Origin of the sequence: Novosphingobium sp. RL4, assembly GCF_035658495.1 — a bacterium.
Classification (GTDB): Bacteria; Pseudomonadota; Alphaproteobacteria; order Sphingomonadales; family Sphingomonadaceae; genus Novosphingobium.
In genome coordinates this window covers 1,120,001-1,350,686 of record NZ_CP141945.1, presented here as the reverse complement: position 1 = coordinate 1,350,686, position 230,686 = coordinate 1,120,001, and the positions used below count along the sequence as shown (strand labels likewise).

Below are 230,686 nucleotides of genomic sequence, written 5' to 3'. Positions count from 1 at the left end.
GCGCCGAGCGGTTGCGGACGGGTTCCGGCGGCAGCGCCGGACACCGGGAGGTTCGACAGCTTGCTCATCGAATCCACCGCATATTCGGGCGCCTGTGCGACGACCGCGTACTGCACGCCGTTGTCGGGGTTCACGAAGAACACCGGCGCGGTCTGCGAGGTTCCCGCCAGCGAGTTGCCGAGGCTGGTGGTCACGTCGCGTTCGGTGAGGCCGTACTGGCCCGCGCGGGCGCGATCCACGTCGACATCGAGCTGCGGCGAATTGGCCGGCTGCTGGAGGCGCATGTCGGCAAGGCCGGGGATGCGGGCCATCTTGGCCATGAGCTTCTGGGCATAGACGCGCGAGCCTGCCAGGTCCTTGCCGGCGATCTGCACGTCGATCGGCGAAGGCGAACCGAAGTTCAGGATCTGGCTGGTGATGTCGGCAGGCAGGAACGAGAACTGGGTGCCGGGGAACAGGCGCGGCAATTCGCGGCGCAGCTTCTCGACGTAATCACCGGTCGGCGCGTGGTCCTTGTTCAGCGTGATCAGCATGTCGCCGTCCTGCGGGCCGATGGTGCCGCTGTTGTTGTAGACGGTGTTGATCGAGCTGACCGGCAGGCCGATGTTATCGGTGATCGAACCGACTTCGGTGCGGGGAATGAGCTTGCGCACTTCCGCCGAAATCCGTTCGAACCGCAGCGCCGTCTCGTCGATGCGGGTACCCACCGGCACGCGGACGTGCATGGCGATCTGGCCGGAATCGACGGTCGGGAAGAAGTTGCTCCCCAGGAACGGCATCAGCCCGAACGAGATGACGACGATCGCGAGGAAGCCCATCATGAAGGCCTTCTGGCCCTGCAATGCGCGGTGAAGAATGCCGAGGTAACCGTCGCGCAGCTTCTCGAAGCGGGCTTCGAAGCCGCGCTGGAACCGCACGAGGGGGTTGTGCGATTCCGGCGTTCCGGCGTTGTGCGGGTTCTCGTCGTCGGTCGCGTGCGGCTTCAACAGGTACATCGCCAGCGTCGGCACCAGCGTGCGCGACAGGACGAACGAGGCGATCATCGCGAAGACCACCGAAAGCGCCATCGGCACGAAGAGATAGCCCGCGACGCCCGGCAGGAAGAACATCGGCACGAAGACGATGCAGATGCAGAGCAGCGAGACGAACGCCGGGGTGACGATCTGGGCGGCGCCGTCAAGGATCGCCTCCATCACGCCCTTGCCCTGTTCGAGGTGCCAGTTGATGTTCTCGATGGTCACGGTCGCGTCGTCGACGAGGATGCCCACCGCCAGCGCCAATCCGCCCAGCGTCATCACGTTCAGCGTCTGCCCGAACACAGCCAGCATGGCGATCGCGGCCAGCACCGCAAGCGGGATCGACAGCGCGATGATGACGGTCGAACGCCAGGAACCAAGGAACAGCAGGATCATCAGCGAGGTCAGCGCGGCGGCGATGGCGCCTTCGTGGATCACCCCGTTGACCGCCGCCTTCACGAACAGCGACTGGTCGCCCACCGGCAGGATCTTGAGGCTGTCCGGTAGGGTCTCGGCGATCTTGGGCAGGGCTCCCTTCACGCCCTCGACGATGGAAAGCGTCGAGGTCGCGCCGTTCTTGAGCACGGTCAGCAGGGCCGAGCGGCGGCCTTCGACGTGGACAACGTTCTGCTGCTGGGCGCTGCCGTCGCGGACATAGGCCACGTCGCGCATGTAGATGGTCGCGCCGTTGACGACCTTGACCGGCAGTTCGTTCAGCGCCTCGATGGAATCCGGCGTATTGTTGAGCCGTACCGAGTACTGGGTCGCGCCGATCTTGACGAAGCCGGCCGGGTTGATCTGGTTCTGCGAGGCGATGGCATTGCCGACATCGACCGCGGAAAGACCCTTTGACTGAAGCGCCTGGGGATCGAGGTCGATCTGGACCTGGCGCTGGCGGCCGCCCGAGGGGAACGGCATGGCAAGGCCTGGAATGGTGACGAGGCCGGTGCGGATCTGGTTCTGGCCGATGTCGAACAGCTGCTGCTCGGTCATGCCCTCGCCCGACAGCGCGAGCTGGAGGATCGGCACGGTCGAGGCGCTGTAGTTCAGGATCAGCGGCGGGGTGATGCCCGGCGGCATCTGACGCAGCACCGTCTGCGAAACCGAGGTCACCTGCGCGGTGGCGGTGCGAATGTCGGCGCCCGGCTGGAAGTAGATCTTGACGATGCCGGTGCCCTGAAGGGACTGGCTCTCGATATGCTCGATATCGTTGACCGTGGTGGTCAGCACGCGCTCATAGGGCGTGACGATGCGGTCCGTCATGTCCTGCGGCGCAAGGCCCGCATAAGTCCAGGCGACGGCGATGACCGGCACCTTGATTTCGGGAAAAATGTCGACAGGCGTGCGGAAAGCCGCGAGCAAGCCGCCGATGGCGATGATGATGGCCATGACGATGAAGGTCAGGGGGCGGTGCAGCGCGGTCTTGACGATACCTAGCATCGAGAACTCCATAGGCCGCCCCGCACGCAAGACGCGCGCAGGACAGGCGAATTCCTCTCCGGTTCATTTTTTGGTTGGGTTTCCCCCGCTACGACCCTCTGCTGCACGTGACATCAGAAACGGACGGGAAATCCTGCTGGAATAGTTCAGCCCCTAACGACCTGATCCCCGTTAGAAAAATGCGCTGGACGGGATACTCTCATGAATCAATTTCATGATTGGCGGTCATGCATTCCTGGAAAGGGCGGGCCGGGTGAAGGTTATATGTGCTTTTCCGCCGGTTGCAGGAAGACAACCCGGAAATCGCCGCGCTCAACGTCCGCAAGGGTATGCTGGGTGAAGCGTATCATACCTTCATCGGGGTGGCGAAATGTTCGTGTTCCGCCTTCGCGCGCGAGCACGCTCTGCCCGTCCCACGATTCGCGAAAATCGGGACTGTTCTCCTGAAGCCATTCGACCACCCCGCGCACACGCGGATCGGCAAGGGCATGACTGTAATCCCGGCGGAATTCCGCCAGCAGGCGCGCCGCGCGCTCCTTCCAGTCCGGCAGCAGGACGCGGGCGGCGGGATGGGTGAAGACATAGCGCAGCAGGTTGGGGGCGGCATCGCCCTCGAACAGGCCCACGAACAGGCGCCGCGCCGCCTCGTTGGCCGCGCAGACCGCCCATGCCGGGTCGAGCGCATAGCAGGGCCAGTCCAGCCGCTCGACGAGCGCCGAAATGGCGAGCGGTGCGGCCTGCCGGGCATGGGCGAAGGGATCGACCGGATCATGCCTGCCAGCCAGCGCGAACAGATAGTCCCGCTCCGCCACCGAAAGACTGAGGCCCACCGCCAGCCGAGAGAGTGTTTCGGCGGAAGGGCGCACATCCCGGCCCTGTTCGATCCACGCCACCCATGTCGTGCCGATCGCGGCACGGGCGGCAAGCTCCTCCCGGCGCAGCCCCGGAGTGCGGCGGCGGCGGTCATGCCCTTCAGGCGCCATGCTCTCACGGCGGGTGCGAACGAAGGCGCCCAGTAAACGTCGCTGCTCATCGGTCTGCATGGTCAGCGTTATAACAGGATAACAATGTTCATTGTAACAGGCTATAATCCGGGCGAACGGGACTTCGCAAGGAGATTACCCCATGACCAACGACAATTCCCGCCAAACAGCGGTCCCGCAGGACCGGCACGAACTGGTCGAAAGCCAGTTCGGCACCACCGCCGCCGCTTATGTCACCAGCAAGGTCCACGCCTCGGGCGCCGACCTCGACTGGATCGCCGAGCGCGCCCGCGAGGCCGCGCCGCGCCATGCCCTCGACCTGGGCGCGGGCGGCGGCCATGCCGGATATGCCATCGCGCCCCATGCCGGAGCCGTGACCGCCAGCGACCTTTCGCCCCGGATGCTGGACGTGATCGCGGCCGAGGCGGCCCGGCGCGGGATTGCCAACATCGCGACCCACGCAGCTCCCGCCGAAGCCCTGCCTTTCGCGGACGACAGCTTCGACTTTCTCGCCTGCCGTTTTTCCACCCACCACTGGCGCGATGCCGAGGCAGGACTGCGCGAGGCCCGGCGCGTGCTGGCCCCCGGTTGCCCCGCGATCTTCATCGACGTGATCGCGCCCGCCGATCCCGCCGCCGATACGCATCTGCAGGCGGTCGAACTGCTGCGCGACCTCTCCCACGTGCGCGATTATGCGGCGGCGGAGTGGCTCGCGATGCTGGCACGCGCCGGGTTCGCCGCGAAACGGATGACCACGGCCCGCCTGCGCATGGATTTCGCGGACTGGACCGGGCGAATGCGCACCCCGCCGGAACAGGTGGCCGCGATCCGCGCCTTGCAAAGGGCCGCCAGCAGCGAGGTGTCCGCGCATTTCGAGATCGAAGCCGACGGCTCGTTCACGATCGACACGGTCCTCATCGAGACCTAGGCGGCGTAGACCGACAGGCTTGCGCGCCGCCAAAATCCGATTGCGATGGCGCCGCTCCGGACCTAAGCGAATTCTCCCTTTTAGGCCGAGACGAACGATGACGCTCCAGACCTGGTGGCTCTATGCCTTTGCCGTGTTCCTGCTGTCGGGAACGCCCGGCCCGAACATGCTCCACGTCATGACACGCAGCGTCGAGTTCGGCTTCCGCCGCGCCATGGCCGCGATGGCGGGATGCATGTTGGCGATCACGCTCGTGCTCGCCGCCTCGGCAGCCGGCCTTACCGCGCTGCTCAAGGCGATCCCCGGCGCCTTCGAGGTGCTGCGCTACCTCGGCGTCGCCTATCTCGTCTATCTCGGCATCAAGTCCTGGCGCTCCGACGTTTCCCAGATCGAAGAAGGCGATGACAGGATCGACCGGCGCAGTTCGCCCTGGGCGCTGTTCCGTGGCGGCTTCGCCATTGCGATCAGCAACCCCAAGCTGCTGCTCTTCGCCGCCGCCTTCTTCCCCCAGTTCATCAATCCAGCCGAGCCCAAGGCCCCGCAGTTCGCGGTGCTCGTCAGCACTTTCGCGGTGATCGAGATGCTCTGGTACTGCACTTACGCCATGGCCGGCGGTTCGCTCTCGCGGCACTTGCGCAAGCCCTCGGTGAAGCGCGTGTTCAACCGGGTGACCGGCTCCATCTTCGTCGGCTTCGGCGCCGCACTGCTCACTTCGCGAACGGCCTGAGTGAAAGCTTCGGCCGGTCCGCTAACCGAACCGGCCGAACCGCTTCAGCCCCGGTGACGCGCTTCGGCGAGATCGAGTTCGCGGGTCAGCTTGCGAATGGTCTCGCTGCCGACCCGGCGCTCGCGGATGAGTTCGGCCAGCGCGATCCGCTCCGCCTTGACGCCGACGAGGCGGAAATCGCGGAACAGCAGTTCCTGCGCACGGGCCGCGTCGCTTTCGTCCTCGCTCAACCCTTCGATGCGTTCGCGGTAGAAGTCCATGACGCGGCCACCGGCGGCGGCATAACGGTCGGCATCGCCGCGGTTTTCCGCCAGCGCGTGCGTGTGCCGCTCGATCGCGCAGATCGCCGCCTCGGCCGTGGCGATGCGCGCGGCATCCTCCTCCGCCTGCTTCGACGGTTCGGCCGGCATCGTCAGGTCCTTGAGCAGGACCGGCAGCGCCAGGCTGGCAACTACCAGCGAGACGATAATGACCCCCGCCGCCAGGAAGATCGCCAGATCGCGCGCCGGGAACGGGCTGCCATCGTTCAGCGCGAGCGGCAGGGTCAGTACGCCTGCCAGCGTGATCGCGCCGCGCACGCCCGCGAACGACATCGCCGCCACCAGCCGCCAGTTCGGGCTGCTCAAGCTCACGCTTTCACCCGCCTGACGCTTGCGCAGGATGGTGAACTTGAGCGAAAGCCACACCCAGGCGAAGCGCAGCGCCGCAAGGCCCAGCACGATCGCGACGACATAGAGCCCCAGCCAGCCCGGCTCGGTATGGCCGGTCATCGCGACGGTCCGCTTGGCGCCTGCGAGAATGGCGGGAAGCTGTTCGCCCAGCAGCACGAAGATGATGCCGTTCAAGGTGAACTGGATCGTGTCCCACACCGAGTTGCGGCGCATCCGCGTGACCGCCATGGCCTGGCGCGAGATTTCCGCGAACGTCATGGTCACGCCCGCCGCCACGGCGGCAAGGATGCCGGAGGCGTGGAAGTGCTCGGCCAGCATATAGGAACCGAAGGGGATGAGCAGGCTCACCAGGATCTGCGAGCCGGTATCCTCGCCCCAGCGGCGATTGACCCAGGTCTTCGCGCGCGAGACGACAACGGTGACGGCAACGCCGATCGCAAGACCTGCACCCGCCACCCACAGGAAGTTGAGCGCCGCTGCGCCGGCGGAGAACGTCCCGGTCAGCGCCGCCGCGATGGCGAAGCGAAGGCAGACCAGTCCCGAGGCGTCATTGAGCAGCGATTCCCCTTCGAGGATGTGCATCATGCGCTTGGGGATCGGCACGCGCGCAGCGATGGCCGAGACCGCGATCGGATCGGTCGGAGAAACCACTGCGGCCAGCGCAAAGGCAACAGCCAGCGGCATGGCCGGGATCATCCAGTGGATGAACAGGCCCATGCCGATCACCGTAGTGAGCACGAGCCCCAGCGCCAGTTCGACGACGGTGGAGACGTCCTTGAACAATTCGTCCTTGGGAATCCGCCAGCCATCCAGGAACAGCAGGGGCGGCAGGAACAGCAGCAGGAACAGTTCGGGATTGAGCGACACGCTGTAGGAGGTCGAGAGACCGATCACCCCGCCCAGCAGGATCTGCACCAGCGGTGTCGGCACCGACCATGGCAGCATCCTCGATATCGCGCCGCTGACGACAACTGCCAGCAGCAAGAAAAGTACGACCGAAACTGACTCCAAACCTTAATCCTTTCCTGTTTCTGCCGGGGACCATGGCGGCATGCGTTAAGGATTGCAAATCCTGCATCCGTCTTTTTGGCCCTCCGTGCGCCGCGGAAACGGTTTGAAACAAAGTTGCCGTAACCGCTTCCATCCGGGCGCCTTCGGCACTCGACGGGAATCGCGCGAGCATCTACTGCTCTGGAAAATGACATGCGCATGTCGCCGGGCCGCAAGGCCGGTGCGGCAGGCGCCAATGCCGGAACCCATACGAAAGCGCGCCGTGACGACGAAGACCGCCCTCATCATCCGGCACGTTCCCTATGAAGGCGTGGCCGGCTACCGGCAGCCGATCGAGGCCGCCGGCTACGACGTCGATCGCATCGACGTGACCGATCCGGCCTTCTCCTCGCTCGACCTGCGCGAGCCCGACCTGCTCATCATGATGGGCGGCCCCATGGGCGTCTACGAACAGGACACCCACCCCTGGATCGCCTGCCAGATGCGCCGTCTGGCGTTGCGACTGGAAGCCGGGCGGCCGACCCTGGGGGTCTGTTTCGGCGCCCAGATGATCGCGGCGGCCATGGGCGCGGATGTCTATGCCGGGCCGCACAAGGAAGTGGGCTTCCATAGCGTGACGGTTCACGAACACGTGCCTGACAGCCCGCTGCGCCATATCGCCGGCGTGCCCGTGCTGCACTGGCACGGGGACACCTTCTCGCTGCCGGACAACGTCGAACTGCTGGCCTCGAGCCACCTCTACGACCATCAGGCGTTTCGGCGCGGCCCGAACATCCTTGCGCTCCAGTTCCATGCCGAGATGGGCATGGACCCGCGTTTCGACGCCTGGATCGAGCAATGGCCGGAATCGGTGATCGAGGCGGGAGGAGACGAAGCCTCGCTCCGCGCCGCGCATGACAGCCTTGGCCCGAAGGCCGTGGCCGCCGGTCAGGGCATGATCGCGCAGTGGCTAGAAGGGCTGCGCTGAACCTGCCTCCGGCTGCGGGCCATCCGCGCCCTGCTCCTTGGGCGGCTCCGGCGGGCGAACCTCGATCTCCACGCGGCGGTTCCGGTTCCGCCCTTCGGGATCATCGCTCCCGTCCAGCTTGCGATTGGGCGCGATCGGCCGCGCTTCGCCCATCGCGATCACCATGATCCGCTTGCGATCGACACCCTTGCCCGCAAGGTAATCGCGCACCGCTTCCGCGCGGCGGCGCGATGCCGCCAGGTTCTCGGCGTCGGAGCCGCGCGAATCGCTGTGCCCCCAGAGAGTGACAGGCCCGCCGGCCTGGAAGGTCGGCGTGGCGAGCAGCCCATCGATGAGCGCGCGCCCGGCATCGTCCGGCTTCGCGCCCTTTGCCGGGAACGGCACGACAAGATGCACCGCTTCCAGCGGGGGCGCCTCGGTGGGGCCGACCGCCACATCGTCGCGGATGATCGATTTCTTCGCCTCGTCGGCCGCCTGCACGACGGCCTCGCTGGCGGTGGATTCGGAGATGAGGGCAGGACCGGCTTCATCCGTCCCGCTTGCTCCCGGTGTGCCTTCGCCCTGCCCGCACGCGGAAAGCGATGTGAGCAGCAGCGCCGGCAGGAGAGAGGGGAGGACCGGATACTTGGGCGCGATATTCATGCGACCGCCTCCTTGTCTTGAGTGCTTTCACGCGGCCCTTCCGGATCCCCGTGACGGGACGGGCCGTAGGAAATGATCGTGTCACCGGGCTGGGGAGTGGGACGCGATGCATGAGTGAAAAAGCGGATCTTGCCGTCCTTTCGCAGGAGGAACAGCATGTCCGCCTCGTCCGGCAGTGCAGCCTGGGCATCGGCGAAATCGAACTGCTCGCTGATCCGGGTCTTGCGGAAGGTCCAGCCCAGACGCTCGCGTTCCGCGATCTCGGCAACGCCGAGGCCGGAGGCGAACATGGCGCGCCCACGCAGCGCCTCGGGAAGGCTGCGGTGGTCCTCGTCATCCCCCATGCCGCCAAGCTGGTAGACGGAATCGCGGCCGATATCGGGCGCGAACTCACTGCAGACGAGCGCGTTGTAGGCTTCGCTGTCGGTCGTGGCGACGAGAACCTGGAACTGGGCCAGATCGAGCCGCTCCTCGGTCGATTCCGCCAGGATCTCGCCGTGATAGGTGGATATCCCGGCCTGTCGCGCCGCCGAAAGCCGCTGCCAGCTCGTATCCGCGATCATGACCGGCACGTCGAGCTGGCGAAGCTGGTCCGCCAGCGACAGGCTCCACGGCGTGCTGCCGACCACCAACAGCCCCTTCTTGGTCGCACCCGTGACCTTGAGCCAGCGCGCCACGAAACGGATGCTGAAACCATGCGCCACGATCGTCGCGACCACCACGGAGAACGACAGCGTCACCAGAATGCTGCCGTCGCCGTAGCCGAGTTGGTCCAGCCGGAGGGCAAAGAGGCCGGACATCGCAACCGCCACCACGCCGCGGGGCGCGATCCACGCCACCAGCAGGCGCTCGTTCCAGGGGATCTTGCTGAAAGACAGGCTGAGCAGCACGGTCGCCGGGCGAACCAGGAACAGCAGCGCCAGCAGGTAGGCGATGAAGCGCCACTCGAACTGGCGCAGCACACTGAAATCGAGCGAGGCCGAAAGCAGCACGAAAACGCCGGAAATGAGGAGAACGGTGACGTTTTCCTTGAACGGATGAATGTCGCGCAGGCTGTCGAGCCGCATGTTCGCTATCGCCACGCCCATCACCGTCACCGCGAGCAGGCCGGTTTCCTGCTGGATCAGGTTGGAGAGGACGAACGTGCCGATCACCGCCACCAGCAGGACCGGGGCCTTCAGGTACTCGGGCACATGGCCGCGCGGGAAGGCCCAGGCGATCGCGCGGGCAACGGCATAGCCGATCAGCCCGGCGACGACCGCCGCGGCCAGCAGCGCGGCAAGGACCGAAAGCAGGGTTCCCCCCTCGTCCACCCGGCGCAGATATTCGTAGGTTATGACGGCGCACAGCGCGCCGAACGGATCGTTGACGATAGCTTCCCACTTGAGGATCGCGCGGGGACGCGGCGCCACGTTGCTCTGGCGGAGCAAGGGGATGACCACGGTGGGGCCAGTGACCACGAGAATGCCCGCGAACAGGATCGCCACCGGCCAGACCAGCCCGGCCACGTAATAGCACGCCAGCGTCCCGAGGACCCAGCCGACCGGGATGCCTATGACCATGAGACGCGTCACCGCGCCCTCGGTCTTCCTGAGTTCGCGGAAATTGAGACTGAGGCCGCCTTCGAAAAGGATCAGCGCCACGGCGACGGAAACCATCGGTTCCAGCAGATCGCCAAATGTATGTTCGGGAACGACAAGGCCGGTGACGGGACCCGCAAGGACACCGGCGGCGAGCATGAGGGCGATGGCCGGCCAGCCGGTACGCCACGCGATCCATTGCGCGCCGATACCGAGAATGCCGATCAGCGCGAAGACAAGTGCTTGCTGCTGCATGGGTCCCTATAGACAGCCCCGAAGCCGCCGCGTCCACCCCCCTGTGTCCGAAAGCCTTTTCGAAACGCCGCGTCTTTCCCGCCGCTATACCCGCCCCGCGCTACCGCCCCAATGCAGGATCGTTGCGCAAAGGGCGTCTATCGCCGGGTTGGTCCCGCCCGGTCCGATCACCACGAACTCGATCAGGGGAAGCACGGGAAGGCGCTCGCGCGGCGCGAGGATGGACAGGCCCGGCGGCATCAGCCTGCCGGAATGCGGCATCAGGCCGATACCCGCGCGCGCCGCCGCGCTCAGTCCGGTGAGGCTGGCGCTGGTGAAGGCCACCCGCCAGCTTCGCCCCGACCGCTCCAGCACGTCCAGCGCCAGCGCGCGGGTTACGCTGGGTGGCGGATAGAGCAGGAGCGGCAGCGGCGCGTCCTGAACCAGAGGGAATTCGGGATGGCCCACCCAGACGATCGGCTCCTGCCATACCGAAGTGCCCCGCCGATCGCCCTGCCTCCGCTTGACGAAGATCAGGTCCAACTGGCCCGCGTCGAAAGCGTCGTAGAGATCGTCGCTCAGGCCCGCGCGCAGTTCGAGATCGACATCGGGATGGCGGCGCGCGAAGGCGGCCAGCACATCGGGCAGCGCCGAAAGGACGAAGTCCTCCGATGCGCCAAGGCGAAGGCGGCCCCTCAGCGGTGCGGCGGAAAGGTGGTTCTGCAGCCGCCGGTGCCCATCGAGGATCGCGCGGGCATGGGCGAGCAGCACTTCGCCTTCCGGCGTCAGCATGACCCGGTGCGTGGTGCGATCGATGCACCGCCGGCCCGCCCGCTGTTCAAGGCGCTGCACATGCTGGCTGACGGTGGACTGCCTGATCCCCAGCATCCGGGCAGCACCCGTGAAGCTGCCGAGTTCGGCAACGGCCACGAAAGTTTCCAGCAAGTCCACGGGGATCAGGTCCATAGTCATCATGATATATGATGACTGTTATCCATTCTATCGGAATTGTGAATTTAACAGGCCGTCCCTAGTTCGACCGGGCACTTCGATTCCTACGGAAAGACACGCCCATGACCACGATCCGCAAGGCGCTCTCCCGGCTGCCTGTCGACCGGTTCCTCCTGCTGCTGATTACCACCGTTGCGCTGGCCGCCCTGCTGCCGGCGCGGGGCAGCGCGGCGGGTCTGGTCGACAAGGGCGTGACCGGCGCCGTGGCGCTGCTCTTCCTGCTTTACGGTGCCCGCCTTGCGCCGCAGGCGATCTGGTCCGGCATGGCCAACTGGCGGTTGCAGGCCCTTGTCTTCGCCAGCACGTTCATCCTGTTTCCGCTGATCGGCCTCGGGGTCGGCCTGATCGCACGGGGCCATCTGCCGAACGATGTCGTCACCGGGCTGCTGTTCCTTTGCCTGCTGCCCTCGACGGTGCAGTCCTCCATCGCCTTCACCTCGATCGCCAGGGGCAACGTCCCTGCCGCGCTGTGCAGCGCGTCAGTTTCGAACCTGCTCGGCGTGGTGATCACCCCGCTCCTTGTCGCCCGCGTCCTGCCTGCCGCTACCGGTGGGTTCTCACCCAAGGCGCTGGAGGACATCGCACTCCAGATCCTGCTGCCGTTCCTGGCCGGGCAGGCGATCCGGCCATGGATCGCCGGCTGGCTGCAACGCCATCCCAGGCTGACGGCAGTGGTGGACCGGGGCTCGGTTCTGGTCGTGGTCTACGCCGCGTTCAGCGCCGGGATGGTCGCGGGAATCTGGAGCCAGCTTTCGGTCCCCGGCCTTGCAGCGATACTCGCCATCGACATCGCCGTGCTCGCGCTGGTCATCGCGCTGACCACGCTCGCCAGCCGCGCGCTTTCCTTCCCGGTGGAGGATGAGATCGCCATCGTCTTCTGCGGGTCGAAAAAGAGCATGGCGGGCGGAATTCCCATGGCCACCATCCTGTTCCCCGGGCACGCGGTGGGCATGATCGTGCTGCCGCTGATGCTGTTCCACCAGGCGCAGCTCTTCGTCTGCGCCACCCTTGCCCGGCGTTATGCGGCGCGGAGCAAGGCTCCGGTCATTCCGCCGGCTCCAGCGAAGGCATGCCCCGCGCCGCAATGACGGCGCCGGTCGGGCTTTCGCCCAGGCAGGCCGCCGTCAGTGCCTCAAGCCGGCGGCCGATATCCTCGGGCAGCGGGAAACGATCCCGGTGATAGTCCCGATGCCCGGCACCCGCCTGTTCGACGAGATCGTCGTGCATGCTGCCCATCAGCCCGTTGATCGCGCTCAGGAAGCGGGACATGCGGTAGAGGTTCTCCTCCGGTTCCAGCGTCCGGCGCGTATCGTAGTAGGAGACCTGCCGGCTGACGATCTTGCGCATGACGTGGAAGGCGTGCCCCGTTACCGGACCGCCCGCCAGGGCCCGGTCCAGCCGCGCGAACTCCCTGCGGCGGAAGGCAAGGAACCCGTCCGCATCGTCAAGCCGCACGCGCCGCAGTTCCCAAAGCACCGCCATCCACACGGGCCGAGCCATCATCAGGCGCAAGGCCATGCCGTAGCCCAGCACGGCAAGGCGCCTGCGGTTGCGGAAGGAATCCTGCAAGTGGCCCATCACCGCCACGGTGGAGCGGAACAGCAGCGGCGCCTTGTGCCTTCGGCCGTAAAGCACCAGCGCGAAACGCAATTGCTTGTAGCGCGCGCGGATATGCTTGTAGCGAACGCGGGCATCCTGCGGCAGGTCGCCCGTCAGCACGAGCGTTCCGGCAAGATCGCGCATGGCACCGCGATCGGTCCCCGCGCGCCAGAATTCCACGCAGAGCGAGAGGCAGCGCCGCATTTCCGCTTCCGTGCAATCCACCGGGATCGGATCGGGCAGGCTGACGACGGGATCGACCACATCGTCCATCTCGACCGCCTCGAACAGCGCCTCCAGCGTTTCGGGCGTAAACACCTCTTCCCGGTTCGTCGCCCGGCTCCTGATGGACCGCACCGTCATGCCTGCGCGCCCTGCGCCATGATATGCGAAAGGCGGTGCCGCTCCCGGTAGGCCCAGAGCGTGGGTATCAGCATGAACAGCGCCTTGAGGCATACCCCGGCGACATAGGCCAGGCCCGCCCCGGTAATGCCGAACATGTGGATCAGCGCGAAAAGAAGCACCGCATAGCCCAGCGCCGCACTGCCCTCCGCCACCAGCGAAGACCGCTGGCGCCCGGCCATGTAGAGCAGGGATTCGAGCGGGAAACTGGCCATCGTCACGATCAGCGAAATGGTCATAAGCTGGAGCAGGTCGTAAGCCTCGACATAGCGCTTGCCGAAAACCAGCCCGATCACCGGCTCGCCGCCAAGGATCACCACCAGCAGGATCAGGAAACCGATCGCGCCGGATATGGTCGCGCTGCGTATCGCCAGCTGCCACGGATGGCGGCTGGTCGGATCAAGACGCATGATCTCGGGATAGAAGCTGCGGGACAGCAGGTCGGCCGGCTTGCTGGCGGAATCGAAGAAGGTCGCCGCAATCTTGAACAGGCCCGCGCTCGTCGGGCCGAGCATGGCACCGACGATGAGATTGCTCACCGGACCCCACGCCGCCCAGATCGAGTGGGCGAAGTTCGTCGTCCACACGAAGTCCCAGGCCCCGGCAAGGCGGCGGCCGGGACCGAACAGGCCGGGACGCAGCGCACCGCGAATGCCCTTCCGACGCAGTTCCTGCACTGCCATGAACCACAGGCAGAGGTCGCCTGCGAGATCGGCGATGTACCAGGTGAGCACGAAGCCGGCGAAGCCGAAGTGCCCGAAATAGGAGATCGCACCGCCGACCGCACGCAGCAGCGGGGTCGCCAGTTGCTGCACGGCGATCTGGTCGAACCGGTCCAGCACGCGCAGGATGCCCGTGGGCGTCGCCGCCGTCATCGTCGGGATCAGCGTACAGTAAAGCATCGCGAGCCCGACATCGTCGGCGCCGATGCCGAACCATGCGGCAAGGAACGGCAGCAGGACCAGCCCGCCCGCAAGACCGACAAGCCCGCTGGCAAGGTCGAGCCCGAATGCGAAGCCGGTCACGTCGCGCAGTTCGTCCACGTCGCCCCGGCCCAGCGCCGGGGCGCCGTAGCGCACGATGAACTGCCAGGTCTGGAACTTCACCAGCGCGCCTACGCCATTGGCATAGGAATGGATCAGCACCAGCGTGCCGAACAGCGCCGGGCTCATGCCGCGCCCGGCGCAGGCCAGCGCAACGAGGCCGAGCAATGCGGCCACCAGCTTGCTGGAACCGAGGTAAGAGGCATTGCGGACGATGGTGCGGAACACCCCATCGGCAAACCATTGCTTCATGGGCAGGGTCCTGATCACGCCGCGCGCTCCTGCAACGGCGATGAGGAAGGCGCCTCGTTCCGGTCAAGGCGCTCCTCGATGGCGGCCTTGGCAAGCATGAGCACCTCGGCAAGGGGCTGCTCCGCATCGATCTCGACGATGGGAGCGCCCTCGAACGTCAGGAGCGGCACGTCCGCGATCTTGCGGGCGAGCGAGGACAGCCGGTGGTCCGGCTTGCGCGCCACCGCCACGTCGAGCGAGACGTTGAGACGGATCACGAGGTCGGGGCGGTTCACCACCATCGCCTCGTAGCGGCGGCGCTCCGAGCGGGCGAGCAAGCCCACGAGACCAGACCGGCCGGCACTGGCAAGTCCCAGCCCGTCCATCGGCCCGGGCACGCCCAATTGCGGAAAACGGTCGGCGATGATGGCATTGCCTTCCCGGCGCAGCCGCATCATCCGGCGGAAACGGCGCACGCGCCGCATCGAGAACGCATAGATCACCAGTGCCGCCAGCAGCCCGGGGCCCTTGTCGGTCTGGGCTTTCCGCGCCTTGGCATGGATCGACTTGTCGAGCTTACCGCCCAGCAGCGGCAGGCGCGCGATCCGGCGGCCGATATTGCCGGACTGCTTGCCGAGATGGCAGATCTGCACCGGTTGCCGCTCCTCCAGCCAGGCGCGCAGTGCTTCGGTCACGGTCGACTTGCCGGAACCATCGCAACCGATAACGGCGATGAGGGGCGGTAGAGTTGTCTTGTTCATCGTAAGGCCTGAATGAAAGATCGTCGGCAAAGGATCAGCTGTGCAGCCCGTACCGCCGCAACACGGCGAGAACGGTTTCCAGCACTTCGTGATAGGGGCGGGTCGCATCGACATCGACGATCTGCGCGCCGCCGAAACGCAGCGTGGGTACGACGGCCAGCTTCTTCTCCAGCATGTCGCGCTGGTGATCGGACTTGCGCGCAAGGGCAGTATCGACATCGACGTTGAGGCGGATCACCACGGTCGGCCGATAGGAGGCCATGTCGTCGTAAAGCGCCCGTTCCCGCGCGGCGAGACGTTCCACCACAGCCGAACCCCTGCGTTTCCACGAAAGCCCAGGGCCATCGAAGCTGCCGGGAACTTCCGCCTGCGGATAGCGGTCGGTAATGACCTGGACGCCGCCCCGGCGGTAGTCGAGCACCTTGCGGAACCGGCGGCCCCGCGCCAGCGAAAAGCCGAACATGGCCAGCGCCGTGGCAAGCCCGGGCAGGCGCTTGTCCGGCCCTTCGTGCGCCTTCTTTGCCTTACCTGTGAGAAACCGTTCGGCAAGCCGGCCGATCAACGGGAGTTCGCCGATCCGGCGCCCCAGATCGCCCGTGCCGAGCCCGAGATACATCGACCGCGTGGGAGACTGCCGGTCCAGCAGCGCAACGAGATCGCGCGCAAGCGTGGACTTGCCCGAACCGTCGCAGCCGATAAGGGCCACGCAGGGCGCCAGAGCGCCCCGGCTTCGCACCGGCACACTCCCGAAAGCGGATTCGAGGGAGGAATAGGACGCGATCTCTCGCGGGGACTTGTGTATCGTCATGTTTTCGTTAGCCGTTCCTGTCGCCGTCCGCAGCGTTTTCGCTTCCGGAAACGGCGCCTGCGTTCAGGTCGATCAGCGCCCCTAGGCCGCGAAGCTGATGCGAAGCTGATGGCGCAAAAAAGATCTCTCGCGGTTTGACGGGCGGCTGGAAGCTGGCGTAGTCCGGCGTTTCGCGAGCCAAGGCTCAAGCCTTGCCGGTCCCGTTGCCGGGCGTTCAATCTCGCTGGGAGCCGTGCCTTGCCCCGCCTGCTGGTTGCGGAAGACGATCTCGATCTCGGCGCCGCGATGAAGCGCGCTCTCGAACTCGACGGATACGTGGTCGATCACTTCATGCGCGGCGACGAGGTTCTCGCCGCCGCCAGCGTCAGCCCCTACGACGTGATCCTGCTCGACATCGGGCTGCCGCAAATGTCCGGCCTCGAAGTGCTCCGGCAGCTTCGCTCCGCCCGCAATACTGCCCCCGTCATCATCATCACCGCGTTCGACCGCACCCAGCACCGCGTCGCCGGGCTCGATGCCGGAGCGGACGACTACGTGGTGAAGCCGGTGGACCTCGAGGAACTCGCCGCGCGCATCCGTTCGCAGCTTCGCCGCAAGGACCGCCGGCAGGATAACAGCGTGAGCATCGGCGACGTCACGCTGGATTTCGCCGGACACGTTGCCTCGCTGGCAGGAGAGGACGTGGCGCTGACCGCCAAGGAATACCGTGTGCTGGCCCTGCTCATGCGGCGCAGCCGGCGTTTCGTGTCCAAGGCCGATCTCGAGGGCGAGCTTTACGACCAGGATCACTGGGTCGAATCCAACACGGTCGAAGTCGCCATCTCCTCCCTGCGGCGCAAGTTCGGGCGCGATTTCATCCGGACGGCGCGCGGCCTCGGCTACATGGTGGGGGGGCAGGAGACGTGAAGCGGCCCTCGCTCTCCACCCGGCTCTATCGCCGCGTGCTCCTGCTACTGGCGCTGACCGGACTGGGGATGGGCACCGTAATCTACACCGTGGCCAACCGGGAGATCGGCCGCGCATCCGACGCCCAGCTCGTGAACGCCTCCCGCCTGCTCTACATGATGATGCAGGACGAATTGACAGCAGGCGTGCTGGCCGCCCGGGGAACGGGGCTGGCGGACGACGATCCGCTGCTCTCGCCCGAAGAGCGCAAGGCGTTCCACGCATCCTACGACTGGTGCATGTTCGCCGTGTTCTGGGATGGCAGGCCGGTTGCCCAGTCCGGCTGGGGAGCGCCGGTCAGCCAGGTTCCCCGAGCCGCGGGGCTCCACGATTTCACCGCGGTCGGTGATCGCTGGCGCAGCTATGGCCTGCCCGGCCGCGACCCTCGCCTGCTCGTCGTCGTGGCAGAACGGGACGCCATGCGCGAATTCTCGATGGTGCCGGTCCTGCGCAAGCTGGCGCTGCCGCTGATCCTGCTGATCGGCGCGGGCATGGTGGTTCTCTGGTGGACCCTTCGCAAGAGCCTTTCTGAAGTGGAACGGCTGGCTTCCACACTCAATGCGCGCTCGCTCGCCGATCTCACGCCGCTGGTGCCGGATGACTGGTCGCGCGATCTCGGGCCGCTGATCATAGCGCTCAACAAGCTCTTCTCGCGGCTCGATCAGGCTTACGAACTGGAGCAGGCCTTCACCGACGACGTTGCCCACGAACTGCGCACCCCGCTCGCGGCGATCCGCGCGCAGGCGCAGATCCTGCGCAAGACCGCGCCCGCCGAACTGCGGGACGATACGGGACGGCTGCTGGGCGTCGTGGACCGGGCGAACGACCTGATAGACGGGATGCTCACGCTCGCCCGGCTCAATGCCACGGCAGTTTCAAGCCGCTCGGTCGATGTCCATGCGCTGGTGGCCGATGTCGTGGCGGAAACCCTGCTGCACCTGCCCGCCGATGCGATGGAATTCACGGTCACGCCCGATCACATCGTCCGCTGGCGGTGTGATGCGGCATCGCTCCAGATCGCGCTGTCCGCCGTGATCGACAATGGCGTGCGCCATGCCCGCGATGGTGGCCACATCGACATTGCGATCGTGCGCGGCGCGGATCGGCTGGTGGTGACCGTGGGGGACCGGGGCGACGGCGTTCCAGCGGCGGAGCGCGAACGCCTGCTCCGCCGCTTCGAGCGCGGCTCTTCGGCATTTCCCGGCAGCGGCCTTGGCTTGTCGATCGCGGTGAAGGCGATGAACCTTGCCGGCGGATCGATCCGGCTGGAGGACCGGCAGGACGGCCCAGGCCTGCTCGTCATCCTCACCCTTCCCGCCGCTTCGGAGTAGATGCCGCGCGCCCGGCACAAGAGGCGTTTACTGACGATCCCATGCCGCACCGGCGGATTTCCGCAAAAATGTGCAACGAAACACACGGTACAGCGTTCTTTATGGGCGCTGAAGTGATATGATCCGTTTTGGCAGTAATCAGCACGGGGACACGAATGCCCAAAGACGCAACGGTTTATTCGATCGATTCCACTAACGCACGGACCGCCGCGTCCAGAACGCCTTTAACCGATCAACTCAGTGCAATTCTCGCCAAGTTAAGTGAAGCCATGGTCGAAGCCGATGATATATCGCTCGATTTCAAGGGAAAACTTATGGTTCACCTCGATGTAAAGCGGGGCGAGGACCTTCCATTGGTCGAAGCGAAGCTTTCCGCTCTGGGTAACGGCATGTTCTCGCAGGTCAGCCGCGGCGCAACGCCGCATCATCCTTTTTCGCACCGCGTGACGGCGCTCGTCACGATCTGACGCGAAAACGCCGCAGGGCTGCGCCGATCGGCGGCCGCGCCGGTCGGCCGGGGATGCGCCGAACTCCCTTGGGGTGCGCTACCCCTGGGGGAAATCAACCGAGCTTGGCGGCGTAGATCAGGCGTCCTTCGCCGAGATGGTCGAATGCGCGGTTAAGCAGGCTGTCCCCCACCGCAAGGCAGCCCTGGCTACGGCCGAGCTTGCCATGCGCACCGATCATGTTCGGTTCGGCATACCAGGCCCCATGGACAACGATCGCGCGTTCGAGCGCATTGCTGTTGGTGGGATCAAGACCGACAAGCCGCTGTGAACGACCGTGCGCGCCAAAATAATAGTCCGAAGTGAGGAACGCGCCTTCGCTGCTCGCGTTTGACCCGGGCCGGTTCGAAAAACGCTGGAGCCAGCCGGTGTGCGCGGGATCGGACCCGCTGCCATGCGCGACATGCAGCGACGTGACCTTGCGGTTTTCAAGGTCAACCAGATGGAGACGCGGCTGCGAGGACGATGCCGAGAAATCGACGATGCCGATTCGGTCTCCCTTCACGCGCCCGCCATGCCGGTTCAGCGCCGCCATGGCGGCATGGAACAGCGGCGCTGCGACCGTTTCGGGTTGATAGGGCCCACGCGGCACGGGAAGCGCCGCAGGTGCGACGGGGGCCACGGAACCCGGGCGCGGAAGCACCAGCGAAGGGGCACGCGGCCTTTCCGGAATCGCGGTGGCAATGGCGCGGGCGGCAGAGGAGGAGGTCGCTGCGAACGCGGTCGCTGCAACGATCATGTTTCGGCGGCTGAATTTCATATCCACCTCGCCATATAGCGATTCTGTCGACAAAGTCTTGGCCAGTTTCGCATCCATCGTCACAAGCTGTTGCCCAGCCACCCCAAGGCGAGAAGGGAAGGATACATCATGACGGCAGGGCGTTCCGCACATCTTTCGAGTGAGGATTATCGCCAGGCGATTGCCCTCATCATTCGCAACATACAGAAATCCGGGGAATTATCCGATGGCCAACTGGCTACCCGTCTGGATTGCTCGAACGGCACGATCCGCAATGCGCGCAGCCGCGCCACCAGCCTCGATCCGCTGATCCTGGCCCGGATCGAACGCGAATTCGGCCCGGGCGCCATCGACCCTTTCCTCTCGCTCGCGCAAGTTCGGGCGGTTCCGCTGGCCACCGCCCGCCCGCAGATGGACCCGGTCCTCGCCATCGTCGAGGCGCTGCACCGAATCGTCGAGGCCCAGTCAGTGGACAGTGACGGCGGGTCGCGGATCACGCCGGTGGAACTGCGAAAAATCATCGAGGAACTGCGCCACGGCCGCTCCGCGCTCGACGCGCTGATCGCACGCGCCGAGGCCTGAAGGCTGTCCCGACGGGGCCGGTTCTTCAGGACAGGAGCGGTTCGTTTCAAGCGCCATCCCGCCATTCTTGCCATGGCCAGCCATCGCTCTATGAGGCGAAACCGCTAGCGCATGTGCCGAATACCCGGCGGATCGAGGGATGATGAGCGACCTGTTCGATACTGGAACCCGCCCGGGCCGGGTGCCGCTGGCAGCGCTGCTGCGACCGGCGACGCTTGACGAGGTGATCGGCCAGGGAGCGGTTGTCGGCCCCGGTTCGATCCTGCGGCGCCGGATCGCGGCGCGATCGCTGGGCAGCGTCATTCTCTATGGCCCGCCCGGCATCGGCAAGACCTCGATCGCGCGGGCCGTGGGCGCGATGCTGGGCAAGGAATTCCGCCCGCTCAACGCCACGCGCGCGGGTGTCTCCGACTTGCGCCGGATCGCCGACGAAGCGCGGATCAAGCCGGTGCTGATCTTCGTGGACGAGGTTCAGAGGTTCTCGGCAACGCAGGCGGACGATCTGCTGGCACTCTGCGAGGACGGCGTGGCCGACTTCATCGGCGCCACCACCGGCAATCCCTATCACGTCCTCACCCCGGCGCTGGTTTCCCGTTCGACTATCCTCAAGCTGGAGCCGCTCAGCATCGAGGAGATGGAGCGGGTGGTCCAGCGCGGGATCGACCATCTCGCGGGTGAAGGCATCGAAGTGTCGATGACGCCGGAGCAGCGCCGCATGGTCGCCGGGCGTTCCGGCGGCGATGCCCGCCGCGCGCTGACGACGCTCGAAAGCCTGGCGGTGGGGCACGAAGCGGATGGCCCGCTGCGGATCACGGACGAGATGCTGGCGGAAGCCTATGTCTCCGCTCCGATCAACCACGACCGTTCCGGCGATGCCCATTACGACATCGTTTCGGCCTTCATCAAATCGATGCGGGGTTCGGACCCCGACGCCACGCTCTACTGGCTCGCGCGCCTGATCCACGGCGGCGAGGATCCCCGTTTCATCGCACGGCGGATCATGATCCATGCGTCCGAGGACGTCGGCCTGGCCGACAATACCGCCCTCCAGACCGCCGTTGCCGCAGCGCAGGCGGTGGAAAAGATAGGCTATCCCGAAGCCCAGATCGTCCTGGCCCATGCCGCGCTGCACATCGCCCGCGCACCGAAATCGGGCTCGGTCACGCGCGGAATATCGCAGGCTCTGCATTTCGTCGGCTCGCAGCCGCCCGCAAGCGTGCCCCTTCATCTGCGCGATGCCCATTACAAGGGCGCCGCCGCCCTGGGCCATGTCGGCTACAGGTTCCCGCATGACGACCCGAGGGGCTGGGTCGAACAGGAATATGCGCCGGGCCTCGCCAGAGGCGCATTCTATCAGAGCGACGCCCGTAGCGCCCCCACCTTCGAGCGCCGGGCGGACGAATACTGGACCCGCACCACCGGTACGCCGCAGCCCCGCCGCCTTCCCGGCGACGATCCATCGGCCTGACAGGCGTTCACCCCCCCACGAGTTCCCGGATGCGGGCGGTGAGGGTTTCGACCGCGAAGGGCTTCGTCAGCACTCTCATCCCGGGTTCGAGATAACCGTTGCCGATCACGGAATTCTCCGCATAGCCGGTGATGAACAGCACTTTCAGGTCCGGGCGCACCACCCTGCCAGCGTCCGCCATCTGACGGCCGTTCATCCCACCCGGAAGGCCGACGTCGCTCACCAGCAGGTCGATCCGCACATCGGACTGGAGCACCTTCAGACCGGCGGCACTGTCCGCCGCCTCGATCACGGTATAGCCAAGGTCTTCCAGCACGTCGGTAATCAGCATCCGCACGCTGGGCTCGTCATCGACGAGCAGCACGGTCTCGCCCGCCTCTGCGCCTGGCAGCGGGGATTCGACAGCGCTGCCGCCCTCTTCCACCGCATCACCGTAATGGCGGGGAAGATAGATGCAGACGGTGGTTCCCTCTCCCACCTCGGAGTATATCCGCACTTGTCCGCCCGATTGCTTGGCGAAGCCATAGATCATCGAAAGACCAAGTCCGGTGCCTTGCCCGATCGGCTTGGTGGTGAAAAACGGATCGAACGCCTTGGCGATCACGTCAGGCGTCATGCCGGTGCCGGTGTCCGTGACGCATAGCGAAAGATACTGGCCTTCGGGCATGTCATGCGTGCGCGCGCCATTGCGGTCGAGCCACTTGTTCGCCGTCTCGATGGTGATCCTGCCGCCATCCGGCATCGCATCGCGAGCATTGATGCAGAGGTTCAGGACCGCATTCTCGAGCTGGCTCGGGTCTACCAGCGTCAGCCACAGCCCGGCTGCCCCCACCGTTTCGACCGCGATCGACGGCCCGACCGTGCGCTGGATGAGATCGGTCAGTCCGCTGACCAGGGCGTTCACGCTGGTCGGCCGGGGGTCGAGCGTCTGGCGGCGGGAGAAGGCCAGCAGCCGGTGCGTGAGCGCGGCGGCACGCCGCACCGAGCCCTGCGCCGCCACCACATATTTGTCCACGTCGGCAAGGCGCCCCTGCTTGAGGCGGATTCCGACCATTTCCAGCCCGCCGGAAACGCCGGCCAGCAGGTTGTTGAAATCATGGGCGAGGCCACCCGTGAGTTGCCCAACGGCCTCCATCTTCTGAGACTGGCGCAGTTGTTCCTCCGCCTTCATCAGTTCGGCCGAACGCTCGGCGACGCGCTGCTCAAGCGTTTCGTTCAACGCGCGCAGCGCCGCTGCGGCCCGGTCGCGCTCTTCCTCCACGGCGCGGCGCTGATCCACATCGAGCAGGACCCCCGGGAAGCTCAGCGGCGTGCCATCCGGCGCGTGATCGACCCGCCCGTTCGCTTCGATCCAGTAGTAGTGGCCATCGCTGCGCCGCACGCGGTACTGATGCGCATAGCCGCCGCCACGCGCGATCGCATCGCCGATGGCCTCGGCAAATCCGGCCCGGTCGTCAGGATGAACGGTAGCGGCCACTTGATCGAGGCTGAGCCCTTCGCGCGCCAGTTCCGGGTCCAGACCGACCGCGCGGGCGAAAGGTTCGTCCACCGTGAAGCGGTCGGTGGGCAAGTCCCACAGCCAGGTTCCGATGATCGCGCCCGCAGACAGCGCAAGCTGCACGCGTTCGATGTTCTCGCGGGCCAGTGCCTCGCTGGCCCGCATGGCCTGCTCGGCCCGCCTGCGTGCCTCGATATCGCGGAACAGCACGGACACCTGCTTGCGTTCCGGCGGCTCGACCCGCGCCGCCGAGACTTCGATGTGCCGCCCCGCCGCCGCGAAATATCGCTCGAAGCGCACGGGCTCGCCGGTCTCCAACACCCTGCCGTAAAGCTCCAGCCAGCCGTCCGCGCCGGTCGGGTCCACTTCGCGAAGCGTCATGCCCACCACGCCGGAAATGCCGGAGTGGCGCTCGTATCCGGGATTGGCCTCGACATGGACATAGTCGCTCATCGGGCCATGGGGCCCGTCGATGAACTCGATGATGCAGAAACCGTCGTCGATGGCTTCGAACAGGGCGCGGTACCGGTCCTCGCTGCGTCCCAGTGCAGCGATCGCCTGCCGCTTCGCGGTAATATCGCGCGCCACGCCCACAAAGCGAAGCGGCACACCGGCATCATCGAACTCCATGACCCCCTTGCGGGCAATCCAGCGCACATCCTCGCCTTCGGCCGCGCGCACGCGGTACTCCACTTCGCCCGAAGCCTCGCCGCGACTGCGCGATGCGGCCGTGGATGCGAGATGACGGTCTTGCGGCACGATCCGCGTCTCGATCACCGAGGCGGGATAGCGGTCCTGCACCGGCATTCCATAGAGACGGCAGAACTCGGGCGTGGGGATCAGCACATCCTCGGCGATCTCGACGGTGAAGAGGCCGATGCCTCCTGCCTCCTGCGCCTGCCGCAACCGCGTCTCGGCGGTAGCCAGATGCTGCGCGGCAAGGTGCTCCTCGGTCCGGTCCCTCAGAACCTTGACATAGCCGATGTGCCGTCCGGCCTCATCGCGCAGGGGCGACATCTCGCCGCTTCCCCAGAAACGTTCGCCGCCGCGTCTTTGATGCCAGCGCTCGTCCGAACCGCCGCCCCTGGTCGCCGCGTCGGCCATCTCGCGCTCCGGCACGCCGGCCTCGCGGTCCTCATCCGTGAAAACAGTCGCGATGGGCTGGCCCACGATCTCCCTCTCGGACCAGCCGAACAGGCTCTCGGCCCCGGCGCTCCAGTCGGTGATCATGCCCTGAAGGTCGGTCACGACGATTCCGAAATCGCGCGCACTGTCGACGATGGCGCGATGACGCGCCCGTTCGCCGTCGGCCTCGATCGCGGCCCGGCGCAGTTCCAGCGCGGTCATCGTTTGCCTTGCCAGCACCCGCAGTGCCTGTTCCTGCACCTCGTCCAGCGCCCGGGGCTCATAGTCGAGCACGCAGAGCGTTCCGATCGGCAACCCCTCCCCGGTCTTGAGCAGGGCGCCCGCATAGAACCGCAAGTGCGGCTCGCCGGTGACAAGGGGATTGCACTCGAACCTGGCGTCTCGCCGCGCATCGGGAACGAGGAGAAAGTCCTCTTCCAGCAGGGCCTTGGCGCAGAACGAGGTTTCCAGCGGGGTTTCCCGGACCCCAAGCCCGACCTCGGCCTTGAAGAACTGGCGCCCATCGCCGATGAAATTGACGACCGCGATCGGCGTCCCGCAGATCGCCGCCGCCAGGGACGCCATTTCATCGAACGCCTGTTCGCGGGGGCTATCGAGCACATCGTACCGGGCCAGAGCCGCCAGACGCATCAACTCTTGATCGGCAACTTCGTTCATGCGGCGTGGCTCTGGCGGTCCTGAGAGATAGGTAAAGTCGGGTCGTCGGCGCGCGATGTCCAATCGGCATCCGCAGGAAAACCTGCGGAAGGCCTGCTGGTTTCATCTCCGGCATAAAAACACGGCCCGAGGACCGAACGGCGGCATACCGCAAAAATCCATCCGTTCCCCATGACTTGAACGAAGGAGGATCGTCCGGCAATGCTCCTCAACCGAAGATTACCGGAATGTCGCTCGCGGCATGCCGGTTTAGGTGGTATCGATCATAAAAGAACCCAGGCCCGGAAAAAATGTCTTCCACTGCCGCTGCGAGCGCTAAAGATTCAAAGGCCCGCCCTACGGGCCGAGGCAGGCCCTCGCGCCAACAGTCCGCCGCGATCACCGATGCGATCATCCAGACCGCAACCGCGCTCTTCCTCAAGGAGGGCTTTGACGGCACCTCGATGGAAGCGGTGGCCCATGCCACGCAGATCCCCAAGACCACGCTTTACAAGCGTTACCCCGACAAGCTGGCGCTTCTGAACGCCGTGCTCGTCGCGCGGGTGGCGTCCTGGTCCGAAGTGACCTCGCGCGACAATGCACGTCTCGGCAACGATCTGCGCCAGCGTCTCATCCAGCACACCTCGACGATGCTGCTCTGGACCACCAAACCCGAAGTGCGCGCCTTCAGGCGGCTGGCGCTGAATGCCTTCGGCAGATCCGAAGGATCGATCACAGATTTCTTCGGATATACCGAAATGGTGGCTTATCTGGTCGCGGAGATCCGCGTCTACGGTCCGCCTTCGGGGATCGAGGCCAAGGCCCCGGAACGCATCGCGCAGGCCATAATGGCGATGGTAATCGGCTGGGTGAACACCCGCGCCGCCACCGGCCCGGTCACCGCGGCGGATGCCCGCGCGCAGGCACAGTTCATCATCGACGTGCTGATCGACGGGCACGCCCGCTGGTAAGGCCGATCGCCCGCTGCCCGTAGACCTGCACCGTTTAAGCCTCCTCCGAACGGCGCATTTCCGCCATTTTCGAACCATGGGCAAAAACTACGCAAAGTCGCGATTGACTAGTTCAAATTTTGAATCAATATTCTCTCCATAACAGAAAACAGTTGGGAGAAACTCCGATGAACGCCCTATGGCGCATTGGCGCGGTGGCTTTGGCGACAGCGGCGGTTGCCACGCCGCTGCTGGCTGCACCGGCCGACACGGTCCGCTCGCGCATCGCAGGTTACCGGGAACTCGGCGCGGCGTTCAAGGCAGTGAACGACGGCCTGCGAGGCGGCGAAGTGCAGACCGTGCTGATCGCCCAATCCGCTCGGGAAATCCGCAATGCCTCTCGCGGCCAGTACGAATGGTTTCCGGCCGGGAGCGGGCCGCAATCGGGCGCCAAAACCCGCGCCAAGGGCGAGATCTGGGCTCAGCCCGCCAAATTCAGGACCGCGCAGGACGCTTTCGCCAAGGCTGCCGACGATTTCCAGCGCGCGGTCGCCGGGAAGGACGTCGCGGCAATACGCACGGGCGCACAGAAACTTGGAGCTACGTGCAAGGGCTGCCATGACAGCTTCCGCGCGCCGGAGAGCTGAGATGGCGCCTCGCATCGCCTGCGGGCTCGCGATCGCGCTGCTTGCATTCGGCGCGGCGCCGACAGTTCATGCCCAGCCCGCCGACCTTCCGATTGCTCCCGCGGACGGTACGCCCTTGCCCAAGGGGGTGCGGGTTAATAAGTCAGCGGACGGCAGTGTCTATGCAGATGCCCGCGGCCATACGCTTTATGGAATGGACATGCGCACCGTCCTGCGCTGGGCACCCGATCCCGCCCGCTTCTGCGCGCAGGACTGCACGCGCGAATGGGCACCCCTGCTCGCGCCGCGGGGAACCAAGCCGAACATCCGCTATCCGATGGGTTTCGAAAAAGCGGCAGAAATGCCCCCCGCCGAGGATCAGATCACCGATCCCCGCAAGGCGCCCGACTGGACAGTGATCGAGGGCGCCGCAGGTCCGCAATGGGTCTACAAGGGGTGGCATCTCGTCTTCACCCGGCGCGCGGCAGGCGGCAGCGCGCCGCCGCCGGACGACATGACGTGGAACACGCTCAAGTTCGTGCCGGCCCCACCGCGCATCGCCGCGCCGGGCCTTGTCGCCACCGCCTACTTCGGCGGCGCCTATGCCCTTACGGACCGGGACGGCCACGTCCTGTTCACCGGGCACTGCGCCGCGCCCTGCGCATGGCGCCCGCTTCCTGCGCCAATGGCCAGCGGCGGCTTGGGCGACTGGAAGGTCAGCCTTTCCGGCGACCGCGCGGAATGGACGTTCAAGGGTCAGCAGGTTTTCGTGAGCGAGGAATCCGATCCGCATGCCATCCCGCGCGGGGGCCGGATTCTGAGGCCGCAGACCAGCAGCGGAGAGAACCGATGAAACATGCGACGTCAAGGCGCGCACCGCTCCTCTGTACCGCAGCGCTGGCCTCCATCGCCGCGATCGGCATCGCCGCAGCCAGCATGTTGCAAGGCCCGGCCCTGGCGGAGGCTGTGCCGGCAAACCTGCCAGCTCCCCCACCGGGCGGCGTAATGGGCTTCGTGGTGCAGGACTTCGTTCCGCCGGTGATCCAGGGCAGTGACGCCTGCCCGAGCGGGGTGAGCCCCAAGATCCGGGAAGCCTATCTGGAATCGCTCCCGCCCGAGGAACATGCCCGGCTGGAACGCAAGGAAAACGAGCCGGAGTTGACCAGGCGCTGGCAGGCAACGGTGTTCGGCCCCGGCGGCACCAACATCTGTTCGCAACCGGACCAGTTCGACCGCCCGCTGCTACGCACCGTGCAAAGCATCCATGCCGGCGGCGTGGATCTGGACAATGACGCGCCCGGAGAAAGCTGCGCGCACGAGGAGTTCACTGCTCCCGACGGGCGAACCGGCATCGACAACCAGGAATACCGCGTCATGGGCTGCACCCTCGAATGGCGCGGGAAGGACGGCATCGGCGGCGATCAGCTTACCGGAATGCGTCAGTTCCATGCCTCCGGCGAATGGACGCAGGTGATCCTCCTGCGCGGTGTCGACAGTCTGGAGCATGACGAGGACGTGGAAGTGATCTACGCCAACACGTCGGACCGTCCCCAGCTCGACAATCGCGGCAATTTCCTGCCCGGCTACAGCTTCACCGTTTCCGACAAGGCGCCCCGGCACCGCAACGTCCTGCGCGGCCGCATAGAGAACGGGGTGCTGACCACCGAACCGCGCGACATCAGGCTGGCCCAGACCTGGGGCCAGGGCGGCGCCCGCGATATTCGCGGCGCCCGCACCGTTTACGATTTCCGCCATGCCAAGCTTCGCCTGGTCTTCCAGCCCGACGGGTCGCTGCGCGGGCTGGTCGGCGGATACCGGCCGGTGTTCGACGTGATCCAGAGCCCTGCGATCGGGGGTGCCGGCGCAGCGCTCGCCGCCGGCATCGATTGCGCGGGAACGCTCAAGACCCTCCGCAAATATGCCGACGGCATTCGCGATCCGAAGACGGGCAAGTGCTCCGGCGTCTCCAGCGCCATGGACCTGCGCGCCGTACCCGCCTTCGTGAACGACGTGCCATCCCCTGCTGCCGGGAGCCATGCCCTGTGACCCTCTTTCGCATAGCGCCGCTGGCGATCGCCGCGGCCACCCTTGCCGGTGTGGTCTCGCTGGCAGGCACGGCATCGACATCCGTGCCTGCCATGGCCGAAGCGAATGCCGCCCAGACCCTGTTGCAGGGCCCTCAGGTCGTTGGCATGCGCAGGCTGACCGAGGCCCAGTACCGCAATACGATCGCGGACATCTTCGGCAGCGACATCCGCGTTGCCGGCCGGTTCGAACCGATCGTCAGGCCTGCGCACCAGTTGATTGCCAGCGGCGCGCGCAGCGCGGCGATCACGCCTGCCGGGCTAGAACAGATGGACGGCATGGCGCGCGATATCGCCCGGCAGGTCTTCGAAGAGGCACACCGCGCCCAGTTCATGTCCTGCACGCCCGCCGATCCGGCCGCGGCCGATCCCGAATGCGCGCGCCGCATTCTCGCGCCGATCGGGCGCCTGCTGTTCCGGCGCCCGCTGACCGTGCAGGAAGAGGCGCTCTACGTGAAGATCGCCGGAGAAGGCGCTGCGCCTACGCGCTCCTTCACCAAGGGCCTTGAACTTGCGCTCGGATCGATGCTGGTCTCGCCGTGGTTCCTCTATGTGGTGGAGACGGCGGAGCCCGACCCGGACCATGCTGGCGGAATGCGGCTCGACAACGCCTCGCGCGCCGCGCGCCTCAGTTTCATGTTGTGGAACTCCAGCCCCAACGCCGCTTTGCTCGACGATGCGGCGGGCGGGCGGCTGACCGATCAGGCCCAGCTTGAAAAGGTGGTGACGGCGATGGTCGCCTCGCCCCGCTTCGAACAGGGGCTTCGGGCCTTCTTTTCCGACATGCTGCTGTTCGAGAAGTTCGACGAACTCGCCAAGGACCCGGTGATCTACCCCTATTTCAACCAGGACGTCCTTCAGGCGCTTCCCGAACAGATGCTGCGCACGATCACCACCCAGCTTCTCGATGGCGACGGCGATTACCGGGAACTGTTCACCACCCGAAAGACATGGATGAACCGACCGCTGGGCGCGCTCTACCAGGTGCCGGTGAGCAAGTCGCAAGGCTGGGTTCCCTATGAATTCTCGGCCGGTTCGGACCGTTCGGGCCTGCTCGGACTGGCCGGATTCCTCGCCATGTACTCGCACTCCGGCCGCAGTTCTCCGACCTTGCGCGGCCGGGCGATACGCGAGTTGCTGCTCTGCCAGCCGGTGCCGAACCCGCCGGGCAACGTGAACTTCACCGCCGTGCAGGACGTGACCAACAAGGCCATGCCCACTGCCCGCATCCGCCTTGATGCCCACACCACCGACCCCGTATGCGCAGGTTGCCACAAGATCACCGATCCGATCGGCCTGCCGCTGGAGAGGTTCGACGGCATCGGCGCCTTCCGCACCCGCGAGAATGACGCGGCGATCGATGTCGGCGGCTCGTTCGACGAGGCCAGCTTTTCCGGTGCCGACGGCCTGGGCAAGGCCATCGCGGCCAGCCAGGACGCGACGATGTGCGTCACCTCGCGGGCGCTCGAATATGCAACCGGCCGCCCCAGCGAGGATGGCGCGCTCGTCGAAACGCTGGAAAGCCGCTTCGCGGCGGACGGCTACCGCCTGCGCAAGCTGATCGAACGGGTCGCGACGATGCCGCAGGCCTATGAAATTCCGGGCGATCCACTGAAATCCGAGGCCACTCACGTGGCGACAAGACGCTAGCGAGAGGACCAACCCATGGCATTCGACCTGTCTCGGCGCACCGCGCTCAAGGGCATCATGAACGGCGCGGCGATCACCGTGGGCGTTCCCCTGCTCGATATCTTCCTGAACGGCAACGGCGAGGCGCTTGCCGCCACCGGCGCGCCGCTTCCGGTCCGTTTCGGCACCTGGTTCTGGGGGCTCGGCGTCAATCCCACCCGCTGGTTCCCCGACAACGCCGGTCCGGGATACGACCTGAAGCCGGAGCTGGAGATCATCAAGCCCTACGCGCACAAGATCAATATCCTGGGAAATTTCAACGTCATGCTCGATGGCGCACCGAACCTTCCCCACACCTCCGGAGGCCCGGCGATCCGCACCGGGCGCGCGCTCACCGCGGAAGGTGGCCTGCCGGGCGAAAGTTTCGACGTGACCATCGGCGACAGGATCGGCACGCGAACCCGCTTCCGCAGCCTGGAAACCTCCGCATCTGGCGACCCGCGCAATTCGCTCAGCGGGCGCGGCGGCGGCAACCTGAACCCTTCGGAAGGCTCGGCAGCCGGGCTCTATCGCCGTCTTTTCGGCACCGGCTTCAAGGACCCCAACGGCGCGACTTTCACGCCCGATCCGGAAGTCATGGCCCGCCGCAGCGTGCTTTCGGCCGTCAGCGAACAGCGCCAGTCGCTCGAAAGCGCAGTGGGCGCCGCCGACAGGCAGAAGCTGGACCAATATTTCACGTCCGTCCGGCAGTTGGAGAACCAGCTTGAAGTGGAGCTGAAGAAGCCTGAACCGCTACAGGCGTGCCTTGTCCCCAAGCCGGTCGAGGATCGCCCGGTCAATGCCGAGATCGAGAACGTCGTCACCAACCACGCGCTGATGACGGACCTGCTGGTCATGGCGCTCGCCTGCGACCAGACCCGCGTATTCAACATGATGTTCAACAACGGCGCCTCCTCGCTGACCCGAATCGGCAGCACGATCACGCATCACCAGCTCACCCATGAAGAAGCGCTCGACAACCGGCTGGGCTACCAGCCCGAGGCCACTTACTTCCTGAGCCGGATCTTCGAGGCCTGGACCTATTTCGTTGCCGCGCTCGACAAGGTGCAGGAGGGGCCGCGCACCCTGCTCGACAACACATTGGTCTTCGCCCATTCCGAAACCGAGTTCGCCAAGTTCCACACCATCGACAATATCCCGATGATGACCGCGGGCAGCGGCGGCGGTCGTATCAGTACGGGGATCTACGTCGACGGGCTCGGCTCTCCGGTCAGCCGCGTCGGCCTCACGCTCCAGCAGGTCATGGGGGTGCCCGTGGACAAGTGGGGGGCGAAGAGCATGGAGACCGGCAAGTCGATCGGCGAGATCGTCGCATGAAGGGCGCGTCGATCATGCTGGCGGCCTCGGTCCTGCTCGCCGCTCAGGCCGCACAGGCGGGCGAGCCTGCCGCCCTTCCCCCCGCGCGGCTGGTGGGCACGGTCCTCAACGCAGTGGCGATCGAACGCGAACTGGCGTTCTACGAGAACGCATTCGGGCTCAAGGTCGGCATGACGCTCGATCACGGCACCCGGCGCGAATACATGCTGCGGTTCTCGGCGGACCCGGGCGAAGCCGGGCTCATCATCGTGCATGACACCGCGCCGGAAGCGCCCGCACGGCTTGCACATGGGAACGCCTTCGATCGCATCGTGCTGCGGGTGAGCGACATGGATGCGCTGGTCCGCCGGCTCGACGCCTCCGGCACCGCGCACCAGCCTGTGCGCGCGGCTGCGCAGGGCTACCGGGTGCTACTGCTCCAAGACCCGGAAGGCTATCCGCTCGAAGTCATCCAGAGCAGCGCCGCCGCACGGGAGCCCGGCCAATGACCCCCTCGCGCAGACAGTTCCTCGGACGAGCGCTGACTTTCGCTTCGCTCGCCGCCGCAGGTTTGGTCGCATCGGGAGGAGCGCTGGCCCAGCCGCCGGCCGGTTCCTGCTACGATCCCGCCGCCCTGCCCTTCAGCCAGAAGAGCCGGCGCCGCGCGCTGGGCTATCTCGATGCATCGGCCGACCCTGCCCGGCGCTGCGGAAGCTGCGCCTTCTTCACGGCCGCCGCGCCGGGGTGCGGAACCTGCCAGATGCTGTCGGGCGGCCCTGTCAACGCAGGCGCCGTCTGCAACTCCTTCGCACCGAAGGCCGCGAAGTGAGCGCCCGCCCCGGCGTCCGGGTCTGGGACCTGCCCACCCGCCTGTTCCACTGGCTGCTCGCCGCGCTTTTCGCGTTCTCCTGGTGGAGCGCGGAAAACCGCGAGATGCAGTGGCATTTTCTGTCCGGGATCACATTGCTGGGGCTGCTCGGCTTTCGCCTGATCTGGGGTTTCGTGGGCGCCAGCACCGCACGTTTCGCAGGATTGCTCCGTTCCCCGCTGCGCATCGCGGAATACCTGCGCGGCCGGCACGCGAAGGAACCGGGCCACAACCCGCTCGGCGGCTACAGCGTCATCGCGCTGCTGCTCCTGCTGGGCACGCAAGTGGGCAGCGGGCTCTTCGCCACCGATGTGGACGGGCTTGAATCCGGCCCGCTGTCCTTCCTCGTCAGCTTCGACCAAGGCCGCATGGCGGCGGGAATCCACGCCATGAGCTTCAACGTGCTGCTTGCCCTCATCGCGCTGCACCTGATCGCGATCGTGTTCTACCTCGTCTTCCGCCGGCGCAATCTCGTAGGGCCGATGGTGACCGGCCGGGACCGGTCTCTTGACCGGGAAACCACGCCGATGCAGCCCGCGTCCCCCACGGCCTTTGTCATTGCCGCCGCTCTTGCTACCTTGCTCGCCTGGTCGGCCAGCAAGGGTTTCGGTTTGTGACGAGTACGACACGGGAAGAACTGCTCAGGCGGGCATTCTCGAAGCAGGAAGCGGATGATGCCGCAGAAGGCGATCTGCCCAGCGGGATCGAATGGGTGGATATCGCCCCGGTCATCGAGGGGCTCGTCTTTGCAGGACGCCCTATCGGAGCAGCCACCCAGAGCGTCACGGCACGGTACGACCTTGGCCCCCGCGGATGCTATATCCTCAGCGCCATTTCACGCGGCATCACTTATCCGCTCGACCTCGCCTCGTTGCTGAGGGTCGGCCGCAGCCTGGTGACGGCCGAACTGAACCGCCTCACCGCAGCCGGGCTCATCGAAGCCGTGCCGGGCAAGGACGATCGCCGCCGCAGCGAACTCAGCCTGACACCCGAAGGAGACCGCGCCTGCGTGGAAGTCCGCTCGGAACTGCACCGCCTCATCAGGGGCAATCTCTCCGGGTACACGGTCGAACATGTGCGGCTTTTCGCCCGGATGCTGGCCGACGTGTGCCGGACCGAACCGCCCGATCCCGGTAAGGATAGATAAAAAAGCGGGGCGGATGGTTGCCCATCCACCCCAGTCGGAGGGACGCGTTCCTTTCCGCGCCTTATCTTGAACCGAATGCGTAGCGCACGTTGATGCCGAATTCCCGCGGCGGGGTCATCGTCACGCCCGTGTAGGTGCTGGTATAGGTTTCCGCCGTCGGCCCGGTGAAGATCGGTCCGTTCGGCCCCATTCCGCCGAAGCCGAGCTGCCGGTAGCTGGTGCTGAGCGGCGTGGTCCGGCTCAGGGCCTTTTCCGTCTCGAACAGGTTCTTGGCGTAGAACGAAACCTCCCAGGCGCCGTTCGGATCGCGGATACCGGCATAGAGGTTGACCAGCGCATAGGCGCTCACATCGTCGTAGATATTGGTCGGATCGGTCTGCGACTTGCCATTGTAGGAGACCAGCCCGCGCAGATAGCCATCCACCCGGTCGGATACCGGCACGCGGTACTCGCTCTGGAGCGTGGCGGAGAACGGCGACTGGAACGCCGAACGCTGCGTGACCTGGCAGGCCGCAAGGTTGTCAGCCCCGACGGCGGCCTGCAATTCGCCCACCGTCGGCGCCGACGTCACGACATCGGGAACCCCGTCGCCGTTGAGGTCGTTGCAGGCGATCGTGCCGTCCTTGACCTTGCCGAGCGAGTAGCTGGCCACAAGGCCGAGGTTCCACCGATCCGAGATATCGAAGGAAAGATCGCCCTCGACACCGTTGACCTCGACCGGGACCGCGCCAACGAAGTTGAACTGCGCCACTTCCTGATGCGTGCCGATGACCTGACCCGAAGAATCGCGATCGGCGACGCGGTTGAGATAGTAGACCCCGCTGCCGGGCACGCGGTAGGGGAAGTTCTTGAACTTCTGGTGATAGCCGGAGACGTTGAAGCGCATCCGCCCATCGAGGAAGGTGCTCTTCAAGCCGATTTCATAGGACTTGGAGGTTTCCGCCGGAAGGTTGAGGAAGCTCTTCTCCAGCGCCGAAGGCGTGATGTTGAAGTCCCCCACGACATTGAGGCCCGGGCGCCACGAACTGCCGGTGCTGGCATAGAGCATCAGGTCGCGCGTGAAGTTGTGCTTCACCGATGCCGAATAGATCCACTTCTTGGCGGACTGCCCCTCGTCGGCGATCGTCTGGCCGCCCACGATAAGCTGGTTGTTCGACGTATAGTCGATATGGCGGACGCCGCCCGAAACTTCGGTCGCTTCGCCGAGATGGACCGTCAGGTTGCCGAAGAGCGACTGCTCGTGCGAGGTGCCCGTGCGCGAGATAGGGGTCTGCGCCACGGTGGCCAGCCCGCCGCCGAAGATCAGCGGAAGCCGGACGGGAGTAGGCCGCAGAAGATCGGTCGGCGGATCGTTCTTCGCGTCGAAGAAGCCCACCACATAGTCAAGCATGCCGAACAGGCGCGTCTCGTTCTGCAGGCGAACTTCGTGCGAGGTCGACTTGGTGCGGGAATCCGTCAACTGGCGAACATCGCCGCCGGGGAACAGGTTCGCCGGGTCCTGGGTGGTGCGGGACAGGACGTGCTGCGTGTAATGCTGCCCCTGGTAGATCAGCACCTGGCCCCACTGGCTCGCCTCTCCGCGCCAGTTGTAGACGTTGTAGACCTGATGGTTGGTGCGCGGGATCGTCTGGTTGGACAGGCGGTCCTTGGTCGAGATGAAGACCGGGCTGGGATCGGCGTCGGGATTGGCCTCGCTGAAGGACGCGACCTGATCCCAGGCCACGGCGTTGCGCTCCATGTGCTGGTAGACGCCTTCGAACTTCAGCCAGTCGGTCGGCTGGATGATGCCGCTGACGCGCCCGGCCCGGGTCCGTTCGAACGGATCGCGGCCGCCCGCGACGGGACGAACGCGATCGCCCTCGTTTTCGTCCCAGACACCCGCGACGCGAATGGCGGCGATGCCCTCGATCACCGGGACGTTGAACGCGCCCTTGAAGTTGAGCGTGCCGATCGTGTTGGCGGTCATGTCCACGGCGCCGCCGAAGGCGAACAGGTCAGGCTTGCGCGTGGTGACGGTGATCGAGCCGGAAGGCGAGGCGCGGCCGCGCAGCGTGCCCTGCGGACCGCGCAGGACTTCGATCTGGCCGATATCGAACATCTGCTGCAGCACCACGCCCGCCGTGATCGGCGCGTCGTTCATGTAGAATTCGACCGTGGAATTGAAGCCGCTGGCGTTGATGTCGAAGTTGACGCCGCGCAGCTTGGCGCTGCCGCCCACGCCGTTCGTCTCGGTCGCCAGCTGGAGGCCGGGAACCAGCGTCTGGACTTCCTTGAAATCGCGGATGTTCAGCTTGGCGACATCCTCGGAAGTGACGGTGTCCACCACCGCCGGAACGTCCTGCACGTCTTCGTCGCGGCGGCGTGCCTGGACGATGATGATGTTCGCGTTGTCGACGACCGTTTCGGCCTGCTGCGCGAACGCCGGCACCGATACGGAACCGGCGGCGGCCGAACAAAGCAGCATATATGCAGTGGTCTTCAAATCATCCTCCCATTTTGTTCAATTATTTTCTTTATTCCAGATGACATGCTGCCCCGCTCCGGGGACATCAGTAGAATCCGAGAACCTTTCCGCGCAGTGCATGATAAAATGCACAAGATCTGCCGCCCGCTGAACGCTTTCGTTCAACGCCAAGATACGCAGACCTTCGAAGTTTCGATTAGCCGGTTGCCCTCTTCATCCCATCATCTCCCTCACGGCCTCGATATTTTCGAGTGCCTTTGTTCGACGATATCACCGAAGCGAGATAAAGCAACGAAACGTCGCGCTAAGTTCCTGACCCATTACGGAACAATAGGATCGGAAATCCGCCATCCCGCGCAAGAATCCAACACGAAGAACGCTGCTGGATCAAAGTTTTACATCGCAGGTCAAGGGACATGTCATCGCCGATCATCTCCGCCCCCAGGAGGCAACCACGCAGGAAATCGCCGTGCCGATGTATCCTCCATCCCCGGACACGCAGAGAAATTTTCCTTGACCACCGGCCAGTTGGGGCAGCCCGCCGTACTTCGGCCGCCATCAACAAATTGACATTCCAGCCGAAAGGCAGCTTCTACGATCGCACTCGAAAACGTGGGATCTGATGAAAAATGCCGCAGTGGCAGATCGACTACTGGCCGCTTGCCGGCATTCTCGTCGTGGTGATCGGCTTCGCCATGCGGTTCAACCCGCTGCTCGTGGTGGCCGTGGCGGCGATCCTCACCGGACTGCTCGGCGGGATGGACCTCGTCGCGGTGGTTTCGCTGCTGGGCAAGGGCTTCAACGACAATCGCTTCGTCACCGTGGTCTACGTCGTGCTGCCGGTGATCGGCCTGCTCGAACGGTTCGGATTGCAGCAGCGCGCACGCGGCCTGATCGAATCCATGCGCGGGGCTACCGTGGGCCGGCTGCTGGTCGGATACCTCGCCTTCCGCCAGGGCCTTGCGGCGCTGGGCCTCGTTTCCGTGGCCGGACATCCGCAAACGGTTCGCCCGCTGCTGGCACCGATGGCCGAAGCCGCCGCGCGCAAGGAGAACCCCGACATTACCGATGACGATCTCGAAGAGGTCAAGGCCATGGCCGCGGCAACCGACAACGTCGGCGTGTTCTTCGGCGAGGATATCTTCATCGCCATCGGCTCGATCCTGCTGATCCAGGGCGTGCTGCGCGGCGAGGGCATCGAACTGGCGCCGATCCATCTCTCGCTCTGGGCGATCCCGACCGCGATCTGCGCCTTTGCGATCCACGCCCTTCGCATCCGCCTGTTCGCCCGCCGCCTGCGCCGCAAGGCCCGGAGCGCGGCGGCATGATCGGCATCGCAGAACTCTACTTCGTCGCCGGGCTCGTCTTCGCGGCCTTTGCCATCGCCAGCGCCTTCGATCAGGCCAATCCGAAGCGCTGGGGCAATGCCGCGTTCTGGGGGCTTGTCGCGGTGAGCTTCCTGTTCGGCGACCTGCTGGGAGACTTCGGCAACGGCATCCTCGTACTGCTGCTGGTCGCTCTCGCCGGATTTCGCTGCCTCGGCCACGGCCGCCCGCACACGACATCCGCCGGAGAACGCGAAGTCTGGTCGGCGAAGCTCGGCTCGAAACTGTTCCTTCCCGCGCTGGTGATCCCGGTGACCGCCTTCGCCGGAACGCTGCTGTTCAGCTACTCTCCGCTCGGCAAGACCGGGCTGATCGATCCGCGCTGGGTGACGCTGGTACTCCTCGTCGCGGGCGTCGCCATCGCTCTTGCAGCAACGATGATCTGGCTCAAGCCCCCGCTTTCCGCGCCGGTCGAGGAAGGCCGACGCCTGATGGACTCCATCGGCTGGGCCGCACTGCTGCCGCAGATGCTGGCAGCGCTTGGCGCGGTATTCACGGCTGCCGGTGTCGGCAGCGCGGTGGGCGCGATGAGCCTGGCGGTGCTGCCGGAAGGCAACGTCTTCCTCGCGGTGGTGATTTTCGCGCTGGGCATGGCGCTGTTCACCATCATCATGGGCAATGCCTTTGCCGCCTTCCCTGTCATGGCCAGCGCCATCGGCGTGCCGATCCTGATCCGCGCGCATGGCGGCGATCCCGCGGTGGTCGGCGCGGTCGGCATGCTGGCGGGATTCTGCGGCACGCTGCTGACCCCGATGGCGGCGAACTTCAACATGGTCCCCGCCGCCCTGCTCGAACTCAAGGACGAATACGGCGTGATCCGCCGTCAGGTCGGCACGGCCCTGCCCCTGCTCGTCTGCAACATCCTCATCCTCTACATCGCCGGATTCCTGCTATGATCCTCACGCCCGAAACCGCCTCGCGTTTCATGCGCATTGCCCTCGGCCATGTCGGCCGGGAATATCCGCACAAGCTCGACCACGTGATGAACACCGATGCCGACGTGCTGCCGCCCCGTGCGCTGCATCCCGCGTTCCACGGCAGTTTCGACTGGCACAGCTGCGTCCACGGCTGGTGGACGCTTCTCACCTTGCGGCGGCTTCACGCCGACCTTCCGGAAGCCGCCATGGTGCGCGAACGCGCGGACGAGACCTTTGCCGAGGACAAGCTCGCCGCCGAACTGGCCTATCTGGACCGGCCCAACGCCGGCGGGTTCGAGCGGCCCTATGGCTGGGGCTGGCTGCTCTATCTTCATCTCGAAGCCTCGCGCCACGCAGACAGGCCCTGGGCCGCGCGCCTCGAACCGCTGGCCCGCGCCTTTGCCGCCCGGCTGGGCCACTACCTCGGCATCCTGACATATCCGATCCGCACGGGCACGCACTTCAACAGCAGCTTCGCCCTGACGCTGGCACTGGAGTGGGCAGACGCCTTCGACGGCGAACTCGCGGCACAAATCCGCGCCAGGGCGGCGGCATGGTTCGGCAAGGACGAGGACTGCCAGGCGTGGGAGCCGGGCGGCGACGAATTCCTCTCCTCCGCGCTCAGCGAGGCGCTGCTCATGCGGCGGTCGCTCGGCGATGCCGCTTTTGCGGATTGGTTCGCCCTGTTCCTGCCCCACATCGCCGAGCGCCGCCCGGCCAGCCTCTTCAGCCCGGCTCATGTCAGCGATCGCAGCGACGGCAAGATTGCCCATCTCGACGGGCTGAACCTCAGCCGCGCCTGGGCCTGGCGCCAGCTTGCCCCGGCCATCGGCGGCGGGGAAGGCGGGGGAAATGCCCGCGCCATCGCCGTCGACGCCGCCGAGCGGCATCTCGAAGCGGCAATGGCCCATGTCGAGGGGGACTACATGGGTGAGCACTGGCTGGCGAGCTTCGCGCTTCTGGCCCTGCTCGCGGCGCCTGAACCAGCCGGCTGAACGGACAACCGGAAATCGGTGGGGCGATAGGCAGACGCCTGCATATCGCCATCGACCGTGCCACAACGCCTCCCGACCGCCCGGACCAGAGGCGGGTCTCATTTGGGAGCATGTGGACGGTGATCTTGCAGAAGAACGCGGCGAAATGGGCGGTGTCCGCCGTGGTGCTGGCAACGTTCCTGTCGGCTGCGGCGCCGGGATCGGCTGAAGCTCCCACCGTGGCGGCAGCCGCCGCCGGTCTTTCCGTGCAGGGGTACGGCGATGAGGACGCTCTCTTTGCCCGCCCCTTCATCGACCGGGACGAACCGCGCACCAACAACGGCACCGCCTATCGCTACGTCCATGGCGGGTTCGAGGGTACCGACACGCGCTTCTCGTTCTATTTCCCGGCGGCCAGGTCATGGCAGGGGCGTTTCTTCCAGTACATCACCCCCGTGCCCGACAGCGAGACCCTTTCCCAGGGTCTGACCGGCGAGGAAGACCGCATCGGCGCCGCCATGACGAGCGGGGCCTACTTCATCGAAACCAACGGCGGCGGCGCCAAGGCGGCAGACCCGATGGGCGGTGGTGACCTGACCATCGGCGCCTTCCGGGCGAATGCCGCCTCGGCCCGGTTCTCGCGCTTCGTGGCGGCGCAGGTCTACGGCGCGCGCAAGCAAATCTACGGCTATGCCTATGGCGGCAGCGGCGGAGCCTATCGCACGCTGGGCTCGCTGGAGAACACGCGGGGCGTGTGGGACGGCGCGGTGCCCTATGTGCTCGGCTCGCCGATGGCGATCCCCAACATGTTCACCGTGCGCCTCAAGGCCATGCGCGTCCTGGGCGAGAAGCTCGACGGCGTGGTCGATGCGCTCGATGCGGGCGGCAGCGGAGATCCCTATTCCGGGCTGGACGACGAGCAGAAGGCAGCCTTGCGCGAAGTAACCGCCATGGGGTTCCAGCCCAGGTCATGGTACGCATGGCGCACGATGGGACCGCATGCCTTCGCCCTGCTGTTCGGCGGCATCCGCATGGCAGATGCCTCCTATTTCACCGATTTCTGGACCAAGCCGGGCTACGAGGGGCACGACAGCCCCGAACTCTACAAGGCGGACCGGGTGCAACTCGCCACCCGCGTTGTCGAAGTCATCAGCGCGGACAAGGCGAAGACGCTCGACATCGACCCTGGCCATACGCCCGGCACCGCCAAGGGCACGGCGGATCTGGCATGGCAGGCCATGGGGCTCCATTCGGCGGGCGAGATGCCGGTCGCGGTGCGGCTGGCCGACAGTTCCACTTCGAAGGCCCTGCTGCTGTCCGATCTCGTTCTCGCTTCGGGCAAGAAGGTGGTTCTTTCCGACGTGCACGGCGATCTGGCCATGCTCGGCATCAACGACCCGCGCCTGCTCGCGACGATAAGGGCGGGCGACCCGGTGCGGCTGGACAACAGCGACATCCTCGCGGTGCAAAGCTATCACAGCCACCAGGTGCCGGACCTTGCGGAGTACCCGGTCTGGAAGCAGTTCACCGATGCACAGGGCAAGCCGCTCCACGCCCAGCGCCCGATGCTGCTCGGCCCGCTGTTCACGAAGAACGCCGCCGGCTCGGTGCCGTCCGGCAAGTTCGACGGCAAGGTGATACTGGTGGAGAACCTGTGGGACCGCGAAGCCCTGCCCTGGCAGGGGGACTGGTATCGCTCGCGCGTGAAGGCATACGCCGGCGCGGCAGCGGATGAACGCTTCCGCATCTGGTACACCGACCGCGCACTGCACGGGGACCAGACCCGTCAGGACGATCCCTCGCGGGTGGTGTCCTATATCGGCGTGCTGCAACAGGCCCTGCGCGATCTTGCCGCATGGGTCGAACAGGGCAAAGCCCCGCCCGCCTCCACCTCCTATCACATCGAGGACGGACAAGTGGTGACGCCCGCGTCCGCCGCGGCCCGCAAGGGCATCCAGCCCGTCATCACCCTTGCCGCGAACGGCGGGGCACTGGCCCGGATCAAGGCCGGCACTCCCGTCAGGCTCACTGCCACGATCGAAGTCCCGCCCGGCAGCGGATCGGTCGTCTCGGCAGAGTGGGACTTCGAGGGCGACGGCACATTCGAGGCTCCCGCCACGCTTCCCGCCGGCAACAAGGCGAAAGCCACCGTTTCGGCCACCCATGTCTACGACCGGGCCGGCACCTACTTCGCCGTGCTTCGCGCCGCGTCCCAGCGCGAAGGCGATCGCCAGACCGCCTTCGCGCGCATCCAGAACCTCGCCCGCGCCCGGATCGTCGTGGAGTGACGGTCAGCGCCTCTTGCTGACGTCGTAGGCGCCGAGGCCGGGCTTGAAGGACTTGTCGTCGATGAACTGCCGCGTCGCCTCCTTGCGCCCTTCGCCGTCGAAGTAGTTGGCGGCTTCCTGCGCACGGATCAGGTAATCCTCCGCGTTGTCGTAGCTCATTTCGCGCACGCGGCGGATCGCCCACTTGGTGGCACGCAGCGCCTCGGGGTTCTTGCCGAGCAGGACCTGCGCGATTTCGGTAACGCGGGCCTTGAGGCGGTCGGCGGGAACCGCTTCGTTGACGAGGCCCCATTCGGCCGCTTTCCTGCCGTCCACGTTCTCGCCCATCATGGCGTGATACATGGCGTTGCGGAAGCCGGTCAGTTCGGTGATGATCTTGCTGGCCCCGCCGCCGGGCAGGATGCCCCAGTTGATTTCCGAAAGGCCGAACTGCGCATCTTCCGCCGCCACCGCAAGGTCGCAGCCGAACAGCGGCCCATAGGCGCCGCCGAAGCACCAGCCGTTGACCATCGCCACGGTCGGCTTCTCATACCAGCGCAGGCGCTCCCACCAGCTGTAAGCCTCGCGCTGCGCCTCACGCGTGGCGCCAAGCCCCTTTTCCTCGTTCTCGCGGAAATATTCCTTGAGGTCCATTCCCGCAGACCAGGACGTGCCTTCGCCGGTAAGCACCAGCACGCCCACGTCATCCCGGAACTCCAGTTCCCTGAGAACCTCGCCCATGCGCCGGTTGAGCCTGGGGCTCATGCAATTGCGCTTTTCCGGCCGCGAGAAGGAGACCCATGCCACGCGGTTTTCGATAGTGTAGGAAACGGTATCGTGTTCACTGCGATCTTGCATGGCAATCCTCATCGGGTCATTGACGTGTTTGCTCTGTTTCATAACAAACAGATTGTTATCGTCAATAGCATTTGGAGAGACTTCCCTTGAATGACCTGCTCGCGACCTTCCCCGGTTATGCACTGCGCCGGGCGGCAAATGCGGTGATGGGTGAACTCGGCAACCTGCTGGAGCCGGAGAACCTGCGGGTCACCGAAGCGGCGGTGCTGGTGATGATTCAGGGACGTTCCGACCTGACCGCCAGCCAGATCGGCAAGGCGCTGGATATTCAGCGCGCCAATATGGTGCCCTTGCTCAACCGGCTCGAAAGTGCCGGGCTCATCCGCCGCCAGCCGATCGACGGCAAATCGCAGGCCGTCGTGCTCTCGGCCGAAGGGGAAGCGAAGATGACGGTCGTCGGCGCCCTGATCCAGCAGTTCGAGCAGGGACTGCTGGAAAGGGTTCCCCCAGAGCACCGGGATCACCTGCTCCCCGCACTCAATGCGATATGGAAATAGCGCTTCGCCGCAAAACGGGCATGCAGCGATCAGGCTTTCCCGCTCCGCCTGCGGGTATCCCACCCTTTCCGCGCCGCCGCCGAGCGTTGTTCGGCCGAGCCCGACTTGTGCGCCTTCCCCCCGCGTGAGGAGGAGGCATGGGTATCGGCCTTCCCGCGCCCGGAGCCGGACTTGTTGCCGCCGCCGGATTCCTTGTTCACGGTGGCCCATGCGCGTCGCTCCGCTTCTTCCGTGCTGACGCCGCGCTGCTCGTAGCTTTCCTCGATATGGGCGGCCTTGCGCTTCTGCTTGTCGGTATAGCTGCTCTTGTCACCTTGGGGCATTCGGCATCTCCCGCGAATGGCATGCCCATGCAATGACGCGGCCGCGCTCCGGGTTCCCGCCCGGACAGCCCTATCCCGCGGAAGACGCCGACTGGCCGACCCCGCGAACGGCCCGTCGCAGCACGATGGAACGGCGAAACTGCGAAGCCGTCCGCACGTTGGGTCCGGCGTGGAGGGTTCGAACCGAAAGGAGACCGCCGTGGCCGAAATCCAGGAAATGATCCACGAAGATGCCCTTCCGGGCGACGAAAACCAACTTCAGCCCCAGCCGGAGTGGCAACCCCGCTATCCCGGCTCAGCCCGCCTCCAGGACAGGGTTGCAATCGTCACCGGAGCGGACAGCGGGATCGGCCGGGCCGTGGCCGCACTTTTCGCGCGGGAGGGCGCCGACATCGCGATCCTCTATCTGAGCGAGGACGAGGACGCGGCGGAAACGAAGCGGATCGTCGAGGCGGAAGGCCGCCGCGCCATCACCATACGCGCCGATATCGGATCCCCCGATGCCTGCGAACTCGCGGTGCGCCAGACCATCGAGAGTTTCGGCCGGATCGACGTATTGGTCAACAACGCGGGAGAACAGCATCCCGACAAGGACATTACCGATATCACCGAGGAACAGCTACGCCGCACGTTCCAGACCAATATCTTCGGCATGTTCTTCATGACCCAGGCCGCGCGCCCACACCTCAAGGCCGGTGCGAGCATCGTCAACTGCACCAGCGTGACCATGTACAAGGGCAGCAGGGAACTTCTCGACTACAGCGCCACAAAGGGGGCGATCACCGCATTCACCCGTTCGCTTTCGGAAAACCTCGTCGGCGAAGGCATCCGCGTGAACGCAGTCGCGCCCGGTCCGATCTGGACGCCGCTCAACCCCTGCGGCGGCGCGAGCGAGGAGAAGCTGGAGCATTTCGGAGAGGATACGCCGATGGGCCGCCCCGGCCAGCCCAACGAAGTGGCGCCCTCGTTCCTGTTCCTGGCCTGCGAGGATGCAAGCTACATGAGCGGGCAGGTCCTTCACCCCAACGGCGGCATCATCGTCGGAAGCTGAAAGCGGCCTTCGCGCCAAATGCCACGGGAAATTCCTTGCCCGCCGTTGCACGGCGGGCCAAGGAAACCTTTCCGTGGAGGTAAGCAATGCGTGTCCTAGTCGTTGAAGACGATCAGCCTCTTGCCGAGGAGATTGCCCGGACGCTGCGCGCGGAAAACTTCGCCGTCGACATCGCCAACGATGGCGAGGACGGCCGCCATCTCGGCGCCACCGAACGCTATGACGCCGCCGTTCTCGACCTCGGCCTGCCCAAGGTGGACGGGATTACCGTGCTGCAGAACTGGCGCGCGGACGAACTGGACCTGCCGGTGCTGATCCTGACCGCCCGCGATGCCTGGTCGGAAAAGGTGGCCGGTTTCAAGGCCGGCGCCGACGACTATCTCATCAAGCCCTTCCGGGTGCAGGAACTGGTGATGCGGCTGCGCGCCCTCGTGCGCCGTTCGCGCGGCCATGCGGCCACGCGGATAAAATGCGGCTCGCTCACGTTCGACGTGCAACTCGGCCATTTCGAGATGGACGGGTTGCCCCTGCGCCTGACCGCTTTCGAATGGCGGGTTCTTTCGGCGCTCATGCTGCGCAAGGACATGGTCGTGGAACGCCGCGAACTGATCGACAAGGCCTACGAATACGACGCCGACGTCGATTCCAACTCGCTGGAGGTCATCATCGGACGCCTGCGCCGCAAGGTCGGGTCCGACATGATCCAGACCGTGCGCGGACGGGGCTACCGCCTCGGCCTGCCTGCCGCCTGACCGCTCGGCCCTGCCCTCGGCCCTGCCCTCGGACGCTCAGCCGGGAAGCGACAGGATCACCCGCAATCCGCCAAGCGGCGAAGCGCCGAGTTCAAGCGACCCTCCGTGCAATTCGGCCAGTTCGCGCGCGATCGGCAGCCCGAAGCCGTGGCCGTCCTCCCGCTCGTCCAGACGCCGCCCGGGGACAAGGGCCTGCTCGATCACCGCCTGGCCAAGGCCCGGGCCATCGTCGTCGATCCTCACCTGAACCTGCCCGCCGTTCCATTCGCCCGTCACCACGATCGTCGAGGCCGCCCACTTCGCCGCATTGTCCAGCAGGTTTCCAAGCATTTCGGTAAGGTCCTGCGGATCGCATTTCACCGTGAGATCGGATGCGATCCCGTTCTCGAATCTCACCCCGCGATCGGCATGGATCCGGCCCAGCGCATCGATCAGGTCCGCCACCGCCGGCGCCAGCAGGACGGCGATCCGCCCCGGCGCGCCGGGCGAGGCGGCGCGGGCGCGGCCAAGGTGATGCCGAATGGCGCCGTCGATCTGCGCGACGAGTTCGCCCAGTTTCCCGTCCGGATCGCGACCCAGATCGTTGAGCTTGACGGAAAGGGTGGCCAACGGGGTCTTTAGGCTATGCGCAAGATTGGCCACGTGCCCGCGCGCACGGGCCAGCGCGGCCTCGTTTTCATCCAGCAGGTCGTTGAGTTCGGCCACGAACGGGCGCAATTCCACCGGTTGGTCCACCGGAACGCGACCGACCCGCCCCGCCCGCACTTCGCCCAGCGCCTTCCTGAGGCGGGCCAGCGGCCTCAACCCGATGTGGGACTGCACCAGCGAAGCCAGAAGCAGCGCGATGCTCAGGCCGCCCAGCGTGACCAGCACCGGCATGATCGCGGCGCTTCGGAGCCGCTCGTACACAAGATGCGGCGCCGTCGCGGTTATCCTGATCCGACCGGCCGGCCTGTCTTCCTCGAGAATCCGCACATAGAACGGCCCGCTGCTCCCAGTCCGCAGAATCTCGGGCGGGGCGCCGAAATGCCCCTCTCGTCCGGTCGGCCCCTCTTCCCGGAAATCGATCTGGCCGATTTTCTCGGTCGAGGTGTAGACCTGCCTTGGTGTCTCGATCCGCCAGGCCCAACCCCTGCGATACTGGGTATAGGGCCCGATCTCCTGAAGCAGGGTCCGATCCACGGTACCATCCGCCCTTACGCTACGGGCGAGCAGCGCAATCTGGCCGTCCAGGCTCTGGTTGAGGCTGCGCCGGACATGCGTATCCAGCACGGCATCTATCGAGACAGTGGCCGCAACGAGCGCAATGCCCGTCAGCAAGAGACCGACGAGCAACAGCCGCCCGCGGATGGAACGCGGGATCAGCGTCATCGCCCCGTGCCAATCGATAGAGTCATGACATTCGCTTTCCCGCTTTCCGCCGCCCCTCGGCCGGCGCCATGCCTGATCGTGCCGGCACGCGGATTTGTCAAAGCTGCTCGCCATAAACTTCGGCCTCCGAACGGCTGGAACCCGAGCAGAACCGCAAGACGGCCCGGAAACCTAAACCGAACCTGAACGACAGGATTCAGCCTGCGTGTGGCTCCCGCGGGGTACTCGGCATTCCATGCTGCAATCAGCCGAAACGAATGGCCGGAAGGGAGGCCCTGCAACAACGGCACACCCTGCCCGCGGTTCGGGCCGATCGCGGCCGTCCATCGGCCAGGGGCTCAAGCAGCTTGGCAGCCTGGCTTTCCAGGAACGGCGAGTGATCCTGCTGCTGCGCGCCATGGCTGCTCCCGGAGATGCTCCTGCCGGTTCCGAACGGCATGCCTCCCCACAACCCGCGCTTCGCGAAGGCTTCGAACTTCTCGCCCGCGAAGCCATCGCCAACGGACTGTCGATCTTCGCACCGGGCTCGGCTTTCGTGAACGATGACGAACTGGCCATTCTCAGCAGGCTGACCCTGTTCCAGCGCCCGTCGCAGTCCGGCGAGTGGGAACTCGCCAACGATTTCCAGAATGCGCTCAAGACCTGTGCGGATGAACTGGAAAACGAGGGCCGGAGGCTGCCGCCCCGCCCCCCGCTGCTTGAGGACTACACCGACCGCCACGCCTGCTTCCGCATCCGCTATGTGGACCGCGCGCTTTCCGCGAAATCCCGGGGCGATCTGCCTGTCAGGCGCCAGCCGCTGTGGGACGGACAACGTGAACCGGAACCCGGCACATTGCGCGCCAGGGCGCTCGAAATCGTGCGCCGCAACCCGATCTCCACGACGGCCCAGTTCCTGGCTGTCGGGATAACGCATCAATACCTGAGCACGCTGGGCAAGCAGGGCTACGTCGAAAAGATCGGACACGGCGTTTACCGCTACCCCAGCCGATTGAGGAAAAACGAGAAAGATTAATTAGAAACGGAGGAAACTAGCAGCCGAGAAAACCGGCTGCCGGTCGTTTTGAATTACCGCAATGAACAAGCGTCGCTGCCATATGGGTAACGGCGCCTTTTTTCGTTGCCAATTTCCATTTCCACTTCGGAAATCGGCGCGGCATTTATTTCCCCAGCAATACGATTCCCTCTTGTCAGTAATGCAAATCATTCGCATTAGCGCCCCGAACTGAAATGCATTGGCAACAAAAAGGGGGGTTTAGTGTCTCTGTCCCGTTTCCGTAACTCGACGTCCACCGCCGCGCCGGCCTATCTGGCTCTCAGCTGCGTGAGCCTCGCGGCCTCGCCCGCTCTCGCGCAGGAGGCCGGCACGGCCGCTTCCCCGCGTCTCGGCGGCGTCACCGTCACCGATACCGCGATCGAAGAAGGCAGCTACAAGACCGACAAGGCGGATTCGCCGAAGTACACCGCGCCGCTGGTGGATACGCCGCGCTCGATCACGGTGATCCCGGCACAGCTGCTCAAGGACACCGCCACCACCACCCTCGCCGATGCGCTGCGCACGGTGCCCGGCATCACGCTCGGCGCCGGTGAAGGCGGCAACCCGCTTGGCGATCGTCCGTTCATCCGCGGCTCCGACAGCCAGGCGAGCACTTATCTTGACGGCGTGCGCGATATCGGCGCCCAGAGCCGCGAAGTCTTCGCGATCGAGCAGATCGAAGTCGTCAAGGGCTCGGACAGCTCGATGGGCGGGCGCGGCAGCGCCGGTGGCTCGATCAACCTCGTCAGCAAGACGCCGGGACCGGACCGCTTCATCGCCGCTTCGGGCAGCCTCGGCAACGCCGACTACAAGCGCGCCACGATCGACATCAACCAGCCGCTGGGCGATCTCGTCGGCGTGCGTCTGGCCGCCATGTGGCATGACCAGGACGTTGCCGGCCGCGACGCCATCTGGTCCAAGCGCTGGGGCGTCGCACCGTCCATCAAGATCGGGCTCAACGGCCCGACCAGCGTGACGGCCAGCTACTACCACCTCGAAACCGACGAACTGCCGGATTCGGGCATTCCCTATTACTACACCATCAACAACGCCCCCTCCGACGTTACGGAAACCACCGGCGCCAAGGTCCGCCGGGGCGCGTACTACGGCCTCGTGGACCGCGATTTCCGCAAGACCAACGTCAACAACTTCACGGTTCGCGCCCAGCACGAATTCGGCAACGGCTTCACCCTGCGCAACACCACGCGCTACGGCGAGAGCAGCCAGGGCTACGTCTGGACCCAGCCTGACGACAGCCAGGGCAACGTCGCCAATTCCGGCAAGGTGTGGCGCCGCGTGAACTCGCGCTACAGCGAAACCACCGGCCTGCTGAACCAGACCGACCTGTCCGGCCAGTTCGAGGTCGGCGGCATCAAGAACAGCTTCGCGCTGAGCGCCGAATTCAGCGAGGAAAAGGCCAAGAACGGCAGCTACGTCTCCAACGCGGCAACCGGCGCGGCTATCGCTACCGGCACGACCGCAACGGGCGGCCGTTGCGGCACGGACTCGACCAACCGCTACAACTGCACCAGCCTGACCGATCCGAACCCGTCCGATCCCTGGGTCAGCTACGTTTCCGACGCGTCGAACGTCGTCGCCGGGATCGAGCGCAGCCTGCCCAAGACCTGGACCCTGTCGAAGACCACCACCAAGGCGGTCTCGCTGTTCGACACGATCACCATCACCGACTCGCTGCTCATCAACCTGGGCGGCCGCTTCGATCGCTACGAAACCCGCGTGAGCCCCGGTCTCGCCGTGAACGCGACCACGGACCGCAGCTGGTACGAGCGTAACGACAACCTGTGGACCTATCAGGCCGGCCTGATCTTCAAGCCCGCCTCGAACGGCAGCATCTACATCTCGACCTCGTCCGCAGCGACGCCTCCCGGCTCGTACCTGGCCAACGGTTCGGAGGGCAACGCCCTCAACACCAGCGGTTCGACCACCCAGACGCCCCAGGAACTGACGGACGCGCTCAAGATCGAGAAGACCAAGTCCTACGAAGTCGGCACCAAGTGGAACCTGTTCAGCGACAGCCTCGCGCTGACACTGGCCGCGTTCCAGACGGAAACCAAGAATGCCCGCGCCACGGACGCCAACGGCTTCGTGTCCTTCATCGGCGAACGCCGGATCAAGGGCATCGAACTGAGCTTCAACGGCAACATCACGCCCGAATGGAACGTCTTCGGCGGCTATACCTACATGGACTCCAAGATCGTTGACGGTGGCTTCACCGCAACGAGCGGCGTCTATGCGCCCAGCGTGAACACCGGGAAGCGCTTCCCCAACACGCCGGAGCACAGCTTCACCGCCTTCACCAACTACAAGGTCACATCAGCCTTCACCGTGGGTGGCGGCGCCATCTACATGGGCAAGGTCTACGGCGGCTATTCCGACAGCCGCAGCGTCCAGAACGGCGTGGTCGTGATCTCGAAGGAGCTGGCCCGCTACGCTCCGTCGTACTGGCGCTTCGACGGTAACGCCTCGTACAGCTTCAGCGAGAACTTCCAGCTTCAGGTGAACGTGCAGAACATGTTCAACAAGCGCTACTTCGACAAGGCCTATGCCTCGCACTACGTGAGCCAGGCAGCCGGTCGTACCGCGATTGCGACCCTGAACGTCAAGTTCTGATCTGGAACCGGGTCCGCTCCCATCGGGGCGGGCCCGGCCCCATTCTTTCGGCGGTCCAGTCGGACCGCTCGTTCCTGTTCTTCGGCCTGATCCGGCGCGGCGGCGCGCCCCGCATCGGCCTGCTGGCCCGCGAAGACAGCGATAACGATCGCATGGCCGGTGCCCGGCCGCGCGATGTGCGAGGCCCCGTAACACTTACCATACCCGCCGATGGCGGAGAGATGACCTTCAGCCAGGAGGCCGATGGCGAGGAACGGGCTTCGTCGGCACCGTGATCGGACCCGATGTTTCGGATCCCAGGGACAGGTACTGAACGCTCGTGGCGAAAATGCCACGAATGGCGTGGGTTGAGCGACAGGCGGCCCGCGCGAGAGGGTCTGATCAATTGACGAAAGCGGCAATCCCGCCTAGCCGCGAATGCAGCGGCAGTCATTGAATGCGCCAAATACCGGCGCCCCCTTGCGAAATCGCAAGTGCGCCGCGAAATCAGGATGGCCGCCCTGCCCCCCTCGCACGCGGCCCACGAAGGACTGTTGAATGAGCCTGTCGGCCGTAGCTGTGGCATTGATGTTTGGACAGGCAGCGCCTGATGCGCCCGCGAATGTCGCCGCTCTTCCCTCTTCCGATGTCGCAGTGGCCGGTTCCACTCAGCCGTCACCGGCCGAACCCGGTGCAACAGGCGCCGCCACAGCTCCCGCAGATCCGGCAGCTCCGACAATTCCCGCCACGCCGGCCGATGCGACCGGCGCAGCCCTTCCCGCACCCCCGGCTGGAAGCGAAGGCACTCCGCCCGGCGATGAAGAATCGACTATCGTCGTCACTGCAGGGTCAAACACGCCCGGAGACCCGCTGGAGCATCTCAACGCCCAGTCGTTCCAGGCCGTGCAGGCCGTTGACAAGGCGGTGGTCGAGCCGGTCGCGAAGGCTTACAACAAGGGCCTGCCGCGCCCCGTCCGCAAGGGTTTGCGCAACTTCTTCTCAAACCTGGGCGAGCCGGTGGTGTTCGCCGCCTACCTGTTGCAGTTCAAGCCCGGCAAGGCGGCGGAAACGGCGGGCCGCTTCGCGATCAACACCACGCTGGGAATCGCCGGCATCATGGACGTGGCGAAGCGCAAGCCGTTCAACCTGCCTTACCGGCCGAACGGCGTTGCCAATGTCCTGGGCTATTACGGCGTCGGGCCGGGGCCCTACATGTACCTGCCCATCGTCGGGCCAACCACGCTGCGCGACATCATCGGCGACACCGTGGACAAGTTGCTGCTGCCTGCCGCGGTGGGCAAGCCGTTCAACAAGCCTGCCTTCGTCATCCCCGCCACCGTGCTCGCGCAGCTCGGCGAGCGCGCGGCCTTTGATGAGACGATCGGCGAAATCCGCAAGGACGAAGATCCCTATACGACTTACCGCGACCTTTACCTGAGACAGCGCGCGGCCGAGATCGAGGCGCTGCACGGCCGCCACCTTCAGAACGTCGTTCCTGTCTACGGCCCGGCACTGCCCACGCCCGGCGGCAAGGAAAGCCCGGCGCCTGAAAAGGCACCCGAACCCGGCCCCGGGCAAACCCCGGCGCCTGCCAGCCCGCCCGTGCCGGCTCCTGACGCGAATCCGGCTCCGGCTGCGGCAGTTCCCCAGAACCAGTGAGCCCTTGCCGGCGCGGGGGAGTTCCTCCTCAACGCGCCGGCGATCTTCTTCCTGCCCGCATCGTTTCCACCCCATCCGATCCGCCGCATCCGATACCATCGCTGCGATAGGACGACAGAAAGGCGCACCGGCCGGCCTTGCACAGGCAGCCAGGAAAGCGCCCTGTAACGGGAGGAGCGAAAAGGTTGGACTTGCATGCACGCTATGGCCCCTGGGCCCTGATCGCCGGTGCCTCGGAGGGGACCGGCGCCGCCTTTGCCCGCCAGTTGGCGGCCCAGGGCTTCAACCTCATCCTCGTTGCCCGCAGGCTTGCGCCGCTGAACGAACTCGCTGAAACGATCCTGACGGAGCATGGCGTAACCTGCCTGACGGCCTCGATAGACCTGTCTTCCAACGACGCCGCCGACCGGCTGCTCGAACTGGCCGAAGACCGGGAAATCGGACTGCTGATCCTCAATGCCGGGGCCGACGCCAATGGCGCCCCGTTCCTCGACGGCGCGCTGGCCAACTGGGATGCCCTCGTCATGCGCAACGTGATGACCGTGATGCGCGCCTGCCATCACTTTGCCGCCCCGATGCGCGCGCGCGGGCGTGGCGGCGTGATCCTGTGCGGTTCCGGCGCCTGCTACGGCGGACTGCCCGGCATCGCCGCCTATGCGGGAAGCAAGGCCTTCGACCTCGTCTTCGGCGAAGCGCTGTGGGCCGAATTGCAGCCGCATGGGGTGGACGTGCTCAACCTCGTGATGGGCCGCACGGACACTCCGGCCCACCGCGAACTGCTGGCCCGTCAGGGAAAAACGCTCCCGGATGGCTGCGCCTCGCCTGAAGACGTGGCGGCACTGGGGCTCGCCCGCCTGCCTCATGGCCCGATCTGCAACTGGGGTCTCGCTGACGAGGACGCCGGCTATGCCGGAAGCTCCGCCGCGCAGCGCCGCAATCGTATCCGGCAGATCAGCGCCGCCATGGCCGGTCAGGAGGCAGAATGACCGACAGCGACGAACGGCTTCGCGAACTCGCGGACAAGGACGCAATCCGGGACCTGATCCATGCCTACTGCCGCGCGGTGGACCGTCTGGACATCCCTCTCGGCCACTCGATCTGGCACGAGAACGGCCATGCCGACTACGGCGCCGATTACTATCAGGGTCCGGGGCGGGGCGTGATAGACAGGATCTGCGCGGACCACCGCAACCTCCTGAGCCATTCCCATCAGGTCACGAACATCCTCGTCGCGCTGGCCGGAGACCGCGCCGGAAGCGAAGCCTATGTAAACGGCACAATGCGCACCGAGCGGGATGGAAAGCTCTACCAGATCGCGGTCTGGGGCCGCTATTGCGACAACTGGGAGAAGCGGCTGGGGAAATGGGGGCTGGTCCATCGCCAGGTCGTGTTCGAGCACGAGGAAATCCGCCCCGTCACCGCTTTGGGACACAGCAACCAGGGCCGCCGTGACGGTTCGGACCCCTCTTACGCCGCCCTGAAGCTCGACCCCGCACGCTTTCCGGCTTCCATCCATGAGGAGAACCAACGATGAGGGCCGCATTTATCGAAAACGGTCAGGTTCATGTCGGCGAAGTTCCCGACCCTGTTCCCGGCAAGGGGCAGGCGCTCGTCCGCACGCACAGTTGCGGCATGTGCGCATCCGAAGCGCATTTCCTCCATGCGGGCCAGAACGTCATCGACCTGTCGCGCCAGTTCGGCGGTCCCTATGCCCGCTTGGACCAGAGCAGGCCCTTCGTCCCCGGCCACGAATACGTCGGGGAAGTGATAGACTATGGTCCGGGCAGCGAACGCCGGATCAGAACCGGTCGCCGGGTGACTTCGGTACCGATCATGCGCACCGGCGGTGCCCATGCCGTAATCGGCTTCAGCCACGATTGCCCGGGCGGCTTCGGCGAACTGATGCTGCTCGATGAAGCCATGCTCCTCGAAGTGAGCGACAGCCTGGAAGACGATCTCGCCGCCATGATCGAGCCGCTGGCAGTGGGCTTGGAACATGCCCGGCGCGGCCGCCCGGAAAAAGGCGACGTCCCGCTCGTACTGGGCTGCGGCGCGATCGGGCTGGGGGTGATCGCCGGACTCAAGCTGGCCGGTATCGGACCGATCGTCGCGGCCGATTTCCACCCGGCCCGCCGCGAACTCGCCCTTCGGATGGGGGCGGACCTCGCGGTCGACCCGCGCGAAACCGATCCTTACGGCGCATTGCCGGGGCTGGGCGCTAGGCGGGTGAACCTCGTCTACGAAAATGTCGGGCAGAAGGGCATGCTGGCCCGGATCATCGCTTCTGCACCTTTCGACGGCCGGATCGTCATGGGCGGATACTGCATGGAGGAAGAGGCGCTCTTCGTTTTCGCCGCCCAGAACAAGCGCCTCAACATACAGTTCGCGGGCGGGGAGGAGCCTCAGGACATGGAGCTTGCCATGCGCGCCATCGCAGACGGCCGCATCGACGTGCGGCCGTGGCTGGGCGAGAAGATCGGCATCGGCGGGGTGGCGGATGCGCTTGCGGCGATGTCCGGCCCCGGTGCCCCTATCCGCACCGTGGTGGACCCTCGCCTCTAGGCGGCCGCGTCAGGCCGGGCGCCCTGCCTTGCCGGGATCGGGAAGCAATGCTGTAAGCAGCCCGATCGCCGGCAGGAAGGTACAAACCTGATAGACCGTGTCGATGTCGGTCCTGTCGGCAAGCCAGCCCAACGCCGCGGCGCCGATACCGCCCATCCCGAAGGAGAACCCGAAGAACAGGCCCGAAATCATGCCGACCTTACCGGGCACGAGTTCCTGGGCGAAAACCACGATTGCCGGGAATGCGGATGCCAGGATCAGCCCGATCGCCACGGTGATCGGCCCCGTCCAGAACAGGCTGGCGTGGGGCAGGAGCAGCGTGAACGGCAGCGCCCCCAGGATCGAGAACCAGATCACGTACTTTCGCCCGAAACGGTCGCCCAGCGGGCCTCCCAAGATCGTCCCCGCCGCCACGGCCGCGAGAAAGGCGAAGAGGTGGAACTGGGCGTTCTGCACGGAAAGGCCGAAGCGCTGGATCAGGTAGAAGGTGTAGTAGCTCGTCAGGCTGGCGAGATAGACATATTTCGAGAAGATCAGCGCGAGCAGGATCGCGATGCCGCGTGCGGCCTGCCCCTGCGGCAGGCTTACGCCCTCGGCGATCTTGCGGCTGGCAGCCAGACGCCCCAGCCCGTGATTGCGATACCAGGCCGCGACGTTCCACAGCACCGCGCCTGAAAGCAGCGCCAGCAGCGCAAAGAATGCCAGGCTGGACTGTCCCCACCGCACGACAACCAGCGCAGCCGCCAGCGGCCCCAGGGCCTGTCCGGCGTTACCGCCGACCTGGAACAGCGATTGGGCAAGACCATGGCGCTGCCCCGCCGCCATGCGAGCGACGCGGGAGGATTCCGGATGGAAGACCGAAGACCCCATGCCGAGCAGCGATGCGCCCACCAGCACCAGCCAATAGACATGTGCCGCCGAAAGAACCGTGAGACCCGCAAGCGAGAAGAGTGTCCCGCCCGGCAATGCCAGCGGCGTCGGCCGCTTGTCCGCATAGAGCCCCACCAGCGGCTGAAGGATCGATGCGGTGATCTGGTAGGCCAGCGTAACCAGCCCGATCTGCCCGAAACTGAGGTGCAGATCGGACTTGAGCGCCGGATAGATCGCGGGAAGCAGCGACTGCATCATATCGTTGAGGAGATGGCAGAAACTGATGGCGACGATGACGCCGAACACTGTTCCGTTCATGGGTTCTGCCGATCCGGTTGCCGGTCTGGTTGCCGCCATCCTCTTTCCTCTTCCCGTTTCATCTTGATCAAGGGATGCGCATAATCGCTTCCTGAATGTCCCGCTTCGACATATGGGTCATTCATCTTTGATTTCAGGACAACCGATGGAACAGCGGCATCCCGACGATTACGAGGACGTCCCGAGACAGGTCGTCGGCATCGGCAATGATTATCCGCCCTCGTTCGAGCTTGCGGAACATCGCCACCGGCGCGGCCAGTTTCTTTATGCCGCCAGCGGCGTCGTCGCCGTGAGCACGCCCGAAGGCGCCTGGGTTGCGCCGCCCGAACGCGCCGTCTGGATTCCGGGAGGAACACCCCATACCGTCCGCATGGTAGGCGCGGTGCAGACCCGCAGCGTCCTTATCGACCAGACCGCCAGCGCTACGCTGGCACGGACCTGCCGGGTCGTCGGCGTTTCCCCCCTGCTCCGGCAACTCCTTGTCGCCGCTTCGGAAGTGCCGATCGAGTATGAAGAAGACGCGCGCGACGGGCTGGTCATGCAACTGCTCGTCGCAGAGATCGCTCGCGCGCCGGTCATCCCGATCGTTGTGCCGTTTCCCCGTCATGCCGCGCTCGCCCAGCGATGCCACGCCTTCCTCGAAGCTCCCCGAGCAACCGTGACGATCGATGAATGGGCCGATGCCCTGGCCATGAACCGTCGGCGCTTCACGCGCCTGTTCCGAAGAGAAACGGGCATGAGTTTTGCCGAATGGCGGCAGCAGGCCTGCCTCTCGGCCGCGCTTCCGAGGCTTGCAGCGGGCGACGCCATAACCGTGATAGCACTGGACCTCGGCTACGACACGCCGGCCAATTTCTCGACGATGTTCAAACGCGTGCTGGGCATTCCACCAAGCCGCTATCGTCAATGAAGTCCGCTTCGGCGCCGACACGCTCCGGCGCGAGGACGGGGCCAAAGAAAGAGGGCCGAAGCAATGCCCCGGCCCTCCTTTCGTGCTCAGGCCGGGACAACCGGCATCCTGCTTACCAGCGAACGGAAACGCCCGCGCGCGCGGCAATGCCACTGGTTCCCGAGCCGGTCACGCCATCTACCTTCGCGAAAGCGGACAAGCCCTGCGAGGAGCCCTGGATACCGGCTTCGAAGCGTGCGCGTCCGCCTTCCGAGGCATCCCGGAAGAGCAGATTCTCGCCGCCAGACGACAGCGTCGCCTCCGGACGGCCGTTCATCTCGCCTTCCCAGTTCGCGCCGACATAGGGCTGCAACGTCCAGCCGCCCGCCTTCGTTTCCACGCCTGCGCGCAGGCCGGCGCGGCCGTAGAAGCTCTGGACATGGTCGAACCGGGCACCAACGCCGCTCTGCGCGCCGCTGAAGCCGTCGAGGTCGGCGTCGCTCCACGAAGCGCTGGCCGAAGGTTCGAAGAACACCGCACCGCTGCGGATGTGGTAGCCTGCCTCGACTTCGACCCCATAGCTCGTGCCGTTCGTCTTCGGCGCAGCGGCACCGTTGCCGAAATCGTACTTGATCGAATAGCGATCGAGCTTGGCCAGCGCATGGGCGAAGAACCCGTCCGCACTGCGATAGCGGGCGTAGAGGCCCACGTTGCCGCCATCGATCTTGATACGGTCACCGCTCGCCTTGACCTTGCCTTCCTGCGAAACATAGCCGCCGGTCACGCCAAGGCCCCAGCCGGTGCCATCGCTGCCCTTGCCCCAATCGAGGCCGAACTGGCCGCCCCACCAGCTGTCGCGCATGTCGAGGTTCGGCGCGAAGCTCGTGGCCGTGCCCAGCACGGTTTCCGAGTAGATCGGACGCGACCGGTTGGTTTCGCTGCCACCGAGGACCTGACCCCAGAGCGAAAGGCCATCCTGCCGCGCGAAGGCGCGCATCTGTTCCGACCAGGCGTCACCCGAACGGCGCCAATAATGACGCACCTCGGCACCCGTGCGGATGAGTTCGAAGGCTTCCGCGCTGGGAACGCCCACGAGATCGAGGTTGCCGTCGCCATCGGTCATGAGGCGGTAGTCGACGAAGCCCTTGTTGATGCTGCCGCCTTCCAGAACGAAGGCGCCATTCGCCACGGAATCCGCGTTCACCAGACGGATGCCGTCGAAGTTGAAGCGCGCTGCCGCCGTGCTGCTGAGGTCGGTAATGGACAGCGTGGTCGTTCCCGAAGCCGCACCGACCGTCAGCTGATCGGCGGACTGGGCCGCGCTTGACCCCACGGCAGCGATGCCGAGGTTGGCTTCGAGCACCACGCGCGAATTGCCGGAACCGACGAAGGCCGCGTCGCCAAGGTTCAGAACGTCACCGGTATGGCCGTTGACGAGGCTGATCGTGCCGGAATTGCGGAACGTGGTGAGGCCGGTCACGTTCATGGTTGCCGCTGCCGAAGCGGCGGCATTGACCTTGAAGGTGCCGCTGTTGATCAGCGTGGCATCGCCGGTGAAGGTCGTGTCTCCGCCGTGAGCGTTCCACGTACCGCTATTGGTCAGCGTGGTGGCGGCGGTATCGAAGGTCATGTAGCCGTCGACCGTGCCGCTGTTGGTCAGCGTTGCCGCACCGCCCGAAAGCGCGACGGCATGGTTGCTGTCCGCCCTGACCGTACCTGCAAGCACGACATCCTGGCCGCCTTCGGCATCGGAAGACAGACCGAACGTTCCGCCCTGGAGCACCGCATTGCTGCCCAGCACCACATCGGCGCTGCCGCCCGTGGTGATGACGAGACCCGCGCCCGTCCCGGAGACCGTGGAACCGGCACTTGCGAGGGTCGCCGCGATATCGCCGGTGGTTGACGTGAGGCTGATCGCATCGCCGGATACGGCCGAGACCTGTCCGCTCGTCAACGTGATCGCGCCGCTGTCTAAAACCGCGACGACACCGCGCGATCCTTCGCCCGAAGCCGTGACCGTCTGCAGCACCAGGGTCTGCGCCCCGCTGCCGGTCTGAACGCTGATGGCGTCCGAACCCGCGCCGCTTGTCGTCACGGCGACACTGCCGATGGAGATCGAGCCGGTGCCCGTCGCGGACGCCGCGATGCCGAGCGAATTCGCGCCCGTCGTCGAGATCGTGCCGAGGTTCGTGAGCGTGCCGGCGCCGTCGATGACGGTGAAGTCCACGGCATTCGAGTTATCGCCCTGGGTCGAAACGCCATTGGTCGTCTCATCGGCCGCCGCAAGCAGGAGGGCAGGCGCCGCGGATTGACCGAGAACGAGCGAAACCGCGCCCGACTGCGAACCCTGGACGGTAACGCCGGCGGCATCGTCGCCATCGGTGGTCACGCCGGCGATGACTGCGCCGATCGTGCCCGTTCCGTCAGCCGCCGTCTGCACGAGGCTCACGCCCTGGACACGATCGCCCGAGGCCCGCACGTCGGCCAGAGTGACATCGATGGCGCCATCGGACCCGGTGCCTTCCACCGAAACGGCAACACCGGTGCCGAACTGCGTTTCCGAAGCGATCACGCCGGTTCCCACCAGTTCGATCGATCCGGCTCCCGAAAGGCTGACGCCAACGGTATCGCCAAGCCGCGAGACCGTCGACACATTGCCAACCGTGACGCTCTGGTCGCCCGACATGCCGATCGAGCGAATGGCGTGAGCGTTGTACTCGCCCGATACGGAAACGTCTCCGAGATCCTCGATCAACAGGTTCGTGCCGTTCGTGGCCCAGATGCCGCCGGCACTGGTGAGCGAGCTGGAAACCGTGAGGCCTGCCGGAGCGCGCACCGTGGCCGTACCCGTGCCGTCGAACAGGTTGACGGCGTTCGCCTCGCGGGCTGCCGTTACCGTCACCGTATCGCCGAAGGTAATGGTCTGGTCCGTTCCGCCTACCGCGAGCACGCCCAGTGCCGCGCCATTGGCGCTCGTTGCCGAAACCGCACCGTTCGCCGCGAAGGTTACCGCACCGGAATCGCCGTAGAGTTCCACCGCGTTGGACTGGCCATCAGCCGAAACCGTAACCGGCCCTGCAACCTCGATCGACTGCGCGCCGGAAGCCTCGATGTAGATGCCCGTCGCCTCGCCGCCGGTCGCGGTGAGAGCGTTCGTCACGGTAAGCGCGCCGCCCAGCGAGATGTCAGCGTCGCCGTTCAGAGAGGCGGTCAGACCTTCGGCCGCGTCTCCCGCCGCCGAAACCGTCATGCCCTGAGCCAGAGATACGGTCGCATCGTTACCGGAAAGGTTGACACCATTGGCATAGTCCCGTGCCGCCACGTCGAACGCGCCGTCCACCACGAGGCTGGAACTTTCGTTCGCGTCGGCCTGCTGCACGCCATAGGCATAGCCATTCGGCGAGGAGAGCGAGAAATCGCCGCCGATCGCGATCGACTGGGTCTGCCCGCCCGACTGGATGACGCCATCCTGCAGGTTCGTGCCGGTGAAATCGCCGGCAAGTTCGAACGACACCGCGCCGGTCCCGTTGAACTGGACAAAGCCGTCACCGAAATTCGCGGCCGAAACAACCAGGTCGCCATCGAACCGGGCGCTCTGCGACGTGCCGCCGATCATGTAGCCGCCCAGAGCCGCTCCATCCGTGGCAGTGACTGCGAAATCCTCCGCCGAGGTCAGCGTGAGGGCGCCGGAGCCCTGCATCACGACACCGGCAGCCTCGCCCGATGCCTGAACCGAGAGCCCCTTCGAAAGAGCCACGGTTTCGTCCGTACCGGAACCGATGTAGATGCCGGTCAGATAGCGCCCTTCGCCCGTGCTGGTGACGCCGAAAGTGTCCTGCGCTGCGATGGAGACGCTGCCCTGCGCGCCTTCGGACCAAACGCCGCGCACATCGCCTTCGCTCGTCACCGTGAAGGCATCTTCCAGCGTGACCGCGTGGCTCGAACCGCCGCTCAGCAACACGCCGTCGGCATCTCCGATGCCGCCGTCAACCGAAAGCGCACCCGAGCTGGTCAGTGCGATTGCTCCCGAACCGTCCGTGAGCCGGACGCCCGTTGCACCGTCGGAGCCGGTAACCGTAGCGCCATAGGCCAGCGAAACCGTCTGATCCGTGCCGTCTGCCAGGGCGATGCCGTGTGCATCGCCGGCCGTGTTGGTGACACGGAACCCATCGCCCACGGCAACAGTCTGCGCGCCCGTCGCGCCCGAAGTCGCGATGCCCATGGCCGTGCCACCCGCTGCGGAAACCGCAAGCGTCGCGCCGCTGCCCAGTCCCGGCACCACGGAGATGCCGACCGTGCTGCCGCCTTCCACGGAGATGCCGGTGGCACCGCCGCCCGTGCTGCTGACCGAGAGACGCGCGCCCGTGAAGTCCACCGAAACGCCGCCCGTGGCGCCGCTAAGCAGCACCCCGGCGGCCTGGCCGCCCGCGTTTACCGCAACGTCGCCGGAATAACCGATTCCGCCGACGATCGCCGGTTCGAACGAAACATCCTGCGTCGTTCCGCCGGAAACCGACACACCGGTCGCATCGCCGGTCGCTGTTACCTGCACATATTGCCCGGTGCCCGAAACGCTTACCGCACCGCTCGCATCCGTCACTTCGAATCCGGTGGCGTCAGCGCCGGAAACGCTGAAGGTGCTGCCGGCACTGGCGCGGGTTGCCGCCATGGCGACATCGCTGCGCTGGGCAGCGGACATGCCGACGGCGGCCCCACCCTGCGACGTGACAGAAAGAACGCCGGTATTCGTCAGGCTGGTGGTGCCGACAGAGCCCGTACCCACGGCCACAAGGCCCGTCGCGCTACCCGTGCCGGACGAGACCGTCAGGTTGGCGTTGTTCGCGATTGCGAGGTTGCCGTCACTGGGGGGCGAGCCGATGCCGATGGCGTCACCGTCCGTCGCGGTCACCGTCACCTGGCTGGCGTTCGTCAGGGTGACGGTGCCTCCGCCAAGGCCCATGCCGCCGAGGCCGTAAGCGACCGATCCCGCTGCGCCCAAGGAATTCACGGTAACGATGCCCTGGTTCAGCACGTTGCCGTTCTGACCGGTTATGGCAAGGCCCGCAACTACGGGAACGGACGAACCCGACGGCTGCGTTACGGTGATCGTGCCGTCGCTGGCGTTCGTGATGGAGGCCATGCCCGTACCGCTCGCCAGGGCGGTCGCACCCAGTGCACCGGTTGTTACGCGGCCGTGATTCTCGATCACGGCATCGCCGGTTCCAAAAGTCTCTGCTTCCAGGCCGGTCCGGGAGGCATTGATCCGCGATCCGTTGCGCGCAGTGATCAGGGCATCATGATCGGCCGAACCGGAGACGCTAACGCCCGTGTCATTCGTCGTCGCATTGACCAGGACGGTCCCGTAGAGATCGACCTTGAGATCGGCAGCCGTCCCGTAGATCGACTGGTCGTAAGAGATTCCGTTCTGGAAATCGGTCGAATCCGAAATGCACGAAGCAACGTTCGGGCTGGCCGAAGTGTTCGGAACGCCGCATTCGCCGCTGGGCAGCGCCATCGCGACACCGGGTGCGATCATCACCAGAGTCAGCGCCGACGCGCCGGCCATGAGCTTGGTCTTCAAGGCAATTCTCCTGTTAGCGCAATTCTGTGGGGCAGGTCCGCGCGGACCTGCCCGAAATCGAGGGGAAGCTGGAAAGAGGGTTGGTGGCCGTGAGGGACATCGGGATCACAAGTGGAACCGGATGCCCGCCATGGCGGTCAGGTCGCTGTAGCCCTTGCCGAGGTTGGCCCCGACGCTGAACTGCAGGTCCACCTTGCGCATCTGCAGGGTGGAACGCAGGTCAATCCGGCCGCTGTCGCCCACCGCTTCCGCGCCTGCGGCGGTGAAGCGGTAGTCCTGCGCCCCGGCGAAGGCCGCGGTGACCGAGCGTTCGGTGTCGAAGTCATGCACCCAGGCTGCACGCAGCGTCGTAACCAGCGCCTTGCCTTTCGGCAGGTCTATGCGGCCAGCAACATTGGCGCCGAGCAGACTGCGCGCACGGGTCCAGTCCTTGCCGAAGAAGGCGAGACCAAGGGTCGCCGCCTCGCCATCGGCCTGGTGCTCGACATAGGCCGGCAGCGAAAGCCGGGTAACCTCGAGCGCACCGAAGGGCTGGAACACCAGGTTGCCCTGGCCGAACTGACGCGCGACCTGCGCCCGGCCCGACCAGGCGTGCATGGTGAAGTCGCCATGCGCCTGCACATTGCCGTCGGCATAGAGCCACATGTCACGCAGGTACGTCGTGTCGGCAGAACTGTGCAGCAGGTCCGCGCTGATCGTCCAAGCGCCTGGATGGAAGCCCGCATAGGCACCGAAGGTATAGACCTTCGCCTTGCCCGAGGTGCTCACGCCCGGAACCGAGAAGCTCTGCGGATCGTAGCCGAAGGTGGCGCCGATCACGCTGCGCGCGTCCGGGCGATAGTCCCATCCGCCCTGGATGACGTAACCGCTGGTGCGCGTATCGTGCGCCCCATCGGTGCCGTCGAGACGCTGGCGGCCGCCCTGGATCGCCATCCAGAGATTGCCCAGCGGTTCCTTGCGCCAGGCCGACGCAAAAGTCCCGACGCGGCTGACGATCTGGCTGTCGATGACGTCATGGTTGTTGCCGATCGCGGACAACGCCGCGCTCTGCGCCGCGGTGACGCCTTCACCGGTCAGGCTGTCGTAAACCGTGCCCAGCGCGCCAACCGTCGGGATCGAGATGATCGCCGCGGCTGTCGGTGCGAAGGCGTCGGTCGGCGTTTCCTGGATACGGTCGAGCACGTTGCCGATCACGGCCTGACGCTGGGTCAGCCCGGTCGGAGCGAACTCGATCGTGTAGCGGATCGACTGCTCGTTGATCGAAGGATAGCCGAGGCTGAAGCTCGCCACCGCCGAAGTCGGAGCGACCAGTTCGACCGCATCCTGTCCGGTGATACCGCCGGCTGCCTCCAGGATCACCGCCTCGTTGACGCCGCTCTTGGCGTAACCGAGGTTCAGCAGGTTCGTCGTCACGCGCCCGTTGAGCGCCGCAGCGCCGGAGACGACGACCTTGTCGGCCGTGTTGGTCCTGAAGTCGAGGTCGAGGTTGTACTCGCTCTGCGCCGTCAGGGTCAGGCCGCCGCTCACCGCAAGCTGCGACACGACGCCGCCACCACCCGGATTGAGGATGCCCGCGTTCACGAACGTACCCGAACCGACGTTGACCAGCGAACCGGCCAGGAAGATGCCGCCATCGACGTTGGTGAAGCTGTTGAAGCCTTCGCCGAGATCGATCGAGCCGACGATGGTGCCCGAGTTGACGATCGTGTTGTTGCCGCCCTCCGCGTAGATCACCAGGCCTTCCTGCCCGTCCATGGTCTGGAGCGTGCCGGCATTGGTTACGGTGTTGTCGGCGCCGCCAAGCAGCGAGACGGCATGGCCGCCCAGACCGCCGACGACATAGACATCGCCGATGTCGAGCATGATCGCGCCACCCCCGAGGCCGCCGGTGCTTTGCGCGACAAGCGCGCTCGAACCGGCCCCCGTGGTCACGACATCGGCATTGACGGTGAGGTTCACCGCATTGCCCGCGCCGGAACCGCCGAGCACGCTCGTTTCCGAGCCTACCGCGCCGCCGCCGCCGCCGACCGACTGAACGACCACGCCATTGGCATTGGCCCCGCTGGTGCGGATCGCTGCGTCTACCGTCACGTCTACCGTACCGGCATCCACCGAACCCGCGGCCACCGACATCAGGCGTGCCATGCGCAGCGGGCTTGCCGCACCGGCATCCACCACGTCGAGCGTCTGCACCTTGCCGTCAGCGCCAACGATCGAGGCCGCACCGCCGCCGCCACCGATCGACTGCACCAGAAGTGCGGTCGAACCGGCACCGGTGGTGGTGATCGTCTTGTTGATCGCCACCGACACGTTACCGCCGTTGCCGGTTGCACCGTTCGAAGTGCCGAGCGTCAGCGTGCCATCGGCATCGGCGCCCACGGCGCTGACATAGCCGCCGCCACCACCGATCGACTGCACGACGACACCCGCCGCACCTGCGCCAGTAGTCTGGACACGGCCATCGAGAGTGAAGTCGATGTTGCCGCCCGAGCCGCTCGCCGCGCCGCCAAGGTCCACATTCGTGACCGTGCCGGTGCCGCCGGTATTATCGAGCGTGGCAAGACCGCCGCCGCCGCCGATGGACTGCACGAGAACCGCGTTGGCGCCGGTGCCGCTGGTGACGACATCCGCCTTCTGGTCGAGCACGATGTTGCCGCCGTCACCGCCCGCACCGCCGGTCGATCCGGCTGCAAGGGTGATGTCGCCCAGCGCGCCGCCTTCCATGGAAGACAGGCTGGCCACGCCGCCGCCGCCGCCGATCGACTGGACGACCAGCGCCGAGGCGAGGTTGCCCGAAGTGCCGATGGCGCCGGTCGAGGTCGTGAAGGTCACGTCCCCGCCATTGCCCGCCGTGGTCTGCGAGCCGCCGAGGTTCAGCGAAGCGCCCGAAAGCGAACCATCGGCAAGGCCGAGCGCCATCGTGCCAAGGCCGCCGCCGCCGCCAACCGACTGTGCGAGCAGGCCGATGGCCCCGTCGCCCTCGGTGACGATGGTCGCGCTGTTGGCGATGGTGATCGCCGCGCCCGAACCGGCGGAATCTCCGCTGCCGCCGACATTGATCGCCCAGACCGCATCGCCGCTGCCCAGCACCACGTCGCCGGTGACACCCTCGGTGCCGCCGCCGCCGCCAATGGACTGCGCCGCGAAACCGACGGCGCCCGCGCCCTTGGTGTAAACCTCGTTCGCATTGGTCACGTCGATGACGTTGCCGTCACCCGCCACGCCGCCGGTGCTGCCCAGTTGCAGGGTCAGGCCGTTCGACCCGACTTCCAGCGGATCGGGCACGGAGAGCGCGACGTTACCGCCGCCCGCGCCGATGGCCTGGGCCAGCAACCCGTAAGAGAGCGCGCCTGCCGTCTGGAGCACGCCGCCCGAGAGGTTGACCACGACCTGCCCCTGCCGGCCGCTGATCCCTTCGCCCTGAGCGCCAAGGTTGAGGTTCACACCGTCGAAGGCACCCGCCTGCGCCGTGATGGCATAAGCAGACTGGCCGCCGCCGCCCGCGATGGACTGGGCGAGCACGGCGATGGAGTCGTCCGCCAGCGTCACGATGCTGCCGGTCGAGGTAACGGTAACGTCGCCGCCATCGCCGCCAGCGCCGCCGGTTGCGCCCACTTGCGTGTTCAGCGAACCGCCCGTGACCGCCAGCGAACCGGTAAAGCCACCCGCACCGCCGCCACCGCCGATCGACTGCGCCAGAATGCCGACCGAAGCCGCACCTTCCACAAGGATCGAGCCGGTATTGGTAACGGTGATGTCACCGCCGTTGCCGCCTGCACCGCCGGTGCCGCCGAGCGCGGAGGTCATGCCGCCAAGGCCCGTGCTGAGCGTGCCGGAAACGACCATGCCCGCCGTACCGCCGCCGCCGCCGATCGACTGCGCGAAGACACCATAGGACAGATCGCCCTTGGCATCGATCACGCCGCTGTTGCTGACCGTGATCGTGCCGCCGTCACCGCCGGCGCCGCCCGAACCGCCAAGGCTCGTCGTGGTGGAGCTGCCGGTGCTGAGCGAGCCCGAGATGGACATGCCGCCAAGGCCGCCGCCGCCGCCGATCGACTGCGCGAAGACGCCGATCGAGTTGGCTTCGAGCGTCTGGATCACGCCGCTGTTGGACACCGCGATATCGCCGCCATTGCCGCCGCCGGCACCTGCGCCGCCGATGGACTGGCTGATCGCGCCGCCCACGCCGACGGAGAGCCCGCCCGCGAAGCCGCCCGAACCGCCGCCACCGCCGACCGACTGGCCGAAGACCGCAACCGAGCCCGCGCCCTGCGCCAGCACGTTGCCGGCATTGGTCAGCGTGATCGCGCCGCCATTGCCGCCACCGCCGCCAGAACCAGCGCCGAGGGTCGAATTGACCGCGCCGCCGGTGGCGATGGTGCCGTCGACCGCGAAGCCGCCGGAACCGCCGCCACCACCGATGGACTGCGCGAAGACGCCGTATGACAGATCGCCATCGACCACGATGGTCGCGCCCGCGGCATTGGTGACGCTGATCGCGCCGCCATCACCACCGGCTCCGCCAGAACCGCCAAGCGTGTTGGAAAGGCTGGAAACCGCGCCGCTCGCCGCCAGCGAAAAGCCGCCGACACCGCCGCCGCCGCCCACGGACTGGGCGAAGACGCCTGCCGCATTGGCACCGGCCGCATGGATCTGGCCGCTGTTGCTGACGGCAATGTCACCGCCCTGGCTGGCATCGCCGCCGGCGCCGCCGATGGTCGAACCGAAGGCACCATCGCCCGATCCGGTGAGACCGCCCGCAAAGCCGCCGGCACCGCCGCCGCCACCGATGGACTGCGCGAAGACCGCAACGGCCCCGGCACCCAGCGTTTCGATGGTGCCGCTGTTGGTCAGCGTGATCGCGCCGCCAAGGCCGCCGCCACCGCCGGTTCCGCCGCCGATGGTCGACTGCGCATCGCCAGTGAGCGCCACGGTCGCACCGGCTGCGAAGCCACCGTTACCGCCGCCGCCGCCGATGGACTGCGCCTGGACACCGTAGGCGAAGGCGCCCTCGGTATAGACCGCGCCGCTGGTCTGGACAGTAATGTCACCGCCGATACCGCCTGCACCGCCGCTGCCGCCGATCGTGTCGGACATGGCATCGAGCTGCGAGGCCGCGCCGCCGACGGCAAAGCCGCCGACACCGCCGCCTCCGCCGACCGACTGGGCAAGGATCGCCACCGCCTGATCCCCAGCAGTCGCCACGAGGCCGCTGTTGGAGACAGTGATATTGCCGCCCGCGCCGCCATCGCCGCCGGCTCCGCCGACCGACGAACTGGCCGAAGCGCCCTCGGCCGAAAGACCGCCGCCTGCCGCGAAGGCACCTGCACCGCCGCCGCCGCCGACAGACTGCGCGAAGATCGCGATCGAGGCGTCGCCCAGCGTTACGACCTGGCCTGCGTTGCCGATCGCAATCGTGCCGCCAAGGCCGCCAGCACCGCCGATGCCGCCACCGACGCCGTTCTCCACGTCATCGCCCAGCGCCAGCGCGCCGCCGGCCGCAAAGCCGCCTGCACCGCCGCCGCCGCCGACAGACTGCGCGAATACGCCGTAGGCAATGGCGCCGTCGGTTTCGATCTTGCCGCCGACTGCATTGCTGACGGTGATGTCACCGCCATCGCCTGCCGAGCCGCCGTCTCCGCCAACCGTCTGCGAAACCGCACCGGCCTGCGAAGCGGCGCCGCCGGTCGAGAAGCCGGCGACACCGCCGCCGCCGCCTACGGACTGCGCGAAGAGCGCGGTCGCATTGCTGCCCAGCGTCAGGATCGATCCGCCGTTCTCCAGCGTGATCGTACCGCCCGAACCGCCTGCGCCGCCCGAACCGCCAACCGTGTTGGAAGTCGCGCCGCCCTCGGCCGAGAGGCCGCCGCCCGCTGCGAAGCCGCCGGCACCGCCGCCGCCGCCGATGGACTGGGCAAAGACCGCAATCGCGCCCTCACCCGCCGTCTGGATCGCGCCGATACTGGTCAGCGTGACATTGCCGCCGATACCGCCGCCGCTGCCCGAACCGCCGCCGACGCTGGATTCCACGTCGCCTTCAAGGCTGAGCGCGCCGCCGGCCGCAAATGCGCCCGAACCGCCGCCACCGCCGACCGACTGCGCGAAGACCGCGTAGGAGAAGTCTCCCAGCGTGGTGATCGAACCACCGGCGCCGTTGTCGATGGAAACTTCGCCGCCGTCACCGCCGGCGCCGCCGCTGCCGCCAACCGTGTTCGAGGCGCTGTCCGCCTTCGAAGCGCTGGCGCCGACCGAGAAGCCGCCGGCACCGCCGCCGCCGCCCACCGACTGGGCATAGACCGCCATGGCATTGGCGCCCTCGGTACGGATCGAGCCGGTGTTGACCAGCGAAACCACGCCGCCGGCACCGCCCGCTCCGCCTGCGCCGCCAACCGAGTTGGACGCCGCGCCGCCCTCGATGGTGAGGCCGCCGCCCGCCGCGAAGCCGCCGGCGCCGCCGCCGCCGCCCACGGACTGGGCGAAGACTGCGATGGAGCCGTCTCCGGCCGTACCGATCTTGCCCGCATTGCTCAGCGAAACAACGCCGCCGATGCCACCGCCGGCACCAAGGCCCGCGCCGACCGACGAATTCGCATCGCCCTCAAGGCTCAGCGCTCCGCCAGCCGAGAATCCGCCCTGACCGCCGCCGCCGCCGACCGACTGCGCGAAGACCGCGTAAGACAGCGTGCCCAGCGTGACGACCGCGCCGTCCGCGCCATTGGCCACGGAGACTTCGCCGCCGTCACCGCCCGCGCCGCCGCTGCCGCCGACCACGGTCGAGGCGCTGTCTGCCTTCGATGCAGAGGCACCCACGGCAAAGCCGCCCTTGCCGCCGCCGCCGCCGACAGACTGCGCGAAGATCGCAGTCGCATTGGCGCCTTCCGTCTGGACCAGGCCATCGGTCGTGATCGAGACCACGCCGCCAGCACCGCCAGCACCGCCCGAACCGCCAACGCTGTCCGAAGCAGAGCCGCCTTGTGCGGTCAGGCCAGCGCCCACCGCGAAGCCGCCGGCACCGCCGCCGCCGCCCACGGACTGTGCGAAGACCGCGACCGAGCCTGCACCCTTGGTTGCAATCGTGCCGGTGTTGTCGAGGCTGACGAGGCCGCCTGCGCCGCCGCCGCCACCGCTGCCGCCGCCCACGGCGGATTCCGCATCGCCTTCGAGGCTGAGACCCGCGCCGGCCGCAAAGCCGCCCGAACCGCCGCCGCCGCCGACAGACTGCGCATAGACCGCGTAGGACAAGTCGCCATCGGTGGTGATCGTGCCGCCGTTATTGGCGATCGTGACGTCACCGCCCGCACCTGCCGCGCCGCCGCTGCCGCCGACGAGGTTGGATGCCGCATCGGCGCTGGCCGCTGCCACACCGGCGGAGAACCCGCCTGCGCCGCCGCCGCCGCCCACCGACTGGGCCAGGATCGCGGTTGCATTGGCGCCCAGCGTCTGGATCGTGCCGCTGCTGGTGACCGAAACGAGGCCGCCGTCACCGCCGCCCGCGCCTTGTCCGCCCACGGCATTGCTGGCAGCGCCGCCCTGCACGCTGAGGCCGCCCGAGACGGCAAAGCCGCCCGAACCGCCGCCGCCGCCGATCGACTGTGCCAGCACCGCCAGCGAGCCATCGCCGCGCGTGCCGATATCGCCCGCGTTATTGATCGAAACCACGCCGGCCGAACCGCCCGCGCCGCCCGATCCCGCGCCCACGGTCGAGCTGGCATCGCCTTCAAGGGCAAGGCCCGCGCCGACCGAGAAGCCGCCCGAACCGCCGCCGCCACCGATCGACTGCGCCTGGATGGCGATGGACATCGCGCCTTCGGTGACGATCGTGGCGTTCGCCGTGTTGACCAGCGTGACGTCGCCCGCCGAACCGGCCGTGCCGCCGTCTCCGCCGATGGAGCTGTTCGCCGCGCCGCCCTTGGCCAGCGCGCCGCTGACCGCGAAGGCGCCGTTGCCGCCACCGCCGCCGATGGACTGCATCAGCACCGCCGTTGCGTTGGCGCCCTGCGTCAGGATTGTACCGTCGTTATAGAGCGAGACCGTGCCCGCCGAACCGCCAGTGCCCGCACCGCCGCCGATGGCATTGGAAAGCGTGCTGTCGCTGCCGCCGGCAAGGCCCGCGCCGACCGCAAAGCCGCCCGAGCCGCCACCGCCGCCGATCGACTGCGCGAAGACCGCCACGGCGCCGTCGCCGCTGGTCTGGATCAGGCTGTAGTTGTTGACGCCGACATTGCCGCCATCACCCGCCGCGCCGCCGGCTCCGCCGCCGACCGAGGAACTTGCGCCTTCGGACAGCGAGAGCGCGCCGCCCGTGGCGAACCCGCCCGAACCGCCGCCGCCGCCGATCGACTGCGCAAGGATCGCGTAGCCGAAGTTGCCGGTAGTCACGACCGTGCCGGTCGAGCCGTTGGCGACTTCGACCGTGCCGCCGTCACCGCCTGCGCCGCCCGAGCCGCCGACCGCGTCGCTTGCCGAAGCGGCCTGCGAGGCAGAGGCACCCAGCGAGAAGCCGGCCGAGCCGCCGCCGCCGCCGATCGACTGCGCGACGATAGCCATCGAGCGATCGCCCAGGACCTGGATATCGCCGGTGGTCACGACCTTGACCGCACCGGCATTGCCACCAACGCCGCCCGAACCGCCGAGGCTGTTGGTCACGGCTTCCGAAGTCGACGAAATCGTCAGCGAGCCGGCGAAGCCGCCGTTTCCGCCGCCGCCGCCGATCGACTGGGCAACCACGCCATTGGACGATGCACCGAAGGTGTAGATATCGCCGGTGTTCTGCACGGTGACCAGGCCGGCATCCTGACCGGAACCGCCAGCACCGCCCGTGGCACTGGAAGCCGCCTTCTCGCCGAGCGCCAGCGTACCGGCTACGGCGAAGCCGCCCGAGCCGCCGCCGCCGCCGATCGACTGCGCCAGAACGCCATCGGAAAGCGCACCGTGGGTCTGGATGAGTGCGCTGGTGGAAACGAGAACATTGCCGCCGACGCCGCCATCGCCGCCCGAGCCGCCGGTGACCGCGCTGGCGCCTTCGCCGTTGGAAGCCGCCGCAAGGCCGAGCGAGAAACCGCCCACGCCGCCGCCGCCGCCGATGGACTGCGCAACGACCGCTGCCGAGCCATTGCCCAGCGTGCCGAGCGCGCCGCTCAGCGTCAGATCCACGTTGCCCGCATCGGAACCGATGCCGCCCGCGCCGCCAACCGAGCTGACCGCCGAACCGCCGCCCAGCGCTGCCGCAAGGCTGCCCGAGAAGCCGCCCGCGCCGCCGCCGCCGCCGATGGACTGAGCCAGAACCGCATTGGTGGCATCGCCTGCCGTCAGGATCTGACCCTGAGAAACGACAGTGACATTGCCCGCCGCATTACCGGCGCCGCCAGCGCCGCCGACACTGTCGGACGCGCCCGCACCCTTGGTGGCAATGGCGCCGGAAACCGAGAAGCCGCCGGTACCGCCGCCGCCGCCGATCGACTGCGCCACGATGCCGCGGCTGTGATCGCCCTCGACCTTGATATTGCCAATGGAGGTCACGGACACGTCGTCGGCCGAGCCGGACGAACCACCCGCGCCGCCGGTAGAGCTGGAAACCGCATCCGCGCCCGAAAGAGCAAGACCTGCCGAGACCGAGAAGCCGCCGTTTCCGCCGCCGCCGCCGATCGACTGGGCGACAATGCCGGTGGAGTTGGCGCCGTGAGTATAGATGTCGCCGGTGTTGGCCACGTCCACGGTGCCGGCATTGCCTGCCGAACCGCCCGCGCCGCCGCCGATGGTGGAGTTCGCCTCGCCCTCAACGCTCAGCGCGCCGCCGACCGAGAAGCCGCCCGAACCGCCGCCGCCGCCGATGGACTGCGCCAGGATCGCGCCCGATTGCGCGCCGAAAGTCTCGATACCGCCCGTGTGCGTGACGGAAACGTCGCCCGCATCGCCTGCCGAGCCGCCGTCGCCGCCGGTCGACTCCGCCGTGGCGCCGCCGCTGCTGGACAGCGCCGCGCCCACCGCAAAGCCGCCCGCGCCGCCGCCGCCACCAATCGACTGCGCGAGCAGCGCTACGGATGCCGCCCCCTTGGTGACGACATTGCCGTTCACATCGACGCTGACGTCCCCTGCGTTGCCCGAGGAGCCACCGGCACCGCCGCCGGTCGCCGATTCCGCATCGCCTTCGATTGATGCAGCCGCGCCAACCGCGAAGCCGCCCGAGCCGCCGCCGCCGCCGATGGACTGGGCAACCACGCCGCGCGCCTGCGCACCGTCGGTCTGGATATCGCCATCGACCGACACGCTGACCGACCCGGCATCACCCGAGGAACCGCCGGAACCGCCGGTCGAATCCGAAGCCGCACCGCCCGAGGAGGACAAGGCCGCCGAGACCGAGAATCCGCCGACGCCGCCGCCGCCGCCGATGGACTGGGCCAGCACGCCATTGGCCGCCGCGCCCGAGGTTATGATGGTACCGGTCTGGTCTACGGTAACGTCCGAAGCCGAACCGGCCGCGCCGCCCGCGCCGCCGCCGACGCTGGACTTGGCGTCCGAATCCATCGACGCGCCAAGGCCCACGGCAAAGCCGCCGACACCGCCGCCGCCGCCCACGGACTGCGCAAAGATGCCGTTGGCCGATGCGCCCGTGGTCTGGATATCGCCGTCATGGCTGACGGAAACCGTGCCCGCGCTACCGCCCGCGCCGGCCGAACCGCCGACGCTGGTGCTGGTCGCCCCGCCTTCGAGGCTGAAGCCCGCGCCGACCGAGAAGCCGCCCGAACCGCCGCCGCCGCCCACGGACTGCGCAAAGATGCCGTTCGAGTTGGTGCCGCTGGTGACGATCGTTCCCACGTCGGACACGAACACGTCCGCGCCGTCACCGGCCGTGCCGCCTTCGCCGCCGCCCACGCTGGAGGTCGCATCGCCCTTCATGGAGGCGCCAAGGCCCACGGCGAAGCCGCCGTTGCCGCCGCCGCCGCCCACCGATTGGGCCAGGATTCCGTTCGAATTGGCGCCGCTGGTGCCGATGTCGCCCACGCGGTCCACCGTGACGGTGCCGGCGCTGCCGCCGCCGCCGCCAGAGCCGCCGACGCTGTCGCTGGTCGCCTCGCCGTCAAGGCTGAGGCCCGCGCCGACCGAGAAGCCGCCGTTGCCGCCGCCGCCGCCGACAGACTGCGCGAAGACGCCGTTGGCCTGATCGCCCAGAGTGACGATCGTGCCAGTGCCGGTCACGGTTACATCGCCGGCATTCGAGCCGGTGCCCGCGCCGCCGCCGCCGACCGAGGATTCGGCGTCGCCCTTGATCGAGACGCCAAGGCCCACGGCGAAGCCGCCGTTACCACCGCCGCCGCCGATCGACTGGGCGAGGATGCCGTTCGATCCGGTGCCCTTGGTCTGGATGTCGCTATCGGCATGGACGGTGACGTTGCCCGCCGTCGCGCCGCCCGCGCCGGCCCCGCCGACGCTGGTGGAGGACGAACCGCCCTCGCTGGAGAAGCCCGCGCCGACCGAGAAGCCGCCGTTGCCGCCGCCACCGCCGACCGACTGCGCAAAGATGCCCGCTGCCGCTGCGCCTTCGGTCCAGATCGTGCCTTCGGTGGTGACCGAAACGTCGCCCGCCGTGCCGCCCAGCGAACCCTCGCCGCCGCCAACGTTCGATTCCGCATCGCCCTTCAGCGAAACGCCGAGGCCCACGGCAAAGCCGCCCGAGCCGCCGCCGCCGCCAACTGACTGCGCGAAGACGCCGTTGGAACCGTCACCCTTGGTGGTGATGCCCTCACGCGCCACGACCGTGACGTTGCCGGCGTTGCCGCCCGAACCGCCGCCACCGCCAACGCTGTCGCTGGTGGAATCGCCTTCCGCGCTGAAGCCCGCGCTGACCGAGAAACCGCCGGTGCCGCCGCCGCCGCCGACCGACTGGGCAAGCACGCCGTTGGACGCCGCGCCTTCGGTGTAGATCGAACCGGTAGTGTCTACGCTGACATCGTCGGAATTGCCCGCCGCGCCGCCTTCACCGCCGCCGACGCTTGATTCCGCATCGCCCTTGATCGAAACACCGGCGCCGACCGAGAAGCCGCCGTTGCCGCCGCCACCGCCAACCGACTGCGCGAAGATGCCGTTGGCGATATTGCCGGTGGTCTGGATCTTGCCGACATTGACGACATCGACGGTCGAGGCGTTACCGCCCGCGCCGCCGCTGCCGCCAACCTGGTTGGAGGCGGCATCGCCTTCACCCGAGAACGCCCCGCCGACCGAGAAACCGCCGGAGCCGCCGCCGCCGCCAACAGACTGGGCAAGGATACCGTTCGAACCCGTTCCCGATGTGACGACCGAATAGCCTTCGATGGCCGCATTGGCACCGGCCGTGGCCGAGACGCTGACCATGCCCGCATCGTTGCCGGTACCGCCATTGCCGCCAACGCTCTGCGTATCGGAATCGCCCTTGGCCGAAAGGCTGGCGGAAACCGAGAAGCCGCCATTGCCGCCGCCGCCGCCGACCGATTGCGCGAAGATGCCGTTAGCCAGTTCGCCCGTGGTCTGCACGGTTCCAAGGCTGGTCACGTCGACATTGCCGGCCAGACCGCCGCTGCCGCCGGTGCCACCGCTGCTGTTGCCGATGGACTGACCCTCGACCGTGGCCGAGGCGGTCAAGCTGAAGCCGCCGTTACCGCCGCCGCCGCCGATCGACTGGGCCTGGATGCCCGCCGCGAGGTTGCCCGTGGTGGAAACGTTGCCGGTTGATCCCAGCGAAACGTTGCCCGCCGTATTGCCGGTGCCGCCCGAACCGCCGATGCCCACGGCCACGGCATTGCCCACCGACAGCGAAAGCGCGCCCGCGAAACCGCCATTGCCGCCGCCGCCGCCCACCGACTGGGCGAAGAGGCCGACCGAACTGGCGCCGCTCGTCGAAATGTCGCCGGTGCTGACGAGCGAAACGTCGCCCGCCTCGCCGCCGGAGCCGCCCTTGCCGCCGATCGCGACCGAGGCCGAAACGCCGTCACTGCTGGCGGTCAGGGTGCCGGAAATGGCGAAGCCGCCATTACCGCCGCCGCCGCCGATCGACTGCGCCAGAATGCCGTCCGCCTGATCGCCCAGCGTGGTGATGTTGCCGGTCGAGACGACCGAGACCGCCTTGCCCGCACCGCCCGATCCGCCCGATCCGCCCAGCGCCAGCGCCGCCGAGGCATATTGCGCGCCCGCGACCGCGACGGAGAATCCGCCGTTGCCGCCGCCGCCGCCCACGGATTGCGCGAAGATGCCGTTCGAAAGCGTGCCTTCGGTGTAGATGTCGCCGGTGTTGGCCAGCGTAACCGTTCCCGCGTCGTTACCCGTGCCGCCGGTGCCGCCGAACGAGAGCGCCGCCGCGCCGTACTGGGCGCCCGCAACGCTGGCGGAGAAGCCGCCATTGCCGCCGCCGCCGCCGATGGACTGCGCCACGAGGCCGCTCGACTGGTCCCCGGTCGTGGCGATCTGGCCGGTCGAAGTGAGCGTAACATCGCCCGCCGTACCGCCCGCGCCGCCGCTGCCGCCGAAGCCGATCGCGACAGCGCCATACTGGCCGCCTGCCGCGCTGACGCTCCAGCCGCCGTTGCCGCCGCCGCCCCCGATCGACTGGACCTGCGCGCCCGCGCTGAAATCACCCAGGGTGACGATGTCGCCGGTATTGGTGAGGTCCGCATTGCCCGCCGCACCGCCGGTGCCGCCCTTGCCGCCGAAGCCGATGGCAGCAGCGCCGTATTGCGCACCCGAAGCGCTGACCGAGAAACCGCCGTTACCACCGCCGCCGCCGACAGACTGGGCGAACAGCCCCTGCGAGTAATTGCCCTCGGTCCAGATATCGCCGGTCGAGACCAGCGTTACGTTGCCTGCCGCGCCGCCCGTGCCGCCGTTGCCGCCGAAGGAGAGCGAAACGGCGCCGAACTGAGCGCCTGCCGCAGAGATCGCGAAGCCGCCGTTACCGCCGCCGCCGCCGATCGATTGCGCACGCACGCCAGCCGAGAAGTCGCCCGAAGTCGTCAGGTCGCCATCGGAGATGACCCCAACGTCACCCGAAGAGCCGCCGCGGCCGCCGGTGCCGCCCATCGAGAGGCTGACCGCGCCGAACTGGCCGCCCGAGGCGGAAATGGCAAAACCGCCGTTGCCGCCGCCGCCGCCGAGCGACTGCGCGAAGATCGCATCGGCATTGTCGCCGAGCGTCTGGATGTCGCCGGTGCTGTCGATGTTGACTGCGCCCGAGGAGCCGCCATTGCCGCCATCACCGCCGAACGACGCGGAGATGCCGCCACCCTGGCCGCCTGCAACAGCGATCGCACCGCCGCCGTTGCCGCCGCCACCGCCCACCGACTGCGCGAACAGGCCCTGGGAGCTGTCGCCTTCGGTCAGGATATTGCCGTTGCTGACCAGAGTGACCTTGCCGCCGGTGCCGCCGTTGCCCGCGCCCCCGCCGAAGGCGAGCGATGCACCGCCCGCCCAGCCGCCGCTGGCGGAGATCGCGAGACCGCCATTGCCGCCGCCGCCGCCGACAGACTGCGCGAGAATGCCGGCCGAGGCCGCGCCCTGCGTCCAGATACCACCGTTAGAGGTGACCGAGACTTCGTCGCCATCGCCGCCGTTGGCGCCCGCGCCGCCCATCGAAAGGCCTGCCGCGCCGATGCCGCCGCCCGAAACGGCTGCCGAGAAGCCGCCGTTACCACCGCCGCCGCCGACAGACTGCGCGAGGATGCCGTTGGAAAGATCGCCGACCGTCGTGATCGTACCGGTGCTGCCGACCGTGACCTTGCCGCCATTGCCGCCATTCGCGCCGCTGCCGCCGAAGGCCGCGGACATTGCGCCGGCGCCGCCGACCGAGCCGGAAACCGCGAAGCCGCCATTGCCGCCGCCGCCGCCGACGGACTGCGCAAAGATACCGTTGGAGCTGAGCCCCTCGGTGGAAAGATCGCCGGTCGAGGAGACGAAGACGTCGTCACCCGATCCGCCGTTGCCGCCGCCGCCGCCGAACGTGAGGCTGACCGCGCCGGCCGCACCGCCGGCAAGGCCGACCGCGAAGCCGCCGTTACCGCCGCCGCCGCCAACGCTCTCCGCGAAGATCGCGTCGGACTGGATGCCTTTGGTCGAGATGGTGCCGACCGAGACTAGCGTGACAGTCGAACCATCCGACCCCGCGCCGCCCGCGCCGCCGAAGGTCGAGGTGATCGCACCAAGGCCGATCGCGGCACTTGCCGAGAAGGCGCCATTGCCGCCGCCGCCGCCGACGGACTGCGCAAAGATGCCGCGCGACTGGTCGCCTTCGGTGGAGATGTCCGTTGCGCTTTCAACGTCGACCAGTCCACCGGCACCGCCCACGCCGCCGGCGCCGCCGTAGCTCATCGTCAGCGATCCGCCGAGCGATGCGCCCGCCGCTACCGAGAAGCCGCCGTTACCGCCGCCGCCGCCCACCGAGCTGGCGAAAATGCCGTCCGAAAGATCGCCCTTGGTCGCGATATAGCCCTGAAGGCCCACGCGCACCGCACCGCCCGAACCACCCGATCCGCCTGAGCCGCCAAAGGCGATCGAGGCGGTGGCACCGAGACCCGCCGAGGCCGAGAGCGCGAAGCCGCCGTTGCCGCCGCCGCCGCCGACAGACTGCGCGAAGAGGCCGCTCGAACGGTCTCCGAAGGTTTCGATATAGGCCGAGCCCATGCTTGCGCTGGCCGTGGTGCACGAAGAGTTGGTGTTGACGCAGATGTCGCCGCCTGCACCGCCGCCGCCGCCCTTGCCGCCGAAGGCCGCGCTGACAAAGAGACCTGCAGAAACTGCCGAGCCGCCGTTGCCGCCGCCGCCGCCGATCGACTGGACGAAGATCGCCGTTGCATCGTCACCCGAAGTAGAAACGAGGCCGGTCTGGTTGAGGACGACCTTGCCGCCCTTGCCGCCGTTACCGCCCGCACCGCCGATAGCGAGCACGCCGGTGCTCGATCCGCCATTGCCGCCGCCGCCACCGATCGACTGGGCGATGATGCCCAGTGCCTGGTCGCCCTTGGTGGTGATCGTTCCGCTGTTGGTGACGGTGACGATACCACCGGCACCGCCGCCGCCGCCGGACCCGCCGATGGAAATGAGGCCGGTGGACGTACCGCCGTCACCACCGCCGCCGCCGACCGACTGGGCCTGGATGCCGATCGAACGTTCGCCGGAGGTCGAGATCGAGCCGCCGTTCGTGACGGTGACATTGCCGCCCGGGCTCGTTCCCGAACCGCTGCCGCCGATACCGACAAGGCCGGTCGAATTGCCGCCTGCACCGCCGCCGCCGCCGACAGACTGCGCAAAAATGCCACGGGCGTAATCGCCCGTGGTCTTCAGTGCGCCTTCGTTGTCGACGATCACCGTACCGCCGAGGCCGCCCGTGGCGCCCGATCCGCCAAGGCCGACGAGACCGACCGAACCGGAGCCCGAGCCGCCGCCGCCGCCTACGGACTGGGCGAAGATCGCGTCGGACCAGTCTCCCCCGGTCGTGACCGAGCCGGCCGAGGTCTGCGTAACCTGGACCAGACCGCCATTACCGCCGCCCGCGCCCGAACCGCCCAGCGCAACCAGGCCGCCCGAACCCGAAGCGTTGCCGCCGCCGCCGCCGATGGACTGCGCGAAGATGCCCTTGCCCGCCTCGCCCGTTGTCACAAGCGTCGCGCCGGAAGTCACGAGCACGGTGCCGCCGTTGCCGCCACCTTCGCCCGAGCCGCCCAGCGCGGCGAGGCCGCCGGTAACACCGGCGCTGCCGCCGCCGCCGCCGACCGACTGTGCCAGCACCGCGTAAGAGCCGGTGCCGGAGGTCGAGGCATAGGCACCGGCTGCAAGATTCACGATCACGGAGCCCGCGTCGCTGCCCTGGCTGCCCGCGCTGCCGAGCGCCACCAGACCCACCGTGGTGCCGCCGTTGCCGCCGCCGCCGCCGATGGACTGCGCGAAGAAGGCATGGGCGAAATCGCCGGAAGTCTTGGTGGACGAATTGCTGCCGGCCGTGATCGTCGCGTCGCCGCCCGGACCGCCGGCGCCGCCGTTGCTGCCGTCAGCGAACAGGCCACCGCCGCTGCCGCCATCGCCGCCCGAACCGCCGATGGATTCCGCGAGCACGCCGTGCGCGCCCTCGCCCTCGGTCTGGACCACACCGTTCTGGTTGACCCGGACGTCACCTCCCTTGCCGCCGTAGCTGCCGCCGCCGCTCGACGAGACGAGGCCCCAGCTACCGCCGCCGTCACCGGCCGAACCGCCGAGGCTCTGTGCGAGAATACCGATCGAGCCCGCACCCTGCGTGGCCACCGTGCCGTTGTTCGTGGCCGTGGCGTCTCCGCCTACGCCCGGAGACCCGCCGCCCGAACCGCCGCCCGACAGGAAGCCGGAACCACCCGCGCCGCCCTTGCCCGACGAACTGCTGACGAGAATACCGTAGCTGTTGCTGCCGGTGGTCAGGACCTGGGCATTGCTGACGAGGTTGACGTCTCCGCCGACGCCGGCGTTGCCGCCCGAACCGCCGTCCGAACCAAGATAGCCGTTGCCGCCCTTGCCGCCGTCACCGCCGATGCTCTGCACGATGACGGCCGCCAGATTGTTGGACCGCGAGGTATAGGACCCCGAAATCGTCTGGTTGATGTCATCGCCCTTGGCGCCGGAACCACCGTCCCCCGCGGAAATGAACAGTGCGCCGATATGGCCATTGCCGCCGTTCCGCCCGCGCAGGACCTTGCGGTAGATGCTGTCGTTGATGCCTGACTGGAACTGCACCTCGTCCGCGCCGGTGGCATTGGTGGCAGGCGCAATCGAGGTGACGGCGTCAGTCGTGCTGATCGTGTTGTCGGCAGAGCTTTCCAGCGAAACCGCGGTCACGGCGCCGCCCGCATCCGTGGTGACCGCGGTGACCGTGTAGGTCGTGCCCGAAACGTCGAACGTCTGTCCGACCTCGTCCGCGAGCAGGATGACGTTGTTGCCGTCCGTCTGCACCTGCATCGGCGGCAATTGCTTGGTGACGGTCTCGAACTCGCCGGTCACCGGGTTGAGGACCTGCGCGCCGACCGGCGGCATGACGATCGGGGACGGCGTGGGGGCAGGCGCGGGGGATGGCGTCGGGGTTGGAGCGGCAGAAGCCTGAACCGGCAGGACACCGCCGAATACCATCATCGCTGCAAGCGTCGCCACGGACGCGCTCGAACGCCAGGAACGGGACGGGCGGTCCTGCGCCGTGCTCGCGGTGGAACGGCCAGCGAAAGGTTCAGAAGTGTACAAGGTATGCCCCCCGGATGCCTGGTCGGCAAGTTGCCCGGCCCGCCCCCGGGGCGGGATTTCGCAGCTGTACGACACGGGATCGCCAGCGGGGAATCCGGGACAACACTTAGAAATGAAGAGGAAAAATTTCTTACTTATCAGATTGTTAAGAAATTTTTTCCGGTTTGATTACGCGCACGCGAGTCAACGCCGCCCTCCCCGCTCCCACCGGGAGCAGGCAAGGCGGTGCCGGTCGGTCGGTGTCAGGTGTCGCGCGCGACGGCAGCCAGGGCGTCCCACTTCGCTTGCGAAGCGATCTGCGCATGGATCGCGGGCAGCGCTCCCGCTTCGCGCAGCCGCAGGAACTGTTCGGAATCCAGCCCCTCGAACCGAGCGCGGTTCACGGTCACATATTCCACCAGCAGGCTAGGCTCGGTCGAATTCGGCGCCGTGTAATGGACCCGCTTGGGCTCGAACAGGTCGAGTTCGTCCAGCAGGGCAATGAGAACGCGGGTGCGTGCCTGAGCCGCTTCGTAATTCTCGCAGAAGCGCAGTGCCTGCAGCGTCAGTTCGGTAGGTTCGCCCTTTTCGAAAAGGACGACCGAATCTTCATCGCCCCTGTTCGCAACGCGGCCCGACGCGTGGTCGAGGCAGAGGATCAGGCGATCGCTTCCCTCGTCACGGGCGAAGACGAAGGGATAGCGGCGCAGGTAGGCCGGAATGTAGGCCCCTGCCTGATAGCGCCCTTCCGAAACGAAAAGGTTCCGCTCGGCTTCGAGGCCGGTAACGACGTAGGGCTGACGATCTTCGCCGAAGAACAGGATCGGATAGTCGAGTGCCGCGCGCTCGAACTCATCAACAGTGAGCTGGATCATCGGTGCGGTAGCGGCAAAGCCGAAATCGGTCGGCGCGACGACGACAGCTGCATCGGCGTGCGTGACGCTGTGTACAGGCCGCGGTTCGCGGTAGAGCGGCAGACTGCCGTTCACCTGCGGCTCAGCCACGGCCCCACCCGCGACAGCGCCTGCAACGGTGCCACCGACAGCGGCGTCAACACCGGCCGCCACATCGACGGCCTTGCGATTCTTTTGCTTAATTTCGGTCATGCCCCACCAAACTATAATGCCCCAAAATCACCCCCCCGACAGATCGCACCCCAATCGCGCTATCCATCGGAATTCAGTGACTTATACAGTTTGCGGCCTAGGGAAAGGTAAACAAGGCCGCAAGGATGAATTCTATCGGACACACCAATCCGCGGTGCAATCCGGACATTTACCTATTGGCTAATATAGGAGGTAAACGGCCCCTGCGATTTCGCGGCGCCGAAATTGTGCGCGACACGGGCAATTGGGGGCTTCAAACCCTAACGCGGAGGGCACTGGTCCGGATGTTTCGGGGCAGAAAACACCGCCGGCACGATAGGCGGGCACGATAAGCCGCCCCTGGCCGCTGTCACCAACCCGTGGCGCCGGCATCGATCGCGATATCTGCAGCGGTGACGTACCGGGCCTCGTCGCTTGCGAGCCAGGTGGCGGCCCATGCGATGTCCTCGGGCTCGCCGAGTCGCTTGAGCATGTTCTTCGCCAGAACCTGCTGCTCGAAGGCCGGGTCCGCCTCAAGGTGGCGCGCGGTGGCCGCAGTGCGGATGAAACCGGGCGCGATGGTGTTGGCGCGGATCCCATGCGGAGCGCCTTCCATCGCGAGCTGCCGCGTCATGGCCAGTACGCCTCCCTTGCCCGCACAATGCGCCAGCGCAGGAGAACCTTCAAGGGCATGACGGGCATTGGCCGAGGCGAAGTTGACGATGCTGGCCCTGCCGCTTGCCCTGAGCCACGGCCAGGCCGCGCGGGTCGCCAGATAGACGATGTCGAGTTCGCCGGTCAGCGTTTTCCGCCAGTCGGCATAACCAAGGTCCTCTATCCAGCCGAACACCGCAAAGGCCGCCGCGTTCACAAGTATGTCGATGCGCCCGCACGAAGCGCCGATTTCCGCAAATAGTGCGTTCGTGGCCGCTTCGTCAGTGAGGTCGCAGTTCCGATCCGTTCCCGAAAGGTCGACACCGATCACCGCGGCGCCCTCCTTGCGGAACATGTCCGCCACGCCTTCTCCGATGCCGTTCGCCGCACCCGTGACGACCGCGATCTTGTCGTTCAGACGCTCAGCCATGCGCCATCGCTCCGTTCCTGCCATGAGACGCGCGCGCAGCCAGCAAGGCGACGATCACGCCGCCCAGCGCCGCTATCGAGAGCACCGAGAAAGCGCCGAGCAGCCCCCCGGTGCGCTGGCCCGCGAAGGTCACCACGATGGGCGAAAGGAACTGGCCGAAAGCGAAAGCCGATTGCCAGAAGCCGGTTCCGCGTCCACGGAATTCGAACTTCAGGATCGACATGGACCACACCAGCAAGGTCGGCAGAAGCAGGCCCGCGCCTACCTGGTTGACGAAGCACCCGGCGAGAAAGCCCGGCACCGCGCCAGACCGGGCCATCAGCATGAAGCCCATCGAGAGCAGCGCGAATTCAAGGAGCAGCAGCCTGCCGACAGACCACTTACGGCCCAGCCGCGAATAGAGGAAGGTGCCCAGCGGCACGCCGATCGAAGCGATCGAGGTCAGGAAACCTCGCTCGGCCGGGCTGGCGAGGCCCAGTTCGGCAAGCCCGCTCGGTGCCTGAATCTGCACCGTATAGAAGAACACCGAACCGTAGACGGTAATGGCAACGATCATCGCCATCCTTGCCCAGGGGAACCCCTCCCAAGAGCGGTTATGCGGCGCTGTATCGGCGCCCTCTTCCCCGGAGCCGTCCCCCGAGGGCTCCCAGGTGAACTTCCAGACCAGGACAAACATCCCCAGCGCCGAGGCATAGGCCCAGAACGGCGTGCGCCAGCCACCCTCGCCCATGATACCGCCGAGGTTGAAGAAGAGCAGCGCCGACATCGAGGCGAAGGCGGTCTGCGCCGCCAGCCATTTGTCCCGCGAGGCACCCTTGTAATAGTCGCCGATCATCGTCGTCGAAAGAACGTAGATCAGCGCTTCGGCAATCCCCACGCCCACGCGCGAGATCAGGATATGCGTGAGGTCGGTCAGGAAGACCGGCATGACGCCAACAACCGCATAGAGCAGGAATGCGGCCAACAGGAGGCGCCGCCGGCCGAACCAGTCGCCCAGCATCCCTGCGAGCGGACAGAGCAGCGCCACGCAGAGCGAAGGCAACGTCAGGACCATCGGCACCCAGTATTCGTGTCCGGGTACCGTGCGGTAATGCGCCATCAGATCGGGGATGATCGGCGTCAACAGCACGATCGCCATCGTTGTCAGCGTGATCGGCAGCAGCAGCGAGATGCCGGTCAGCATGCCCGGCTCATGATGGCGTGTCATTCTCTCCCTTTCCTTCGGCCGGTTCTCTTTCCGGCCTGATATCAAAGCGCTTTTTTCAGCTACCGTCGGTTATCAGCGTGCCGCCGTCCACCACGAGGTTGTGCCCGGTGACGAAAGCCCCTGCGTCGGAAGCCAGGAACACGGCAGCGCCTGCGACCTCCTGCGGCATGCCGGGGCGGCGAAGCGGCGTCATCGCCATGCGGCGGGCCATGAAGGCCTCGTCCGCCAGCAAAGGTCCTGACAGTTCGGTTGCGATGAAACCGGGCGAGATCGCATTCACGCGCACCCCGCGCGGCCCCCACTCCACCGCCAGATTACGCGCCAGTTGCGCAACACCCGCCTTGGCGAGAGCATAAGCGTTGATTCGCCCGTTGCCCCTCAGCCCCGAAAGGCTGGAAACCAGCACCGCAACCCCGCCGCCGCGCTCCGCGATTTTCGGCAGGGCCAGATTGCAGAGCGCGACCTGACTGGTAAGATTGATCGCCATGACACGGGCATAGTCGGCCATGTCGAGATCGGCGAAAGGCCCCGCCCTGCCGGTGATCCCGGCATTGCAGACAAGCACGTCCAGCCCGCCGAATTCAGCCACCGCGCGATCCACCAAAGCGACCAGCGCCGCATCGTCGGTCACATCGCAAGGCTGGCCCGGCATCTCGAGTTCGGCAGCGACGCGTGCGGTGTCCTGCGCATCCTCGCTGGAGATCACCACGCGCGCGCCTTGTGCGATCAGCCCCTCGGCAATGGCACGCCCGATCCCGCGTGTGGAGCCGGTGACGATCGCGCTTTTGCCGGAGAGGTCGAACATCAGCCCTTGTCCGCCGCCGCGTTGTAGACCGGATCGACCTGCTCGGGCTTGGCCTCGTCCAGCGGCACGCCGTTGTGGAGATAGGCCGGTGCCTCGATCAGGATGAAGGCGATCCGGCAAACCTCTGCGGTAGTATTGCGCCAGAGATGGTTGGTCCCGCGCTGGACGATGATGCCGCCTTCGCGCACAATCGTCTTGCGGCCGTCTTCCAGCTCCAGTTCGATCGCGCCCTTCAGCACGATGCCGTAGTCGATCGAGTTGGTGCGGTGCATAGGGCTCTGCTTGCCCGGCAGCATATCGACCACGCGGATCACCGATCCACCTTCGAGCGTGGTGCCGGTGGGGCGTTCGCGGCCTTCGGTCTCGTCGTTGTTGTCCGCAGGTACAGTGGCGGTGGTCCAGATCGTCAGGAACGAGGCATCGCCCGAGGGGATCATCTTCGTTGGCGTCACGTCCTCAGAGCGGAACACCGCGCGGCCTTGCGCATCATGCCCGGTAACGACGCGCTGGATCGGCGGCAGGCCGGAATCGGAAAGAACTTCACTCATGCCTTTACGACCTTCTGTTCGATGACGCCGAACGGCGCGCGGCCATCGGCAAGGGTTCCCTGCATCCGCACGGTGTCGCCAAAGCGCATGAATTCGGTGCGGGGCTCTCCGAAATCGACCAGTTCGATCCCGCGCCGCTCGGCGATGCAGGAGGAGCCGATCTCGCGGTAATTCTCATTGGAAACGGTGCCCGATCCGATCACCGTGCCCGCCACCAGATCGCGCGTGGCACAGGCGTGGGCGACCAGCTCGTGGAAACCATGCCCCATCGGCTCGCCATTGGCGGCGCCAAAGCGCTGGCCGTTCCAGTCCACCAAGAGGTCCATGCAGACGCGGCCATTGCGCCACGCACCGCCCAGTTCTTCCGGCGTGACCGCGAAGGGCGCCATCGAACAGGGCGGCTTGGCCTGAACCCAGCCGAAGCCGGTCTTCATCTCCGGCCCGGCCAGTTTGCGCAGCGACCAGTCGTTGATCTGCACGATCAGGCGGATGTGCTTCATGCAGTCTTCGGCGGAGGTCCCCATCGGCACGGCGTCGACGATCACGCCGAACTCGCCTTCGAAATCGATGCCGTTCTCTTCGCTGAGGAAACGCACGTCCTCGGCAGGGCCGTAGAACTTGTCGGAAGTACCCTGATACATCAGCGGCTTGCCGGTCTTCACCGGCACCACGCCGAGTGCCTTGTCCATCAGTTCGCCGTGGCAGGCGAAGGCCGAGCCATCGAGCCACTGCCACGCACGCGGCAGCGGCGCGCGCAGCAGCGCGGCATCCAGCGCTTCGGGAAATTCCGAAATCTCGGCCAGCACGGGTGCGACGAAGGCCCAGCTTTCCATCGTCTGTTGCAGCGTATCCACAGGCGCAGGCGCGAAACGGTCGCCCTCGGGCGAAACGACGACGAGGCGCCCGTCGGGGGTGCCGTCATCGAGAGTGGCGAGGCGCATTGTTCCTTGTTCTCCCGGAATGCTCTTTGCTTGGAAGAACGGCTAGCGAAGCCCCCCTGCGGCAACAACGGCATAGGATCGATAGCAAGCCATCGATAACATGCGATGGTCCCCGCTCGCCCGCCGGCGCTAGGTCCGATGAAAATCACGTCACACCGGATCGGGAGAATACAATGGCCACCTGGCTGAAGCGCGGCGCCACTGCCGAGGCAAAGGCAGACGCGGATCGCAAGGTTCGCGACATCGTCGAGGCGGCGCTTGCCGATATCGAGAAGCGCGGCGACGAAGCGGTGCGCGAGATGTCCATCAAGTTCGACGGCTGGGACCGCGACGACTATCGCCTTTCGCAGGCCGAGATCGACGCCTGCGTCGACAGCCTGAGCCCGCAGGAACGCAAGGACATCGACTTCGCGCAGGCACAAGTGAAGAACTTCGCACAGATCCAGCGAGATTCGATGAAGGACGTAGAAGTCGAGACGCTGCCCGGCGTCGTGCTGGGCCACAGGAACATTCCGCTCGGTTCGGCCGGCTGCTACGTGCCCGGCGGCAAGTATCCGCTGCTCGCCTCCGCACACATGTCGGTGATCACCGCTAAGGTCGCGGGGGTAAAGCGCGTCGTGACCTGCGCCCCGCCGTTCCAGGGCAAGCCGGCGCGCGCCATTGTCGCAGCCCAAGCCATGGCCGGGGCCGATGCGATCTATGCGCTGGGCGGCATTCAGGCCGTCGGCGCGATGGCGATCGGCACGCAGAGCATCGATCCGGTCGATATCCTCGTCGGCCCCGGCAATGCCTTCGTCGCCGAAGCCAAGCGCCAGCTTTTCGGCCGCGTCGGCATCGACCTCTTCGCCGGGCCGACCGAAACGCTGATCATTGCCGACGAGATCGGCTGCGACCCCGAAATCGCCGCCACCGATATCCTCGGGCAAGTCGAGCACGGGCCTGACAGCCCCGGCGTGCTGCTGACCAATTCCGAGAAGTTCGCCCGCGCCACCATGGCCGAGATCGAGCGACTGCTCCAGATCCTCCCCACCGCCGATCATGCCCGCAAGGCCTGGGAGAACTTCGGCGAAGTGATCGTGGCCGACAGCTACGAGGAGATGGTCAACATCGCCGACGAGATCGCCAGCGAGCACGTGCAGGTGATGACCGCCGATCCGGACTACTTCCTCCAGAACATGACCAATTACGGCGCGCTGTTCCTGGGGAGCCGCACCAATGTCAGCTTCGGCGACAAGGTGATCGGCACCAACCACACGCTGCCGACGAAGAAGTCCGCGCGCTACACGGGAGGCTTGTGGGTCGGCAAATTCCTGAAGACCTGCACCTACCAGCGCGTCACCACCGATGAGGCTTCGGCGCTGATCGGCGAATATTGCTCGCGCCTCTGTGCGCTGGAGGGCTTCGCGGGGCACGGCGAGCAGGCGAATATCCGCGTGCGCCGCTTTGGCGGGCGCAACGTGCCTTATGCCGGTCAGGCCGAACCGACGCCCGAAACGGCAGCCTGACCATGGCGATCCCGCAAACGCCAAGCCTGCGCCTTGACGGGCGGCGGGCTCTGGTGACCGGGGCGGGCCGGGGCATCGGCCTTGGCGCCGCGGCCGCACTGGCGGCAGCGGGCGCGGAGGTCACCCTGGTCGCCCGCACCTCGGCAGAGATCGACGCGGCTGCCGCCGAGATCGGAAATGGCGCCAAGGCCGCGACGCTCGACGTTTCGGACCTCGGCGCCGTTGCAGCATTCTTCGCGGACCGCGCGCCGTTCCACGTCCTCGTCAACAATGCCGGCACCAACCGCCCCAAGCCGATGTGGGAGGTGAGCGAGGACGATTACGACGCCGTGCTCGACCTCAATCTCAAGTCCGCCTTCTTCGTGGCGCAGGCCTGCGTGACGCGGATGATCGATACCGGCACGCCGGGCAGCCTGATCCACATGGGCAGCCAGATGGGGCACGTGGGCGGACCGAACCGCACGCTTTACTGCGCCAGCAAATGGGCGCTGGAGGGCATGAACAAGGCCATGGCGCTGGACCTTGCCCCGCACGGCATCCGCTCCAACACGATCGCGCCCACTTTCATCGAAACCCCGCTGACCCGGCCGTTCTTCCAGGATGAGGCGTTCAAAGCCAGCGTGCTTTCCAAAATCAAGCTCGGCCGCATCGGTCAGGTGGAGGATCTGATGGGCGCGGTGCTGTTCCTCGCCTCCGACGCTTCCGCGCTGATGACCGGCACCAGCCTTGTCGTCGATGGCGGCTGGACCGCCGAATAATCATCTGAAAATCGCAGGATAAATCATGTTCGAACCGTTCCCCGGAAACTACGTCTGGAACCTCGCCACCAACCTCGCGCTCGCCTGTGGCGGCAATTATGGTGAGATCGACGAGGCCAACCGCCCGATCATGGAAGCGAGCAAGGCCGGCGCCGATGCCGGTTCCGCGCAGATGTTCGATAGCTGGATCGCCGTCGCCGATCAGGTCACGGCCAATGCGGAAGGCGACGAGGCCGCCGGTTACCTGCTCTCCGCCGGCACCAAGTACTTGCGCGCCTCCGGCTACTACCTCGCTGCCGAACGGATGCAGAGCCGCGACTATGCCCCGCGCTGGGCGGCCTATGACAAGGGTCTGGAGCTGTTCCACAGGGGCGCGAAGCTGCGCGGGCTGCATGTCGACAAAGTGGAAATTCCCTACGAGGACGGCGCCTACACCGCCATTTTCGTCCACGACGGTTCGGGCACGCCGCGCCCCACGCTGGTCTCGGTCAACGGGCTCGATTCGATGAAGGAGCAGGTCTGCATGGCGGGCCATGGCCAGTCGAACCTGGAGCGGGGGATGAACACCCTGTTCGTGGACCAGCCCGGCACCGGCGAGGCAATCCGCAAGCGCCGCCTTCCCGCCGTGTTCGACGGTGAGCGCTGGGGCACGCCCGCGCTCGAATACCTGCTGACGCGCAGCGATGTGATCCACGACCGGATCGGCATTTTCGGCCTCTCCTTCGGCGGCTATCACGCGCCGCGCATCGCCGCCAACGAGCCGCGCTATGCGCTCTGCGCGGTGATGGGCGCCAACCACGTCTGGGGCCGCCGCCAGCGCGAGCGCCTCGCCAACGAGGGCGAGAACCCGGTGCCGCACTACTGGGATCACGTCATGTGGGTCTTCGGCATCGAAGACCGCGACGCTTTCCTCGAATATGCCGACCAGATCACGCTCGACGGGCAGGTGGAGAAAATCCGCGTGCCCTTCCTCGTCACCCACGGCGAGAACGACCGCCAGATCCCCGCCTTCAACGCGCAGCTCAGCTACGATCAGGCGGTGAACAGCCCCAGGCGCACGCTCCGCATCTTCACCAGGAAGGATTTCGAGGTAGAGCACTGCGGCGCCGACAACGGCACCGGCATGCGCGACTATATCGCCGACTGGTGTGCCGAAACCTTCTCGGAAATGGGCTGATCCAGATGGCCGAATTCACCTTCCACCACGGCGGCGTTTCCGTCCCCAGCCTTGACGAGGCGATCGACTGGTACGGCCGCGTGCTCGGCTTCGAGGTCGAGAAAAAGTTCTATATCGAGGCGGCGAAATCCCGCACCGCCATGGTCCGCAAGGGCCCGCTGCGGTTCGAGATCTTCGAGGTGGAAGGTGCCGCCGCCCTCCCCGAAGACCGCCGCTTCCCCCCGCGCGATCTCAAGACCCATGGCAACAAGCACGTTGCCTTCCGGGTGGAAGACCTCGAAGTGTTCCTGACGGAAATGGCGGAAAAGCACGCGGACGTGGCATTCGTGGTGCGGGAGGCCTTCGGCAAGGGCTGCTTCATCCGCGACTGCGCGGGCAACCTGATCGAATTCGTCGAGGAGCCGAGCCTGTGATCCACGAAATCGCCACCCTCACCATCGACCCGGCGCGCGCCGCCACCTTCGAGGCGGCCGTTGCCAAGGCCCGCCCGCATTTCGAAGCGGCCAAGGGCTTCGTCTCCTTCGCACTGCACCGCTCGGTGGAGAATCCCGCGCGCTATCACCTCGTGGTCGGCTGGGAGAGCGTAGAGGCCCACATGGTCGATTTCCGCGAGTCCGAAGGTTTTCAGGCCTGGCGCGCGCTGGCAGGACCCTTCTTCGTCGAAGCCCCCTCGGTCGAGCATTTCGTGCAGGCCTGCTGAGCTAAACTTCACCTGCGCGCGTGGAGCCGCATCAGGGCAAAGAAATCTCCGAACGTAAGCCGCGCATCCAGCGTTCGGAACACGCGCAAGGTCCGGCCCGCGATTTCCTCGCCATACGTGCAGTCCGCCTTGATCCGCCGGGCTTGCAGATCGACATGCAGGCTGCTCTCCTGCGAAATCGCGCTGAGCAACACGGTCGGGCTGTCGCCGAGCGGCCAGCTTCCGCCCACATCGACGAACGACGGCGGCGTCGTGAAACGGTCGTAGAGCCATTCGCCGAAGGGCGAGATCGGCCGAAGCTGCTCGGCCAGTTCCGCGACCGAGAACTGCATCTGCCGATAGGCATCCTGCGGAATCTGCCAGACCGGCACTTTCGACTGCTCGATCACGATCTGTGCGGCGGCGATGTCGGCGGAAAGATTGTATTCCCAGCCGCCCGCCGGATAGGCGCCGCCGCCGATCCAGATCACCGTCATGCGTCCGGCGATCTTCGGTTCAAGGCGCAGCGCCGCCGCAAGGTTGGTGAGCGGGCCGCCGCAAGTGAAGTAGAGCGGCAGGGGATCGTCGCGCATGGCCTCGGCCACAATGGCCCGCGCCGCAGCGCTCGCCTCGGGCTGGACGGCGCCCAGCAGTTCCGATCCGGCCATCACCGGCGGCGCCTTTGCGACCCCCGCGCGGCGGATGAGTTCCTTCGCCACGGCGCGTCCGGCAGCAGCCGTGGTTCCGGCAGGTGCATCGCCCAGCAGCTTCGGATCGAGCGCGGACGCAGTGACAAGCACGGTATGGGTACGGGGCGACAGTAACTGGTGCGCCAGCGCGACCAGACCGTCCGGATCGCCGGCGAAATCGTTGTCCACGATGACCCGTGCCGACGCCTTCTGCGGGATCCGGCGATAGGTTTCCGCACGGCCGAGACCCGGAAGCAGCGCGCTCCCCACCATCACCCCGCAGGACGCGACGAAACTGCGACGTGATGGCACGCACCTCTCCCATTCAAGAATTATCATTCCAATTTATACGGCTGAGGCCGGCATGCAAGTCGCAAGCCGGCCGATCCGTCAGCCCCGCACCGTCAAAGCGCGTGCTCGTCGTCCTCGGTCAGTTCGTTCAGCTTGCCATGGACCGGGAGCTTGCCGGGCCGGGTCTTGCGAAACGGCGCGAAACTGGCGCGATCGGCGTCGAACGCCATGTCCCAGGGAATATTGTCGCCCCGGAAGATCGGTGGGGCATTGTTCGACCAGAGCAGCGAGCCGAAGCGGAAATCCCAGGCGCGCGGCACCCAGTTGTCGTCCAGATAGTCGGTATCGGCGTGGTACTCCGCCTCGCCCGCCTTTCCGGGCATGTCGCAGTAATAGTAGATCGCGCTGGAAATGCGGTGGCGGGATATGCCGCCCGAACTGTTCATGCTCTCGTTCTTCCAGCCCTTTCGCTCCATGATGTTGGCGCCCAGCATGACTTCGTCGATGTCGTCCATGCCGAAGGCGATGTGCATGAATTTGAAGTGGTCGGGCGCGATAGGCAGGTCGCAGTTCACCCAGAAGATCGAATGATGCTCATACGTGCCGTCCGCCCGCGCGAAGATGCCCGAGCCCTTCGAATGATCGACATAACGGAAGCCGAAATGGCGTTCGTAGAATTCGAAGCTGCCGACATAATCGGGAGAGAAGAACACGACGTGATTGATCGTCTTGGGTATCGCAGCCCGGCGCCAGATGCGGTGCTGGTTGAAGCGCGGATAGCTGGTGGGCGTGTTCACCGGGCTCGCTTCCGAATGGAACACCCGCTTGTCCCACACGCGCAGCGCAATCGGCTGACCATCGGGGCAGACAGCGTGGACGGCGCCGTCCGCATCGCGGGAAACGGCAACGTCGCGCGCCAGGCTGACGGCAATCGCTTCGAGGCTGTCGGCCGTGTCCACGCCCCAGACGGTTTCCTTGAGGCCGTCTCCGGGAAACGGATCGGGGCTCGGCAGGCGCGCATCGCCGTGGCGCAGGAGGATGACCCTGCTGCCCGATGCGAGGCGGAACACCGTTTCGTCCGCTCCTGCGCTTTCCAGCGGCAGGCCGAAATCGGTCCAGAACCGCGTATGTTCCGCCAGGTCCGTCACCCCGAACAGAACGCTCTCAACTCCCAGAATGCTCATGCTTGTTTCAATCCTGACTGCTCCGGAGTCCCCTTATGGGGGGCCGGAGCAGCCTGGAAAAACGCATGGAATCGGATCGCTGCTATCGAGCCCGCCGATGCCCCGCGCTGTCAGCGGCTCCTGCGAAACAGCAGGCTCAGCAGGAACAGCACCGTCTTTGCGTCAAGCAGTCGGAGCGCCGCGCGTGCCTCCTGCGGCGTGACTTTCGCCACCATCGGCATGGCGCCGAAGATCTTGCCGCGAATGACCAGATTGTCGCCGTCCCGCTCGATCCGGCGCACGGCCATCAGTTCCTTGTCCTGCGCATCGAGGATGCGCATCACCGGAGCCTTCTTCCTGTCCACCATCACACCGCTCCCGCGCAGACCTTGTCGAATTCGATATCGAGGTCATCCATCATCTGGATCGCCGTTGCCCGGCCCGCGCCGAACACCCCGCCGCCCGGATGCATGAACGGCCCGACGAGATAGAGCCCCTCGATCCCCGGAACCCTGAGCGAACCGAGGTCCGGCGTGGGCCGGTGCGCGACGGACTGGTAGAAGAACGGCGCACAGCCATGGATATCGCCCTTGAGGAAGCTGGCCGGGCTGTCCCGCTCATGATCGACGGGGGAGCGGATCAGGCGGCCGGTGATGTTGCCGTCATCGAGGTTCGCGTAGAATTTCCGGTACTGCGCCAGCGCGCGGTCGGCGATCTCCTCCTTGCGTTCGTCCCAAGAACCCGGACCGCCGGGCCAGAGATCATAGGGCGCGAAGTTCACCCCGTAGAACACGCCTGCACCTTCGGGGGCACGGCTGGGGTCGAAGATCGTGTTGTCCCCGCCCGCGATCAGCCGTTCGGACACTTCGCCGCGCCGCAGCTTGTCGTACTCCAGCAGCATGTCGCGCATGGTGTAGAAGTCCATCAGCTCGGTCATCATGGCATTGGTTTCATTGCCGACCTTCAGCCGCAGCCGCTCCTTCAGGGTCAGGTGCGTGAGGTTGATCGAGAAGGTGGACTGGGTGACCCGCTCCGCCCGCTGGAGCACCGGCTCGGGCGTTTCGGCCACGAACTTGCGCAGGACATGCGGATGAATCGCGCCGATCACGCCGTCCTTGGCGGTAAAGGTTTCGCCATCCACCAGTTCGAGGCCGACCGCCTTGCCGCCCGAGACGACGACCCGGCGCACTTCGGCATTGCACCGCACTTCGCCGCCGAAATGCTCGATCGCGCGGACCAGCGCGTGGGAAAGCTGGCCGGAACCGCCCCTGGGCATCGAACAGCCATAGGCGTGGATGATCCCCGGCATCAGGAAAGCACCCATGCCGGTGCCCAGTTCATCGGGCATCTGGAGGTTCTCGGTGACCATGCGCACGATGTGGATGCGCAGGAGGTCGCTTTCGAAGTACTGGTTCACCACGTCGAGCGCCGAACGCTGCATGACATCGAGGAGGAAACGCCCCTCGTCCGACTGGTCCATCATCGCCACGAAGGCCCCCATCGGGAACGGCGGGGCATAGAGGCCGGACATGAACATGGGCAGCGCCGCCATCGAGGCGGTGGCGAACTTGCGATAGGCCTCCGCGTCCCTTGGCGAGAACATGGCGATTTCCTCGCAAGTCCGGTCGAGATCGCGCCACGAGCGCACGATCGTGCCGTCTTCCCAGATCGAGGCATGGGGCAGTTCGGGATAGATGTATTCGAGACCGAACTTGCCCAAGAGGCCCAGTTCGTCCTCGCGCAGCATCGGGTTGCCCTGAATCATGATGTGCACGTTGGAGTGTTCGTCATGCCAGAAGCCGGGCTGGATCAGCTCACGCGTGGAAACGCCGCCGCCGTAGTGGGGCTTGCGTTCGAGCACGATCACCTTCTTGCCCGCCTTGGCCATGTAGGCGGCGGCAACGAGGCCGTTGTGCCCTCCGCCCATGACGACGATATCGTATTGGCTCATGCCTCGCCTCCCGCAAGAAAGGCGCGGAACGGGGCGATTCCGGGGACATGGCTGGCGCAGCCGCCATCGGCGACGAGCACCTGGCCCGTGATGTTGCGCGCCGCTTCCGAAGCGAGGAAGGCCACCGCTTCGGCGATGTCGCCGGGCTCGCCCAGCCGATCCCGCAGGGTCTCGTCCTCCACCATCTTGCGAAGCGGCGGGGGGAAGGCTTCCCGCAGGGCGGGCGTCATCGTCATGCCCGGCGCAACGGCATTGCAGCGTATGCCGTGGATGCCGTGGCTGGCCGCGATGGATCGCGTCATCTGGATGACCGCCGCCTTGGAAGAGGCATAGGCGGCCTGGATGACATGGCCCTGCAATGCCAGATTGGTGACCGTGTTGACCACGTTGCCCCGGCTTTCCCGCAAGTGCGGCAGCGCGGCGCGGCAGGCGATCATGGTTCCGCGCACATTGATCCGGTAGGTCCGCTCCCACAGCGCGGTATCCATGCCCTCGATATCGCCATCGTCCCGCGCGATTTCGGGACCGAGCAGCGCAGCATTGTTGTGCAGCACATCGAGCTGTCCGAAGTGGCGCAAGGTGGCGGCGATCATCGTCTCGATCGAGCCTTCGTCCTCGAGATCGAGCGGCACCGCGATCGCACCGGGCAATTCCTCCGCCAGCGCGGTCGCCGCGTCGAAGGCGATGTCGGCAATGGCGACCCTGGCCCCCCGCGCGGTCATGAGGCGCGCGGTGGCGGAACCGATCCCGCCGGCACCGCCGGTTACGATGGCGACTTTTCCGTCGAGGCGGATGGCGTCAATGGCCATGTTTCTCTCCCATGATTGATCTTGCCCGCAAAGGTCATAAAGTGTCGGAAGGCAGCAGGAAGAAGGCACTTTTTTGTGCCCTCGCGATGATGGATGCAGGTAAATTGGAAAGCGGGGAGCAGGGGCGCGGGGAGCAGGAGCGCGGGGGCATCGCCGAACTCGCGGCGGACATGCAGGCGCATGGCACCGCGCGCGACGCCCCGGTGCGCAGCGTCATGGGCCTGCTGGGCGATCGCTGGTCGACGCTGATCCTGCTGGTGCTCAGGACCGGCGAAAGACGCCACGCCGACCTGCGACGCACGCTTTGCGACCTTTCCGAAGAAGGCGACATTTCGCAGCGCGTGCTGACGCTCAAGCTGCGCACGCTCGAACGCGACGGCTTTGCCGAACGAACGGTGAGCGAGGACATACCGCCGCGCGTGACTTATGCCCTCACCCCGCTCGGCGAGGAACTGAGCGACCGGGCGCGCGGCATGATCGACTGGGTGAACCAGCGCCAGCAGGTCATTCGCAGCGCCCGCCTTCGTTTCGACGCGCGCGAGGCGGACTGACACATTCAGCCGCCTCCGCCTTACACCGGCTGCCGGGCCGCCTCCCGCGCCTCCCTGTAGCGCGCACGGCGGCCTTCCTCGATCTTCATGCGCGCGTCGAAGCCGGGATCGGCGGGATAATCCCTGAACTCGCTGATGACCTCGGCAAAGACCTCCGCCAGTTCCTCGCGAAATTCGGGATGGGAAAACACGTAGAACCGGTTCTCCTTCACCGCATCGATGGTGCGCCGCGCGATTACTTCCGGCTCCATGCCAGCCTGATGGACCTGTTCGAGCTGGCCGACGAAGGCCGTGTTCACCGCCTTGGCCCCTGCCTTGAGCGCTTCGGGGCGGATCTCGTCGCTGGCATAGATATGCGTCTTCACCAGACCGGGGCAAAGCATCGAAACTCCGATCCCGTGCGGCGCGAGGCTGTAGCGCAGGGATTCGCTGAGCCCGCGCACCGCGAACTTGGTGGTGTTGTAGATGCCCGGCACCCCGCTGCCGAGGAATGCTGCCATCGAGGCCGTGTTGCAGACATGCCCGCCCTGCCCGCGCTCCTTCATGCGCGGAACGAACGTCGCCACGCCGTTGATCACGCCGTGCAGGTTCACGCCCAGCAGCCAGTCCCAGTCGTCGTAGGAAGATTCGTCGATCGACTGGAACAGGTTCACCCCCGCATTGTTGAACAGCAGGCTCACCGGCCCAAGCTCGCGCTCCACCCGGTCCGCCGCCTCGGCGAAGCCCCCGCGCGAGGACACGTCGAGCGGCACGCCGATCACGGGCTGGTTCTCCAGCGTCTTCAGCGCCTCGGCAATCGCATCCTCGCGCACATCGGCGATGGCCACCTTGCAGCCCTCGGCCAGCAGCGTCCGTGCGAGGCCAAGGCCGACGCCGTTGGCCCCGCCGGTGACGAATGCGGTTCTTCCCGCCAGATCCTTCATCGGCGTCCTCCTCAGGCTTCGGCGCGCTGGTCCGCGCGGAGGCGGTTCTGGCGCGCGATCTCATCGGTGATGGCCGGATTGCGGAACAGAATTGCGAAGGTACGCTTATATTCTTCGTTATCCGGAAGCTGGGTCTGGACTGCTGCCGTGGTGGCTTCCCCGCGCTCGCGCACACCCACCAGGAACTCTCCGTGCGTGAGGATGTAAAGCTCGTCGTTGAGAATGCCCTCCAGCACCCGCTGCCCCACTTCCTCCTTGGTCTGGTAGAGGTGGAAGAACTGCCCGCCCGCCTGGCGGCCCTTGTCGGCCTCGGCATAACCGGTCTCCCCAAGCGCGTCGGGGCGGGTCTGGCTGGCCTGCGCGATGTTGGACTGGACCGCGCCGGGACAGAACGCCGAACAGATCACTCCGCGGGATTCCAGTTCGGGTCTCATGCATTCCATCATGGAGGCGACCGCCGCCTTGCCGGAGGAGTAGATCGTCGTCCCCGGAGCCGGCACGAGCGCCGACATCGAAGCCGTGTTGACGATATGCCCACCTTCGCCATGTGACAGGATTCTGGGCAAAATCGTGACGATTCCGTTGACCGTGCCGCCCAGGTTGACGCCCATTACCCAGTCCCAGTCGGCAAACGTGGCAACGTCGGTCGGGCCGACGACAGCGACGCCGGCATTGTTGCAAAGCAGGTGAATCCTGCCGAACCTGGCCTCTGCCCGATCCGCCGCCGCGGCAAAGGCGGCACGGTCGGTCACGTCCAGCCGGATCGCCAGAACCCGCTCGCCCCCGTCCAGTTCGGCCACCGCTTCGTCAAGATGGTCCTGCCGGATATCGGCGATGGTCACGTTCATGCCCGCGCCCAGCAGCGCCTTCGCAATTCCCAGTCCGATGCCGCTGGCCCCGCCCGTCACGAAAGCGGTCTTCCCCGGAAGATCCTGCATGCCCTCTCTCCTCTCTCGATGTGCTTTTTTCGAATCTGATCTCTTTTGTTCACCATCGAGAGATTGTATGCAAGGCTAACAATCACGAATGAGCCTATGCCGAAGACGACAGGGCGAGAGGATGGATGGGAGAGGCCATGGCGGTAGCAGCAGCCAGTATCGCGCCAATCGAGGAACCGGCGCCCGGAACCGCCCCGCAGGGCGCGGAAGAACGCAATTGGCCGGGTTCGGCCTCGGCCTACTGGGCGCTGACGGTGATCGTCCTTGCCACCTTCCTGACCTTCTTCGACCAGGTCGTGTTCGGCATGCTGGCGGAGCGAATCAAGACCGACTTCGGCCTCACCGATTCGCAGCTCGGCTTCCTGGCCGGGCCCGCCAGCATCATCTGCTATCTCTTCGTCGGCATCCCGCTGGCCCGGCTCGCCGATATCTGGCCGCGCAAATATGTGCTGGCAGGCGGGGTCACGGTGATCGGGTTCGTCACGATGCTGGGCGGGATCGCGCAGACCTTCACCCAGTTCGTGGGCAGCCGCGTGTTCCTTGCGGCAGGCGGATCGGCCCATGCGCCCTCGTCCTATTCGCTTATCGCGGACATGTTCCCGCCCAAAAAGATCACCCGCGCCTTCGCGATCCTGCAATTCGGCTTCATCGGCGGATCGACGCTCGGCCCGCTGGTGGGCGGCCAGCTCATCGCCCTGACCGCGCACTGGGCGCCGACCGACCTCGGCCCGCTGCGCATCCTGGGCTGGCAGTGGATACTGGTGTGGATCGGGATGCCCGCCTTTCTCATCGCCCTGCTGTTCCTGACCGTGCGTGAGCCGCAGCGGTTGGTCCGTCACGACATCGCATCGCAGATCCCCGAGGGGGCGACGCTCGCCCGCCGCGTCATGACCTTCACCGGCCTCGATGCCGCCAAGGCGATCCGCGCCAACCGCCGGGTCTATTATCCGCTGTTCCTCGGCCTTGCGCTCAGCGCGCTGGAGAGCTTCGGCCTCGCCTTCTGGCGCGTGCCGTTCCTGATCCGCACTTATGGCTGGAACGAGGCGCAGATCGGCGCGGTAACGTCCGTGACCGTGCTGGTTTCCTCGCTGCTCGGGCTGCTGCTGGGCGGTATTTTCGTCGAATGGCTGGCCAGGCGCCACAAGGACGCCAACGTGCGCGCCGCCTTCATCTGCTTTGCGGTGGTGACGGTCTGCTCGATCCTGGCGCCGCTGATGCCGACCGGGCTGCTCTCGATCCTCGTCATGTCCTTTGGCGCGATGTTCGGGATTGCCGGGGCGGTGCCGCAGAACGCCGCGATTCAGCGCGTGGCGCCCAATGCCATGCGCGGCCAGGTGACGGCGATCTACCTGTTCATGTTCACGTTCTTCGGGGCGATGGGCAGCTTCGTGATCGGTCTGGTCGCGCAATACATCGTGGTCGATCCGGCGAAGCTCTGGCTGGCGCTGGAGATCACCGCCGTGGTCCTGCTGCCGCTGGCGACGCTGTGCATCTACCGCGCCATCCGCCCCTATCGCGAGGAGATCGAGCGGCTCGAAGCGCTTGGAATGTAACGATCCTGCAAATTGAAAACCAACAGGACGACAAGGAGAGAACCGAAATGGCCGACACTGACCGGATCAACGCGCTGGAAGCGCAAGTGGCTGAACTGGCGCGCCGCCTCACCGTGCGCGAGGACGAGCTTGACGTGCGCAAGCTCCAGCATCTCTACGGCTACCTGATCGACAAGTGCATGTACAACGAGGTGATCGACCTGTTCACCGAAGATGGCGAAGTGCGCTTCTTCGGCGGCGTGTGGAAGGGCCGGGAGGGCGTGCACCGCCTCTATGTCGAACGGTTCCAGAAGCGTTTCACGCACGGCAACAACGGCCCGATCGACGGCTTCCTGCTCGACCATCCGCAGCTGCAGGACATCGTCACCATCGAGGCGGACGGCGTAACCGCCCATGCCCGCGCCCGCTCGATGATGCAGGCCGGCCGGCACCGCGACTATACCGACCCCTCCAACCCCCTCACCGCCAATGCGCGCCAGTGGTGGGAAGGCGGCATTTACGAGAACACCTACAAGAAGGTGGACGGCGTCTGGCGCATCCATGTGCTCAACTACTTCCCGCACTGGCACGCCGATTTCGACAAGGGCTGGGCCTTCACCGAGGCCGAATACGTGCCCTTCCCCAAGACCCTCTACCCGGAAGACCCTAGCGGCCCCGATGCCCTGATCGAGGATCACTGGCTGTGGCCGACGCACAAGCTGCTGCCGTTCCACCTGCCTCACCCGGTTACCGGAAAGCCCATGGTGGCGGAGCGCTGGCAGGGCGACATCGATCGCGAGAACGCACGCAGCGCCGCCGTTCCCGCCGAGTAGAGACGCGCAGCGCGCGTCCGCCTGTCCGCCGGGGCTCCCTCCCCGGCGGACAGGCTCCCATTCCTCCGGCCCAGGTGAGGCATGATCCAGTACCCCGCGCTTTCCATGATCATCGACGGCGAACGCGTATCCGGCGGCACGCGCCGCACGCACGCCGTGCTCAATCCCGCCACCGGCGAAGTGCTGGGCCAGCTCCCGCTTGCCGACGCCGCCGATCTCGACCGCGCGCTGGAGGTGGCCGCCGCCGGCTTCCGCCTCTGGCGAAGATCCACGCCGCAGCAGCGCGCCGATGTGCTGCAGGGCGCCGCGCGGCTGATGCGCGAGCGGTGCGAGGAGATCGCCCATGTCGCCGTGCTCGAACAGGGCAAGACCCTGAGCGAGGCCCGCGTGGAAGTAGGCATGAACATCGGCCTGTTCGAATTCTACGCCGGAGAGTGCTTCCGCCTTTACGGCCGCGCGCTGGTGCGCCCGGAAGGGATGCGCTCTACCGTGGTCCATGAACCGGTAGGCCCGGTCGCCGCATTCGCACCGTGGAACTTTCCCATCGGCAACCCCGGCCGCAAGCTTGGCGCACCGATCGCGGCGGGGTGCTCGGTCATCCTGAAGGCGGCGGAGGAAACCCCGGCCTCGGCGCTCGCGGTGCTGCAGTGCCTGCTCGACGCGGGCCTTCCGCCGGCCGCGGCGCAAGCCGTGTTCGGCGTGCCGGACGAAGTGAGCCGCCACCTGCTGGCCAGCCCGGTGATCCGCAAGCTCTCCTTCACGGGATCGACCACGGTGGGCCGCCACCTTGCGAAACTCGCCGCAGACGACCTCAAGCGCACGACCATGGAACTGGGCGGGCACGGCCCGGTGCTGGTCTTCGCCGACGTGGACCTCGACCGCGTGCTCGATACCGTGGTGAGCCACAAGTATCGCAACGCCGGGCAGGTCTGCGTCTCGCCCACCCGCTTCATCGTCGAGGATGCGGTGTTCGAGGATTTCCGCGAAGGCTTCGCCCGCCGCGCGCGCGGGTTGAAAGTGGGAGACGGCCTTGCGCCGGAGAGCCAGGTCGGCCCGCTCGCCAATCCGCGGCGGGTCGAGGCCATCGACGCACTCGTGCGCGAGGCGGTGGCGGCGGGCGCCCGGCTTGAGGCAGGCGGCGAGCGGATCGGCAACCGCGGCTTCTTCTATGCCCCCACCGTGCTGTCCGACACGCCCCTCTCCGCGCGGATCATGAACGAGGAGCCGTTCGGCCCCGTCGCGCTCATCAACCGCTTCTCCGGGGAGGAGGCAATGATCGAGGAGGCCAACCGCCTGCCCTATGGGCTCGCCGCCTATGCCTGGACCGGCGACGGGGCACGGCAGAAACGCCTCGCCGCGCAGATCGAAACCGGAATGCTCGGCATCAACACCACCATGATCGGCGGCGCCGATGCGCCGTTCGGCGGGGTCAAATGGTCGGGACATGGGCACGAGGACGGACCGGAAGGCGTCATGGCCTGCCTCGTCACCAAGGCCGTCCACGAAGGATAAGAGGATGGGATCGCAGATGATCGACGAATTGCCGGCCACCACACCCGAAACCGGCGCCCTCAGGACCGGCGGCAGGCAGGGCTACCTGCGCATCGCCACCGAGGAAGCCTTCGCCACGCGCGAACAGATCGACGTCTACTTGCGCATGGTGCGCGACGGCACGGCGGACCGGGGCATGACCTCGCTCTGGGGGTTCTATGCCCAGAGCCCCAGCGAACGCGCGATGCAGATCATCGAGCGCCTGCTCGATCTCGGCGAGCGCCGCATCGCCGACATGGACGCGACCGGCATCGACAAGGCCGTGCTCGCGCTCACTTCGCCGGGCGTCCAGCCCCTGCTCGACCTGGACGAGGCGCGCGGCATCGCGCTTTCCGCGAACGACCTGCTGGCCGAACGCTGCGAAGCCCACCCGGATCGCTTCATCGGCATGACCGCCGTGGCGCCGCAGGACCCGGAATGGTCCGCCCGCGAAATCCGGCGCGGCGCTTTCGAGCTGGGTTTCCGGGGCGTACAGATCAACAGCCACACGCAAGGCCGCTATCTCGACGATCCTGCCTTCGACCCGATCTTCCGCGCGCTGGCCGATACCGACCAGCCGCTTTACATCCATCCCGGCACGCCGCCCGACGCGATGATCGGGCCGCTGCTCGAATCCGGGCTGGACGGCGCGATCTACGGCTTCGGCGTGGAAACCGGGATGCACCTGCTGCGGCTCATCACCATCGGCATCTTCGACCGCTATCCCGACCTCCAGATCATGGTCGGCCACATGGGCGAGGCGCTGCCATACTGGCTCTACCGGCTGGACTACATGCACCAGGCCGGAATCCGCTCCCAGCGCTACGAACGGATGAAGCCGCTCAACAAGACCATCGCCGAATACTTCCGCAGCAACGTGCTGGTGACGTGCAGCGGGATGGCCTGGGAACCGGCGATCCGTTTCGCCCAGCAGGTCATGGGGGAGGACCGGGTCATGTACGCCATGGACTATCCCTATCAGTACGAAGCCGGAGAGGTCCGCGCGCTCGATGCCATGGACATGGCTCCGGAGGTGAAGCGCAAGTTCTTCCAGACCAACGCCGAACGCTGGTTCGCCCTGTGAAGGCAGACGTGAAACCGCCGGTCGGACAGGTCGCGACGGGTCCGGCCCGCCATGTCGCGCGCGGCGGATGGTACGCGCTGGCGCTGATCGCCCTGACCAATGCGATGAGCCTGCTGGACCGCCAGATCCTCGCGATCCTGGCCCCGGCGATCAAACAGGACCTCGGTATCGGCGATGCCGAGATGGGCCTGCTGTTCGGCACCGTCTTCGCACTGTTCTACGCGCTGTTCTCGCTGCCGGTCGGCCGCCTTGCCGATGGCTGGCTGCGCGGGCGGCTGCTGTCGCTGAGCATCCTGTTCTGGTCGGCCGCCACCGCCATGGCGGGGATGACCTCCAGCTTCGCCATGCTGGCCGCGTCCCGGCTCTGCGTCGGCATCGGCGAAGCGGCGACGCAGCCTGCGGGTACCTCGCTCATCTACGACTACTGGCCGCGCCACCGGCGGGGCTTCGTGATGGCGGTGATGGCCTCGGCCATTGCGCTGGGGCTGGGCGGATCGCTGGTGCTGGGCGGACTGGCCGCGCAGATGTGGAGCGACGCCTTCGTGCCGGGCACCGCGCCGCTGGGCCTGAAGGGCTGGCAATTCGCCTTCCTCGTGGCCGCCGCGCCCGGCTTCGTGCTTTCGATCTTCCTCTGGCGCCTGCGCGAACCCGAACGCGGCGTGATGGACGGCATCGCCACGCCGCCCGATCCGCATCCCTTCCGTGCCAGCCTCTCGCTGCTGGGCGCGGTGACGCCGGGCTGCCACTGGGTGGCCATGGCGCTGCGCCGGGCAAGCCTGCGCAGCGTGGCCATCAACTTTGCCGCACTCGCCCTGATCGTGGTGGCGGGAACCGTGCTGGCGCGGATCGGCATGGCCCGGTCACCGCGCCCGCCGCTCGGCTTCGGCGCCTTCGCGATCGATCCGCACGTCCTGCAATGGCTGGTGATCGGCATTGGCCTGCTGGTCGTCGTCAACCTGCTGCAAGGGGTGAAGGCCAGCGACCGGCAGGCCTTCCGCGTGATCGCCGGATCGCCGACCCTCATCATGGCGATTGCCGTGGGCACGCTGCAATCGACGATCAACTACGGAATGATGGCCTTCAACCCCAGCTTCCTGATCCGCACCTACCACCTCTCGCTGGCCGACACCGCCTTGCAGTTCGGCCTGCTCTCGGCCGCGACCGGCATCGTCGGCCCGCTGATCTGGGGGCCGCTGTCCGACCGGCTGCACCAGCGGTTTCCCGGCGGCGGCCGGGCGGGAATCGCGCTGATGTCGATGGGCCTGTCGCCACTGCTGTCGTTCTGGGTCTACTGGGCACCTTCGCCCGGGGACTTCTACTTGCGCTTCGTGGTCTACAGCATCGTGCTGACAGGATGGATGCCGCCGCTCTACGCGATCCTCTACGATCAGGTCCTGCCGCGCATGAGGGGGCTCACCGCCAGCCTCTACCTGCTAGTCATGACGATACTCGGCATGGGCGTGGGCCCTTATGTGGTCGGGCTGATATCCGACATCACCGGCGATCTGCGCACGGCGATGCTGAGCATCAACGTGGTCGCCGTGCCCATCGTGGTGCTGATCCTGCTTGTTTCCCGCCGCGCCGCCCGGGATGAGGCGAACCTCAAGGCCCGCGCCGGCATCGCGGACTGAATTCCGCCGAACCCATCCGCCTTTTCGGCCCGCAACCGCCGGAAGCTTGGGAGAAGCCGCCTGCCCCGGCAGCGGCTTCTCCCCTTTTTTGCGGGCCTTCCTCCTCAGGCCGCCAGCCCGATCGCACCGGCATCGGCCCAGTTGCCGTGGAGCCCGAAGCGCAGCCGGATCGGAACGTGGATGGTCGCCACCGGCCCCTTCTCGATATCGAGCGCATCGAAGATCAGCAGGTCGCTGCAGTGGTCCTCCAGCCGGTTGCAGACCTGCACGATCCAGCCGTCCCCCTCGGGCGCATCGGCGAAGCGGGGCACGAAGCACGGTTCCTGCAAGCTGGACACCGGCCCGCACCACCAGTGCTGCTCGCGCCCGGTTTCGAGGTCCTTGAGGAACAGGCAGTTCATCAGCAGCCCGCCCGCGCTGCCGCCGCGCAGTTCCACCGGGCGGCGCATGTCCATCTCCAGCATCCAGCCGTAACGCGTCTTGCGCCCGGTGAAGCGGTCGTCGATGCGGGGAAACTCGGCGGCGGTATCGGACAGGCGGCTGATCGCCTCGAAGCTATCGCCGTTGGAGGCCATGTCCACGGTCCAGTCGGTCAGATAGCTCATCGCCTCCATGCCGTTGAACGGCGCGCCGTGGACGTCCGGGAAGAACGGGAACATGTTGTTCTTCGCCTCGGCGGTGAGGAAGTGGACCCGCGATCCCTCCTGCCATGCGTTCAGGACATGGCTGGCGAAGCAATTGTCGCGGCGGAACCAGCGGATCTCCTCGCCTGTCACCCCTTCTCGGCGCGGCAGCACGCCCAGATAGACCGGCAGGCTCGTGTCGAACCCGAAGTGCGGAAGGCCCTTATCGAGCCGGTCCCAGCTTCCCACGGAGGGCACGATGTGCATCACCAAGTAGTCCCGGGTGATCGCGAAATCGTGCATCATGCAATAGTAGGGCGCCTTGAACCACACCTCGCGCAGCAGCGCGCCATCGGGGCCGACCTCGTAATAGGCCACGTCGTCGGTGCAGAGGCCCGAGGCGGCATAGCCGATCGCAACCATATTGCCGGTGACCGGATCGACCTTGGGATGCGCGGTGAAGGTCTGCCCGCGCATGGCTCCGCCGAAGGTCTCGAAACCGATGGTCTCCATCGTCGCCGGGTCCATCAGCAGCGCCGGGCTGTCCTCCTTCATCGCCCAGAGCTTGCCCGCGTAGATCCAGGCATTGGTGTTCGCAGTGGAGCGGAACCGGCCCTCCACCGCGGGATCGTCCGTCAACGGATTGCGATAGGCGCCGAACAGCCCCTTTCCGGCTTCGCGTTCCAGCTTCCACTTGTCGGTATGGGCCCAGCGCTGGCGCAAGTCGCACCGGCCGTCGTGGATATGGAACCGCGTGATCATGCCGTCGCCGTTGAAGGCGATATCGTCGCCAAGGCGCGGCGGGAACTGCGGATCGGGCTGGACGCGGAAGAACGCACCGTTCAGTTCGGGCGGAATCGTGCCCTCATGCGCAAGGTCGGCGATATCCGCCTCGATCCGCGATGGGGTGTTGAAGCCGGTAAAGCTCGGGGTTTCCGGGAAATGGGCCATAACCTCTCCAGTCTTATATTGTCGTCGCGATATTGTATGCTTCACTGACAATTATTTTCCAAGCCATCGCTTGACGATTCCCGCAAACGCTCGCAACAGGACGTGATGAGAGACGCCGAAACATTCGCGGGACTGACAGCCGGTCGCACGCTAGATCACGTTCTGGACCTGCACCTGCGCCTGGCCCAAAGCGCCACGCAGCGCCGTTTTTCGGAGATCTTCAGCGATCTGGGCATTACCCAGACCCAGCTTACCGCGATGCTCCTGATCGCCGAGAATCCCGGCACCTCGCAAGCCGACATCGGCCGCACGCTCCAGATGGACCGCGCCACGGTGATGGGCATCATCAACCGTCTGGAAGGCCGCGAACTGATCGTGCGCGGGCAATCCACCGAGGATCGCCGCCGCCAGACGCTGGAAATTACCGAGCAGGGCGTGGCCATGCTTTCCGCCGCGCATGAGCGCAGCGGCGAACTCGGACTATGGCTGCGCGAACGCTTCTCCGATGCCGAGTTCCACATGCTCGCAGCCCTCCTGAAGCGCATTCACGACGTCGATATCGGCGGCCTCTGAGAGCGGCGCCGCCAAAAGCCCGCTAATCGAGAAGCGCGGCGATCCCCTCCAGCCGCTGCGCACCAAGGCGCGCCAGCCCGGCCTGCGCTTCGGCGCGAACGGGCAATTCGGTGAGATGAAAACGCGCCGCCGCCTTCATGCGCCTGCCCGCCGCATCGTCGCCCGCGCGGTGGACCAGGCGTAGCGCCATCCAGCCGCAGGCGGCCATGCCGCACAAGTCCAGGAAGGCTGTCGCGCCGGCCTCTGCCCCTCGCGCCGCGCCCCGCATGGCCGAAAGATCGGCGGCGGTCCGCTCCAGCAGGTCCAGCACTTGCGCCAGTTGGCGGGAGGGCTCGCCATCCCGCAATTCGCCGCGCGCCCATGCAAGGAAGCGCGCCAGCCCCTCGCCCTCCTCGCGCCAGAGGCGGCGGTGAAGCATGTCGATGGCCTGAATGCCGCTGGTCCCTTCGAACACGGAGAAGACCCGCGCATCGCGCAGCCGCTGCTCGACGGGCCATTCGCAGGTATAGCCGGCCCCGCCCAGCACCTGCAGCGCCTCGCTCGCCACGTCGAAGGCGAGCCGCGCCGCGCCGTCCTTTACGATGGGCAACAGGAATTGCGCGAGCGACAGCCACTGCGCCCGCGCGTCCCCGTCCGCAGCGCGGCTGCCGAGTTCCAGCGCCGTCGCACAGGCCAGCGCCAGTGCGCGCGCGGTCTCGATCCTGCCCGCCATGCCCAGCAGCATCCGCTGTACATCGGCATGAGCGGCAATGGGCACGGGCGGTGCATCGGGGGCGCCGCCCTGTCGCCGCTCCTGCGCATAGCGCAGAGCGGTTTCGAAGGCTCCGCTGGCCACCCCGATCCCCTGCGGACCGCAGGAAAGCCGCATACGCAGCATCATGTGGAACAGGGTCTGGAGCCCGCGGCCCTCCTGCCCGATCAGCACGGCGGGCGCATTCTCGAAGCCGAGCACGCAAGTCGGCGAGCCATGAAGGCCGAGCTTCTCCTCGATCCGGCGCAGGAACACGCCGCCACGCGCGCCCTCCCCGTCGCCGTCAGGCACGAGGAACAGGCCGAGCCCGCGAACGCCCTGCCCTTCGCCAGACCGGGCCAGCATGAAGTGCCCGATCCGCCCGGCAAGATCATGGTCGCCATAGGAAATCCAGCATTTCTCGCCAGTCACGCGCCATGCGCCGTCTTCGCCCTTTACCGCCCGCGTGCGGATGCGACCGACGTCCGAGCCGGCGTCAGGTTCGGAGATGCAGATAGTGGCGGCCCATTCGCCCGAAAGCAGGCGCGGCACCCATTCCCCGGCCAGCTCTTCCGCCGCGCTTTCCAGCAGCAGCTCCGCCGCCGTGCGGCCCGGGGTGGCCAGCATGGCAAAGGCGGGCGAGGCGCGGTTGAGCAGTTCCTCGCAGGCGCCCTGCAGGAGCAACGGCAACCCCATGCCGCCCATCGCTTCCGGCAGCGGCAGCCCGAGCCAGCCGTCCTGCGCATAGCGCGCCCAGGCCTCGCGGTGGCCGGGCGCGGTCCGCACGCGGCCGCACGCCACCTGAGCGCCCTGCCGGTCCAGCACCGGATCGAGCGGCGCTACCAGCTCTTCCGCCATGCGCCCGGCCTGCGTGACGACGTGCCCCCAGGTTTCGGGATCGACCTCCACGCCCGCCTCGGCAAGGTCCGAAAGGAAGGGCGTGATCTCCAGATGCCGGACAAGGGCATCGACATGCGACTGGTATTGCAAGACGAACCTCCAATCAGCCGCGCACGCGCAGCTTGAGGCAGGACAGGGCGATTGCCGCGAGGAACGAGCCGCCGGCAATCAGCGTGGAAACCATGGCCAGCGGCAGGCCCGCCTCGAAGAGCATGCCTGCCACGATGGGAGACAGCGCCGCGCCGCCGCGCCCGACGCCGATGGCAAAGCCGGTGCCGGTCGCCCGGACATGGGTGGGGAAGGCCCGCGCGAAGATCGTGTAGAGCCCGGACACCGCGCTGTTGGTGAACAGGCCCGAGGCGAAGGCGAGCGCGGAGAGCCCGGCCAGCGTGTTCACGCCAAGCGCGCCGAACAACGCCACCATCACGGACGACCCAAGCAGCACCGCCACCGTCGCGCCCTTCAGCGGCAATCGCTGCACCGCCACGCCGAACAGCGCCCCGCCGATCGCCCCGCCAAGGTTCGCCCACACCAGCACACCGGCCGCTTCGGGCGGAGGAAAGCCGATGTCGACAACGATCTTCGGCACCCATTTCAGGATGAAGTAGAAGCTCACGACATGGGCGAAGTAAGCAAATGTGACCAGCAGCGTCGTGCCGATCAGGCCGGGGCGCAGGATGTCCGCGATGGAGGCGGCGGATTCCTCCACGGTGGGCGGCGGCAGCGCCGAAACCGGAGGATGGCCGCAGCGGGCCAGCACGGCATTGACCCGCGCCAGCGTGCCCGGACCGCGCCGCACCAGCAGGAACTGCACCGGCTCCGGCACCAGGAACCACACCAGCGGGATGAACGCCGCCGTCGCGAGGCAGCCGAACCAGAAGATCGCGTGCCAGTCGAACAGGGTCAGCAGCCAGGCGGCAGCGAGCCCGCCGATCACCGCGCCCAGCGGATAGCCGATCACCATCACCGCCAGCGCCAGGTTGCGGCGACGGGCATTGGCGAATTCCGCGGTCACCGCGTTGATCGCCGCCAGCATCCCGCCGATGCCGAGCCCGGTGAGCACGCGCCAGACCGAAAGCGTCGCCACGCCCGTCGCCTGCGTCGCCATCGCCATGCCCAGCGCCATGACGCAGAGACAGCCGAGGATCGTGCGCCGCCGCCCGACCCGGTCCGCGACGCTGCCGAGCACCACCGAACCGATGGCCATGCCGATCAGTTCCATCGACAGCACGACCCCCAGCGCCACCCGGTCGATCCCCCAGTCCGCCGCGATGCCGGGCGCGGCGAAGCTGATCGACAGCACATCGAACCCGTCAAGCGCATTGAGCCCGACCATGATCGCCACGGTCGCCACTTGCGCCCGTGACATCGGGGCACGCTCGATGATCTCACGCGGATCTGTTGCCGGCACGCTTTCCCTTTCTTTTATCGTCTTTTTTGCGAGGCTAGCGGCTCTCCCCGCCGCTGTCCCGGCGGATTTTCAGCCCACTTCCTGACCAGCCAGCACGTTGCCGAACCGGGGATGGGCGAAATGCATCGGCACGTCGTGGCGATAGGGCCAGGTGGGCCGGTGGGCGCTTTGCGGCAGCAGGCGATCGGGGCCGATCGGATCCTCGGGGAACGTCAGCGCGGCGGGCTGGAGATGCGAGGTGGTGTGCGCCCAACCTTGCTCATAATCGCCCTGCCACTGCATCATGTAGTCCAGCCGCTTGATCTTCCACACGCCGTCCTCGCGCACGTAATCGTTCTCGTAGATGCCGGCTTCCATGAACTGCTGCGGCATGATCTCCTCGCGCGTGTCCTGGAAATCGTCGTGCCAGCCGCCGAACAGCATGCCGCGAAAGCGCCCCTTGGCGGTCTGGCGATCGGGCGCGACGGTGATCACGTCCTGCATCTGGAAATGATCGAGCAGCAACCCGTTCACCGGCCCCGGCTTTCCGCCGGTGAAGCGCTGCTGGATCCAGTCGCCGTAAAGGCGCTTCACCCCTGCATGGCCGACGTACTCGCCCGACAGGAACACGACCATGCCGTCCTCGGCGAAGAGTTCGGCAACCTGATCCGGCAGGTTGAAATCGATGTAATAGCCATAGGCCCAGTGCAGGCGGCGAATGGCATTCACATCCTCCAGTTCGCCCACCCGGTGCTCCAGCGCATCGAGACGGGCTTCGAGATGGGCGGGAGGCAGGTTCGAATCAGGCTCTGGCATCTCGATCTCTCCTCGATTATTGATTTGCTACACTAACGAATAAATTCGTCTTGCCGAGAGGATTGTCATGAAAAACAGCAAACGCGTGGCCTTCGTGACAGGAGGGGTTTCGGGCCTGGGCTTCGGAATCGCCCGCGCCTTGTCGAACGCGGGTTTCCGGCTGGCGCTAAGCTACCGCAATGAGGACTACCGCGCAGAAGCGGAGCGATGGTTCGCGGAAAATGGCAGGGAAACGCCGATTTTCCTGAAACTGGACGTGACCGACCGTGCCCGCTTCGCCGAAGTCGCCAGGGAAATCGAGGCGACCTTCGGCCGGCTCGACGTGCTGGTGAACAATGCCGGCGTCTCCGTGTTCGGCCCGACCGACGAAGCCAGCCATGCCGATTACGACTGGATCATGGGCGTGAACTTCGGAGGTGTAGTAAACGGACTTGTCGCGTTGCTTCCTCTGCTGAAACGGACCGGGCCGGGAAGCCATGTCGTCAATGTCGCATCCATGGCCGCCTATCTCTCCGGTCCGCAGGCCGGCATCTACACCGCCAGCAAGTTCGCGGTGCGCGGCCTTACCGAATCCTTGCGCTACAACCTTGCCCCGCAGGGCATCGGCGTATCGCTGCTCTGCCCCGGCCTTACCCGCACCAACGCCTGGGACAGCGCCTTCCGCCGCCCCGAGACATTCGGCGAAAGCGGCTTCGGCGAGCTTGACCGCGCGGCGCTGACGCAGTTCGGCGCTGCCTTCGACCTCGGCATGGACCCGCTCGAAGTGGGCGAGAAGGCCCTGCGCGGGATCGAGGAGAATGCCCCCCTGATCTTCTCCCACCCCGAATATGCCGAGGATTTTCGCGAGATTTACGAGGCCTCGCTGGCGGCCCTGCCCGACGAACCGGCCCCCGCGGCCCGTCTGGAGATCGAACGCCTGCGCCGCGAGGGAAACCGCGCGGCGGCGGGCGGACGAACCGTGTCGATCGCCGATCTGACCTGATCCATCCGCCCTGCGCCCCCGTCCGACCATTGCGGGGCGGGCATATGGGGCCGGGAGATACCGGCCCCCCTTCGTCACGCCTCGACCGGCTGGTACTGGCCGATGACCGACTTGACCTCGAGGAACTCCTCGATCCCGAACTTGCCGAATTCGCGGCCATTGCCGGACTGCTTGTAACCGCCGAACGGCATGTCGAAAGCAAGGCCCCCGGAATTCACGAAGACCGCGCCCGCGCGCAGCTTGCCCACCAGCTTGCCCGCCCGCGCCGGATCGCCCGCGATATAGGCGCCAAGGCCGTAAGGCGTGTCATTGGCGATGCGCACCGCGTCGGCTTCATCGTCATAAGGCATGATGACCAGCACCGGGCCGAAGATTTCCTCCTGCGCGATGGTCATGTCGGGCGTCACGTCGGCGAAGACGGTGGGCTTGACGTAATAGCCCTTGTCCAGCCCTTCGGGCCGCCCGAGCCCGCCGGTCACCAGCGTCGCGCCTTCTTCGATGCCCTTCTGGATCAGGCCCTGGATCTTCTCGTACTGCGCCTTGTTCACCACCGGGCCGATGTGCGGCCCTTCGCTGAGCGGATCGCCAACCGGCTTGGCGGCGAACATCTCGCCCACCTTCTCGGCCGCATCGTCATGCTGCGAACGGTGGACCAGCATGCGCGTAGGCGCCACGCAGCTCTGGCCGGAGTTGAGCAGCACCCCGCCCACGCCGCCGGGAAGCGCCACGTCCAGCGGCGTGCCTTCGAGGATGATGTTAGGCGACTTGCCGCCCAGTTCCTGCGACACCCGCTTCACGGTATCGGCGGCGTTCTTGGCCACCATGATCCCGGCGCGGGTGGAGCCGGTGAAGGAGATCATGTCGATCCCCGGATGCCGCGCCAGCGCGGTGCCCACTTCCGCGCCGTCACCCTGCACGAGGTTGAACACCCCCGCCGGAACGCCTGCCGCCTCCATCACTTCGGCGAAGATCGCGGCGGAACTGGGTGCTTCCTCGCTAGGCTTGAGGATCATCGTGCAACCGGCGGCCAGGCACGGCCCCACTTTGGCGACGATCTGGTTCATCGGCCAGTTCCACGGCGTGATGAGCGCGACGACGCCGATCGGCTCGCGCAGCACCGTATTGTCGCCGATCTTCTCGGAAAATTCGAAGGCATCGAGCGAAGCCAGCGCCTGTCCGAGATGGGCCACGCCCGATCCCGCCTGCGCGGTCGAGGCCGTGGAGATCGGGCAGCCCATTTCGGTGGCGATAGCCTCCGCAATGTCGGGAATGCGGGCCTTGTAGGCTTCGATCACTTTCCCGATCAGCGCCATGCGTTCCTGCTTGTCGGTCTGCGAGAACGTCTCGAACGCCCGCCGCGCGGCTTCCACGGCAAGGTCCACGTCGGCGGCGGTGCCCAGCACGATCTCGCTCGCCTGCCCCTCGGTAGCCGGGTTGACCACCGAATGACGGCGGCCGCCCCGGCTGTCGGTCCAGCGGCCGTCGATATAGTTCTGCGGATAGCTCTTCATGATCCTGCTCCCGTTGGAGGGTTGTTCTCGTCGATGATGGTCAGGCCGCGATGAGCCCGAGTTCGGCGTCGGTCGCCGGAGGTCCCCACTTGTCGCGCGGGGGCATCGGGCGCGTGTTCCAGGCGGGATCGAGCGTGAAGCTCGACACCGCGCGGCCTTCCGGCAGGCGCCCGTTCCCGCCGCCCTGCGCATAGTCGTAATAGAGCGTCATCAGTTCGCGGTGCCCGTGGCGGCGCTGCACGACCGGGTGCGAAAGGCACGCCTCGCGCCAGCGCAGCACGCGCGAAAGGTGCTGCGGCACTTCGTAGGCCTCGTAGTATTCGAGGAACCACAGCCGCTTGAACATCGGCGCGAAGGCGACTTCCGCCCAGCCGAACCGGTCGAACAGATAGTTCCCGTCAGGTGCATAGTGCCGCAGGAAGTCGTCGAGGCGGGTATATTGCGCATCGACTTCGGCCCGGTGCTCTTCGCGCTTGGCCGCATCCCGGTTGAGGATCATCCGGTAACCCGCGCCGGTGAACTGCCCGTCCGTGGCGCAAAGCATCGCCTCCACCGCATGTTCGAAGGGATCGGCCCGCGCCACCGGCACTTCGGGAAAGCGATCCTCGAAGTAGCGCATGATGACCATGCTCTCCTTCAGCGTCTCGCCGTTTTCCAGTTCCAGCGCCGGAAGCGCGGTGGTTCCCCGCGTCTTGGCAAGAAGCCAGTCGGGCCGGGCCAGCGAAATGTCGATCTCGTGATCCGCCATGAGCCCTGACAGCCCCTTGAGATCCAGCAGCAGCTCGACCCGTTCGGAAAAGGGGCAGCCCGGTATGTGGTACATCCGCAAGGCGCCGCCCGGCGGCTCGTCATGCCATGCCATAGCCTGTGCTCCATTCAATCGGCGGGTTCGACCTGCGGCGCGGCGCCGCGATTGACCGGCGCCACCTCTATCCCCGCGCCGCCGGATTCGAAGGGTTCCGGGTCGCCCGGCCGCAGCCGGAGCCCGAACAGCGTGTGCATGGCGGGATGACGGCCCAGCCCGCCGAAGAGGTCGAAGCCCCGGTCCAGCCAGTCGCGCAGGGGATCGTCCCCGGTCAGCGGCGGGGTGGTGGCGACAGAGGCCGTCCAGAGGAACACCGCCAGCGCCGTATAATCGGCGAAGTTGGGCTTTTCCCCGCCCAGCCACGGCGTATCGCGCAGCAGCTTGCGGAAGGGTTCGAGCGTGGGCGGCACCAGCGGCAGCCGGTCCTCGCGCCCGGCCTGCACGTCCTCCAGCTTGCGCCCGCCAAGGAACATCGTCTCGCGCGAGTGCCGGACATAGGCGTGGTCCTGCGGCAGCGACAGGTTGTGGTAATCGAGGATGTAGCACGAGAACCACGGCCCGATCGCCGTCTTCCAGAGCCAGGCGTCGAGGAACCTGGTCAGTTCCTTCATCGAAGGCCCCTCGAACAGCATGGGCCGGTCGGGGTATTTCTCGTCGAGATATTCCGCGATCTTCCAGCTATCGAGCACCCATTCGCCGTCATCGACGATCACCGGCACGCGCTCGCTGCGCCCGCCGGTCCGCTCGGCGATGCCGGTGAAGCCGCCGGGCACGAGGTCCACGTCGAAACCCTTGTGCGCCAGCGCATACCTGGTGCGCCACACGAAGGGACTGATCGTGCAGCCCGAAGCGAGCTGCAGATCGTAGAGCGTGATGCGGTTGTCCCTGGCCATCGCCCTTCTCCCCTTCAGACCGTGACCTTGCGGCCGCGATCGCCGAATTCGCTTTTCGAATTGGCGAACATCTTCTGGCAGCCGGGGCGGTCGTTGATGCGATCGATCCAGCCCACCAGATGCGGCGTCGCCTCGCGGTTCACGATATCCGCGAAGCTGTTCTGCATGCCGTTGGCGATGGCGAAGTTGCACACGTCCGCCAGCGTGAATTGCTCGCCCACCAGCCAGGTGCTTTCGGAAAGCCGCTTTTCGACACGGTCCACCGAGACGCGGATTTTGCGCATTTCCTCTTCCAGCACGTCCCTGGGGAAGCCGGCACGGGCGGTGCGCCACTTGGTGCGCTGCTCGGGGATCGGGATGCGGGCGACCTTGGCCTCGAACTCCTCGTCCGAAAGCGCGCGGGCCATCGGCCCGATGCCGCGCTCCCACCCCAGCGTGGAGACGCACCAGCAGAAATATTCGTCCACCCACTTGGTCCACACGCGCATCTCGGCGATCTGCACGGGGTCGGTCGGGCGCAGCTTGGGCGCATCGGGGAAGGCATCTTCGAGGTATTCGCAGATCACCGTCGATTCGGTGATGATGTGGCCGTCATGGTCAAGCGCGGGCACCTGTCCGCGCGGATTGATCTTCTTGAACCAGTCCTCGTGATGCTCGAACCGCGTGGGATCGACGAAGCGCGGGGTGAATTCCAGCCCCTTTTCATAGAGCGCGAGCAGCGGCTTGAGCGAATTGGCCGCAGGGCCAAAGCTGTAGAGCGTCAACATGTATCGGCAGTCCCTCTCCGTTCGTCCTTGCGGATCTGGAAGGCAGACTGCGTTGGGAATGCGGCGCGTGGAAGCCCAGCATCAATACTATTAGAATCGCCAACTGGTTGAGGCGGGCCAGCCTGTCACTGCCAGTGATACTGTTTGTGCTCTTCTGGTCGCGCGCGCCGCTGTCTGCTCTCTTCCCTGCGCAAGGCGCGCCGAATCGCGCGGCGAACACCCGGGAGAGACGCTTGCTCGAACTGCTGACTTCGGAAACGCCCAACGGCTGGAAGACCACGATCATGCTGGAGGAGCTCGGCGTGCCTTACAGGCTGCGCGCGATCTCGCTCACCGATCGGGAGCAGAAGGAGGACTGGTATGTCCGCCTCAACCCCAACGGCCGCATCCCGACTTTGATCGACCACGATGTGGAGACCGAAAACGGCGGCTTTGCGGTGTTCGAATCCGGTGCGATCCTGATCTACCTCGCCGAGAAATTCGGCCGCTTCCTGCCTGCCGACGTGGCCGGGCGCAGCCGCGTGATCCAGTGGGTCATGTGGCAGATGTCCGGGCTCGGCCCGATGATGGGGCAGGCCACGGTGTTCAACCGCTACTTCGAGGAGAAGCTGCCCGCCGTGATAGACCGCTACACGCGCGAAAGCCGCCGCCTCTTCGAAGTGATGGATGCGCGCCTGGCGACCGGCGAATACCTCGCCGGGGACTATTCGATCGCCGATATCGCCTGCTTCCCGTGGGTTCGCGGGCATGACTGGGCCTGCATCGACATGGAGGGCCTGCCGCATCTCCGGCGCTGGTTCGGCACCGTCGGCGCGCGCCCCGCGGTGCAGCGCGGCCTCATGCTGCCCCAGCCGCCATCCGCCGAGGAAATGGCCGAGAAGACGACCCGGCAGGGCAAGAACATCCTGGCCTGACGATGGCGCCCTTCCTCACGCGCGAGCATCGCATCGAATGGGGCCAGTGCGATCCGGCCGGGATCGTCTTCGCCCCCCGTTTCATCGACATGTTCGCCGAAAGCACGATCCTGCTGTTCGAAGCGGCCGGACTGCCCCGAAAGCGCGACATGCTCGCCGAGCTGGGCGTCGCCGGCTTTCCGCTGGTGGACCTGTCCGCCCGCTTCGGCTTTCCGGCGAGCTACGGCGACGTCGTGACCATCGAGGCCGACGCGCCGGAGTTCGGAAACAGCAGCTTCACTATCGCCCACCGCATCCGGCTGGGGGAGCGGATCTGCGTGGAAGGCACCGAGAAGCGCGTCTGGACCGTGCCCGCGCCGGACCGGCCCGGCGGCCTCCAGTCCGCGCGCGTACCCGACGCCGTCAGGAACCGCTTCCTGCGCTGAGCACCTTGCCTGCCCGCACCGGCACAAAGCCGGGCGGCATCCTTGGGAGAGAGAGCATGACCGATTCAGCCACGCGCAGCCGCCCCGGCGCGCAAGTAGAGACCACGATAGATTACCTGCTGCCCACCTCGCGCATCAACCGGCGCTTCTGGGCGCCGGGCAAGGAGTTCAACACCGGCGTCTACCAGCCCTATCCGGTAACGATCCGCAACGCCCGGCTGGCCGAGCGTCCGTTCACGCTCGATGAGCACGGCTTCTGCATTTCCCGCCATGAAACCGCCGTGCAGGACTTTGCCGACCCGCGGCAGCTCGCCGCCTATCCCGAGGAAGTGGCCCACGCCGCCAGGGCCCTGACCGGGTGCGACTACGTGTTCTGCATGGGCGGGCAGCTGCGCTCGCCGATCATCGCGGGCGAAGGCTACCAGCCGCCCGCCGCCGAGGCCCATGTCGACTTCAACTCGCGCTCGGCCCACAAGATCGCCGCCGCCCTTTACGAAAAAGGCCGCCCGGACGGGCCGGGATATGACCGTTTCATCGCCTTCAGCCTGTGGCGCACGTTCTCCCCTCCGCCGCAGGACTGGCCGCTGGCGCTTTGCGAAGGGCCGTCGGTGGGAGACGAGGACAGCGTGGCCAACATCAAGGTGGACGTGGACGAGATCCCGCAAGGCGATGCGCTCTACGCCCCGATCGAGGGCGAGGAGGACATGGTTGCCGCCACGATCTTCCGGCACAGCCCCGGCCATCGCTGGTGGTATTTCCCGGACATGACGCGGGACGAGGTGATCTTCATCAAGTTCCACGACAGCGACCACGACCGCGCCTGGCGCGCGCCGCACACCGCCTTCCACGACACCAGCCGCCCGGATGCACACGTGCGTGAAAGCTACGAATTCCGCGCCATCGCCTACTTCGAAAAGCCGCGATGACCGAAGTTCCGGCCGAGACTTCGGCCGATCCGCGCGCGGTGGCCATGATGGTCGCCTTCGTGATGTTCCTCTCGATCCTCGAAGCGACGGTGATCGCCACCGCCTTGCCCGACATGGCGCGCGATTTCGGCGTGGCGCCCAGCGGAATGGGCATAGGCATCACCGCCTACCTGCTGGTTTCCACCGCGTTCCTGCCGCTCAGCAGCTGGGCGGCCCAGCGCCTTGGCCCGCGCCGGGTGCTGACCGGCTCGGTGCTGGGTTTCGGCCTCGCCTCGCTGCTCTGTGCGCTGAGCACGGGTCTGGCGTTCTTCGTGGCGGCCCGCGCGCTGCAGGCGCTCTGCTCCAGCCTGATGACGCCGGTGGGCAACCTCGTGCTGCTGCGGGTGACGCCCAAGCACCGCCTGGTGGAAATGCTGGCGATCAGCACCACGCCCGCGCTGATCGCCCCGGTCATCGGCCCGCCGCTGGGCGGGCTGCTGACCGAAACGCTCGGCTGGCAGTCGATCTTCCTCATCAACCTGCCGCTCACCCTGATCGGCGCGCTGCTGACCCGCAAGCTGATCCCCCGCATCGCGCCCCGGCCCGCCCCGTTCGACCCGCTGGGCTTCGCGCTGGTCGCGATAGCGCTGGCCCTGCTGATCTACGGCTTCGACCGGCTCGGCGCCCATCCCGGCGCGGCATTGCTTCCCGCCGCGATGATCGCCTGCGGCAGCGCCGCGGCGCTGCTCGCCTTCCGCTACCTGCGCGCAAGGCCGGACGGACTGGTGCCGCTCACCGCCCTGCGCCACACGACCTTCCGCTCGATCGCGTTCGGTGCGGGCATGTTGATGCGCATCCCCCACATGGGCCAGGCGCTGGTCCTGCCGCTCTATTTCCAGCTCGCGTTCGGCATGTCCCCGGGGCTTGCCGGGCTCCTGCTGCTGGCCAACAACCTCGGCGATCTCGCGCTCAAGCCGGTGGTGGGCCGCGTGATCCGGGCGAGCGGCTTTCGCATGGCGCTTTCGGCGGGCACCGCGATGATGATGGCCTCGCTCGCGGCTATCGCAGCCTTCACGGCGCAGATGTCGCCATGGCTGATGGCCGCCGCGATGCTGCTGGTGGGCATGGCGCGGTCCGTGCCCTTCACCGGCATGGTCTCGCTCGCCTTCGCGGACGTGGCGCAGGAGGAACTGCCCGGCGCCATCGTGCTCAACAGCATCGGCAACGCACTTTCGGCCGCCATCGGCATCTCGCTGGGAGCCTTGTTCCTGAACCTGCGGATATTCACGCCGGACAGCGCGGAAGGGCCCTATCGCCTGGCCCTGGTGGCACTTGCCCTGATCGGCATGGGCGCGGTTCCCCTGTTCGCCCGGCTGCCCGCCGAAGCGGGCGCGCGCATCACCGCACGGCCGCTTCGAGAGGGCCAAGCTCCGGCCTGAGCCCGCGCAGCCGCTCCAGCAGCATGGCGTCGCGTTCCTCGTTGGGCGCGAATACGATCAGCCGCTGGCTGGGCACTTCCTCGATGGCGTAGGAGGTATGGCGGAACCAGATTTCGCCGATCTCGGGGAAGAAGCTGGAATTGATCCCCTCGAAATGGGAACGGATCTCGCTGCGCGCCCAGCTTTCGCGGAACAGCGCCGAACGTTCGGTGAGTTCGGCGATGATCTCGTCGAATATCTCGGGCTGCGCGGTCTGGCTGTAATCCCACTTGAAGCGCGCGGTCAGGCGCTGGCCCATTTCGCGGAAGAATTCGGGATCGCCCTGATAGCGCTCATTGAGCATGAGGATCTTGAACAGGTTCCGCTCGCTCCGCGCGAGCGGCGCGTAATCGCGGAAAGCCACCGAGACGAGCCGGTTCCAGCCCACCACCGTCCAGTCCTCGACGATCACCAGCGCCGGGATCGAGAGGCTGTCCAGCAAGTGCTGCGTGCCGGGGCGGATATCCTCGTCCAGCCGGGAGACCAGCGGCGGCGGGCGGTGCTGCGCCAGCGCGAAGAGATATTCCCGCTCGGTATCGGAAAGCCGCAAGGTGCGCCCCAGCCGCTCGATCATCGGGGCGGAGAGCTGGATTTCGCGCCCCTGCTCGAACCAGGTGTACCAAGTGACGCTCATCCCCGCGAGCGCGGCGACTTCCTCGCGGCGCAGGCCCTTGGCGCGTCGGCGCTCGCCATTGGGCAGGCCCACTTCGCTGGGCATCAGCCGTCCGCGCGCAGATTTCAGAAAAAGCGAAAGCTCCTCACGATGCGACATCGGTGCTCTATCTCCCTCCGGTCACGCCCTGAACCAGTTACCTGACGTGATAGGATATGTGCTGGCCTGTTCCGACCACTTCGAATTTGCGATCTCGCCCATATCAAGAAAAGACACAAGGCGAGGAGAGCGAGATTGGCGCAGAAAGTCTACATTACTTGCGCGGTGACAGGCAGTTCGCCGATGCCCAGCCATCCCAACTTCCCGTTCCGCCCGGATCACGTCGCGGCGGAAGCGCTGGCGGCGGCCGCGGCCGGTGCCTCGATCATCCACGTCCACGTCCGCGACGGCCAGACCGGCGAGCCTTCGCAAGCGCTGGAGGACTACCGCGAGGTGGTGGGCCTGATTCGGGAAAAGAACCGCGAGGTCATCCTCAACGTCACCACCGGGCCGGGCTGCACCTGGATGCAGAGCGACGAGGACCCCTCGGTCTGCGGCGAAGGCACGCTGATGTTCACTGCCGAGCGCCGGCTGGAGCACATCCTCGACCTCAGGCCCGACATGTGCACGCTCGACATCTGCACGATGCAGCTCTGGGGCGGGGTTGCCATCAACCTCGATCCGATGATCACCCGCATGGGCCACATGATCCAGGAAGCGGGCGTGCTGCCGGAAATCGAATGCTTCGAGGCGGGCGATTTCGTCTTCGCGGACGATCTCATGGCCAAGGGCGCGATCCCGAAGAACGTGCCGTTCTCCTTCGTTCTGGGCACCAAGTACGGCCTTCCGGCCACGCCCGAGGCGATGCTCTATTCCGCCAACCAGATCCCGCGCGGCGCGGCGTTCACCGGCTTCGGCGTCAGCCGCCATTCCTATCCGATGGCGGCGCAGTCCGTCCTGCTGGGCGGCCATGTCCGCGTCGGGTTCGAGGATACGATCTTCCTGCGCAAGGGCCGCATGGCGCCCGACAACGCCGCCCACGTCAACTGGGCCGTCGAACTGATCGAGCGCATGGGCGCCGAAGTGTCGAGCGCGGGCGAAACGCGCGACCTGCTCGGACTGGAGAACCACGCCTACGCCTAGACAAGAGCGAAAAATCGCTATCGAGGGAGAGACAAGATGACAGAAGTGGCAGGACGCACGGCATTCATCACCGGCGGCGGCTCGGGCGTCGCGCTCGGCCAGGCCAAGGTCTTCGCGAAGGCGGGCTGCAAGGTCGCCATCGCCGATATCCGGCAGGACCATCTCGACGAAGCCATGGCCTTCTTCGCCGGCACCGGCGCGCAGGTCATGCCGGTCCATCTCGACATTACCGACCGCGAGGCATATCGCCGCGCCGCCGATGCGGTGGAGGCCCGGCTGGGCCCGGTGGAACTGCTGTTCAACACCGCCGGCGTCTCTCACTTCGGCACGATCCAGGACGCCACCTTCGATGACTGGGACTGGCAGATCGACGTCAACCTGCGCGGCGTCATCAACGGCGTGCGCACTTTCCTGCCGCGCATGATCGAACGCGGAAACGGCGGGCACATCGTCAACACCGCATCGATGTCCGCCTTCGTGGCGCTCAAGGGCACCGGCATCTACTGCACCACCAAGATGGCGGTGCGCGGGCTGACCGAGTCGCTGGCGCTCGACCTCGAAGGCACCGGCATCGGCGTCTCGCTGCTGTGCCCGGGCGCGGTGAACACCAATATCCACGAGGCCCTGCTGACCCGCCCCGCCCACCTTTCCGATACCGGCTACTATCAGGCCGGGCCGGAAATGTTCGGCCATCTCAAGAAAGTGATCGAAGTGGGCATGGAGCCCGAAACGCTTGCCGCCCATGTCCTCGACGGCGTGCGCGAGAACCGGCTCTATATCCTGCCCTATGCGGAATTCCGCGGCACGCTGGAGGACATCCACGCCCGCGTCATGGATTCGCTGGCCCGGCCGGAGGACGATCCCGACTACAGACGGCGCGTTGCTCACGGCGTTCCCGGCGGCGAGAAGAAAGAGGAGCAGGCGGCATGAACAGCCCTTTCATGGCCTTCGACACGCGGGTCCGCGCCCGCGTGGTCGCACTGGACCATTACAACGTGGTGGTCGCCGATCTCGATCGCAGCGAGGCGTTCTACCGCGAAGTGCTCTCGCTGGAGAGCTACGCCCCGCCGCCGCCGCTCACCCGCCAGACCGCGCGCTGGATCTACGACAACGACGAGCGGCCGATCCTCCACCTCAACAGCCGCGACGCACCCCGCGCCATGGACCGCGAGATGTTAGGCGGCCCCACCGGCGCGCTGCATCACATCGCCCTGCGCTGCGAAGGCTTCGAGGAAATCCGCGACCGGATCGAGGATCGCGGGCTGCGGTACGAAAGCAACGTGATCCACTCGATCGGGCTGCGGCAAATCTTCGTGCATGACCCGGACGGAGTGCTGCTGGAACTGAATTTCTTCGACGATTGAGCCCGAAATTGATCGTCGCCCCGCCTGATCCGGGGCGACGATCACACCCTCAGCGTTCCCAGCACCCCGCCGTCCACCGCGATGCTCTGCCCGGTGACATGCGAGGCTGCGTCCGAAAGCAGGAACGCCGCCACCGCCGCCAGTTCCTCCGCGCTGCCGGTGCGCCCCTGCGGCACCTTGCCGGCAAGCGCTTCCAGCGCCTCGCCCGGAAGCGCGGCGAACATTTCCGTCTCGATGAACCCCGGCACCACGCAATTGCAGCGCACCCCGAAAGGCGCCGCCTCCAGCGCGACGGCGCGCGCCAGCCCCAGGGCCGCGTGCTTGGACGCGACATAGGCGACATTGTTCGCCATGCCACGCTCGCTGGCAAGGCTGCCGGTCACCAGTATCGCCCCGCGCCGCCGCGCCTTCATGGCCGGCAATGCCCGGGCGACAGCCCGAAACGGCGCAGTGAGGTTCACGGCCATGACCTGCGCGAAATCCGCTTCCGCATAGTCTTCCACCGGCGCGAAAGTGCCCCCGGTTCCGGCATTGAGGAACAGGCCGTCGATCGGCCCTCCCCCTGCGATCGCCGCATCGAGCGCGGCGTCAAGCGCAGGACCGTTGGCCACGTCCACAGCCTGCCAGCGGGCATCCGCACCCAGACTCGCGGCCAGTTCCGCCAGCCGGTCCGCCCGCCGCGCCAGCAGGGTGACGCGCCCGCCCAGCGCCGCGACATGCTCCGCCGTGGCCCGGCCGATGCCGCTGGATGCGCCGGTGATGACGACGTGGCGATCCGTGAAATCCATCCCGATCCCTTTCACGCCAGCCCCAGCACCCTTGCGGCATTGCCCTTCATGATGCCGGGCATCACGTCATCCCTGAAACCGATGCCGCGCGCCGCCTCGATCCACTTTTCCGGCCGGATCAGCGGGAAATCGGAACCGAACATCATCTTCCCCGCCAGCTGGCCATTGGCATAGCGCACGATCTGCGGCGGGAAATAACGTGGGCTCCAGCCGGAAAGGTCGATGAAGACGTTCTCCTTGTGAAGCGCCATCGACAGGCTTTCATCCACCCACGGCCAGCTCGGATGAGCCAGGATGATCTTCATGTCCGGAAAATCGACCGCCACGTCGTCCACCAGCATGGGCCGCCCGTACTTGAGCCGCAGCCCGCCGCCACCGCGCATCCCGGTGCCCATGCCGGAATGGCCGGTATGGAAGATCGCGGGCAGGCCATGGCCGGCGATCACCTCGTAGATCGGATAGCCCACGCGGTCTGCGGGGTGGCAGTCCTGCACGATATGGTGGAACTTGAAGCCGCGCACGCCGTGGTTCTCGATCAGGTCGCGCGCCTCCCGCGCGCCCAGCCTGCCCTTGCGCGGGTCTATCGAGGCGAAGGGGATGCAGATATCGGCATGGGCGGCGGCGAATTCCGCCACTTCGTAGTTCGACACGCGCCTCGCCCCCATGCCGCTTTCGGCATCCACGGTGAAGAGGCAGAAGGCGATGTTCTGCGCGCGGTAGATCTCGGCGATCTCCGGCATCTTCGGCCGTTCGCGCGGGGCCTTGAAATAGGCGGAGGCAGCATCGAAGAACTGCGCCATGACCGGGTCCTCCGGATCGTGGCACGAGACTTCCGCGTGGACGTGAACATCGATGCCCGCCAGCCCGGCGAGGTCGATGGTCACTTGCCGCCCGCTTTTTCCAGCGCCTTGTCCTCGTTGGCGCGGTGGATCACGTATTGGCGGATCGCCTCGATCTCTTCGGCCGACATCACGTCGGACCAGCCGACCATGCCGTTGCTCTTCAGCGCCCCGTCATGCACCACCGTCTGGAATGCGGCCTTGTCGCCGACAAGGGCCGAGCGGCGCAGGTCCGGCAGCAATCCGCCGCCCACCGCCGCATCCCCGTGGCAGGTGCCGCAATAGCGACCATAGCGATAGGAACCGGCCGCCACCTGCTCCGGCGTGCCGGTGAAAGCGGGCGGATCGAGCGGCAGTTCCTCCAGCTTCGGCGCGGGCGGCAGCGTGGCCGTGCCGCCCAGCCTGAAGACCAGCAACCGGCTGATGTTGTGCACCGGACCACCGGATTGCGATATCACCCCGCCCGGCGCCAGCGCCCAGATGCCGCCCCAGCCGGCCACCACCGCCACGTACTGCGTGCCGCCCACCTTGTAAGTGATCGGCGGCGCGACCACCCCGGTCTGCACCGGCCAGGACCACAGCTTCGCGCCCGTATCGGTGGCATAGGCGGCCATCTCGCTCGTCATGTTGCCCTGGAACACCAGCCCGCCGCCGGTCGCCAGCAATCCGCCGTTGTTGGCGCTGGGGAAGGTCACGCGCCAGCGCTCCTTCTGCGCCACCGGGTCCCAGGCGATCAGCACGCCCTTGGTGGCCTTCGCCGCCGCCTCGCGAATTTTCGCATCGGCGGGCATCGAGGCCGCCGCCATGTCCACGCCGGTATTGAAGCCCTTGGCCTGGTGCTTCCAGTTCCTGTCCGGGAAATAGGGGAAGGCGGCGATCTGCGCCGGGATGAAGACCAGCTTCTCCTTCGGGTCCCACGCCATCGGATGCCACGAATGCGCCCCGCCCGCGCCGGGCGATCCGACCCACGGCTTGCCGGTCCTGTAATAGCGTGCCTCGGGATTCTCGATCGGCCGCCCCGTCCGGGGATCGAGCCCGGAAGCCCAGTTCACCGGCACGAAGTTCTTGCCGGAGATGAATTCGCCGGTCTTTCGGTCGATCACGTAGAAGAACCCGTTCTTGGGCGCCTGCATCAGCACCTTGCGGGTCTTGCCGCCGATCTGGAGATCGGCCAGCATGATGTGCTGGGTGGCCGTGAAGTCCCAGGTTTCGCCCGGCGTGGTCTGGAAGTGCCAGACATATTCCCCGGTCTTCGGCCGGATCGCCACGATGGACGAGAGGTAGAGGTTGTCCCCCTTGCCCTGCGAACGGATGCCCTGGTTCCAGGGGCTGCCATTGCCCACGCCGATATAGAGCAGGTCCAGTTCGGGATCGTAGGCCATCGAATCCCACACGGTGCCGCCGCCGCCCTGCTTCCAGTATTCTCCGTACCAGGTCTTCTCGGCAGCCTTCAGATAGGGCTCGGCATTCCTGCCCGGCGCGTCGGGCACAGTGTAGAACCGCCAGAGCTGCTTGCCGGTCTCCGCGTCGTAGGCGGTGATATAGCCGCGCACGCCCATCTCGGCGCCGCCGTTGCCCACGATCACCTTGCCATCGATCACCCGCGGCGCGCCGGTGATGGTATAGGGCTTGGACTGGTCCACCGTGACCTTGCTCCACACCGGCTTGCCGCTATCGCGGTCAAGCGCGATCAGGCGGCCGTCGAACGTGCCGAGATAGAGCTTGTCCCCCCAGGCGCCGAGCCCCCGGTTCACGACATCGCAGCACCCCTTCACCCCGCTGTCGCCCGGGACTTCGGGATCGTAGGCCCACAGTTCCTTGCCGGTGGCGGCATCGTAGGCCCTTACCTTGGACCAGGCGGTGGTGATGTAGATCCTGCCGTCTATCACCAGCGGCGTCGATTCCTGCCCGCGCGCGGTATCGAGATCGGAAAACCAGGCGAGGCCAAGGCTCTTCACATTATCCCGGTTGATGTCGGAAAGCGGCGAGAAACGCTGTTCGTCGTAAGTGCGCCCATAGGAGAGCCACTCGCTGTCCGGCGCCTTGACGATCAGGGCGCCGGTAACGTCGCCGGTCCGCGCGGTCGCGGCGGCGGGGCCTTCCGCCCCGCCGCTGCCGCACCCCGCCAGCACCAGACATGCCCCCGCCGATACCGCGAGCCAGACCTTCGAACGCTTCGCAACCATTCTCTCACTCTTCCCGTTTCCCGGCCTCGTTTCGGACCGGCTTGTGCAACTGCGAGATTTTCGGGGGCCTGCTTCACCCCCAGCGATTGATCTCCGGCCCCGGCGCCCAGAAGCGGGTGGAATCACCGCCCGCATCCGCCAGCGCCGCCGTAACACTGGGACGGGCACGAACGCGCGACAGCCAGGCGGCGGTCAGCGGCTTGTCGGCGAAAGCCTCGGGCACGATCTGCTCCATCCCGGCGAGCCAGGCGAACGTCTCGAAATCGGCAATGGTCAAGGCGCCCATCAGCCATTCGCGGCCATCCGCCAGCTTGCCCTCGCAGCGTTCCACCGCCTGCGACACCTTGGCGCGGCTGTCCTCCACTTGTGCCGGATCGACGGCGCCGTCACGCAGGACTTCCCAGCGCGCGCGCAAGTCGGCGCTGACGATGCGGTCCGCCATGGCGCCGAAATCGGCATCCGCCATCGCCGCCAGCCGCCCGCGCGAGAACGCGAGATTACCCAGCAGCGCCGCCGCCGGAGACAGGCGCTCGGTGATCTGGCGGCACCACATCATCATTTCCCAATGCGCAAAAGGATCGGCGGGCTGGAGCGAGGACACATCCGAAAGCTCGTCGAAGAACTGGGCAAGGAACACGGACTCGGTCATGGCCTCCCCGTCCACCAGCAGCACCGGGCCTTCGCCCTCGATCCCCATGTCGCGCGCAAGCGGCTCGTCGACGCCGGGCAGGTCATGGCGTTCCCCCGCGAGCAGGTCGATCGGGCGGCGTTCCACTGCCACCCCCGATTCCGCCAGAGCCGCAAGCACCGCCAGCGAAGGACCGTTCGCCGCGCCGTGATAGAGCACCATCGCCATCAGATCCGCTCCTGTTCGAGAATGGCCACCCGCTTGACCATGTCGGTCCGCCCCAGCGCCCAGCACTGCTTCACCGCCGGGCGGGCATAGACCGCGCGCAGCCAGCGCAGCAGGTTCGGCGTCTTTTCGTCATTGGAAAGTGTCGGCTGCGACAGGGGGATCGCATAGGCAAGGTTGAAGCCGTTGATGTCGGCCAGGCTGTAAGTGTCGCTCGCCAGCCATTCCCGCTTGCCCAGTTCCGCCTCCAGCAGTTCGATGCCCAGCGCGACGCGGCGCTGGCTTTCCGCCATTTCCGCCTCCGAGAACGTGCCGTGGATCGCTTTCCGCCACGAGACCCGCCGTTCCGGCAGGGGAATACGCTCGATCGCGGCTTCCAGTTCGGCCGGATCGCGCCGGCGCACCATCGGGCCGACGAAAACGCTCCATCCGATCATGGAAAAGCTGGGCGCCAGCCACTGGTCCATGAACTTCATCCACCAGCGCACCCGCCAGCGATCCTGCGCGCCTTGCGGCATCAGCGCGGGCCCGGCGAACGCCTCGTTGACGTATTCCATGATCGCGGTGCTTTCCACCAGCACGCGCGAACCGTGTGTCATCGCCGGGATCGTGCCTTGCGGATTGATCGCGAGATATTCCGGCCGATGCTGATCGAACTGCAGCATGTCGATGTAGTGGCTGTCGAAGGGGACGCCCTTCTCCATCAAGGCCAGCATGGGCTTGCCCGAATTGGCATTGGGCTCCCAGTGGTAAAGTGTCACGCCTGCCATCCGGCCCGTCTCCCTTGCACTGTTTTCATTGCGAAGGGACGGGGCCGGTCGCCCTCTTCCGGCGACCGGCCCCGCCACTCCCCCGTCAGAACTTCTTCTGCACGCTCACCGCCCATTCGCGCGGGCGGCCCACGTTCGAATAAGTGGTTCCCGCAGAGGCATAGAGCGCCGCGAAGCGGATCGGCAGGAGGTAGTACTTGTCGAACAGGTTCTGCACTTCGAACGAGATCGACAGGTCGTCATCCTCGTTGCGCCAGGTGAGGCGGGCATTGCCGATCACGCGCGAAGGGTTGTAGTCCAGCGTCGCGCTGCCCGGCAGGCGGCCGAGGCTCTGCTTGCCAGTATAGGCAAGGTCGAAGCGCGGCGTGATCGAGCCGTTCTTGCCAAGGTCGGCGCGGTACTGGATGCCGAAGCTGCCGCGCCAGTTGGGCGTGGTGATCGGATCGCCGATGCGGATCGAATTGCCCACCTGCGGGCCGATGCGCTTCCATTCTCCATCGATCCAGCTCAGCGAGGCGTCGATGTCCAGCCCGTCGAATGGGTTGGCGCCAAGTTCCAGTTCAGCGCCGTACATCTTGCCGTCACCGGCATTGCCGATCGCCGCGCAAGGATAGGGATCGGTGCCCGGCTCGAACCCGTCAAGGATCGCGCAGTCCGCCAGCGGAAGCTGGATGTTCTTGTAATCGTTGTAGAACGCCGCAAGATTGAGGCGCAGCCGCCGCCCGAACAGGTCGTTCTTTACGCCGATTTCATAAGCGGTAAGCGTCTCGGGCGTGAACGTGCCGTTGACCGCCTGCGCCTGGGTGAAGGGGCGCGCCGTCACGCCGCCGCCCTTGAAGCCGGTGCTGACCGTTGCATAGGCCAGCGTCTGCGGGCTGAAGCGGTAGTCCACCGAGATGCGGTAGTCCACGCGATCACCGTCGTAGTTCGCCACCGTCCCGTCCAGCGCGCCGACGCCGAAGATATCGGTGAGCGGGCCGCCGTTCCAGGCCTTGCGCACGAAGGTGTAGTCCTTGTGCTCCTTGGTGTAGCGGATGCCGCCGGTCACGTTGAGGTCGGGCGTGGGATGCAGGATCACGGTGCCGAACACCGCCTTGCTGTTCGCCCGGATCGGGTCGTCACCCTGGAACTGCAGGAACAGCACGGGGTTGCCGTGGCCGATGTAGCGGATGTCCTGGCGGGTGAAGTAGACCGACTTCTGGTCGCTGTAGTAGCCGCCCACGGTCAGGTCGGCAAAATCGCCGAACTTCGCGTTCAGGCGCAGCTCCTGGCTGAAGAACCGGAAGGTCAGGTCATTGAAGCCGCCGCCGCCGATGTTCGGGTTGGGCGTATAGTCGTCGTCCGTACCGTACATCTGGCGATATTCGCGGTAGGCGGTGATCGACTTGACGTTGAGATCGTCATTGAGGTCGATCGACATGTCGCTCGACACGCCCCAGCCGGTGAACTTCACGGTATTGGGCATGTAATATGCCTGCGCCGCCTGTCCGCCCGCGGGCAGATACCAGCTTGCGTACGTGCAGAACCGGCCGCAGACGAAGTCCACCCCGTCGGTCTTGGTGGTGTCGTTCTGGGTCAGCACGCCTGCCGCGGCGGTGCGCTTTTCGTAAGTGTAGTCGCCGGTCACGGTCCAGTCGAAACTGTCACTCGGGTTGAACCGCAAGGAGCCGCGCAGGCCGCCGTAGTTACGCTCGCCAAGCTTGTCGACGACGCAGTTGTCCGGGGTGGAGGGATTGCCGGCAATGCCCAGCGCATTGTCCGGATTGGCGCAGCCGTAGTCGATCTGGTCGACGTAGCCGTCCTGGTGCTTGTAGACCCCGGCAACGCGGGCGAACAGCGTGTCGGTCAGCCCGAAGTTCACGCTGCCGCGCAGGTCCACGCGCTGGCGTGCGCCGTAGACGACGTCGAACTTGCCGGAATCGTCGGCCGTGGGCCGGGCCGAGAACATCTTGATGGCGCCGCCGATCGAGTTGCGCCCGGTCAGCGTGCCCTGCGGCCCGCGCAGGATTTCCACGCGCTCCAGATCGAGCAGGTCCATGATGTTGCCGGTCAGCGTGGCATAGTAGACATCGTCCACGTACATGCCCACGCCCGGCTCGTAGGCGGGGTTGAAGTCGTACTGGCCGATTCCGCGCACATAGACCGCCATCGAGGAACCGAAGGCGCCGCCCATTTCCGTAAGCTGCACGTTCGGCGCCTGTGCGGCGATCTGCGAAACGTCGGTCTGGTTGCGCGCTTCGAGCAGCGCGGCGTCCACCGCGGTGATCGACAGCGGAGTGTCCTGAAGCTTCTGCGCGCGGAACTGCGCGGTGACGATGATCTCGGGCATCGTCGGCGTCCGGGCGTCATCGGCCTGCTCACCGGCCTGTGGCGGCGCCCCTGCCTGATCCTGCGCCGCGGCCTTTTCCTCCGCCAGGGCCGGTGCGCCTGCAAGGGCCGCGCCGCATGAAACCGAAAGAAGAAGAGCGCGCCGCAGGCGTGCCGTCTTGGTGATGTGCATCTTGGTCCCTCTCCCGAACCAGCGCCGACACTTTGTTCGTGCCTTGCGCTTCCTGACCGCCCTTACCGGCGATATGTTGTTTGTATGGCATACAATATTGGGATGGCAAGAGGGTTGTCGTGTCTGATATCGAAATTGCCGGATCGCGGCCGATCAAGGCCCTTCGACAAGACCATGGTAAAATCACCGAAGGGCCGATTTTGGCCATTTCTTAACCACGTAAAAGGCGGAAAACAGGGATGGATGCAGAAATTGCCTATGTCGCGAGAACCGGCCATCGCATGGCCTACCGCGCCAACGACTCGTCACGCGACACCATCGTTCTCGCACCGCGGCGCATGTCGCTAAGTGATCTGAGGAACACAAAACCCACCCTGGATTCGGAAGGGTTCCAAATTGTTTCACATGTTAGTTCGATCGCCGATTTCGCCTGCGACGAAGAGGTGAAAGCGCATCATCCGCAGGAAATCGTGGACTTGCTGACCGGCCTGACAGGCGCCGACCTGGTGGTGGTGACCGCGCCGGGCGTGCGCCGATTCGCGGAACGCTCCAACCTTTCCGGCCGGCTCGACAATTCACGCCCGGCGCGCTTTGCCCATGTCGATATCTCGGGAGAGACCGCGCGCGCCTTTTCCGCCCGCTCGCTGCCGGAAGGAAAGGCGGCGCCGCGCCGGTCGGCACATTACAACATCTGGCGCGCCACTTCCGGCCCGCCGCAGGACGTGCCACTGGCCCTGTGCGACGCGCGCAGCCTCGCCCCCGGAGACCTGCTGCCCGCAGACGCCATCTTCGACCGCGACGGCGTGGATGTGTGGTCCTTCGAAGGACTGGTGCTCGCCCATTCGCCGGGGCACCGCTGGTGCTGGTTCAGCGACATGACGCCCCGCGAAGTCATCGTGTTCAAGACCCACGACACCGACCCCGCCCGCGCCAACTGCGTCCCGCACGTCGCATTCGACAACCCGCTGACCCCGCCGGAAACCCCACCCCGCGCCTCGATCGAGATGCGCGCGATCGCTTACTGGTTCTGAAAGAACGGCCGGGCTGGAAGGGCCCGGCCGCCTTTTCGGGATCAGGCGTCGGCGCGCTGGGTGCGCCAGCCATCCTGATAGGTTTCGCGGGCCACGCGCGAATAGGGCACCGGCGAGACGATCGCGCGCACCGAAAGCTGCTTGTGCGGCTCTACCGTGGACTTGCGGGTGCCGCCGTTCTCCTCACCCCAGACCACGCGCACTTCGCTGCCGACCGGCACGTCGGGCTCGACCGTGGCAAGCGAAAGCGCCTGCTTCTCGTTGTAGGAATAGCCGGTGAACATCGAGAGGCCGATGGTGCGACCATCCGCGTCGGTCACGCGGTCGTAGTTGGACGAGGCATAGTTCGCCAGCGGCACGTCGAAGAACTTGTACTGCTCGCCATCCGGATCGAACAGCGAGGCCATGATCTTCGCCATGTCCTCCGGGTGCCAGGCCAGCGTCACCTTCTTGCGCTGCCTTGCCGGATCGAGCGCTTCCAGCGCTTCGCGGCCGTGGAAGTCATGGTCGAACTTCACGAACGGCCCATAGCCCAGTTCCCAGGGGTTGAGGTAATAGTCCTCGATGTTGTCCGACACGAAGCTGCCGCCGATCGAGCCGGTCGCCTCGTAGCTGTCAGCGCCCAGCCATTCGCGGAATCCCTTGAGCTTTTCGCCCGTGTAGATGGCCGGAAGCGGCGAGGGAATCCAGCCGGATTCCAGCGTGTTGGAAGGATAGGCTCGGCTGCCGCAAGCGATCAGGCCGAATTCCTTGCCCGCTTCCAGGATCGCGGCGCGCACTTCCTCCTGCTCTTCGTAAGGGCCCCAGATTTCGAGGCCCGGCGCGCCGGACATGCCGTGGCGCAAGGTGCGGATGGTCTTTCCGGCGATGTTCATGGTGCTCATGTTGAAGAAGCGCAGCTTCTCCAGCGGGCCGCCGTTCAGCTTCTCGATCACGTCCCAGGCCTTCGGTCCCTGGATCTGGAAACGCCAGACCGACCGCGTGACCGGCTTGCCCATCGGCCGCATCGGCGAACGGTCGTCGAGTTCGAGTTGGACGTCGTAGCCCTGCTCCGCCTGATAGCGCAGCCAGTTCGAGGCGGGCGCACGGCCGACGTAGCAGAACTCCTCCGGCGCCTGCCAGAAGATGATGCCGTCACCGATGACGTGGCCATAGGGCGTGGTGGGCACGTACTGCTTCGCCTTGTTGACCTCCCACCCCTTGGGCGAGTTGATCATCGTATCGGACAGTAGCTTCATCGCGTCCTTGCCGCGAATGTAGAGGTTCACCATGTGGTGCGACTGGTCGAACAGGACGGCGCCGTGCTGCCAGGCCCATTGTTCCGAGCGCCAGTTCGAGAATTCCGGCGCCACGACCGGATAGACATAGGCGCCAAGCTGCGAATTCCGCAGCATTTCCACGGTATTTCCTGCCTTTTGCAGAACCTGTTCAAGGTTGCCGGCCATCACGAATCTCCCATTGTCCCGCCACGGCGCTGCCGCGTGCGTCCATGAAAAGTAACGCTGGGGGCAGGTGCGGACAAGCGAAATGTTCGTGCCACGAACAATATCGCGAGGAGACAGACTTCCGCCCGCAATCCGCTTGGCGCGGACCGGGAACGCGGCTAGCATCGCGCCCGTGGGCAAGAACAGAGACAGCGCAGACGCCGCGATCGCGGTTGCCGAAGTGGGTCGTGGCGACCTCGATTCGGTCCTGGGATTCCATATCCGGCTGGCGCATGGCGCGGTCTATCGGCACTTCACCGAAACCTTTTCCGAACTCGGCCTGACCCAGAAGCAGGTCTCGGTGCTCTGGCTGGTGGCTGACTGGCCGGGTCTTTCGCAGACCGATCTCTCGCAGCACCTCCAGATGGACCGGGCGACGACGACGGAGATCATCAACCGCCTCGCCGCGCGCGACCTGCTGCGGCGCGAACCCATTCCGGGGGACCGGCGCAAGCTGGCGCTGCACCTCCAGCCCGCCGGTGCCGAGATGCTGGAGCAGGCGCGCCAGGCCGTGCGCGCGCACGAGGCCTGGCTGAAGCGGCGGTTCTCCGAAGCCGAAGTCGAGACCCTGATCGGCCTGCTGGAGCGCATTCACGGCTAGGCGGCGAGACACATCCCGTGGCGACCGACCGGCAGCTATCAGGAACTGCGGAAGATGGCCTTTATGTCAGGAATGGGTGGGAAGCGGTCAGGCTGCTTTCAGAATTCGTAAGATTAAAGCCGCCGGTAATCCTCAGAACTGTGCCCGAGCATGCTTACAAACTGGTCGAAGTTAGAGGCAACGATTTCCGCGCTCTCGGGCCCGACAACGATATCGATTGTCACAATAGCGCCCGGAAGACCGCTGCGCATGTCGAACGCGATCAATTCGCGGCTTCCGTCACCCCCAAAAACTAGGAAGCCGTCCAGATCAGGCCTATCGTAATTGCGTGAGCGGAATGCGTCCAACACGGTCACGACTGGGTCGAGACAGAAGGTGTATGGATTCACCGGCAAGGGCCCCTCACCGCCATTCGTCTCTGCTAGCAAATCGAAATAGGCCAACGGGAGGGTCGTGGGGAGCGCATGCCTGATTTCCGCTAGTTCCCCCTCGCTCGCCGGTTGTTTCGCAAACCAATTTCTGGTCTCAAGCATTTTGCGCCTCATTGGTATGATCTAACGTCCGCTTCTCGCACAAACCCGCGTCGCTGTGAATTTCCGCAATGGGGCGTTCGCCGAACGGCAAGTTTCAGATTAAAATCGTGAAATCCGGTCGCTCCGGTTCGGGAAGGCCAGCACACGACCGGAATGACCGAAATTGCGGGCTAGCGAACGGCCCGCTCACAGGCTGCCAACGCTTCCGCAGCCAGCTTGTCTGCGGAAGGCTGATCGGAAGGCTCCGCCCATACTTTCAGATCAGGGATCAATGAAGGGTCCGCACAAATGCTGGCTGCTTCCAGCGCAGGGATCGTAATTGATTCCCTTCTGAGTTCCGCTTGTACGAATGGGAGCGCGGTAATGGGATCAAGGCCGGCAAGCCCCAATATCGCTTCGCCTCTGACGCAATCGTCCGCGTCTGATGCGGCACGAAATAACGCATCCCGCACGGCGGATGTGCCTCTGCCCTCTTGGCTTAGAAGCAAGACGGCCCAATCGCGATTTGCGCGATCAGGGTCACGAGTGAGTTCTATGAGCCTCTCAAGGTTCGCAGCAGCAAACGGTCCATCGGCCAGCGGCACTTGCTCAGCATGACCGATTTCAGAAATTCCGAGGGAGGTTCATAGCGCTCGATCATCATGACGACATGCCATGACCAGCGCAGGGCAGCAATAATGCCTGGAACGTTGGCGTGTCCGTAAGTGCAGCTTTCGATCGAGCGGCGGAAAAGGCAACCTTCTGAAACCTGTCCATGCCACCTGGACGCAGAGCCCTGCGCGAACCGCATTCCATCCCTGCGTTGACAAGCGCGACTCCATCTGAAACGATAACGATCGTTATGAATTACAAGCCTGCAAAGGGCGGTGGAGCGAGATGGATTCGAAGGGCGAAGAGAGCGTGCGCGCGCCGCGTGCCCGTATGAACGGCGGCTACGGGAAGGGTGGCTGCGGGGTTCGCGACAGTGTTTCGCGGTGGGCGAGGCTGCCATGAGCCTGCCCCTTCCCGCGCTCGATCCCGCGCGTGCCAGGCAGGCGCTAGGTGCCTTTCAGTCCGCTCTAGGTGCCGCTCACGTCTACTTCGATGGAACCGACATCGCGGCCTATCAGGACAAGTTCGCGGTAGACGACGCCTTGCACCATCCTGCAGGTGCGGTAGCCCCCGCCACGGTCGAGGAGATACAGGCGGTGATGCGGATCGCCCGCGAGCACCGCATCCCGCTCTGGCCGATCAGCCGGGGCAAGAACCTGGGCTATGGCGGCAGCGCCCCTGTGCTTGCCGGGTCGGTGATCCTCGATCTCTCCCGCATGAAGAGGATCGAATACGACGAGGCCAACGGAACCGTCCTGCTGGAACCGGGCGTAGGCTTCTACGATCTCTACGATTTCCTTCAGGCGCGCGGCATGAAGCACTGGCTGTCCACCCCCGGAAATTCGTGGGGTTCGGTGGTCGGCAACGCGCTCGACCGCGGGGTCGGCTATACGCCATATGGCGAGAACACGAGCAAGATCTGCGGCATGGAAGTGGTGCTGGCGGACGGCACCCTGCTGCGCACCGGCATGGGCGCGATGGACGGTTCGCCGACATGGCAGCTCTATCGCTACGGCTTCGGCCCGGCCTGGGACCAGCTCTTCGTCCAGTCCAACTTCGGCGTCGTCACCAAGATGGGGCTCTGGCTGATGCCGGAGCCGGAATCGCTGATGGGCATGGATGTGGAGTTCGACCGCCCGGAAGACCTCGGCCCGCTGATCGACGCGATCGCCCCGCTGCGGCGCGAAGGGCTGCTCCAGCAATCGCCGACCATCGGCAACTGGCTGCGCGCCGCCGCCGTGCTGACCACGCGCGACCAGTGGACGAAGGACCCCGGCGCGATCAGCGACAGCGTGATCCAGGCGATCCGCGACAAGTACAAGGTCGGCTGGTGGGGCGTGAGCCTGCGGCTCTACGGCCGCGAAAGCGTGAACAAGGCCGCCTATGCCGTGCTGGAGCAGGAGATGCAGCGCCTCAGGCCGATGAGCCTGCGGCCTGCCGAATGGAAGCGCGGGGCACCGCTGGAAGCCTCGGGCTGGACGGGCACGCCGGTCACTTTCCCGATGCAGAACGCCAACTGGCACGGCGGCCGGGGCGGGCATCTGGGCTTCTCCCCGGTGCTGCCACAATCGGGCAGCGCCGCCATGGCGCAGTTCAAGCGGACTTACGCGCGCTACCGCGAACACGGCATGGACTATCAGGCCAGCTTCGCCTTCGGAGAACGCCACCTCATCAACGTCAACGCCGTGCTCCTGAACAAGGACGACGAGGCGATGATGCGCAAGGTCGATCCCTTCCTGCGCCAGCTCATCGCCGACGCGAGAGCCCAGGGTTACGGCGAATATCGCACGCATCTGGACTATATGGACCTTGTTGCCGGAACCTACGATTTCAACGACCATGCGCTGCTGCGGCTGAACGAGCGCGTGAAGACGGCGCTCGATCCCATGGGCATCATCGCGCCGGGCAAGAGCGGCATCCGGCCCGCGAAAGCGGCGGAGGCGGCGGCATGAGGAAGGCACTGCCCCCCCTGCTCGCGCTCTCCCTGCTCGCCGGTTGCGGCGGCACGAAGGACGGCGCCTCCGCCGGGGCTGCCGCCAAGGGACCGCCGCCCATGCCCCCGCCGGTAACGCTGGCATCGCGGCCGGATGCCGGCCCGGGCGAGCGGCTCTTCATCGAGAAATGCGCGATGTGCCACGGCCCGGTCGGCATGGGCACCGGGCTGCTCGCGCGGCGGGTGGACGAACCGGCTCTGGAAAAGCGCAAGGATCTCAGCGCAGATTTCGTGGTGCAGGCCGCGCGCATCGGCATCGGCAACATGCCGGCGATCCCGCGCGGCGAAGTGAGCGACGAGCAGATGGGGCTGATCGCAGGCTACCTCGCCAAGGGTGATGCAAATGGGGGGAAAGCGCAGTGACGGCCGGGATTACCCGCCGCCGCCTGATCGGCGGTGCAGCCGCGGCAGCGCCGCTGGCGGTACTCGGCACCGCGCTGGCGGGACGGCCCGCAGAAGGCGCCGTGCTGCTGGTTCACGACGACACCATGGCGAGCGGCCGCCGCTTCGCCGCCCATGCCGCGGCGCTGGGCACCCATTCGGTGGCGCTGCATGGCGAACGGGTGCGCCTCGTCCGCCAGTTGCTGGCCCGGCGCCCCGCCCGCGTATTCGGCCTGACCCGCCATGCGGACCACTTGCTGTTTGCCGAAGTGGCAAGCGAGGCGGGATACGAGGAACTGGCCTCGATCCAGCACCGGGAAGCTCGCCGGCCAAGAACGCGCTGTTCCGTGGCGGCAGAAACGCTGGCCTCGCTCGCCCGCGCCGCCGGTCCCTGCTGGCCCGAAGCCTTCGCGGAGCTGGCGCTGGGCACAGCGTCAGGGCCATCGCCGCTCCGGCCTGCACCCCGCCCGGAGCCCGCCTTCAGCTGGGTTTTGCGGCCAAAGGCCTGATAACAAGGGATTCCGGCCGCTTGCGGGCCACCCATTCTCCCCGCCCCGGGAAGTTGCGCAGCACTTCCCCATCCCACAGCCGCACCGTGCGCCGATGAAAGCGCCAGCGCCCGTCCTCGCAGCGCACCGCATGATCGTCATACCAGCCGGTGAAGCGCAGGACATAGGGCGGCTCGCCTTCGCACTCGGTAACGAAGGCAAAGGCGCGCATCTTCACGGAACCGTCGTCCTGGGGGCGGTACTGGATCTGGGTGACGTGATGCTGCCGCCCCGGAAACCCCGGCGCGTTGCGGTAATGCTCCGCAATCCCGCGAATGCCCTCGTGCCCTTCCCAGATATCCGGGTCCTCGAAGACCTCCTCCACCATCCGGGCATCCGGCGTGAAGCAGGAAACCAGCGCCTCGACGTCGCCTGTGTCGAGCGCCCAGCTATAATCGGCGATCAGGTCCTGAAGCGCCAGTCGGTCTTCAATCGGCAGCAGCGGCAATGTCATTCTCTCCCTGATTTGTGCACCTTGACCACACCGTAACACTCGTTACTATTGTTCGCAAGCGACCTCGCGGGAATCGGGGCGCGAGCGAGAGGGACACGTGGGCAAGATCATCGTTACCGGCGCTTCGGGCGCCTTCGGCAAGGCCGCGGCCGGGCTGCTGCTCGAACGCTGCGCGCCGGAAGACCTCATATTCCTGACCAGGACGCCGGAGAAGCTCAAGTCCCTTGCCGAGGCAGGTGCGCAGGTCCGCGCGGCGGACTTCGACGATCCCACCTCCCTGCCCGGCGCCATGGCGGACGGCGAACGGATGCTGCTCATCAGCACCGCGCGCGTCGGCACGCGCGTGGGCCAGCATCGCCATGCGGTGGAAGCGGCAGTGCAGGCCGGGGTGCGTCACATCGTCTACACCTCGCTGATTTCTGCCGACGCGCCCGGCAATCCCGCCATCGTCCGGCACGATCACCGTGCCACGGAAGAGATCGTCGAGGCGTCCGGCGCGCAGTGGACCCATCTGCGAGACAGCCAGTATTCCGAGGCCATCGCCCTCGCCATGGTCATTCCCGCGCTCGCGACCGGCCACAAGCCGGACAACTGTGCCGATGGAAAGGTCGGCTTCGTGAGCCGGGACGATTGCGTGGCATCCGCCGTCGGCGTGCTGACGCAGGACGGGCACGGGAACCGCGCCTATACCCTCACCGGTCCCGAGCTGCTCTCCATCCCCGAAGCGCTCGCGATGGCAAGCGGGATCGCCGGCAAGCCCATCACAGTCGAGCACGTCGATGACGAGGCGATGTTCGCCTACTTCGATTCCCTGGGCGTGCCGCGCCATGCCTCCGATATCGTTCCCGATGGCCCGATCCCATGGTCCAGCGACGACATGGTGACGTTCGGCACCGCGATCCGTGAAGGGTTCTTCGCGCGCTGCACCGATCACGTCGAGCGTCTCTCGGGCCGTCCGCCCCGCTCGCTCCGCGACGTGATGCTGCAGCACCGGGGAGCATGGCCGCAATGATCCGCCTTTCACTTGTACTGGTTCCTGCCACGCTGCTCGCAGCCTGTTCCGGCGCCAAACCCGCCGCCGGCACGGGGGACGACTGGCCTTCCCCCAAGGGCAATGCCGAGGCCACGCACTTCTCCGCCCTTACCGAGATCGACAAGGGCAACGTCTCGCGCCTGGGCCTGGCGTGGTCGCACGATCTCGGCACCAACCGCGTGCAGGAAGCGACGCCGGTGGTGATCGGCGGGATCATGTACACCAGCGGCAACCTGGGCCGCGTCTATGCACTGGACGCGGCGAACGGAACGCCGCTCTGGTCGTTCGAACCCGAGGTGGACATGCAGGCCAACCGGTCCGCCTGCTGCGACCAGGCCAATCGCGGTGTCGCGGTGGCCGGCGGCAAGGTCATGGTGGGCGCGCTGGACGGCTGGCTCTACGCGCTCGACGCGAAGACCGGCAAAGTCGCATGGAAAGTCGACACGATCACCGACCGCTCGCGCGGCTATACCATTACCGGCGCGCCGGAAGTGGCGGGCAACCTCGTGATCATCGGCAATGCCGGTGCCGAGTACGACGTGCGCGGCTACGTTACCGCCTATGATCTCGCAACCGGCAAACAGGCCTGGCGCTTCTTCACCGTGCCCCACGATCCCCGGCTCGCCCCACAGGAGAATGCCGCGCTGGACAAGGCCGCAAAGACATGGTCGCCGGACAGCCGCTGGGACATCGGCGGCGGCGGCTCCGTGTGGGATGCCATCAACTATGATGCGCGGTTCGACACTGTCATCATCGGCGTGGGCAACGGCGGGCCCTACAATATCATGCGGCGGTCCCCCGGCGGGGGCGACAACCTCTACTTGTCCTCGCTCGTCGCGCTCGACCGCAAGACCGGACGGGTGAAATGGCACTATCAGGAGACACCGGGCGACGCCTGGGACTTCACTGCCACCCAGCCGATGCTGTTCACCGATCTGGACATCGACGGCAGGCGGCGCCCGGTCGTGATCCATTCGCCGAAGAACGGCTTCCTCTTCGTGATCGACCGGGAAACCGGCAAGCCGCTCGCCGTCAACGCCCTGGTCCGCACGAGCTGGGCCAAGGGCTACGACCTCAAGACCGGCCGACCTGACAAGACGCCGGAAGGCTCCGCCTACTGGCAGGGACCGAAGATCGTCTTCCCCGCCTCTCCGGGCGCGCGCAACTGGTATCCTGCCGCTTACGATCCCGGGCGCGGGCTCTACTTCGCCTCGGTGCTGGACATGGGCAACCTGATGTTCGCGACACCGCCGCTGGACAAGGGCGACGCACGGCGGCCCAAAGCGCTCAACGTCGAAACCGCGCTTCTGTTCACCGCCGATCTCAAGGCATTGCTGCCCACGCTCCCCAAGCCGATGCAGGATCAGGTTCGCGCCCTTCCCGAGTGGAAGTGGGTGGAGAAGCAGCCCTACAGCGCGCAGATCCGCGCCATCGATCCGCTGACCGGCAAGGCGCGCTGGACCGTGGACACCGAAGGCTGGCAGGACCGCCCCGGCATGTTGGCGACCACCACCGGGCTGGTCTTCCACGGCTCCATCGGGGGGCGGTTCATCGCCCGCGATGCAGACAGCGGCAAGGTGCTCAAGTCCATCGACACCGGCAGCTCGATCATGGCCGCACCGATGACCTACCGGGTCAAGGGCGTGCAGTATGTTGCCGTGGCGACCGGCTTCGGCGGCGGGGGCTGGAGCTATGTGCCGCGCTATTCGGCCGCCTACAGGTATGGAAACGCGAACCGGCTGCTAGTGTTCAGGCTGGACGGCGGCGCGGTGACCAGACCCGATCCGCTGCCGGCCCTGGAAGTGGCTCCGCCGCCGCCACCCCAGGCGCCCGGCGTGACCCCGGCAGTGATCGCACGCGGGCAGGCGGTGTTCTTCGGAAACTGTTCGATGTGCCATTCCAACCAGCTCCGCGCGCCCGTGCCGGACTTGCGCCGGATGGCGCCTGAAACGCACGCGGCCTTCGACCGTGTCGTGCTCGAAGGGCTGTTCGTTCCGGCCGGGATGCCCCGCTGGGACGACGTGATCTCGAAGGAGGATGCCAAAGCCATCCACGCCTACCTGATCGACGAACAGGGCAAGGTCCGCAGCCGCGAACTGAAGCTCAGGGCGGAAGGCAAGCCGCTCGATGCGCCCAGCCTCACCGTCCTGTCCAACTATTGAGGAACCGCGCGATGGACGAGACAGACATCATCGTCGTGGGCGGCGGTTCTGCCGGGGCGGCGATGGCCGGGCGGCTTGCCGAAGCCGGCATTCGCACCGTGCTCGTGGAAGCGGGCGGCAGCGACCGCATCCTCAAGTCGCGCGTGCCCGCGCTTACCAGTTCGCTGGTGCAGAACCCCGATTTCGACTGGTGCTACAAGGTGGAGCCGGACCCTTCGCTGGGCGGGCGCGTGGACGTGTGGCCGGCGGGAAAGATGCTCGGCGGCGGCAGCGCGCTGAACGGCATGATGTTCATACGCGGGCACCGCTGGGATTACGACCACTGGGCCGAATGCGGCGCTAGCGGCTGGGACTATGCCAGCGTCCTGCCCTATTTCCGCAGGCTGGAGGACAACGAACGCGGTGCCAATGCATGGCGCGGCACTGGCGGGCCGATCGGCGTCAGCGAAGTGCGGGCGCGCTATCCAATCACCGAACGGTGGATCGAGGCGGCAGGGGAAGCCGGCATCCCGCGTTCGCGCGACCTCAACGGCGAAGATGCCGAAGGCGTGGACCGCGTACAGGTGTCGCAGCGTGGCGGCCAGCGCTGCTCGGCCGCGCGCGGCTATCTCGAAGGGCGAAATCACGGCGGCAGGCTTCGCGTGGAAACCCGGTGCCAGGTCCTGCGCGTGCTGGTGGAAAACGGCCGTGCGGTCGGCGTGAAGATCCGGCGGGACGGCCAGGACTTCACCCTCCACGCGCGCGGCGGCGTGGTGCTCAGCGCGGGATCGATGAACACGCCGCGCCTGCTCATGCTTTCCGGCCTCGGCCCGCAGGAGCATTTGCGCGACATGGGCCTGCCGGTGAAGCAGGATCTGCCGGGCGTGGGCCGCAACTTGCAGGACCATGTCGGCACGCACCTCGTCAACACGGTCTCGGCACGCACGCTCAACACCGATGCGCAGGGCCTGCGTGGCGCCTGGCAGGTGCTCCGCTATGTGCTGGCACGCCGGGGCGCGCTCACCACCCCGATCGGCCATGCACAGGCGTTCGTCCGCAGCCGGGAAGGCCTGCCCGCGCCGAACCTGCAAATCTCCTTTGCCGCCTTCGCCTTCGATTTCGACGAAAGCGGACGGCTGATGCTGCGCAAGGATGCCGCCGTCTCGACCCTTGTCGGCCTGATGCGGCCCTCGCATCGCGGGCGCATATCCCTGCGGTCCAACGATCCGCTTGCCCCTCCGGCGATAGAACATCGCCAACTCGGCAGCGAGGACGACATCGACCAGATCGTGGAAGGCATCGGCATCGCACGCCGGATCATGGCCGCATCGCCGATAGCCGGATCCATCACCGGCGAGGTCCGGCCCGGAGCCGCGCTCGATAGTGCCGAGGCGCTGCGGGACTATGTAAAGCTCGCCTCTATCCCGCTTTATCACCCCGTGGGCACAGCCCGGATCGGCGCGGCCGGCGATGCGATGGCCGTTGTCGACCCGGATCTGGCGGTGCGCGGCGTGGACGGGCTCTGGGTGGCCGATGCCTCGGTATTTCCGACGCTGCCGGCGGGCAACACCAATGCCACCGCGATCATGGTGGGGGACAAGGGCGCGGACCATATCCTCGCCGCGCTGAAACGCAGCGCATGACCGAAGACCTGACAACCGGAGAGGATCGAACCATGGCCCAATTCCCGGATACCATTCATTTCACCGGGCTCAACACGCCCATCGGCATCGAGTGGTCGGCCCGCAATCTCGACGTGATCGGCGAAATTCCCGCTGACATCGATGGCGCCTTCTTCCGCGCCGTGCCGGACCCCGCCCATGCGCCGTTGTTCGGCGATGACATCGCGCTTTCGGGCGACGGCATGATCGGGAAATTCACCATCCGGGACGGCAAGGTCGATTATGCGATACGTTATGTCGAAACTGCCCGCTACAAGGCCGAAAAGGCCGCGCGCCGTGCGCTCTTCGGCCAGTACCGCAATCCCTTCACCGATACGCCCGAGGCAGCCGGTATCGACCGCACCGTCGCCAATACCACGCCGGTCTGGCACGCGGGCCGTCTGTTCATGACCAAGGAGGACGGCCTCGCTTACGAGGTCGATCCCGAAACCCTCGAAACCCGTGGACGCTGGGACTATTATGGCGCGCTGAAGTCCGAAACCTTCACCGCGCACCCCCGCCTCGATCCCGAAACCGGCGAACTGTTCTTCTTCGGCTACGAAGCCGGCGGCCTGTGCAGCACCGATGTCGCCTATTGCATCGCCGATCGGGACGGCAAACTCGTTTCCGAACAGTGGTTCCAGCAGCCCTACTGCTCCACCATCCACGACTTCGCCATAACCGAGCGCCATGCGGTGTTCCCGATCTTCCCGACCACCGCCGACCTCGATCGCCTCAGGGCCGGAGGCCCGCACTGGGCGCACCGGCAGGATCTGGAAAGCTGGGTCGCCATCATGCCGCGCTACGGCAAGGTGGACGAAATGCGCTGGTTCAAGGGCCCCAAGGGCGTTTCCGCATTCCACCTCGTGAACGCTTTCGACGATGGCGATCTGGTCCATCTCGACATCTGCCTGACCGATACCAATGCCTTCGCCTTCATGCGCGAGGCGGGCGGCGTGCACCGCGCCCACCACGAAATCCAGGGCGGACTCACCCGCTGGACCTTCGACCTGACAAAGCCCGGAGACACGTTCGAATCCCGCGTGATCGGCCCTCCCGGAGACATGCCCCGCTTGCGGGATGCCGATCAGGGACGCCCCTATCGCTCGGCCTGGTACCTGACCGTCAATCCGCAAGGCGGGCCGCCGCTGCCGGGCGGGCCGGTCGGCGTCGCCTTCAACATGATGCTGCGGATAGAGCCCGGCAACGGCAGGGTCGATGCGATGCCGCTCGGCCCCGAAATGGCGATAAACGAACCGGTGCACGTTCCTGCGAGCGCGCCGGGCAAGGACGGCTGGCTGCTGACCGTGGTGGACCGCCGGACCGGGCCGGACAGCTTCGCCTCCGAACTCTGGATCATCGATGGCGCAGACATCGCGAAAGGCCCGGTTGCCCGCGTGCCCATGCCGGTGCCGATGCGGGCTCAGGTCCATGGCGCCTGGGTTTCGGCAGAGCAACTCGCCCAAGGCAAACCGAGTTGACATGTTTATAACGATCGTTACTATTTTGACTGGCAGCACCGCTCGATACCGGCGAATCTGCCGCATCTGAACGGCCCACCAAAGCGGCCGACAACGAAAACAAAGCCCGATCGGGAGAAGCCGGGCTGCGGCCAAGGGGACGCGGCGCGCCGCAGTCTGGCGTCCATCCCGAGGGCGAGAGGGGAGAATGGAACTATGCCACGCGCCAGTACCGGTTCTTACAGGTGCGGGACGACCTGGGCCGCACTTGCCGCAGGCCTGGTCGCCACCGCTGCGATCCCGCCCCTCGCCCACGCACAGACGGCAAGAACAGGGCCGGCCGGCAGCGACGCGGCCGTGGTATCAACGCCCGAGATCATCGTCACCGCCCAGTTCCGCGCGCAGCGTCTTCAGGACACCCCGATCGCGATCACGGCAACGACCGGGGCAGAACTCGCCGCCAAGAACGTGGCAAGCGTCACCGACCTCACGGCGGTTGCACCCAACGTCAACCTTTCAGCGGCAACCGGGCTAAACGGCAGCGCGGTTCAGGCTTTCATCCGGGGCATCGGCCAAAGCGATTCCAGTTTCGCGCTGGAGCCCGGCGTCGGCATCTATATCGACGATGTCTATTACGGCACGACTTTCGGCGCGATCCTGGACCTCAACGATCTGGACCGGGTGGAAGTGCTGCGCGGCCCGCAAGGCACCCTCTCGGGCAAGAATTCGATCGGCGGCTCGGTCAAGCTGTTCAGCCGCAAGCCGGATGAACAGGGCGGCGGTTTCGTGGAAGCCACGACCGGCAGCTTCGGGCGCATAGACCTTCGCGGCAGTGCCGGCTTCACCATCGCCGACGGCTTCTATGCGCGTATCTCCGGCGTATCGCGGCACACCGACGGATATCTAGACCTGCTCGACTATGGCTGCGTCTTTCCGAACTCCGGAATCCCCGCAACCAGTTCGGGCGGCAATTGCAAGACCGGCACCGAAGGCGGGATCGACGTGCAGGGCACTCGGCTCGCCCTGCGCTACGCGCCGGAAGGTTCGCCGATCGAAGTGAACCTGGTGGGAGACTATGCCCTCAACAAGTCCGAGCAGGTGGCCACCAAGCTGCTTTATGCAAACAATCCGGGGGTGCGCAGTTACGTGGCCGACGATCCGGCCGGCGGTATCCCGTTCGACAGCCGGTTCCTGACCGGCGCCCATTCCTATTCGAGTTATGCCAATTACGCTGCAGGCGGCAACTACACCACCGCATTCGGCACCAGTTACCAGGTAGAACCCGGCAGCTTCGACACCAGCCCCGACAGTTCCGCCAGGAGCTGGGGTATCGCCGGAACTCTCGACTGGCAGCTTTCCGACGATCTCAGCCTCAAGTCGATCACCGCATACCGCAAGGCCACCGGCCAGACCGGCATCGACCTCGACGGGTCGCCGCTATCGATCCTCGTGCAGGAGTTCGACTACGAGCACCGCCAGTTCACGCAGGAACTGCGCCTGTCGGGCCGCGTCGGCTCACTCGTCGATTTCACTGTCGGCGGGTACTACTACGATGCCGACGACCGGATCTCGGGCCGCGTGCTGATCCCCAGCGTCCTGTTCAATTTCCTGGAAAACGACCCGGTGACCAACCGCAGCATATCGGCCTTCGCGCATAGCGAGTTCCACCTGACACCCGATCTCAACGTGATCGGCGGCATTCGCTACACCGATGACAGGAAGACATACGAATTCCACCGCAGCAACATCGACGGGTCGCTTCCAAGCGGCGCGTTCCTGACAGAGAACTTCCTGCTGGTCGGCCTCGACGGCAAGGTCGGTTCGTTCAAGGGGAACCGGATCGATTACCGCCTCGGCGTGAACTACCGCTTCGGCCCGGCGCTGATGGCCTATGCGCAGGTCGCGACCGGCTACAAGGGCGGCGGCATCAATCCGCGCCCCTATACGCCGGACCAGATCGTCTCCTTCAAGCCAGAAACCCTTACCGCCTACGAAGCCGGCTTCAAGTCTGACCTCCTCGGCCGCCGTATCCGCTTCAACGGAACCGCATTCTACAATGACTACAAAGACATCCAGATCAACCGCTTCGTCTGTCCGGAAAGCGTCAGCACCACCTGCTCGCAACCGGCCAATGCGGGAGATGCCAGGGTCTGGGGCGTGGAAGCCGAACTTTTCGCCCAGCCGGTGGACGGACTGACCATCGACGGTTCGGTAGGCTACCTCCATTTCCGGTACACCCGCGTCGATGCCACCACGCTGGTCGAGAAGGACTTCAAGGCGCCGTTCAACCCTTCGTGGCAGGCCAGCGCGGGCATCCAGTACGAGGCCGCCCTCGGGATCGGCTCGCTGACCCCAAGGCTCGACTGGAACTACCAGTCTTCGTTCTACTTCAACTCGGTCAACAATGCCTACAACCTGGTGGCGGCCCGCAGCCTGTTCAACCTGAGGCTGACTTACGAATCTCCGGACAGGGGCTGGCAGCTCGCCACCGGTATCACCAACCTGTTCGACAGGTTCTACTACACCGGAAAGAGCGAGAACGTCTCTAACTACGGGGTCAATTCCGGCGCCGTCGGCCGCCCGCGCGAGTGGTTTCTCTCGCTGCGCCGCACGTTCTGACGTCGAGGCCGGGTGATGCGGATAATCTACCATGCAAGCCGCTGGATCTTCGGACTCTGGTACCTGTTTTCCGGCGCCGAATACTTCACGCCGTTTGACCTCCAACCGCTCGGCAATACGCCGCTGGGGCAGGAGTTCACACTGGCCCTGATCCACAGCGGGCTCTTTGCCTGGATCAAGGTGATCGAGATCGCTATCGCCGTTCTCGTTCTGGCGGACCGGATGATGCCGCTGGTCGCCGTGGCAGCCGTGCCGCTGACGGCGGTGATCGCCTACTGGAACTTCGCGCTGGAATGGGGCGCGATCGAGGCGATCTTCGGCACCCTGACCGTGGTGTTCAACGCTGTCCTGCTCTGGCCGTACCGGGCCTATTACCTGCCCGCGATCACAGCCTGGCGCGGCAGGCGGGATTTCGGCGCGAGCCTGGCACCGTCCGGGATTGACACGATAACATCCGTTAACGTCTAATCAGATCAAACGGCGCCATGCGAAACGATGCGCGCCACAGAAGAGGATCGGAAGAATGACACCCGAAGGCGTGCAACTGCGGCATCCCGACAAGCTCTATATCGGCGGCTCCTGGGTCGAGCCTTCCACCGGGGGACAGATCGAGATCGTCTCACCGAACAGCGAGGACGTCGTCGCCGTGGTGGCCGAGGCGGTAGCGGCCGACATGGACCGCGCCGTAGCCGCGGCGCGCGATGCGTTCGACAACGGCCCCTGGCCGCAGCTTTCCCCGGCCGAGCGCGGCCGGATGGTCGCCCGCTGGGCCGACGAACTGGCGAAGCGCGAACCCGAACTCTGCCGCGCATGGACGGCGCAAGTCGGCGGACTTTCCAGCTTCGCCCCGATCATGCACGGCGGCGCGACGGCAACCGTCAGGTTCATCGCCTCGCTTGGTGAAAGTTTCGAGTTCGTCACGCGGCGCCCCAGCATGCAGGTCGATACCGCGATCGTGGCGCAGGAACCGGTTGGCGTGGCCGTGGCCATCGCGCCGTGGAACGCGCCATACGGCATCCTTTCAAGCAAGGTCGCCTACGCGCTCGTTGCCGGATGCACGGTGGTGATGAAGCCCTCCCCCGAAACGCCGCTGGAGGCCTATATCATGGCCGAAGCCGCCGAAGCCGCCGGCATTCCGGCCGGCGTGATAAATCTGGTCTGCGGCGACCGGGAAGCATCGGACCATCTCGTGAACAATCCCGGCGTCGACAAGGTGAGCTTCACCGGTTCGACCGTTGCGGGCAGGCGCATCGGCGAAGTCTGTGCGGGTCGTGTCGCTCGCTGCACGCTGGAACTGGGCGGAAAATCGGCCGCCATCGTGCGCGACGATTTTCCCATAGAGGCCGCCGCCGCAATCCTGGGCAACACGATCACGGTGATGAGCGGGCAGGTCTGCGCCATGCTCAGCCGCGCCATCGTTCCCCGCCACCGCCATGACGAACTGGCGGAGGCCATCGCCCGTGTCATGCAGGGCGTGAAGATCGGCGGCAGCGATGCGCCCGATACACAGCTCGGCCCGCTCGCGATGAAACGCCAGCTCGAACGCGTCGAAAGCTATGTCGAACTCGGCCGCGAAGGCGCGGATCTCGTCACGGGCGGACAGCGCCCCACGTCGATGAACAAGGGCTATTTCTTCGAGCCCACGCTTTTCGCCAATGTCGATAACACCAGCCGGATCGCGCAGGAGGAAATCTTTGGACCGGTGCTGTGCCTGATCCCCGCCGAAGACGAGGAACACGCCATTCAATTGGCCAATGACAGCAGCTTCGGCCTCAATGGCTCGGTTCTCACCGGCGATGTGGATGCTGCCTATCGGATCAGCCGCAGGATTCGCGCAGGCGGGTTCGGGCAGAACGGCATGAGGCTGGAATTCGGGCTGCCGTTCGGCGGCTTCAAGCAGTCCGGCATTGGCCGCGAAGGTGGTGTCGAAGGCCTCCACTCATTCCTCGAAACCAAGACGATCCTGCTCGACGGGATGCCGTCGCGGCTTTGAAAAGCCGGGGCGCTGCTCGCGGCGAACGCTACCGGCTTGGAGCCGAGCTCCTTATATCGACCGAACGCGCCGCACGCTGAACCGCGAAAGGACCTTCAGGTCAGCGCATAGTAGCGCAGAAGATTGCCGTCGGCCCGGCGCTCGCCCACGCCGATGAACACATGCCTGGTCAGCCAGTCGTGCTTGCCGATCGGGCATTCGAACGAAGGGTTGCCGCGAAGATAGTATTCCTGCTGTTCGACCGGCTGCCCGCCCTCGAAGGCCCAGTCCCTCAGCCGTTGCATTGTGCCGGGCTTGCGGCCCCAAAGGAATCCGCGGTTGTTGAGAAGGATCAAGGTGCCGTCATCTTCCTCCAACATGTAGCGCGCATCGAATACGGCCACGTCATCGGGCCGGAAATAGGCATAGTCACCGCCCGATCCCGGCACCGCCTTGCCCTTCAGGAGCGGTCCTTCGAACGTTCCGCCGTCGACGTAGACAGCGCTTCGGTTTCCGCCCATCGGCGTATTGGCGATCATCTGCACGCGCGGGAACGTGAGGCGCACTTCCATCGCGAATTCGAGGCGCGGGTTGTCGATGGTGGAAAACGGGCCTTCACTCATCTTGGACTCTTCCTTTCATCCGATTTCCAGGGCGCCGCCATCCACGAAGAGATTGGCGGCAGTGATGAAACTCGCTTCCCGGGAAGCCAGGAAGAGGACAGCGGCGGCCACTTCCTCGGGCCGGCCCATTCGCTTCATCGGCACGGCCGCGATCATCTGCTCGCGCAGGACGTCCACCGCCGCTGCGCTCATGCCGGGATTGCGGTGAAGCAGCGGGGTTTCCACCGGCCCCGGGCTGACCATGTTGACGCGAATGCCGCGCGAAACATACTCCCCGGCAAATTGACGCATGGCGAGCGCCAAGCCGGCCTTCGCCGCTCCATATGCGACATTGCCGGGCACGAAGGCATGGCCGCCGATCGACCCGGTGACGACGATCGCCCCGCCATCGCCCATCAGCCGAACCGCCTTCTGCATGGCGAAGACGCAACCGCGCAAGTTGATGGCATGGACCTGATCCCAATACTCGTGCGAGAGTTCTTCGATAAGCGCGAAACCGCCCACGCCCGCGTTGACGACAAGCACGTCGATCCTCTCGTCTGCCGCGGCGATTTCCTCGTAAAACAGCTCCATCGCCGCCAGATCGGAAATATCGACGCTGCTGCCACGCGCGCCCCGGATTCCGGAGGCGGCGGCCTCTATCGTTGCCCGGTCCCGGCCGGTGAGGCGAACCGCGCCGCCCTCCCTTGCGAAAGCTTGGGCGCAGGCCAGGCCGATGCCGCTGTTGCCACCCAGGACGACAACCCTGCTGCCCGCGAACCGCATCGCTCTCTCCATCGTCAAAAAGGTCCGATCGGATTGGGGCTCGTTTCGGGCACGTCCTGAACGACATCCCAATGTTCGACTATCATTCCGCCCGCGAGGCGGAAGATGTCGATCACGGCCCATCCGCGATCCTCCGGCCAGCGCCGGACGTGATAGTGGACGATCACGTGATCCCCATCTGCGAACATGCGCTTCACGTCGTGTACGGCTGCGGGTGTCCGGGCGCGAATATCGCGCAGCAGCGCCTTCAGCGGTTCGCGCCCCTGCCCAGCGCCCTGATTGTGCTGGATATAGTCAGGGGCGATGAAGCGATCGACGGCATCGGCGTCAAGCGCGTTGAGCACTTCGTCGAACAGGGCCGCGACATGACGCAGGTTCGCTTCCTCCCCGGCCGATCTGACGTTCATGCCGCAGCCTCCGCCATGCCCACTCCCCCGTTAGCCGCCCGCTTCAGCGCGCGCCACATCGTAACGATCGTTATTTACTTATGCAAGCAGATGCGAGACGATGTCCGCATTTGTGGAGAGATCAATGACCCGCGACGACTACGAGAGATATGCGGCCGCCTTCAACGCGAGGGATTACGATGCAGTCTATGATTTCTACGCGCCCGGTGCCCGGCTCGCCTTCTTCGGAGTCGAACTTTCATCGCGCGAGGCGTTCAAGCGCTTCTACGATTTCCTGCACGGTTATGTCGACGAGACCCTTACGATAGAGCGCTTTGCCGCGAGCGAAGACCTCGTCGCCCTCGAAGGCGTGATCCGCATCGCGGCGCACCGGGATCTCGATGCCGAAACGCTGAAGGCGAACGGGTTGCTCCAGTTCTTCCCGATCCGTGCCGGCGAAGTCCAGGAACTGCGGCAGTTCATCCATTACCATGTCGACCAGGGCCATTTCACGAGGGTGCAATGCGCGCTGATTCCCTGATGCCCGTCACGTGCCACGAACACGGCAATTGTCGCGCGGTCAGCCGATTGCCGGGCAAAGACCGTTTCAAGGAGGCGAACGGCGAGGCTGTAGGCGCCCTCTTCCCCAGTAACAAACGTGATTATCTTGACAGATATCGCACCCCTTGCGCTAAATCCCGTCAATGCGCGAAACCAGACAATCGAACGAGATCGACAACGAGTCCGAAACCACGGCGGCGATGCCGGTGAGCACGCGTTCGGAAACCCTCCACCGGCTTCTCAAGCTCTCGAACCGGCTCATGGCGCCGTTCTCGGTCAATCTGGAACACCAGTACAAGATCAGCCTGAACGAGTTTCGCCTGCTGATGCTGATCGGCCGTTTCCCCCAATCGGCGAGCCATGAACTGGCGGAAATGACAGGCGTCAATGCGATGAGCGTATCCCGCGCGGTTTCGGCGCTGGAGCGCCACGGCCGCGTTCTCGTCGTTCGCGACGAGGAAAACCGGCGCCGCAAACGGCTGACCCTTACCCCGGAGGGCGAACGTCTCTACCGGATCATGCGCCCGCAGACCGAAAGAGTGGCGGACTACCTGTTATCGGCGCTTCACCCGCACGAAGTCGCCATGTTCGATCATATTCTCACCACCTTGATCGATACGCTTGAAGCCACGGACGAAGAAGGCCGCTCGCTGTTCCTCGAACGCACGAGGCCCGACGACGCTGAAGCCTAGGCTTCGTGGACGGACTTGCCTGATGGCGTGACTCATAATAACACTCGTTACTATGAGTCACGCCATCAGTCTTGAACCGCGCGGTTCCCGCGCATGAACTCAACTTCCGCGACATCCGCGCATGAAGAAGCGCGAGGGCCAAGTCTGGGTTTCGGGATTGCCCTCGGCTTCCTCTCCGCGCTCGGCCCTTTTGCGATAGACCTCTATCTTCCCGCCATGCCCGCAATGGCAGGCGCCCTCAGCGCAAGCGATTCCGGGGTGCAACGAACGCTCTCGGCATTCTTCCTCGGCCTGGCAGTGGCGCAGATACCGATCGGCTCGCTCGGCGATCGGTTCGGACGGCGCGCGCCGCTGATGGGCGGGCTCTGTATCTTCGTCGCCGCCTCGGTCGCCTGCGCCTTCGCCGCCACGCTCGAACAACTGGTCCTGTTGCGCTTTCTTCAGGGCATGGGAGCCTGCGCCGGTACGTCCAGCGCGCGCGCCATCATTCGCGACCTCCATCGCGGACACCATGCCGCCCGGCTGATGGCCTTCACGTTCCTTATCATCGGTATTTCGCCGATGCTCGCCCCATTGCTGGGAAGCACATTGCTCCATCTCGTTTCATGGCGAGGACTGTTCGGCGTGCTCGCCGCCGCCGGCATGGTTGCCGCAGGCTGCGTCATGCTCTTCCTCCCCGAAACCTTGCCGCCGGCCCTGCGTACGACGGACTGGCGCGCCCTGCCCCATGTCCATGCCCGCCTGCTGCGGACCCCGCGCTTCGTCGGCTGGGCCATCGTCGCAGGGCTCGCGACCACGATCCCCTTTGCCTTCGTGACCGCCGCGCCGTTCATCTATTCAGGGATCTACAAACTCGATCCCATGTGGTTCAGCCTTCTGCTCGCACTCAATGCCTGCATGTCGATCATCGCGACACAAGCCGCGCCGCACTTGCTCAAACGGTTCGGCGCCGTTCGCCTGGCCGGCAGCGCTGGCGCCATCGCACTTAGCGCAACGGCACTGGTGGCCATCACCGGATCCGACGGCATCCCGCTACCGCTGTTTCAGGCTTATTCGATATTGCTGTTCATGGTTGCCGGTCTGATCCTGACCCCGGCGGCGACCAGCGCCCTCGATTCCGTGCGGAGCGGCATCGGTGCCGCAGCCGGGCTGCTCGGCACCATCCAGCTCGCGGTAACAGCCCTTGCGAGCGCCGCTGTCACGTTGTGGCCTCCCGTTTCCCTGCTTCCGCTGACCTTGGTGCTGGCAACGGGATTCACTGCGATGATCGTGATCGTTGCCTTGCTCGGCCGCTTGCGGCCGGAGGAAGAATCCAGCGCCGCCTAGATCGTAAACTCATAAACGGCACCATCGAGGGTTGAGGCAAAATGGCTCACCGCGAGGAGGGAGGGCAGCTCCCGGTCCACCGGGATGGACCTCAAGGAATACTTCCGCGAAACCGAAGCGGACGGCCTTCGCAGCGTGCGCAAGTCGCAGCGCGAAAGCTGCGCTGGTTCCGGCGTCTGCGCTGGTACCAGAAGCCGACGATCCCCATGGTCAACGGATGGAGCTTCGGCGGTGGCTTCTTCCCGCTTTTCGGCTGCGACCTGGCGATATGCGCGGAAGTGGCGAAGATGTTGCTCGGCAAGAACCCGGCGGCGCTCAAGTTCGCCAAGGGCGCGGTGCGCCGTGTGGGCACTCTCACTTACGATGAAGCGGAAGACTACCTTATGCGCATGCAGGAGGCCTGCAGTTTTCACGATACCAGCCAAGGCCCCAAGGAAGGCATCCGCCAGTTTATCGACGGAAAGAGCTACAAGCCCGGCCTTGGCCGCCTATGACAAGTCGAGGACCGGCGAAAATGCCTGAAACTTGAACAAGAGGGACATTGCCATTTTGCGGCGCCCCTCTTGTTCAATGGAAGAACTTCATCTCAGCCGGAGATCAACGCATCCAGCGCGATCACACCCTTTCCTTCCGGCAGAACCAGAACGGGATTGAGATCGAGTTCCCCGATCCCGGGCGTACCGCGAACCAGCACGGCAAGCGTTTCCACCATACCCGCCAGCGCATCGACATCGGCTATGGGCGCGCCGCGAAAGCCCTGGAGCAACGGCGCCATCCGCAGGGAAAGAATCCGGGTCTTGATCTCGGCGCGCGAAAGGTCAGGCGGCAGCAGCACGGCGTCATGAAGCAATTCGGCAGCAACGCCGCCGAACCCAACGAGGATCACGGCGCCCCAGTCCGGATCGCGGCGAGCACCGACAATCATTTCTACACCGCGCGGCGCCATGGCCTCTACCAGGATGCCATCAAGGACAAGACCCGGCCGCGCTGCCTGCACGTCGGCCTCCATCTTGCCCCATGCGGCAGCCAGTGCCCCCGCATCGGCGATCCCGATCGCAACGCCGCCCGCATCGCTCTTGTGGCTGAGCGCTGCGGCCTGCGCCTTGAGAACGACCGGATATCCGATGCCGGCGGCAATCTCCTGCGCGGCTTCAAGGGAACCTGCCAGCGCGCCTCTCGAAAAGGTCAAGCCGTGCGGTGCCAGCAATTGCTTCGCACGATATTCGGGAATGGTTTCGCCCGCCGCCGGCGCGGCGATCGAAATCGCCGTCCTTTCAGTCAGGCCCGAAGAGTGCGCGCCATACCACGCGAGGCAGGCCAGCGCCTTGAGCGCACGCTCGGGCGTAGGGAAATAGGGTGAGCCAAGCGCCCGAATGGCAGCCACATCGTCGCCCAGAACACCGCCGCCTTCATCCACACCGGCAACGATCAGCGGCTTGCGCCCGCCGAGCTCCGCAATCGCTTTCGCCACTGCGGAGAATTTGACGTGCGAGGTATGCGTGTCGGTCTGGATCAACGGAACGAGGATGGTTTCGATCCGCCGCTCCTCGCCCAGGGCGGCAATCGTCCGGTTGTAAAGCGTGGGATCGACCAGGCCCTGCGCCGTGATGTCGAGCGGATTGCTCACCGGCACGAAGGAAGGCAAAGCCTCGCGCAAAGCGGCGCTGTCGGCATCGGTAAGCTTGGGCAGTTCCAGTCCGAGCGCCTCGGCGCCATCCAGCATCATCGCTTTCAAGGCGCCGGATTCAGAAATGATGCCCACGCTTCCCGAAGGTAGCGACGGACAACGAATCGCAATCTCGGTCACGTCTCCAAGCACTTCCAGCCCATCGACCAGGATCACGCCCGCATGCTCGACCAGGGTCCGCATCACTGCATGATCGCCCGCCATCGCGCCAGTGTGCGTCGCCGCGCTTTCCCGCCCGGCTTCGCTGGAGCCCGGATGAAGAAGCACGACAAGCTTGCCCCGCTCCCGCGCTGCCCGCGCCGCCGCCAGAAACGCGGCAGGTTTGCGGAATTGCTCGACGATCATGGCGATAACGCCGATGGCCGGATCTTCGGCGAGATGCGCGACGTAGTCCTCTACCCCGCTCGCCGCTTCGTTGCCGGTAGAGATGTAGCAGGAAAGCGGCACCTCCCGGGCGATCATGGTCGTGGCGAGCACCGCGGCCATGGCGCCAGACTGCGAAACGATGCCGACCTTGCGGTCCCCTCTCGCCCGTGCCTCCGGCAATTCTACGAAAGTCAGCGCGACATTGGCATCGAAATTGACGAGGCCGAGGCAGTTCGGCCCCTCGATCACCATCCCTGAATCGCGGGCGATCCGAGCCAGTTCCTCCTGCCGGGCAAGTCCTTCAGGCCCGCCTTCGGCAAACCCCGCCGAAAAGATCACGGCTGCTCCACATCGCCGCTGCGCCAGTTCGCGCACGGCATCGAGGACGGCAGCCTGGGGGATTGCCAGAACAGCCACGTCCACGTCTTCCGGCAACGCGGCGACATCCGGCACGCAGCGCCTTCCGCCTATTTCCTCCCGCTTGGGATTGACGAGGTGGATCTCCCCCGAGAACCCCCTGTCGACGAGGTTCTTCAGAACGGAAGCACCCAGCGCTCCGGGCCGGTCGGACGCACCGACGATGGCAACGCTGCGTGGATTGAGAAGCCGTTCCATGGCCGCCCGTTCGAGCGGTTCGAGCACAGCGGTACCTTGCGCAGACATCCTTGATCTCCCGGCCTGACGATCCTCGATCCGGTCATCGCCGGACTTGCGCGGTTTGTATCGCAGGCATACAATATGCGCAAGTCGCGTGGTTCGTCAGGCTACCCGTTCCTGTTGGCGCAGGCGCTGCAGCAGCGACAGCAGCGTGCTTCGCTCGGCGGCACTGAGCGGTCCAAAGAATTTCCGCTCATGCCTTTCGAACACAAGGTCGATCTCGGTCGCGAGAGTTCGGCCTACTTCTGTCAGTTCAAGGGAATGTGCACGCGGATCGGCGCTGGGCGCGCGGCGCACGGCCCCGCGACCTTCCAGGATATCGACAATCTTCATCGCGCTCGACCGGTTCACGTTAAGCGCCTCTCCCAGCGCGGTCTGGGTGCATCCCGGATTGGCGCGGACCAGCAGCAGGGCCGAGGCGCGCGCCGGCGTGATATCCAGCGGTTCAAGCGCCTGCCTTGCGGATTCGTGAGCAACGGACTGCAGCATCTGGATCTGGAATCCGATCTGCCCGGAAAGCTCTTCCCCCTCGTTCATGACCTCTCCTCAGCCGCTGGCTCGATGCCTTGTTTTCTATGTATCCCAAGCGTACAAACTCATGCATGCCATTGCAAGGCGCGCATCGACTCCGCCAGCGAGGGACAAGAAGCCCCGGCCGGGACGATGCCAACCAAGGAGAGTGATCGTGAAAACCGATTTCAAGCTGCTGGTCAACGGTGAACTGATCGACGGCGTTTCCACATTCGATGTCGTCAATCCGGCTACCGAGGACGTCTTCGCCCAGTGCCCGCGCGCTGACGAGGCTATCCTGAACCGGGCCGTATCCGCCGCCAAGGCTGCGCTTCCGGGATGGTCCGCTCTCTCCGCCGATGAACGCGCCGGCTATATCAACCGCCTGGCAGACGCGATGGAGGCCCGCATCGAGGACTTTGCCCGCCTGCTCACGGCGGAACAGGGCAAGCCGCTGGATCAGGCCACTTACGAGATCGGCGGAAGCATCTACACGCTGCGCGCCTTTGCGGCGATGCGCCTTCCCGAACAGACCCTTCGCAATGAAAACGGCAGTACCGTGGTGGAGCATCGCACGCCGCTGGGGGTCTGCGCCTCGATCACGCCGTGGAATTTCCCGGTGATCCTGCTGGCGAACAAGCTTGGCCCCTGCCTTGTCATGGGGAACACGATGGTTTCCAAACCGGCGCCGACAACGCCGCTCACCACGCTTCTGCTGGCCGAACTCGCGGCGGACATCCTGCCTGCCGGCGTATTCAACGTGATCTGCGACCAGAATGAGCTCGGCCCGCTGATCACCGCACATCCCGACATCGCCAAGGTGGCCTTCACCGGATCGACCGCGACCGGGAAGAAAGTCATGGCCTCCGCGGCGCAAAACGTGAAGCGCGTGACGCTGGAACTGGGCGGCAACGACGCTGCCATCGTGCTGGACGACGTGCCGGCCCGGATCGCCGCACAGAAAGTCTATGCAGGCGCCATGGCCAACGCCGGCCAGATCTGCGTCGCCATCAAGCGCGCCTATGTGCCCAGCGCGATGTACGAGGAATTCTGCGACGAAATCGCCAAGCTCGCCGATCAGGCCGTGCTCGACGACGGCACCAAGCAAGGCTCTACCATCGGACCGATCCAGAACCGGATGCAGTTCGAGAAAGTTCGCGACCTGATCGAGGATGCCAAGCAGCGCGGCCGGGTCGTTGCGGGCGGCGACGTGCCGGACCGGAAGGGCTTCTTCATCCCTCCCACGGTGATCGCCGATCTCGACGACGATGCACCGCTGGTGCGCGAAGAGCAGTTCGGCCCGGTGCTGCCGGTACTGAAGTACGACGATATCGAGGACGTGATCGCCCGCGCCAACGATTCCCCCTATGGCCTGGGCGGCACCGTCTGGGGCGCCGACCAGCTTCGCGCGATGGACGTGGCGCGCCGGATCGACGCGGGCACCGTCTGGGTAAACCAGCACCTTGCGATCGACCCGAACATTCCATTCCGGGGCGCCAAGCAGTCCGGGCTCGGCACGGAGCACGGGCTGGCCGGGCTCATGGAATATACGCAGGCGCACATCGTAAGCGCGGTGCCGCTGGAACTCGAACAGGCCTGAACCGGCGGGAGGGGCGCCCCGCTGCAGGCGCCCCTCCCTTGCAAGACTACTCCGGCGAAATCCGCAGCACCGGCTTGATCACGCGGCCGCTCTCGCTGGCCTCGATTGCTTCGTTGATCTGCTCGAAATCGAAATGGCCGATGAGCCTGTCGAACGGGAAGCGACCTTCCCGGTAGTATTCCATCAGTTCCGGCAGGAAACCGGTGAGATCGCTGTCGCCGCCGAGTATCCCCATCACGGTGCGTCCTCCGCCCATCAACGCGGCCTCATTGAACACCACCTCGTCCGCCGGGTCCGAAGCGCCGACGACACCGACCACACCTTTCGGCGCAAGCAATGAAAATGCCAGCTGGATCAGCCTGTTCACCCCCGTCGTATCGAAAGCATAGCCCAGCCCGCTCGGACAGAGTTCGCGAATGCGCGCGGCCACGTCATCCCGGCCATTGATGACGTGGGTGGCCCCAAGCTCGCGGGCCATGCCAAGGCGCTGGTCATGAAGGTCCACGGCGATGATCGGATCGGCCCCGGCGATCTTCGCCGCCATGATCGCGGCCATGCCGACCGTACCGGCACCCCAGACCGCAATCGGCAGTCCTGCACGAACCTTCATCGCTCGCAGCACCGCCCCTGCGCCGGTCATCAGCCCGCAGCCAAGCGGTGCAAGTACGTCCAGCCCCACGCCGTCCATCGTCTCCGGCACTTTCACCACGTTGCGTTCATGCGCGATGGCGTGGGTCGCGAAGGCGGACTGACCGAAGAAATTGGCATTCATCCGCTCTGCGCCCAGAAACACGGTGGCGCTGCCATCCGGGCGGGCGCCGGACCAGTTGTAGGGAAAGAATTCGTAGCAGTAGGTCGGCGCATCGATGGCACAGCTCGGGCAATGGCCGCAGCTGTTGAAGCTCATGATGACACGGTCGCCCGGTCTGGCCACCGTCACCCCGCTGCCTACCGCTTCGACCACGCCTGCCCCCTCGTGCCCCAGCACCACCGGGAGCGGCACGGGGAGCTGTGCGTCGCGCACGGCCATGTCAGTATGGCACACCCCGCAAGCGACGACACGCACGCGCAGTTCGTCATCCCGCAACGCGTCCAGTTCCACATCCTCGATCGTGAAAGGCGCGGTGTTGCCGCGGCAGATCGCCGCGCGGGCTCCAGTCGTCATGATCGTTCCATCTCCTTGCCTTCAGGCCCCCGGAAGCCGGGGTTAGCACATATCTTAATTTCACGAATGCGAATCTATACACATTCATGAAATCATGCCACGCTTTGCCGCATGGGAGGATGTGCCGCATGACCATCGAGACAACACACGTAGGAAGCCTGCCCCGCGGTGACGAGTTGACGCCGCTGCTACTCTCCCGCGACAAGGGTGAGCCTTACGATGCAGCCGAATTCGACCGGCTCGTGCAGGCTGCCGTGAACGATGCGGTGCGCCGCCAGGTCGACAGCGGCGTTTCCATCCTCAGCGACGGCGAACTGGGCAAGGTGGGCTATTCCACCTACATGATCGAGCGCCTCGAAGGGTTCGGCGGTCATATCGAGCGCAGGGCCGCCGCCGACCTTGCCGAACACCCCGATCTCGCGCGCAAGCTCTCGGCGATGATGGGCAGTCAGGAATTCACCCGCGCCTCCTGCATCGGTCCGGTGCGGCTGCGGACACTCAAGCCGTTGCACGCGGATATCCGCCGGTTCCGTCACGCACTGGACCTCCACGGGAACGGTGCGCGCGGTTTTCTCAACGCGGCCTCGCCGGGCCTCATCACCGCTTTTCAGGTCAATCGGCATTACCCCAGCCACGAGGCCTATCTTGCCGACCTCGTCGATGCGATGCGCCCCGAGTACGAGGCAATCGTCGCCGCCGGGTTCGATCTCCAGCTCGATTGCCCCGACCTCGCGATGTCGCGCCATACCGGTTATCAGGATCAGGATGAGGCGACCTTCCTGCGCACCGCCGCCGCCAATGTCGAAGCGCTCAACGCCGCCACTGCGAACATCGCGCCGGAGCGGATGCGCATGCACGTCTGCTGGGGCAATTACGAAGGCCCGCACGACCACGATATCGCGCTGGAAAAGGTGATCGACACGGTGATCGCGGCCCGCCCTGCCACCGTGCTTTTCGAAGCCGCGAACCCCCGGCATGAACACGAATGGACGGTATGGCGCGATGCCCGGCTGCCCGACACCAAGATCCTCGCGCCAGGCCTGATCGATACCTGCTCCAACTATGTCGAGCATCCGGAACTGATCGCCCAGAGGATAGAGCGCTTTGCCGCTTTCCTGGGCAAGGACCGCGTGATCGCGAGCACGGACTGCGGCTTTGGCACTTTTGCAGGTTACGGCAAGATCGACCCCGGCGTGACCTGGAAGAAGCTGCGCGCCCTGCGCGCAGGTGCCGATCTCGCGGAAGCGCGCCTGTGAGCCATGCGCTTTCGCCCGGCGCCATTCGCGCCATCGAGCACGATTGCGCGCGCCTTATCGCCCGCTATGCCAATCGCAACGATGCCGCCGACTGGGAAGCCGTAGCCGCGCTCTATGCACCCGATGGCCGCATGGCCCGTCCCACCGCGCCCAATGACTGGACCGCCGGGCGCGAGGCCATCCTCGCCGCATTCCGCGCCCGCCCGGCACGCACCACCCGCCATGTCTGCTCGAACGTCGAAATCACGGTGGTTGACGGAAACACGGCGCTGGGCGAGAGCGCAATGCTGCTCTTCACCGGTGACGGTCCGCCGAAAGTCGGCTCGTTCCTCGACAGGTTCGTGCGCACGGAAGAAGGCTGGCGATTCGCGGAACGACGCGGATTGCTCACGTTCTGAGGGAATTATGGCGACAGGGGCAACATCGGGAAGCGGCGGCACGGCATCGACGGTGAAGTCCGCCATGCGTACGCTGGACATCATCGAATATGTCGTCGCGCATTCCGAAGGCGTCGTCGCGCAGGATATCGCGCAGGCCCTCGCCATTCCCGTCAGCAGCCTGTCCTACCTCCTCGCCACCCTGGTCGAACGCGATTACCTCTCGCGATCGGGGCGCCTCTATCAGCCGGGCGCCGGGCTGGATCGGCTGCGCGCCGCGCCGCAGCGCCTGCCGCTTATCGAAAGGGTGCGGCCACTGGTCCGTTCCCTGCGCGTGCGCTCCAACGAGACTTCGTCCTACTTCGTCCAGCGCGACTGGCAGATGGAAGCAGTCATCACCGAAACCGCCGAGCACACCTTGCGCTACTCGATCGGCGTCGGAACCCGCACGCCGATGCACTGCCTGGCCTCGGGGAAGGCCATGCTCGCCGCCCTCGGCCCCGCCGCGCTGGATCGCTATTTCGAGGAGGCCCCGCGCGAGCGCTACACCGAAAGCACCGTGGTGGACGAAAGCGCGCTTCGCCGCGAGCTGGACCAGGCGCGCGAATCCGGCATCGCCATCACTCGCGAGGAATATACCCCTGGCATCTGCGGCATCGGGAAGATCCTGATGCTGGACGGGGAGCCGGTCGGCTCCCTCTCGGTCGCCATCCCCACCGTTCGCTACGATGCCCGGGTGGAGGCGGCAGCCTGCGCGCTGCTGGAGGCGATCGTTTCCGGTTTCAGCCGCTGAAGCGAAAAGGGCCGCCGGTTTCCCGGCGGCCCTTCAACTTTTCGCGGAATCCCGGATCAGGCAACAGCCTTGGTGCGCCAGCCTTCGGCATAGGAATCCCGGGCCACTTCCGAATAGGGCACGGATGCTACCATCGCACGGATTTCGGTCTGGACGTGGCGTTCCACCGTGGGTTTGCGCGTTCCGCCATCAGGTTCCCCCCAGAGCAGGACGACTTCGGTGCCCGGCTCCGCCACGGATTCGTCCACCATCGCCAGCGAGAGGAAACGCCCCTCGTTCTGGGTGTAGCCGATCCAGGTCGAAAGGCCGACCTGCTTGCCGTCTACCAGCACCGCGTCATAGGGATGCATGGCGTAGACCGCGCTCGGATAGTCCATGTACTTGGCACGGTCGCCGCCCTTGGTCAGCATCGAGCTCTGTACGCGCATCACATCCTCGTTGTTGAGGGCCAGCGTCACCTTGCGGCGCTTGGGCGCGTCCTTCATCTTCTCCAGTGCTTCGCGGCCGATGAAGTCATGGTCGAACTTGACCATGATGCCGTAACCCAGTTCCCAGGGGTTGAGGTAGTAGTCCTCGATATTGTCGGACACGAAGCTGCCGCCGATCGAGGTCATCCCTTCATAGGATCTCGCCGAGAGCCATTCCCGATATTTGCGCAGCGATTCCCCACTGTAGATGGCGGGCAGCGGCGAGGGAATCCAGCCTGATTCCAGCGTGTTGGAACTGTAGGTCCGCCCGCCCGAGGGGAGCAGGCCGAAATCCTTGCCCGCTTCCAGCAGGGCATTCCGGACGGTGTCATAGTCTTTCCACGGACCGAACAACTCGTAACCGGGCTGGCCCGCCATGCCGTGACGCAAGGCGCGCACTTCGGCGCCGGCGATCGTGATCGGCGCCATGTGGAAGAACTTGAGATCGGGGGGCGTGATCCCCATCGCGCGTTCCAGCACCTTCATGGCGTTAGGCCCCTGAAGCTGGAAACGGTAGTTGCGGCGGTAGCCCTGCTGATCGAGCGGACGGGCGGCGGTGCGGTCATCCCGTTCGACCTTCACATCCCATTTGCCGGAGGCTGCGTGGAATTCCACCCACTCGATCGTGGGTGCGCGGCCCACCAGTTCGAAGGTTTCTTCAGCGAGATAGAACAGGATCACGTCGCCGATCACGTAGCCTTCCGGGGTCACCGGCGCGAACTGCTTGGCGCGGTTGGGCACGAAGCCCTTGAAGCTGTTCGGGGCCAGATAGGACAGCATTTCAAAGGCCTGTGGGCCGGTGACCAAGAGGTCGACCATGTGGAAGCTCTGGTTGAACAGGATCGCCGTTTCGGCCCAGGCACGTTGTTCGTCGCGCCAGTTCGAGTATTCACCCGGAACGCCGGGATAGACGTTGGGTCCGGTCTGCTGGTTGCGCAGGAAATCGACGATGTCTCCCTTTTCGTCGATCAGTTGCTGGAGCGATTTTTCGGTCATTCCATCATGCCTTTCAGGTAGTTTATGCTTTGTTTTGAATTGTTAACGCCGGCTGGAGAGCCAGCCATCCGCGCAGTGCGGCGTTGAAGGCATCGGGCCGTTCCGCCGGGGCCATGTGTCCGGCATCGGCCACGATCGTCAGCGGAGCACCGCCGAGTGCCTCGGCGATCTCGCGGTGCTGATCGACCGGGGACCATGCGTCGCTGTCCCCGACCATCAGCGAAACCGGGCATTCCAGGGCCGCCAGAACGGCCCCCACCTCAGGCCGATGGAGCAGCGCCTCGATCTGCGCCTCGAACACAAGCTGACCAGAACCCATGCACATCGCACGCAGAGACGCATAGAAACCGAGATCACCGCGCCGCGAAGGGCCGATCATCGGCGGCAGCCACGCATCGACGAGCGCCCCGAAGCCTTCCCGCCGTCCAAGGTCGCGAAGGGCGTATCGCTTTTCCTTTTCGCCGGGCCGCACCGGGTGGATTCCCGTATCCGCAAGCGCCAGTCGCGTGACCCGCTCGGGCGCCTTGCGGCAGACCTCCAGCGCAACCCGCGCGCCCATCGAATGGCCCAGCAGCGCGCAGCGGCCGGGCATGCGGGCAAGGGCGTAATCCGCCATCGCCTCGATGCTGTCTGCCCCGCCGTAGAATCCGTTCACGGTCATGCTGGCAGGAAAGGCGGAAAGCTGGCCGCCGAACATGCGGCCATCGCAGAGCAGCCCCGGCAGGATCACCAGCGGCGTCTTTTCGGATTCGGAGAATGAATTCGCATCCATGAATTTTCATCTATACGAAATGATCTGGGCACGCTAGAGCGAATCCAACGAGAGGAAGTGGGGAGAACGAAAATGACCACCCCGATCATTCATCCGAACTGGGCCCGGCCGGCACTCAACATGGTCGACGGGTACTCGCTGGAGATGACCGCCAAGGACGTGGAGGCCCTGCGCGGGGCTGCCGCCGCGATTGCGCCCGAAACGCCGATCGCGGTGACGTTCCTGCCCGGTGAGGAATTCGAATCCCGCATTGCCGCCGCGCGGCTGGTGCGCGAACTCGGCTTCGAGCCGATGCCGCATTTCTCCGCCCGCCGGATCGCTTCGGCCGAGGAATTCGAACGCTATCTGGCCGCGGTGACGCGGGAAGCCGGCGTCAAACGCTGCTTCGTGATCGCCGGAGACCCGTCAGAGCCGGAAGGCCCCTTCACCGACAGTTCCGCCCTGATCGCCACCGGCGCTTTCGAACGCAACGGCATCACCGCCATCGGCATCGGCGGGCACCCGGAGGGGCATCCCAACATGACCGAGGAGGAGTGCTGGCAGGTGCTTTCCGGCAAATGCGCGGAAATCGAATCGCGCGGCATGGCGCCCCTCATCGTCACCCAGTTCGCCTTCGATGCAGCGCCCGTGCTCGACTGGCTCACCCGGCTGCGCGCGCGCGGCATCGACGCGCCCGTGCGGCTCGGCGTGCCCGGTCCCGCCGGGATCAAGACACTGATGCGCTTCGCCGCGCGCTGCGGCGTGGGCGCCTCGGCTTCGGTGCTGACCAAATACGGCATCTCGATCACCAGACTGATCGGATCGGCCGGACCGGACAAGCTCGTCGATGCGCTGGAGCGCGGACTGGCACCGGCCCACGGCAAGGTCCGCCTGCACTTCTATCCCTTCGGCGGCATGGAGAAGACCGTCGACTGGATCAACGAATACGCCCGGCGCCACTGAGCGGGAACGGGCGAAACAAGAACGAGAGAGGAGCCTGCCCCGTGTCCGACCTACTGGCCGATACCCTGTCCGAAGTGCTTCGCGGCCCCGTAAGCGGGGATGCCTCCGAAATCTGCACGCTGCGCCTGCAATGCGAAGACAAGGCCGGGCTGGTGGCCCAGGTCGCGGTATTCCTGGCGACGCGCGGCTGCAATATCGTCGATGCCCAGCAATTCCACGACCAGCTTTCCGGCGGCTTCTTCATGCGCGTGGAATTCCAGCGCGGGGCCGGGCGCTCGCTCGAAGAACTGCGGGCCGAATTCGCACCGATCGCCGCCGAGGCCCGCATGACCTGGTCGCTGCGGGACAAGGCCGCGCCGAAGAAGGTGCTGCTGCTGGTTTCGAAATGGGACCATTGCCTGGGCGACCTGCTCTACCGCAACCGCATCGGCGAACTGAGCATGGAGGTGGTCGGCATCGTTTCCAACCATCCCCGCGAACTGCTGCACACCTCGCTCATCAACGGGCTGCCCTACCATCACTTCCCGATCACCAAAAACACCAAGGCCGAGCAGGAAGCCCGCATCAAGCAGGTGGTGGACGAGACCGGCGCCGAACTGATCGTGCTTGCGCGCTACATGCAGATCCTGTCGGACGATCTGGCCGCGTTCCTGTCCGGCCGCTGCATCAATATCCACCACTCGTTCCTGCCCGGCTTCAAGGGCGCCAAGCCCTATCACCAGGCTTTCGACCGCGGCGTGAAGATGATCGGGGCCACCGCGCACTACGTCACCGCCGATCTCGACGAAGGGCCGATCATCCATCAGGACGTGGAAACCGTGACCCACGCCGACATGCCGGAGGAACTGGTGCGCAAGGGCCGCGATATCGAGCGCCGCGTGCTGGCCGAAGCGGTGCGGCTCCACCTCGACGACCGCGTCTTCGCCAACGGCGCGCGCACCGTCGTGTTCCGGGGATAGGCCGATGGCCGAGCGCATCGACGGCCGCGCCATGGCGCGGGCCATGCTGGACGAAACGGCGCAGGCGGTCGAACAGCTCAAGGCACGGGGCGTGGCGCCTGCCCTTGCGGTGGTGCTGGTCGGCAGCGATCCGGCCAGCGAGGTCTATGTCGGCCGCAAGGTGGCCCAGTGTGCCCGCGCCGGAATCCGCTCGCTGGAGCACCGCCTGCCCGCCGAGACCGGGCAGGCGGAACTGCTGGCCCTGATCGACCGCCTCAACGCCGACCCGGCCGTGCACGGCGTGCTGATCCAGCTTCCCCTGCCGCGCGGGATTGACGCTTCGCTGGTGCTGGACCGGGTTGCGCCGGGCAAGGATGTGGACGGCTTCCACCCGGTCAACGTCGGCCGCCTGTCCAGCGGCACCGGGGGGCTGGTGCCCTGTACGCCGCTGGGGATCATGAAGCTGCTGGACGGCCTGATAGACGACTATCGCGGGCTGGAAGCGGTGGTGATCGGCAAGTCCAACATTGTCGGCAAACCCGTGGCCATGCTGCTGCTCGAACGCGAGGCGACCGTCACCGTCACCCATATCGAGACGCGCAACCTGCCCGATGTGGCACGCAAGGCGGACATCATCGTCGCTGCGGCCGGAGCCCCGCACCTCGTGCGCGGATACTGGGTGAAGGAGGGCGCGGTGGTGATCGACGTGGGCATTACCCGCGTCACCGATCACGACGGCCAGACCCGCATCGTCGGGGACTGCGCCACCCACGAACTGGAACACGCCCGCGCCGTCACCCCGGTGCCGGGCGGGGTCGGGCCGATGACCATCGCCTGCCTGCTCGCCAATACCGTCAAGGCCGCAAGGGACACACTCCATGGATGACATTGCCACGATCGACCGTGTTTCCGCCCGAACCGCCACCACCGAAACGGCAGTGCTCACCACCGTGCGCGTGCGCGATCTGCCGCTGCTGGCGGACGTGGGCATCAATCCCGACGAGGTCGGCCGCCGCCAGCCGCTGGTCATCACCGTCGAACTCGCGCTGGACGCGGGCGCGGTGGACGGCATCGGCGAGACGGTGGACTATCGCCGCATCGCCGCCGCCGCCGAAACGCTGGCCGAAGTGCACATTCCGCTGATCGAGACGTTCGCCCGCCGCCTGGGCGAGCAGTGCCTGGGCTGGGCGCCGGTGCGCGAGGCGCGGGTGAGCATCGACAAGCCCTTCGCCCTCACGCGCGGTCTCGCCGGGGTGGAAGTGACCGTGCGCCGCGCCCCATGAACGCAGGAGAGGAAACCATGCCCGCGATTACCGACGTCAACGCCTATCTGGCGCAGTTCGACGACATTCCCGGCACCCGGGTCTTCACCGCCAGCCGCGCGCGGCGGGGCTATCATCTCAACCAGTTCGCGATGAGCCTGATGAAGCCGGGAAACCGGGAACGCTTCAAGGCAGACGAGCGCGCCTATCTGGACGAATGGCCGATGACCGAGGCCCAGAAACAGGGCGTGCTCGACCGTGACTACAACCGCCTGCTGGACCTTGGCGGCAACGTTTATTTCCTCGCCAAGGTCTTCTCGACCGACGGGCTGAGCTTCGTCCAGGCGGTCAGCACGATGACCGGGATGAGCGTGGAGGATTACCAGGCGATGATGCTGGCGGGCGGCCGTTCGCCGCTCGGCGTCCGCTCGATCAGGGAGAACACATGATGGCCCGCATTACTGCCGGCATCGGTTGCAGCCATATTCCCGTGCTCGGCTTCGCGCACGATCACGGCCGCACCGCCGATGCGATCTTCAAGCCCGCCTTCGACGGCTTCGACTGGACGCGCCGCTGGATGCGCGAGGAGGCCCGGCCCGATGTGGTGATCCTGGTCTACAACGATCATGCCTCCGCCTTCGACATGAAGGTGATCCCGACGTTCGCGATCGGCTGCGGCGAAAGCTACCAGCCGGCCGACGAAGGCTTCGGCCCGCGGCCGGTGCCGGTGGTGGAAGGGCACCCGGACCTTGCCTGGCACATCGCCCAGAGCCTGATCCTCGACGAATTCGACATGACCATCATCAACGAGATGGACGTGGACCACGGCCTCACCGTACCGCTGACGATGATGTTCGGCGCAGTGGACAAGTGGCCCTGCAAGGTCATCCCGCTGGCGGTCAACGTCGTCACTTATCCGCCGCCCTCGGGCAACCGCTGCTGGGCGCTGGGCGAGGCGATCGCGCGCGCCGTGGCGAGCTTCCCGGAGGATCTCGACGTACAGGTCTGGGGCACCGGCGGCATGAGCCATCAGCTTCAGGGGCCGCGCGCGGGGCTCATCAACCGCGAATGGGACAACATGTTCCTCGACGGGCTGGTGGGCGAAAGCCAGCACCTGCGGCATGTTCCCCACATCGAATACTTGCGCGAGACCGGCAGCGAGGGGATCGAGATGGTCATGTGGCTCATCATGCGCGGCGCGCTCGGCCGGGGCACCGGCGTGCTGCACCGGCACTACCACGTTCCGGTCAGCAACACCGCGCTCGGCCATATCGTGCTGGAACCGCGCCGTGCCGATGTCGCCGCCGAAGCACCCGAGGCAGAGGGCGCCCTCACCGGCTGAACCGGCCCGGGGGCCCCGCTAGGCGGCGTGGACGCCGCCTAGCGGGGCGGCTGCGGGTGGTTCATCCGGTACTCGACTTCCAGCGCGTCCCGGTCGATCCGGGGGCCGGTGAGCGGAACCACGTTGCCCGGCTCCTCCACCTTGCGCGTCGCGATCAGTTGCAGCCGCTCGACGATCCAGCGCAGCGCGCGGTCGTTGCTGTTCGAGAGGTGCCATTGCAGCGCCTCGCGGATCGGCGGAAAGTCGAACGGGATCTCGCGCATGATGAGCGGCATGTTCTGCACCACCTGTTCGGCGAGGCGGCGGTGCATCGTGGCGATGCGGTTGGTGTTCACCACGAGGCCGGGGAGCGACAGGAACGTCGGCGCCACCACCTCGACCCGCCGCTGCTGCTTCTGGCGGCGCACGAACCAGTCGTCGAAAGCGGGGACGCGAGCCTTGCCGAAGCGGGCGGTGACATGGCCCAGCTCGAAATAGGTCTCCTTCGTCATCGCCCCCTGCATCGCCGGATTGCCGTCCCAGCCGACCACGACATAGTCGTCCTCGAACAGGATCAGGCTGGGGTGATCGGCCGAGATCGCGTAATCGATCGTCAGCAGCAGGTCGATGTAGCCGCGTTCCAGCGCCTCGATCGGGAAATCGTTCATCGGCTGGATCTCGAAGCGCATCTGCGGCGCATCGCGTTCCAGTTCCGCCAGCGCCTCGGTCAACAGGACCTGCGTGGAATAGTCTGAGGCCATGATCCGCACCTGCCGGTCGGCGGTGGAGGGATCGAAGGCCGGGGCCACCGAAATGGTGGTGCGGATCTGCTCCAACACGGCGCGGACCGGTTCGATCAGTTCCTCGGCACGGGTGGTGAGGATCATGTTTCGCCCCTTGACCACGAGCAGGTCGTCGGCGAAGTATTCGCGCAGGCGGCCCAGCGCGCTGGACGTCGCCGACTGCGAGAGGCAGAGCCGGTCCGCAGCAAGCGATACGCTCTTCTCGGTCAGCAGCGCGTCGAGCGCGACCAGCAGGTTGAGGTCAAGTCTTCCAAAACGCATCGCCATCTCCCGCACCCTCTTCGCTTGTGGTTATTCCAAAGTCGCGAGGGCACTGGCGACCAGTCTAGCAGGATCGCCATCATGCGCAAAACCCGCATGTTCCGCTGCCGGCGTCGCCAGCCTTGGCTGCGCGGCGAAGGCCGCCTCCAGCGCCGCATCGGGTGCATAAGTCACGAGATCGGGCGAAACCCCGCACTGGCGCGCCGCTTCTTCGGCAAGCGCGCCCATAGTCAGGCGCAGCGCCGGCAGGGTCACGGCGCGGGTCGGCGGCAGCAGCGCGCTGTCCAGCGTCAGGGCGTGGACGAAATTGTCCGCACAACGCGCGACCGACTGCGCCCAGATCGTGCCCTGGGCCGAGACCGGGCAAACGAAGGCCTCACCCGCCTTCAGCGCATGGAACAGGTTGGACATGAACGCCGATTTCATGCCTGACGGCCCCTTGGGCCGCGCGAGGATGCCGGGCAGGCGCACTGTCACCGCATCGATCAGGCCGCGGTTGGAGAACATGGCCGCCGCATGTTCCATCATCGCCTTGTGCCCGCCATAGATCATCTTCGGCGACAAGGGCGTGGCATCGTCCACATGGGCAGGCAGCGGATCGCCCAGCACCGCCATGGAACTGGCATAGACCACCCGCAGCCCCGGCGAGAGCGCCGCCGCTTCCTGCAGCAGGTCGTACATCGCGTCGATATTGATCCGGCGGGAGGCGCCCGGGTCCGCCTCGGCCGCGCCGCCCGGCACCGTTGCCAGATGGACGAGCGCGTCGCAGCCCCGCCCCAGCGCTTCGGCGCGGACCCCGGCATCGCCAAGGTCGCCTTCCACCGGCCGGACGCCCGGCGGGATGCCGCCGGCGTGGCTGTCTATTCCGGAGACCTCGTGCCCGGCCTCCAGCAGGCGGCGGGCAAGTTCCCGGCCCACGAACCCGCCTGCCCCGGTGACGACGACTTTCACTGCATTCTCCTTGAGTAACGGCAAGCACAGGCCCCGCGCAGCATCCCGGCCTCAGAACGTTCCCGAAAGGCGCAGGCCATAAGTGCGCGGAGCGGTGTAGCGCGCCACCGCGAAGCCGATGGGCGAGGACTGCGGCGTGGCGACGCGGCGCTTGTTCTCGATGTTCTGGACGAAGGCGCCGATCGAAAGCCCGCCGTCCGACAGGCGCAGCGTCAGGTTGGCGTCGGTCAGCCAGTAACCGCGGATCTTCTCGAAATCGAGATACTCGAATGCGCCGTATTGCGAGGACCGCCACGAAGTGTTGACGCTGCCGACCAGTTCGTAATCGTCGCCCAGCGGCACGACCTGTTCGGCGCCGAGGTTGACCGTCCACTTGGGCGAGAACAGCAGCGGGCGGCCCGAACAGTTGAACGCCAGGATCGGCGTTACCCCGTCGCTCAGGTAATCCCCGGTGGCGGAAGAAGGACAGTTGATGTTGTTGCGCGGCGAGGCGGTGGTAAGCGTCAGCTCCTTGTATTCGGTATCGAGATACTGGACCTTGGCCGAAAGCGTGGTGTTGCGCATCGGCTTGACCATCAGGTCCACGTCGAAGCCCTTGATGTCGGCGCGCCCGGCATTGTCGATGGTGTTGATCAGCACGGAATCCGGCGAGACCGTGAAGTAGTTGATCTGCTGGTCCTTGTACTTCCAGTAGAAGGCTTCGACGTTGAGCTGGACGTGGTCGTTGAGGAAGCGGTTCTTCGAACCGATGGTATAGGCGGTGATGAATTCCGGGTTGTAGGTCGGATTGCCTTCGGAAAGCTGGAAGCCGCCCGCGCGGTAGCCGGTTTCGACCGAACCATAGAGCAGCGAATCCTTCGCCAGGTCGAACTCGGCTCCCACCTTCCACGTCACGCGGCTGAAGTTGCCGGAATCGACCACCGGATAGTAGGTCTTGAGGATCAGGCCCGCGCCGCTGAGCAGCGGATAGACCTGATCGCTCGCCGCATCGGTGCTGCCCGGCGCGATATAGCCGTTCGCGATCAGCCAGTTCACGGTATCGCCGGTAGAGGTGAAATTCGGGAAGTTCGGGATATTGCCCGGCACCGCGCAACCCTGCCCGAAGGAATCGGGCGGCGTCACTGCCGGAATGCCGCCGCAGAAGGCGATGAAATTGTTGATGATCCCGTCGATCGACTTGTGATCGCGCGTATAGCGCAGGCCGCCGATCAGGCGGAAACTGTCGGTCAGGTTGGCGGTAAGCTGGCCGAAGCCCGCCAGGCTCCGGGTCTTGTGCGTGTAGTGCTGGATCGGCAGCACGAATTCCTGGTTGTATTCTCCGGTATTGCGGATCTTCTCATCGAAGAAGAAGCCGCCGACCACGTAATCGAACATGCCGACCGTGCCCGCCAGCCGCGTTTCGAGGCTGAACTGGCGGTCCTTCTCATTCGTGTAGGCGGTGTTGAATGCGGGACCGTAGAAGAAGCTCTCAGCCTTGGTGTTGCGGTACGCAGGCAGGACGGTGAGCGTTCCGATGCCGGTGTCCAGCGTGACTTCGGCGTTGAGGCCCCAATAGGTCGCGTCGTTCATCTGCTGGCGGTTCATCGCCGTGAGGAACCCGAAGCCCGGAGCGCCGAGCTGGGTCTGCCGGTAGGCATTGGCGGCATCGGTGTTCAGCCCTTCCGAACTGTCGAACCCGGCAGGCGTGAAGGTGAATCCGGTCGCCCCCGGCGTGAACGAACCGATATAGCTCGATCCCGCGCCCACGCCGCCCACATGCGTGTAATCGCCGCCAAGACGGATGCTGAACCGGTCCGTCGGTTCGAACAGGAATTGCGCGCGCAGGCCGCTGCGATCGAGATCGTCGCTGCCGTCGCGGTTGTAGCCGTCATGGTACTGATGCGTCGCCGCCACGCGCAGCGCGGCATTTTCACCCAGCGCGAGATTGGCGAAACCCTCGGCGCCGACGGCGTCGTAATTACCCACCGTCAGGGTGAAGCCGCCGGAACTGCGGCCGAGTTCGGGCCGGTTGGGTATGATGTTCACCGCACCGCCGGTGGCATTGCGGCCATAGAGGATGCCCTGCGGCCCCTTCAGCACCTCCACGCGGGCAAGGTCGTAGAATGCCGAACCGAACGCCCCCGCCGCGCGGCCCAGCACGACGCCGTCATAACTGGGCGTGACGGCCGGATCGTTGTAGCTCGAATTGGTGATGTTGCCGACGCCGCGCAGGAATATCGAGGTGTTCGAACCGCCGCCGTTGGTCACCGTAAGCGCAGGCACCGCCTTGTTCAGCGCGTCCGCCTGGGTGATGCCCTGCTGCAGCAATCGATCTCCGCCCACGGCATCGATGGCGATGCCCGCATCCTGGAGCGTTTCGGCGCGGCGCTGGGCGGTGACGATGATGTCGCCAAGGCCGGAACTGTCCTGCGCCGATGCAGCTTCCTGCGCGAGCGCGGGCATGGCGCCGCCGAAGACGGCGAGCATCATCACGGCCAGACTCGAGGAATGGAAAAGTCGATTGCGCATGGCGCTCCTCCCGATGTGTTTGTTCTTGCCGTCGGGGCTAGCCAAGCGGCCGGCGTTGGTCACACCGATTGTATCGATGGGCAGGCATCCACAGTTCGGATTTGTGTGACGACGCGGCCTCGCTACCTCTCGTGGCATGACACGGGAGAGCATCAGCAGCATCGCCACGGCACTTGTCGTGGGCGGGGGAATCGGCGGCATGGCCACGGCCATCAGCCTTGCGGAACGGGGCGTTCGGGTGGACCTGATCGACCTCGATCCGGAATGGCGGGTCTATGGCGCCGGCATCACGATAACCGGGCCGACCTTGCGCGCCTATCGGCGGCTCGGCCTGCTAGAGCAGATCAAGAAGGCAGGCGCCATCACCAACCGGACGCGGCTGTTCCGCCATGACGGAACCCACCTGCACGATCTCGACGAACCGGTGATCGAGGAAGGCCTGCCCGCAACCGGCGGGATCATGCGCCCCGTGCTCCACCGGATCATGCAGGCACGGGTCCGCGAACTGGAGATTCCCGTCCGTCTGGGCCTGACGGTCAACCATCTGGCAAGCGACGCCAGCGGTGTCGACGTGACGTTTTCCGATGGCACGAACGGCCGCTACGACCTCGTGGCGGGGGCCGACAGTGTCTATTCGACCGTGCGCGAACTCGCCTTCCCGCACATGGGCCCCGCCCAGCCGACCGGGCAGGGCTGCTGGCGCATCTCCATCCGCAAGCCGCCCGGCCTCGACGCCGGCGAATTCTTCCTCGGCCACGACAACCCCTGCGGCATCACCGCCTGCAGCCCGGACAACGTCTACATGTGGATGCTGACCCGGCACGAACCGCGCGAGAGCTTCATGGACGAGGAGGAACTCCACGCCGCGCTCAAGGCCCTGCTTGCAGACTTCGGCGGCAATGCCGGATGGATTCGCGACAACATGACCCGCGAGGACTGGATCAATTACCGCCCCCTCGCCGCGGCCCTGCAACCGCGCCCCTGGAGCCGGGGCCGGATCGTGCTGGTGGGCGATGCCGTTCATGCCACCACGCCGCACCTCGCCTCGGGCGCCGGGATGGCGGTGGAAAGCGGCATCGTCCTGGCCGAGGAACTGGCCAATGCCGACACGGTGGAAGCAGGTCTCGCCGCCTATGAGGAGCGTCGCTTCGACAGGTGCCGCGACGTGATCGAAAGCAGCATCGCCATCGGCAGGCTGCAACTGGAGCACGGGCCGCCCGAAGAACACAAGGCGCTGCTGGAAGGCGCGCTGACCCGGCTCAACGCCCCGTTCTGACGATCTATCGGGAACGCCCTGCACTGCTGCCTCGCGCGTGTCCGGCGGCGGCAGGGCAGCGCGTCGATCCCCCGGCAGCCGCGAATTCCCGCGCTTCGCGGGGCGGCGGAAAGGCACGTCTGCAACAAAGATGCGGCGGCAGCGATCCAAGGTGCTGCAAATCCCGCCATATCTTGATACCCTCTGCCCACGGCCGAACGCCCCCGAGATCAACCGGAAGGAGCAGAGGATGCCTCGCAAGCGCAACATCGCCCCCAGATGGCTCATGCCCCTGCTGCTCGCCGGTTCGATGGTGGCAGCGGGACTTGCGGCAACTCTCGTGTCATCCTTCCAGTAGGTGGGCGGCGAGCCGGCCATACCCCGCCACGCCGCCGGAGCGAGGAGCAGTGCTTGCCGCATCATACGCCCTTGATCGGAACCATCGTCGCCGGGCTGGTGGCGGCTTTCGCAATGGGGGCGCTGGCACACCGGCTGCGGATATCCCCGGTAGCAGGATACCTGTTCGCCGGAGTCCTCGTCGGCCCGTTCACCCCGGGCTTCGTCGCCAATTCCGCCCTCGCCAACGAACTGGCCGAAATCGGCGTCATCCTGCTGATGTTCGGCGTCGGCCTGCATTTTTCCTTGCGCGACCTGATGTCCGTGAAGGCCATCGCCGTTCCCGGCGCGGTGCTCCAGATCGCCGTGGCGACCGCGCTTGGCGCGGGCCTCGCGGTCCATCTCGGGTGGAGCCTTGCCGCGGGCCTGGTGTTCGGACTGGCATTGTCGGTGGCGAGCACGGTCGTCCTGCTGCGCGCGTTGCAGGCCGGAAATCTGGTCGATACGGAAAGGGGGCGGATCGCCATCGGCTGGCTGATCGTCGAAGACCTCGCCATGGTGCTGGTGCTCGTCCTGCTGCCGGTGCTCGCCGGCATCCTGAACGGGGCGGCGGCGGATACCGCCAATCTCGCGAAGATCGTCGGCATCACCATCGCCAAGGTGGGCGGCTTCATTGCCCTGATGCTGATCGTCGGCAAGCGGGCGATCCCGGCCGCATTGCACTGGGCGGCCCATACCGGATCGCGCGAACTTTTCCGTCTGGCCGTTCTCGCCATCGCGCTCGGCGTGGCGTTCGGCGCGGCCTATGTCTTCGACGTTTCCTTCGCGCTGGGCGCCTTCTTCGCCGGCATGGTCATGGGCGAGCGGCAGTTGAGCCGCCGCGCGGCGGAAGAAACCCTGCCCCTGCGGGACGCCTTCGCCGTGCTGTTCTTCGTCTCGGTGGGGATGCTGTTCGACCCGGCGGTGCTGATCGAACGCACCGGCGCCCTGGCCGCGACCGTCCTTATCATCGTCATCGGCAAATCGGCCGTGGCGCTCGCGATCGTGCGCGCATTCGGCCACCCGCTCCAGACCGGGTTCGCAGTGGCTGCGGGCCTGGCGCAGATCGGCGAATTCTCCTTCATGCTGGCAGCCCTCGGCGTCCGCCTCGATCTCCTGCCCGAGGAAGGCCGCGACCTGATCCTCGCCGGGGCCATCCTGTCCATCCTGGCCAATCCGCTGATCTTCCGCCTGCTGGCAAGCCGTCACGCCATCGTGAAAGCCGCCGTGCCCACCGGCGCTTCCCCCACCGGCAACGGCGACCAGGCGCGTCGCGGCCATGTTATCCTCGTGGGCTACGGGAGGGTCGGAAAACTGGTTGCCGACGGCATGGGCTCCGGCAACCGGTCACTGGTGATCGTCGAGGAGCAGGACGATCTGGCGAAGGCGGCGCGGGAAACGGGGCTCGATCTGATCACCGGCAACGCGGCAACCGCAGACATACTCGACCAGGCCGGGATAAGGGACGCCAGCAAGCTGATCATCGCCATTCCCGAAGGCTTCGAAGGCGGCGTGATCGCGCAGCGCGCACGCCAGATCAATCCCGAGATCGAGATTCTCGCCCGCGCCCATTCGGATGAGGAAGTCGAGCATCTCAAGCAGGTCGGCGCGGATCACGTCGTCATGGGAGAGCGCGAAATCGCCCGAAGCCTGCTGACGCTGGCCTCGATCCGCAGGCCTCGGCCGGCTTGAACAACCGGGCGCCGGGATATCGGTGCTCAGGGCAACGCTTCCCGCGCCGCCTGGCGAATCTCGCGCGGCGAGGCGGCGAGGCTGCTCCGCGCAAAGCGCGACATGACCGACTGCTCGGCGAAGCCCAGCTTCTCCGATATGCGGCTGAGCGGCAGGTCGGTCTGCTGGAGGTAATAGAGCATGAAGTCCCGGCGGACCTCGTCCTTGATCGATTGGAAGCTGATGCTTTCTTCGTGAAGACGCCGGTGCAGGGTGCGCGGATGAAGGTTGAGATGGCGGGCGACATCGTCGTTCCCGCAGCGACCGGTCCAGAGCAGTTGCATCACCACGCCGCGTACTTGCGCATGGACCGGCGGGCGCTGTTGCCGGAACCGGCGGGAAACATGCTCGGTCACGTCGCGCAGGCCCTGCCGGTCGGCATCGGCGACCGGACTTTCAAGATCGCCCACCGTGAAGACCACGCCGTCCTCGTTCTGGCAGAAACGCACTTCGCAGCCGAAATGCTCGCGGTAGACTTTCGCGGGGGACAAAGCCTGGTGGCGAAAGTGGACGCGGCGCGCGCCAACGCGCTGCCCGGTGATCGCGCGGGCGCCCAGGTGTCCGGCCAATAGCACCTGCTCGATCGCCTGGCTGCGCGCCGGCAAATCCTCGGCCAGCAGTTCGTGGCCCATGAAGACATGCTGCCCACCGGCGGATCGCCCCATCCAAACCCGCGCGGCAAGACTGTGCGCGGCATTGTGCGTGGCGGCATAGGACAGCGCGTCACCGAACCGCAGGACGCTGCGCATGGCTGCACCGAGCGGCCCGAACACATCCACGCCGCCCTGCCGCTGCGCAAGACGCAGGCCGAAATCCGGCCGGTCCAGCACGTCCGCCGCCCGGCCCACGACTTTCAGCCATTGCCCGCACGTTATCGCCCCGGCCCGGTCGCAGGCTTCCTCGTCCAGCCCGACCGCGCACAAGAGGGACTGCGGATCGCCGCCAAGATCGCGCACGACCTGCGGAAAATGGCGCAGCAGCCGCGCCTGGATCACCTGCGTTCCCGCATCCGGCGTGCCATCGACGAAAGGCTCCCGCATCTTCTTCGCCGCTCCCGACCGACTCAGCGCAGGGCCGCACCCCGCCGCTTATGGCTGCAAGAGATGCTCCTGCCTGCAAGGCAGGGTCAACGCGGAGGGCAACGCCTTGGCGATGGCGTCAGCCCCGCCGTATCACGAGCGCGTGGGAATGCGGAACCGCTCCACGTAATCGGCGAATTCCCGCCTCACCCCGGCGGCATCGAGGCCGTAGTCCTCCAGCCGATATTCATGCCGGCCGTGCTTGCCCTTGGGATTGTCGGCGAGGAAAGCGGTCATCGCCGCTTCCGCCCGCGCCGTCAGCGGTTCGCCGAAATGATCGTAAAGCCGCTTCATCTGGCCCACCGGATCGCGCATCTGCGCATCGTACTGGATATCGAAGATCGCGTCCGCGCCGTGTTTCGCGCGGTATGCATCCTGCCGGGCGATCATGAGGTGGAATATCTCCACCATCTGCGCGCCGATGGCATGGGCGTCCACCGTGTCGCTGTACATTCGCCGCACCGCGTGGATGAGGCTGCATGCCGAGCCCACCACTTCCACCGGATCGCGGTGAGTCATGACAAGCTGCGCATCGGGATAGACTTCGGTCAGCTCGTCCAGAAACAGCGGATGCCAGGGATTCTTCAACGTCCAGCGCCCGGGCGCCTCGGCCTGAAGGCATTGCAGCAGACGCTTGTGATAACGGAAGGCCGGGCGATAGTCGGCCTCGTGCAGGAACCACTGCCGATAGCCGGGAACATGGGCCTGCGCCTCGTAGACTTGCGCGCAGAACGAAGGCGCCATGGCGAACTGACACTCGGTCGGGCTGTCGGAATCTTCATGGTGGATCGCGGCGATATGGGGGGCGGCGCCGATCGCGCGCGCCATCTGCGCCTGCATCCGCTCGAAACGCGGGCCGGCGGACAGTTCGTCGCTGCGCGGCGGCGGCACCGGGTCGAACGCTTCCCAGCGCAGGAAACAACGGCGGTCCGGGTCGGCGGCCAGCAGGTTGATGGTCAGTGTCGTGCCGGTGCGGGGCAGGCCGAAGACGAACATCGGCTTTTCGACCGGACGCTCCAGCAGTTCGGGATGACGCGCCAGCCAGTCTTCCACTTTCATCCGGCCCGCCAGCGCCGAGACCAGCGAGCCGATGGAGCGCTGCCGGCCCGCTTCGGTAAGCGCAGCCTCGTTCTGGTAATCCTCCAGCAGGATCGCGAGGCCCGACAGGACCGCCTCGTCGCCAAAGTCGTTAAGGCCCGTCTCCGCGCTTGCCGCCGCAATGATGTCCTCGACCTTCACCCGCTTGTCCCCTCACCTTCCTCTGCCGCGTCGTGCGCGCGGTTCGAAGGCCGGGTCTAGCCGCAGCAGCCGGCACTTTTCTTGACCGATAAGGACATCGCACCAGAACGCGCAGGCGCGATACCCCCGCCTCCCGGAAGAGGCGGGGGCAAGGAAGCGCCGTCAGGAAACCGGCAGCACCACCGGCGCGCCCGGCGCGTCGCGCAGACGCAGGTAGAACTTGCCGTCGCGCGCCGCGGGCACCTGAAGCGCAGAGCCCGTGAAGCCCTGCGCCACGTTCACCGCCGGATCGAGGGCAGGCGAAAGCCCCACCGCATCGATCAGGAACAGGTCGCTGCCCCTGATGGTGCAGTTCGCGTCCCGCTCCGCCCCGCCGCACGATACACCGTCGATATGCGGAAGCCGCGCCAGCGTGACCAGCGGCTGCCAGTCGCCGGCATCGCCGCCGCGCACCAGCCGGAAGCGAAGCGGACCGAACGTGGAAGGCGGCAGCGTTTCGGGGTCGAACGAGGCAACCAGGACTTGCGGCCCTGCAACTTTCAATCCCTTGCCTGCCGAAAGCCGCACCGGCTCGCCGCCGCTCGCGGGCGCCACCTCGATCACGTCGGCAGGGGTCAGCGGCGCTGCATCGCTGCGAACCGAGAACACCATGCGGCCGTTGTCCGGCAGCAGGTCTTCTCCGGGAAGGCCCAGCACCCTGCCCCCCGCCGCTACCGGCCCGGGTTCGATGGTCTTGCTGAGCAGGTTCACGCGCGGCCGCGCCTCGGCCAGCGTAATCGGGACCGAAACGGTGCGCCCGCCACGCAGCCTGATGCGCGCGGCCGCATCCCCGGGTATCTCGGGCACGGTTTGGGAGGCGCCCTCCGGCAACTTCTGCCCGTCGGACCTCGCCAGCCTGAGGCGGTCTACCGTCCCGTCGCGGGTCAGGCCGTCAGGCTTGAGCGTGAGACCGGCAAGTTCGGCGCTGTCCACCTGGTCGAGCCGCTGGCCGGTCAGCACGCCCCAGTCATCCCCGGCATGGATCACCAGACCGTCGACCCGGCTCGCCTGGACATCGGCCCGCAGCGCGATCGTCGAAGGCTGGGCAGTGCCGCGCACCTTCACTTCCACGCTCATCTCGCCCGGCTTGCGGCCCGCCAGCGGCAGGGTGAGCGCCAGACCGTCCTTGCCCTGCACTTTCCACTCGACCGACTGCGCGCTGCCACCTTGCCGCAAAGTCACCGATTCCACGCAGGACGGCGCGGCGCCCGTCAGTACCAGCGGATTATCCCGTCCGACGACCAGCGTGGGCATCTCGGCGTTCTTGTCGCCGCCCGCCACCTGCCAGCCGCCGCCATCGGGCTTCTGGAGGAGGAAGTCCGGCCCTTCGAAGCGATCGAAGCCCCAGTAGCCGTAGACGTGGGCGCGCAAGGTTCCGGTAAAGGCGGCAGGCAGTTCCCCGCCCGCAAGGACATAGCCGCCTCGGTCCGCCCGTGCTTCGAGGGGGACGTCCACCGTCTGCCCCGAAGGCGCGGTGAGGGTAACTTTCATCTCCCGCGCATAAGCGGTCGAATAGATCAGCGGCGCCCCTTCCACCGGCAGCAGCGTGCCCTGCGCGCCGCCGGCCTGAACCGCGCAGACCGGATCGTTGGCGCTCGTGCGCAGGCGGGGCGGGCTACCGGATTCGATGGCCGGCATGGCGATCACCATGACCGATTTGGGCTTTTCAAACGAAGGCGCGGTGTTCAGCAGCAGGCCTGTACGGTCGCCCTTGCGCACGCTCAGCGTCGGCAGGTAGCTGAACTGCGGATTGGAAAAGGCGCCGAATATCTTCGCGATATCCCGCGCCACCCCGATATAGGCGCTGTAATAGCCATAGCCCGCTTCGCGCGTGGCGCTCAACTGCAGGGCAAGGTCCGTCGGTGCGCCGGTCAGCGTTTCCGCCACCGAACTGGTGTGGACGTCCGCCAACACCAGCGTTTCCCGGTTTTCGAGCAGGCATGACGCCTGAAGCTCGATCACTTTCGAGAGGCATTCCTCGTTCAGCTTCATCGACAGGCTGCGCGCCAGCGTCGGTGCCACGCTGCGCAGGAACTCGGGGTGATAATTGTCCTGCGCCCGGATCGCCGCCATGAAGGCATCGAGGCGGGAATGGTCGAGCGAGGCCTGGTTGAGGTCCTGCGTGGCGCGGACGAATTCGCCCGGCTTGCCGCGCACGGCATCCACCAGCGTCCCTTCCGCGCCGCCTGTATCGGGGACCAGGAACATGACCATCTGGCGCGCATTCTTCGGCACCGTCAGCGCCAGCGCCTTGTTCTTTTCCTTGTCCCTCCAGGTCTCGGCGATCTTGATCCAGTCCTTGGGCGGCGGATTGGTCGCGCCGCGCAGGAAAGCGGACACCATCAGGAATTTCGCGCCCTGATCCTCCGGCAGGTCCGCATGGATCGACAGCATGTCCCCCTCGGCAAGGCTGGGCACTTGCGCAATGGGCAGCGTTTCCTTGCCGCGCGTCACCTGGATACGCAGGCCGGGGCCGTTCAGTTCGAACGGCGCGGGATCGGCGGCGACCGCCGTGGACGAGGCCAGCATCGCGGCCATCGGCAGGGCCAGAGCCCCCGCATTGAGAGCCCATGGAGTGAGACGCGAAGGGCGTGCGCGGTTCTTCCCGGCAATGGGCAATGGCATTTTCCTGTTATCCGGCATCAAATTACGTCGCCCTTCCCCGCCTTTCCCACAACAGCGCCCTCCCGCCAAGCACGCGAAGGCCCATCGCCTCGTCGCAAAAACGAACATAAAGGGAACATTTCGTTTGAAAAGCCCTTCGGCATGGGACAGGCTCCGGCTGCAAGAGCTGCGCTTACGCTTAGCTGAACGCATGAGGAAAAGGTCTGGTTCAATGCCCCCGCTCGATATCGCCGAAAAGCTGACGATCCTCGCGGATGCGGCGAAATACGATGCGTCGTGCTCCTCTTCGGGCGTCAGGAAGCGGGATTCGCGTGGCGGCAAGGGGATCGGCTCCACGCTGGAAGGCGGCGGCATCTGCCATGCCTATGCGCCGGACGGGCGCTGCATCAGCCTGCTCAAGATACTGCTGACCAACAGCTGCATCTTCGATTGCCACTACTGCATCAACCGCAAGTCCTCCAACGTGCGCCGCGCCCGCTTCACCGCGAAGGAAGTGGTGGACCTCACGCTCGACTTCTACCGCCGCAACTATATCGAGGGGCTGTTCCTGTCCTCGGGCATCATCCACACGCCCGACTATACGATGGAGCAGATCGTCGAAGTGGCCCGCTCCCTGCGGGAAGACCACGATTTTCGCGGCTACATCCACCTCAAGACCATTCCCGACGCCGACCCCGAACTCGTGGCGCGGGCCGGGCTCCATGCCGATCGGGTATCGATCAACGTGGAACTGCCGACCGCCGGCGGCCTCCAGCGCCTCGCACCCGAAAAGTCGCAGGCGCGGATCGAAGGTGCGATGGGGACCATGCGCTCGGCGATCGAGGAGGGAGCCGACGCCAGTCGGCGGTTCCGCTCCGCCCCCACCTTTGCGCCCGCCGGACAATCGACCCAGATGATCGTCGGCGCCGACGCCGCGACCGACCGCGACATCGTGTCCCGCGCCGCCGCGCTCTACGACCGTTTCGATCTCAGGCGCGTCTATTACTCCGCCTTCAGCCCGATCCCGGACGCCAGCGTCGTCCTGCCGCTCCAGCGCCCGCCGCTGATGCGCGAACACCGGCTCTACCAGTCGGACTGGCTCATGCGGTTCTACCAGTACACGCCGCAGGAAGTCGGCGCGGCGGTCGATCCGGCCACGGGGATGCTCCCGCTGGACATCGATCCCAAGCTGGCCTGGGCGCTACGCTTTCGCGATCGTTTCCCGGTGGACGTCAACCGCGCCCCGCGCGAACTGCTGCTGCGCATCCCCGGCCTCGGGGTGAAGGCGGTGGATGCCATCGTCTCGGCGCGCCGCTGGCGGACCCTGCGACTGGACGACGTGGCGCGCATGACCGTTTCGGTGAAGAAGCTGCGGCCGTTCATCGTCACGGCAGACTGGCGGCCCACCGGGCTGATCGACAGGGCCGACCTTCGCGCGCTCGTCGCTCCGCCCGCCACGCAGCTGGAACTGTTCGCGGCCTGACCATGCGGATGGTACGCCTTGATGCCGAAGATGACTTCGATGGCTGGCGCGCCGCCGCCCGCATGCTCGCGGCAGAGCGCATAGCCGCGAACGAGGTACTCTGGCAGATCGGCGACCGGCCGGTGGACCTGTTCGGGGGAGAGCCGATTGCCGTGGACGCCGCGCAGGCGCCGCCGATGCGGGTTTCCAGGGCGTTCCTCGATCTTGCGCGTGATGCGGCGCTTCACAGCGAGCCCGAGCGTTTCGCGCTGCTCTATGCCCTGTTGCTGCGCCTGCTGGACCAGCCGCACCTGCTGCAGGACCGTGCCGACCGGCCCCTGCGCCGCCTGGAGGGTCTCGCGCAGAACGTGCGGCGCGACATCCACAAGATGCATGCCTTCCTCCGCTTCCGCGAACTGCCGGATGGAGACGGCACGCGGTTCGTCGCCTGGTACGAGCCCGAGCACCACATATTGCGTCGCAATGCCGCCTTTTTCGTGGAACGCTTCACCAACATGCGCTGGTCGATCCTGACCCCGCGGGGTGCGCTCCACTGGGATGGCGCCCTGCTGACCGAGGGACCTCCTGCACAGCGCGGCGACGCACCTGGCGACGATCCGGTGGAAGGGGTCTGGAAGGCCTATTACAGCGCCATCTTCAATCCGGCACGGGTCATGCCGCGCGCCATGCTCAAGGAAATGCCGCGCAAGTACTGGCGAAACATGCCCGAGACCGCGCTGGTCCCGCAACTGATCGCCGGTGCCCGCAAGCGCGAACTGGCGATGATCGAGCAGGATCGGGCCGGGCCGCCGCGCCAGCTGGATACTCCGACCATACGATCAAGGGGGGCAGGCGGAGATGATGCGCTCGAGCTGCTGCGTCAGGAGGCGACCGCCTGTCGCCGCTGCCCGCTCTGGCAACCGGCGACCCAGACCGTATTCGGCGAAGGACCGCACGATGCCGAGATCATGATCGTGGGCGAACAGCCCGGCGACCGGGAAGATATCGTGGGCCGCCCGTTCATGGGCCCGGCCGGCGAAGTCTTCGACCGGGCCATGGCGGCGGCGGGGATCGACCGTGCCCGCGCCTACGTCACTAATGCGGTAAAGCACTTCAAGTTCGAGCCGCGCGGCAAGCGCCGCCTTCATGCCCGTCCCCATGCGGGCGAAGTCGAGGCCTGCCGCTGGTGGATCGATCAGGAACGCGCCATCGTGCGCCCCAGACTGGTGATCGCGATGGGGGCCACGGCGGCCCGGTCGCTCACCGGCAAGGCGATGACGATCGGACAGGAGCGCGGACGGGCAGTGCCGCTGGCGGACGGTACGCCTTGCTGGATCACCGTCCACCCCAGCTATCTGCTGCGCCTTCCTCCCGAGGCCGACGCCGATGCCGAATTCGCCCGCTACGTCGCCGATTTGCGTAAAGCCGCCAGCAGCCTCGTCCAGGCAGCCTGACGCCGCGCGGCACCGAAGGTGGTCCGCTGCCACCCTTGGGGAACCGGCCCGGCCGCCAGGCCAGACCCGCGCGCGCACGGACTAGGAGGTATCATAAGCCTTGTGCCTTCGCATATAAGGGCACTCTTCAGAGACAGCGTTCGGATGCAGACGGCCGCAGCGCCCCACACCAACTCCTCCAGACTCATCGAGCCCGCGCTGAATTTCTAAGCATTATCGCGCAATTCCGGCGAACGCCGCCATAAATCTCGCTAGAACCATGGGACCCACTAGCCCTAGGCAGAGAACGGCAGGGCGATTAAACAGTGCCCTTTTCCGTTAGACTCATTCGCGGCAATCACGCACAACGCCTTGCACAAGATGTCGCAGCAAGCGGCGCTTATGAAATGGGAGAGCTGGATTGGAACAGCTTGAAACGGCAGGCGCGGAGTGGCGCCGCCATTGGCCGATGGTCCTTGCGGCCTGCATCGGCTTTTCGTTCATGTCGTTCATGACGGCCGCTGCCGGCGTGTTCATGGACCCGCTCGCGACGGAATTTCACTGGGGGCGAACCGAACTCTCCGCCGGCATGGCGATCGCCTCGCTGCTGTCCATCCTCTGCTCTCCCTTCATCGGCATTCTGATAGACCGGCACGGCTCGCGCCGCCTTGCGCTGCCCGGCCTTGTGTTGACGAGCCTGGCAATCGCGGCGTTTTCGCAGGTCAACGGCTCCATCCCCCAATGGCTTGCACTGTGGGTGATATGGGGCGTTGTCGCGCTTCTGGTGCAATCCACCCTCTGGTCCGCCGCAATCGCCAGCGTGTTCAGGGTGGGGCGCGGGCTGGCGCTTGGCGTAACGATGTCGGGCACGGCGCTGGCGCAAGTCGTCGCCCCGCCGCTTTCCAACGCGCTGATCGAGGCATTCGGCTGGCGCACCGCCTATATCGCCCTCGGCCTGGGCTGGGGCGGACTGGCGCTGGTCCTCTCGGCCCTGTTCCTTTTCGACGTGCGCGATCAGGCGCGGCGCAGGCAGTCGCAGGGCAAAGGGCCGCCCGAGGCCGCTCCGGACCTGCCCGGCCTCGGCATCGGGGAGGCATGGCGCGACATATCGCTCTGGAAAGTCGCCGTAGCGACGTTCCTCGTCCTGACCGTGACCATTGCCGTCGTCGTCCACCAGTTCCCCATTCTGGTCGAGGCGGGCATGAGCCGCTCGCAGGCAGCCTGGCTCGTCAGCCTTTCCGGGGTTGCGGGCGTGATGGGCAAGCTGGTCTCCGGCACGCTCATCGACCGGTTCCATGCGCGCACCGTGGGCGGCATCACCCTGGCATCGACCGCCGTGGGATGGCCTTTGCTCATGCAGGGCATCGCAACGCCTGTCACCATCGTCATCGGCATCATGATCAGCGGCTATGCGGCAGGCACCAAGATCCAGCTCTGCAGTTACCTGACCGCCCGGTACGCCGGGATGCGGCACTATGGAACGATCTTCGGCTTCATGACCAGCGTGATCGCGCTCGCCTCCGCCATCGGGCCGCTCGCTGCGGGCCTCTCCTACGATCGCTACGGCAGCTACACCCCGTTGCTGCTCGCCGGTGTCGCGATCTCGCTCATCTCCGGGGGGCTGGTCTTCAGCCTGCGGCCCTATCCTGAATGGCGCGCGGCGACGGCAGCGCCCGCCTGAAGCCTGGCCTTACGGCGGCCCGATCAGTCGCCAGCCGCTTCTTCCGCCTTCATCTGAAAGCGCGCGCGAATGCGGCGGGCCCAGACCTTGCGGCTATATTGGCTGGCGATGCCTGCGAGTTCCGCGTCACCCTGCATCAGGGCCCCGAACTCCATCAGCCGGGCATTGCGCCAGCTTTGCACGAAACGGCGATGCTCGGGCGAAACATCGTCGACTGCCGGGCCTTGATAAGTCCTGCGCGAGAAAGCCACGTTGATGTCGAAGACGAGCTTTATATAAGCGCTGTCGGCAAGCTCGAAGACGACATCCTGGGTTTCGCGTTCCAGTTCGCGCACGTCGTCGAAACTTGCATCGTCGCGAAGCGCGTGCGCCCGTTCGACCAGCGACGCGATACCGGCGGCGATCCTGTCGTGAGGAGCGCGGGCCGCCTTGCGCATGGCTTCCACCCATAACGCAGTGGCGATTGCCGTGACATCCTCCGGCGGCACATCCATCATCGACAGGTACATCGAAACGATGGATTCGATCGTCGTCGCGTCGGGCCGGGACGCGAAATAGCCGCCGTTGTTGCCCCGGCGCACGGCCAGAAACCCTTCGCGCTCCACCAGCCGTGCGGCCTGCCGCACGGTGGCGCGGGCGAAGCCCAGCTCGGAAATCAGCGCCTCTTCGCGCCCGATATAGGCTCCCGGCTCACGGGCGAGGACGATCTCCCTGAGCTTGTCGGCGGCAGCGTCGAGCGCCGTTCTGCTTTTGCGCATGTTCATTCCACCATCTCACAACACGAAAGCCATGAGCGCGTCCAGCCTGTTCGTGGCGGCGATGGCAAGGAAGCATAGGCTGCTTGACAGCCTTTGAGTATCCTATTTAAGACTTATCGCAATAAGAGTCGGGGTGCAAAAAGGCATCTGGCAATCATTCAGGACTCATTTTGGAGAGAGGCATGTCACGTCTTCCTTGGGACATGAGCGGCCGCGTCGTCGTCATATCGGGCGGCAACGCCGGCATCGGTCTGGGCTTCGCACGCGGCATCGCGCGAGCGGGCGGCGATCTGGTCATCTGGGGCCGCCGCCAGGACAGGAATGAAGAGGCGGCACGCGAACTCGCCGAGTTCGGGGGGCGCATCTTCACCCAGGAAGTCGACGTTGCCGACGAAGCCCGCGTGGTGGAGGCCTTTGCCGAAGCCACTGCGCAAATGGGCCGGGTGGACGGCGCCATCGCCAATGCGGGCCTGATGAAGAACCAGGGCTGCTTCACCAACATGACAGGCGAGGCCTGGCATGACCTGCTTTCGGTCAACCAGCACGGCGCGTTCTATCTCGCCCGCGAAGCCGCCCGCCACATGCGCACCCGCGCCGAAGCCGGCGACCCGGGCGGTTCGATCCTGTTCTGCGCCAGCCTTTCCGCCGTGACCGGCTCGATCGGAATGCAGCACTACAACGCCTCGAAGGGTGCCATGGCCGCGCTCGCACGCGGAATCGCGGTCGATATGGGCAAGTACGGCATTCGCGCCAACACCGTCTGCCCCGGCTATACCGAAAGCGAGACAGTGAAGGATCAGGGGCCGGACTCACCGCTGGGCAGCCAGGTGCGCGAACGCTGCCCGATCCCGCGCTTCGGCAACCCGTCCGATTTCGAAGGCATCGGCGTCTACTTCATGAGCGACGCATCGCGCTATCACACCGGCGACCTTGTCCGCGTCGACGGGGGCTGGATGGCCAATGCCGGCAAGCTCAACACTTCGGCGGAGCGCAGGGCATGAGCACCGACGTCAAAAAGGATACTGAAACGGTGCGGACCAGTGTCTTCCGCGTAGAGCAGTTCCGCGATCCGCAGATTTCGCCCGAACGCCGCGCAGAACTCGAAGCGGCCGAAGCCGAACCTCTCGACATGACGGTAGAAGGCGTACTGGCAGAAGCCGCCGCGCAGACCGGCCTTTCCGACTTCGGCCCGATGGACTTCACCGAGCGCCTCGGCGCGCTTCTTGGCGAAGTCTCCGCAAACGGGAACCTGTGGCGCTTCGCCAAGGCGCAGTTCCGCGCCGCCTGCGTGAAGCAGGCCGCAAACCGCCTCAAGAACAAGGCCTTCCTCGACAGCCATCCGGGCGTCGAGGACGAGGTGATCGATCGTCCGATCATCATCGTCGGCCTGCCGCGTTCGGGAACGACTCACCTCGAGAACCTGATCGCGGCCGACCGCCGGCTGCGGCACCTTCCGGTCTATCTCGGCTCCGAAGCGGTCCTGGCACCCGGCGAGACGGCCGGCCCCGATGGGCTGGACCCGCGCTGGACCCGTTCGGCCGCGCACTGGGACCGGATGAAGCAGAACGCCATCATGGCCGCCATGCATGAACACTCACCCGACCATGCCTGCGGCGAGAACGAGCTGCAGATGCCGGACTTCACCACATACCAGTGGGAATGGATGGCCGAAGTCCCCGCCTGGCGCGACTACCTGCTGCGCCACGACCAGACGCAGCACTATGCCTATGGCAAGCGGATGCTGAAGGCGATCGCGCATCAGTTCCCGTCCGACCGGCGCTGGATCCTCAAGGGTAACCAGCATAGCGAGCAACTCCCCGCACTCGTCGCGAATTATCCGGATGCCTATGTCGTCCAGATCCACCGCGATCCGCTGGCCTTGCTGCAATCGGTGCTGACGATGCGGGGGCTGTCCGTGCTCGTCCACCAGAAGCACCCGCAAATCCAGGCTCACGTCGCCTACTGGGTGGACCGCATAGAACAGATGCTGCGCGCCTACCTGCGCGACATGGACCGGGTCCCCGAAGGCCGGCGGCTCGACATCCTGTTCGCAGACGTGATCGCGGACGATATCGGCACCGCGCAAAAGGTGCTGGAATTCGCCGGGCTGCCTTCCAGCGCCGAAAGCGTCGGGGACATGCGCGGCTACATGGACAGCCACCCGCGCGGAAAGGACGGCCGGGTGGTCTACGACCTGGCGGGAGACTTCAACCTCGATATCCCGAGCCTGCGCCAGCGCTTCGCGTTCTACACGGACCGCTTCCCGGTAAAACAGGAAGTGAAATGACCCGCAAGCTCAGCCGGTGGGATGCGAATTCGCACAGCGAGCTCGCGTACATCGCGCTGCTGACGATGCTCACTCAGGCAGGAAACCAAGCCATGAAACCCATCATCCGCGATGCGAACCAGCCGCTCAATGCCCAGATCATCAATGACGGCGCGGGCAGACAGGATGCCGTCGATCTCGGCAACGGCATCTTCATGTCGAGGGACGTCTCGAACCTCTACCTGGTGACGACCGCCGAGGGCAGTGTCCTTGTCAACACCGGCATCGTCTACAGCGCCGCCGAGAACAAGCGCCGCTTCGATGCGGCCAGCGACCAGCCGATCCGCAAGATCGTGTTCACCCAGAGCCATGAAGATCACATTGGCGGATGGCCCACCTTCAACGCCCCCGGAATCGAGACGATCGGACAGGCCAACCAGCCTTTCGTGCGCACCCAGTTCCGCGACCTCGGCCCGGCCATGGCTGCCCGTTCGCGGCGCTTGTGGAGCCGCGACCAGAAGCGGGAACTGACAGAACGGCCCGAACCCACGCTGACGACCACGTTCCATGACAGCCACGCCTTCGAACTGGGTGGGCGGCGGTTCGAACTCTACGCGGTCCCCGGCGGCGAAACGGTAGACTCGCTGGTGATCTGGCTGCCGGACGACAGGATCGTCTTCACCGGCAACATGACCGGCCCGATGTTCGGCCATGTTCCCAACCTCTATACCCTGCGCGGCGACCGCTACCGCTATGTCCAGTGGTACATCGACAGCGTCCAGCGCGTGATCGACCTCGGCGCCGAAGTGCTGATAACCGGCCACGGCGAGCCGGTTCGCGGGGCCGACAAGGTGCGCACGAGCCTCAGCAGGATGCGCGATGCGGCCCAGTATCTGCGCGATGCGACCTTCAAGGGCATGAACGCCGGCAAGCCTCTCTGGGAACTGATGGAAACCATCCGGCTGCCCGAGAACCTTGCCATCCCGCAGGGTCACGGCAAGGTTTCGTGGATCGTCCGTTCGATCTGGGAGGAGCATCTCGGCTGGTTCCGCTACGATTCCTCGACCGAACTCTATGCCGTGCCGCCGCAGGCCGTGCTCGGCGATCTCATCGAACTTGCCGGTGGACCCGCGGCCGCGCTCGACCTTGCCGCGCGCTATCTCGGCGGAAACCAGCCGCTCAAGGCTCTCCATGTCGCAGAAGCCGTCACCGCGGCAGCGCCTGAAGATCGCCGGGCACTGGAAATCCAGCTCGCCGCACAGCACGCCATACTCGAGGCCGCCGGACGCGAGAATTTCAGCGAAGTACGCTGGCTCGAAAGCGAAATCCGCCGCCTCGAAGCGGCACTGGCAGGGGGCGAATAATGGTGCACCCTCGCCTTTCGGTCGATGCGATGTGTTCGTTCCAGTGGCCGTTCGCGCGCGAACTGGCACTGTGGAAGGACATGGGCCTGCGTCATGCCGGGCTGCTGATGAACAAGATCGCCGACGATCCCGACCGCGACCTCAAGGCTCTCGGCGATGCCGGTATCCGCGTCAGCACGTTGATCACCGCCGGCTTCCAGCTCGGCGATCCCTCGTCCTGGAGCGCGACGCGGGCCATACACCGCGCGATGATCGACCTCGTGGCGGCTCACCGTGGGCACTCGATCTACTTCACGACCGGACGGACGGTCAGTTGCGACTGGGATGAAGATTTCGCGCTTTTTGCCGAAGCGGTCGCGCCGACCGTGGCCCATGCCCGCGAACGCGGCGTCATCGCGGCATTCGAGCCGAGCCTCAGAACCAGCGCCTCGTTCTGCACGACGCTGGCGGATGCCGTGGAGATCGCCGAGGCGACAGGGCTGGGCATCGTTTCCGACTTCAGCAACAACTGGATGGAACGCGGCCTTCGGGGAACCCTGAAACGGGCGATGCCTCATATCGCACTCGTCCAGATCGGCGACATCGCGATTTCCGGCACAGGCGGCCGTTCCCATATCGGCCAGGGCGACCTGCCGCTGGAACGCATGATGGGCGACGTGCTGGACGCGGGCTACGAAGGCGTCTTCGACCTCGAGGTCGTGCCTGCAGACTACACCGCGAATACGAACGAGGACGAATTGCGCGCCGGAATCTCCGCCGCTTCGGACCTGCTCCATGCCATGAACATCTGAAAACCCCACGCATCTGAACGAAATGGCCCGAAAGCGGGCAGGGAGAGGTTGGAATGTCCGAGACTTTCGCAGGCAAGGCCGCGCTCATCATCGGTGCAGGCCAGAACATCGGTCGCCGCATCGCGCAGGAATGGGCGGCGCGCGGGGCCCGTGTCGCCGTGGCCGACATCAGCCGAGAGGGCGCGGAAGAAACCGCCGAGATCCTCCGGCGGGCAGGCGGCGAGGCGATCGGGCTGCATTGCAACGTGCTGGACGATGCCTCGGTAGAGGCGACCATCGACGCCGCCGAACAGGCGCTCGGGCCGCTCGACATTCACATGAACAATGCCGGCATCCTTTCAGGCGGTAACCCGCAGGACATTCCGATGGCGGAATGGCAGCGGATGTTCGACGTGAACCTCTTCGGCATGGTGCGAGCCAACAATGTGATCGTCCCGCGCATGATCGCGCGCGGGTCCGGCCATATCGTCAACACCGGCAGCTTCGCAGGGCTCTATCCCTTCGCGGCGAGCCGTGTCCATTATGCCGCTTCCAAGGCGGCGGTCGTGTCGATGTCGCAGAATCTCGCGCTCTACCTCAAGCAGTACGGCATCCGGGTAAGCTGCCTCTGTCCAGGCCCGGTCATGACGACTTCTCCCGATGCCATGAAGCACTTCAGCGAGAATTACGTGATGCGCGCGCCGGGCAGCCATCTTTCGGTCAAGACCCAGCAGGAAACCGCAACGGTCCTATCCGATGCGATGGAAGCCGGCTGCATTCTCATACCTACCCACGAAGAGGCATGGGAAATGCTGGTGGAGGTTGCCGCCGATCCGGATGCCTTCGTCGAAAAGAAACACCGCGAATTCCTCGCAGGCGATCCGGGCCGCCCCGGCATCACGCAGGACGTGATCGATTCGATCAAGGTCTGAACAGGGAAACCGCGAGGAATTCGATGGAATTGCTGGTTCCCCACGCGCGAACCGAGCGTGGAAAGGCCATTGGCCGGGCAGTGACCGCGCGTGAGATTTGCCAGCCGGCAAGTCCGGTCGAAGCGAGTTTACGGGACTTCATCTTTGCGGAAATCTGGAACCGACCTGGCCTTGACCGGCGTACGCGCTATCTCATCGCGGTAGCCAACGCGGCGTGCAGCAACGGCCCCAAGGCAGCACATGCCGGCAGCCCGATATCCGCTCACGGTAGGGGCAAGGCGCCGCGTTTGCCGCCTCGGGTGCTTCCGCAAACCCTTGCGGGAGCACCCGGCCAATTCTTGAGGATGCTATCCCGCGCCGGGCAGAGATGAGCCGCCAGCCATAGAAAATGCCTATGCCGTTCCAAGGTCTGCGTATTTGACCACCGCCCTGCGCACATGTCATTCCCGTGCCAAAGCATGATGAACGGGGAGGTTGGAACATGACGGGCAGGACAGGATATCTCACACTGGCCATGGCGTGCATCCTGGCATCGGCAGCCGCGAATGCGCAGCCTTCCGATTACCCTGCACCATCGCCGGCCAGCGCCCCGCAGGAAGCCGGTGCCATCCCGCTCTACGGCGCCCGCACGCCGGGCTCCGCGGATAGCGAGGTGTGGGCGAAGTACTTCGGCAAGGACTACGCCGTCCGCAACGTCACCCGGCCGACCTTGACCCCGGTTCTACCCGATCCGGCCAAGGCCACCGGCGCGGCCGTGATCGTGGCGCCCGGCGGCGCGTTCATGGCGCTGTCGATGTCGCACGAGGGCTGGGATGTCGCCCAGGCCCTTGCCGATCGCGGCATCGCCGCCTTCGTCCTCAAGTATCGGTTGCTGCCCACTCCGAAGGACGAAAAGGAAGCCGGAAAATACGTCTGGGCCAAGATGATGGAGGGCATGCCCGATCCAAGCCGGCCGCCGGTGCTGGGCAACCCGCAGGCGACCGAGGATGGTCTGGCCGCGCTTGCCATGGTGCGGGAAAATGCCGCGAAGTGGGGCATCGATCGCGCGCGGGTGGGCATGATCGGGTTTTCGGCCGGAGCGATGACTTCGCTCCAGACGGTACTCGCCGCAAAACCCGGAGAGCGTCCCGCATTCTTCGGCTACATCTATGGCCCGCAGGCCAAGATCGACGTTCCGGCCGATGCCTCCCCGATGTTCGATGCCATCGCGCTAGACGATCCCCTGTTCCCCTCGATGGGCTTCCCCATCGCGCAGGCCTGGCAAGCCGCGAAGCGCCCGGTCGAAATCCACGGCTACCAGCAGGGCAGCCATGGTTTCGGCCTCGGCAAGCCGAACACGACGACCACGCTCCTCATCGACGAGTTCACCGCGTGGCTCGCGATGCAGGGCTTCCTGACGCGAAAGTCAGCCCCTTAGGCGCGGAGATCACCGCATCCCGTCACCCGCCCCGCACGAGCTGGAAACTGCGCGCCATGTGCTCGGAAAAGCCGTTTTCTGCGGGATGGAACGTCCACAGACGGTTCGTGTCGCGGATTTCGCCGATGCTTTCGGCCACGGTGTCGATCGTCCAGTCGGGCCGGTAAAGGCCCTCGGTCTCGGTGATGAAGGCACGGGCCACCCGCCCCCCCATCGAGACGTACATTTCACCCGTGACCGAGCAGCTCTCGTGCGCGAGCCAGCCGACCACGGGCGCGACGAGGTCCGGTCCCATGGGCGGATATTGCGAAATGTCGAGCCCCTCTGCCATGCGCGTCACGGCTCCGGGAAGGATGATGTTCGATTTCACCCCGCGCGCCGCGCCCTCGATGGCGACGATGTTGTTGAGACCGATCATGCCCGACTTCGAAACCGCGTAATTCACCACGCTGGGCATCGAATAGAGGCCGCCGATCGAGCCCGTCAGCACGATGCGCCCATAGCCGTCCCCGACCATGCGTTCGAACGCCGGGCGCACGACGTGGAAGGCTCCGAGCAGGTGGACATCCACCACCGCGCGGAAATCCTCGTAGCTGATCTCCTCCAGCATCGCGAACCGGTTGTTCCCGGCGTTGTGGATCAGAACGTCGATCCGGCCGAAGGCATCCAGCGCCGCCTCGACGATCGCCTTTCCGCCTTCCGGTGTCGCAACGCTGTCGGAGCAGGCAACCGCTTCATATCCGGCATCGCGCAAAGCGCGGGCGGCCTCTTCGGCAGGCCCGGCGTCCGAACCGCTGCCCGACAAGGCGCTGCCGTTGTCGTTGATGACGACTCTCGCACCCAGCGAGCCGAGCAGCTCGGCATAAGCCCGGCCGAGGCCCCGCGCCCCGCCGGTGATGACGACGACCCGTCCATCGAAGCGGCGATCAGTCATGTGTTTCTCCAGGTTGTTTCACCCGCTGGCCATGGCGTGTGCATGCTGCGTGCGTGGGGGGATATGCGATGGGGGCGCGCTCCCGGCGCTTCATGGTCCTGCGCTTCATATCTCCAGGCTGACCTTGCCGACCTGACAGCCCGACCGCATGTGCGCCATTGCCTCGGCAAATTCCGCAAGCGGGAAGACACGGTCCACCACCGGATGGAGGTCATGCGCCTCGATGCAGCGAACCATGTCGATCTGGTCGCGGCGACTGCCGACGGTCACGGCTTGCAGGCACAGGCGCTTGGCCTGCACGGCCGCGAAGGGCATCGAGTCCGTCTCGAAACCGGCCGTCGCCCCGATGATGGCGATGTGGGCGCCCGTCCTTGCTGCGCGCACGCTTTGCGGCAACGTGTTCGGACCGCCTACTTCGATGACATGTTCCACGCCGAGCCCTCCCGTCAGTTCGAGCACGGCCTCGGCCCATTGCGGCGTTTCATTGCGGTCGATCACATGATCCGCGCCAAGACGGCGCAGATGCGCCAGTTTAGCAGGCGACGAACTGACGGCGATGACGGTGGCGCCCGCCGCCTTGGCGAACTGGAGCGCGAACAGGGAAACCCCGCCGGTTCCCAGAACGAGCACGCGGGCGCCGGGCTTCACGGCGCCGTCGGCCACCACCGCGCGCCAGGCCGTCACCCCCGCGCAGGGCAGGCAAGCCGCCTCCACGAACGAGAGGTTCCGCGGTGCCGGCGTGAAATGCGAGGCAGGCCGCACGACCTCCCCGCAAGCGAAACCGTCGGCCGGGCCTCCCGGCGAATTGTCCAGGTCGGCGCGGTCGATATGGCCATCGCCCCAATTGGGGTGGAACAGGCTGATGACCCTGTCGCCAACCGCATACCGGGTGACGCCTTCTCCCACTTCCACCACTTCACCCGCGCCATCGGAGAGGGGGATCAGGCCGGGCGGCGAGGGAAACAGGCCCGAGAACACCAGCCCGTCACGAAAGTTAAGCGATACGGCACGGATACGAACGCGGATTTCGCCCGGCCCTGCCGAAAGGGATGGCAAATCAAGAAGAGAGAAACTGTCCTGGCCTGCCTGTAGACGCAGCGCTTTCATCGATAATCCGCCCCTTGCGCGTTCGATGCAACGCCGCGTTCGGTCATTCCGGCCGGGCCGAATTCGCCAAGGTCGGTTGCGGGCAAAGGCACAGATTGCGGACCGAACCGACCAGTCATTTTCCAAGCTCTCCCGGCTGCGGTGCAGGGCACTGCTCGCAGTCGTTCCCTGTGCCGGGCAGCACGCTCGCAAACTTGACCGATCGCGACAATCACCTGTTTCCCGCAAGAATTTCGCCCCCGCGATTGTCCGCGCCGAAGCTGTCCAGTTCAGGCTCGAGGTGTCGCCGGTCTGGAAAAAATGGGGCGGCCGGTCAGTTCCAGAGCCGATCACGCCTTCACCCAGCTTGATGCGCGCCAACCCTCTTTCCCCGTGGCTCGCAGGCGCGGGCGACGGCCCCGGCCGAACAGCCTCAGCCAGGTTCGTTCGCCAGCCAGTTTGCCGCAAGCGCGCGCAGTTCGGAGGTCTTGATCTTTGCCGATCCGGTCAAGCCCATCTGCGCTTCGTCGAGGCCGATGATCCGGCGCGGCACCTTGTAGCTTGCCAGCACGGTGCGCAGTTTTTCGCGCAGCACATCCTCGCCTGCTTCGGCGCCGGCATGGAAAACCACGCAGGCGACCACGATCTCGCCCAGCGTCTCATGCGGCACCCCGACCGTCTGGCTCATCTTGATGCCCGGAAGCGCGCGGATCGCCTCGTCGATCTCCAGCGGAGAGACGTTCGCGCCGCCGGTCTTGATGATGTCGTTGAGCCTGCCCTGCCAGTGCAGCCTGCCCTCTTCGTCGAGCCTGCCACCGTCCCCCGTGCGGAAATAGCCTGTCTCGTCCAGTGTCTCGAACAGCGGCGTGCCGAGATAGCCGAGCATCAGCGTCGGTCCCTTCACCGCGATCTCCCCGTTCTGCCCCAGCGCAACTGCATGGCCCGTCAGCGGATCGACGATCTTGAGGAGGTTCCCCGGCAGCGGAATTCCGTGGCTTTCGCCTGCGGTATCGGCCGTCGTCATGGCCGGGAACGCCGCGCTCAGCGTGAACGTCTCGGTATTGCCGTAGCAGTGCCGCGGTTCGATCCAGCTGGTGGTGACAGTCGGATGAGAGGCGAGCGGGCATGCCATGTCCACGAAGGTCACGGAGGACAGGTCCACCGATTGCCAGTTCGGAGCAGCGGTAAGCTGTTCCCACTGATGCGGCCAGGCGAAGGGAAACGTCACCCGCTCCGACTGGAAAAGGTCCAGCGCCTCCACCGGATGGAACGTGCGCTGAAGGATCAGCGAGCCGCCCATCGACAGGGTTCCGCCGATGATCATCGAAAAGTTGCCGGACCAGAAGAACCCGTTGGCAGTCCAGCTGCGCACCCCGTCGCCAAGGCCTTGCTGGCGGCCCATCCGCCACATCTGCAACGATACGCCCTGATGAGCGGAAAGAATGCCCTTCGGCCGCGCGGTAGAGCCGGACGAGAAGAACAGCGCCCCCGGATCGGCCGGGACCACGCTTCGCGAACGCGCCTCCAGCCTGGCCTCGCCGATCGCCTGCCCCAGTTCGAGGAACTCGCGCCAGGAACGAACGGCACCGCGCCTTTCCCCGCCCAGCACAACCAGTTCCCTGAGGAACGGAAACCGGCTGGAACCATAGCCTCCCGGAACGCCCGTCCCGATCTGCGGGTCGAGATCGCAAAGGATTTCGAGGAAATCCTTCTTCAGCACGCCCCGTTCGAACAGCAGGCACGACACCGCCGAATGCGCGATCAGGTATTCGAGTTCGGCGGGTGTCGAAAATGTGCTGAGCGGAGTGGCGACGCCGCCCGCCAGTGCCGCACCGAACACCGCCGAGAGGAACTCCGCGCGGTTGGTCATGAGGATGCCGACACGCTCCCCCTTGCCCAGCCCCGACGCAATGAGCGATCGGGCCACCTCGCAGGAACGATCCCACAAGTCGCAATAGCTCCACCGCTCCCGCGAACCGTCGTCCAGCCGGTGGACCAGCGCTTCGCGGCCTCCATGGCGAGACGTCACGTCCCGAAGGAAGCCGCCAAGCGTCAGGGGGCCAATTCCCGTCTCCTCGCTCAGCGGAATCCCGCGCGCGATGGAGACGGAGCGATCAGCGACAAAGCGGTGCGAAGACGCATCGTGTACAGGCAATGTCCGTCCCTCAGTACGGAAGCTGGACTTCGTTGACCGCGGTGACCACGATCTTGCCGTCCTGGTTGGTCATGCGCACCTCGATGCGAACCACCGGGAAGCCCCATTCCGAGTTCTCGATCTTCTCGATCACCTCGCCCTCGATGTACGTGACATCGCCCTCGAAGGCAGGACCGCGGAACTCGGTCTTGGCGTGGCGCACCATGCCGTCATGCCCCGCCCAGAAGGCCAGATAATCGGTGTTCCAGGCGGCCATCGTCGCGCCGTAGCCATAAGCGCGGTGCATGCCGATCTCGCTGGCGCGGCCATCATCGATATGTCCGCGCGATGGGCCGAGGTAGAGCCCGTCGCGCAGGCGCGGATCGGTCAGCGCGCCTTCCTCGTCGAAGGAAAAGCCGTCTATCCAGCCCATGTCCTGATTGACCCAGCAATCGGGAACACCCTCCACACCCTGCCAGTAGAAACTGCCCCAGATGTTGAAGATGAAGGCGCGATACTCGGTGGTGAAGCTGGCGATGGAGTGCGGACCGATCACGCGGCGGGGCAACTTGTCTCCCACCGACACTTCCTCGAAATGCGGCGACTTGCCTTCGCGGTTCGAGAGGAACCAGTCGCGGCGGATCTTGTCGATCTCGTCCAGTTCGGCTGCCGTCCACTTGTGCGGGGTACCGGCGGTGGAAGCATACATGCCGCGCTTTTCGGCTTCCTTCGCCAGATAGCGGATCACCGTGGGGCAGGATTTCGCAATCAGATCGCCGCGCTGGTTGCGGTGGATCGTATCGCCGCGCTGGAACAGGGTGGGCCCGGCAAACTTGGTATCGGTCAGCTTGTAGCCGGTGAAGATGCGCTCATGGCTGAGATGGTCTCCGGGGCGGACATGGGTGCCGTACCACCACCATTCCTCACCGCCGAAGATCATGTGCTGGCCGTCGATCCGGCCGACGCAGGCCTGGTTGTTGCCGTGGCCATAGTCGAGCGCGACGCAGATCGATTGCGGCGCGATGATATCGCCGAACTTCGTCTGCGCGGCGAACCGCTGGTCCCAGTGGAGCGGGTTCACATAGTCCATCGCCATGACCCAGCGGCGAATGTCGGTCTTGTTGCACGGCTCCCACAGTTCGCCGCCGCCAACCTTGTGCCCAAGGCGCCACTCTACGTCGCTGATGTCCATCCGGACCGGGGTTTCGCTTGCGCTCACGCCATATCTCCCAATTGCCGGCTCGATCTGCTTGCCGGCGAATGCCGTCCAACGGGAGGCTTCGGGATGACAATTGCCGCGATTTCCCATCGCGACTTGACCGATCACGACAATCCATGCCGCGCACGCCCCGAGGTCTGGCGCTCCCGCCTCGCGGCGGTAATCTTGCCGCCAAAGCGTATCAGGGAATGACGCGCGGGAAGGAGTTGGGGATGGGGATCGCGGGAATCGACCATGTTAACATCAGGACCATGGATCCTGAGAGTTCGGCTCAATTCTACGAACGTGCGCTTGGCCTGGTCTACAGGCCCGGGCCGGCCGTCATGGGAAACCGGTCCCACTGGCTCTACGATGACGAAGGCAATGCGGTGATCCACTTCCGGGAGAAAGCCGCAGACACCGCAAGCACCGGCGCGATCGATCACGTTGCCCTTCGTTGCAGCAACCGGCCGGCGATGAAGGCCCGGCTTGATGGTGCCGGCATCCAGTATGCGGAAGCCGATCACATCACGCCCGGCCTTGCCCAGATCTTTCTCATGGACCCGCATGGCGTTGCACTGGAACTGAACTTCGCCGAGCCCCGACACCCGGACTGAGGCGCATGTTCAGGCGACTGCGTACCAAAACCTAAGGCGTCGTTAGACAATAAAGTGTGTTTTCGGGCCATCATCGGAGGCTCGTTACCGGAGCGCGGGCGCCCCGGGGAGGAGCCGGACGCCGCACGAATGCAGGCTGTGATTTTTTCCGTTCCATATGAGCCGGCCGCAACGGTTCCCGATAACGCGGCCCGCAGCATCCGGGAGCCCTGAATGACGCCTGTGCCGCCAAGGGAAAACCTGTTCGCCCGCCATGCCACGGCCATTGCGATCGGCGTGATCACCGCCGCCTTCCTGTTCGCGGCGCTGATGTTCGTAAGCCAGGACGCGACCCTCAGTCGCGCGCGAAACTGGGTGGACCATACTTATACGGTTCGCCGCCATATCTCACTCTTGCGGGATCTTTACGAAAACGCCGAGACCGGGCAGCCCGGCTATCTCCTGACCGGCAATCCCGACTTCCTCCAGACCTACCATGATGCCCTGCGAGACGCCAGGAACGCACCGCTCGATGACGCCCGCACGCCGATACGCCGCTCCATCCGGCAGGAACTCGCCCTGCTGCGCCACCTGACGGCCGACAATCCCTCCCAACAGGCCAATCTCGACGAGCTGGACCTGCGAAGCCAGGCCCTGCTCGACTATCTGGCCTCGACAATAAGGGCGCGCACCCTCCGGAACGGCCAGCAGGCCGGCGCTGCGGAAGTGGCCGAAGCCACGCTGGCGCACGGCAAGTACCTGATGGAGCGGGTACGCGAACAGCTCAGCATCATGACCACTGAGGAAGAGCACCTGCTGAGGCAGCGGCAGGAGGTCGATGCCACCAGCCTTGGTCACAACAAATGGCTGATGGGCATCATCACGCTGATTTCCTACGTCGCCATTGTCCTGGCGGTATGGCTCTATCAGCGCAGCCGCGCCCGGTCGCTGGCACAGCAGCGGCTTTACACGCGCGAGCTCGAACAGCGCGAGGAAGAGCTCAAGATGCAGCAGGAGGAGCTCAAGGCCTCGAACGAGGAGATTGAAGCGTCCAACGAGGAGCTTGAGGAAAAGACAGGGGCGCTGGAAGAGCAGAACGAGCGTATACGGGCACAGGCGCGCGATCTGGAGGAAGCCAAGCGACTGATCGAGGAAAAGGCACGCGAGGTCGAACAATCCTCGAAATACAAGTCCGAGTTCCTCGCCAACATGAGCCATGAGCTGCGCACGCCGCTCAATTCCCTGCTGATCCTCTCACGCGGGCTCGCCGCCAACGAAACCGGCAACCTGACCGCCGAACAGGTTGAAGAGGCGCGGGTCATCCACAATGGCGGCCTGGAACTGCTCAACCTCATCAACGATATCCTCGATTTGTCCAAGGTCGAGGCAGGCAAGATCCATATCATTGCCGAAGACACGCCCATCGATGCCATCGTCAGCCATCTGAGCCAGAGCTTCGAGCGTGTCGCGCGGGACAAGGGCGTGGCCTTCCACATCGCGTGCGACCCCGCCCTGCCCGCACGCCTCCATACCGATGCCCAGCGCGTCGAACAGATCATGAAGAACCTGCTGTCCAACGCGTTCAAGTTCACGCAGCAAGGCTCGGTCACACTGGCCCTGGAACGTGCCGCCAAAGGCGTGGCCCTGCAGCGGGCCGATCTCGATCCGGCCCGGACCATCGGGCTTTCGGTGACGGATACCGGAATCGGCATCGGCGAGAGCAAGCTCAAGGATATCTTCGAGGCCTTCCAGCAGGAAGATGGCTCCACCGATCGCCACTATGGCGGCACGGGGCTGGGCCTGACCATCGCCCGCAAATTCGCACAGGTGCTGGGCGGGGAGATCCACGTGCGGAGCATCAAGGGGCAGGGATCGACCTTCACCCTGTTCCTTCCGCTCGGCGAGGCAGGCACATCCATGGCCACGGCTGACCGGCACTCGAAACCCGCACAACCCGAGACCGTCCTGCCCGAAGGCACGGAACGCGGCCCCGCGACACGGTTTCTCGACGACGACCGCCAGTCGCTGAAACCGGGAGATCGGGTCCTTCTCATCATCGAGGACGATCCCGAATTCGCCATGACCCTGATGAAGACGGCGCGCAAACGGGGTTACAAGGTGCTTGCCGCCGGAGACGGCAAGAGCGGGCTCATCCTGGCCGCCGACTATCCCGTCAGAGCCATCCTGCTCGACCTGCGGCTGCCCGATATCGATGGCCTGAACGTCCTCGACCAGTTGAAGCACGCGCTGAACACTCGCCATATCCCGGTGCACATCATTTCCGGCGCAGACGACGCCGAGCCGTTCACGCCCATGCGCAAGGGGGCGGTGGGTTTCCTTGCCAAGCCTGTGGCCGAGGAAGAGATCGACACCGCCTTCACCCGGATCGAGGCCATGCTGCGCGCCGAGATCAAGCATGTCCTGCTGATCGAGGACGACCGCGTGACGCAAACAGCCATCCGCCGTCTGCTGGGCCAAAAGAATATCGAGATCACCGTAGCGGAAACCGGTTCCAGCGCGTTCGAACAGATGAAGCTGCAAGCGTTCGACTGCGTGATCCTCGACCTCAGCCTGCCGGACATGACCGGGTTCGAATGGCTGAAACTCGCGGAAGGCGTGATTGGCGAAGATGGGCGGCCGCCGGTTATCGTCCACACCGCGCGCGACCTTACCGAAGAGGAAAACCGCAATCTCGCCCGATATACCGGGAGCATCGTGATAAAGGGCGCCTCTTCATCGGAACGCCTGCTGGATGAGGTCACGCTGTTCCTGCACAGCATCGAGGCAAGCCTCTCGCGCGACCAGCAGGCCCTGATCCGCATGCACCACGATCCCGACCAGTCACTCAAGAACCGCACCGTGCTGCTTGTCGATGACGACATGCGCAACACTTTCGCGCTGTCGAGAGCGCTGAAGAAGCACAGCCTCAACCTGGTCATCGCCGACAATGGGCAAATGGCGCTGGAGAAGCTGAAGGAAAACGATCAGATCGAACTCGTCATCATGGACATCATGATGCCCGTGATGGACGGCTATCAGACCATGCGGGAAATTCGCGGCAATCGCGAGTGGGCGCAATTGCCGATCATCGCGTTGACCGCGCGCGCCATGCCCGAAGAAGTCGATCGCTGCATGGAAGCCGGTGCCAACGACTACATGATGAAGCCCGTGGACATTGACCGGCTCCTGACGCTCTTGCGGGTCTGGCTGTTCCGTCAGGAGAAGGCGGCATGACGCTGGCCGCCGCCCCCTTCGGATCACCCGCAGACGCCGCGCCGGAACCCGGTAGCGCGGCAAACGCATCCGCGCCCGTCCCGCGCGAGGATATCGAATCCATCGAGATTTCCCTGCTGCTCGAAGCCATCCGCCGCCGCTGGAGCTATGACTTCACGCATTATTCCCACGCCTCGCTTCGCCGCCGGCTCGATCAGGCGCGGCGTTCCGCCGGGCTTGCGAACTTCAGCGAGCTTCTCGCCCGCGTCCTGCATGACGATGGCTTCTTCGACCGGTTGCTGCGCTACATGTCAGTCACGGTCACGGAGATGTTTCGGGATCCGCCATGCTACCGGGCCATGCGCGAGCGTCTGATCCCGGTGTTCAAGACCTTTCCCTTCATCAAGATCTGGTGCGCGGGCTGCGCCACCGGCGAGGAGGTCTACTCGCTCGCCATCTTGCTGCACGAGGAAGGCTATCTCGAACGCACCCGCCTTTACGCCACGGACTTCAACAAGAACTCCCTCGATATCGCGGAAAAGGGTATCTACCCAGAACGTGTCATGGCCGGCTATGCCGCCAATTACCAACAATCGGGCGGACGCGCCGATTTCTCGGACTACTACAGTTCGAGCTACGATTTTGTGCGAATGAAGGGCTTCCTCCGCGACCGGATCACCTTCTCATACCATAACCTGGTGACTGACGGCATCTTCGGCGAGATGAACCTGATCACCTGCCGCAACGTACTGATATATTTCGACAAGACGCTTCAGGAACAGGTTCTGCGGCTGTTTACGAAATCGCTGCGCCACGGAGCCTACTTGTGCCTCGGTTCCAAGGAGAGCCTCAACTTCTCGGAGGTCAAACCTCTCTATGAGGCCCTGGACGGGCGCCAGAAGATCTACAAGAAACGCGGGCTGGTCACGCATGGCTGAACCACGTTACGAAGCTGTGGTCATGGGCGCGTCCGCCGGGGGGCTTCAGGCGCTGAAACTGCTGCTGTCGGCACTGCCGGAGCAGTTCGACCTGCGCATCGCGGTGGTCCAGCATATCGACGCCAGTTCGAAAGGCTATCTCGCCGATATCCTGGCAAGGGACTGCAGGCTTGCCATTATCGAGGCGGAAGACAAATCGGATTTCCGGCGCGGCACCGTGCATCTGGCTCCCGCCGGCTATCATTTGCTGATCGAATCCGATCGCAGCCTGAGCCTCTCCGTCGACGAGAAGGTCAATTACTGCCGTCCGGCGATCGATCCCCTTTTCGAAACGGCGGCCGATGCCTTCGGAGCGGGCCTGATCGGCGTATTGCTCACGGGCGCCAACAAGGACGGCGCGCGCGGTTTGCAATATATCCGCTCCAAGGGCGGGCACACCATCGTTCAGGACCCGGCGACAGCCGCCTCCCCCTTCATGCCGCGCGCCGCGCTGGATGCGGGGCCTGTGGACGACATTACCCCTTTGTCCGACATCGCCGCGCTGCTCGGCAGGCTTGTCGGCCAGCGGACGAACAGCCCCTCATAACAATAAAGACCAAGACGACGGGAGCCCGACATGACAACCGCGATCCTCAAGAGCGCACCGCAGCAGACCGGGCCGGTTGCCATTGCGGAGGCCCGCCCGAAGATCCTGCTGGTTGACGACCGCTGGGAGAACCTACTGGCCACAGAGAAGGTGCTGAAACCCCTTGAAGCGGAAATCTTCAAGGCGACATCGGGCAACGAGGCGCTTTCGCTGGTTCTGCGGCATGATTTTGCGATTGTCCTGCTCGACGTGCAGATGCCCGAGATGGACGGGTTCGAAACCGCCATGCTGATGCAGGAGCACGAAAGCATGGCGGGTGTGCCGATCATTTTCGTGACGGCGATCTCCAAGGAGGACAAGTACGCCTCGAAAGCCGCCGAGATCGGCGCGGTCGATTATATTTTCAAGCCGATCAATCCCGATATCCTGAAGAGCAAGGTCAAGGTCTACCTCGACCTTTATGTGCAACGCGAACAGATCATGCATCTGAACGCGGTCCTGTCCCAGTCTAACGAGGAACTGGAACGCTTCGCCTATATCTGCTCGCACGACATGCAGGAACCGGTGCGCATGATGAACGCCTTTGCCGGGTTGCTGGCCGACAGTTCGGAACATACCCTTGATGAAGGCGGCAAGCGGTATCTGAACTTCATTCTCGACAATGCGCGCCGCATGCAGAAGATGATAAGCGATATCCTGACGTTTTCACGCGTCGGCCGCGAGGACATTCTTCTGGAGACCGTGGATTTCGAAGCGATCGTGGATGAAATCCTGTCAGAGTTCGAAGACACCATCCAGCAGAGCGGCGCCAGCGTAACATATGGATCCCTGCCGAGAGTGGAAACCAGTTCCACGCTCGCCCGGGTTCTGCTCCAGAACCTTATCGGCAATGCCCTCAAGTTCCAGAATGGAAGCCACCCGCCGGAAATCGCCATCGCCGCCGCCAGGCAGGGCAATCTCTGGCGTTTCTCGGTCAGGGACAATGGCATCGGCATCGATGAGAACTTCCGCACGCGCATCTTCACCATCTTCCAGCGCCTGCATCGCAAGGAGGATTATCCCGGCACCGGCATCGGGCTGTCCACGTGCCGCAAGTTCATCCAGCTTTGCGGCGGCGATATCGATTTCAGCTCGGTGCCGGGCCAGGGCAGTACCTTTTACTTCACGCTCCCATGCAAGGAGGTCCGCAATCATGAAGCCGTTTAAGATCCTGATCGTGGAAGACAATGAGGGTGACGTGGAAATGACGCAGCGCGCACTGTCGACCGCGCAGCCCCCCTGCTCGCTCACCATCGCCCATGATGGCCTGCAAGCGCTAGACCTGCTTCGTCACGAGCCGGGCACGCCGGCCCCGCCGATCCCGCAGTTGATCCTGCTGGATATCAACATGCCCCGGATGGACGGCAAGGAACTGCTCGCCGCAGTCAAGGCGGACGATCGGCTGCGCCATATTCCCGTGGTGATGTTCACTTCTTCGGAATCCCCCACGGACATCCGCGAATGCTATGAACGCCACGCGAGCTGTTACGTGGTCAAGCCCTTCAACGGCCGCAAATATGCCGAGGCCCTGCACGACGTGGTGACGTTCTGGAGCACGACCAGCCGTCTGCCGAACTAGGTCGCAAGTTTCGTCCATTTCGTATCGGATGCGTCGTTCGAGATGACGGTCTCTACGAAGGCCATTGTCCGCAAGCCGGCCTCGATCGAAGGGAACGCGTCTGGCCCGTCGGGCTCGTCGGCCCCGTCCGAAATCCGGTTGGCGAAGGCGCGATAGAGGTTGGCGAAGGCTTCGATATAGCCTTCCGGATGTCCTGCGGGGGTGCGCAGCCGGTGCAGGGTTGAAGCCGCCAGTCCCGGACCGGCGGCGCGGACGGTTTCGGCCGGGCGGTCCAGCCAGCGCAAGGTCAGTGTATTGGGTTCCATCTGGTTCCATTCCAGACCGCCGAGTTCCCCATGGATGCGCAGGCTCAGCCCGTTCTCGTCGCCGGCGGCCACCTGGGTCGCCCTGAGTATGCCGCGCGCCCCGCCGTCCAGCCGCAACAGCACGCTGACGTCGTCGTCCAGCCGCCTTCCGGGAACGTGGGTGGCAAGATCGGCGCAGAGTTCCTGCACCCGCAGCCCCGAAACATGTTCAGCCAGATGGAATGCGTGCGTGCCGATATCGCCGAGGCACCCGCCAAGCCCGGCCCGTGCGGGATCGGTCCGCCATTCCGCCTGCTTGTTGCCCTCCCGGTCGACCGGACGGCTGAGCCAGCCTTGCGAGTATTCGACCTGCACCAGCCGGATCTTGCCGAAATCGCCGCGCGCCACGCGGGCACGCGCCTCTTCGACCAGGGGATAGCCGCTGTACGTGAAGGCGAGGCCAAACTGGCGACCCGATCGCGCCGCCGCCTGCGCGATCAGACGCGCCTCGTCCAGATTGAGCGCCATCGGCTTTTCACAGAAGACATGGAAGCCCGCATCGAGCGCGGCGATCGCCATGGGGGCGTGCAGATGGTTGGGCGTAACGACCGCCACCGCATCCACGCGCACGCCGACAGGCAGCGCCGCTTCCGCCAGAAGCATTGCTTCGAGCGAGGCATATGTACGGTCCGGCGCGATCGCCAGCATTTCGCCGGAGCGGCGGTTGCGATCCGCATCGCTGCTGAACGCACCGGCCACAAGCCGCCAGTCTCCGTCGAGTGCGGCGGCGGCCCGGTGGATGGCGCCGATGAAAGCACCTTCGCCGCCTCCGACCATCGCGAGACGCAGGGGTCTTGTCGTCATCTCCTCTCCTCCTTTTCCGTGCTTGTAGCAGGGCCATGATTTCAGGCCTTGATCTGGTATGATTTACCGGTAAACGTATGGCAATAAGAATAAGATGGAGAGTCGAGGATGCGCATGACAGCAAACCTCAGCCTGGCAGCTATCGCCATGGCGGCGGCAATTCCGGCCACGCCGGGCATGGCGCAGTCGGTGCCTGCCGCGTTCAACACATGCCGTGCCTGCCACAGCGTGGACAAAGGCGGCAAGAACGGCGTCGGCCCCAATCTGAACGGCGTTGCGGGCAGACCTGCGGCATCGGTGGCCGGGTTCAACTACTCGCCCGCACTCAAGGGTTCGAAGCTGCGTTGGGACGATCAAAGCCTCGATGCCTTCCTGACAGCACCGACCAAGAAAGTGCCCGGCACGCGCATGCCGATCGCCACTCCCGATCCGGCCAAGCGGGCCGCGATCATCGCTTATCTCAAAACCCTGAAATGATCGGAAAATCTGAAGTGGCAAGGCAAAAGCCCATGCGGGGTCCGGCGGTTTTCCTGGCGCAGTTCATGGGCGATGCCCCTTTCGACACTTTGGACAATGCGGCGCGGTGGATGGCCGAGGCCGGTTACAAGGGCATTCAGGTGCCCAGCAACGATCCCCGCTGCATGGATCTCGTCCTGGCTGCGGAAAGCCAGGATTATTGCGACGAACTGACCGGGCGCTGCCGGGAGGCAGGGGTCGAGATCACGGAACTGTCCACCCATCTGCAGGGCCAGCTGGTGGCCGTTCACCCCGCTTACGATGCGGCGTTCGACAATTTCGCTCCGGCCGAATTGCGCGGCCGGCCGGCCGAGCGGCAGGCCTGGGCTGTGGATCAACTGAAGCTGGCGGCCAAGGCCAGCCGCCGTCTGGGGCTGACTTCGCATGCGACCTTTTCCGGGGCGCTGGCCTGGCCCTTCGTCTATCCCTGGCCCCAGCGCCCTGCCGGACTGGTGGAGGAAGCCTTCGCGGAACTGGGCCGACGCTGGCGGCCGATCCTGGATGCCTTCGACGCGGAAGGTGTCGATCTCTGCTACGAACTGCATCCCGGCGAAGACCTGCACGACGGCCTGACCTTCGAGCGGTTCCTGGACGCGGTCGGCGATCATCCTCGCGCCAATATTCTCTACGACCCGAGCCATTTCGTGCTTCAGGCGATGGACTACCTCCAGTTCATCGACATCTATCATGACCGCATCAAGATGTTCCATGTGAAGGATGCGGAGTTCAATCCCACCGGACGGGCGGGCGTGTACGGGGGCTATGCCGACTGGGTCGATCGCCCCGGCCGCTTCCGTTCGCTGGGCGACGGCCAGGTCGACTTTACCGGCATTTTCTCGCGCCTGACCCAGTATGGATACGAAGGCTGGGCCGTGCTGGAATGGGAATGCTGCCTCAAGCATCCCGAAGACGGCGCGCGCGAAGGCGCGCCTTTCATCGAGGCGCACATGATCCGCAGGCCGGAACGGGCATTCGACGATTTCGCAGGAGGCGGAGACCCCGCCAACAATCGCCGCTGGTTGGGCCTGACCTGACGGAGCGGCAAGCACGAACCCGATAACAGAAATCAGACGGGGACAGGGAAGAGGAGCGGGCATGACGGGCATAAACCGGCAAAGGCTATTCTGGCTGAGCGTTCTGGCGCTCTTCACCGCGTCGATGAGCGCATCCCTGCGCGCCGCGGTGGCGAGCAGCCTGAAAGGGGAGTGGATCGATCCCATCGCGCCGATCGCGGCGGGAGAAATGATCGGTGCGGCGCTCGGCTCCGCTTTCCTCGGCTTTTCCATCACCGTGTTCGTCGTCAGCGCCGTGCTGGACAGGGTGGGCATCCGCCGCGTCCTGATCGGCTGCGGGGTGGCCTTCCTGATCGGCACCTCGCTGATCGTAAGCGCGGGCCTGTTCGCCACCGGCATGGCCATCTATCATCTGGTCTGGCTGGGCATGTTGCTGAGCGGCATCGGCTGGGGCTTTGCCGAAGCCTCGATCAATCCGCTGACGGCGCGGCTCTATCCCGAAGACACGACCCATCGCCTGAACGTACTGCACGCGTGGTATCCGGGCGGATTGATCGTCGGCGGACTTGCAGGCGTGTTCCTGGCGCCGCTGATGCCCTGGCAGGCGATCATGGCGCTGGTCTATCTGCCTGCCATCGGCGTGATCCTGATTGGCGCGACGACCCGGTTTCCCGATCCTCCTGCGGCAACCGGCGACCGGGCGATGAAGGACATGATGCTGGAAGTCGTCCGCCGTCCCAGCTTCTTCGTCTGGTTCGGAGCCATGTTCCTCACCGCCTCCTCCGAACTGGCGCCCGGCCAGTGGATCGACGTTGCGCTCAGCAACCGGGTGGGGATGCGGGGCATCCTGCTGCTCGTCTACGTCAGCGCGCTGATGTTCGTGTTCCGCCATTTCGCCGGGCGGATCGCGGGCCGCCTGTCCAATCCCGGCCTGCTCTGGATGTCGAGCCTCCTTGCCGCGATCGGCCTGTTCCTGCTTTCGCAGGCCCAGTCACCGGTTTCCGCGATCATGGCTTCGACGGTCTGGGGCCTGGGCGTTTGCGCCATGTGGCCGACGATGCTGGCGTCCGTCGCCGAACGCTATCCGCGCGGCGACTCCTGGGCGCTGGGTCTGGTCGGATCGGCCGGCGCGCTGGCCAGCTTCTTCGTGCTGCCGCGCCTTGGCGAAATGTTCGATCAGGCGAAAGTCGAGATTGCGGGCGGGCCGGAAGCCTTCACACGGTTGAGCGGCGCCGCGCTGCGCGCCGTGGAAGATGCCGCAGCGTCCCAGTCGTTCGCCCGGCTGACTTTCGTGCCGCTGGCGCTGCTGCTGGTATTCGGCGCCATCTGGCTGGCCGAACGGCGCGCCGGGCGCCGAACGGATCGCATCGCGGAGGGCGTGGCATGACGATGACGAGGCGCACGGCGATCGCCTCCGGACTGGTCGCGGCGGCAGTTCCGGCGATTTCGGCAGCCGCAGGCACAGGCGGATCGAACGCCGCCCGTTTCTCGCTCGGCTACGCCCCGCATGAAGGCAGCTTCGCCAGCCGGGGCGGCCTGCTGGAACAGATCGCCTTCGCAGCCGACCAGGGTTTCCGCGCCTGGGAGGACAACGAGGCGCGCAAGCGGCCGGTCGAACAACAGGAAGCCATGGCCCGCGCGCTTTCGCAGCGCGGGATGACCATGGGCGTCTTCGTCGCCAGCATGCCGAAGTGGGCCGATTTCCGGCCGGTACTGGGCAGCAACGACGATGCCGACCGGGACGCCTTCCTGGCCGATATCCGAACCTCCGTAGAGGTCGCAAAGCGGCTGGGTGCCCGGCACATGACGGTCGTTACCGGCTTCATGGACCGCAAGGTGCCGGAAGCCATCCAGACCGGGCGGATCATCGATTGCATGCGCCGCGCCGGAGACATAGTCGCGCCGCACGGGCTGACGCTGGTGATGGAGCCGCTCAATACGCGCACCAACCATCCCGGCGTCTTCATGCAGTCCATCGCCCAAGGCTATGCCGTCGCGCGCGGTGCCGACAGTCCGGGCGTCAAGATCCTGGCCGATATCTATCACGAGCAGATCCAGTCCGGGAACCTGATCCCGACGCTGGACGCCTGCTGGGCCGAGATCGGCTATATCCAGTTCGGCGACAATCCCGGCCGCAAGGAACCCGGAACCGGCGAAATCAACTTCGCCAACATCGTGCGCTGGCTGCGCGCCCATAGCTATACCGGCGTGATCGGCATGGAGCATGGCAACTCCGTAGCCGGGCGAGAGGGCGAAGACCGACTGATCGCCGCCTATCGGGCCATCGACAGACCATAAACAGGGAGCGAGAGGATGAAGTACATCCCGATCGGCGTGCTCATGGCGGGAACCATCCTGGCCGGTACGCTCGTTCACGCAGAGGACAAGCCGGGCTTCAGGGACACGCCGATCCTGCCGGGAGGCAACTGGCATGTCCACGATCCCGATCGGCCGGCTCCGCCCGCAGTCGTGCCCGCTGCCGCTTTGGGCGGCGCGCCGTCTGATGCCGTCGTCCTGTTCTCGGGCACTTCGCTCGATGCCTGGCGCGGCGAACGCGGTCCCTGGACTGTGGAGAAGGGCGTGATGACGGTCCCGCCCCGCGCCCAGAGCGGGGGCGAGAACAATCTCGTCACCCGGCAGGAATTCGGCGACGTGCAATTGCATCTCGAATTCCGCTCCCCCAACCCGCCGCAGAAGAGTTCCCAGAACCGCGGCAACAGCGGAATCTGGTTCATGCAGCGCTACGAGGTCCAGATTCTCGACAGCTTTCAAAACCCGACATACGCCGATGGCGCCGTGGGCGCGGTCTATGCGTGGAAGCCGCCGCTGGTTAACCCGTCCCGCCCGCCGGGAGAATGGCAAAGCTACGACATCGTGTTCGAGCGCCCGCGCTTCGATGCGAACGGCGGCCTGCAGCGCCCGGCCTATGTCACGGTGCTGCTGAACGGCGTTCTGGTGCAGAATCATCAGGCCATGCTGGGCACCACGGCATGGCGCAAGGTCGCGCAGTATGAAGCGCATGGCGACAAGGCCCCGATCCAGTTGCAGGATCACGATTCCCCCGTTTCCTTCCGCAACATCTGGGTACGCCCCCTGCCGGAAGAGGCCATCGCACAGGACCTGAAAGGGGCAGCACGATAATGGATCGCAGAAACGCGCTTGCCGGCATGGTCGCCATGTTCGGAGCCCAGCTGTTCGCCCCGCTCGCCCGCGCGGCAGGAATCGCATCGGCAGCCAGCATTCCGGCGATCGATCAGGGCGCTCCCAGCATCCAGGTCTTCACGCCCGAACAACGTGCGCTGATGACCGCGCTGAGCGAACGGATCATCCCGGCGACCGACACCCCCGGCGCCATCGCCGCAGGCGTTCCCCTTTATATCGAGAAGCTGCTGGCCGACTGGGCCTTCGCCGAAGATCGCGACCCGATCCTTTCCGGCCTGGCGGAAATCGATGCACGCAGCCGGCAGGATTACGGGCTGCCCGCGGTGCAGGCCACGCCGGAGCAACAGGACGCGCTGCTGACGCTGGCCATGAACGACCAGCTTCCCGACGGCGTCCTGTTCTTCAAGCCGTTCCGACAGATGGTGGTCGTAGGCTATTACACCTCTGAAATCGGTATCACGCAGGAGCGCGAGTATCTGCCTGTTCCGGGCGAATACAACGGCGCTTTCCCCTATTCACAGGTCAACAAGGTCTATTCCGCATGATCATGAACCGTCGTTCCGTGATGCTGGGTGCCGGCGGCCTCGCCGCGCTCGCAAGCCAGCCCTTCCTCGCCGGCCTCGCTCGCGCCGCGCAGCTGCGCAGCATCGGGCTGCAACTCTACACCGTGCGCGAACTCTTCGCCGCCGATCCGGTCGCCACGCTCGAAACGGTCGCGAAGATCGGCTATCGCGAAGTCGAATATGGCGGCGGCGGTTACGATACCATGGACCACGCGCTGCTTCGCAGGACCATGGACAGGCTCGGCCTGAAGAGCCCTTCGATCCATGTCGGCTATGACGCGCTGATGGACAATTTCGACGCCAGCCTGACCATGGCCAGAACGCTGGGCGCCGACACGATCGTCTTGCCCTACATGGTCGACAAGCACCGCAACGGCCCCGCCTGGGACGCCGCAACCGCCAATATCAACCGCATCGGCGAAAAACTGAAAGCGGCGGGTCTGGGCTTCGCCTATCACAACCACGACTTCGAATTCACCGTCAAACCGGACGGCATCAGCCTGTTCGACCGGCTGGTAAAGGCCTGCAATCCCGCGCACGTCAAGATCGAGCTCGATCTCTACTGGGCCATCTATGCGGGGCAGGATCCGCAGGCGCTGATCCGCAGCCTTGCCGGACGTGTCTATGCCTATCATGTGAAGGATATGCGCGCGGACCGGAGCATGACATCCGTCGGCGCCGGAACGATCGACTTCGCCAGCATCTTCAAGCTGAACGGGCTTGCCGGAGCACGGCATTTCTATGTCGAGAACGATCAGTCCCCCGCGCCATACCTGCCCGACATCACCCAGAGCTTCCGAACGCTCAGCGCCCTGCGCTTCTGACCATCGACGGCGGAAAGGATCACCATGGCTTCAACGGACAGCTTCGATGCAATCGTCATCGGCTCGGGCATCAGCGGCGGCTGGGCCGCAAAGGAACTGACCGAAAAGGGACTGCGGGTGCTGATGCTCGATCGCGGCCACATGGTCGAGCACGGCGAAGGCTACGCTTACGACGGCAAGCCTGCCTATGAGGTGCCCGCTCGCAACATCATGCCGGACGGGCTGAGGGAGAGCGATTATTTCATCGCCCAGCATGGCTATGTCGCCCCCAGCAACCAGGCCTTCTACAACAATGACCGGCTGAACCCCTACGATTACGAGGAGGGCAGCAAGTTCTACTGGATTCGTCCGGCGGCAGTCGGCGGCAAGTCGCTGATATGGGGCCGTTGGAGCTTCCGATGGAGCGCAGCCGATTTCGAGGCGAACAAGCGCGACGGCATCGGCGGCGAATGGCCCATCGGCTATGACGATCTCGCGCCCTGGTACACCTATGTCGAAAAGTACATCGGCGTATCGGGATCGCGCGAAAATCTCGACTATCTGCCGGACAGCGAATTCCAGCCGCCGATGCCGATGAACATCGCCGAGAAATGGATGAAACAGCGGCTGGAAACCGCATTCCCCGGCCGCAAGATGATCAACGCCCGCCTGTCCAACATGACCGAGGACAAGCCCGAGCAGAACCGCTCCAAATGCCAGTTGCGCAACCAGTGCAGCAACGGCTGCTCCTTCGGCGCCTATTTCTCGACACAGGCGGTCACCCTGCCTGCCGCACGCGCGACCGGCCGGTTGACGCTGCGCTCGGATGCGGTTGTCACCAACCTGGAATACGATCCGGCCAGCAGGAAAGTCACCGGCGTCCGTTTCGTAGATGCCAAGACCGGGCTGGCGGAAGTGGTGCGCGCCAGGATCGTCTTCCTGAACGCCTCGACGCTCGGTTCGGTGCAGATTCTCATGAATTCGCGTGCCCAGGGCAGCGAACGCAGCCATTTCGACACCAGCGGCACGTTGGGCCGCTATGTGATGGACCATATCTTCCGTGTCGGCGTGAAGGGTGACATTCCCGGCATGGAGGAGTTCATCGAATATGGCCGCCGCCCCGGCGCCATCTATGTCCCGCGCTTTCGCAACAACGGCCGGGACGAAGACCTCGGGTTCCGGCGCGGCTACGGCTATCAGGGCGGCGCCTATCGCGAACCGTCCAAGCCGGTCGGCTTCGGCGCGTCGATGAAAGAAGGGATGCGCCGTTACAGCGGGTGGAAGTTCCAGATGGGGGCTTTTGGCGAATGCCTGCCCTACGAGGACAATCGGGTTACCTTGAACCCGAACAAGGTGGACCGCTTCGGCATTCCGCTGATGCAGTTCAACGTGACATTCCGCGACAACGAACTGCGCATGATGGCCGACGCGCGCGAGCAGGGCGAAAAGATGCTGCGGGCCGCCGGACTGAAGAACGTCGAGAGCAAGGTCAAGGAACACGTTCCGGGCGATGCCATTCACGAGATGGGCGGTGCGCGCATGGGCAACGACCCGCGAACCTCGGTGCTCAACAAGTGGAGCCAGGCGCATGACGCCTCGAACCTCTTCGTCACGGACGGTGCGCAGATGGCGTCGATTTCCTGCGTCAACCCATCCCTGACGTTCATGGCCCTGACCGCACGGGCGGTGGATCATGCCGTGAAAGGGCTCAAGGCCGGCACGATCTGACAGGCACGCCCAGTTGCCGTTTTCCGGCGCTATCACGGCGCTCGAAACACGCTATCAGGAGGGATGGGAACGAAGACCTGATGGCAAGACGAAACGAGAATGGTGTAACGATCCGCGCCGTCGCGCAGCGCGCGGGCGTATCCGCGATGACGGTATCCAATGTCCTCAACGGCGCCGGCCGGGCCAGTGCGGCCACCGTGGAGACAGTTCGGGCGGCGATTGCGGAGTTGGGTTATGTCCCCAATCTGGCCGCCCGGCGACTGGCCAAGGCGCGGGCCACCACGGTCGGCCTGCTTTACAGCAACCGGCGCACGCCCTTCCTGGATGCGGTGCTGGTAGGCGCCTTGCGCGCGACCAATGCCCATGGCCTCCAGTTGATCCTGCGCGACGGCGACGGCGTTCGCCGCGACGAGGCCGAACGCCTGGCACAGGATCTCGTCCGCTCCGGCGCCGACGCGCTGTTGCTCATCCCGCCGTTTGCCGAACAATTGAGCGGATCGGAAATCCTCCCGGCTCTGGGCGTCCCCCTCGCCGCCATCGCGACCGGCACCGCGATGCAAGACGTCACCACCGTCAGGATCGACAACCGGGCGGCGATGTTCTCCATCACGCAGCAGGTCATCGCGCATGGCCACCGCCGCATTGCCTATGTCGCCGGTCCCGATCACTACAGCGTGGTGGCGGCCCGCCTCGACGGATTCCGGGCGGCTCTGCAGCAGGCCGGCCTTCCCGACGAGGCCGACCTGATCGTGCGGCATGGGGAGTTCGACTATGAAGCGGGCAAAGCGGCGGGGCAGAGGCTTCTCTCCGGCAAGGACCGCCCGACCGCGATCATTTGCAGCAGCGACGACCTCGCCGCCGGCGTGATCGCGCAGGCCCATCATCTCGGGCTGCAATTGCCTGCGGATCTGACGGTCACCGGTTTCGACGACACCATTCTGGCATCGCGGATCTGGCCGCCGCTGACGGTCGTGCGCCAGCCGGTCGAGGACATGGCCTTTCGCGCCGCCCAATGCCTGATCGCCGCGCTTGGAAAGGCGGAAACCGGCGTGAGCGACGAGGTTTTCGATCACGAGATCATGCAGCGCCAATCCATCGCATGTTCGCCCGCGCAATGATCTCCATCGCACCGCACATTCACAGTTCACCACTTGCAGGGGAAGCTGCACCATGGAAGCAAGCAGACGGGAATTGGCGGCGATGATCGCATTGGGTAGCGCAGGCATTGCCGTTTCGTCGGCAAAAGCGGAAACGCCGTCTGCGAAGCCCGCCCTGGTCCACCACGTGTTCTTCTGGCTGAAACGCCCCGGATCGCAAGCGGACCGCGAACAGCTCATTGCGGGCCTTCGCACGTTGCGGGGCATTCCCGTTATCCGTGGACTGGAAATCGGAATTCCCGCCGAAACGGAAAACCGCGACGTCGTGGACTCCAGCTACGACGTGTCGGAACTGATGTTCTTCGATAGCGTGCAGGATCAGAAGACCTACCAGGATCACCCGATCCACCGGGACTTCGTGAAATCCTGCGAACACCTTTGGGCCAGGGTCGTCGTCTACGATATGGCTATCGTTCCAGGATAGCCATATCGCAGCATGGGTGCGTTCCGCACACCTATCGCCGGAAGCGCTCCGGTTGCGTCAGATCGTTCCCGCCTTGAGGAACTCGGCAGCATGATGCGCCGCCCGCGCCGACAGCGCCATGTAAGTAAGCGAAGGGTTCTGACAGCCGCTTGAAGCCATCGCCGATCCATCAGTGATGAACAGGTTCGGGACATCGTGCGCCTGATTGTACTTGTTCAGAACGGACCGCCGCGGGTCCTTGCCCATGCAGGCCGTGCCCATCTCGTGAATTCCAAGCCCGGGCACTCCCGGTTCGGAAGCCGCGCTCACCACCATGCCGCCGGCCGCCTCGATCATCGCCTTGCCATCAGTGATGATCTGCTCCGCCATCTTGTGCTCGTTCTCGCCAAGCGCGCAGGAAACGTGGACTGTCGGGATGCCCCATTGATCGACCTTGTTGGCGTTGAGGGTGACCCGGTTTTCGGGGTTGGGCAGCATTTCTCCGAAGCCTGAAATAAAGACCATCCATGGCCCCAGTTTCCGGGCCTTTGCCTTCAGATCCGCGCCGATCGCGCCCGCCGTAGCCCTGCTTCCCCCGGTCCTCATGGCGCCGCCCTGATAGCCATAGCCGCGCAGGAACGGCGCATCTTCGCTGACATTGCGATAGCGCGGGATGTAAAGCCCGGTAGGCCGCCTGCCAAAGTAATAGCTGTCCGGGCCCTTGGGCAGGATTCCCGCAACGGAGAGCGCGTAGAGATGGTCCATCAGGTTACGGCCCACCATGTCGGACGAATTCGCCAGACCGTTGGGCATCGCTTCGGATTTCGAATTGAGCAGGATCTGGGCCGTGCCGATCGTGGAGGCACAACCGAAGATCACCTTGGCTTCGTAAGTCCTGCCCGCCTTGGAATGCGCATCGATTACCCGCACCCCGGTCGCCTTGCCGGTCTTCGGGTCGTAGACGATCGAGTGGACGATCGCATCGGTCACTATGGTCAGGTTTCCGGTCTGCTCGGCTGCGGGCAGCGAGGAGCTGAGACTGGAATGATAGGCCCCGTAGCTGCAACCGCGTTCACAGAACGAGCGGACCTGGCAGCTCGACCGGCCCAGCGCCTCGTGATGAGGCTGCGCCTTTGAGAGGTTCGCCACCCGCCCGGGGATCACCTTGCGTCCGGGAAACTTGCCCTCGATCGCCTGCTTGAACATCACCTCGGCATCATTGAGATCGAACGGCGGCAGGAACTCTCCATCGGGAAGCTGCGCAAGGCCTTCGCGCGATCCCGCCACGCCGATGAACTTCTCGATATGATCGTACCAGGGGGCGAGATCATCGTATCGTATCGGCCAGTCCGAACCGTGGCCATCCCGCGCATTCGCCTCGAAATCCATCGGCGAGAGCCGGTAGGACTGACGGCCCCACATGATCGACCGTCCGCCCAGATGATAACCGCGGATCCAGCTGAACGGCTTGTCCTCAGGCGTGGTGTAAGGGTGCTCGCTGTCCTTGACCCAATATTGCTGGGTTGCCGAAGTCATGGCGTAGCATTGGCTCTGGACCGGATAATCACGGGCCAGTTCCTCCTCCGGGACCATGCCTGCATTGGGCAAGTCCCACGGCTGCATCCAGTCCGTGTAGGATTCCCCGCCGTGCTCCAGCTTGCGGCCGCGTTCCAGAACGAGGGTCTTGAGGCCGCGTTCGCACAGTTCCTTGGCGGCGATGCCGCCGCTCATTCCCGATCCGATAACGATTGCGTCGAACATGATGCTCACCTTTTCAGAACAGGCCGCCGCCGGCGGGGCGGGTATCGGGCGTAACGGGGATCGAGGGTTTCCACTCACCCGGCGTATGGACGTAGGACAGTTCCAGCGTCAGCGCGGGTTCCGAGAGGTAGTACAGCAGTATGATGAGGTCCCTGAGCTTGCCGTACCCCGGATTGACGTAGGCCGGGCCGCCCATCATGGCCGCTACGCCGGAGAGCTTCCTGGTCGGGTCGATCCTGAGCGCTTCGGCTTCATGCGCTTTCAGCAGATCGAGGCGCTGCGCAGGTGTCAGCGCGGAGAATGGCCTGGCGTGCGATGTCTTCGCCAATTCATCCACTTCCTTCAGGGCACGGATCAGGTCCTGCCGCCGTTCAGGCGCCGCCCAATTGGTCAGCAGGCCGTCGAAAAGAGCGGGAACTTTCACATCGACCGCGCCGGGCGTATCCGTGCGCGGGATTATCGTGTCGGCAACCGCCGACAGCACCATGAAACTGTCCGGATCGAGAGCAGGCTTGCCCGCTTCCGCTTGCTCGGCAAGCGCCGGCCAGGAGAACCCGGTCACGGTACTGGCGCCGGCAAGTGCCAGCAACTTCTCGATCAGGCTGCGCCGATCGAGCGTCATCGGATCTGTCATGGTGTTCTCCTGAAGGAGCGGGACGGAATGGTACGGGATGAAGGCGTCACGCGGCCTGCTCCCAGCAATTCTGGATGAAGCTATAGCCATCGCGGCAAACCTGCTCGGGAGATGCGAAGAAATCGCGCCAGACCCGTGTGGCCGCTGCGAGTTCGGGGACGCCCCGCCCGAATGCCTCGATCGTCAGCCACTGATCGTATCCGGCGCCGCGCAGGGCCGCGATCGTCTCGCGGATCGGCGCGTGGCCCTGTCCGGGAGTGCCGCGGTCGTTCTCCGATATATGGACGTGCGTGAGATGGCCCGAGGCATGAAGGGCAACCAGCGCGGCAACAGGATCCGTTTCCTCGATATTCGCATGAAACGTGTCGAACAGGATGCCCATCCGCCCCTCGCCCACGCGCTCGCAGTAGGCAATCGCCTGCTCGCAGGTGTTGAGCAAGTGCGCCTCGAAGCGGTTGAGCGGTTCTAGCGCCGGGGTAATTCCCGCTTGCACCATCACCGGCAAGACGCGCCGGTGGACCTCGGCGCAGCGTTCGAGTTCGATCTCGCTCGGGCGTTCCCCCGTGAACAGGCCAAGCGGCTGGAACCAGGGGCCCGCCAATACGGTGCCGCCAAGCGCGTGCGTACAATCGATAACCCGAAGCAGATGGTCCTCCGCCGCCTTCCGGTGCGAGCGTTCGGCCGAAATCGGATTGTGCGAAGCATCCGGCATGATCGCCACGGCCGTGCGTTCAAGACCGAGATCATCAAGCGTTTGCGCGACCCCGCGATAATGCCCGGCATCCGACACATCGAAGACAGGCACTTCAACACCGTCGAAACCGATCTCGCCGATCGTTTCCAGGACCGGGGTGTGCTCGCTGGTAACGTGACCGGTCCAGAGCAGAAGATTGATACCGACTTTCATCGCGGCAAGGCCTTTCGCTTGCGCGGGGAAACCCACCCGGCGCCGCGGTACCCCACAGCGCCGACGATCTTGCCCTCACCCATGCGCTTCACCGGCCCGCATTCCGATCGGGCGAGCAGCCTTCGCCCTCAAGCCTGAGCGCCCAGCGAACAGCGCCGGCGAGCAACCGGCTGTACTCCGGCTCGCGGAATGCCGCCGCGGTGTGACCGCCTGCCGTGTAGAGAACCCGGCCCTTGCCGACGCAGCGCCACCACGCGATCGGATGATCCTTGCCCATGGCGAGTTTCTGGCCGAACATTCCCTTCTGGACGTAGGTATTCTCATCAAGCGTCGCGAGAATGTGAATTCCCGGCCGACGGGGCGACTTGTCGAAAGAGTACCATTCGTCCGTGCGCTCCAGCGTCTCGCCAAGCTGGCGCGTCGCGGGGTGCGAACGGTCCTCGATCCGCATCGTCGCCTTCTGGAACTGGGGATCCATGGGATGCCCGATGAAGCGGGTGCCGATGATATCGTTGACGTACCAGTCCCAGGCCTTGTGTGAATCGTCCCCTGCCGCGTGAATGCCGACCCAGCCGCCTCCATTTTCGATGAACGACTTGAACGCCGCCCGCTGTTCGGTCGTGAAAACGTCCCCGCTCGTATTGTTGAAGATCACCGCATCGAAGCGCGAAAGGATTGCCGGCGAAAAGGTGGCGCCGTTCTCGGTCTGGAAATAGCCCCAGCCATTGTCCTTGGCGAGCTTCCGGAACATCGCGTTTGCGGCCGGGATGGCTTCCTCATGGCGGAATCCGTTGGTCTTGGAGAAGACGAGTATGGCCGGATGCGCGATCTCTGCCGGGAGAGGAGGGGGCGTCGTTTCATAGATCTTCACCCCGCCCAGAAACACGCGCTGGACGGTATCCCAGTTCCGATACGCTCCGATGGCGAGCACGGCGAGGAAAGCGAGAAATATCCAAAGCAGGACCTTGAGGATTTTACGCAGCATGACCTGTTGTTCTCTCCCGAACACGATAAGTTTTTTATATTCAACGACAGACTAGATCTTTGAAATGGCTTCCAGCAAGATGTTCATCCTGACCCCCGAGGCTTTTTCTCCAGGCCCCGCCAAGAGGTGGTCGAAGTTCAAGTTTGTCCAGGTCAGGCCGGGAACCGTCAACGCAGGCAAATCCGAAATCGACGCAAGCAGCCCCGGGGTTCATCGCGACGGACAGATCGCAGCCAAACTTGCTTGCGTAGGATGCGATATTGCCGTGGCAGGCCTGCCAGCACTGGCGAAACACGCCGGCCCTCCTCCGGCGAGAGGGCCTGAGCCGCTATCAAACGGAAAATCACACCCGTAGCCGGCACGACAACGGCCCGCCGGATCGCGCACCCGGCCGCTGCGGCCCGCTGCGATGCGTTCATGCCATACTCTCCCATACACGCCTTTGTGACGTGCAAGCCCTTCGTGCCGACATGCTTCGGCATCTTTGAATATTTTGTATCGCAGGAGAGACCTCCCGCCTGCATGCCATAATGTACCAAGCGTATTTTACTGAAAGCCGATTTTGGATCGCCAGGACGATATATCCTGTGGGCGGTTAGGCCCTTCTCCGGCATGTCCAGCCTCACCGCATCGTAGCGGCGCATCTTCAGACGTCCAGAGAACCGCCGGTTCCGGCACCTGCAAGCAGCGCGGTGCCGCGCCCTTCGGCGGATCGGATCGCACCGGATCGGCGGCGGAATCGTCCGCACGAAGTCTCAGGATATCGGCGCCACCACTTCGCGGGGGAACCCTGCCGCAAGATGATCGATCAGCGCGCGCACGGCTGGAGGCAATCCCCGCCGTGTCGTGAAGACCAGATGCACGATTCCCTGAAGCCCGCGCCAGGCAGGCAGCACATGGACAAGCTTGCCGGCGAGTAGTGCTTCACGGCAGACATGGTCGGGCAGGATCGCGATGCCGAGTCCGTCAATGGCCGCGTTGCGCACCGCGGCCATGTCGGTGCAGCCCATTCGGGGCTCGACCCGGATGACATGTTTGCTGCCGTCCTCGGTCTCCAGATGCCATTCGAGATCGTCTGCTGCATCATCGGTCGCCAATGTCGGAAGTTTCGCCAGTTGGGCCACTTCCGTAACCTGGCTTGCCAATTGAGGACAGGCAACGAGGATACGGGTAGATCGCCCGAGCGACCGCATGGTGAGGGCAGCATCGCTGGTCAGTGCCGCGCGCACCCGCAGGGCCACGTCGATCCGCTCTTCGATCAGGTCCACTGCGCGGTCCGTTGCCACGAGCTGCAACCGCACCCTGGGATAGCGGGCGAGGAAAGAGGATATCAGCCCCGATATCGGCTCGACCATGCCGGTGGGGCAACTGAAGCGGATCCGGCCATGAGGTTCCGCCTGCGCCTGCAAGACCAGTGCCTCGGCCTGCTCCGCCTCAGCCAATATGGCCCGGCAACGCTCATAGAAAGCGAGGCCCGTATCCGTCACGCGGAAACGCCGGCTCGATCGCTCGATCAGGCGGAGGCCGAGGCGTTCCTCCAGCCCGGCGATGCGGCGGCTCAGCTTGGACTTGGGCTCCCGCAGTGCGCGCCCCGCCGCCGCAAAGCCGCCATGGGCCACCACCTCGGCAAAATAGGCATAGTCATTCAAATCGATCCGCATCAGCGTTCCTCCAGCGGAACGCTAAGTGCCATATATGCTGACTACACGCATCATCGTTCTGAAGGCATCTCGTAAGGGCAACGGCGCTTCGCCGAAACCCGAAGGAGAAAGACGATGACGGACAAGTTCAACAACAAGGTGGTGGTCGTAACCGGCGGCACGAGCGGCATCGGGCTGGCGACGGCAAAGGCTTTCGCGGAAGCGGGCGCCTCGGTCTTTATCACCGGACGGCGGCAGGAGACGCTCGATGCTGCCGTAACGGCGATCGGTGGCCGCGTCACGGGCGTGCAGGGCGACATGGCCAAGCTCGCTGACATCGACCGGCTCTATGATGCCGTCCAGCAGAAGCATGCGCAGATCGACGTCGTGTTCGCCAATGCGGGCGGCGGCGAGATGCTTGCCCTGGGTTCGATCACCGAGGAGCATTATCAGAGCACTTTCGACACCAATGTGAAGGGCGTCCTGTTCACGGTCCAGAAGGCGTTGCCGCTCTTGAAGGACGGGGCCTCGATCATCCTGACAAGTTCGACCACCAGCATATCGGGCACGCCTGCCTTCAGCGTCTATTCCGCGACCAAGGCGGCGGTACGCAACTTCGCCCGCAACTGGATTCTCGACCTCAAGGATAGGCACATCCGCGTAAACGCCATCAGCCCCGGCGTCACGGACACCGCCGGCCTCGATCATCTTTTCGGCGGCGGCGAGCAGGCGCAGGGGACAAAGGACTATCTCGCCAGCCTCATCCCGGCAGGCCGCGTCGGCCAGCCCGAGGAGATCGCCAAGGCCGTGCTGTTCCTCGCCTCGGAAGACGCCAGCTTCGTCAACGGCGTGGAACTCTTTGTCGATGGCGGTCAGGTGCAGATCTGATCGTCGATCTCAAACGCCGGATGGACTGTCGCCGCGCGCGGCAGATCATCCGGCCGGAGAGACGAGGAAACCATACGGGCCGCAATCTGGAAGGAAGAATGGGGGGCTGAATCGCCAGATTGGAGTTGGCGGCAGTAACGGCGAAACGCCTTAGCGCTGGTGTAACCAAGACAGTCCTCTGCCGCGGGCCTCTTCCCGTATCATCGCGATGAACCGGCGCAGGGCCTCAGGTTGCTGGCGCCGGCCTGGATAATAGATGTGAAACGCCTCGCCCGGCGATGACCAGTGCGGGAGAACTTCCCGCAACTGTCCGGCCTCGACCAGTCCGGCCACCCGTTCGCGCAAGCAATAGGCGATGCCGCCGTGATTGCGCGCGACGTCTATCGCCAGTGCGCTTTCATCGACGACCACGGACCAGGCGAGGTTGAGCGTGCGGGCCGTCTTTCCGGTGCCGAGTTCCCAATGGTACATGGCCCCTGTTCCGGTTCGCATGCCGATGCAGCGGTGATTGTGCAGGTCATCAGGGCTTTCCGGTTCCCCGGCCGCTTCGAGATAGTCGGGTGAGGCGACCATGATCCATAGCAGCGGGGATCCGAGCGGCATGGCGATCATGTCCTCGGGAACGCGGTCGCCAAACCGGATCCCGGCGTCGAATCCTTCGCCGACGATATCGACCATGGCGTCCTGCACCACGATTTGAAGGTCCACATCGGGATGCTCTGCGTTGTATCGTGCGACGACCGGCCCGAGCAGTAGCCTTGCCGCATCGCTCAAGGCATTGATCCGCAGACGTCCGGCCGGGCTCGCACGATAGCGATTGAGCGCTTCGACGCCTGCGCCGATCGCTGCGAAGCCGGTTTCCAGCTGAACAAGAAGTTCCTCACCCGCCTGTGTCAGCGTCACGCTGCGCGCATTGCGATTGATGAGGCGCACGCCAAGTCGCGTTTCCAGGCCACGCAAAGCGTGGCTGAGCGCCGAGGCGGACACGTCCATCTCAAGCGCGGCCTTGCGGAAGCCACCATGGCGCGCAAGCTCCATGAATACCTTGAGATCGCCCAGATCGGATCGCGACAAGTTTATCAATGCAAACTCCCGGACACGAGCCGGCAGGCGCCGGTCATCGCTGAATATGAGCAAAATCGAACGCTGCGTTGAACTCTATCAGGGCATCCCTGGCCCTGCCAGCCCGCTAGAGAGGCTCAGACAAGCCAAGCCGCCGGCCCCGCCCCGCACCTGGAAGAGCTGCTCTTCCGGGCGCTCTCCGATCGCAATTCCTGTCGTGAAAACCCATGAGCCAATCCTCCAGACCATCCACTCCTCATGGCCCTGCCCTCGCCCAGATCGCATTGGGCTTCGGAGGCCTTTTCATCGGCACCGGCGAATTTGCCGCGATGGGCCTGCTTCCCGGCATGGCCAACACCGCACAGGTCTCGATCCCCGAGGCCGGACACTTCATCAGTGCCTATGCGCTGGGCGTCGTCATAGGATCGCCCGCGCTGGCCGTGGTAACGGCCCGGATGGAGAAGCGGTCACTTTTGATGCTCCTCGGACTCATCGTCCTGGCCGGCAATGCCCTCAGCGCCTGTGCCTCCAGCTTCTGGGGGCTGGCCGCCGCGCGCTTCGCCGCGGGTCTGCCCCATGGCGCCTACTACGGCACCGCCTCGATCGTCGCAGCTGCGCTCGTCCCCAGGGAACAACGCGCTCAAGCCATCGGACGGGTCATGCTGGGGCTGGCAGCTGCGAACCTGATCGGCGTACCGCTCACGACCTGGCTGGGGCAGGCTTTTGGCTGGCAATCGACTTTCGCGCTCGTTGCGCTCGGTGGCCTGGCCCTCGTGGGTCTCCTCCGCGTGGCACTCCCCCACATCCCGGCACAGGATGGCGCCAGCCCGCTAGGTGAACTCTCGGCTTTCACGAGCGTGCAGGTCTGGCTGACGCTGGCGACGGCCACCATCGGATTTGGCGGCATGTTCGCAGTCTACAGCTATATCTCGCCCACGCTTACCGAAGCGACAGGCATCGCGGAGGGCAGTGTGCCACTGTTCCTCGCCCTCTGGGGTCTTGGCATGTGCCTGGGCAACGTCGCGGGTGGCTGGATGGCAGACCGCGCGCTGATCCCGGCCATCTTCGCGATCATGGTCTGGAATGCCATCACTCTCGCGCTTTTCTGGTTCGCGGTCTCCAGCCCGCTGATGACCGGGGCTTCGCTGTTCCTCATCGGGATCGGCTTCGCACTCGTCCCCGCGCTGCAATCGCGATTGATGGAAGTCGCCCCCAAGGCCCAGTCGCTCGCCGCCGCGATGAACCATTCCGCCTTCAACCTTTCCAACGCGATCGGGGCTTGGACGGGCGGCGTTGCCATTGCCGCAGGCCTTGGCTGGGCCTCTACCGGACCGGTCGGAGCCAGTCTCGCCCTTGGGGGGCTAACGATGATGTGCCTTTCCGCCGCTCTGGCCGCACGATCCTCCCACCGGCGTGCAGCGCCGCGATAACTGGAGCCGCACAGGGCATCTGCGAAGCCACGGCGCGGTACTCTGAGATCAACAGTTGCCATCCCCCTGCAAGAGCACCTTTTTGTACCCACAATATCTGACGGAGCAGGATCCGTGCATCATCACGTGATCCAGCTTGAAATGGTCTCAAAGCGCCACGCGCCATCTTCCAGCCAGAACAGGATTGTGCCACCGGCCCAACCGCTCGAACAGATCGCGTAGCCGCGCGACTTTTCCCGGTTCATGACCAGTGCGGGCAGTTCGATGAGACGGAAATCGGGCGAACGGCGTTGCAGGGCCTCTTCGCCTTTCGCACCGTAGACCAGTACCGGCATCGGCAATTGCACCATGCACGCGAGGTCTGCAGGACGCCCCTTGACGAACAGCGGCCACTTCTCGCCGCTGGAAACGCGCGAGATTCCGGAAAACAACGGGGCGTTGGGAGCGCGATCGATAGGCTCGCGGATCGCCGCCTCATCGATGCCGGTGAGCATCAGTAGTACCTTTCGGCGTACGGTTGTCACCGGATCGGTAGCACTCTGGTTGCAGGTGGTCGCATCCGAGCCTACCACGAAGGGTGCCTCATCGGCGTGCACGTCTATGCCAAGGTGCGCAGCAACGAGATCGGAAACACCGTCGCCATTGCTGTCTTTGGTCAGCACATCGATCGGAATATCAAGCCACAGGTTCGCCTCCTTTCGCAAGGTCCGCAGGCCCACCCGCGGATAGGTAATGCTGCTCGACCTGCACGCCTGGGCGTTCTACCTGCAGGGCCTATGCTGCATGTTGTCCATCACCCTGGTTACGCTGTCGAAACCGAGCGCACGGGTACTTTCCCGCATGACAAGTATGCGCTGGTCATGCGGGCGCTGGGGGGAAGCGGAGTGGCAATGACGGTCCATGCGCCCGAAGTCATGCCGCGGGAATGGCTCGAGGCTGTCCACGACCCGGCTTATGTTGAGGAAGTCATCGATTGCGCGGTGCCAGCGGCCAAGCAGCGCCGGATTGGCTTTACGATCGACGAGCGGATTTCCCGGCGATCGCAGCTCTCCCCCGGTGGAACGTGGCTCGCGGCGAAGCTGGCGCTGGAGCACGGGTATGCTGGAAATTCCGCTGGCGGCAGTCACCATGCCCTGGTCGATACCGGCGCGGGCTATTGCGTGTTCAATGACTTGGTACTCGCCGCCAACCGGCTGATCGAGGAAGGTGACGTCTCGCGCATCCTGATCCTCGATCTCGATGTGCATCAGGGCGATGGCACTGCGGCCCTCACCGCAGGGCGCAGCGACATCTTCACGCTCTCCATTCATGCCGAGAAAAACTTCCCCACACGCAAGGCGCGCTCTTCACTCGATATCGGACTTCCCGATGCAACGGGCGATGCGGGCTATCTGGACGCGCTGTCGGGATCGCTGCCCATGGTCCTCGATTATTTCGGACCGGAACTGATCTTGCTGCAGGCCGGCGTCGATGCCCATACGGACGACAAGCTTGGGCGCCTGTCCTTGACGGACAAAGGCCTCGCGGACCGCGATCGCTTTGTGGCGACGGAGGCGAAGCGGCGCGGCATTCCTTTGGCGAGCACACTGGGCGGTGGTTACGGCACGGACCGCGAAGCCGTGGCCTTGCGGCACGCGCGCACGATCCTCGCCCTTTTCGCGACCATAAGTGTGCGTGATGCCGCGTGATAGCTCGAGGTTGGTTACTGGGCTCCGGCCCTCTCGGCATTGAGCCGCTCGGCGAGCTGCTGGATCTCGTCGGGATTGAGAATCCAGGTTCGAGTCTTGCGGCCTTCGCGGAACACGGGGCGCGTCAGCAGGATGCGCGCCTGCTCTTTGGCAAATGGCTTGAAGATCGAAAAGTGCATCACGCATTCGAGCATCGATCCGATTACCGGCGTCTTGCCGTCCAGATCGATCAGCGTCGCGGGCTGATCCCAGGGAATGTTCATCATAGCGCGCGCCTATCGCGGGTTGGGGCTTATCTCAATGCCACAAATGTTGCGGTGGCCCTCATCGGCTATGTCCAGCGCCACGATCTCCGCCGAGACTCATAATGGCCAGCTTCCCGATTTTCGATGAGGCGCTGTTCCGAGCGCGGACAACCGAGATCGGCAGGGCAATGCCCTGTTTGGATCACAGTTTAAATCGGGATTTTGAGTGAGTTATACTCACGTTGGTTGCGGGGGCCGAATTCCTCCGCTGTAGAACCCGGTTCCGATTAACTGCCAATGCCCGCGTCACGCCTCAGGCATAAAATCAGCCGTCAACGTTAACTGCTCTCATGCTGCAAGGCGACGCCCATCAATGTCATGCCAACTGATCTGCCCCCTTCTGAGTGGCCCAAAATCTGTTTTAGATTTGGCCACGAAGGAGGACTTGAATGGCGAGGAAGCACAAGCCGGAAGAGATCATCGGCAAGCTGCGTGAAGCGGAGATCGTGCTGGCGCAGGGCGGAACGGTGGCGGATGCGTGTCGCCGGATCGGCGTCACCGAGCAGAGCTACTACCGCTGGCGCAAGGAGTATGGCGGCCTGAAGATGGACCAGGCTCGGCGCATGAAAGAGCTTGAGAAGGAAAACGCCCGGTTGCGGCGGGCGGTGTCAGATCTGACGCTGGACAAGTTGATCCTACAGGAGGCCTCGCGGGGAAACTTCTGAGCCCCGCGCGCCGCAGGCGCTGTATCGATCATATCCGGGGCATGATGCCGGTGTCCGAGCGGCGGGTCTGCCGCGTGCTCGGGCAACATCGATCGACGCAGCGCAAAACGCCGCGTGGGGCGGATGACGAAGCAGCCCTGACCGAGGATATCATCGCGCTTGCCCGGCAGTATGGCCGCTATGGCTATCGCCGGGTGACGGCCTTGCTGCGTGATGCGGGTTGGCATGTGAACCGCAAACGGGTGGAGCGCATCTGGCGCCGTGAAGGGCTCAAGGTGCCGCAGAAGCAACCGAAGCGTGGAAGGCTCTGGCTGAACGACGGATCATGTATCCGCCTGCGGCCGGAATATCCGGGCCATGTGTGGTCTTACGACTTCGTCGAGGGACGCACACATGATGGCCGCAAGTTCCGCATCCTGTCGATCATCGACGAGGCCAGCCGCGAGTGCCTCGCCCTACCCATCGCGCGACGGCTGCGCAGCGAGGACGTGCTGGCGGCTCTCGCCGAGTTGTTCGTCATACGGGGGCCGCCGGCGCACATACGGTCAGACAATGGCCCTGAATTTATCGCCAATGCCGTGCAGCAATGGCTGGCGAAGATCGGCTTGAAGACGCTCTACATTACACCCGGCAGCCCATGGGAAAATGGCTACTGTGAGTCCTTCAACGGCTCGATGCGCGACGAGCTCTTGAACGGGGAGATCTTCTACACCCTGGCCGAAGCTCGGATCCTGATCGAGGGCTGGCGCAGACACTACAACACCGTCAGGCCTCATAGTTCGCTGGGGTATCGACCGCCGGCCCCGGAGACGGCAACGGCGCCATGGCTGCCCTCCGGTTCCGCTACGCTGCACCTACGGCCAGCCATGGCGCCGGAGGCAATCTTACACTAACAAACAACCCGGACCACTCGGTGGGGGCCGGTCAATCGGCCGATATCTGGGCTTCTATAACGCCCGGAGACCTCACTCGAGCCTCGGTGGGCGTCCGCCCGATCAAACCTACTTTGACAATCTGCCACAGGCCGTGGCAGCGTGAATTGGCCGCGACTTGCGGGGCGTCACTCCGGCCGGGCTACGCCCGACCTCAATGACGCCCCGCAGGCGGCAGCTTGAACAACCAACCCGCAGACGATCCACTTATCAAACGTCAAAGGCTGTTCAGACGAGCCGGGCCACTTCTGCGTCAGCCGGTTGAGGTATGTCTGACACTTGGGTGCCGTTCACTCGAGTTCCGCTCTTCAACGAGCGAGTGAAACGTCCAAATCGCTTAAATTAGATTTGCTGCACAGTGAATATTGCCAATCGGTCGAATATTCGGCATAATGGCCTTATTCACTGGTGGCCGAATATGCGTGATTTTGGGTACGATGAACAGGAGCTGGTCGAGGAACTCTGTAGCGCCATAGCGGCGTTGCCGGGGGCTTCCGCGCATCCGCGCATGAACCAGCCTCGATCGGGCAGCCGATATGAGCCTGATGGTCTGCTCGATGTTCACATCAATCAAAGCGACCTTGCCATCGTCGTTGAAGCCAAGCGCGAGCTTTTCCCCAGGGACGTGCGTCAGCAGATTTGGCTATTACGGGACTATCTCGACGGCATGGATGGGCCGGCTGAGAAGGTGGCGATGCTCGTCGCCGGCGCAGTCTCGAGGGGTGCCCGCGAGATCCTCCAGCAAGAGAAGATCGGCTATTTCGATCCGGGTGGCTCACTCTTCATCCCTTCGACAAGCGCTTATGTCTTGATCGATCGCCCTCCACCGAAGAAGGCGGTGCGCATGTTCGGGGCGATCTTCCAAGGACAGCGCGCACGTGTCGTCCAAGCGGTGATCGAGGCGGCTCCGAACTGGGTGAGCGTGAAGGATTTGGCGGAAGCCACGGGCGTCTCGGCGGCTACGACGTCTGAAACGCTCACCGAGATGGAGCGTCGTGACTGGCTGGAGGTCGATGGTGCTGGGCCCGCCAAGACCCGCCGCCTGCGCGAGCGCGCCCTGGTTCTGGACGAGTGGGCGCGTCTGATTGCGGCCCAAAAGCCACCACAGATAGAGCGATACTATGTTCCTGCGAACGACGCGGGCGAGATTGCGCGTCGGCTCGAGGACGCCTGTCGCGACGCGGGCGCGCAATATGCCATTACGGCTGAGGCTGCGGCGCAGGTCTATGCGCCTTATCTTTCGTCGATCTCGCAGCTGAAATGCCGCCTCCAGGCGGGGCGGGTTCAGCATGATGTGCTCTCGCGCCTCGATGCGCGATCCGTGTCGGAGGGTTGGAATTTCGGCGTGATCGCTGAGGTGGGCAAGCATGACGTTGCTGTGGGCGAGCGGCTCAATGGGATCGCCTACGCGCCTATTGTCCAGATATACCTCGATCTCCTCCAGGGTTCGGGTCGCGCCAGCGAAATGGCCGATCATTTCCGTTCAGAACGACTGTCAGGATAATGACCAAACCAAAGACCATGTCCGCCTATGACGGCGGTGTCACCGAGGCGTGCGAGCGCGTACTCGTCACTCTCCTTCGCGGGTTCGGACCATGGAAAGAGTCGGTCTTTCTCGTTGGCGGGCTGACGCCTCGCTATCTCGTCGCGGCACGCCCGCCGGAAGTGCCTCGGCATGCGGGCACGGGAGACGTGGATGTCGTCGTCGATGTGGCGATCCTCACCGACACCGAAGCCTACAGTACGCTGGAGGAGAACCTCAAAGCGATGGGGTTCGAGCGCGGCACTAACGAGAAGGGAGTGAAAGTCTCATGGCGCTGGGAAGCGCGGCTCGAGACGGGCGCGACGATGATCCTCGAATTCCTGGCCGAGCATCCCGAACTCGGGGGAGGGCAGGTCAAGGTACTACCCACCGACGGCAACGTCTCCGCGCTCAATATCCCGCACGCCTCGATGGTGTTCGACCTGCACGATGAGACCGAACTGACGGCCGAGTTGCTCGATGGAGAAGGGCTCGCAACCGAGACGGTCCGGTACGCAAATATCGTCAGCTTCACCTGTCTTAAGGCATTCGCCTTCGATCATCGCAACGCTCGAAAGGACGCACACGATCTCGTCTATTGCCTCGAGCACCATCCGGGAGGCCTAGATGCCGCAATCGGGGTGTTCAAGGAAGCGCTGGCTGGGCCGCATGCCGAGGCAGTGAGGGAGGCCCTCTCGAAGCTCAAGATCCGTTTCATCCACGATGATCCTGGTCAGTCCTACCGCAGGGACGGGCCGGTCGCGGTTGCCCGCTTTGAGGATAATGACGCCGACGCGGCAGGTAATGAAGAGGTGCAGAACCTCCGCATCCTCCGACAACGCCGAGTAGCAGATCTGATGACGAAGTTTCTTGCCGCTTTGGAAGCGTAGGGGTGACCGGCGTGCAACTCATCCACTTGGAAAGGGGCTGAACCCATGGCGCCTGTGACCAAGGCGCGAT

General features: G+C 65.6%; 191 protein-coding genes and 1 pseudogene (1 of these 192 only partly in view). 112 read left to right on the top strand and 80 right to left on the bottom strand.

Annotated features, from left to right (window positions below; all coding sequences use genetic code 11):
* A protein-coding gene (locus tag U9J33_RS22925; RefSeq protein WP_324699272.1) for an efflux RND transporter permease subunit crosses the window boundary here: on the bottom strand, positions 1–2,456 show its 5' portion. The gene continues 742 nt to the left of window position 1, outside the view; the window shows 2,456 of its 3,198 coding nt (coding positions 1–2,456); it begins with the start codon at positions 2,454–2,456; the stop codon falls past the left edge of the window.
* Between the two features lie 260 nt (positions 2,457–2,716).
* Positions 2,717–3,499, bottom strand: coding sequence for a helix-turn-helix domain-containing protein (locus tag U9J33_RS22920; RefSeq protein WP_054437339.1), 783 nt, complete (start codon positions 3,497–3,499; stop codon positions 2,717–2,719).
* Between the two features lie 82 nt (positions 3,500–3,581).
* On the opposite strand from U9J33_RS22920, the gene U9J33_RS22915 reads away from it, so the two are divergent.
* Together U9J33_RS22915 and U9J33_RS22910 are read left to right on the top strand one after the other, a co-directional pair.
* On the top strand, positions 3,582–4,367 hold the full coding sequence (locus U9J33_RS22915; protein ID WP_324699270.1) for a class I SAM-dependent methyltransferase: 786 nt from the start codon (positions 3,582–3,584) through the stop codon (positions 4,365–4,367).
* A gap of 97 nt (positions 4,368–4,464) precedes the next feature.
* The gene (locus U9J33_RS22910) at positions 4,465–5,094 is read left to right on the top strand and encodes a LysE family translocator (protein WP_132469516.1); all 630 of its coding nucleotides are present in this window, start codon (positions 4,465–4,467) and stop codon (positions 5,092–5,094) included.
* A gap of 44 nt (positions 5,095–5,138) precedes the next feature.
* Here the strand turns inward: U9J33_RS22910 and U9J33_RS22905 are convergent, their stop codons facing one another.
* Positions 5,139–6,776 (bottom strand): Na+/H+ antiporter, encoded by a 1,638-nt coding sequence (locus tag U9J33_RS22905; RefSeq protein ID WP_324699269.1) that lies wholly within the window; start codon positions 6,774–6,776, stop codon positions 5,139–5,141.
* Positions 6,777–7,038: 262 nt separating this feature from the next.
* Between U9J33_RS22905 and U9J33_RS22900 the strand changes: the two genes are divergently transcribed.
* Positions 7,039–7,743, top strand: a complete 705-nt coding sequence (locus U9J33_RS22900) for a glutamine amidotransferase (protein ID WP_292636528.1) — start codon at positions 7,039–7,041, stop codon at positions 7,741–7,743.
* Here U9J33_RS22900 and U9J33_RS22895 read toward each other — a convergent pair.
* From U9J33_RS22895 to U9J33_RS22885, 3 genes are all read right to left on the bottom strand, one after another.
* Entirely contained in the window at positions 7,726–8,385 is a 660-nt protein-coding gene (locus U9J33_RS22895; protein WP_324699268.1) for an OmpA family protein, read from the bottom strand. The two genes, U9J33_RS22900 and U9J33_RS22895, sit on opposite strands and share 18 nt — an antisense overlap.
* Positions 8,382–10,220: a cation:proton antiporter gene (locus U9J33_RS22890; RefSeq protein ID WP_132469517.1), complete on the bottom strand. Its 1,839-nt coding sequence runs from the start codon at positions 10,218–10,220 to the stop codon at positions 8,382–8,384. The genes U9J33_RS22895 and U9J33_RS22890 overlap by 4 nt, the downstream gene beginning before the upstream one ends.
* Positions 10,221–10,304: 84 nt before the next feature.
* Positions 10,305–11,165, bottom strand: a complete 861-nt coding sequence (locus U9J33_RS22885) for a LysR family transcriptional regulator (RefSeq protein WP_324699973.1) — start codon at positions 11,163–11,165, stop codon at positions 10,305–10,307.
* A gap of 107 nt (positions 11,166–11,272) precedes the next feature.
* Between U9J33_RS22885 and U9J33_RS22880 the strand changes: the two genes are divergently transcribed.
* The gene (locus U9J33_RS22880; protein ID WP_324699267.1) at positions 11,273–12,298 is read left to right on the top strand and encodes a bile acid:sodium symporter family protein; all 1,026 of its coding nucleotides are present in this window, start codon (positions 11,273–11,275) and stop codon (positions 12,296–12,298) included.
* On the opposite strand, the gene U9J33_RS22875 is transcribed toward U9J33_RS22880, so the two are convergent.
* From U9J33_RS22875 to U9J33_RS22855, 5 genes are read right to left on the bottom strand one after another with little or no spacing between them, the layout of a single operon-like run.
* Complete coding sequence (locus U9J33_RS22875; protein ID WP_324699266.1) at positions 12,255–13,172, bottom strand: hypothetical protein; 918 nt, start codon at positions 13,170–13,172, stop codon at positions 12,255–12,257. The two genes, U9J33_RS22880 and U9J33_RS22875, sit on opposite strands and share 44 nt — an antisense overlap.
* On the bottom strand, positions 13,169–14,506 hold the full coding sequence (locus U9J33_RS22870; protein ID WP_186000084.1) for a lipopolysaccharide biosynthesis protein: 1,338 nt from the start codon (positions 14,504–14,506) through the stop codon (positions 13,169–13,171). Before U9J33_RS22870 ends, U9J33_RS22875 begins: the two co-directional genes overlap by 4 nt.
* Before the next feature lie 14 nt (positions 14,507–14,520).
* On the bottom strand, positions 14,521–15,246 hold the full coding sequence (locus tag U9J33_RS22865; RefSeq protein WP_324699265.1) for a nucleoside triphosphate hydrolase: 726 nt from the start codon (positions 15,244–15,246) through the stop codon (positions 14,521–14,523).
* Between the two features lie 34 nt (positions 15,247–15,280).
* Positions 15,281–16,054: a hypothetical protein gene (locus tag U9J33_RS22860; RefSeq protein ID WP_324699264.1), complete on the bottom strand. Its 774-nt coding sequence runs from the start codon at positions 16,052–16,054 to the stop codon at positions 15,281–15,283.
* A 7-nt stretch (positions 16,055–16,061) separates the two neighbouring features.
* Entirely contained in the window at positions 16,062–16,235 is a 174-nt protein-coding gene (locus U9J33_RS22855; protein ID WP_165913286.1) for a hypothetical protein, read from the bottom strand.
* 56 nt (positions 16,236–16,291) lie between these two features.
* On the opposite strand from U9J33_RS22855, the gene U9J33_RS22850 reads away from it, so the two are divergent.
* From U9J33_RS22850 to U9J33_RS22840, 3 genes are all read left to right on the top strand, one after another.
* Entirely contained in the window at positions 16,292–16,960 is a 669-nt protein-coding gene (locus U9J33_RS22850; protein ID WP_054437353.1) for a response regulator transcription factor, read from the top strand.
* Positions 16,957–18,330, top strand: a complete 1,374-nt coding sequence (locus tag U9J33_RS22845) for a HAMP domain-containing sensor histidine kinase (protein WP_324699263.1) — start codon at positions 16,957–16,959, stop codon at positions 18,328–18,330. The genes U9J33_RS22850 and U9J33_RS22845 overlap by 4 nt, the downstream gene beginning before the upstream one ends.
* 155 nt (positions 18,331–18,485) lie before the next feature.
* Positions 18,486–18,797, top strand: coding sequence for a hypothetical protein (locus tag U9J33_RS22840; RefSeq protein WP_324699262.1), 312 nt, complete (start codon positions 18,486–18,488; stop codon positions 18,795–18,797).
* A gap of 94 nt (positions 18,798–18,891) precedes the next feature.
* Here U9J33_RS22840 and U9J33_RS22835 read toward each other — a convergent pair whose 3' ends face one another.
* Complete coding sequence (locus U9J33_RS22835) at positions 18,892–19,575, bottom strand: murein L,D-transpeptidase catalytic domain family protein (protein WP_324699261.1); 684 nt, start codon at positions 19,573–19,575, stop codon at positions 18,892–18,894.
* A gap of 129 nt (positions 19,576–19,704) precedes the next feature.
* On the opposite strand from U9J33_RS22835, the gene U9J33_RS22830 reads away from it, so the two are divergent.
* Positions 19,705–20,157: a hypothetical protein gene (locus U9J33_RS22830; RefSeq protein WP_054437358.1), complete on the top strand. Its 453-nt coding sequence runs from the start codon at positions 19,705–19,707 to the stop codon at positions 20,155–20,157.
* Between the two features lie 142 nt (positions 20,158–20,299).
* Positions 20,300–21,625: a replication-associated recombination protein A gene (locus U9J33_RS22825; protein WP_420719923.1), complete on the top strand. Its 1,326-nt coding sequence runs from the start codon at positions 20,300–20,302 to the stop codon at positions 21,623–21,625.
* A gap of 7 nt (positions 21,626–21,632) precedes the next feature.
* Here U9J33_RS22825 and U9J33_RS22820 read toward each other — a convergent pair whose 3' ends face one another.
* A complete protein-coding gene (locus tag U9J33_RS22820; protein WP_324699972.1) occupies positions 21,633–24,470 on the bottom strand; it encodes a PAS domain S-box protein in 2,838 nt (945 codons plus the stop codon).
* Between the two features lie 746 nt (positions 24,471–25,216).
* Between U9J33_RS22820 and U9J33_RS22815 the strand changes: the two genes are divergently transcribed.
* The 10 genes from U9J33_RS22815 (at position 25,217) to U9J33_RS22770 (ending at position 33,565) form a co-directional block, all read left to right on the top strand.
* Positions 25,217–25,876 (top strand): TetR/AcrR family transcriptional regulator, encoded by a 660-nt coding sequence (locus tag U9J33_RS22815; protein ID WP_054437360.1) that lies wholly within the window; start codon positions 25,217–25,219, stop codon positions 25,874–25,876.
* A 167-nt stretch (positions 25,877–26,043) separates the two neighbouring features.
* Positions 26,044–26,502, top strand: a complete 459-nt coding sequence (locus U9J33_RS22810; RefSeq protein ID WP_324699258.1) for a cytochrome c — start codon at positions 26,044–26,046, stop codon at positions 26,500–26,502.
* Position 26,503: 1 nt separating this feature from the next.
* A complete protein-coding gene (locus U9J33_RS22805; protein WP_324699257.1) occupies positions 26,504–27,334 on the top strand; it encodes a hypothetical protein in 831 nt (276 codons plus the stop codon).
* A complete protein-coding gene (locus U9J33_RS22800) occupies positions 27,331–28,527 on the top strand; it encodes a hypothetical protein (protein ID WP_324699256.1) in 1,197 nt (398 codons plus the stop codon). The genes U9J33_RS22805 and U9J33_RS22800 overlap by 4 nt, the downstream gene beginning before the upstream one ends.
* Complete coding sequence (locus U9J33_RS22795) at positions 28,524–30,215, top strand: DUF1588 domain-containing protein (protein ID WP_324699254.1); 1,692 nt, start codon at positions 28,524–28,526, stop codon at positions 30,213–30,215. Before U9J33_RS22800 ends, U9J33_RS22795 begins: the two co-directional genes overlap by 4 nt.
* A gap of 15 nt (positions 30,216–30,230) precedes the next feature.
* The gene (locus tag U9J33_RS22790) at positions 30,231–31,571 is read left to right on the top strand and encodes a DUF1552 domain-containing protein (RefSeq protein WP_324699253.1); all 1,341 of its coding nucleotides are present in this window, start codon (positions 30,231–30,233) and stop codon (positions 31,569–31,571) included.
* The gene (locus tag U9J33_RS22785) at positions 31,568–32,059 is read left to right on the top strand and encodes a VOC family protein (protein WP_324699252.1); all 492 of its coding nucleotides are present in this window, start codon (positions 31,568–31,570) and stop codon (positions 32,057–32,059) included. Before U9J33_RS22790 ends, U9J33_RS22785 begins: the two co-directional genes overlap by 4 nt.
* Positions 32,056–32,379 (top strand): high-potential iron-sulfur protein, encoded by a 324-nt coding sequence (locus tag U9J33_RS22780; protein ID WP_324699251.1) that lies wholly within the window; start codon positions 32,056–32,058, stop codon positions 32,377–32,379. Before U9J33_RS22785 ends, U9J33_RS22780 begins: the two co-directional genes overlap by 4 nt.
* On the top strand, positions 32,376–33,035 hold the full coding sequence (locus tag U9J33_RS22775; protein ID WP_324699250.1) for a cytochrome b/b6 domain-containing protein: 660 nt from the start codon (positions 32,376–32,378) through the stop codon (positions 33,033–33,035). The genes U9J33_RS22780 and U9J33_RS22775 overlap by 4 nt, the downstream gene beginning before the upstream one ends.
* Complete coding sequence (locus U9J33_RS22770; RefSeq protein ID WP_185999318.1) at positions 33,032–33,565, top strand: MarR family winged helix-turn-helix transcriptional regulator; 534 nt, start codon at positions 33,032–33,034, stop codon at positions 33,563–33,565. The genes U9J33_RS22775 and U9J33_RS22770 overlap by 4 nt, the downstream gene beginning before the upstream one ends.
* A gap of 61 nt (positions 33,566–33,626) precedes the next feature.
* On the opposite strand, the gene U9J33_RS22765 is transcribed toward U9J33_RS22770, so the two are convergent.
* Positions 33,627–36,047, bottom strand: coding sequence for a TonB-dependent receptor (locus tag U9J33_RS22765; RefSeq protein WP_324699249.1), 2,421 nt, complete (start codon positions 36,045–36,047; stop codon positions 33,627–33,629).
* A 611-nt stretch (positions 36,048–36,658) separates the two neighbouring features.
* Here U9J33_RS22765 and U9J33_RS22760 point away from each other — a divergent pair.
* The 4 genes from U9J33_RS22760 to U9J33_RS22745 all read left to right on the top strand — a co-directional run bounded on the left by U9J33_RS22760 (position 36,659) and on the right by U9J33_RS22745 (position 41,593).
* Entirely contained in the window at positions 36,659–37,357 is a 699-nt protein-coding gene (locus U9J33_RS22760; RefSeq protein ID WP_324699248.1) for a DUF969 domain-containing protein, read from the top strand.
* Positions 37,354–38,310, top strand: a complete 957-nt coding sequence (locus tag U9J33_RS22755) for a DUF979 domain-containing protein (RefSeq protein WP_185999316.1) — start codon at positions 37,354–37,356, stop codon at positions 38,308–38,310. Before U9J33_RS22760 ends, U9J33_RS22755 begins: the two co-directional genes overlap by 4 nt.
* Complete coding sequence (locus U9J33_RS22750) at positions 38,307–39,326, top strand: DUF2891 domain-containing protein (protein WP_324699247.1); 1,020 nt, start codon at positions 38,307–38,309, stop codon at positions 39,324–39,326. The genes U9J33_RS22755 and U9J33_RS22750 overlap by 4 nt, the downstream gene beginning before the upstream one ends.
* Before the next feature lie 119 nt (positions 39,327–39,445).
* The gene (locus U9J33_RS22745) at positions 39,446–41,593 is read left to right on the top strand and encodes a PKD domain-containing protein (RefSeq protein ID WP_324699246.1); all 2,148 of its coding nucleotides are present in this window, start codon (positions 39,446–39,448) and stop codon (positions 41,591–41,593) included.
* A 3-nt stretch (positions 41,594–41,596) separates the two neighbouring features.
* On the opposite strand, the gene U9J33_RS22740 is transcribed toward U9J33_RS22745, so the two are convergent.
* Positions 41,597–42,430 carry a p-hydroxycinnamoyl CoA hydratase/lyase gene (locus U9J33_RS22740; RefSeq protein WP_324699245.1) on the bottom strand — a complete coding sequence of 278 codons (834 nt, stop codon included), beginning with the start codon at positions 42,428–42,430 and terminating at the stop codon, positions 41,597–41,599.
* An 86-nt stretch (positions 42,431–42,516) separates the two neighbouring features.
* Here U9J33_RS22740 and U9J33_RS22735 point away from each other — a divergent pair, with 86 nt between their 5' ends.
* Positions 42,517–42,927, top strand: a complete 411-nt coding sequence (locus tag U9J33_RS22735) for a MarR family winged helix-turn-helix transcriptional regulator (protein ID WP_243692702.1) — start codon at positions 42,517–42,519, stop codon at positions 42,925–42,927.
* A 29-nt stretch (positions 42,928–42,956) separates the two neighbouring features.
* Here U9J33_RS22735 and U9J33_RS22730 read toward each other — a convergent pair whose 3' ends face one another.
* On the bottom strand, positions 42,957–43,250 hold the full coding sequence (locus U9J33_RS22730) for a hypothetical protein (RefSeq protein ID WP_054437377.1): 294 nt from the start codon (positions 43,248–43,250) through the stop codon (positions 42,957–42,959).
* A gap of 217 nt (positions 43,251–43,467) precedes the next feature.
* Here U9J33_RS22730 and U9J33_RS22725 point away from each other — a divergent pair, with 217 nt between their 5' ends.
* Positions 43,468–44,301 (top strand): SDR family oxidoreductase, encoded by an 834-nt coding sequence (locus tag U9J33_RS22725; RefSeq protein ID WP_221937383.1) that lies wholly within the window; start codon positions 43,468–43,470, stop codon positions 44,299–44,301.
* Between the two features lie 86 nt (positions 44,302–44,387).
* Positions 44,388–45,053: a response regulator transcription factor gene (locus U9J33_RS22720; protein WP_185999314.1), complete on the top strand. Its 666-nt coding sequence runs from the start codon at positions 44,388–44,390 to the stop codon at positions 45,051–45,053.
* 36 nt (positions 45,054–45,089) lie between these two features.
* Here the strand turns inward: U9J33_RS22720 and U9J33_RS22715 are convergent, their stop codons facing one another.
* A complete protein-coding gene (locus U9J33_RS22715; protein ID WP_324699244.1) occupies positions 45,090–46,424 on the bottom strand; it encodes a HAMP domain-containing sensor histidine kinase in 1,335 nt (444 codons plus the stop codon).
* 376 nt (positions 46,425–46,800) lie between these two features.
* On the opposite strand from U9J33_RS22715, the gene U9J33_RS22710 reads away from it, so the two are divergent.
* From U9J33_RS22710 to U9J33_RS22685, 6 genes are all read left to right on the top strand, one after another.
* Complete coding sequence (locus tag U9J33_RS22710; RefSeq protein WP_324699243.1) at positions 46,801–47,439, top strand: type IV toxin-antitoxin system AbiEi family antitoxin domain-containing protein; 639 nt, start codon at positions 46,801–46,803, stop codon at positions 47,437–47,439.
* A gap of 243 nt (positions 47,440–47,682) precedes the next feature.
* Positions 47,683–50,091, top strand: a complete 2,409-nt coding sequence (locus U9J33_RS22705) for a TonB-dependent receptor (protein ID WP_324699242.1) — start codon at positions 47,683–47,685, stop codon at positions 50,089–50,091.
* A gap of 537 nt (positions 50,092–50,628) precedes the next feature.
* On the top strand, positions 50,629–51,729 hold the full coding sequence (locus U9J33_RS22700) for a VacJ family lipoprotein (protein WP_324699241.1): 1,101 nt from the start codon (positions 50,629–50,631) through the stop codon (positions 51,727–51,729).
* Between the two features lie 185 nt (positions 51,730–51,914).
* On the top strand, positions 51,915–52,715 hold the full coding sequence (locus U9J33_RS22695) for an SDR family NAD(P)-dependent oxidoreductase (RefSeq protein WP_054437387.1): 801 nt from the start codon (positions 51,915–51,917) through the stop codon (positions 52,713–52,715).
* Positions 52,712–53,263: a nuclear transport factor 2 family protein gene (locus tag U9J33_RS22690; protein ID WP_324699240.1), complete on the top strand. Its 552-nt coding sequence runs from the start codon at positions 52,712–52,714 to the stop codon at positions 53,261–53,263. The genes U9J33_RS22695 and U9J33_RS22690 overlap by 4 nt, the downstream gene beginning before the upstream one ends.
* A complete protein-coding gene (locus U9J33_RS22685; protein WP_132469527.1) occupies positions 53,260–54,291 on the top strand; it encodes a zinc-binding dehydrogenase in 1,032 nt (343 codons plus the stop codon). The genes U9J33_RS22690 and U9J33_RS22685 overlap by 4 nt, the downstream gene beginning before the upstream one ends.
* 9 nt (positions 54,292–54,300) lie before the next feature.
* Here U9J33_RS22685 and U9J33_RS22680 read toward each other — a convergent pair whose 3' ends face one another.
* On the bottom strand, positions 54,301–55,518 hold the full coding sequence (locus U9J33_RS22680) for an MFS transporter (RefSeq protein WP_324699238.1): 1,218 nt from the start codon (positions 55,516–55,518) through the stop codon (positions 54,301–54,303).
* Positions 55,519–55,624: 106 nt separating this feature from the next.
* Here U9J33_RS22680 and U9J33_RS22675 point away from each other — a divergent pair, with 106 nt between their 5' ends.
* The gene (locus U9J33_RS22675) at positions 55,625–56,389 is read left to right on the top strand and encodes an AraC family transcriptional regulator (protein ID WP_054437391.1); all 765 of its coding nucleotides are present in this window, start codon (positions 55,625–55,627) and stop codon (positions 56,387–56,389) included.
* Between the two features lie 112 nt (positions 56,390–56,501).
* On the opposite strand, the gene U9J33_RS22670 is transcribed toward U9J33_RS22675, so the two are convergent.
* The 8 genes from U9J33_RS22670 to U9J33_RS22635 form a co-directional block, all read right to left on the bottom strand.
* Positions 56,502–61,949: a hypothetical protein gene (locus tag U9J33_RS22670; RefSeq protein ID WP_324699237.1), complete on the bottom strand. Its 5,448-nt coding sequence runs from the start codon at positions 61,947–61,949 to the stop codon at positions 56,502–56,504.
* Between the two features lie 105 nt (positions 61,950–62,054).
* Positions 62,055–80,168, bottom strand: coding sequence for an autotransporter outer membrane beta-barrel domain-containing protein (locus U9J33_RS22665; RefSeq protein WP_324699236.1), 18,114 nt, complete (start codon positions 80,166–80,168; stop codon positions 62,055–62,057).
* A 242-nt stretch (positions 80,169–80,410) separates the two neighbouring features.
* Entirely contained in the window at positions 80,411–81,253 is an 843-nt protein-coding gene (locus tag U9J33_RS22660; RefSeq protein WP_324699235.1) for a SapC family protein, read from the bottom strand.
* Positions 81,254–81,602: 349 nt separating this feature from the next.
* Positions 81,603–82,316 (bottom strand): SDR family NAD(P)-dependent oxidoreductase, encoded by a 714-nt coding sequence (locus U9J33_RS22655; protein ID WP_082370216.1) that lies wholly within the window; start codon positions 82,314–82,316, stop codon positions 81,603–81,605.
* Positions 82,309–83,523, bottom strand: coding sequence for an MFS transporter (locus tag U9J33_RS22650; protein WP_324699234.1), 1,215 nt, complete (start codon positions 83,521–83,523; stop codon positions 82,309–82,311). Before U9J33_RS22650 ends, U9J33_RS22655 begins: the two co-directional genes overlap by 8 nt.
* A 55-nt stretch (positions 83,524–83,578) precedes the next feature.
* Positions 83,579–84,328 (bottom strand): SDR family oxidoreductase, encoded by a 750-nt coding sequence (locus U9J33_RS22645; protein WP_324699233.1) that lies wholly within the window; start codon positions 84,326–84,328, stop codon positions 83,579–83,581.
* Positions 84,328–84,876, bottom strand: coding sequence for a cupin domain-containing protein (locus U9J33_RS22640; RefSeq protein WP_185999300.1), 549 nt, complete (start codon positions 84,874–84,876; stop codon positions 84,328–84,330). Before U9J33_RS22640 ends, U9J33_RS22645 begins: the two co-directional genes overlap by 1 nt.
* The gene (locus U9J33_RS22635; protein WP_324699231.1) at positions 84,873–85,817 is read right to left on the bottom strand and encodes a fumarylacetoacetate hydrolase family protein; all 945 of its coding nucleotides are present in this window, start codon (positions 85,815–85,817) and stop codon (positions 84,873–84,875) included. Before U9J33_RS22635 ends, U9J33_RS22640 begins: the two co-directional genes overlap by 4 nt.
* 173 nt (positions 85,818–85,990) lie before the next feature.
* On the opposite strand from U9J33_RS22635, the gene hisD reads away from it, so the two are divergent.
* Genes hisD through U9J33_RS22610 form a run of 5 tightly spaced genes read left to right on the top strand, consistent with a single transcriptional unit; the run spans position 85,991 to position 89,957 of the window.
* A complete protein-coding gene (hisD, locus tag U9J33_RS22630; RefSeq protein ID WP_324699230.1) occupies positions 85,991–87,322 on the top strand; it encodes a histidinol dehydrogenase in 1,332 nt (443 codons plus the stop codon).
* Positions 87,323–87,324: 2 nt separating this feature from the next.
* A complete protein-coding gene (locus tag U9J33_RS22625; RefSeq protein WP_324699229.1) occupies positions 87,325–88,080 on the top strand; it encodes an SDR family NAD(P)-dependent oxidoreductase in 756 nt (251 codons plus the stop codon).
* A 25-nt stretch (positions 88,081–88,105) separates the two neighbouring features.
* Positions 88,106–89,257 carry an alpha/beta hydrolase gene (locus tag U9J33_RS22620; protein WP_324699228.1) on the top strand — a complete coding sequence of 384 codons (1,152 nt, stop codon included), beginning with the start codon at positions 88,106–88,108 and terminating at the stop codon, positions 89,255–89,257.
* Positions 89,258–89,262: 5 nt separating this feature from the next.
* Entirely contained in the window at positions 89,263–89,670 is a 408-nt protein-coding gene (locus U9J33_RS22615; protein ID WP_054436051.1) for a VOC family protein, read from the top strand.
* Positions 89,667–89,957: an antibiotic biosynthesis monooxygenase family protein gene (locus U9J33_RS22610; RefSeq protein WP_054436050.1), complete on the top strand. Its 291-nt coding sequence runs from the start codon at positions 89,667–89,669 to the stop codon at positions 89,955–89,957. Before U9J33_RS22615 ends, U9J33_RS22610 begins: the two co-directional genes overlap by 4 nt.
* Positions 89,958–89,965: 8 nt before the next feature.
* On the opposite strand, the gene U9J33_RS22605 is transcribed toward U9J33_RS22610, so the two are convergent.
* The 5 genes from U9J33_RS22605 to U9J33_RS22585 all read right to left on the bottom strand — a co-directional run bounded on the left by U9J33_RS22605 (position 89,966) and on the right by U9J33_RS22585 (position 94,839).
* Positions 89,966–90,937 carry a nucleoside hydrolase gene (locus U9J33_RS22605; RefSeq protein WP_324699227.1) on the bottom strand — a complete coding sequence of 324 codons (972 nt, stop codon included), beginning with the start codon at positions 90,935–90,937 and terminating at the stop codon, positions 89,966–89,968.
* A gap of 92 nt (positions 90,938–91,029) precedes the next feature.
* A complete protein-coding gene (locus tag U9J33_RS22600) occupies positions 91,030–92,100 on the bottom strand; it encodes a VOC family protein (RefSeq protein WP_054436048.1) in 1,071 nt (356 codons plus the stop codon).
* Between the two features lie 110 nt (positions 92,101–92,210).
* Positions 92,211–92,447: a hypothetical protein gene (locus U9J33_RS22595; protein ID WP_054436047.1), complete on the bottom strand. Its 237-nt coding sequence runs from the start codon at positions 92,445–92,447 to the stop codon at positions 92,211–92,213.
* Positions 92,447–94,030: an NAD(P)/FAD-dependent oxidoreductase gene (locus tag U9J33_RS22590; RefSeq protein WP_324699226.1), complete on the bottom strand. Its 1,584-nt coding sequence runs from the start codon at positions 94,028–94,030 to the stop codon at positions 92,447–92,449. Before U9J33_RS22590 ends, U9J33_RS22595 begins: the two co-directional genes overlap by 1 nt.
* Positions 94,027–94,839 carry an SDR family oxidoreductase gene (locus U9J33_RS22585; protein ID WP_324699225.1) on the bottom strand — a complete coding sequence of 271 codons (813 nt, stop codon included), beginning with the start codon at positions 94,837–94,839 and terminating at the stop codon, positions 94,027–94,029. Before U9J33_RS22585 ends, U9J33_RS22590 begins: the two co-directional genes overlap by 4 nt.
* A gap of 86 nt (positions 94,840–94,925) precedes the next feature.
* Here U9J33_RS22585 and U9J33_RS22580 point away from each other — a divergent pair, with 86 nt between their 5' ends.
* Positions 94,926–95,390: a helix-turn-helix domain-containing protein gene (locus U9J33_RS22580; RefSeq protein ID WP_324699224.1), complete on the top strand. Its 465-nt coding sequence runs from the start codon at positions 94,926–94,928 to the stop codon at positions 95,388–95,390.
* Between the two features lie 20 nt (positions 95,391–95,410).
* On the opposite strand, the gene U9J33_RS22575 is transcribed toward U9J33_RS22580, so the two are convergent.
* Positions 95,411–96,313, bottom strand: coding sequence for an SDR family NAD(P)-dependent oxidoreductase (locus U9J33_RS22575; RefSeq protein ID WP_324699223.1), 903 nt, complete (start codon positions 96,311–96,313; stop codon positions 95,411–95,413).
* Positions 96,314–96,324: 11 nt separating this feature from the next.
* Complete coding sequence (locus U9J33_RS22570) at positions 96,325–97,251, bottom strand: SDR family NAD(P)-dependent oxidoreductase (protein WP_185999291.1); 927 nt, start codon at positions 97,249–97,251, stop codon at positions 96,325–96,327.
* A gap of 137 nt (positions 97,252–97,388) precedes the next feature.
* On the opposite strand from U9J33_RS22570, the gene U9J33_RS22565 reads away from it, so the two are divergent.
* The 5 genes from U9J33_RS22565 (at position 97,389) to U9J33_RS22545 (ending at position 103,861) form a co-directional block, all read left to right on the top strand.
* Positions 97,389–98,804 carry an MFS transporter gene (locus tag U9J33_RS22565; RefSeq protein ID WP_324699222.1) on the top strand — a complete coding sequence of 472 codons (1,416 nt, stop codon included), beginning with the start codon at positions 97,389–97,391 and terminating at the stop codon, positions 98,802–98,804.
* A gap of 47 nt (positions 98,805–98,851) precedes the next feature.
* Entirely contained in the window at positions 98,852–99,616 is a 765-nt protein-coding gene (locus tag U9J33_RS22560; protein ID WP_054436042.1) for a nuclear transport factor 2 family protein, read from the top strand.
* Between the two features lie 81 nt (positions 99,617–99,697).
* Positions 99,698–101,128, top strand: a complete 1,431-nt coding sequence (locus U9J33_RS22555; protein ID WP_185999289.1) for an NAD-dependent succinate-semialdehyde dehydrogenase — start codon at positions 99,698–99,700, stop codon at positions 101,126–101,128.
* Positions 101,129–101,132: 4 nt separating this feature from the next.
* Positions 101,133–102,230: an amidohydrolase family protein gene (locus U9J33_RS22550; RefSeq protein ID WP_231635705.1), complete on the top strand. Its 1,098-nt coding sequence runs from the start codon at positions 101,133–101,135 to the stop codon at positions 102,228–102,230.
* 8 nt (positions 102,231–102,238) lie between these two features.
* Positions 102,239–103,861 (top strand): MFS transporter, encoded by a 1,623-nt coding sequence (locus U9J33_RS22545; RefSeq protein ID WP_292636515.1) that lies wholly within the window; start codon positions 102,239–102,241, stop codon positions 103,859–103,861.
* Between the two features lie 104 nt (positions 103,862–103,965).
* On the opposite strand, the gene U9J33_RS22540 is transcribed toward U9J33_RS22545, so the two are convergent.
* Positions 103,966–105,435: a carotenoid oxygenase family protein gene (locus U9J33_RS22540; protein WP_324699221.1), complete on the bottom strand. Its 1,470-nt coding sequence runs from the start codon at positions 105,433–105,435 to the stop codon at positions 103,966–103,968.
* Positions 105,436–105,540: 105 nt separating this feature from the next.
* Here U9J33_RS22540 and U9J33_RS22535 point away from each other — a divergent pair, with 105 nt between their 5' ends.
* Positions 105,541–106,008, top strand: a complete 468-nt coding sequence (locus tag U9J33_RS22535) for a MarR family winged helix-turn-helix transcriptional regulator (protein ID WP_054436039.1) — start codon at positions 105,541–105,543, stop codon at positions 106,006–106,008.
* 22 nt (positions 106,009–106,030) lie between these two features.
* Here U9J33_RS22535 and U9J33_RS22530 read toward each other — a convergent pair whose 3' ends face one another.
* The 3 genes from U9J33_RS22530 to U9J33_RS22520 all read right to left on the bottom strand — a co-directional run bounded on the left by U9J33_RS22530 (position 106,031) and on the right by U9J33_RS22520 (position 109,844).
* On the bottom strand, positions 106,031–107,728 hold the full coding sequence (locus U9J33_RS22530) for an acyl-CoA dehydrogenase family protein (protein WP_324699220.1): 1,698 nt from the start codon (positions 107,726–107,728) through the stop codon (positions 106,031–106,033).
* Between the two features lie 13 nt (positions 107,729–107,741).
* Positions 107,742–109,049 (bottom strand): MFS transporter, encoded by a 1,308-nt coding sequence (locus U9J33_RS22525; RefSeq protein WP_292636514.1) that lies wholly within the window; start codon positions 109,047–109,049, stop codon positions 107,742–107,744.
* Between the two features lie 69 nt (positions 109,050–109,118).
* Positions 109,119–109,844, bottom strand: a complete 726-nt coding sequence (locus U9J33_RS22520) for a nuclear transport factor 2 family protein (protein WP_185999287.1) — start codon at positions 109,842–109,844, stop codon at positions 109,119–109,121.
* A gap of 67 nt (positions 109,845–109,911) precedes the next feature.
* Between U9J33_RS22520 and U9J33_RS22515 the strand changes: the two genes are divergently transcribed.
* Positions 109,912–110,826 carry an SDR family oxidoreductase gene (locus tag U9J33_RS22515; RefSeq protein ID WP_054436036.1) on the top strand — a complete coding sequence of 305 codons (915 nt, stop codon included), beginning with the start codon at positions 109,912–109,914 and terminating at the stop codon, positions 110,824–110,826.
* A 74-nt stretch (positions 110,827–110,900) separates the two neighbouring features.
* Here the strand turns inward: U9J33_RS22515 and U9J33_RS22510 are convergent, their stop codons facing one another.
* Genes U9J33_RS22510 through U9J33_RS22495 form a run of 4 tightly spaced genes read right to left on the bottom strand, consistent with a single transcriptional unit; the run spans position 110,901 to position 114,802 of the window.
* Positions 110,901–112,337, bottom strand: a complete 1,437-nt coding sequence (locus tag U9J33_RS22510; protein ID WP_185999286.1) for an aldehyde dehydrogenase family protein — start codon at positions 112,335–112,337, stop codon at positions 110,901–110,903.
* 40 nt (positions 112,338–112,377) lie between these two features.
* Positions 112,378–113,160, bottom strand: coding sequence for a glutathione S-transferase family protein (locus U9J33_RS22505; RefSeq protein ID WP_324699971.1), 783 nt, complete (start codon positions 113,158–113,160; stop codon positions 112,378–112,380).
* A gap of 53 nt (positions 113,161–113,213) precedes the next feature.
* Positions 113,214–114,035 carry a beta-etherase gene (locus U9J33_RS22500; protein WP_324699219.1) on the bottom strand — a complete coding sequence of 274 codons (822 nt, stop codon included), beginning with the start codon at positions 114,033–114,035 and terminating at the stop codon, positions 113,214–113,216.
* Between the two features lie 14 nt (positions 114,036–114,049).
* Complete coding sequence (locus U9J33_RS22495; protein ID WP_054436033.1) at positions 114,050–114,802, bottom strand: glutathione S-transferase family protein; 753 nt, start codon at positions 114,800–114,802, stop codon at positions 114,050–114,052.
* 233 nt (positions 114,803–115,035) lie between these two features.
* Here U9J33_RS22495 and U9J33_RS22490 point away from each other — a divergent pair, with 233 nt between their 5' ends.
* Genes U9J33_RS22490 through U9J33_RS22475 form a run of 4 tightly spaced genes read left to right on the top strand, consistent with a single transcriptional unit; the run spans position 115,036 to position 118,485 of the window.
* On the top strand, positions 115,036–115,716 hold the full coding sequence (locus U9J33_RS22490; protein ID WP_185999284.1) for a glutathione S-transferase family protein: 681 nt from the start codon (positions 115,036–115,038) through the stop codon (positions 115,714–115,716).
* Between the two features lie 2 nt (positions 115,717–115,718).
* Positions 115,719–116,141, top strand: coding sequence for an acyl-CoA thioesterase (locus U9J33_RS22485; RefSeq protein WP_324699218.1), 423 nt, complete (start codon positions 115,719–115,721; stop codon positions 116,139–116,141).
* A gap of 56 nt (positions 116,142–116,197) precedes the next feature.
* The gene (locus U9J33_RS22480) at positions 116,198–117,067 is read left to right on the top strand and encodes a CmcJ/NvfI family oxidoreductase (protein ID WP_324699217.1); all 870 of its coding nucleotides are present in this window, start codon (positions 116,198–116,200) and stop codon (positions 117,065–117,067) included.
* The gene (locus U9J33_RS22475) at positions 117,064–118,485 is read left to right on the top strand and encodes an MFS transporter (protein WP_324699216.1); all 1,422 of its coding nucleotides are present in this window, start codon (positions 117,064–117,066) and stop codon (positions 118,483–118,485) included. The genes U9J33_RS22480 and U9J33_RS22475 overlap by 4 nt, the downstream gene beginning before the upstream one ends.
* On the opposite strand, the gene U9J33_RS22470 is transcribed toward U9J33_RS22475, so the two are convergent.
* Positions 118,445–119,242, bottom strand: a complete 798-nt coding sequence (locus U9J33_RS22470; protein WP_292636512.1) for a helix-turn-helix transcriptional regulator — start codon at positions 119,240–119,242, stop codon at positions 118,445–118,447. The two genes, U9J33_RS22475 and U9J33_RS22470, sit on opposite strands and share 41 nt — an antisense overlap.
* A 189-nt stretch (positions 119,243–119,431) precedes the next feature.
* Here U9J33_RS22470 and U9J33_RS22465 point away from each other — a divergent pair, with 189 nt between their 5' ends.
* The 3 genes from U9J33_RS22465 to U9J33_RS22455 are packed head-to-tail and all read left to right on the top strand — an operon-like array spanning position 119,432 to position 121,683.
* Complete coding sequence (locus U9J33_RS22465) at positions 119,432–120,319, top strand: 3-keto-5-aminohexanoate cleavage protein (protein WP_082370213.1); 888 nt, start codon at positions 119,432–119,434, stop codon at positions 120,317–120,319.
* A gap of 36 nt (positions 120,320–120,355) precedes the next feature.
* The gene (locus U9J33_RS22460; RefSeq protein ID WP_324699214.1) at positions 120,356–121,249 is read left to right on the top strand and encodes an SDR family NAD(P)-dependent oxidoreductase; all 894 of its coding nucleotides are present in this window, start codon (positions 120,356–120,358) and stop codon (positions 121,247–121,249) included.
* Positions 121,246–121,683 carry a VOC family protein gene (locus U9J33_RS22455; protein WP_324699212.1) on the top strand — a complete coding sequence of 146 codons (438 nt, stop codon included), beginning with the start codon at positions 121,246–121,248 and terminating at the stop codon, positions 121,681–121,683. The genes U9J33_RS22460 and U9J33_RS22455 overlap by 4 nt, the downstream gene beginning before the upstream one ends.
* A 41-nt stretch (positions 121,684–121,724) precedes the next feature.
* Here the strand turns inward: U9J33_RS22455 and U9J33_RS22450 are convergent, their stop codons facing one another.
* The 6 genes from U9J33_RS22450 to U9J33_RS22425 form a co-directional block, all read right to left on the bottom strand.
* Positions 121,725–122,471 (bottom strand): SDR family NAD(P)-dependent oxidoreductase, encoded by a 747-nt coding sequence (locus U9J33_RS22450; RefSeq protein WP_324699211.1) that lies wholly within the window; start codon positions 122,469–122,471, stop codon positions 121,725–121,727.
* An 11-nt stretch (positions 122,472–122,482) separates the two neighbouring features.
* The gene (locus U9J33_RS22445; RefSeq protein WP_186000073.1) at positions 122,483–123,349 is read right to left on the bottom strand and encodes an amidohydrolase family protein; all 867 of its coding nucleotides are present in this window, start codon (positions 123,347–123,349) and stop codon (positions 122,483–122,485) included.
* Positions 123,350–123,351: 2 nt separating this feature from the next.
* Positions 123,352–125,496, bottom strand: coding sequence for a PQQ-dependent dehydrogenase, methanol/ethanol family (locus U9J33_RS22440; RefSeq protein ID WP_054436024.1), 2,145 nt, complete (start codon positions 125,494–125,496; stop codon positions 123,352–123,354).
* Positions 125,497–125,569: 73 nt separating this feature from the next.
* Positions 125,570–126,352, bottom strand: coding sequence for a glutathione S-transferase family protein (locus U9J33_RS22435; protein WP_185999277.1), 783 nt, complete (start codon positions 126,350–126,352; stop codon positions 125,570–125,572).
* Complete coding sequence (locus U9J33_RS22430; protein ID WP_054436023.1) at positions 126,352–127,119, bottom strand: glutathione S-transferase family protein; 768 nt, start codon at positions 127,117–127,119, stop codon at positions 126,352–126,354. The genes U9J33_RS22435 and U9J33_RS22430 overlap by 1 nt, the downstream gene beginning before the upstream one ends.
* Before the next feature lie 85 nt (positions 127,120–127,204).
* Positions 127,205–129,619: a TonB-dependent receptor gene (locus U9J33_RS22425; protein ID WP_185999275.1), complete on the bottom strand. Its 2,415-nt coding sequence runs from the start codon at positions 129,617–129,619 to the stop codon at positions 127,205–127,207.
* 239 nt (positions 129,620–129,858) lie between these two features.
* On the opposite strand from U9J33_RS22425, the gene U9J33_RS22420 reads away from it, so the two are divergent.
* A complete protein-coding gene (locus U9J33_RS22420; protein WP_324699209.1) occupies positions 129,859–130,650 on the top strand; it encodes a CmcJ/NvfI family oxidoreductase in 792 nt (263 codons plus the stop codon).
* Positions 130,651–130,691: 41 nt separating this feature from the next.
* Here U9J33_RS22420 and ligM read toward each other — a convergent pair whose 3' ends face one another.
* Complete coding sequence (gene ligM, locus U9J33_RS22415; protein WP_082370212.1) at positions 130,692–132,095, bottom strand: vanillate/3-O-methylgallate O-demethylase; 1,404 nt, start codon at positions 132,093–132,095, stop codon at positions 130,692–130,694.
* A gap of 172 nt (positions 132,096–132,267) precedes the next feature.
* Here ligM and U9J33_RS22410 point away from each other — a divergent pair, with 172 nt between their 5' ends.
* Positions 132,268–132,735, top strand: a complete 468-nt coding sequence (locus tag U9J33_RS22410; protein ID WP_324699208.1) for a MarR family transcriptional regulator — start codon at positions 132,268–132,270, stop codon at positions 132,733–132,735.
* A gap of 113 nt (positions 132,736–132,848) precedes the next feature.
* Here U9J33_RS22410 and U9J33_RS22405 read toward each other — a convergent pair whose 3' ends face one another.
* Positions 132,849–133,268, bottom strand: a complete 420-nt coding sequence (locus U9J33_RS22405; RefSeq protein ID WP_324699207.1) for an SMI1/KNR4 family protein — start codon at positions 133,266–133,268, stop codon at positions 132,849–132,851.
* A gap of 170 nt (positions 133,269–133,438) precedes the next feature.
* The gene (locus tag U9J33_RS22400; RefSeq protein ID WP_324699206.1) at positions 133,439–133,852 is read right to left on the bottom strand and encodes a HEAT repeat domain-containing protein; all 414 of its coding nucleotides are present in this window, start codon (positions 133,850–133,852) and stop codon (positions 133,439–133,441) included.
* Positions 133,853–134,257: 405 nt separating this feature from the next.
* On the opposite strand from U9J33_RS22400, the gene U9J33_RS22395 reads away from it, so the two are divergent.
* From U9J33_RS22395 to U9J33_RS22385, 3 genes are read left to right on the top strand one after another with little or no spacing between them, the layout of a single operon-like run.
* Positions 134,258–135,811 carry an FAD-binding oxidoreductase gene (locus U9J33_RS22395; protein ID WP_324699205.1) on the top strand — a complete coding sequence of 518 codons (1,554 nt, stop codon included), beginning with the start codon at positions 134,258–134,260 and terminating at the stop codon, positions 135,809–135,811.
* The gene (locus tag U9J33_RS22390; protein WP_324699204.1) at positions 135,808–136,215 is read left to right on the top strand and encodes a cytochrome c; all 408 of its coding nucleotides are present in this window, start codon (positions 135,808–135,810) and stop codon (positions 136,213–136,215) included. Before U9J33_RS22395 ends, U9J33_RS22390 begins: the two co-directional genes overlap by 4 nt.
* Positions 136,212–136,742: a hypothetical protein gene (locus U9J33_RS22385; RefSeq protein ID WP_324699203.1), complete on the top strand. Its 531-nt coding sequence runs from the start codon at positions 136,212–136,214 to the stop codon at positions 136,740–136,742. The genes U9J33_RS22390 and U9J33_RS22385 overlap by 4 nt, the downstream gene beginning before the upstream one ends.
* Here the strand turns inward: U9J33_RS22385 and U9J33_RS22380 are convergent.
* Positions 136,714–137,235, bottom strand: a complete 522-nt coding sequence (locus U9J33_RS22380; RefSeq protein ID WP_185999271.1) for a nuclear transport factor 2 family protein — start codon at positions 137,233–137,235, stop codon at positions 136,714–136,716. The genes U9J33_RS22385 and U9J33_RS22380 overlap by 29 nt on opposite strands.
* A 97-nt stretch (positions 137,236–137,332) precedes the next feature.
* Between U9J33_RS22380 and U9J33_RS22375 the strand changes: the two genes are divergently transcribed.
* The 7 genes from U9J33_RS22375 (at position 137,333) to U9J33_RS22345 (ending at position 148,142) form a co-directional block, all read left to right on the top strand.
* The gene (locus U9J33_RS22375; RefSeq protein ID WP_324699202.1) at positions 137,333–138,247 is read left to right on the top strand and encodes an NAD(P)H-binding protein; all 915 of its coding nucleotides are present in this window, start codon (positions 137,333–137,335) and stop codon (positions 138,245–138,247) included.
* Positions 138,244–140,430 carry a PQQ-dependent dehydrogenase, methanol/ethanol family gene (locus U9J33_RS22370; protein WP_324699201.1) on the top strand — a complete coding sequence of 729 codons (2,187 nt, stop codon included), beginning with the start codon at positions 138,244–138,246 and terminating at the stop codon, positions 140,428–140,430. The genes U9J33_RS22375 and U9J33_RS22370 overlap by 4 nt, the downstream gene beginning before the upstream one ends.
* 11 nt (positions 140,431–140,441) lie before the next feature.
* Positions 140,442–142,052: a GMC family oxidoreductase gene (locus U9J33_RS22365; protein WP_324699200.1), complete on the top strand. Its 1,611-nt coding sequence runs from the start codon at positions 140,442–140,444 to the stop codon at positions 142,050–142,052.
* Between the two features lie 32 nt (positions 142,053–142,084).
* Positions 142,085–143,551 (top strand): carotenoid oxygenase family protein, encoded by a 1,467-nt coding sequence (locus U9J33_RS22360; protein ID WP_324699199.1) that lies wholly within the window; start codon positions 142,085–142,087, stop codon positions 143,549–143,551.
* Positions 143,552–143,746: 195 nt separating this feature from the next.
* On the top strand, positions 143,747–146,149 hold the full coding sequence (locus U9J33_RS22355; protein WP_054438017.1) for a TonB-dependent receptor: 2,403 nt from the start codon (positions 143,747–143,749) through the stop codon (positions 146,147–146,149).
* 15 nt (positions 146,150–146,164) lie between these two features.
* On the top strand, positions 146,165–146,617 hold the full coding sequence (locus tag U9J33_RS22350) for a hypothetical protein (RefSeq protein ID WP_185999265.1): 453 nt from the start codon (positions 146,165–146,167) through the stop codon (positions 146,615–146,617).
* 55 nt (positions 146,618–146,672) lie between these two features.
* Positions 146,673–148,142 (top strand): aldehyde dehydrogenase, encoded by a 1,470-nt coding sequence (locus U9J33_RS22345; RefSeq protein ID WP_324699198.1) that lies wholly within the window; start codon positions 146,673–146,675, stop codon positions 148,140–148,142.
* Positions 148,143–148,237: 95 nt separating this feature from the next.
* Here U9J33_RS22345 and U9J33_RS22340 read toward each other — a convergent pair whose 3' ends face one another.
* From U9J33_RS22340 to U9J33_RS22330, 3 genes are read right to left on the bottom strand one after another with little or no spacing between them, the layout of a single operon-like run.
* Entirely contained in the window at positions 148,238–148,744 is a 507-nt protein-coding gene (locus U9J33_RS22340; protein WP_054438018.1) for a DUF3237 domain-containing protein, read from the bottom strand.
* A gap of 15 nt (positions 148,745–148,759) precedes the next feature.
* The gene (locus U9J33_RS22335; protein WP_324699196.1) at positions 148,760–149,509 is read right to left on the bottom strand and encodes an SDR family NAD(P)-dependent oxidoreductase; all 750 of its coding nucleotides are present in this window, start codon (positions 149,507–149,509) and stop codon (positions 148,760–148,762) included.
* Positions 149,510–149,523: 14 nt separating this feature from the next.
* Positions 149,524–149,916, bottom strand: a complete 393-nt coding sequence (locus tag U9J33_RS22330; protein ID WP_324699195.1) for a nuclear transport factor 2 family protein — start codon at positions 149,914–149,916, stop codon at positions 149,524–149,526.
* A gap of 124 nt (positions 149,917–150,040) precedes the next feature.
* On the opposite strand from U9J33_RS22330, the gene U9J33_RS22325 reads away from it, so the two are divergent.
* From U9J33_RS22325 to U9J33_RS22310, 4 genes and pseudogenes are all read left to right on the top strand, one after another.
* Positions 150,041–150,436 carry a nuclear transport factor 2 family protein gene (locus U9J33_RS22325; RefSeq protein ID WP_054438022.1) on the top strand — a complete coding sequence of 132 codons (396 nt, stop codon included), beginning with the start codon at positions 150,041–150,043 and terminating at the stop codon, positions 150,434–150,436.
* A 163-nt stretch (positions 150,437–150,599) separates the two neighbouring features.
* Positions 150,600–151,148: a MarR family winged helix-turn-helix transcriptional regulator gene (locus U9J33_RS22320; protein ID WP_054438023.1), complete on the top strand. Its 549-nt coding sequence runs from the start codon at positions 150,600–150,602 to the stop codon at positions 151,146–151,148.
* A 93-nt stretch (positions 151,149–151,241) separates the two neighbouring features.
* Entirely contained in the window at positions 151,242–152,474 is a 1,233-nt protein-coding gene (locus U9J33_RS22315; RefSeq protein WP_324699194.1) for a multidrug effflux MFS transporter, read from the top strand.
* Positions 152,475–152,534: 60 nt separating this feature from the next.
* A pseudogene (locus U9J33_RS22310) lies at positions 152,535–152,968 on the top strand (enoyl-CoA hydratase-related protein); the annotation flags it as partial.
* Between the two features lie 92 nt (positions 152,969–153,060).
* Here the strand turns inward: U9J33_RS22310 and U9J33_RS22305 are convergent.
* On the bottom strand, positions 153,061–155,190 hold the full coding sequence (locus U9J33_RS22305) for an acetate--CoA ligase family protein (protein WP_324699192.1): 2,130 nt from the start codon (positions 155,188–155,190) through the stop codon (positions 153,061–153,063).
* Positions 155,191–155,286: 96 nt separating this feature from the next.
* The gene (locus tag U9J33_RS22300; protein WP_324699191.1) at positions 155,287–155,721 is read right to left on the bottom strand and encodes a MarR family winged helix-turn-helix transcriptional regulator; all 435 of its coding nucleotides are present in this window, start codon (positions 155,719–155,721) and stop codon (positions 155,287–155,289) included.
* 148 nt (positions 155,722–155,869) lie between these two features.
* On the opposite strand from U9J33_RS22300, the gene U9J33_RS22295 reads away from it, so the two are divergent.
* On the top strand, positions 155,870–157,294 hold the full coding sequence (locus tag U9J33_RS22295) for an aldehyde dehydrogenase family protein (RefSeq protein WP_324699189.1): 1,425 nt from the start codon (positions 155,870–155,872) through the stop codon (positions 157,292–157,294).
* Between the two features lie 46 nt (positions 157,295–157,340).
* On the opposite strand, the gene U9J33_RS22290 is transcribed toward U9J33_RS22295, so the two are convergent.
* Positions 157,341–158,459, bottom strand: a complete 1,119-nt coding sequence (locus tag U9J33_RS22290) for an NAD(P)-dependent alcohol dehydrogenase (protein ID WP_324699188.1) — start codon at positions 158,457–158,459, stop codon at positions 157,341–157,343.
* Between the two features lie 128 nt (positions 158,460–158,587).
* Here U9J33_RS22290 and U9J33_RS22285 point away from each other — a divergent pair, with 128 nt between their 5' ends.
* Genes U9J33_RS22285 through U9J33_RS22275 form a run of 3 tightly spaced genes read left to right on the top strand, consistent with a single transcriptional unit; the run spans position 158,588 to position 160,885 of the window.
* On the top strand, positions 158,588–159,715 hold the full coding sequence (locus U9J33_RS22285; RefSeq protein WP_324699187.1) for a cobalamin-independent methionine synthase II family protein: 1,128 nt from the start codon (positions 158,588–158,590) through the stop codon (positions 159,713–159,715).
* Entirely contained in the window at positions 159,712–160,113 is a 402-nt protein-coding gene (locus tag U9J33_RS22280) for a nuclear transport factor 2 family protein (RefSeq protein WP_185999256.1), read from the top strand. The genes U9J33_RS22285 and U9J33_RS22280 overlap by 4 nt, the downstream gene beginning before the upstream one ends.
* A gap of 7 nt (positions 160,114–160,120) precedes the next feature.
* Complete coding sequence (locus tag U9J33_RS22275) at positions 160,121–160,885, top strand: IclR family transcriptional regulator (RefSeq protein WP_054438037.1); 765 nt, start codon at positions 160,121–160,123, stop codon at positions 160,883–160,885.
* Between the two features lie 56 nt (positions 160,886–160,941).
* Here the strand turns inward: U9J33_RS22275 and desA are convergent, their stop codons facing one another.
* Both desA and U9J33_RS22265 read right to left on the bottom strand, forming a co-directional pair.
* Entirely contained in the window at positions 160,942–162,348 is a 1,407-nt protein-coding gene (gene desA, locus U9J33_RS22270; RefSeq protein WP_324699186.1) for a syringate O-demethylase, read from the bottom strand.
* A 22-nt stretch (positions 162,349–162,370) separates the two neighbouring features.
* Complete coding sequence (locus U9J33_RS22265) at positions 162,371–163,120, bottom strand: alpha/beta hydrolase (protein WP_324699185.1); 750 nt, start codon at positions 163,118–163,120, stop codon at positions 162,371–162,373.
* Between the two features lie 72 nt (positions 163,121–163,192).
* On the opposite strand from U9J33_RS22265, the gene U9J33_RS22260 reads away from it, so the two are divergent.
* The 6 genes from U9J33_RS22260 (at position 163,193) to U9J33_RS22235 (ending at position 167,604) form a co-directional block, all read left to right on the top strand.
* A complete protein-coding gene (locus tag U9J33_RS22260) occupies positions 163,193–164,062 on the top strand; it encodes a methylenetetrahydrofolate reductase (protein WP_132469757.1) in 870 nt (289 codons plus the stop codon).
* 74 nt (positions 164,063–164,136) lie between these two features.
* The gene (gene purU / locus U9J33_RS22255; RefSeq protein ID WP_054438138.1) at positions 164,137–165,021 is read left to right on the top strand and encodes a formyltetrahydrofolate deformylase; all 885 of its coding nucleotides are present in this window, start codon (positions 164,137–164,139) and stop codon (positions 165,019–165,021) included.
* Between the two features lie 4 nt (positions 165,022–165,025).
* A complete protein-coding gene (locus U9J33_RS22250) occupies positions 165,026–165,886 on the top strand; it encodes a bifunctional 5,10-methylenetetrahydrofolate dehydrogenase/5,10-methenyltetrahydrofolate cyclohydrolase (RefSeq protein ID WP_132469756.1) in 861 nt (286 codons plus the stop codon).
* Positions 165,879–166,283, top strand: coding sequence for a dihydroneopterin aldolase (locus U9J33_RS22245; RefSeq protein WP_082370364.1), 405 nt, complete (start codon positions 165,879–165,881; stop codon positions 166,281–166,283). The genes U9J33_RS22250 and U9J33_RS22245 overlap by 8 nt, the downstream gene beginning before the upstream one ends.
* Before the next feature lie 17 nt (positions 166,284–166,300).
* Positions 166,301–166,711, top strand: a complete 411-nt coding sequence (gene ligA / locus U9J33_RS22240) for a protocatechuate 4,5-dioxygenase subunit alpha (protein ID WP_054438141.1) — start codon at positions 166,301–166,303, stop codon at positions 166,709–166,711.
* Positions 166,711–167,604 carry a class III extradiol dioxygenase subunit beta gene (locus U9J33_RS22235; protein WP_185999250.1) on the top strand — a complete coding sequence of 298 codons (894 nt, stop codon included), beginning with the start codon at positions 166,711–166,713 and terminating at the stop codon, positions 167,602–167,604. The genes ligA and U9J33_RS22235 overlap by 1 nt, the downstream gene beginning before the upstream one ends.
* A gap of 38 nt (positions 167,605–167,642) precedes the next feature.
* Here the strand turns inward: U9J33_RS22235 and U9J33_RS22230 are convergent, their stop codons facing one another.
* Genes U9J33_RS22230 through U9J33_RS22220 form a run of 3 tightly spaced genes read right to left on the bottom strand, consistent with a single transcriptional unit; the run spans position 167,643 to position 172,106 of the window.
* Positions 167,643–168,647, bottom strand: a complete 1,005-nt coding sequence (locus U9J33_RS22230; RefSeq protein ID WP_054438143.1) for a LysR family transcriptional regulator — start codon at positions 168,645–168,647, stop codon at positions 167,643–167,645.
* A gap of 30 nt (positions 168,648–168,677) precedes the next feature.
* Positions 168,678–169,598, bottom strand: a complete 921-nt coding sequence (locus U9J33_RS22225) for an NAD-dependent epimerase/dehydratase family protein (protein ID WP_324699184.1) — start codon at positions 169,596–169,598, stop codon at positions 168,678–168,680.
* Positions 169,599–169,649: 51 nt separating this feature from the next.
* Positions 169,650–172,106, bottom strand: coding sequence for a TonB-dependent receptor (locus U9J33_RS22220; protein ID WP_324699183.1), 2,457 nt, complete (start codon positions 172,104–172,106; stop codon positions 169,650–169,652).
* A gap of 136 nt (positions 172,107–172,242) precedes the next feature.
* Between U9J33_RS22220 and U9J33_RS22215 the strand changes: the two genes are divergently transcribed.
* Positions 172,243–173,382: an FAD-dependent monooxygenase gene (locus U9J33_RS22215; RefSeq protein ID WP_324699182.1), complete on the top strand. Its 1,140-nt coding sequence runs from the start codon at positions 172,243–172,245 to the stop codon at positions 173,380–173,382.
* 390 nt (positions 173,383–173,772) lie between these two features.
* The gene (ybaL, locus tag U9J33_RS22210; protein ID WP_054438048.1) at positions 173,773–175,428 is read left to right on the top strand and encodes a YbaL family putative K(+) efflux transporter; all 1,656 of its coding nucleotides are present in this window, start codon (positions 173,773–173,775) and stop codon (positions 175,426–175,428) included.
* Between the two features lie 26 nt (positions 175,429–175,454).
* Here ybaL and U9J33_RS22205 read toward each other — a convergent pair whose 3' ends face one another.
* From U9J33_RS22205 to U9J33_RS22195, 3 genes are all read right to left on the bottom strand, one after another.
* Positions 175,455–176,507, bottom strand: a complete 1,053-nt coding sequence (locus tag U9J33_RS22205) for an AraC family transcriptional regulator ligand-binding domain-containing protein (RefSeq protein ID WP_054438050.1) — start codon at positions 176,505–176,507, stop codon at positions 175,455–175,457.
* Positions 176,508–176,639: 132 nt separating this feature from the next.
* Positions 176,640–177,785, bottom strand: coding sequence for a sulfotransferase family protein (locus U9J33_RS22200; protein WP_185999246.1), 1,146 nt, complete (start codon positions 177,783–177,785; stop codon positions 176,640–176,642).
* Positions 177,786–177,947: 162 nt separating this feature from the next.
* Positions 177,948–180,362, bottom strand: a complete 2,415-nt coding sequence (locus U9J33_RS22195; RefSeq protein ID WP_186000070.1) for a hypothetical protein — start codon at positions 180,360–180,362, stop codon at positions 177,948–177,950.
* Between the two features lie 298 nt (positions 180,363–180,660).
* Here U9J33_RS22195 and U9J33_RS22190 point away from each other — a divergent pair, with 298 nt between their 5' ends.
* From U9J33_RS22190 to U9J33_RS22180, 3 genes are all read left to right on the top strand, one after another.
* Positions 180,661–181,911, top strand: coding sequence for a putative DNA modification/repair radical SAM protein (locus tag U9J33_RS22190; RefSeq protein WP_054438057.1), 1,251 nt, complete (start codon positions 180,661–180,663; stop codon positions 181,909–181,911).
* A 2-nt stretch (positions 181,912–181,913) separates the two neighbouring features.
* Positions 181,914–183,344, top strand: coding sequence for a UdgX family uracil-DNA binding protein (locus U9J33_RS22185; protein WP_185999245.1), 1,431 nt, complete (start codon positions 181,914–181,916; stop codon positions 183,342–183,344).
* Between the two features lie 400 nt (positions 183,345–183,744).
* Positions 183,745–185,004: an MFS transporter gene (locus tag U9J33_RS22180; RefSeq protein WP_324699180.1), complete on the top strand. Its 1,260-nt coding sequence runs from the start codon at positions 183,745–183,747 to the stop codon at positions 185,002–185,004.
* Positions 185,005–185,027: 23 nt separating this feature from the next.
* Here U9J33_RS22180 and U9J33_RS22175 read toward each other — a convergent pair whose 3' ends face one another.
* Entirely contained in the window at positions 185,028–185,762 is a 735-nt protein-coding gene (locus tag U9J33_RS22175) for a FadR/GntR family transcriptional regulator (RefSeq protein ID WP_165913316.1), read from the bottom strand.
* 182 nt (positions 185,763–185,944) lie between these two features.
* Here U9J33_RS22175 and U9J33_RS22170 point away from each other — a divergent pair, with 182 nt between their 5' ends.
* The 6 genes from U9J33_RS22170 to U9J33_RS22145 all read left to right on the top strand — a co-directional run bounded on the left by U9J33_RS22170 (position 185,945) and on the right by U9J33_RS22145 (position 192,511).
* The gene (locus U9J33_RS22170; RefSeq protein WP_132469754.1) at positions 185,945–186,763 is read left to right on the top strand and encodes an SDR family NAD(P)-dependent oxidoreductase; all 819 of its coding nucleotides are present in this window, start codon (positions 185,945–185,947) and stop codon (positions 186,761–186,763) included.
* Entirely contained in the window at positions 186,760–188,049 is a 1,290-nt protein-coding gene (locus U9J33_RS22165; RefSeq protein ID WP_207906141.1) for a sulfotransferase family protein, read from the top strand. Before U9J33_RS22170 ends, U9J33_RS22165 begins: the two co-directional genes overlap by 4 nt.
* Entirely contained in the window at positions 188,046–189,392 is a 1,347-nt protein-coding gene (locus tag U9J33_RS22160; protein WP_324699177.1) for an MBL fold metallo-hydrolase, read from the top strand. Before U9J33_RS22165 ends, U9J33_RS22160 begins: the two co-directional genes overlap by 4 nt.
* A complete protein-coding gene (locus U9J33_RS22155; RefSeq protein WP_054438061.1) occupies positions 189,392–190,183 on the top strand; it encodes a sugar phosphate isomerase/epimerase family protein in 792 nt (263 codons plus the stop codon). The genes U9J33_RS22160 and U9J33_RS22155 overlap by 1 nt, the downstream gene beginning before the upstream one ends.
* Before the next feature lie 53 nt (positions 190,184–190,236).
* The gene (locus U9J33_RS22150; RefSeq protein WP_054438062.1) at positions 190,237–191,094 is read left to right on the top strand and encodes an SDR family NAD(P)-dependent oxidoreductase; all 858 of its coding nucleotides are present in this window, start codon (positions 190,237–190,239) and stop codon (positions 191,092–191,094) included.
* 481 nt (positions 191,095–191,575) lie between these two features.
* The gene (locus U9J33_RS22145; protein WP_231635904.1) at positions 191,576–192,511 is read left to right on the top strand and encodes an alpha/beta hydrolase fold domain-containing protein; all 936 of its coding nucleotides are present in this window, start codon (positions 191,576–191,578) and stop codon (positions 192,509–192,511) included.
* A 22-nt stretch (positions 192,512–192,533) separates the two neighbouring features.
* Here U9J33_RS22145 and U9J33_RS22140 read toward each other — a convergent pair whose 3' ends face one another.
* The 4 genes from U9J33_RS22140 to U9J33_RS22125 form a co-directional block, all read right to left on the bottom strand.
* Entirely contained in the window at positions 192,534–193,445 is a 912-nt protein-coding gene (locus U9J33_RS22140) for an SDR family NAD(P)-dependent oxidoreductase (RefSeq protein ID WP_185999243.1), read from the bottom strand.
* A gap of 105 nt (positions 193,446–193,550) precedes the next feature.
* On the bottom strand, positions 193,551–194,552 hold the full coding sequence (locus U9J33_RS22135; RefSeq protein WP_054438070.1) for a zinc-dependent alcohol dehydrogenase family protein: 1,002 nt from the start codon (positions 194,550–194,552) through the stop codon (positions 193,551–193,553).
* A 412-nt stretch (positions 194,553–194,964) separates the two neighbouring features.
* On the bottom strand, positions 194,965–196,686 hold the full coding sequence (locus tag U9J33_RS22130; protein WP_185999242.1) for a class I adenylate-forming enzyme family protein: 1,722 nt from the start codon (positions 196,684–196,686) through the stop codon (positions 194,965–194,967).
* Between the two features lie 10 nt (positions 196,687–196,696).
* The gene (locus U9J33_RS22125) at positions 196,697–197,857 is read right to left on the bottom strand and encodes an FAS1-like dehydratase domain-containing protein (protein ID WP_186000068.1); all 1,161 of its coding nucleotides are present in this window, start codon (positions 197,855–197,857) and stop codon (positions 196,697–196,699) included.
* Positions 197,858–198,096: 239 nt separating this feature from the next.
* On the opposite strand from U9J33_RS22125, the gene U9J33_RS22120 reads away from it, so the two are divergent.
* The 6 genes from U9J33_RS22120 to U9J33_RS22095 all read left to right on the top strand — a co-directional run bounded on the left by U9J33_RS22120 (position 198,097) and on the right by U9J33_RS22095 (position 204,814).
* Positions 198,097–198,480 carry a VOC family protein gene (locus U9J33_RS22120; protein ID WP_185999241.1) on the top strand — a complete coding sequence of 128 codons (384 nt, stop codon included), beginning with the start codon at positions 198,097–198,099 and terminating at the stop codon, positions 198,478–198,480.
* A gap of 213 nt (positions 198,481–198,693) precedes the next feature.
* Entirely contained in the window at positions 198,694–201,693 is a 3,000-nt protein-coding gene (locus U9J33_RS22115) for a response regulator (protein ID WP_185999240.1), read from the top strand.
* Positions 201,690–202,610: a CheR family methyltransferase gene (locus U9J33_RS22110; protein WP_292636502.1), complete on the top strand. Its 921-nt coding sequence runs from the start codon at positions 201,690–201,692 to the stop codon at positions 202,608–202,610. Before U9J33_RS22115 ends, U9J33_RS22110 begins: the two co-directional genes overlap by 4 nt.
* Positions 202,603–203,196 (top strand): chemotaxis protein CheB, encoded by a 594-nt coding sequence (locus U9J33_RS22105; RefSeq protein WP_185999238.1) that lies wholly within the window; start codon positions 202,603–202,605, stop codon positions 203,194–203,196. Before U9J33_RS22110 ends, U9J33_RS22105 begins: the two co-directional genes overlap by 8 nt.
* A 30-nt stretch (positions 203,197–203,226) precedes the next feature.
* On the top strand, positions 203,227–204,402 hold the full coding sequence (locus U9J33_RS22100) for a sensor histidine kinase (protein WP_185999237.1): 1,176 nt from the start codon (positions 203,227–203,229) through the stop codon (positions 204,400–204,402).
* Entirely contained in the window at positions 204,389–204,814 is a 426-nt protein-coding gene (locus U9J33_RS22095; protein WP_132469751.1) for a response regulator, read from the top strand. Before U9J33_RS22100 ends, U9J33_RS22095 begins: the two co-directional genes overlap by 14 nt.
* Here U9J33_RS22095 and U9J33_RS22090 read toward each other — a convergent pair.
* Positions 204,811–205,962: a Gfo/Idh/MocA family protein gene (locus U9J33_RS22090; RefSeq protein ID WP_185999236.1), complete on the bottom strand. Its 1,152-nt coding sequence runs from the start codon at positions 205,960–205,962 to the stop codon at positions 204,811–204,813. The two genes, U9J33_RS22095 and U9J33_RS22090, sit on opposite strands and share 4 nt — an antisense overlap.
* 114 nt (positions 205,963–206,076) lie before the next feature.
* On the opposite strand from U9J33_RS22090, the gene U9J33_RS22085 reads away from it, so the two are divergent.
* From U9J33_RS22085 to U9J33_RS22040, 10 genes are all read left to right on the top strand, one after another.
* The gene (locus U9J33_RS22085; protein WP_186000067.1) at positions 206,077–206,439 is read left to right on the top strand and encodes a c-type cytochrome; all 363 of its coding nucleotides are present in this window, start codon (positions 206,077–206,079) and stop codon (positions 206,437–206,439) included.
* Positions 206,440–206,471: 32 nt separating this feature from the next.
* Positions 206,472–207,512 (top strand): sugar phosphate isomerase/epimerase family protein, encoded by a 1,041-nt coding sequence (locus U9J33_RS22080; RefSeq protein ID WP_185999235.1) that lies wholly within the window; start codon positions 206,472–206,474, stop codon positions 207,510–207,512.
* A gap of 61 nt (positions 207,513–207,573) precedes the next feature.
* The gene (locus U9J33_RS22075; protein ID WP_054438086.1) at positions 207,574–208,878 is read left to right on the top strand and encodes an MFS transporter; all 1,305 of its coding nucleotides are present in this window, start codon (positions 207,574–207,576) and stop codon (positions 208,876–208,878) included.
* Entirely contained in the window at positions 208,875–209,789 is a 915-nt protein-coding gene (locus U9J33_RS22070) for a hydroxypyruvate isomerase family protein (RefSeq protein ID WP_185999234.1), read from the top strand. Before U9J33_RS22075 ends, U9J33_RS22070 begins: the two co-directional genes overlap by 4 nt.
* 15 nt (positions 209,790–209,804) lie before the next feature.
* Positions 209,805–210,632: a 3-keto-disaccharide hydrolase gene (locus U9J33_RS22065; RefSeq protein WP_054438090.1), complete on the top strand. Its 828-nt coding sequence runs from the start codon at positions 209,805–209,807 to the stop codon at positions 210,630–210,632.
* Complete coding sequence (locus U9J33_RS22060; RefSeq protein WP_054438093.1) at positions 210,629–211,198, top strand: gluconate 2-dehydrogenase subunit 3 family protein; 570 nt, start codon at positions 210,629–210,631, stop codon at positions 211,196–211,198. Before U9J33_RS22065 ends, U9J33_RS22060 begins: the two co-directional genes overlap by 4 nt.
* Positions 211,195–212,040, top strand: a complete 846-nt coding sequence (locus U9J33_RS22055; protein ID WP_054438095.1) for a sugar phosphate isomerase/epimerase family protein — start codon at positions 211,195–211,197, stop codon at positions 212,038–212,040. The genes U9J33_RS22060 and U9J33_RS22055 overlap by 4 nt, the downstream gene beginning before the upstream one ends.
* A 24-nt stretch (positions 212,041–212,064) precedes the next feature.
* A complete protein-coding gene (locus U9J33_RS22050; RefSeq protein WP_185999233.1) occupies positions 212,065–213,747 on the top strand; it encodes a GMC family oxidoreductase in 1,683 nt (560 codons plus the stop codon).
* Between the two features lie 80 nt (positions 213,748–213,827).
* Positions 213,828–214,865 (top strand): LacI family DNA-binding transcriptional regulator, encoded by a 1,038-nt coding sequence (locus U9J33_RS22045; protein ID WP_185999232.1) that lies wholly within the window; start codon positions 213,828–213,830, stop codon positions 214,863–214,865.
* A gap of 82 nt (positions 214,866–214,947) precedes the next feature.
* Positions 214,948–215,328 (top strand): Dabb family protein, encoded by a 381-nt coding sequence (locus U9J33_RS22040; RefSeq protein ID WP_186000066.1) that lies wholly within the window; start codon positions 214,948–214,950, stop codon positions 215,326–215,328.
* 57 nt (positions 215,329–215,385) lie between these two features.
* On the opposite strand, the gene U9J33_RS22035 is transcribed toward U9J33_RS22040, so the two are convergent.
* The 5 genes from U9J33_RS22035 to U9J33_RS22015 all read right to left on the bottom strand — a co-directional run bounded on the left by U9J33_RS22035 (position 215,386) and on the right by U9J33_RS22015 (position 221,255).
* Positions 215,386–217,068, bottom strand: coding sequence for a GMC oxidoreductase (locus U9J33_RS22035; protein WP_185999231.1), 1,683 nt, complete (start codon positions 217,066–217,068; stop codon positions 215,386–215,388).
* Between the two features lie 13 nt (positions 217,069–217,081).
* Positions 217,082–217,702: a gluconate 2-dehydrogenase subunit 3 family protein gene (locus U9J33_RS22030; RefSeq protein WP_185999230.1), complete on the bottom strand. Its 621-nt coding sequence runs from the start codon at positions 217,700–217,702 to the stop codon at positions 217,082–217,084.
* 46 nt (positions 217,703–217,748) lie between these two features.
* The gene (locus U9J33_RS22025; protein ID WP_185999229.1) at positions 217,749–218,609 is read right to left on the bottom strand and encodes a sugar phosphate isomerase/epimerase family protein; all 861 of its coding nucleotides are present in this window, start codon (positions 218,607–218,609) and stop codon (positions 217,749–217,751) included.
* Between the two features lie 88 nt (positions 218,610–218,697).
* The gene (locus U9J33_RS22020; protein ID WP_185999228.1) at positions 218,698–219,594 is read right to left on the bottom strand and encodes a ThuA domain-containing protein; all 897 of its coding nucleotides are present in this window, start codon (positions 219,592–219,594) and stop codon (positions 218,698–218,700) included.
* A 755-nt stretch (positions 219,595–220,349) separates the two neighbouring features.
* On the bottom strand, positions 220,350–221,255 hold the full coding sequence (locus U9J33_RS22015) for a LysR family transcriptional regulator (protein ID WP_185999227.1): 906 nt from the start codon (positions 221,253–221,255) through the stop codon (positions 220,350–220,352).
* 114 nt (positions 221,256–221,369) lie between these two features.
* Here U9J33_RS22015 and U9J33_RS22010 point away from each other — a divergent pair, with 114 nt between their 5' ends.
* Positions 221,370–222,122, top strand: coding sequence for an SDR family NAD(P)-dependent oxidoreductase (locus U9J33_RS22010; RefSeq protein ID WP_185999226.1), 753 nt, complete (start codon positions 221,370–221,372; stop codon positions 222,120–222,122).
* 150 nt (positions 222,123–222,272) lie between these two features.
* Here U9J33_RS22010 and U9J33_RS22005 read toward each other — a convergent pair whose 3' ends face one another.
* A complete protein-coding gene (locus tag U9J33_RS22005; RefSeq protein ID WP_221937260.1) occupies positions 222,273–223,196 on the bottom strand; it encodes a LysR family transcriptional regulator in 924 nt (307 codons plus the stop codon).
* A 215-nt stretch (positions 223,197–223,411) separates the two neighbouring features.
* On the opposite strand from U9J33_RS22005, the gene U9J33_RS22000 reads away from it, so the two are divergent.
* The gene (locus tag U9J33_RS22000; RefSeq protein WP_132469748.1) at positions 223,412–224,614 is read left to right on the top strand and encodes an MFS transporter; all 1,203 of its coding nucleotides are present in this window, start codon (positions 223,412–223,414) and stop codon (positions 224,612–224,614) included.
* Positions 224,615–224,736: 122 nt separating this feature from the next.
* Here U9J33_RS22000 and U9J33_RS21995 read toward each other — a convergent pair whose 3' ends face one another.
* Complete coding sequence (locus U9J33_RS21995; protein WP_054438112.1) at positions 224,737–225,333, bottom strand: hypothetical protein; 597 nt, start codon at positions 225,331–225,333, stop codon at positions 224,737–224,739.
* A 57-nt stretch (positions 225,334–225,390) separates the two neighbouring features.
* On the opposite strand from U9J33_RS21995, the gene U9J33_RS21990 reads away from it, so the two are divergent.
* Complete coding sequence (locus U9J33_RS21990) at positions 225,391–226,302, top strand: histone deacetylase (protein WP_054438114.1); 912 nt, start codon at positions 225,391–225,393, stop codon at positions 226,300–226,302.
* Between the two features lie 14 nt (positions 226,303–226,316).
* On the opposite strand, the gene U9J33_RS21985 is transcribed toward U9J33_RS21990, so the two are convergent.
* Complete coding sequence (locus U9J33_RS21985; RefSeq protein ID WP_054438117.1) at positions 226,317–226,568, bottom strand: hypothetical protein; 252 nt, start codon at positions 226,566–226,568, stop codon at positions 226,317–226,319.
* 428 nt (positions 226,569–226,996) lie between these two features.
* Here U9J33_RS21985 and U9J33_RS21980 point away from each other — a divergent pair.
* From U9J33_RS21980 to U9J33_RS21970, 3 genes are all read left to right on the top strand, one after another.
* Positions 226,997–228,165 (top strand): IS3 family transposase gene (locus U9J33_RS21980; RefSeq protein ID WP_324699176.1). Its coding sequence is split into 2 segments (ribosomal slippage): positions 226,997–227,258 and positions 227,258–228,165, totalling 1,170 coding nucleotides; the frame shifts between segments, so codons are not numbered across the junction.
* A gap of 397 nt (positions 228,166–228,562) precedes the next feature.
* Positions 228,563–229,708, top strand: a complete 1,146-nt coding sequence (locus U9J33_RS21975; RefSeq protein ID WP_231635912.1) for a MarR family transcriptional regulator — start codon at positions 228,563–228,565, stop codon at positions 229,706–229,708.
* On the top strand, positions 229,708–230,616 hold the full coding sequence (locus U9J33_RS21970) for a hypothetical protein (RefSeq protein ID WP_054438123.1): 909 nt from the start codon (positions 229,708–229,710) through the stop codon (positions 230,614–230,616). Before U9J33_RS21975 ends, U9J33_RS21970 begins: the two co-directional genes overlap by 1 nt.
* Positions 230,617–230,686: the final 70 nt, after the last annotated feature.

What these genes read in the sequence shown, in the direction of transcription:
- U9J33_RS22390 (WP_324699204.1), top strand. Translation starts at nt 135,808, where the DNA reads ATGAGGAAGGCACTGCCCCCCCTGCTCGCGCTCTCCCTGCTCGCCGGT.
- U9J33_RS22120 (WP_185999241.1), top strand. Translation starts at nt 198,097, where the DNA reads ATGGGGATCGCGGGAATCGACCATGTTAACATCAGGACCATGGATCCT.
- U9J33_RS22160 (WP_324699177.1), top strand. Translation starts at nt 188,046, where the DNA reads ATGACCCGCAAGCTCAGCCGGTGGGATGCGAATTCGCACAGCGAGCTC.
- U9J33_RS22480 (WP_324699217.1), top strand. Translation starts at nt 116,198, where the DNA reads ATGACCGATTCAGCCACGCGCAGCCGCCCCGGCGCGCAAGTAGAGACC.
- U9J33_RS22305 (WP_324699192.1), bottom strand. Translation starts at nt 155,190, where the DNA reads ATGTCTGCGCAAGGTACCGCTGTGCTCGAACCGCTCGAACGGGCGGCC.
- U9J33_RS22860 (WP_324699264.1), bottom strand. Translation starts at nt 16,054, where the DNA reads ATGACGATACACAAGTCCCCGCGAGAGATCGCGTCCTATTCCTCCCTC.
- U9J33_RS22460 (WP_324699214.1), top strand. Translation starts at nt 120,356, where the DNA reads ATGACAGAAGTGGCAGGACGCACGGCATTCATCACCGGCGGCGGCTCG.
- U9J33_RS22345 (WP_324699198.1), top strand. Translation starts at nt 146,673, where the DNA reads ATGACACCCGAAGGCGTGCAACTGCGGCATCCCGACAAGCTCTATATC.
- U9J33_RS22165 (WP_207906141.1), top strand. Translation starts at nt 186,760, where the DNA reads ATGAGCACCGACGTCAAAAAGGATACTGAAACGGTGCGGACCAGTGTC.
- desA (WP_324699186.1), bottom strand. Translation starts at nt 162,348, where the DNA reads ATGACCGAAAAATCGCTCCAGCAACTGATCGACGAAAAGGGAGACATC.
- U9J33_RS22290 (WP_324699188.1), bottom strand. Translation starts at nt 158,459, where the DNA reads ATGACGACTGGAGCCCGCGCGGCGATCTGCCGCGGCAACACCGCGCCT.
- U9J33_RS22440 (WP_054436024.1), bottom strand. Translation starts at nt 125,496, where the DNA reads ATGGTTGCGAAGCGTTCGAAGGTCTGGCTCGCGGTATCGGCGGGGGCA.
- U9J33_RS22920 (WP_054437339.1), bottom strand. Translation starts at nt 3,499, where the DNA reads ATGCAGACCGATGAGCAGCGACGTTTACTGGGCGCCTTCGTTCGCACC.
- U9J33_RS22335 (WP_324699196.1), bottom strand. Translation starts at nt 149,509, where the DNA reads ATGCGGTTCGCGGGCAGCAGGGTTGTCGTCCTGGGTGGCAACAGCGGC.
- U9J33_RS22065 (WP_054438090.1), top strand. Translation starts at nt 209,805, where the DNA reads ATGAAGTACATCCCGATCGGCGTGCTCATGGCGGGAACCATCCTGGCC.
- U9J33_RS22000 (WP_132469748.1), top strand. Translation starts at nt 223,412, where the DNA reads ATGAGCCAATCCTCCAGACCATCCACTCCTCATGGCCCTGCCCTCGCC.
- U9J33_RS21990 (WP_054438114.1), top strand. Translation starts at nt 225,391, where the DNA reads ATGCTGCATGTTGTCCATCACCCTGGTTACGCTGTCGAAACCGAGCGC.
- U9J33_RS22500 (WP_324699219.1), bottom strand. Translation starts at nt 114,035, where the DNA reads ATGGCCAGGGACAACCGCATCACGCTCTACGATCTGCAGCTCGCTTCG.
- U9J33_RS22455 (WP_324699212.1), top strand. Translation starts at nt 121,246, where the DNA reads ATGAACAGCCCTTTCATGGCCTTCGACACGCGGGTCCGCGCCCGCGTG.
- U9J33_RS22265 (WP_324699185.1), bottom strand. Translation starts at nt 163,120, where the DNA reads ATGGATGCGAATTCATTCTCCGAATCCGAAAAGACGCCGCTGGTGATC.
- U9J33_RS22095 (WP_132469751.1), top strand. Translation starts at nt 204,389, where the DNA reads ATGAAGCCGTTTAAGATCCTGATCGTGGAAGACAATGAGGGTGACGTG.
- U9J33_RS22595 (WP_054436047.1), bottom strand. Translation starts at nt 92,447, where the DNA reads ATGGTGGACAGGAAGAAGGCTCCGGTGATGCGCATCCTCGATGCGCAG.
- U9J33_RS22155 (WP_054438061.1), top strand. Translation starts at nt 189,392, where the DNA reads ATGGTGCACCCTCGCCTTTCGGTCGATGCGATGTGTTCGTTCCAGTGG.
- U9J33_RS22325 (WP_054438022.1), top strand. Translation starts at nt 150,041, where the DNA reads ATGACCCGCGACGACTACGAGAGATATGCGGCCGCCTTCAACGCGAGG.
- U9J33_RS22870 (WP_186000084.1), bottom strand. Translation starts at nt 14,506, where the DNA reads ATGAAGCAATGGTTTGCCGATGGGGTGTTCCGCACCATCGTCCGCAAT.
- U9J33_RS22510 (WP_185999286.1), bottom strand. Translation starts at nt 112,337, where the DNA reads ATGAAGAGCTATCCGCAGAACTATATCGACGGCCGCTGGACCGACAGC.
- U9J33_RS22020 (WP_185999228.1), bottom strand. Translation starts at nt 219,594, where the DNA reads ATGCTGCGTAAAATCCTCAAGGTCCTGCTTTGGATATTTCTCGCTTTC.
- U9J33_RS22275 (WP_054438037.1), top strand. Translation starts at nt 160,121, where the DNA reads ATGGCGACAGGGGCAACATCGGGAAGCGGCGGCACGGCATCGACGGTG.
- U9J33_RS22720 (WP_185999314.1), top strand. Translation starts at nt 44,388, where the DNA reads ATGCGTGTCCTAGTCGTTGAAGACGATCAGCCTCTTGCCGAGGAGATT.
- U9J33_RS22680 (WP_324699238.1), bottom strand. Translation starts at nt 55,518, where the DNA reads ATGGCGGCAACCAGACCGGCAACCGGATCGGCAGAACCCATGAACGGA.
- ligA (WP_054438141.1), top strand. Translation starts at nt 166,301, where the DNA reads ATGCCCGCGATTACCGACGTCAACGCCTATCTGGCGCAGTTCGACGAC.
- U9J33_RS22150 (WP_054438062.1), top strand. Translation starts at nt 190,237, where the DNA reads ATGTCCGAGACTTTCGCAGGCAAGGCCGCGCTCATCATCGGTGCAGGC.
- U9J33_RS22655 (WP_082370216.1), bottom strand. Translation starts at nt 82,316, where the DNA reads ATGGCTGAGCGTCTGAACGACAAGATCGCGGTCGTCACGGGTGCGGCG.
- U9J33_RS22190 (WP_054438057.1), top strand. Translation starts at nt 180,661, where the DNA reads ATGCCCCCGCTCGATATCGCCGAAAAGCTGACGATCCTCGCGGATGCG.
- U9J33_RS22215 (WP_324699182.1), top strand. Translation starts at nt 172,243, where the DNA reads ATGACACGGGAGAGCATCAGCAGCATCGCCACGGCACTTGTCGTGGGC.
- U9J33_RS22330 (WP_324699195.1), bottom strand. Translation starts at nt 149,916, where the DNA reads ATGAACGTCAGATCGGCCGGGGAGGAAGCGAACCTGCGTCATGTCGCG.
- U9J33_RS22895 (WP_324699268.1), bottom strand. Translation starts at nt 8,385, where the DNA reads ATGAATATCGCGCCCAAGTATCCGGTCCTCCCCTCTCTCCTGCCGGCG.
- U9J33_RS22570 (WP_185999291.1), bottom strand. Translation starts at nt 97,251, where the DNA reads ATGCAGGATCTTCCGGGGAAGACCGCTTTCGTGACGGGCGGGGCCAGC.
- U9J33_RS22430 (WP_054436023.1), bottom strand. Translation starts at nt 127,119, where the DNA reads ATGGCAGGCGTGACACTTTACCACTGGGAGCCCAATGCCAATTCGGGC.
- U9J33_RS22835 (WP_324699261.1), bottom strand. Translation starts at nt 19,575, where the DNA reads ATGATCGTTGCAGCGACCGCGTTCGCAGCGACCTCCTCCTCTGCCGCC.
- U9J33_RS22915 (WP_324699270.1), top strand. Translation starts at nt 3,582, where the DNA reads ATGACCAACGACAATTCCCGCCAAACAGCGGTCCCGCAGGACCGGCAC.
- U9J33_RS22250 (WP_132469756.1), top strand. Translation starts at nt 165,026, where the DNA reads ATGGCCGAGCGCATCGACGGCCGCGCCATGGCGCGGGCCATGCTGGAC.
- U9J33_RS22560 (WP_054436042.1), top strand. Translation starts at nt 98,852, where the DNA reads ATGGCCGACACTGACCGGATCAACGCGCTGGAAGCGCAAGTGGCTGAA.
- U9J33_RS22025 (WP_185999229.1), bottom strand. Translation starts at nt 218,609, where the DNA reads ATGAAAGTCGGTATCAATCTTCTGCTCTGGACCGGTCACGTTACCAGC.
- U9J33_RS22360 (WP_324699199.1), top strand. Translation starts at nt 142,085, where the DNA reads ATGGCCCAATTCCCGGATACCATTCATTTCACCGGGCTCAACACGCCC.
- U9J33_RS22320 (WP_054438023.1), top strand. Translation starts at nt 150,600, where the DNA reads ATGCGCGAAACCAGACAATCGAACGAGATCGACAACGAGTCCGAAACC.
- U9J33_RS22245 (WP_082370364.1), top strand. Translation starts at nt 165,879, where the DNA reads ATGGATGACATTGCCACGATCGACCGTGTTTCCGCCCGAACCGCCACC.
- U9J33_RS22070 (WP_185999234.1), top strand. Translation starts at nt 208,875, where the DNA reads ATGACGATGACGAGGCGCACGGCGATCGCCTCCGGACTGGTCGCGGCG.
- U9J33_RS22640 (WP_185999300.1), bottom strand. Translation starts at nt 84,876, where the DNA reads ATGAGTGAAGTTCTTTCCGATTCCGGCCTGCCGCCGATCCAGCGCGTC.
- U9J33_RS22760 (WP_324699248.1), top strand. Translation starts at nt 36,659, where the DNA reads ATGCCGCAGTGGCAGATCGACTACTGGCCGCTTGCCGGCATTCTCGTC.
- U9J33_RS22830 (WP_054437358.1), top strand. Translation starts at nt 19,705, where the DNA reads ATGACGGCAGGGCGTTCCGCACATCTTTCGAGTGAGGATTATCGCCAG.
- U9J33_RS22010 (WP_185999226.1), top strand. Translation starts at nt 221,370, where the DNA reads ATGACGGACAAGTTCAACAACAAGGTGGTGGTCGTAACCGGCGGCACG.
- U9J33_RS22485 (WP_324699218.1), top strand. Translation starts at nt 115,719, where the DNA reads ATGGCGCCCTTCCTCACGCGCGAGCATCGCATCGAATGGGGCCAGTGC.
- U9J33_RS22080 (WP_185999235.1), top strand. Translation starts at nt 206,472, where the DNA reads ATGCGGGGTCCGGCGGTTTTCCTGGCGCAGTTCATGGGCGATGCCCCT.
- U9J33_RS22715 (WP_324699244.1), bottom strand. Translation starts at nt 46,424, where the DNA reads ATGACGCTGATCCCGCGTTCCATCCGCGGGCGGCTGTTGCTCGTCGGT.
- U9J33_RS22910 (WP_132469516.1), top strand. Translation starts at nt 4,465, where the DNA reads ATGACGCTCCAGACCTGGTGGCTCTATGCCTTTGCCGTGTTCCTGCTG.
- U9J33_RS22540 (WP_324699221.1), bottom strand. Translation starts at nt 105,435, where the DNA reads ATGGCCCATTTCCCGGAAACCCCGAGCTTTACCGGCTTCAACACCCCA.
- U9J33_RS22030 (WP_185999230.1), bottom strand. Translation starts at nt 217,702, where the DNA reads ATGACAGATCCGATGACGCTCGATCGGCGCAGCCTGATCGAGAAGTTG.
- U9J33_RS22435 (WP_185999277.1), bottom strand. Translation starts at nt 126,352, where the DNA reads ATGGCGATGGTGCTCTATCACGGCGCGGCGAACGGTCCTTCGCTGGCG.
- U9J33_RS22235 (WP_185999250.1), top strand. Translation starts at nt 166,711, where the DNA reads ATGGCCCGCATTACTGCCGGCATCGGTTGCAGCCATATTCCCGTGCTC.
- U9J33_RS22115 (WP_185999240.1), top strand. Translation starts at nt 198,694, where the DNA reads ATGACGCCTGTGCCGCCAAGGGAAAACCTGTTCGCCCGCCATGCCACG.
- U9J33_RS22090 (WP_185999236.1), bottom strand. Translation starts at nt 205,962, where the DNA reads ATGACGACAAGACCCCTGCGTCTCGCGATGGTCGGAGGCGGCGAAGGT.
- U9J33_RS22685 (WP_132469527.1), top strand. Translation starts at nt 53,260, where the DNA reads ATGAGGGCCGCATTTATCGAAAACGGTCAGGTTCATGTCGGCGAAGTT.
- U9J33_RS22300 (WP_324699191.1), bottom strand. Translation starts at nt 155,721, where the DNA reads ATGAACGAGGGGGAAGAGCTTTCCGGGCAGATCGGATTCCAGATCCAG.
- U9J33_RS22420 (WP_324699209.1), top strand. Translation starts at nt 129,859, where the DNA reads ATGGATGCAGAAATTGCCTATGTCGCGAGAACCGGCCATCGCATGGCC.
- U9J33_RS22645 (WP_324699233.1), bottom strand. Translation starts at nt 84,328, where the DNA reads ATGTTCGACCTCTCCGGCAAAAGCGCGATCGTCACCGGCTCCACACGC.
- U9J33_RS22085 (WP_186000067.1), top strand. Translation starts at nt 206,077, where the DNA reads ATGACAGCAAACCTCAGCCTGGCAGCTATCGCCATGGCGGCGGCAATT.
- U9J33_RS22140 (WP_185999243.1), bottom strand. Translation starts at nt 193,445, where the DNA reads ATGACTGATCGCCGCTTCGATGGACGGGTCGTCGTCATCACCGGCGGG.
- U9J33_RS22260 (WP_132469757.1), top strand. Translation starts at nt 163,193, where the DNA reads ATGACCACCCCGATCATTCATCCGAACTGGGCCCGGCCGGCACTCAAC.
- ligM (WP_082370212.1), bottom strand. Translation starts at nt 132,095, where the DNA reads ATGGCCGGCAACCTTGAACAGGTTCTGCAAAAGGCAGGAAATACCGTG.
- U9J33_RS22075 (WP_054438086.1), top strand. Translation starts at nt 207,574, where the DNA reads ATGACGGGCATAAACCGGCAAAGGCTATTCTGGCTGAGCGTTCTGGCG.
- U9J33_RS22220 (WP_324699183.1), bottom strand. Translation starts at nt 172,106, where the DNA reads ATGCGCAATCGACTTTTCCATTCCTCGAGTCTGGCCGTGATGATGCTC.
- U9J33_RS22470 (WP_292636512.1), bottom strand. Translation starts at nt 119,242, where the DNA reads ATGCCCAGCGAAGTGGGCCTGCCCAATGGCGAGCGCCGACGCGCCAAG.
- U9J33_RS22620 (WP_324699228.1), top strand. Translation starts at nt 88,106, where the DNA reads ATGTTCGAACCGTTCCCCGGAAACTACGTCTGGAACCTCGCCACCAAC.
- U9J33_RS22730 (WP_054437377.1), bottom strand. Translation starts at nt 43,250, where the DNA reads ATGCCCCAAGGTGACAAGAGCAGCTATACCGACAAGCAGAAGCGCAAG.
- U9J33_RS22350 (WP_185999265.1), top strand. Translation starts at nt 146,165, where the DNA reads ATGCGGATAATCTACCATGCAAGCCGCTGGATCTTCGGACTCTGGTAC.
- U9J33_RS22810 (WP_324699258.1), top strand. Translation starts at nt 26,044, where the DNA reads ATGAACGCCCTATGGCGCATTGGCGCGGTGGCTTTGGCGACAGCGGCG.
- U9J33_RS22230 (WP_054438143.1), bottom strand. Translation starts at nt 168,647, where the DNA reads ATGCGTTTTGGAAGACTTGACCTCAACCTGCTGGTCGCGCTCGACGCG.
- U9J33_RS22885 (WP_324699973.1), bottom strand. Translation starts at nt 11,165, where the DNA reads ATGGACCTGATCCCCGTGGACTTGCTGGAAACTTTCGTGGCCGTTGCC.
- U9J33_RS22395 (WP_324699205.1), top strand. Translation starts at nt 134,258, where the DNA reads ATGAGCCTGCCCCTTCCCGCGCTCGATCCCGCGCGTGCCAGGCAGGCG.
- U9J33_RS22035 (WP_185999231.1), bottom strand. Translation starts at nt 217,068, where the DNA reads ATGTTCGACGCAATCGTTATCGGATCGGGAATGAGCGGCGGCATCGCC.
- U9J33_RS22625 (WP_324699229.1), top strand. Translation starts at nt 87,325, where the DNA reads ATGGCGATCCCGCAAACGCCAAGCCTGCGCCTTGACGGGCGGCGGGCT.
- U9J33_RS22580 (WP_324699224.1), top strand. Translation starts at nt 94,926, where the DNA reads ATGATGGATGCAGGTAAATTGGAAAGCGGGGAGCAGGGGCGCGGGGAG.
- U9J33_RS22805 (WP_324699257.1), top strand. Translation starts at nt 26,504, where the DNA reads ATGGCGCCTCGCATCGCCTGCGGGCTCGCGATCGCGCTGCTTGCATTC.
- U9J33_RS22615 (WP_054436051.1), top strand. Translation starts at nt 89,263, where the DNA reads ATGGCCGAATTCACCTTCCACCACGGCGGCGTTTCCGTCCCCAGCCTT.
- U9J33_RS22750 (WP_324699247.1), top strand. Translation starts at nt 38,307, where the DNA reads ATGATCCTCACGCCCGAAACCGCCTCGCGTTTCATGCGCATTGCCCTC.
- U9J33_RS22205 (WP_054438050.1), bottom strand. Translation starts at nt 176,507, where the DNA reads ATGCGGGAGCCTTTCGTCGATGGCACGCCGGATGCGGGAACGCAGGTG.
- U9J33_RS22575 (WP_324699223.1), bottom strand. Translation starts at nt 96,313, where the DNA reads ATGAAGGATCTGGCGGGAAGAACCGCATTCGTCACCGGCGGGGCCAAC.
- U9J33_RS22015 (WP_185999227.1), bottom strand. Translation starts at nt 221,255, where the DNA reads ATGCGGATCGATTTGAATGACTATGCCTATTTTGCCGAGGTGGTGGCC.
- U9J33_RS22195 (WP_186000070.1), bottom strand. Translation starts at nt 180,362, where the DNA reads ATGGCCGCGATGCTGGCCTCGTCCACGGCGGTCGCCGCCGATCCCGCG.
- U9J33_RS22815 (WP_054437360.1), top strand. Translation starts at nt 25,217, where the DNA reads ATGTCTTCCACTGCCGCTGCGAGCGCTAAAGATTCAAAGGCCCGCCCT.
- U9J33_RS22110 (WP_292636502.1), top strand. Translation starts at nt 201,690, where the DNA reads ATGACGCTGGCCGCCGCCCCCTTCGGATCACCCGCAGACGCCGCGCCG.
- U9J33_RS22840 (WP_324699262.1), top strand. Translation starts at nt 18,486, where the DNA reads ATGCCCAAAGACGCAACGGTTTATTCGATCGATTCCACTAACGCACGG.
- U9J33_RS22700 (WP_324699241.1), top strand. Translation starts at nt 50,629, where the DNA reads ATGAGCCTGTCGGCCGTAGCTGTGGCATTGATGTTTGGACAGGCAGCG.
- U9J33_RS22125 (WP_186000068.1), bottom strand. Translation starts at nt 197,857, where the DNA reads ATGGACATCAGCGACGTAGAGTGGCGCCTTGGGCACAAGGTTGGCGGC.
- U9J33_RS22045 (WP_185999232.1), top strand. Translation starts at nt 213,828, where the DNA reads ATGGCAAGACGAAACGAGAATGGTGTAACGATCCGCGCCGTCGCGCAG.
- U9J33_RS22725 (WP_221937383.1), top strand. Translation starts at nt 43,468, where the DNA reads ATGATCCACGAAGATGCCCTTCCGGGCGACGAAAACCAACTTCAGCCC.
- U9J33_RS22050 (WP_185999233.1), top strand. Translation starts at nt 212,065, where the DNA reads ATGGCTTCAACGGACAGCTTCGATGCAATCGTCATCGGCTCGGGCATC.
- U9J33_RS22880 (WP_324699267.1), top strand. Translation starts at nt 11,273, where the DNA reads ATGACCACGATCCGCAAGGCGCTCTCCCGGCTGCCTGTCGACCGGTTC.
- U9J33_RS22675 (WP_054437391.1), top strand. Translation starts at nt 55,625, where the DNA reads ATGGAACAGCGGCATCCCGACGATTACGAGGACGTCCCGAGACAGGTC.
- U9J33_RS22650 (WP_324699234.1), bottom strand. Translation starts at nt 83,523, where the DNA reads ATGACACGCCATCATGAGCCGGGCATGCTGACCGGCATCTCGCTGCTG.
- U9J33_RS22550 (WP_231635705.1), top strand. Translation starts at nt 101,133, where the DNA reads ATGGGATCGCAGATGATCGACGAATTGCCGGCCACCACACCCGAAACC.
- U9J33_RS22185 (WP_185999245.1), top strand. Translation starts at nt 181,914, where the DNA reads ATGCGGATGGTACGCCTTGATGCCGAAGATGACTTCGATGGCTGGCGC.
- U9J33_RS22555 (WP_185999289.1), top strand. Translation starts at nt 99,698, where the DNA reads ATGATCCAGTACCCCGCGCTTTCCATGATCATCGACGGCGAACGCGTA.
- U9J33_RS22505 (WP_324699971.1), bottom strand. Translation starts at nt 113,160, where the DNA reads ATGTACCACATACCGGGCTGCCCCTTTTCCGAACGGGTCGAGCTGCTG.
- U9J33_RS22635 (WP_324699231.1), bottom strand. Translation starts at nt 85,817, where the DNA reads ATGCGCCTCGCCACTCTCGATGACGGCACCCCCGACGGGCGCCTCGTC.
- U9J33_RS22365 (WP_324699200.1), top strand. Translation starts at nt 140,442, where the DNA reads ATGGACGAGACAGACATCATCGTCGTGGGCGGCGGTTCTGCCGGGGCG.
- U9J33_RS22590 (WP_324699226.1), bottom strand. Translation starts at nt 94,030, where the DNA reads ATGAGCCAATACGATATCGTCGTCATGGGCGGAGGGCACAACGGCCTC.
- U9J33_RS22825 (WP_420719923.1), top strand. Translation starts at nt 20,300, where the DNA reads ATGAGCGACCTGTTCGATACTGGAACCCGCCCGGGCCGGGTGCCGCTG.
- U9J33_RS22690 (WP_324699240.1), top strand. Translation starts at nt 52,712, where the DNA reads ATGACCGACAGCGACGAACGGCTTCGCGAACTCGCGGACAAGGACGCA.
- hisD (WP_324699230.1), top strand. Translation starts at nt 85,991, where the DNA reads ATGGCCACCTGGCTGAAGCGCGGCGCCACTGCCGAGGCAAAGGCAGAC.
- U9J33_RS22145 (WP_231635904.1), top strand. Translation starts at nt 191,576, where the DNA reads ATGACGGGCAGGACAGGATATCTCACACTGGCCATGGCGTGCATCCTG.
- U9J33_RS22740 (WP_324699245.1), bottom strand. Translation starts at nt 42,430, where the DNA reads ATGCAAGATCGCAGTGAACACGATACCGTTTCCTACACTATCGAAAAC.
- U9J33_RS22100 (WP_185999237.1), top strand. Translation starts at nt 203,227, where the DNA reads ATGACAACCGCGATCCTCAAGAGCGCACCGCAGCAGACCGGGCCGGTT.
- U9J33_RS22790 (WP_324699253.1), top strand. Translation starts at nt 30,231, where the DNA reads ATGGCATTCGACCTGTCTCGGCGCACCGCGCTCAAGGGCATCATGAAC.
- U9J33_RS22425 (WP_185999275.1), bottom strand. Translation starts at nt 129,619, where the DNA reads ATGCACATCACCAAGACGGCACGCCTGCGGCGCGCTCTTCTTCTTTCG.
- U9J33_RS21985 (WP_054438117.1), bottom strand. Translation starts at nt 226,568, where the DNA reads ATGATGAACATTCCCTGGGATCAGCCCGCGACGCTGATCGATCTGGAC.
- U9J33_RS22600 (WP_054436048.1), bottom strand. Translation starts at nt 92,100, where the DNA reads ATGAGCATTCTGGGAGTTGAGAGCGTTCTGTTCGGGGTGACGGACCTG.
- U9J33_RS22175 (WP_165913316.1), bottom strand. Translation starts at nt 185,762, where the DNA reads ATGCGCAAAAGCAGAACGGCGCTCGACGCTGCCGCCGACAAGCTCAGG.
- U9J33_RS22315 (WP_324699194.1), top strand. Translation starts at nt 151,242, where the DNA reads ATGAACTCAACTTCCGCGACATCCGCGCATGAAGAAGCGCGAGGGCCA.
- U9J33_RS22585 (WP_324699225.1), bottom strand. Translation starts at nt 94,839, where the DNA reads ATGGCCATTGACGCCATCCGCCTCGACGGAAAAGTCGCCATCGTAACC.
- U9J33_RS22785 (WP_324699252.1), top strand. Translation starts at nt 31,568, where the DNA reads ATGAAGGGCGCGTCGATCATGCTGGCGGCCTCGGTCCTGCTCGCCGCT.
- U9J33_RS22800 (WP_324699256.1), top strand. Translation starts at nt 27,331, where the DNA reads ATGAAACATGCGACGTCAAGGCGCGCACCGCTCCTCTGTACCGCAGCG.
- U9J33_RS22660 (WP_324699235.1), bottom strand. Translation starts at nt 81,253, where the DNA reads ATGACCGAAATTAAGCAAAAGAATCGCAAGGCCGTCGATGTGGCGGCC.
- U9J33_RS22405 (WP_324699207.1), bottom strand. Translation starts at nt 133,268, where the DNA reads ATGCTTGAGACCAGAAATTGGTTTGCGAAACAACCGGCGAGCGAGGGG.
- U9J33_RS22780 (WP_324699251.1), top strand. Translation starts at nt 32,056, where the DNA reads ATGACCCCCTCGCGCAGACAGTTCCTCGGACGAGCGCTGACTTTCGCT.
- U9J33_RS22355 (WP_054438017.1), top strand. Translation starts at nt 143,747, where the DNA reads ATGCCACGCGCCAGTACCGGTTCTTACAGGTGCGGGACGACCTGGGCC.
- U9J33_RS22520 (WP_185999287.1), bottom strand. Translation starts at nt 109,844, where the DNA reads ATGCCAGAGCCTGATTCGAACCTGCCTCCCGCCCATCTCGAAGCCCGT.
- U9J33_RS22040 (WP_186000066.1), top strand. Translation starts at nt 214,948, where the DNA reads ATGATCGCATTGGGTAGCGCAGGCATTGCCGTTTCGTCGGCAAAAGCG.
- U9J33_RS22285 (WP_324699187.1), top strand. Translation starts at nt 158,588, where the DNA reads ATGACCATCGAGACAACACACGTAGGAAGCCTGCCCCGCGGTGACGAG.
- U9J33_RS22565 (WP_324699222.1), top strand. Translation starts at nt 97,389, where the DNA reads ATGGCGGTAGCAGCAGCCAGTATCGCGCCAATCGAGGAACCGGCGCCC.
- U9J33_RS22475 (WP_324699216.1), top strand. Translation starts at nt 117,064, where the DNA reads ATGACCGAAGTTCCGGCCGAGACTTCGGCCGATCCGCGCGCGGTGGCC.
- U9J33_RS22535 (WP_054436039.1), top strand. Translation starts at nt 105,541, where the DNA reads ATGAGAGACGCCGAAACATTCGCGGGACTGACAGCCGGTCGCACGCTA.
- U9J33_RS22380 (WP_185999271.1), bottom strand. Translation starts at nt 137,235, where the DNA reads ATGACATTGCCGCTGCTGCCGATTGAAGACCGACTGGCGCTTCAGGAC.
- U9J33_RS22890 (WP_132469517.1), bottom strand. Translation starts at nt 10,220, where the DNA reads ATGCAGCAGCAAGCACTTGTCTTCGCGCTGATCGGCATTCTCGGTATC.
- U9J33_RS22820 (WP_324699972.1), bottom strand. Translation starts at nt 24,470, where the DNA reads ATGACCGCGCTGGAACTGCGCCGGGCCGCGATCGAGGCCGACGGCGAA.
- U9J33_RS22755 (WP_185999316.1), top strand. Translation starts at nt 37,354, where the DNA reads ATGATCGGCATCGCAGAACTCTACTTCGTCGCCGGGCTCGTCTTCGCG.
- U9J33_RS22370 (WP_324699201.1), top strand. Translation starts at nt 138,244, where the DNA reads ATGATCCGCCTTTCACTTGTACTGGTTCCTGCCACGCTGCTCGCAGCC.
- U9J33_RS22135 (WP_054438070.1), bottom strand. Translation starts at nt 194,552, where the DNA reads ATGAAAGCGCTGCGTCTACAGGCAGGCCAGGACAGTTTCTCTCTTCTT.
- U9J33_RS22515 (WP_054436036.1), top strand. Translation starts at nt 109,912, where the DNA reads ATGAAAAACAGCAAACGCGTGGCCTTCGTGACAGGAGGGGTTTCGGGC.
- U9J33_RS22865 (WP_324699265.1), bottom strand. Translation starts at nt 15,246, where the DNA reads ATGAACAAGACAACTCTACCGCCCCTCATCGCCGTTATCGGTTGCGAT.
- U9J33_RS22875 (WP_324699266.1), bottom strand. Translation starts at nt 13,172, where the DNA reads ATGACGGTGCGGTCCATCAGGAGCCGGGCGACGAACCGGGAAGAGGTG.
- U9J33_RS22450 (WP_324699211.1), bottom strand. Translation starts at nt 122,471, where the DNA reads ATGGATTTCACGGATCGCCACGTCGTCATCACCGGCGCATCCAGCGGC.
- U9J33_RS22105 (WP_185999238.1), top strand. Translation starts at nt 202,603, where the DNA reads ATGGCTGAACCACGTTACGAAGCTGTGGTCATGGGCGCGTCCGCCGGG.
- U9J33_RS22055 (WP_054438095.1), top strand. Translation starts at nt 211,195, where the DNA reads ATGATCATGAACCGTCGTTCCGTGATGCTGGGTGCCGGCGGCCTCGCC.
- U9J33_RS22170 (WP_132469754.1), top strand. Translation starts at nt 185,945, where the DNA reads ATGTCACGTCTTCCTTGGGACATGAGCGGCCGCGTCGTCGTCATATCG.
- U9J33_RS22495 (WP_054436033.1), bottom strand. Translation starts at nt 114,802, where the DNA reads ATGTTGACGCTCTACAGCTTTGGCCCTGCGGCCAATTCGCTCAAGCCG.
- U9J33_RS21970 (WP_054438123.1), top strand. Translation starts at nt 229,708, where the DNA reads ATGACCAAACCAAAGACCATGTCCGCCTATGACGGCGGTGTCACCGAG.
- U9J33_RS22340 (WP_054438018.1), bottom strand. Translation starts at nt 148,744, where the DNA reads ATGAGTGAAGGCCCGTTTTCCACCATCGACAACCCGCGCCTCGAATTC.